Genomic DNA, 221589 nt, shown 5'->3' on the forward strand with positions numbered 1-221589 from the left:
CGAGGCCGCCTTCATCACCTGCGGGCTGGGACCGCTGCTGGCGGCGCTGCTCGCCACGCCGGGGCTGCTCGGACGACCCAATCTGGTGGCGGGCGGGGGAGCGCGCCGGCTGCGCGGCGCCTTCCGGTTCCTGTCCGACCGCCGGTCCTTCCTGCTGACCGCCGGCTACACCGCCCATTGCTGGGAACTGCTGGGCATGTGGGCATGGCTGCCGGCCTTCCTGACCGCCAGTCTGGCCGGCGCCGGCGGCGACGGGGCGGGCATGCGCGGGCTGTGGATCGCCGGTGCCATCCATATCTCGGGCTTCCTGTCGTCGCTGCTGATGGGACGCGCATCCGACCGGCTGGGCCGGCGGGCAGTGCTGGTGGCAATGGGCGCGCTGGGCGCCGCCTGCTCCTTCGCCATCGGCTGGATGGACGGGATGCCGCTGGCCCTGGTCCTGGCGGTGGCGGCGCTCTACGGCTTCTCTGCGCTGGGCGACTCCCCCGTGCTGTCGACGGCGATGACCGAATCGGTCGAGCCGGGCAGCCTGGGGGCGGCGCTCGCCGTCCGCTCCATCCTGGGCTTCGGCGCCGGAGGTGCGGCGCCGCTGGCGGTCGGTCTGGTGCTGGATCGGGCCGGCGGCGCAGCCGGTGCCGGCTGGGGCTGGGGTTTCGCGCTTCTCGGCGTCGGCGGCGGGTTGGCGACCGTCTGCGCCCTTCTTCTTCCCGCCGACCGTCCTGACCGGAGTTGATTCACATGGTCTCCATTGCCGGGCCCGCCATCACCGTGCGGGCGTCCGCCGACGCCGACATTCCCGCCATCACCGCCCTTTACGCCCGCCATGTGCTGCACGGCACCGCCTCGTTCGAGGAGATCCCGCCGGACGAGGCCGAGATCGCCCGCCGCCGCGCCGACATACTGGGGCGCGGGCTGCCCTATCTGGCGGCGGAGTGCGAGGGACGGCTGGTCGGCTATGCCTATGCCGGCCTGTACCGCACCCGCAGCGCCTACCGCTTCACGCTGGAGAATTCCGTCTATGTCGCCGACGGTATGGGCCGGCGCGGCATCGGCCGGGCGTTGATGGACCCGCTGATCGAGATGTGCGAGGCGGCGGGCTACCGCCGGATGATCGCGGCAATCGGCGACAGCGCCAACCACGGCTCCATCGGCCTGCACAGCGCTTGCGGCTTCCGTCCTGTCGGCATCCTGCCCGCCGTGGGCTTCAAGTTCGGCCGCTGGCTGGACGGCGTGCTGATGGAACGGCCGCTCGGCGACGGGAGCGACAGCCCGCCGGCCGGCTGAGCGGAAACCGCGTCAGTCGGCCCCCAGCAGCTCGTCCGGGCGCGGGCTGGGCGCCTTCGCCATCGGCACCGTCCGCGGCAGCTCTACGCCGGGCAACTGCCAGTCCATCGGCGGCGCCGATCCCGGCGTCGGCCGGTACTGGTCCAGAACCGCCAGCAGGGTCAGCAGCGACAGGGCCAGCGCCACCACCAGCAGCCGGCGGTCCACCCCGGCCATCGGGCCTTTGCCATCGGCCTCGGCGTTGTCGCGATCCAGCAGGGCCATGCTCCGTCCTCCCGTCCTCTCGTCCTTCGTATCTGGGACAAGCTTGATCGATGCGGCGGAACGTCACAATGTGGCTTTGCCGCAGTCTGCCTTCGGTTCAGGCGAAGGCAGACTGCGGCCTCAAGGTCTATGCGGATCGGCATTCAACCGGCGCGGCGTTACGAAGGGCCGCTCCCGCTCAGGTGAAGGCGGCGCCCGCCCTGGCGCCCAGCCGCTTGAGGACGACCGCCAGCGGACAGAAGCCGGTGAAGGCTGCCTGCAACAAATTGGCGCCGACGAAGGCGATCAGCCACAGCCACTGCGGGCTGTGCAGGTGCGACAAGGCCAGGCTCAGCAGGACAACGGTCCCGGCGAAGGCCATCACGATGCGGTCGATGCTCATGTCGATGTCTCCCGATGCAAGGATTGGTTCGAAGACGGAGGATTCTCCGGCGAAGGATCGCAATACAGCCCTGCCAGCACCTCGATCACGGCGGCGGCCTCGGCGCTGGCCAGCCTGTAGAAGATCGTCAGCCCGTCGCGGCGGGTCCGCACGAGGCCCTCGGCACGCAGCCTCGCCAGATGCTGGGACAAGGCCGACTGGCTGAGCCCGACCGCGTCCGCAAGGTCGCCGACGCAGAGTTCCCCGCCCCCCAGCAGGCAGAGGATGGACAGGCGCCGTTCGTTGGCCAGCGCCTTCAGCAGGCGCGCCGCCGAACTCACATGGCTGCGATCCAATTCATTCATTGACACTAAATTAGATTATTCTTAATTAATGGTCAAGAGGTGCTTCATCCATTCCAGTCAAGGTGGCCCGTCATGCCCCGCCGACCCGCAGGCCTCGTTCTGGCCGCGACGCTCCTGTTCGCCTCCGTTCCGCTGTCCGGCGCGCTGGCCCAGCCCGACGCCGACGCCGGCCGGCTCACCGTGCGCGCCCGTGCGGTGGAGGATCTGAAGGCCGTCTTCGCCACCGTGGAAAGCGTCCACGAGACGCTGGCGCGCACCCGCATCGGCGGCACCATCGCCGACTTGACGGCGAAGGAAGGGGACAAAGTCACCATGGGTCAGGTCGTTGCCACCGTGCACGACCCGAAGCTGCCGCTGCAACTGGCGGCGCTGGACGCGCGCATCCAGGCGCTCCAGGCGCAGCAGCATCAGGCCGGCCTGGAGCTGGACCGCGCCCGGCAGCTGCGGGCGAGCGGAACGGGGACGCAGCAGCGGCTCGACGACGCGCAGTCCGCCGTGGACGTGGCCCGCGCCCAGATCGCCGCCATGACGGCGGAGCGGGCGGTGGTGGAGCAGCAGCTGCGCGAGGGCGCGGTGTCGGCGCCCGCCAACGGCCGCATTCTCCAGGTCAAGGTCATCGACGGCGCCGTGGTGATGCCCGGCGAGACCGTCGCGAGCATCGCGACGGAAACCTATGTGCTGCGCCTGCGCCTGCCCGAACGCCACGCCCGCTTCATGCATGAGGGCGACCCGGTGCTGGTCGGCGACCGCGGTCTCGCCCCGGTCGCACCACCCGGCGGCGAGGCGGCGCCGGACGCGATGCCGCTCGACCTGAAGCGCGGCACCGTCCGTCAGGTCTATCCGGAGATGTCCGGCGGTCAGGTGGTGGCCGACGCCACGGTGAGCGGGCTCGGCGACTTCTTCGTGGGCGAGCGCGTGCGCGTCTACGTCGCCACCGGCACGCGGCAGGCGTTCGTCATTCCGCCCGACCATGTCCTGCGCCGCTTCGGCACCGACTTCGTCCGGCTGGCCGACGGGACGGAGGTGCCGGTCCAGGTCGGCGGTGCGATCCCCAGGGTCGGCGACCAGCTCGGCGGGATCGAGGTGCTGTCCGGCCTGAGACCCGGCGACGTGATCGTCCACCCGGAGGGTGCGCGATGAGGCTCGGTCTCTCCGGGGTACTGACGCGGACCTTCATCCGCTCGCCCCTGACCCCGCTTCTGCTGCTGGCCTCGCTGGTGGTCGGCACGGTCGCCCTGCTCTCGCTGCCGCGGGAGGAGGAGCCGCAGATCAGCGTGCCGATGGTGGACATCCTGGTTCGCGCCGACGGGCTGAAGGCGGACGACGCGGTCGAGCTGGTGACCAAACCGCTGGAGGAGATCGTCAAAGGCATCGACGGCGTCGAGCACACCTACAGCCAGACCCTGGACGACCGTGTGGTCGTCACCGCCCGTTTCCTCGTCGGCACCTCGGCGGACGACGCGATCCTGCGCGTGCACGAGAAGGTACGGGCCAACCTGAACCGCATCCCGCTCGGCATTCCGGAGCCGCTGATCGTCGGGCGCGGCATCAACGACGTGGCGATCCTGACCCTGACGCTGGCCCCCAGGCCGGACGCGGCGTCGCGCTGGACCGACACCGCGCTGTACGGCGTGGCGGACGAGCTGCTCGCGCAGCTGGTGCAGGTGGAGGATGTCGGCCGCAGCGTCATCGTCGGCGGCCGTCCCGACCAGATCCGGGTGGAACCGGATCCGGAGCGGCTGGCGCTGTTCGGCGTCACGCTCAACCAGCTGGTCGACAAGGTGAGGAGCGCCAACCGGTCCTTCATGGTCGGCTCGGTGCGGGCTGAGGGCGGCAGCCTGCCGGCGTTGGCCGGACAGACGCTCCAGGGGACCGCCGACATCGGCCTGCTGCTGGTGACCGCCCGCGACGGGCGCCCGGTCTATGTCAAGGATGTGGCCGACATCGTGATGGGCGCGCGGCCGGACGAAAGCACGGCCTGGAACCTGTTGCCCGACGGCAAGGGCGGGCTCGCCGGCACGCCGGCGGTCACCATCGCCATCGCCAAGCGCGCCGGGGCCAATGCCGTGACCATCGCCGGGCGCGTTCTGGAGCGCGTGCAGGCCATCCAGGCCGGATCGCTGCCCAGGGACCTGACGCTGACCGTCACCCGCAACTACGGCGAGACGGCGGACGAGAAGGTCAACGAACTGCTGTTCCATCTGGCGCTCGCCACCGTGACCATCGTCGCGCTGATCGTGCTGGCGATCGGCTGGCGCGAGGGCATGGTGACGCTGATCGTCATCCCGACCACCATCCTGCTGACCATGTTCGCGTCCTGGCTGATGGGCTACACCATTAACCGCGTCAGCCTGTTCGCACTGATCTTCTCCATCGGCATCCTGGTGGACGACGCCATCGTCGTGGTGGAGAACATCGACCGCCACTGGTCGATGCGCGACGGCCGCAGCAAGGTCCAGGCCGCCATCGAGGCGGTCGCGGAGGTCGGCAACCCGACCGTCGTCGCCACCCTGACGGTCATCGCGGCACTGCTGCCGATGATGTTCGTGTCCGGCCTGATGGGCCCCTACATGAGCCCGATCCCGGCCAACGCGTCGGCCGCCATGGTTTTCAGCTTCTTCGCCGCCATGGTGCTGACGCCCTGGCTGATGGTGAAGCTGCGGCCGGGCGAGGCCCCGGCTGGGCACGGCAATGAACAGGGCAACGGGCATGGCGATGGGCGGGGCGGCCTGCTGGGCCGCCTGTATCTCTCCGTCGCGCGCCCGGTCATCCGCAGCAGGCGCCGGGCCTGGACCTTCCTGCTCGTGGTCGGCATGGCGACGCTGGCCTCGACGGCGCTGTTCTACACCAAGGACGTGGCGGTCAAGCTGCTGCCCTTCGACAACAAGTCCGAACTTCAGGTCGTCGTGGACCTGCCGCGCGGCGCGGCACAGGAGGATACCGGGCGCGTGCTGCTGGCCGCCGCGCGGAAGATCGCCGACCTGCCCGAACTGGCGAGCGTCCAGGCCTATGGCGGCACCGCCTCGCCCTTCAACTTCAACGGTCTGGTGCGCCATTATTATCTGCGCGACCAGCCCGAGCAGGGCGACCTGCAAGTCAACCTCGCCCCCAAGGGCGAGCGCCGCCGCAGCAGCCACGACATCGCGCTCGACATCCGGGCGCGGCTGAGGGATCTGGCCGTTCCCGACGGCACCTCGCTCAAGGTCGTCGAGGTGCCGCCCGGTCCGCCGGTGCTCTCCACCCTGCTGGTCGAGGTCTACGGCCCCGATGCGGAGACGCGGCGCAAGGCGACGGGCATCGTCCGGGACGCCTTCCGCAGCGTGGACTTCATCGTCGATGTGGACGACACCGTCCGCCCGCCCGGCGAGCGGCTGCGCTTCGCGCTGGACCGCGAGAGCCTGGAGTTCCACGGCGTCGAGGAGCAGGCGGTCTATGACACGTTGCAGGCGCTGGTCGGCGGCGTGCCGGTCGGCTACTCGCATCGCGGGGCCGGCCGCACCCCCATCGAGATCTCGGTGCGGCTGCCGAAGTCCGGGCTGTTCCTGTCGGAGCGCATCCTGGCGACGCCGGTCCCCGGCGCCCGCGGCACGGTCGAGCTGGGCGACCTCGTCACCATGACGCGGGAACCGGCCTCCTATCCGCTGTTCCGCCGCAACGGCCGCTTCGCCGAGATGGTGATGGCCGATCTCGCCGGGCGCTACGAGGCACCAATCTACGGCATGCTGGCGGTGCAGGAGCGGCTGAGCCGGATCGACTGGAAAGCCGCCGGGCTCACAGCGGCGCCGGACATCCTGCTGCATGGGCAACCCGACGACCAGAGCAGGCCCGCACTGTTGTGGGAGGGCGAGTGGGAGATCACCTACGTCACCTTCCGCGACATGGGGGCCGCCTTCGCGGTGGCGATCCTCGGCATCTATCTGCTGGTGGTCGCGCAGTTCGGCAGCTTCAAGCTGCCGCTGGTGATCCTGGTGCCGGTGCCGCTGACCCTGATCGGCATCGTGCTCGGGCACTGGCTGTTCGGAGCCGCCTTCACCGCGACCTCGATGATCGGCTTCATCGCCCTGGCGGGCATCATCGTGCGCAATTCGATCCTGCTGGTGGACTTCATCCGCCATCTTCGCGACCGCGGGCTGTCGGTGCGGGAGGCCGTCCTGGAGGCCGGGGCGATCCGCTTCAAGCCGATCCTGCTGACGGCGGTGGCGGCAATGATCGGCGCCGCCTTCATCCTGACCGACCCCATCTTCCAGGGGCTGGCGATCTCGCTGCTGTTCGGCCTGCTGAGTTCGACGCTGCTGACCGTTCTGGTCATCCCGGCGATCTACGTCGTGCTGCGCGACGACGCCCCTGGCCGGAGGGAATAGCCGGCAACGGCGGCGGAGGCTTCACCCCTGCCGCCGTTCCCTGCCAGCCGCCTCAAGGCATGTACTGGCCGCCGTTGACGTCGAGGATCTGTCCGGTGATGTAGCCGCTGCAGGCGTGCGAGGCGAAGAACAGGAAGGTCGGCGCGCATTCCTCCGGCTTGCCGAAGCGGCCCATCGGGAAGCCGGCGCCGATGCGGGCCTTGGTGTCCGTGTCCTTGTCGGCATGGAAGGCGGTGTCGAAGGTGCCGGGCGACACTGTGTTGAAGCGGATGCCGTCCTTCGTGTGGAAGGCCACCCAGTTCTTCTGGATGTTGTGCAGCCACGCCTTCGCCGCACCGTACAGCCCGGCGCCGGGGCCGCCGCCGGTGTAGCCGGCAACCGAGCCGACCAGGATCACCGACGCGGTGGTGCCGCTCTGCGTGGCGGACGCCTTCAGGTGCGGCAGCGCGTATTTGGTGACCATCAGGGCGGAGCGCGCGTTCAGGTCGGTCACCGCGTCGAAGAATTCATCGTCGATCTCCTCCAGCGGCTTGCGCGCGACCAGACCGCCCGCATTGTTGATCAGCACGTCGATGCCGCCGAAGCGGGCGACGAAATCCTCGACCAGACGCCTGGCCCCCTCGCTGGACGACACGTCGCCGGGCAGGAAGGCGACTTCGCCGTCCAGCGCGTTCAGCCGGTCCAGCGTGGAGTCGAGGTCGGCCGGCGCCTTGCGGCCGTTCATGCCGACCAGCGCGCCGTGGCGGGCGAACGCCTCGACCGCCGCCAGACCGATTCCCTGGGTCGACCCCGTCACCAGAACGCGCCGGCCTTTCAGATCACCGAACATGCGTGAGCCCTTCCTTCCCATCGTTGAAAAGCGCGAAGCGCGGTACGGCCCACACTTCACATATCTAGTGTCTCAAATATTGAGATATATTTCTCAATATCATCAGGATGTTAGGAGTACTCAGCGATTGGGTCAAGATTGACTGGATCGCCGCATCATATCGTCAGCTTCATTAATGTCTCACTATGTGGTAGCATGTATGTTGGATTTGACAACATACAACGCGGCCACTAAGGTCCCGTCATCGAGGCGACACGAATGCCCACCAGAACCGATCCCATGACCCAGCCCGCTGACGCGATCGACCCGGCCACGCCCGAAAGGCGGCAGGCCGCCGGAACGCAGACCCTGCTCCGCGGGCTGGCGGCGATCGAGTGCGTGGCGACCGGCACGACCGAGGTGAAGGGAATCGCGGCCCGACTGAACACGCCGCGCAGCACCGTCCACCGCATGCTGAACAGCCTGGTGGCGGAGGGGTACCTGCACCATGTCCCCTACAAGGGCTATCTGCTGGGACCGAAGCTGATCGAACTCGGCATGAAGGCGCTGGAGCAGCGGCCGCTGGTGGCGCTCGCCCGGCCCCACATCGAGGCGCTGGCCCAGCGCACCGGCGACACCGTCCATCTCGGCGTGGTCGACGGCGACGCGGTCTTCTATCTCGACAAGATTCCGAGCACGCGCGGGCTGGAGATGCGCTCTCGCGTCGGCCTGCGCATGCCGCTGGCCTCGACCGGCATCGGCAAGGCGCTGATGCTGGGGATGCCGCCGTCGCGCTGGCGCGAGCTGCACGACGCGGTGGCGACGGCGCCGGATACGGTGGGCGGACGGCCCGGACCGTTGCCCTGGCCGAAATACGAAAAGCTGATGGCGGGCTTCCTGCGGCGGGACTGGGTGCTCGACCTGGAAGAGAACGAGATCGGCGTCCGCTGCGTCGGCGCGCCGGTGCGCGACATCAGCAATCAGGTGGTCGCCGCCATCAGCGTGGCGAGCGCGGTGCCCTACATGCCGGACGAACGGATGGCTGAACTCGGACCGGTCGTCCGTGCGGCCGCCGACGCGATATCGAAGGAATTGGGATGGAAACAGGACGGAAGCGCGACGGGGCGGCCCTGATCGCGCTGGACTGGGGCACCTCCAGTCTGCGCGGATTCCTCATGGACGGCGCCGGCACGGTGCTGGAGCAGCGCGCCAACGCGCACGGCATCCAGAATCTGCCGCAGCCCGGCCTGCCCGGCTTCGAGCAGGCCTTCGCCGGGCTGTGCGGCGACTGGCTGGCCGGCAATCCGGGCATCCCGGTGGTGGCCGGCGGCATGGTCGGCAGCGCCCAGGGCTGGGTGGAAGCGCCCTATGTCGCCTGCCCGGCCGACACCAGCACGCTCGCCGGCCACGCCATCGCGGTGGACAGCGCTGCCGGTGTCCGCATCCTGATCGCCCCCGGCGTCACCTACGCCCCGCCCGACGCGCCGCCCGACATCCTGCGCGGCGAGGAGATCCAGATCGCCGGCGTGCTGGCCGACCGCCCCGACTGGGCGCGCGAGTCCTGCATGGTGCTGCCCGGCACCCATTCCAAATGGGTGCAGATCCAGGACGGGCGGATGACCCGTTTCGCCACCTACATGACCGGCGAGCTGTTCGCCGTGCTGACCAAGCACTCGATCCTCGGGCGCCTGATGCCGGCGGACGCCGAGATTGAGGCAGGGGCCGATGCGGACGCCCGCGACGCGGCCTTCGCCGACGGCGTGCGGGCGGCGCAGGCCAGCGGGCCGGGCGACCTGTCGCACCAGATCTTCGCCGCGCGCACGCTCGGCATCACCCGCCGCATGGCGCCGGAGCTGCTGAAGGATTTCCTGTCCGGCCTGCTGATCGGGCACGAGATGGTCTCCGGCCTCACCCGGATGGGGGCGGCGCTGGGCAGCGGCCGGCCGCTGCTGCTGATCGGCGACGGCATGCTGTGCCGCCGCTACGTCCAGGGCCTGGCTCTGCTGGGCATCGAGCCCACCGCCCGGCTCGAGAACACCGCGCCCAAGGGGCTGTTCCAGTTCGCCATCGCCGCCGGCCTGATCGCGCCGCCGGCCGGAAAGGACACTCATGTCTGAAGAAAGCCTGAAGGCCCGGCTCGACGCCGCCTTCGCCGCCCTGCCGCTGGTCGCCATCCTGCGCGGCCTGAAGCCCGTCGAATGCGAGGATGCCGCCCGCGCCCTCTACGAGCGCGGCTTCCGGCTGATCGAGGTGCCGCTGAACTCGCCGGACCCGTTCGACAGCATCGCCGCCATCCGCCGCATCCTGCCGCGGGACGCGCTGGTCGGTGCCGGCACCGTGCTGGAGGTGGCGCAGGTCGCCCGCCTCAAGGAGATCGGCGCCGATCTGGTGGTGATGCCGCATGCCGACACCGCGGTGATCCGCGCCGCCAAGGCCGCCGGTCTGGCCTGCGTTCCCGGCGTCGCCACGGCGACGGAGGCCTTCGCCGCACTGGCGGCCGGCGCCGACGCGCTGAAGCTGTTCCCGGCCGAGCAGATCAACCCGACCATCGTCAAGGCGATCCGCACCGTGCTGCCGGCCGGCACCCGGCTGCTGCCGGTGGGCGGCATCGCTCCCGACACCATGGCCCCCTTCCTGGAGGCCGGCGTCGCCGGCTTCGGGCTGGGATCGGCGCTCTACAAGCCGGGCATGACCGCAGCTGAGATCGCCGGGCGGGCCGAGGCCTTCGTCGCGTCCTGGACCGCGCTCAACCCGCGCTGACTTCACGCGGGCGGCGGAGCCGTCCGCTTTTCCTGTCCGCAACCCCACCAAGCAAAATTCGAGGGAGAACGTTTATGAAGGGCTATCGCCTCCTGACCGGCGCCGTCGTCGGCGTCCTGGCCACGGCCAGCCTGATTGCCGGCGCGCAGGCCGCCGACTACCCGACCAAGCCGATCGAGCTGATCGTCCCCTATGCCGCCGGCGGCGGCACCGATCTGGTCGCCCGCGCCTATGCCGACGCCACCAAGAAGCATCTGCCGCAGGCGATGGGCGTCGTCAACAAGACCGGCGGCGGCGGCGCCGTCGGCCTGACCGAGATCATGGCCGCCCGCGCCGACGGCTACAAGGTCGGCATGGGCACCGTCGAGATCACCCTGCTGCCGCACATGGGCGTGGCCCGCTTCTCGGTCGACGACTTCACCCCGGTCGCCCGCCTGAACGCCGAGCCGAGCGCCATCACCGTCAAGGCCGACGCGCCCTGGAAGACCATCGAGGAATTCCTGGCCGACGCCAAGGCCAACCCCGGCAAGGTCCGCATCGGCAACTCCGGCACCGGCGCCATCTGGCACCTCGCCGCCGAGGCCCTGCAGAACAAGACCGGCCTGACCTTCAACCACATCCCGTTCGACGGCGCCAACCCGGCCGTGACCTCCCTGCTGGGCGGCCACATCGAGGCGGTGTCGGTCAGCCCGGCCGAGGTGTCGAGCCAGGTTGCCGGCGGCCAGCTCCGCATGCTGGCGGTGATGGCCGACGAGCGCTCCAAGGCGTTCCCGGACGTGCCCACCCTGAAGGAGAAGGGCATCGACCTGTCGGTCGCCACCTGGCGCGGCATCGTCGTTCCGAAGAAGACCCCGGCGCCGGTCGTCGAGACCCTGCGCAAGGCCAGCAAGGCGGCGGCCGAGGAGCCGGCCTTCCGTGAGCAGCTCGCCAAGATGAACCTGACCTGGGCCTATGCCGACGGTCCGGAGTTCGGCGCCGCCATGCAGAAGGACAACGCCTTCTTCAAGGATCTGATGACCAAGCTCGGCATGGCCAAGTAACACGGAAACGCGCCGGCCCAGCGGCCCCAAGCCGCCGGGCCGGCGTTCCGTTTCCGAGGAGTCCGACTGATGAGCAACGCACCTGTCCAGGGCGGCGGGGCCGGCGCGCCCCTCTCCACCAAGATCGCCAATCTGGTCATCGCGGTCGTGCTGATCGCGGTGGCCGCCGCCGCCATCGCATCGACCGGCGATTTCCCCAAGACCATGCTGGCCGCCGACGTCGGCCCGGCACGGTTCCCGATCATCCACGCCTCCGTGCTGATCGTGCTGTGCCTGATCCTGATCGCCAACACGCTGCGCATGCCGACCATTGCCGACGACACCCCGCCGGTCGGCGTCGCCGGCTATGCCGGGGTGGCGCTGGGCATCCTCGCCACCGCCGCCTGCCTGTACGCCATGGAGTATGTCGGCTACGCCGTCGCCACGGTGGTCTACATGGCAGCCCTGATGTGGCTGATGGGGCAGCGCAGCCCGCTGTGGAACCCGGTGATCGCCGTCGTCGTGACCGCCGTGATCTATTTCACCTTCCAGAGCGCCCTCCAGGTGCCGCTGCCGGTCGGGAGCCTGTTCGAATGACCTTGTCGTCCCGTCTCACGCCTGCGAAGGAGCGCCGCCATGCATGAACTCAACATGCTGATGAACGGCGTCGCGACGCTGGCCGCCAACCCGATGGCGCTGCTGCTGTCCCTGGTGGGCGTGGCGCTCGGCATCGTCATCGGCGCCCTTCCCGGCCTGACCGCGACGATGGGCGTCGCCATCCTGCTGCCCTTCACCTTCGGCATGGACCCGGTGTCCGGCCTGCTGATGATCTCCGGCGTCTTCTTCGGCGGTGTCTATGGCGGGTCGGTAACCGCCATCCTGCTGAAGATCCCCGGCACCCCGGCCGCCGCCGCCACCGCGATGGACGGTTTCGAGCTGACCAAGAAGGGCATGGCCGGCGTTGCGCTCGGCACCGCCACCCTGTCGTCCTTCCTCGGCGGCATGGCCAGCATCCTCGTGCTGATCTTCCTGGCGCCGGTTCTCGCCGGCTTCGCCCTGGAGTTCAGCGCGTCGGAAAGCTTCGCGCTCGCCGTCTTCGGGCTGAGCATCATCGCCAGCATCTCCGGCAAGTCGGTGGTCAAGGGGCTGATCGCCGGCTTCCTCGGCCTGCTGATCGCCACCGTCGGGATGGACCCGATGGGCGGCTTCCCGCGCTTCACCGGCGGCTACACCGAGCTGTTCAACGTTCCCTTCATCCCGGTGATGATCGGGCTGTTCGCCGCCGCCGAAGCCTTCAAGTCGATGGAGGACCCGAAGGTCCGCCTCGGCATGGCGGCGGCGCTCGGCCGCATCGTCCCGCCCTGGGCGACCTACAAGTCGCTGCTCGGCGTCGTGTCGCGCTCCTCGATCCTCGGCATCGTCATCGGCATCATTCCCGGCGCCGGCTCCGACATCGCCGCCTACGTCGCCTACAACGAGGCGCGGCGCTTCAGCAAGACGCCGGAGAATTACGGCAAGGGCGAGCTGGGCGGCGTGGCCGCCTGCGAGGCCGGCGCCAACGGCTGCACCGGCGGCGCGCTGCTGACCATGCTGACGCTGGGCATCCCCGGCGACGCGGTGACCGCCGTGATGCTGGGCGCCCTGACGCTCCAGGGACTGCAACCGGGTCCGCTGCTGTTCAAGGAACACGGCGATCTGGTCTTCACCCTCTTCGCCGGCATGATCTTCTGCTATGTCGGCATGCTGGTGCTGGGGCTGGGCTCGCTGCGCTTCATGGGCCGCATCCTGCAAATGCCGAAGTCGGTGCTGACGCCGGTCATCCTGGCGCTCTGCGTGGTCGGCACCTACGCCATCAACAACAGTCTGTTCGACATCGGCATCATGCTGGCCGCCGGCGTCGCCGGCTACTTCATGCAGAAGTGGGACTTCCCGGCCTCGCCGGTGGTGCTGGCGCTGATCATGGGACCGATGGCCGAGGCCAACTTCCGCCGCGCGCTGTCGCTCTCGGGCGGCAGCTACGACTTCCTCTACAGCCGGCCGATCACCGCGGTTCTGCTGACCGTCGCCATCCTGACGATGCTGCTGCCGCTGGTGAAGCGCTGGCGGGCCGAACGGGCGGGCGTATCGAGCGGACCGGTGGAAGCAACCAAATGACCGCCGTCACCACCATCGGCCTCGACGCCGTCATCGAACCGGACCTGCGCAACGGCAATGGCGAGAATCCCGTCTGGGACGCCGACCGCCGCAGCTGGACCTGGATCGACATCCCCGGCCGCCGCATCCACCGGCTGGATCCGTCCAGCGGCGTGCGGCGCGACTGGACGCTGCCGGAGCCGGTCGGCAGCCTCGTGCTGCGGCCGGACGGCGGTGCGGTCGTCGCCTGCCAGACCGGGATCTTCGATGCGGACCTGCCCGAGGCGGGCGGCGACGCGGTGCTCAGCCGCCTCGCCGACAGCCCCTTCAAGGCGGAGGGCATGCGCTTCAACGACGGGCGCTGCGACCGGCAGGGGCGGCTCTGGGTGTCCGCCATGGTGATGGACATCGCCAAGGGCGACCCGTCCGGCGCGTGGTACCGCTACACCCGCGCCGAGGGGCTGGTGGAGACCGGGCTGACCGGCTTCGTCATCCCCAACGGCTCCGCCTTCAGCCCGGACGGCCGCACGCTCTACGCGTCCGACACCCACCGCGACGTGCGGATGGTCTGGGCCTGGGACTACGATCCGGAGACCGGCACCGCCGGCAACCGGCGCCCCTTCATCGACATGCGGGCGATGGTCGGGCGGCCGGACGGCGCGGCGGTCGACACCGACGGCTGCTATTGGATCTGCTGCCTGGATGAAGGCTGCATCAAGCGCTTCACCCCGCGCGGCGATCTCGACCGCCTGATCGAGGTGCCGATGCGCAAGCCGACCATGTGCGCCTTCGGCGGCGACGGGCTTCGCACGATGCTGGTCACCTCGCTCAGCCGCGGCCCGGCCGATCTGGCCGAGGATCCCCACGGCGGCCGGGTCCTGATGTTCGACCCCGGCGTCCAGGGCCTGCCGGAGCCGCGCCTGACCCGCTGAGGGCACGGCATCGCTCGGAAGCGATCCATTCCTGGCGAACGGCAAAGCCGGCTGTGTCTTACAGCCGGCTTTGTCCGTTGTTGGCGGGGGTGAAGGCGAGACGGGTCAGCCTTACCGCGCCGCCTGCCGGTCCCAGCTGTCGTTCACCGCGGGCGACAGGCGGTGCTTCATGATGCGCTGGCTGGGCGTGCGCTCGAACCCCTCCACCAGGGCGATGTATCGCGGGTTCTGGTAGGGCGCCAGCTGGCGGCCGAGCCAGTCGGACAGGGCCGGGATGTCCACCGTGGCGCCCAGCCGGGGCTTCACGAACAGCTTGATGTCCTGCTCGCCGATGTCCGCCTGCACGCCGATGACGGCGCAGTCCTCGATGGCGGGATGGGTGGCGGCGATGTGCTCGATCTCCCAGGCGGAGACGTTCTCGCCCTTGCAGCGCATGCTGTCGGTCATCCGGCCGTGGAACAGCAGCGTGCCGTCCGGCAGCAGCGAACCGAGGTCGCCAGTGTGCAGCGCGCCGTCGCGGAGCGCCTTCGCCGTCGCCTCCGGATTGCGGAAATAGCCGGCGAAGAGGGCGCCGGGCGTATCGGTGCGCACCACGATCTCGCCGCGCTCGCCGCGGGCGACCGGCTTGCCGGCCTCGTCCAGCAGATCCACGGTGAACCAGGGCATCGGCCGCCCCACCGCGCCGACCGTACCCTCGTCGTTGCAGGTGGTGATGCTCGACGCCTCGGTCATGCCGTAGCATTCGCGGATCTCGACGCCGAACCGCTCCTGGAACGGCGTCCAGGTCTCCTTGGGGCAGCCGCCGCCCCAGGCGATGCGCACGGGATGGTCGCGGTCGCGCGGGTCCGCCGGCTGCTTCAGCAGGATTTGCAGGATGCCGCCGAGATAATGGATGTGGGTGGCGCCATAGTCGCGGACCTGCCCCCAGAAGCGGCTGGCGCTGAAGCGGTCGACCATCGCCAGCGACACCTTGGCGATCAGCGGCAGCACGATCATCTGCGCGCCGCCGATGTGATAGAGCGGTTCCCAGACGAACAGCACGTCGCCGTCGCGGGCCGCCGAGACGCGGGCCACCGCCTCGCCCGCCAGACGCATCATGCGGTGGGTGACCAGCGCGCCCTTCGGCCGGCCGGTGGTCCCCGAAGTGTACATGATGGCGAAGAGGTCGTCCGGTCCGGGGAGCGCTCCCTCGAACACGGCGCCGCCGTCCAGCATCGGCTCCAGCCGCAGAAGCGAAGAGGCGTCCTCGGCGCCGGCCACGATCAGCGGCTTGCCCGACAGGTCGGCGCCGCACTCCGTGATGGTCGTCACGAGGTCGGCGTCGGCCAGCACCGCCGCCGGATCGGAATGTTCCAAAATATAGCGCAGGCCGTCGCCGCGCTGCTGGGCGTTGATCGGGATCCACACCAGCCCGGCCTTGGCGATGCCGAACAGGGTGGACAGCACGGCCGGGCTGTTGCGCAGCATCAGCGCCACGCGGTCGCCGGGGACCAGACCCATCCGCCGCAGCTCCGCCGCCATGCTGTCGGACTGGCGGTCGAGGGTGCCGGCGGTCAGCGGGGCGCCGTTGTAGCGGGCGAACAGACGCTCGCCGTCGGTCCGCGCGGCCTGGGTCAGCAGGCCGGCGAACCCGGTGGAGAAATCGGACATGGTCGGGACTCTCGGCTCGGGAAATCTCGGGATGAACGGACGGTGCGCAATCCGCCGCTCAGCGGCCGGACCGGCGCAGCCGTTCGGCGATCAGCAGAAGCGCCATGACGATGAGGAAGACGACGACCGACACCGCGGCCAGGGTCGGGTTCAGCTGCAGGATCATGTCGTCCCACATCTGCTTGGGCAGCGTGGTCTTGACCCCGCCGCTGACGAAGATCGCCACCGTCAGCTCGTCGAAGGAGGTGATGAAGGCGAACAGGAAGGCGGCGACCAGACCGCCGCGGATCAGCGGAACGGTGACCCGCATCAGCGTCTGCACCCGGTTGGCGCCGAGCGTCGCCGCCGCCTGGTCCAGCCGCCAGTCGTGCCCCTTGACCACCGCGGCGATGGCGACGAAGGCGAAGGGCAGCGCCAGCACCGTATGGCCGATGACGAGGCCGAGGTCGGTGGCGACCAGCCCGATCTGGGCGAACAGATAGAACAGGCCGACCGCGATGACGATGCGCGGGACGATCATCGGCGCCAGGAACAGGGCGAAGATGGCGCCGCGCCAGCGCGAGGTCGAGCGGGCCAGCGCCAGGGCCGCCAGCCCGGCGATCAGGGTCGCCAGGATGGCGGTTGCGAAGGCGACGCCGAAGGAGCGCAGCGTGGCACCCAGCCACAGGTCCGATCCGAAATAGACCTCGAACCATTTCAGGCTGTAGCCCGGCGGCGGGAAATCGAGGAAGGGCGAGCTGGTGAAGGCGATGGGCACCACCACGATGGCCGGCGCCACCAGGAAGACCAGCACCAGGGTCGAATAGACCGCCGGCAGCCGGTCGCGGCCGCGCTCGCCCAGCACGGGCGCGGTGACGCGCGCGGCGGCTGCGGTCAGCGCCGCCAGCGCCGCCAGGATGCCCTGCCCCGCCTTGCGCAGGGAGCCGCCGCCCTTTTTGCGCCGGGATCCCTCGCCGGACAAAGTCGACAGGCCGAAGATGCGGTCATAGACCCAGCAGGTGACCAGCGCCGCCGCCAGCATGAAGGTGGCCAGCGCCCCGGCGAAGGCCCAGTTCAGCATTTCCTGGATCTGGGCGATGATCAGCTGCGCCAGCATGGTCTGCTGCGGCCCGCCCAGCAGTGCCGGAACGATGAAGAAGCCCAGCGAGGAGATGAAGGTCAGCAGCCCCGCCGCAGCGATGCCCGGCAGCGACAGCTGGAAATAGACGAGCCAGAAGGCGTGGCCCGGTGCCGCCCCCAGCGTTTCCGCCGCCTGCACCAGCCGGCGGTCGATGCCGGTCATCACCGGCAGCATGGTCAGCACGGCCAGCGGCAGCATGGCGTGCACCATGCCGATCATCACGCCGAATTCGTTGTGCAGCATCTCCGGCTGCGGCAGGCCGCCGGCCGCCAGGAGGCCGCCGATGACGCCGGTGCGCCCCAGGATCACCATCCAGGCGAAGGTCTTCACCAGATAGCTGGTCCAGAACGGCACCATCACCGCCAGGATCATCACGCCGCGCTTGCGCTCCGGCAGCTGCGCCAGCCAATAGGCCAGCGGATAGCCCAGCAGCAGCGAGAACAGCGCCGTCAGCCCGGCGATGCGGAAGGTGCCCATCAGCACGCGGAAATAGACGCCGGTGTCGACGATGCGGGCGTAATGCTCCCCCGTCCAGGCGCCGGTGTCGGCGTCCTGCACGCTGAGGCCGAGCAGCCGCAGGACCGGATAGAGGAAGAAGACGGCGAGGAAGGCGATGCCGGGCGCCGCCAGCCAGAGCGGTCCGAAGCGCAGGCGCTGCCTCAGACCGCCCTCGTCGGCGCCGTGCAGGAGAACGGCGCTCATGACACCAGCACCCCGGCGTCGCTGCGCCAGCGCACGGCGACGCGGTTGCCCAGCGGCGGCGGCGACATGCCGCGCCGCAGCCGGACGGTGATGATGGACTGGTCGCCCAGCGCCACCAGCACGCGGGTCTCCGAGCCGGCATAGACGGTGTCGACCACCTGGCCCGACACCTCGTTGTCGCCCTCGCCGTCGAGGTCGAGCTGTTCGGGCCGGACGATCAGCGATGCCTCGCCCTGGCCGGCTGCGGCGCCCACCGCGGCGCTGGCGGCGGCGGTGGCGGGCGACAGGCGGAAGCGCCCGCCGCCGGTCACCAGGATCGGCGCCCCGCCCTCGTCGCGCTGGAGCCGGCCGCGGAAGATGTTCGACACGCCGATGAAGTCGGCGGCGAAGGCGGTCTTCGGCCGGGCATAGATGTCGTGCGGGGTGCCGATCTGCTCGATGCGCGCGTGGTTCATCAGGCAGATGCGGTCGGACATGGCCAGGGCTTCCTCCTGGTCATGGGTGACGTAGATGATGGTGGCGCCGGTCTCGCGGTGCAGCCGCTTGATCTCGTACTGCATGTGCTCGCGCAGCTTCTTGTCGAGCGCCCCCAGCGGCTCGTCCATCAGGATGACGGAGGGCTGGTAGACGAAGCAGCGGGCCAGCGCCACCCGCTGCTGCTGGCCGCCCGACAGCTCCTTGGGGAAGCGGTCGCCGAGATGGCCGAGATGGACCATCTCCAGCGCGTCGCGGACCCGGCGGTCGACATCGGCGCCCGCGATCCCGCGCATGCGCAGGGGAAAGCCGATGTTCTCCGCCACCGTCAGGTGGGGGAACAGGGCGTAATGTTGGAAGACCAGCCCGATGTCGCGCTTGTGGACGGGCGTGCGGGTTTCGTCGCGGCCATCGATCAGGATGCGCCCGCCGTTCGGCTCCACCAGCCCGCAGATCATCTGCAACAGCGTGGTCTTGCCCGAACCGGAGGGGCCCAGGAGGGTCAGGAATTCGCCCGCCGGGACCTCCAGCCGGGTGGGCTGGAGGGCGACGACGGACCCGTAGCTCTTGGTGAGGCCATCGACCAGAAGCTTGCAGGCGGGAGGGGCCGTTCCGTGGGAGGGGAGCATGGCGGCGGGTCTCCTGTGATGGTCGTCAGCCGAGGATCCAGGCGTTGAAGCGTTCGCTCATCTTGGAGCGGTTGGCGCCCCACCAATCCTCGCGGGCGATGGTCATGGTCTTGAGATTCTCGGGGAAGGTGGGCAGGGCCTGCGCCCGCTCCTTCGGGATGTCGTCATAGGCCTTGAGGTTGGTCGGGCCGTAGGCCAGCACCTCGGTGAAGATGGCCTGGCGCTGCGGATCGGCGCAGAACTTGATGAACTTGCGCGCGGCGTCGGCGCGCGGGTTGCCGCGCGGGATGCCCCACCCCTCGATGGAATAGAGCCCCTGGTTCCACGAAATCTTGACCGGCGCGCCGCCGTCGATGGCGGCCTGGGCGCGGGCGTTCCACAGGGCGATCATGTCGACCTCGCCGCTCTGGATCAGCTGGGTGGACTGGGCGCCGCCGGTCCACCAGGCGGCGATGTGCGGGCGGATGCGGTCCAGGCTCTTGTAGGCGCGCTCGACGTCGAGCGGGTAGAGCTTGTCCAGCGGCACGCCGTCGGCCAGCAGCGCCTGCTCCAGCGTGTCGATGGGGTTCTTGCGCAGCGACCGGCGGCCGGGGAACTTCTCGACATTCCAGAAATCGGCCCAGCTCTGCGGCGGGTTGGACGCGAACTTGTCGGTGCGGTAGCCGAGGATGGTCGAGTAGACGTCCGTCCCCATCCATTGGCCGGTCAGCGCATCGGGCATCAGGCCCGGCGCGTCGGCGGCGGCGAAATCCAGCGGTTCCAGCAGGTTCTGGCGGGTCAGGATGTCGCGCGCCGACAGCGTCAGCGTGCAGACGTCCCAGCTGTAGGATCTGGTTTCGACGATTGCCTTGAACTGGGCGGTCGGTTCGGCCTCGCGGGCGACATTGACGACCTTGATGCCGGTGGCCTTCTCGAACGGGTCGTAGAACGCCTTGCGGAAGGCCGGGCTGTAGGGGCCGCCCGGATCGGCCACGGTGATCTGCGAGGTCTGCGCCAGCGCCGGGCCGCTCATCCCGGCCGCCAGAACCGGCGGAAGGGCCGCCGCAACGGCGGTGCCCGCGGCTCCCTTCAGCGCGGTGGAGAGCAGGCCGCGGCGGTCGATGGAGAAACCGTCGTTCTTTCCCATTGTCGTAATCCCTGTTCGCTGGCCGGATCTTGGTGGTCGTCCGGTTGATGGAGGAGCTGTCGGGTGGGTGGGACGGCGGCGAACCGTCCCGTTTTTAAAAGACGGGCCGGAAGGACCGGTCAGGCGGCCGTCTTGCGCGCGGCGCGCTTGGCCAGGAATTCCTCCATCATGCGGGCCGGCTCGCCCGACGCGTAGGCTTCCCGCTGGATGCGCACGCCGGCGGCCAGACAGTCGCGGAACCCGGCCTCGGTCATCTCGCGGAAGCGCTGCTTGTCGAGGCGCATGGCGACCGGCGGCTTGGCGGCCAGTTCACCGGCCAACTCCAGCGCCTCGGCCATCACTCGGTCCTGCGGAACGATGCGGTTGATCAGGCCGATGGCGTGGCATTCCTCCGCGTCCATCAGACGGCCGGTCAGCGTCAGATCCATGGTCCGGGCCAGCCCGATCATCTCCTTCATGATCCAGGGGCCGGTGGTGCTGGCGATGCCGGAATTGATCTCCGGCTGGCCCATGCGCACGCCGGGATGGCCGACGCGCAGGTCGCCCAGCAGCGCCACCTGGAAGGCGGAACCGGCGGCGACGCCGTTCAGCGCCACCACCAGCGCCTTCGACAGGCTGCGCATGCGGTTGTAGAGCCGCTCCCACTCCGCCACCCACTCCTCGGCGCGGTCGGCGTCGAAGCTCTTGGTTTCGTTGAGATCCTGGCCCGCACCGAAGGCGCGGTCGCCGGCACCGGTCAGGATGATCGCCCGGATGGACTCGTCTGCCTCCATATGGTCGAAGGCGACGACCAGATCGTCGCGCATCGCCTTGTTCCAGGCATTCAGCACGTTGGGACGGTTCAGCGTGATGATGCCGACCGGGCCGCGGGTCTCGGTGAGGATGAAGTCGGTCACTGATGCGCTCCTGTCGATGCGGGGGGCCGGTCCGGCCCGGCGAGGTGTTGCCGGCCGCTGAAACCCTCCCGCGGGAATGGGGGATCGAAGGGTGATCGCGAAGCGGTGTATTGAAATGCAATACTTTGTATTGATTAGCTTGGCTTGCTTTCGGTACGCTGTCAACGGTATCTCTCACCGCGCACAGTCAGGACCGACCGACATGGCACCGCGCCGATCCGCCTCCCCAGCGCCCAGGACGGGCGTTCCCGCCGGCACGGACATCGATGCCGGCACCGCCGAAAACCCCGGTTCCGAAAGCCGGACCGGCGACCCGCTGATGGTGATGTCGGTGGACAAGGCGTTCCGCGTGCTGCACGCCTTCGATTCCTCGCGGCCGTCCATGAGCCTGACCCAGGTCGCCGCCGCCGTCGGCATGGACAAGAGTGCGGCGCAGCGCTTCACCTACACGCTGGAGAAGCTGGGCTATCTGCGGAAGGATCCGGTCACCAAGCGGTTCGAGCTGACCGTCCGCAGCCTGGACATCGCGCATCACTATCTGCACAGCAATGCGATGCTGCAGCGCGCGATGCCCTATCTGATGCATCTGAGCAAGACGACGGAAGAGACGATCAACCTGACCATGATGGACGGGACGGAGATCGTCTTCGTGTCGCGCTTCATGAGCCGGCATGTGCTGAACACCGACGTCATCGTCGGCACGCGGATGCCGGCCTATTGCACCGCGCCGGGCATCGCCATCCTGTCGCGCCTGCCGGCGGCGGAGGCGGCGGGACTGGTCGACCGGATGGATTTGAAGCCCTATACGCCCACCACCACCTGGAAGCGCGACGAGCTGCTGGCCAAGATCGCGAAGTCGGCGGTCAGCGGCTATGCCACCGCGTTCGAGGAATTCTATCACGGCGACCTGTCGGTCGCGGCGGCCATCACCGGATCGGGCGGCGTGCCGGTGGGTGCGCTGAACATCGCCGTGTCGCGTGCGCGCTTCACGCCGGAGGAGATGGAGGAGCGCTTCGCCCCGCTGGTGGTGGCGGCGGCCGGCTCGGTCTCGCAGCGCTGATCGGTCCCAAAAAGACGAAGCCGGCCCCGGAATGAACCGGGGCCGGCTTGAGCAACGCGCCGAAAGTCTGACGGTACGGGTTACAGGAAGCCGGTCGAGATCCAGGGAATGGCCGCGACCAGCGCCAGTCCGGCCAGCAGCGCCGCCAGATAGCCCATGATCGGGCGCATGCCCTCGTCCGGATTGACGCGTCCGATGGCCGAGGCGACGTAGAAGCCGACACCGAAGGGCGGGGCGAACAGGCCCAGCCCCATGGCGAGGATCACCACCATCGCATACTGCACCTCATGCACGCCCATCTCGCGGGCGATGGGGAACAGCAGCGGGCCGAACAGCACGATGGCCGGGATGCCTTCCAGCACGCTGCCCAGGACGATGAAGGCGACGATGGACACCGCGAGGAAAGTGAAGGAGCCTCCCGGCAGGCTGGCCATGAAATGGGCCAGATCGGTCGAGAAACCGGAGCGCGTCAGGCACCAGGCCATCCCCGTCGCGGTGCCGATGATGAACAGGATCGCTCCCGACAGGGCCGCGGTCTCGACCAGCATGGGGACCACCCGCCGCCAGTCGAAGCGGCGATAGACCAGCAGCCCGACGGCAACGGCATAGACGATGCCGATGGTCGACACCTCGGTCGCGGTGGCGACGCCCTCGATCACCGCGGTGCGGATCACGAAAGGCAGGGCGAGCGCCGGCAGTGCCACCACCAGGCTTTTGCCCAGCTCGCCGCCGGTCGGCCGGCGCACCCCCGACAGGTCTTCGTTGCGGTAGCGGTGCCGCACGACCAGACACAGCATCACCGCCAGCAGCAGGCCGGGCAGCAGGCCGCCGGTGAAGAGCGCGGCGATGGAGACGCCGGTGACCGACCCGATGGTGATCAGGACGATGCTGGGCGGAATGGTCTCGGTCTGTGCGCCGGTCGCGGCCAGCAGCGCCACCAGATCGCCCGGCTTGGCGCCGCGGTTCTTCATCTCCGGGAACAGCACCGGGGCGACCGCCGCCATGTCGGCGGCCTTCGAACCGGAAATGCCGGAGACCAGATACATCGCACCGATCAGCACATAGGACAGGCCGCCCCGCACATGGCCCAGCAGGTTGGCCAGCACCGCCACCATGGCCCGGGCCATGCCGGTCATCTCGATCAGGAGACCGAGGAAGACGAACAGCGGCACCGACAGCAGGATCAGGTGCGACATGCCCTCGTCCATCCGGCCGACGACGACCAGCAGCGGCACCTTCGTGGTCAAGGCGAGATAGCCGAAGCTGGACAGCCCGAAGGCGAAGGCGATGGGCACGCCGGCGAACACGGAGCCGGCCACCACGACCACGAAGAAGACCAGCAGGTTGAGCTTGCCGAGATCGGCCAGCACCGGCTGGAGAACCGTGAACAGTGCGGCGATCGCCGCCACCGCCGCCAGGGCGCCCGCCACCAGCCGGACATCGCCCACCCGTGCCAGCCGGACCAGGGCGGTCGCGATCATCAACCCAAGACCGGTCGGCAGGGCCGCCGCGCGCCACATGTTCGAGATCTGCAAAGCCGGGGTGGTGATCTCCAGCTCCTCCCAGGCGAACTCGCCGGCCGGCAGGATGACCAGCAGCAGGAAGCAGAGTGCCGCCGCCACCGCGAAGACGTCGAGGAACGCCCGCGCGCGGGGCGATGCCCAACTGACGAAGGCGGTCATCCGCATATGTTCGCCGCGGCGGAAGGCGACGACGACCCCCAGCATCGCCAGCCACAGGAACAGGATCGACGCCAGCTCGTCCGACCAGGTGATCGGCGCGTGGAGCACATAGCGGGCGACGATGCCGGTGAAGAGGATCACCACCTCCGCCGCCACCAGAAGCGCCACCGGCAATTCGGACAGCCAGCCCAGGAGCCGGTCGACCTGCGCCAGCCACGGGCTGGCGCTGTCGGATGGGCCGGCGGTGGACTTGTGATCCACCACCGCCGTCATGTCAGGGCCCCCACCGAGCTTTCCAGGGCGTTCCAGGCCTCCTCGCCGTATTTGGCCTTCCATTCGCCGTAGAAGCCGGACTTGCGCAGGACCTCCCGGAAGGGCGCCGGATCGACCTTGTTGAAGGTCAGCCCCTTCTGCGAGAGCGAGTTTTGCAGCGCCTCGTTCAGGCCGGCGATGTCCTGGCGCTGCTGCTGCGCGCCATCATTCAGGTTGCGGCTGACGATCTGGCGCAGATCCTCGGGCAGCCCCCGCCAGGACCGGCCATTGGTGACGATCCAGGAGCCGTCCCAGACATGGTTGGTGATCGAGCAGAATTTCTGCACCTCGTAGAATTTGGCGGTGTCGGCGACCACCAGCGGATTCTCCTGCCCATCGACCACGCCGGTCTGAAGGGCGGCATAGACCTCGCCCAGGTTGATGCTGGTCGGCGATGCGCCCAGCCCCTTGAAAAGCGACACATAGACCGGGCTGACCGGGACGCGGATCTTGAAGGCCGCGAGGTCGGCCGGCCCGGCGATCGGCTTGGTGGCGGTGGTGATCTGGCGGAAGCCGTTGTCCCAGATCCGTTCGAAGGCGTGGAGGCCGGCCTTGTCGAAGCCCTTGCGGATTACGCCGCCGAGCTGGCCGTCCATCGCCTTCCAGACCGCGTCGTAATCCTTGAACGCGAACCCCATGCCGTTGATCGAGGCCACCGGGACCAGGGTGGACAGGATCAGCCCGCCGGTGCTGAAGAACTCGATGCCGCCGGAGCGGACCTGCGCCAGCAGGTCGCTGTCGCCGCCGAGCTGGCTGTTGGGGAAGACGGCGATGTCGACCTTGCCGTTGGTCTCCTTGCGGATGCGCTCGGCGGCCTCGACGGCGCGGACGTGCAGCGGGTGGCTGGCAGGGAAGCCGTGGCCGAACTTCCAGGCGAATTCCGCGGCATGCGCCTTCGAGATGAAGGGGGCGGCCAGGGGGACGGCCAGAGCGCCCGCCGCGGTGGCGGCCAGAAACTGTCTGCGCTTGATCGTCATGATGGGCTTGATCGTCATGGTGGTTCCCTCCCTTTTTGCGTTTTCCCGTCCGGTTCGGCCACTACCGGCCCGGATGCGGACCCGGACGACGCCCCTCCACCGCCGCGGCGAGGATGCCGCGCACGGCCTCCTCGGTCACCGGTCCGGGGTTGTAGCGGTTGTCGGTCTCGACGGTGATGCGGGCGGCCTCCGCGATCCGGTCGGCGGAGAAGCCGACCTCGGTCAGGCGCGTCGGCAGGCCGACCGTTTCCATCACGTCGAAGATGGCGGCGCCGACATCCGCCACCCCCATGGCGGCGGCAAGCCGGTCCATCGCCTGGGGGGCGAAGGACGCATTGTAGGCCGCGACATGGGGCAGCACCAGCGCATGGGACAACCCGTGCGACACGCCGTAGGTGCCGCCCAGCACATGGGCGACGCCATGCTGGAGGGCGAAGCCGCCGGCCAGCGCCGCACCGGCGAGGTGTGCACCGTAGAGCAGGTCGGCGCGCGCATCCCCATCGTCCGGACGGGCGGCCACCCGCGGCAGCGCGTCCATGATCGCCCGCGCGCCCTCCATCGCCGCCGGCACGATCACCGGGCTGATGGTGGGGGTGTAGATGGCGTCGACGCAATGGGCGAGCGCGTTCATGGCGCTGGCCATGCTGACGTCCACCGGCAGACCGAGCGTCAGCGAGGGATCGTAGACGACGGTGCCGGCCAGCATGCGCAGGCTTTGATGCATCCGCTTGACGCCGTCGATGGTGATCCCGCAGAAGCCGGTCATCTCGGAGCCGGAATAGGTGGTCGGCACGGCGATGATCGGCAGCCCGAGTTCCAGCGCGATGGCCTTGCCCAGACCGATGGAGGCGCCGCCGCCGACACTGACCAGACAGTCGGCGCCCATCTCGCGCGCCTTGGCCCGGCCCCGGATCGCCAGTTCGATGGGCACCTGGGAAATCGCTTCCGGCAGGATGCCGATGCAGCGGCTGCCGAGGCGGTCGGCGACACGCCCGCCCATGGCGCTGCGGCCGGGCGTGGACACGACGAGCGCACGTTTGGCACCCAGCCGCTCCACTTCCCCGTCGATGCGGTCGACCGCGCCCGCCCCGAAAACGACCCGCGACGGCAGCGCGTTGAACACGTCGCCCGGGGTGCTGAATTCTCTCATGATGGAAATCCGTCCGATGAAGCAGGGAAGCAGCGCCTTACCGGTTGCGGCTTACCAATCGACGATGGTGCCGTCGTCCAGGACGGCGGAGGTCGTGTGCATCACCTCCGGCTTGAAGGGATGCTTGGCCGCTTCCGCCTCGTTCACCTCGATGCCGAAGCCGGGAACGTCCGGCACCTCCCAGTGGCTGCCGGTGCGGCGGATCGGCGTCTGCACGACGTCGTCGTACCAGGGCACCGCACCGCTCATCTCCTCCTGGATGACGAAGTTCGGGGTGGAGATGTCGAAATGCAGGGCGGCGACGCCGGCCAGCGGGCCGTTGGGATTGTGGGGCGCGATGCCGATCAGCTCCGCCTCCGCCAGCGCCGCGATCCTTTTCCCTTCCAGCAGGCCGCCGGTGTGGTTCAGGTCGGGCTGGGCGATGTGCACCGCCTTCTGGGCGAAGACCGGCATGAACTCCCTCAAGCCCACCAGCCGCTCGCCCGACGCGATGGGACAGTCGGCCTGCTCGGCGATGCGGCGCAGCGCCTCGGTGTCGCCGGGCTGGACCGGCTCCTCGCAGAACATCGGCCGGTAGGGCTCCAGTTCGCGGATATAGCCCATGGCGGCGGCGATGGAGCCGGGGCGGCCGTGGAAGTCGATCATAATGTCGACGCCGTCGCCCACCGTGTCGCGCAGCGCCTGCATCATCTTGCCGACATGGCGCTGGGCCGGGACCGGGGCGCTGTGGGCACCGTAGGGGATGAACACCACCTTCAGCGCGTCGTAGCCCTTCTCCGTCACCGCGGCGGCGCGCTCCTTCAGCGAGCCGATGTCGAAGGTCTCATACACCGACTTCATCTCGCCGAGACCGAGATGGGTGTAGACCCGCACGCGGTCGCGGACCTTGCCGCCCAGCAGGCGCCAGACCGGCAGGCCGACGCTCTTGCCGAAGATGTCCCACAGCGCATGCTCGATGCCGCTGATCGCCGTGACGCCGACCATGCCCAGCTTGTAATAGCTGAACTTGTTCATCGCGCGGACGCACTGCTCGATGTCGCGCGGGTCGCGGCCCAGCACGGTCGGCTCCAGATCCTCGACGGCGCCGGTGACGGCCCGTGTCTTCCAGTTCAGGCTGGCCTCGCCCCAGCCATACAGGCCGGGCTGGTCGGTCAATACCTTGACGAAGATCCAGTTGCGCATCTCGGCGTTGACGACGAAGGTCTTCACGCCGGTGATCTTGATCGGCACGCCGGCACTGCGGCGGGCGAGGTCCTCGGTGTCTCGGATCATGGGAAGCTCGTGTTCTGGTGGACGGGCCGCGCTGCCGGAGCAGGCGCCCGCACAAGGTTCAGCAGCGGTTCGCCGGTAATCAGCCGGTCGATGTTCCGGGCGATGAAGGCATAGCGGCGTTCGGGCAGCCGGGTGGTCCAGGCCGAGGAATGCGGGGTGCAGACCGCGTTCGGCAGATCCTCGAAGCGGAAGCGCGCGGGCGCCACCCGGTCGTCCGCCCCGGCCGGATAGCCGTACCAGACGTCGAGCACCGCACCGCCGATGGTCCGGCGTTGCAGGGCGCCGTACAGCGCCTCCTCGTCGGCGATGGGCGCGCGCGATACGTTGATCAGCACGCCCGTCGGCTTCATGGCGGCGAGTTCGGCCGCTCCGATCAGCCCGCGCGTCCCGTCGGTCAGCGGGCAGGCGATCACCACGAAATCCGATTGCGCCAGCATCTCCGGCAGGCGGTCCGGCGGCAGGATCGCCTCGGCCAGACCGTCGGGGTCGGCAGCGAACTGGTCCACAGCGAGGATGCGCATGCCGAAGGCCGCCGCCCGCCGGGCAATCGTCCGCCCGATGCGGCCGAAGCCGATCAGCCCCAGGGTCAGACCGTGAATCTCTCCATGCGGCACCCGCGCCCGGTAGACGTCGGACCAAGTGTCGGTGGCGAAGGAGCCGCGCAGGGCGTCGGGGCGGATTTCCCAGTTCAGCATCGCCGCCATGACGAATTCGGCGATGGGAATCTCATGTTCGAAGACGTTGCACAGGCTGGCCCCGGACGGCAGGGAGGCCATGTCGATGCCATCCAGTCCGGCCCCCGGCACATGCAGAAGTCGAAAATCCGGCACGACCCCATCGTTTCGGGAGAAGCGCAAAGACACGACCACGTCATCCGCGGTGATCGCCGAATCGAAGTCGGGCGAGTGGGCGGCCTCACGGGGAAGGGGAATGATCTCGCAGGGTGTCGTCAGGAAAGCGCCGAGCTTGTCCTTGTGATTGGCGGCTTCCCCAATCATGAAGACTTTCATTGGCTTGATCCTCCGTTATGCAAACGATAGGGCCAACGAACTGAGTAGGTCCAACTTTTAAAAATGATCGATTGATAAGGAAAAGTTTTTACTGACCCGCGCCACCGATCCCCGTGACGGAGGAAATTTGCTCAGGAGACCAGTTCGCCGACGGTCGCGGCGACGTCGAGGAATGTCTGGATCGCCGGGGATGTGTCGTCGCTCTGGTAGGCGACCCCGAGCGTCAGATAGGGGGCCGGCCCGTCCAGCGGGCGGTAGACGACACCCGGCCGCGCGAACTGCTGGAGATCGGAGGCGATCAGGCCGATGCCGAAATCGGCGGCGGCCAGCGCGATGATCGACTGGGCCGGTGAGGCTTCGAGGATCAGTTCCGGGCTGAACCCCGCCTGCTGGCACAGGCTGATGATCTCGTCGTACAGGCGCGGACCGATCACCCGCGGGAAGATGATGAAGCGCTGCCTGGACAGATCCTCCAGCCGCAGGCGGGGCCGCTCCGCCAGCGGGTTGCGGTCCGACAGCACGACATTGAAACGGATGCGCGCGATGAGGTGCGACGACAGCGACTGGTCGTCGAGCGGGGGATGGAAGATGCCGACATCGATGGCTCCCGCCCTCAGGGCCTCTTCCTGCTCGGACGTCGTCATGACATGCACGTTCACGCCGAAATTGGGCAAGGCCGTGCGGAACCGGTGCATGATCTCGGGAAAGACGATGTAGAGCGCCGGTGCGGTCATGCCGACCGACAATTGCCCGATCTCGCCGCGGTCGGTCTGGCGTGCGAGCTGCGCCGCCCGATCCATCTGGTTCAGGATCTTCCGGGCCTCGCCCAGGAAGGACTCGCCGGCCCTGGTCAGGGAAACCCGCCGCTTGTTGCGGTGGACCAGCTGGACCTGAAGTTCGTCCTCCAGCTGCCGCAACTGCTGGCTGAGGGCAGGCTGCGTGATGTGGCACCGCGCGGCGGCACGGTGGAAATGCAGCTCCTCGCAGAGCGCGACAAAGAACTGGAGCCTGCGACGATCCATGCTGCGGAGATAATTACATTGGGCCGGCGCTGTAAAGCCGCGATGGACGGTGCGGCGAGCCTGTGCCCGCCACCTGCGGCGGCAGGACGGTGCGCGCATTGCGATAGCCCGTTCCGGTATCCCCTTAAAATCCAATCGAGCCAAACATCTGTTGCACCGGCCAAGATTCGATGATTATAGTGCGAACGATTCTCATTATCGATGAGAGTGATACGCATTCTCTTATATAGCATCCACGTCCGACCGGCTTGGGGGGAACCGCGCTGGTCGCCGGAATCGTGCTGCATCCATCGCAAGGCAGGGGAACCGATACTATGAAACTAGTTCGCGGCACGGCGGACGCCCGTCGCACGACCATTGCGTGTGGCGAGCGGTCCGCCGCGCCTGACGCCCGCAGGTCCGGCCTGCGTCCGGCGGCCGTCGCGGCCGGGCTCGCCGCCGCAGTCCTGGCGGGTGGTGCTTTCCCGGCCCCTGCGGCCCGTGCCCAGACGGCGGCGGCCACCGTCAACGCCGACATTCCCGCCGGTCCGCTGGGCGAGGCGCTGAGCCGCTTCGCCGCGCAGGCGGGCGTGACGGTCCAGGCGGATCCGGCGATGGTCCGGGGCAAGACCTCGCCCGGCCTGAAGGGCGCCACCACGGTGGAGAACGGCCTGCGCCGCCTGCTGGCCGGCAGCGGCCATGGGATCGCGCGCACGGCGTCGGGCTACGCCGTCGTCGCGCAGAGCGCCACGGCCCCAGCTTCTCCCCCGGCGTCTCCCCCGGCCTCGCCCTCTTCCCCGGACAGCACGACCCTGCCGGCCCTCCAGGTGACGGCCAACGCCGGACTGATGACCGGCGGGCTGGTGCAGCCCTATGCCGGGGGGCAGGTCGCGCGCGGCGGGTCGGTCGGCCTGCTCGGCAGCGGCGACGTCATGGACACGCCCTTCAGCACGGTCAACTACACCTCCGACCTGATCGAGAACCAGCAGGCGCGCACCGCGGCGGACACGCTGATCAACGACGCCTCCGTCCGGCTGACCACCGGCAGCAACGGCTTCGACGACACCTTCCAGATCCGCGGCTATGCCGTCGGATCCGGCGATGTCGGCTTCAACGGCATGTACGGCCTGGTGTCGTCCAACCGCGTGCCGGCGCAGATCGTCGAGCGGATCGAGCTGCTGAAGGGCCCCGGCGCGCTGGTCAACGGCATTTCTCCCGGCGGCAGCATCGGCGGCGGCATCAACATCCTCGGCAAACGCGCCGGGGACGACCCGCTGACCCGCGTCACCACCACCTACATGAGCGACGCCAATCTCGGCGTGCATCTGGATGTCGGCCGGCGGTTCGGCGAGACCAAGGAATGGGGCGTCCGCTTCAATGGGCTGATGCGCAACGGCGAGGCGTCGGTCGACGGCGGCAACCTCCGGTCCGGCCTGGGCGCCCTGGCGGTCGATTACCGCGGCGAGCGGCTGCGCTGGTCATTGGACGCCATCAGCCAGCGCGACGACACCGACAATTTCCGGCCCCAGATCAGCATCCTGCCCGCCACCGCCGCCATCCCCTCCCCGCCCGACGCGCGCAGCAACTGGTATCCCGGCACGGTTCTGGTGCAGAAGGACGTCACCGTCGCCTCCAACATCGAGGTCGACCTGACGGACGGCCTGACCGCCTATGCCGGCATCGGCTACCGCAAGGGCGAGAACGACCAGACCTTCCCCAGTTCGACCACCGCGGTGAACGCGCTCGGCAACTTCACGGTCCGCAACGCCTATTACGATTCCTATTCCCGCACGGTCAGCGGCACCGCGGGGGCCCGCTGGCGCTTCGCGACCGGCCCGGTCCACCATCTGCTGAATGTCGGCTACACCGGCTTCAAGCGCGACGAGGGGAACGCCTACATCCAGTCGGCCGGCTCCGCCCTGTCGAACATCTACAACCCGGTGCCGCTGCCGGCCGTCACCGCCGCCCGCACCTCGGCGCGCAAGTCGGCGGAAACCACGCTGACCAGCGTCGCGGTCGCCGACACGCTGTCGGTGCTGGACGACCGGGTGATGCTGACGCTGGGCGCCCGCCGCCAGAAGGTCCATGTCGACAGCTTCAGCACCGCCACCGGCGCCCAAACCGGCACCTACGATGCCAGCGCGACCTCGCCGCTGGCCGGCTTCGTCGTCAAGCCGCTGTCCAATGTCTCCCTCTACGCCAACTATGCCGAGGGGCTGACGCGCGGCACGGTGGTCGGCGCCGGCTACGCCAACACCGGCGCGGTTCTGGCACCCTTCAAGTCGAAGCAGTACGAGGCCGGCGTCAAGGTCGACTGGGGGACCATCACCACCACGGCGGCGGTCTTCCAGCTGACCAAGCCGAACTCGATCCGCACCGCGGCCAACGAGCTGGCCTATGACGGCGAGCAGCGCAACCGCGGCCTGGAGCTGTCGGTCTATGGCGAGATCCTGCCCGGCCTGCGCGGCATGGCCAGCGCCGCCTTCATGGATCCGAAGCTGTCGCGCACCGCCGTCGCCGCGGTGCAGGGCAACGACGCCGCGGGTATACCGGACAAGACGCTGTCGGCCGGGCTGGACTGGGAAACCCCGTGGGTCCAGGGCCTCGCCCTCAACGGGCGGGCGATCTACACCTCGGGCTCCTACCTGACCGACGCCAACACCCTGCGCTTCGACGGCTGGACCCGCTTCGACATCGGCGCGCGCTATGCCACCACGGTCGTCGGCACGCCGGTCACCTTCCGCGCCAATGTCGAGAACCTGTTCGACAAGAACTACTGGCTGACCACCGGCACCTACGTGACCGTCGGCGCGCCGCGCACGGTGCTGCTGTCCGCCTCCGCCGATTTCTGATCCCCACCCCCGATCCAGCCGGAGTGATCATGACCAGACTGTCCATCGCCGTCGTCGCCCTGCTGGGCCTCGCGGCACCCGCCAACGCCCACCAGATCTGGATCGAACAGACCGACGGCCAGAATGCGGTGATCCGCTTCGGCGAGTTCGGCGACAATCTGCGCGAGGCGTCGCCCGGCCTGCTCGACAAGTTCGTCAAGCCGGCCGCCACCCTGGTCTCGGCCAAGGGCGAACGGGCAGTGGAGGCGGCCAAGACCGCCACCGGCTTCGCCCTGCCCTTCAAGGCCGGCGACGGCGAGGCCATCGTCGCCGACGACCCGCTCTATCCCCTCTATCCGGGCAAGGACAACGGGAAGGAGACCGCCAACTGGTACCACCCGTCGGCGCGCCTGATCACCGGCTTCAAGGAGCAGCAGCCGAAGCTGCCCCTGGATCTGGTACCCGCCGGCGAGCCGGGCCGCTTCAAGCTGTTCTTCAAGGGGCAGCCCAAGGCGAAGACCAAGGTGTCGCTGGTGACGCAGTCCGGCTGGGCCAAGGAGGCCTACACCGACGAGCAGGGCGCCGTCGGCTTCGACCTGCCTTGGAAGGGGACCTATGTCGCCGAGGCCAGCTTTACCGACCGCAGCCCCGGCGAGCGTCCGAGCGCCAAGGGTCCGGAACGCTATGACGCCGTGAGCTACGCCACCACGGTCACCTACGTCCATGGCGACGGGCTGGCGCCGCTTCCCGCCGGTCCGGCGGCAGCGCCGCACCAATGATGTCGCCGATCGGTCCTGTCCGCCGCGCCGCACCGCTTGCCTCGCGCATCGTCGCGGCGCTGTTCGGCGGCTATGCGCTGGCGGCGCTCGGCAGCGTGGCGGCGCTGGCATTGCCGCTGAGCAAGCCGCAGGCCGTGCTCACTGGCATGCTGGCGAGCTTCGCGATCTATGCGGCGGCGGTGGTCTGGGTCTTCGCGGCCCGCAGCGCGCTGCGGGCCTGGGCCGGCCTGCTGGCGGCGGCGGCCCCGCTGCTGCTGGTTGCGTGGTCGGTCTGGTGAGGGGAGAGGTCCTGTGAAGACGGACAACGTAAAGCGGGAACGGGAACAGCGTCCCGCCGGCCGCGGCATCCGCCAGAGCATGTCGGGCCTGCACATCTGGGCCGGCCTGCTGATGGGCTGGATCCTGTACGCCATGTTCCTGACCGGAACGGTGTCCTACTTCAAGGACGAGCTGTCGCAATGGATGCGACCGGAGCTGGCGCATCAGGCGGTGCTACCCGATCCGGCCCTGGTCGCCCAGCGCGTCGCCGACGAACTGGCCACCATCGCGCCGGGCAGCCCGCAATGGAGCATGCGCCTGCCGGACGCACGCACCAACAGCGTCTACGCCTTCTGGCGCATGGCGCCCGGCGAGGCGGGAGCGGCGCCCGGCCGCCGCGCCTTCGGGGAGGCCGCGTTCGATCCCGCCACCGGCGGCAAGGTCACCGCGCGCGAAACGCTGGGCGGCGATTTCTTCTACCGCTTCCACTTCCAGTTCCACTACATGCCGGTGCTGTGGGGACGGTGGATCGCCGGGGCGGCGGCGATGTTCATGCTGGTCGCCATCGTCAGCGGCGTCATCACGCACAAGAAGATCTTCATCGATTTCTTCACCTTCCGCGGCGGCAAGGGGCAGCGGTCGTGGCTCGACGCGCACAATGCGCTGTCGGTGTTCGGCCTGCCCTTCCATGCCATGATCACCTACACCGGGCTGGTCACGCTGATGGCGCTCTACATGCCCTGGGGCGAGCGGACGGCGATCGCGACGCAGGCCGAGCGCCAGCAGCTGACCGCCGAGCTGAACGCCTTCATCCAGCCGGGCAAGCCCAGCGGACAGGCGGCCCCGCTCGCCTCGGTCGCCGACATGGTGGGCCAAGCGCAGGAGCGCTGGGGCCAGGACGCTGTCGGCCGCGTCACCGCCACCAATTCCGGCGACAGCACCGCCCGTGTGGCGGTCGCGCGCGGCGAGGCCGGCCGCGTCTCGATGAGCCCGCAGTACATGCTGTTCGACGGCCCGACCGGCCGGCTGCTGGAGACCCGCGAGGGGGTGGGTGCGGCGGCGGAGACGCGCGGCGTGCTGTATGCCCTGCATCTGGGGCGGTTCAGCGACGTGGTGACGCGCTGGCTGTATTTCCTCGTCAGCCTGATGGGCACGGCGATGGTCGGCACCGGTTTGGTAATGTGGACGGTGAAGCGCCGCCAGAAGCTGGCCGATTCCGAGCGGCCCCATATCGGCTTCCGCATCGTCGAGCGGCTGAACATCGCCAGCATCGCCGGACTGTCGGTCGCCATGACGGCCTTCCTCTGGGGCAACCGCCTGCTGCCGGCGGGACTGGCGGACCGGGGGGCCTGGGAGATCCACCTGTTCTTCGCGGTCTGGGCGCTGACGCTGGCGCATGCCGTTCTGCGCCCGGCCAGGACGGCCTGGATCGAACAGCTGTGGGCGGCGGCGGCTCTGCTGGCGCTTCTGCCGGTGCTGAACGCCGTCACGACGGACCGGCCGCTGTGGCACAGCGTGGCCGAGGCCGATTGGGTGTTCGCCGGCATGGATTTGATGTGCCTGTCGCTGGCGGCGCTCCACGCCGTGCTGGCGCTGCGCACCGCCCGCCATCGGCCGAAACCGCGGGCGGTGCCCGCCAAGGGGCGGGGCGGCGTTATCGGCGGCGCGCTGGAGGAGGGGCGGTCATGATGCATCTGCTGTCTTTCGCGCTCTGTCTTGCCGCCTTTGCGGCGCTGGCCCTGGCGACGGAGCGCCAGCAGCACGACCTGTTCGGGCATCCGCTGCCACCGGCCGCGACGCGCCTTCTGCGGATCGCGGGAACGGGTGTCATGCTGCTGGCACTGGGCATCCTGCTGGACTGGCAGGGCTGGGGCCTCGGCCTCGTCATGTTCAGCGGCCACACCAGCCTGGCTGCGGGCGTCGTGTTCTGTGCGGCCATCGGCCTCGCAAGCGCCCGCCGCCGCGGGAAACCGGCCGCTATCTCACCAGCGTCGCGGCGGGTCTGACGAAGCTCTTGCGGCCGCGCTTGAACCCCATCAGGGGCGTGGCTATTCCGCCGAAGGCGTCGGCTTCGTCATCGGCGTCGAGCACGATCAGGTCCGCCTGTCCGCCGACCGCGATGCCGTAATCGGCAATCCGCATCAGGCGGGCGGCGGTGGTAGAGACCATGTCGAGGCAATCGCCGAATCGTTCGGGCCCCAGATGCATGAGGTTCGCATAGAGGTTGCCCATCCGGATCAGCGAACCGTCGCCGAAGGGCGTGAACGGGTTCAGGACATTGTTGGTCGCGACCGAGACGGTGACGCCACCGTCCGCCAGCAGATGGACCGGCGCCACCCCGCGCGGCGCCCGATGCCTCTGATCGCGCCCGTTGAGATAGAGATCCGTCGCCGGCAAGGCCGTCACCGCCACGCCGGCTTCGGCCAGGAGTGCGGTCATCCGCTCCAGCGCCGCATCGTCGATGACGGCAAGCTTGGTGGCATGGCCGACGGCGACCCGCCCCTGCCAGCCCGCCGCCATCGTCCGCCGGCAGATTTCCTCCAGATGCGACCAGCTGGGATCGAGATCGAAATCCAGATGGACATCGAGATCGACGTCATGCGCCACCGCCAGGGCGAAGATCCGCTCCATCTGCAAGGACGGGTCGGCATCGGTGTAGGGACAGCCGCCCAACAGATCGGCCCCCTCCGCCAGGGCCTGGACCAGCAGCCGCTCGACCGCCGGGTCGTGGGTCATCCCCTCCTGCGGGAAGACGCAGATCGACAGGTCGATGGCGAAGGCATAATCGCGCTTGAGCCGCGTCATTGCCTCGAAACTGCGCAGACCGACCAGCGGATCGAGTTCCACATGCGCCCGCATATGCATGGTGCCCTGCGTGACCGCCCGTTCCAGGGTGCGGGCGCCGCGCTGGTAGACATCCTCGGCCGTGAAGGCCCGTTTCAGGCCGGACACCGCGGCAATCGCCCCCTTCAGTCCGCCGCCGGCATCGCGGCAGCGGCAAAGCAGGCAGGATTTGTCGAGATGGATGTGGGTATCCACCAGCCCCGGCAGGACGAGACGCCCGCCGATGTCCTCTTCCAAAGCGGCGGTCCCGGTCAGGTCGGGGCCGATGGCGGCGATCCGTCCCTGCCTGACCGCGATGTCCTGCACGCCCTGCCCTCCCCTGAGCCGGGTGTTGCGCAGGAGAAGATCGAACCTGTGGGTCTGCGGCATCTCGAAATCCGGCGTGTCGTTTGCATGCGAAAATCGCATGCACTTTTGATACCAATATGCCGACACTTACGGAGGTCCAGATGAGTGAGACGACTGAACGCGATCTGCAGGCGGTGAAGGATTATCTGGAGGCATCGATGGCCCCCGATCCGGTGCGCGCGGCCAAATACGTGGCGCCGGGTTTCATCTGCCGCTTCACCGGGCACCGTGTTTTCGACACCCCCAGCGGGCCGACCGGCTTCAACGCCGCCCGCTACAAATGGGTGAAGAAGCGGATCGAGCGCTATGACGTGGTGCCGGGCGAGACGGAAACCATCGTCTACAGCCTGGGCTACCTGTATGGCGCCTGGCCGGACGGCACGCCCTTCGACAACAACCGCTATGTCGACCGCTTCGTTGTGCGGGACGGGCTGATCGTCGAAACCGATGTCTGGAACGACAGCGCCGAATGGATCCTCGATCCCTCCTGCGCCCGCTGAGTTACCGCCGGCCCTGGCGCCCTTATTCGGTGTAGGGCGCCAGGATGTCCATGAGGTCGCGGCTCCTGGCGCCCGAGCTTTGCAGCAGCGCGCGGGAGGCCACGGCCTCCAGATGTTCGTCCATCAGGGCGCAGGCCTTGTCGGCAGGGCCGGTCCGGATCGCCTCGATCAGTTCCAGATGCTCATTCACTGCGCATTCGGACGAATGGGGCCGGCTAAAGACCGCCAGCGACAGGCCGGCGCGGTAACAGATTTCCGTCACATAGCGGATCAGCACGGGCTTGCCGGTCATTTCCGCCAGCCGGACATGGAACTCCGTCGCAAGGCGGATCGAAATCCCCTCGGCGCCATGCCGCGCCTGATGTTCGGCCTCGACGATGGCCGTCAGCTGCTTGACCTGGGCCTCGGTCAGCTTGCCGGCCAGATGGCGGACGACCTGACGCTCCAGGTCGACCCGGATGTCGAAGATGTCGCGCGCATCCTCGAAGGACGGCACGGCGACCACGGCGATGCGGTTGCGGCGCAGATCGACAAGCCCCTCCGCCGCCAGCTGCCCGAGCGCGCTGCGGGCGATGGTCCGGCTGACACCGAAGCGTTCGCCCAGCGAATCCTCGGGCAGCCGGTCTCCCGGCGACAGCGCCCGCTCGATGATCGCGCGGCGCAAGGCCGTGCAGATCGCCGCGACACGGTCGCCTCCGGTTTTCCCTGAACGCTTTTGCTCGCGCTTTTCCTCGGCCATCACCGCCCCCGCCTGCTCCGCCTTCCATAAGCGAGGCCGGTTGGGAATGCAACTCGCCAAGTGCCGCATTTGGATGCAGGGCCATTGGTCACTTGCATAAAATAAGTGCATGCAAAAATTGTATGCACTTTTCATCGCCCAATGCCTGACTTCTCTTCCGGAGAGCTTGGCCCTTCAGGGAAACTGGCGCACCCGTTGCATACAGTTTCAGAGATCCGCCACGAGGTACGCCGCATGTCCCGATCCCAAGCCATCCCGCAAGGCCAGCCGTCCATCGCCCCGGCCATCGCCGTCGAGCTGTCGCAGGCCGCCGTTTCGTTCGGCAAGCCGGGCAAGACGGTCGCAGCCTTGCAGGAGACCAACCTTCGGATCGCCGCGGGTGAATTCGTCGCCCTGGTCGGGCCGTCGGGCTGCGGGAAATCGACGATCCTGCGGCTGACGGCCGGCCTGCTAAACCCGACCCGGGGCGCCGTCATCGTCGGCGGACGCGAGGTGGGGGCCAAGGCGCTGCGCATCGGCATGGCCTTCCAGAATCCGACCATGCTGCCCTGGCTCACCATCGAGCGGAACGTCATGCTGCCGCTGAAGATCGTGCGGCCCTTCCGGTCCGACTATCACGCCAAGCGCAGGACGGAGTTCCGCGACCGGGTGCATGCCCTGCTGGCCGATGTCGGGCTCGACAAATTCGCCAATCATTACCCCTGGCAGCTGTCGGGCGGAATGCTGCAACGCGCGAACCTGTGCCGCGCCCTCATCCATGAACCGAGCCTGCTGCTGCTCGACGAGCCGTTCGGCGCGCTCGACCAGTTCACCCGCGAGGAGCTGTGGGGAACGATGCAATCCCTGTGGCTGAAGCGCAAACCCACCGTCCTGCTGATCACCCACGATCTGAAGGAGGCCGGTTTCCTCGCCTCGCGCATCTGCGTGATGAGCGCCCGCCCCGGCCGCATCATCGACGACAGCGCCGTCGATTTCCCCCGGCCGCGCACGGTCGACATGACCTTCGACGCCGATTTCGTCGCCCTCAACCAGCGCCTGCGCGACCTCATCATCGATGCGCGCAGCGATGCCGCAATCCAGGGAGCCTGAGCCGTGAGCTACGACCTGCGCCGCCGCCTCTGGGCCGCCCTCCTCATCCTCGGCTTCTTCGCGGCCTGGGAGATCCTCTGCCTCGTCCTCCAGGTCTCCGACCTTGTCCTGCCGCGCCCGACCCAGGTCTTCGCGACGCTGGCCGCGCGCTTCGGCATCCTGTGGCCGCATGTGATGCAGACCCTCTGGACCACGATGATCGGCTTCGTCCTGGGCGTCACCGTCGGGGTGGTCATCGGGGCGGCCATCGGCGTCTCGCGCACCGCCTACGACACGGTCTATCCCCTGCTGATCGGTTTCTCCTCGATCCCCAAGGTCGCGGTGGTGCCGATCTTCGTGCTGTGGTTCGGATCGGGCGCGACGCCGGCCATCCTCACGGCCCTCGCGATGTGCTTCTTCCCCATCGTCGTCAACATCGCGACCGGCCTCGCCACCACCGAGCCGGAGTTGGAAGACGTGCTGAAGTCGCTGGGGGCCAGCAGGTTCGACATCCTGTGGAACGTCGGGCTGCCCCGCACCATGCCCTTCTTCTTCGCCTCGCTGAAGATCGCCGTCACCTTCGCCTTCGTCGGCAGCGTGCTGTCCGAAACCGTCGCCTCCAACAAGGGCATTGGCAACGTGATGATGACGGCCTCCTCCAACTTCGACGTGCCGCTGGTCTTCGCCGGCCTCTTCCTGCTCGCCGCCCTCGGCATCCTGCTCTACGTCGCCTTCTCGCTGGTCGAGGCGCGCGTCACCGGCTGGGCCACCCGCCGGCAGGGCTTTGCCTCCGCCTGACCCATCCTTCCGAAACGGAGCCTCCCCATGTTGAAAAAGCTTCTCGCGACGCTTGCGCTCGGCCTTTGCCTGGGCGGGACGGCGTCGGCCGACACCAACATCAAATTCACGCTCGGCTGGAAGACCCAGGGTTCCGACGCGCCGTTCCTGCTGGCGTTGCAGAAGGGCTATTTCAAGGCGGAGGGGCTGAACGTCACCATCGACCAGGGCGAAGGGTCGGCGGCCACCGTGACCCGCATCATGTCGGGCGCCTATGACGCCGGCTTCGGCGACATCAACGCGATCATCCAGAATGCGGCGACCCGTCCCGGCGACGTGCCGGTCATGGTCTATCAGCTCTGGAACAAGCCGCCCTTCGCCATCGTCTCGAAGAAGGCGACCAACATCGCGACGCCCGCCGATCTCGTCGGCAAGAAGCTGGGCGGCGCCCAGGGCACCCCGACCACCCGCCTCGTGACCGTGCTCGGCACGCTCAACAAGGTCGACATGACCAAGGTCGCCATCGAGAACATGGGACCGAACCTGCAAGAGCCGATGCTGATCAAGGGCGACATCGACGGCGCCCTGGTCTTCAACATCACCAGCTGGTTCAACCTGATCAACAACCGCCAGGATCCGGCCAAGGACTACAACTGGCTGCTGTTCGGCGATTTTGGCCTCGACCTCTATTCCAACGGCATGATGGTTTCCCAGAAGCTGATCCGGGAGAACCCGGCCGCCGTCAGCGGCCTCGTCCGCGCCGTCAACAAGGCGGCGGTCGAGATCGGCGGCGATCCTGCCGCCGGGCTGAAGGCGGTCCTGGCCTACGACAATCTGGCCAAGGAGGAGCTTGAGCGCGCCCGCATGATCTTCTCCTACGAGCATCTCATCGTTTCGCCGGAGGTCGACAGGCTCGGCCTCGGCGATGTGGACGATGCCCGCCTCGCCCGCTCCATCGGCATTGTCGTCGAAGGCTATCAGCTGACCGCCACGCCCAAGCCGGAACAGGTCTTCACCCGCCGGTTCCTGCCACCGCCGGCCGACCGCAAGCTTGCCTACAAGACCAACTGACAGCAGGGAACAGGCCCGGCCGGACCGACGGCCGGGTTCCAGCAGAGGGGAAACGAGATGAACGCCGCCCGGCCCGGAATGGTCACCAGCCCGCATCCCCTGGCCTCCGAAGCCGGTGCCGCTATTCTGGCCAGCGGCGGCACCGCCATCGAAGCGGCGGTCGCCATCGCCGCCTGCCTGTCAGTCGTCATGCCGCACTTTTGCGGAATCGGCGGCGACGCTGTCTGGCTGGTGGCGGACCGGCAGGGAGGGCAGCGCTGCTTCCTTGGCATCGGACAGGCGGCGGAAACCCTGCCCGCCTACGACTCTGCCATCCCGCTGCGCGGACCGGCCTCGACGGTCACCTCGGCCTGCGCGGTCGACAGTTGGGGCCATGCCCTTGCCTACAGCGCGGATCGCTGGGGCGGCACCCAACCCTTCGCCGACCTCCTCGCCCCCGCCATCGCCCTGGCCCGGGACGGCTATGTCCCGAGCCGCTCGCAACAGTTTTGGTTCGATTTCCGCCGCGACGAGATCCCGCGGTGGGAAGGCTTCGCGGAGCATTTCAGCGCAGCCCCCGGCGCCCTCTTCAAACAGCCCGGCCTCGTCCGCAGCCTCTCCCTGCTGGCGGAGGACGGTTACCGGTCCTTCTATGACGGGCGGCTCGGCAGGCAGTTGGCGGAAGGGCTGGCCGCCGCCGGCTCCCCTCTCCGTGCCGCGGATCTGGCAGCATCACGGACATGGGACGAGGCTCCCGCCAGCCTGGGCTATCGCGGGCTGACCCTGCTGGCGCCGCCCGCGCCGACGCAGGGGCTTTCCACCCTGGCGATCCTGGGCATCCTCTCCCACTTCGATCTGGCAGCCCTGTCGCCCACCAGCCCGCTGCGTTACCATCTGCTGGTCGAGGCAGTAAAACAGGCTTTCCTGGACCGGCCGCTGATTGCCGATCCGGACTGTGCCGAACCGCCTCCCTGGGATTTCCTCGACCCGCAGCGTCTGGCCGCCAAGGCCGCCGCCATCGATCCGGCACGCGCCCTGCCCTGGCCCCATCCCTACCAGCATGGCGATACGGTCTATTTCGCCGCGGCCGACGAACAGGGGCGCTGCGCGAGCGTCCTGCAAAGCACCTATTTCGACTGGGGCAGCGGTGTCCCGATCGGCGATACCGGCATCCTCTGGCAGAACCGTGGCGCGGCATTCTCGACCGTTCCCGGCGACCGCAACAGGATCGAGCCGGGCAAGCGCCCGTTCTACACCCTCAATCCCGGCATCGCCCTCAAGGACGGGAACCCTCACCTTCTCTACGGCACCCAGGGCGCGGACGGCCAGCCACAGACCCTGTCCGTGCTGCTCAGCGGCCTGATCGACCACGGCATGACGCCCGAGGAGGCGCTCGCCCAGCCCCGCTTCCTGCTGGGCAAGACATTCTCCGACAGCCGCGACAGCCTCAAGATCGAGGCGTCCCTGGGCGAGGCCGCGATGGGGACTCTTGCCGCTCTGGGGCATGAGGTGGCGCCCCTTCCGGCCTTGTCGCCGATCTTCGGCCAGGCGGGCGCCATCAGGCTCACCGATGCCGACGGCTTGAGCGGCGCCCACGATCCGCGCGGCGAAGGCGACGCGATCCGATGCCAGAGGCCTCTGCCGGAGTGACGCACCGTCTCGGCCGGCTCGCCGGATAGACCGCCGGTGCGACCGGCTGCACCTCGCGGCAACAAGAGCCGGTGCACGCGCATGTCACGACGGATTGCCAAGCCGGATTCAGGACCTGAACGATGCTGCCCTCGGCGTCGGAAAGCGCTATGTATTTCAAAAGACTTACCGACGCCACGAGGATGAGGGTGAGGACATGGGCCAGCTGGCCAAACCTGAGGTCGGGAAAGGCCCAGCGGCCACGCTGCCCGACGTGAGGTCGATGCTCGCCTCCGCGGTTGCCCGGCATAAGGCAGGGGATGCTGCCGCCGGCACTCTGTACCGGGCCATTCTGTCCGCCGAGCCGTCGCATGGCGATGTCCTCCACCTGCTTGGCGTGACCGCGTTGCAGGCCGGGGCGGCGGAGGCGGCCAGCCGCTGGCTGCGCCGGGCACTCGTGGTCGACAGGGCGCAGGCCTACTACCGCAACAGCCTGGGTGAGGCCTTCCGCGCACTCGGCCGGCCGGACAAGGCGCGGGAACAATACCGCCTGGCGCTCACGCTCAATCCGGCCTACCCGGAATCGCTGGCCAACCTGCACAGGCAGCCCCTGCCGGGCGACAATGCGCCGGCCCTGCTCGAGCGCTTCTGCCGCCTGCGCCCGGCCACGGCGAGCGAACTCCTGGCCGTTGCCGATTCCCGCCTGCTTGCGGGGCGGCTGGCCGACGCGCGCGCCGCCTATCGGGCGGCAGTGGCGCTGGAGCCGGCAACGGTCCAGGCCTACGTCAACCTCGGCGCGACCGCCTCGCGGGAGAAGAACCATGCGCAGGCCGCGGCCGCCTATCGCCGGGCCCTGCGCCTGTCCCCCGATCATCCGGGGGCATGGAACAACCTCGCCAGTGCCGTATGGGAGTTGAACGACGGCCAGGGTGCCGTCCGCTTCTGCCGCCGATCCGTGGCGCTCAAGCCGGACCATCCCGATCCCTACGCCAACCTCGGCTATGTCCAGCGATCCCAGGCCCGGAACGGCGATGATTTCGCCGAGGCGGCGACGCTGTGCCGGCGAGCCCTGCGGGTCAACCCGTCGCATGTCTCGGCGTTGAACAATCTCGGCATCGTCAACCTCGACCTCGGCCAGTTGGACGAGGCCGAGCGCCTGTTCAACCGGACGCTGGCCGCCGAACCGAAGCACCCGGACGCCCGCTTCAACCTGTCGCTGGCCCTGCTCAAAGCCGGCCGGCTCAAGGAGGGCTGGGACCATTACGAGGCCCGCTGGGAAACCGGCCAGCTCCCGACGGTGAACGGGCAGTTGCGGGCCTGGCAGGGCGAGCCGCTGAACGGCGCCACCATCCTGCTGCATGCCGAGCAGGGACACGGCGACACCCTTCATTTCGTCCGCTACGCCCCGCTGGTCGCGGCGCAGGGCGGTCGCGTGGTGCTGGCGGTGCAGCCGTCGCTGAAGCGGCTGGTCGCCGGCATGCCCGGCGTGGCTGCGGTCCATGCGCTGACGGACCCCTTCCCGAAGCCGGAATTCCATTGCCCGCTGATGAGCCTGCCGCGGCTGCTCGGCACCGAGCTGGGCACGATCCCCGGCGCCATCCCCTACCTCTACCCGCCCGCCGAGGCGATCGGCAAATGGTTGGGCCAGCCCCTGCCGGGCGCCGGGCTGCGGGTCGGGTTGGTGTGGTCGGGAGACCCCCGGCCAGGCCTGCTGCGCGCGAACCTGACGGACCGGCGGCGCAGCATGAGCCTGCACGACCTGGCACCATTGGCCGAGGTGCCGGACCTGCGCTTCGTGAACCTGCAGATGGGCGGGCCGGCGGCGCAGCTGACCGAGCCGCCGGCAGGGATGGACATCCACGACCCGATGGGGGCCATCACCGATTTCGCGGACACGGCGGCCCTGGTGATGCGCCTCGATCTCGTGATCACGGTCGACACCTCGGTCGCCCATCTCGTCGGCGCGCTGGGCAAGCCCGTCTGGGTCATGTCGCGCTACGACGGATGCTGGCGCTGGCTTCAGGACCGCGACGACACGCCCTGGTATCCGACGATGCGGCTTTTCCGCCAGACCGCGCCGGGCGACTGGACGACCGTCATCAGGCGCGTCGCGGACGCCCTGCGTCAGTTGGCTGCATGATCACCCCGCCGGCGTGACGCCCCCGCCGGTTTCCAGGCGCTTCGGCACCGCCCGTGGCGCGGATGGCGGGGCGGAACACCGTCCCGCCCCGCCACGTCCTCCTGTCCCGACCGGCCTCAGCTCAGCCAGAGGCCGCTGTCCGTCGCGGTGATCGTCCGCCCCTCGCGGACGCCGAAGTTCAGATAATGGGCCATCGGGTCCACCTTCGCCGCCGCGACATCCGGGTTGGCCGCCAGATAGGCGCCGGTGTCGATCCACGCCGACGGCGTCCGCCCCTCTTTCCAACCGAAGGCCTCGTAATGGTCATAGGCGCTGTCGATGGTGCCGGCCTGAAGGGCGGCGGCGACGTCGGCGTTGTGCTCCACATACCAGGCCGTGTCGAACAGCGCGTTGGGATCGCGCCCCTCCTTTTCGCCCTTGAGCAGGTAATGCTGGAGGCCGCTGGTGAACAGACCGGCGGCGACCGCCTTGGCGACATCCTCGTTCTGTGACAGGTAGAAGGCCTCGTCCAGCGCCACCGGTTGCAGCCGTCCTTCGGCCGCGCCGTACTGCCGGTAGTGGTCCATGCCGCTGGCGAATTCGCCGCGCGCCACCGCCTGCGCCACATCGGCATTGCGGGCGAGGTACAGCGTCTCGCTGATCTGCGAGGCGCCGGTGTCGCTGATGATGCCCGTGGGCGCGTTGACCAGGACCACACGGTCGTTGAACCGCAGGATCTCCACGCTTTCCAGCCGGTCGACGCCGAGCGTGGCGCTGGCCATCGTCAGCGAGCCATAGGCGCCGTGGGCGATCAGCACGTCGGCGAAGTTCGCCTCCACCCGCACGGCGTCGACGCCTTCGTCGCCGCGCAGCAGATCGTCGCCGGCGCCGCCCGACAGGCGGTCGTAGCCGAGCCCGCCGAAAACCGTGTCGTTTCCGTCGTCGCCATAGAGCAGGTCGCGGCCCTCCCGGCTGCCGATCACGTCGTCGCCGCCGCCGCCGCGCAGCGTGTCGTCCTCGGCGCCCAGGATGATGGTCTGGTTGGCGCTGTCGCCGATCGCCACGTTCGAGCCGGCGCCGCCGCCCACCGTGACCGCGCCGGTGATGACGGCGTAGTCCACGTTGTCGAGGTTCACCACCGTCCCGGCCGGAAGCTGGCGCGCGTCCAGCAGCACGGCCGAGGCCTGACCGGCCGGAGCCGAACCGGTGATGGTGATCGGCGTGGCCGGGGCCTGCCCCGTCGCGACGGTGGGCGTGACATGCCGCAGCGTCACCGTGCTGGTGGACGGCAGCGACTGGGTGAGGCCGGCGTTGGGCACGGTCGCGGTCGTCGGCGCGACGATGCCCAAGGTGCCCAGCTGGCTGGAGAAGGAGTTGGCCAGCTCGCCCAGGGTCAGTCCGGCGGTGGTGCCGGTCGAGGTCATGCCCACGCCGGTCGGCAGGCTGGCCGCCAGCACCGGGGCGACCGCGGTTCCGGCCAGCGGCACGTCCGCCAGGCTGGTCTTGCTGTCCGTGTCGGTCCGGTTCTCCGCGACCGGGGCGATCACCACGGACTCCATCGGACGGCCCATGCCGTCGGTACCCGTCGTCGTCGTCGTCGGCACGCCGTCGATCACGACCGTCGTCGTGGGTGGCGGCGGAGGCGGAGGCGAAGGAGTGGCGTTGACGATGGCCTGCCCGACGAGGCTGGCCATCTCATTGCCCGCCAGATCCGACAAGGCGCTGCCCGACAGGGCTGGATCGTAGCTGAAGGTGACGGTCTGCCCGTGAGACACGGCGGACGCGAGCGTCAGGGTCAGGGTGTCGCTACCCGTACCGGAGACGGCGGTGACGGCGCGGGGCGTGCCGTCGACCGTCACGCTCATGCCGGTGGTCTGATGGGGGCCCGCGGCGAGGCTCACCGCCTCGGCAAAGGTCAGGGTCAGCAGGCTTCCGTTGACGGAGAGCGCCGCCAGGAGCGTCGGCGCCACCGTGTCGATGGTCACCGCGAACCCGCCGGATGCGGACGAGCTGTTGCCGGCCAGATCGACGGCCATGGCGCTCAGCGTGTGGACCCCCTCGCTCAGCGAGGCCGCCGACAGGCTCCAAACCCCGGTCGTCGCGTCGGCCGTGGCCGTTCCGAGGGAAGAGGCCCCCTCGTACAGGGTGATGGTGCTGCCCGCCTCGGCGGTGCCGGCAATCGTCGGCGTTGCGGTGTTGGTCACCGTGCCGGCGCCGGTGGCAAGGCCGAGGCCGGTCGGGGCCGCCACGGCGGTGTCGATGGTGACGATCAGCACGCCGGACGCCGCCGAGGTGTTGCCGGCCGCATCGAAGGCCCTGGCGGTGAGCGTGTGCACCGCGTCGGACAGGGAGGAGGCCCCGATTGTCCAAAGCCCGCCGCCCCCGGCGGTGGCCGTCCCGACGGCGCTTCCGCCATCGTACAGCACGACCCTGTTGCCGGCCTCCGCCGTGCCGACGATGGTCGGCGTGGCGATGTTGGTCAGGTTGTCGGTGCTGCTGGCCCCGCTGTCCGTCGTCAGGTCGAGGGCGCCGGGAGCCGCCGCGACGGTGTCGACGGTCACGATCAGCACGCCGGACGCCGCCGAGGTGTTGCCGGCGGCATCGACCGCACGCACGGTCAGGCTGTGGGCGGCATCGGACAGCGCCGAGGACGGGCTGACCGTCCACAGGCCGCTGCCGTCCACCGTCGCCGAGCCGACGAGAAGGGCGCCGTCGTACAGCTGCACCGTGCTGCCCGCCTCCGCGGTGCCGGTGATCGGCGGCGTGGCGTTGTTCGTCAGGGTGTCGTCGTCGTTGGCGAGGTCGAGGTTGCCCGGCGCCGTGGGCGCCGTGGTGTCGATGCTGACGATGAAGGGCGCCGACAGCGGCGATTCGACCCCGTCGGGGTCCGTGGCGGTGGCGGTGAAGGTGTAGCTCGACCCGCTCAGGCTTGCGGCCGCGATCGACCAGCGGCCGCTTCCGTCCGCGGTCCCCGTCCCGACGACGGTGATGAAGTCGTACAGCGTCACCACGCTGTTCGCCACCGCCGACCCCGTGATGGTCGGGGTGCGGACGTTGGTCAGCCGGTCGGCCTGGACGCCGCTGTCGGAGGCCGGGGCCAACCCGAGATCCGTCGGGGCGGTGCTTTCCGGCGTGATGGTCAGCGCCAGGCCGCTGCTTGCCGACGAGGTGTTGCCCGCCGCGTCCACGGCCCTGACGGTCATGGTCTGGGCGCCGAGGCTCAGCGTCGAGATGCCCCCCGACCAGTTCCCGGACCCATCCGCGTCGGTCTCGCCGACCAGCGTGCCGTTGGCGTACAGCAGGATATGCGCGTTCGCCTCGGCGTTGCCGGTCAGCACCGGTTGCCGGACGTTGGTCACGAGGTTGTTGAGACGGCCGCTGTTGCTGTCGTCACTCAGCACCGGGGTGGCGGGTGCCGACGGCGCGGTCGTGTCGATGGTCACCGCCAGCCCCGAGGCGGAGGTGGCCGTATTCCCGGCGCGGTCGACCGTCGTGACCGAAAGCTGACGCAGGCCGGAGTTCAGCGTCGTCGAGGTGATCGTCCAGGCGCCGGTGCCGTCGGCCGTCGTGGTGCCCACCGCGACGTTGCCGTCGTACAGCGTGACCACGCTGTCCGCCTCGACCATGCCGATGAGCGTCGGCGTGGTGTCGTTGGTCAGCAGGTCGTCGCGCCCGCTGCCGGTGTCGGACGCCTGGGCCAGCAGCATCGAGCGGACCGGCGTCACGACATCGATGGTCACCAGCGGAGCGGACGGACCTGCGGTGTTGCTGTTCGCGCCGGGCGCCACCGCCGTCAAGGTATAGTCGGCCACGCCCAGGTCGCTTGCCAGCAGGGTCCACAGGCCGTTGCCGTCGGCCGTCGCCGACCCGAAGAAGGTGATGCCCTCCCCGGCGGGGTTCACGCCCTCGTAGAGCTGAACGACGCTGTTGGCGCCCGCGCTGCCGCTCACCCGCATGATCGAGCGGACGGCCGTCGTCAGGTCGATGGTCACGACCAGCTCGCCGGAGGCGTTGCTGGTGTTCCCGGCCAAATCCGTCGCCCGCACGGTGAGGGTGTGCGCACCCTCCGTCAAGGCGCCGGCCGTCACCGACCAGCGGCCGTCGCCGCCGGCGGTTCCCAGCCCGACGAAGACGCTGCCGTCATACAGGGTGATGACGCTGTTGGCCTCGGCGCTTCCGCTCACCGTCGGCGTGCTGTCGGAGGTCAGCCGGTCGCTGTTCGAGCTGCCGAGGTCGGAGCCCGCCGTCAGAACCGGCGTGGTCGGAACGTCCGCCACCGTGTCGATGGTGACGATGAGCACACCGGCGGCGCTGGTGTTGCCCGCCACATCGACGGCGGTCGCGGTCAGCGAGTGCGTGCCGTTGGAAAGCGTCGAGGCCACGTCGATGGACCAGACGCCGGACCCGTCGGCGGTGGCGGTGCCGATGTTCAGGCCGCTGACGTCGTCGTGCAGCGTGACGACGCTGTTCGCCTCGGCGACGCCCAGGATCGTGGGCGTGGCGACCTTCGTGATGCGGTCGTTCGCCAGCGCACCGCTGTCGGAGCCGGTGCCGAGGCTCAGCCCCGTCGGCGTCGCCGAGGTGAGATCGATGGTGATGACGAGCGGAGCCGAGGCCGCGCCGGTGTTGCCCGCCACATCCCGGGAAATGACGGTCAGGCTATGCGTGCCCTCGCTCAGCGACGCCGAGGCCATCGTCCAGGCGCCGGTGCCGTCGGAAGTCGAGCTGTTCAGAAGGGTGGCGCCGTCATACAGCATGACCACGCTGCCCGGCTCCGCCGTCCCGGTCAGGACCGGCGTCGTGCTGTTGGTCACGAGGTCGGCGGTCGAGCCGCTGTTGGAGCCCGCCGTCAAGGCGATGGACGAGGGCTGGGGTGCCGCGGTGTCGATGGTGACGAGCAGGACGGCCGAGGCGGCGCTGGTGTTGCCGAACTGGTCGACGGTCGTCGCCGTCAGGGTGCGCTCGCCGTCCGCCAGGCCGATCGCCTGCACCGTCCAGTTGCCGTCGAGACCAGCGGTCGACATGCCGACCAGGGCCGAGCCGTCATACAGCATGACGACGTTGGAGGCTTCGGCCGTGCCGCGGATCGTCGGCGACGCGACGTTGGTCACGCGGTCGGTTGCGCTGCTGCCGGAATCGGTCGCCAGGGTGAGACCGCTTGGCGCGGCGGCCTGCGTGTCGACGGTGACGACCAGCGCGGCGGAAAGGCCGCTGGTGTTGTCGGTGACGTCCACGGCTCTGGCCGTGAAGGTGTGGGCGCCGTCGGCCAGCGTCGGCGTGGTGAAGGACCAGGTGCCGAGCCCGCTTGCCGTGACCGTCCCGACGGAGACGGCGTTGTCGTAGAGCGTGACGATGCTGCCGGCTTCGGCGGTGCCGGTGATGACCGGTGCGGTGACGTTCGTCTTGTTGTCCGCCGTGTCGCGGCCGCTGTCCGATCCGGTGGCGAGGGCCAGCCCGCCGGGTATGTCGGCGGTGAGATCGATGGTCACCGTGAGGCCGTTGACGCCCGCGTTCCCCGCATTGTCGAACGAGGAGATTCCGAAGTTGTAGACCCCCGCGGCCAGGGAACTCGACGGGGTGAAGCTCCAGGCGCCGGTCATGGCGTCCGCCACCACCGTCCCGATGGCTTGGGCGGTTCCCCCGTTGAACGCGCTGGTGATCGTGACGATCCGGCCGGCGCCGAGCGTGTCCGTTCCCACGATGCCGCTGAGCGTCGGCATGGTGTCGGAGGTGATCCGGTCGCTGTTGGAAGACCCGGTGTCCGACGACGGGGCAAGCGCAATCGAGACCGCATCCGGCTCGGTGTCGATGGTGAAGTTCAGCGAAGCGGAGGCGGAACTGGTGTTGCCCGCCACATCGACAATCGTGGCGAACAGCGAATGCGCCGTTCCGGTGCCGCCCGCCAGGACGGAACTGGTGATCGACCAGGCGCCCGTGCTGTCGGCGGTGCCGGTGCCGAGCACCGTCGATCCTTCCAGCAGGGTGACGACGCTCCCCGCCTCCGCCCGGCCGGTGATCGTCGGGGTGGTGGCGGAGGTCAGGTTGTCGCCCACGAGTCCGGTATCGGAGGCGGCAGCCAGGGCAAGCCCCGTCGGGGCCGCCGCCGTGGTGTCGATCGTGACCGTCAGCGCCGCGGAGGCGGCGCCGGTGTTGCCGGCCAGGTCGAGCGCGACTGCGGACAGCGTGTGCGTCCCGTCGGTCAGCGACGGGGTGGTGATCGACCAGGCACCGCTGCCGTTGGCCGTCACGGTGCCGAGACTGGTCGTACCGTCATACAGCGTGACGAGGCTGTTCGCCTCGGCGGTGCCGGTGATGGTCGGGGCGGAGACCGAGGTGATGCGGTCCGCCGTGGAACCGCTGTTCGAGCCGGCGCTGAGCGACGGGGTTCCCGGCGCGGCGGGCGCCGTGGTGTCCACGGTGATGGTCAGCGCCGCGGACGGATCGCTGGTGTTGCCGGCGACGTCGACCATCCGGGCCGACAGCGTGTGCGCCCCCGCGCCGAGCCCGCTGGCGGCGATGGTCCAGAGGCCCGACCCGTCGGCCGTGCCGGACCCGACGAGGCTGGCGCCGTCGTAGAGCCGGACGAGGCCGTTCGCCTCGGCAGTGCCGGTGAGGGTCGGCGAACCGGTGTTGATCAGCCGGTCGGTGTTGGAGGCGCCGCTGTCGACGACGAGCGACGGGGTCCCCGGCGCCGCCGCCGAGGTGTCGATGGTGATGACCAGCCCGGCGGAGGCCACCGAACTGTTGCCGGCGCCGTCGACCGCACGGGCGGTGAGGGTGCGGGTGCCCGGAACCAGGGTGCCGGTGGCAATCGACCAGACGCCCAGCCCGTTCACGGTGGCGGAGCCGTAGCTCACGCTGCCGTCGTAAAGGGTGACGACGCTGCCCGCTTCGCCGGTGCCGGTGATCGTCGGGTTGACGATGCTGGTGATGCCGTCCGTGCTGGAGCTTCCGCTGTCGTAGGCGGCGGCCAGCACCGGGGTGCCGGGCGCCGCCTGGACGGTGTCGATGGTGACGTTCAGCGGCGAACTGGCGGCGCTGGTGTTGCCGGCGGCGTCGGTCGCCTTCACCGTCAGCGTGTTCACGCCGCCGGCCAGCGACGCGGCGGTAATGGTCCAGCCCCCGCCGCCGCCGGCGGTCGCCGTGCCGACGGCCGTGGTGCCGCTGTAGAGGACGACTGTGCTGTTGGCCTCGGCCGAGCCGGACAGCGTCGGGGTCGCGACGTTGGTGAGGCGGTCGGTGTTCGACGTCCCGCTGTCGGAGGCGGATGCGAGCGTGATGCCGGTCGGCGCGTTCGGCACGACCGTGTCGATGGTGATCACCACCGCCGAGGACAGGACGCTGGTGTTGCCGGCGGCGTCCATGCCGCGTGCGGTCAGCGTGTGCGGACCGTTGCCCATCTGGCTGCTGGTGATGGTCCACAGGCCGGCGCCGTCGGCGGTCGTCGTTCCGCGCAGCGTGCCGCCTTCGTAAAGCGAGACGAACCCGCCGGCCTCCGTCGTGCCCGTGAAATCGGGCGTGGAGTCGTTCGTCGTCCAATCGCCGGTGACCCCGGTGTCGCTTGCGGCCGACAGGCCCAGCGAGGGCACCGCCGCAACCGTGTCGATGGTGACGACGAGAGCCGCGGAGGTCGAGCGGTTCCCGGCGAGGTCGGTCGCCTCGGCGGTCAGGCTGTGGTTGCCCGCCGCCAGCGAGGGCGACAGCAACGACCAGCCGCCGAGGCTGTCGGCGACGACCGTGCCGAACGCGGTCGCGCCGTCGTACAGGACGACGGTGCTGCCCGCCTCGGCCGTGCCGCTCAGCGGCAGGACGGTGTTGTTGGTGACATGATCGCTGTTCGAAATGCCGCTGTCGGACGCAACGGCCATGAGCAGGCTGGGCTGCGGGGTGGACAGGTCGACCGACAGGACAAGGCTGCTCGACACCGTGGAGGTGTTGCCGGCGCGGTCGACGCTGAGCGCCGTCAGGGAATGGGTGCCCTGCGACAGGGAGTTCGTGGTGAGGGAGAAGGCGCCGGTCGCGTCCGCCGTCGCCGAGCCGACGCTGACGTTGCCTTCATACAGGGTGACGACGCTGAAGCTCTCCGCCGTGCCGACAATCGTCGGCGTGGCAAGCTTGGTCAGCCCGTCGGTGTCGGACACCCCGGTGTCGTCCCCGGCCGCCAGGGCCAGGTTCGACATCGTGAGATTCTCGGTGTCGATGGTGACGATCAGCGGAGCGGACGCCGCGGCGGTGCTGTTGCCGGCCAGATCGGTGACGCGGGCGGTCAGCGTGTGGCTGCCGCTGATGAGCGTCCCCGTGGTCACCGTCCAGTTCCCCGAACCGTCGGCGGTTCCCGTGCCGACGAGCGTGGCGCCGGCGTAGAGGGTGATGACGCTGTACGCCTCGGCGCTTCCGCTCACCGTGGGCGTGGTGTCGTTGGTGAGCCGGTCGTTGGCGATGCCGCTGTCGGACCCGGCGGTCAGGCTGGGCGCCGACGACGGCAGGACGGTGAGGTCGACGTTGACGATCAGGGCCGCCGCCACGACCGCCGTGTTGCCGGCCGGATCCACGGCGTGGGCCGACAGCGTGTGCAGCCCCTCGGCCAGCGTCGGGCTGGCGACCGACCATTTGCCGAGGCTGTCCACCGTCGCGCTGCCCAGCAGGGTGTTTCCGTTGGCGTCGTAGAGCGTGACGATGCTGCCGGCCTGGGCGGTGCCGGTGATGACCGGCACCGTCACCGACGTGACCGCGTCGTTGCCGACCCGGCCGCTGTCGGTGGCCGCCGTCAAAGCAAAAGCACCCGGAGTCGGAGGCGTGGTGTCGATGGTCAGCAGAAGCGAAGCCGAGGCGCTGCTGGTGTTGCCGGCGTCGTCCACGGAGCGGACGGTCAGCGTGTTGACGCCGTCGGCGAGCCTGCCGGCGGTAATCGTCCAGGCGCCCGTTCCGTCGGCGGTGGCCGTTCCGACGCTGATACCGCCGCTGTAGAGGTGGACGGTGCTGAGCGCCTCCGCCGTGCCGGTCACGGTCGGCGTGGCGACCGATGTGAGGAGATCGCCCGCCGTGCTGCTGTCAGAGGCCGGGTCCAGCACCGGCGCGGACGGCGCGTCGGGGGCGACGGCATCGATGGTGATGACCAGCGGGGCCGAAGCGGCGGCCGTGTTGTTGCCGGCGGCGTCGACGACACGCGCCGTGATGGTGTGCGACCCGTTGCTCAGCGGCGTCTCGATGGAATAGACGCCGGCGCCATCGGCCGTGCCCATGCCGACGAAATTGCCGCCGTCGTACAGCGACACCACCGCGCCGCTCTCCACCGTGCCGGTGAAGGTGGGCGCGAGCAGGCGGGTCTTCCCGTCGCCCGACACGCCGGTGTCCGACGCGGCGGCCAGGGCCGGCGCGCCGGGCGCATCCACGGTCAGGTCGACCGTCACTACCAAGGTGCCGGCGCCGCTCGACGTGTTGCCACTGGGGTCCACCGCGGTGGCGGTGAGGGTGTGCGTCCCCTCGGCGAACCCGCTTCCGGTGTAGGACCAGGCGCCGTTGCCGTCGGCGACCAGCGTCGCCAGCGGCGTCAGGCTGCCGGCCAAGCCGTCGTAGAGCGTGACGGTGCTGTTCGCCTCGGCGGAACCGGCCAACGACAGCGTCGTGGCGTTGGTGATGCGGTCCGTGGCGCTGTAGCCGGTGTCCGACGCGGCGGTCAGGGCCATGGCGCCCGGAGCCGGGGTGGACAGGTCGATGGTGACGGTCAGCGCCGCGGAGGCGGCTCCGGTGTTGCCCGCCGCGTCGATGGCCCGCGCCGTCAGCGTATGCCCGCCCTCGGCGAGCGTGCCCGTCCCGATGGTCCAGGCCCCGCCCGTCGCCACCTGCGTGCCCAGCGCGGTGGCGCCGTCGTACAGGACGACGGTGGCGCCGGCCTCCGCCGTTCCGGTGACGGTCTGCGTCTGGATGTTGGTGAGGCGATCGCTGTTCGAAACGCCGCTGTCGTCGGCCGGGTCGGTCGACAGCCCGCCCGGTGCGTCGGGCGCCGTCGTGTCGACGGTGACCACGAAGGCCGAGGAGGCGTTGCTGGTGTTGCCGACGACGTCCACGACGCGCGCGGTCAGGCTGTGCGTGCCGTTGCCGAGCGCGGAGGTGGTCACCGACCAGTTGCCGCTGCCGTCCACGGTGGCGGTGCCGACGAGGTTGGCGCCGTTGTACAGCGAGACGGTGCCGTTGGCCTCCGCCGTCCCGGTGATGGTCGGGGCCAGGACGCTGGTGATCGCGTCGCCCGCCAGGCCCGTGTCGGATCCGGTCGCCAGGGCGAGGCCGGTCGGAGCGTCGGCGGTGCGGTCGATGGTGACGACAAGGCCGCTGGAGGCGGCGCCGGTGTTGCCGGCGATGTCCACCGCGCGGGCGGTGAGCGTGTGGATGCCGGCCGCCAGCGAGCCCGTGCTGAGCGACCATATTCCGCCGTCGGAGGCGGTGGCGGTGCCGAGCGCCGTGGTCCCGTCGCTGCCATACAGGGTGACGACACTGCGCGCCTCGGCGGTGCCGGTGACGGTGACGGCGTCGAGGTTGGTGATGCGGTCGGTGTCGACCGAGCCGCTGTCCGATCCGGCCTGCAGCGCCAGCGCACCCGGCTGATCGGGCGCCGTCGTGTCGATGGTGACCGTCAGGCCCGCGGAGGTGAGGACCGTCCCATAGGCATCGATCCTGGCATAAAGCGTGTGCGCGCTTCCGGTCGCCAGCGTGCCGGTGGAGGCAACGGTCCACACGCCGCTGCCATCGGCCGTGCCGGTGCCGATCAACGTCAGGCCGCTGTAGAGGGACACCGTCGCGCCCGCGAGCGCGGTTCCCGTAAGGATCGGCGAGACCACGTTGGTGATCCCGTCGTTGGGCACGCCGGAATCGGAGGCGAGCTGGAGGCCGCCGGGCACGCCGATGCGCCCGGTCACCGAAAGCGGCGTGGTCGTGACGGTTTCGTTGCCGGCCGCGTCCAGCGCGCGCGCGGTCATCGTGTAGGTGCCGCCACCGAGTTCCGGCGTGGTGATCGACCACAGGCCGCTGTTGCCGACGGTCACGACCCCGAGCACCGCCGCCCCGACGGCGGAGCCGTCATACAGGGTGACGACGCTGTTGGCCTCGGCGGTGCCCGACAGGATCGGGGTGAACTGGCCCGAAGGCCCGGCCGTGTCCGCCGTCGGTACCGACAATCCCGGCCCGGTGCGGTCGATGCTGACGACCAGACCGGCGGACAGCTGGCTGGTGTTGCCGGCCACGTCCACGGCGCTGGCGGTCAGGGTGTGGTCGCCCTCGCCGAGGCCGGTGATCGTGGCGGACCAGTGGCCGGAACCGTCGGCCGTCGCGCTGACGCTCGAACCGCCGCCATAAAGCGTGACGGTGGCGCCGGCCTCCGCCGTGCCGGTGATGGTGGGGGCCAGCGCATTGGTCAGGGCGTCGGCCTGGCTGCCGCTGTTGGTGGCGCCGCTCAGCGCCAGGGCGCCCGGCGTGGCCGAGGTCTGGTCGATCGTGATGGCGAGGGCGGCGGAGGCGGCGCCCGTGTTGCCGGCGGTGTCCACCGCCCGCGCAGTCAGCGTGTGAGCCCCATCCCCCAGGCTGGCGGAGGTGACCGTCCAGGCGCCGGTGGCGAGGTCCGCCGTGCCCGTCCCGAGCAGGACGTTGCCCTCATACAGCCGCACGGTGCTGCCGGCCTCGGCCGTGCCCGTGATCGCCGGCGTGGCGATCCGGGTCCGGTTGTCGTTCGGCGTGCCGCTGTCGGAGTTCAGCAGCAGTCCGCCCGGAGCGTTCGGCGCCGTCAGGTCGATGGTGACGACAAGGCCGCCGCTCGCGGCGGAGGTGTTGCCGGCCGGATCGACGGCGCGGGCGGTCAGGGTGTGGATGTCGCCGGTCAGCGCGGACGAGGCGACCGTCCAGCTGCCGTCGGCCCCCGCCGTGGCCTGGCCGAGCAGGGTGTTGCCTTCGTAGAGAAGGACGATGCTGGACGCCTCGGCCGTCCCGGTGACCGAGGGCGTCGTGAGGTTCGTCCGTGAATCGCCGGTGACGCCGGTGTCCGACGCCGCCGCCAGGGCCAGGCCGGTCGGGGCGGACGCGCTGGTGTCCACCGTGACGGTGAAGGCGGTGGAGGGGAGGCTGGTGTTCCCCGCGGCATCGACGGCCCTGGCCGTCAGCGTGTGGGCGCCGGCAGCGAGGCCGCTGGTGGCGATTTCCCAGTTGCCCTGGCCGTTGGCCGTCGCGGTGCCGAGTGCCACGGCGCCGTCGTAGAGCGTCACGGTGCTGCCGGCCGCCGCCGTGCCGGCGACGGTGGGCGAGACGAGGTTGGTGAGGCCGTCGGTCGTGCTGCTGCCGGTGTCGGTGGCGGCGGTCAGCTTCAGACCGCCCGGCGCGTCCGCCGTGGTGTCGATGGTGACGGTCAGGCTCGCCACGCCGTCCCGCGTGTTGCCGGCGGCATCGCGCGAGCGGGTGGAGAAGGACCAGCTGCCGTCCGCGAGGGCGCTGCCGGCGGTCACGGTCCAGGCGCCGGACCCGTCGGCGGTGCCCGTTCCCACCACGCTGCCGGAGACCAGCAGATCGATGACGCTGTTCGCCTCGGCCGTGCCGGTGAAGGTCGGCGTCCTGACGTTCGTCAGCCGGTCCGAGGAGGAGTTGCCGCTGTCCGAGGCCGCCGTCAGCGATGGGGCGGAGGGAGCGGCCGGAGGCGTGGTGTCGATGGTGACGACGAACGGGCTCGAGGCGGTGCTGCTGTTGCCCGCCAGATCGACCGCACGCGCGGCGAGGGTGTGCGCGCCGTCGCCCAGCGCGCCCAGCGTCATCCGCCAGACGCCGCTTCCGTCGGCGGTCGCATTGCCGAGAAGGGTGGTGGAGTCCTTGTACAGGCTTACGACGGCATTGGCCTCGGCCGTGCCGCCGATGACCGGGGTGTTGATGGCGGTGAGGTTGTCGCCCGCAATCCCGGTATCGCTCGCCGTCGCCAGGGCCAGGCCGGTCGGGGCCGCCACCGTGGTGTCCACCGTGAGCGCGAGGCCGGCCGAGGCGGCGCTCGTGTTGCCGGCCGTGTCCACCGCGCGGGCGGTCAGGGTGTGACCGCCTTGGGAAACCGCGGAGGTGGTGATCGACCAGGCGCCGACGCCGCTGGCGGTCGTCGTTCCGACGCTCACCCCGTCGAGATAGAGGGTGACCGTGCTGCCCGCCTCGGCCGTGCCCGTCACGGTCGGCGTCGTGACGTTGGTGACACCGTCGGCGGAGGAGCGGCCGCTGTCCGATCCCGGCGTGAAGGCCAGGGTCGGCGCGGTCGGCGCCGTCGCGTCGATGGTCAGCAGAAACTCGGCCGACGCCGCGCTCTCCATGCCGGAGGAGACGGTCTTCGCCGTGATCGTCCAGGTGCCGTCGGCGAGCGCCGTGGTCGCCGTGACCGCCCATTGGCCGGTCCCGTCGGCGGTCCCGCTGCCCAGCAGCGTGGTCCCGTTGCCGTAGAGATTGACGACGCTTCCCGCGGCGGCCGTGCCGGTCAGGGTCGGCAGGGTCGCGTTCGTCTTGTCGTCGCCCGGCGTGCCGCTGTCCGACCCAACGCTGAGAGCGGGGGCCGAGGGCGCGGTCACCGCGACCGGAAAGACCAGGAAGCGGTCGGCGTTGCCGATGTCCATGGCCTGACCGCCCACGAAGACGGTGTCGATCCCGGACACATAGACCGTGCCGGCGGTTTCGGTCAGCCACACCACGTCGTTGCCGGCGCCGCCGATCAGCGTCTCGACCGACGACACCATCATGGTCGTGCCATTATTGGCATTGGCGCTGATGCCGGTCACGGACACGACGTCGTTGCCGGCGCCGCCGATCAGCGTTTCCAGGGCGGAGACCTTGACCGTGTTGCCGCCGTTGCCCAGCAGCACCGTTTCGGTGCCTCCCTTTCCGATGATCGCCTCGATTGCCGAGACGCTCATCGTGATGCCGGTGTTGCCGAGCACCATGAGCATGTCTTCGCCGGTGGTGCCGACGATCGTCTCGAGCGCCTCCACCTGCATGGTGTTGCCGACGGTGTTCCAGGCGATGGGGCCGTCGCCGATGATCGGCGTCCCATCCCGGAACGTCATGTTGACGACGTCATTGCCGCTGCCGCCGATCAGCGTGTTGAGGCTGGCGACCGTGACGGTGGTGCCGACGTCCAGAAGGATGGCGGCATTGCGGGAGCCGGTTCCACCGACGATGGTGTCGATCATCGACACGGCGGTGGTGCCGCCGCCCGTCGTCAGGTTGATCGTGCCGGTCTTGTAGCCCATCGTGAAGACGTCGACGGCGCTGCTGCCGATCAGCGTCTCGACGTAGCTGACACCGATCGTGCCCCCCGCGCTGTCGAGCACGACGACGTCCCCGGCTTTGGAGGCGTTGCCGAGGAACATCTCGATGTTCTTCACCTGGACGGTGTTGCTGCCGCCGCCGATGGTCGCGACGAGATCCAGGCCCGAGGTCCCGATCAGCGTCTCGACCGCCGTTACGGCGACGGTGGTTCCCACCTGGCCATCGGCACCGAAACTGATAACGTCCTTGCCGGCGCTGCCGACGATCGATTTGAGATAGGCCACCGACATCGTGTTGCCGGCGTCGTTCGTCAGAACGATCAGGTTGGTGCCGGTGGCGGCACCGATGAAGGTCTCCACCGACTCCACCGCCATGGTGGTGCCGGTCGAGGTGCCGACGACCCGGTCGTAACCGCCGCTGCCGATCAGCGTTTCCAACCCCGAGACGGTGATGGTGTTGCCGCCCGCGCCCGCCAGCAGGATGACGTCCTTCTTGCCGGTGCCCGGAGCATTTTTGCCGCCGGTGATGTGGTCCAGGTTGGTGACCGCGATGGTATGACCCTGGGAATTCAGCACCACGCCGCGCGTGCCGAACCCCTTGATCCCGGACCAGGTCTCCGTTGAGGAGAAGATGTGGTCCGTACCAGTGGTCAGGGTCAGAGTTGCACCGGCAGCCATACCAATCCCCATCTAGAGGCTTCCCGGAAGGAAGCTTGACGATCGCGGTCCAAGGGCTGGTATCGCGCCAACCACTGGCGCAGCCCGAAAACGCCCGCTTTTGACAAAGACGGACGATCACAACCTAAGGGGATATTTTTCAAGAAGTCCAAAGTCAAAATCGGTCGATTTGTGACAAAGCCGGTTGCAGATAAGTTCTTAAAATTGATTAATGAAAAATTAACAACAACACTCTACGGAAAATCCATAATAAAAAATAGAACAACTTTCGCCTCTCCAATCATATTTATTATGAGCCATCCAATAATATTGCCAGACGCTGGCATGGAAACATGCAAATTTGAGAGCGATTTCATAAAAATAACCAGCAGCAGAAGAGGCAAGAGTTAGATAATTTCAAGAAATGGATACAAACGTACAGTCGTAATGTTGAGATGTTGCCCGTCGCCGTCGCGATTGAGTGAGGACGGCGATGTCCGCTCCGCTGGGGAGGTCGCCGATGCATGCCTTCCGCAACAGCCGCCGCCACCCCACGCCGTTGTGGGATGCCCCTGCCGACGGAAAATGACCGGAAACCGGCGCGATGCGAGTCAGCGGAGTCCGGAATGATGCGCTAAGGACGGCCGCCCAGTGCCCAACCGCGCCACATGGCCCGGTAGGCCTGCTCCACGGACCGTGCGAAACCGCGATGATCGAGAAGCGCCGAGCCTTCCAAGCGCTTTCGCATCCCCCGGCGCAGCCCGGACAGCCGCGAAAGGTCGCCGGCCAACGACGACGCCGCGTCGACATAGCCGGCCTCATCCTGCTGGATCAACTCCTCCAGCCCACAGTGGGACAACAGGCTGGCGCCCACCCGCGCCACGTGATGGCTGCCGGCCAGCGTGATGACCGGAACCCCCATCCACAGCGCCTCGCAAGTCGTCGTCGTGCCGTTGTAGGGAAACGGGTCGAGCGCTACGTCCAGCCGGTCGTAGACCCGCAGATGCTCGGCGACGGACGGCACCGGCGCCAGAAGCTCGATCCGCTCGGGCCGCACTCCCCGGCGGGCGAAGTCCTTGAGGACGGCACTCCGCACCGCGATATCCTCGAATCCCGGGCTCTTCAGCAGCAGCCGGGCCGACGGCACCCGCGCCAGCAGGGCGGCCCAGACCCGCACCACTTCCGGGCTCACCTTGGCCAGGTTGTTCAGGGATCCGAAGGTGACGAAACCGTTGGCGAGCGCCGGCGGGTTTCCGGCCGGACCGGCGCTGTCGGGCGGCTGGAAGGCGAGGAAGCCGTGCGGCAGCCGCACCAGCCGCTCGGCGTGCCGGCCATCGGATCCGCCCGGCGGGTCCGCGACGGCATCGGTCAACCGATAGTCCACAGCCGGCATGCCGGTGGTGTCGGGATAGCCGAGCCATGTGACCTGCACCGGCGCGGGCCGCCGCGCGAACAGCAGGGGCCGCCCGCCCGCCGTGTGGCCGGCCAGATCGACGAGGATGTCGATGCGGTCCAGCCCGATCAGCGCCGCCGCGTCCGCATCGTCCAGATCGGCCAGCGAGCGCCAGCCGGCGGCCAGCGCCTCCATCCGCAAGGTCATGTCGTCCCGCCGCCGCGCGGTGGCGTAGCACAGGACCTCCACCGCGCCGCGATCATGCTCGCGCAGCAACGGCTCGATGAAATGGGCGCAGGCATGATGGCAGAAATCCGGAGAGACATAGCCGACCCGCAGCCGCCGATCCGGATCGCGGCCGTTGGCGAAGTCGTTGGCGAAGTCCTTCGCGCCGTCGAAGAGCGGCCGAGCGTGACGCTCGTTCCAGTGCGCATGCGCGCGGGCGATGACCTCCGGCGGAATCCAGGGCGAGTAATGGAGTGTCAGCAGCAGGTTGGAGCGCATCGGCGCCATGTCCGGGTGATGCTCCAGCCCCTTCTGGAGAATGCCGATGGCCTCCGCGATGCGCCCCTGTTCCTTCAGCGCCTCCCCCAGATTGACGAAGGGCTGCGGCAGGTCGGGCCGCGCCCGGATCGCCGCCAGATAGCTGTCCACCGCCTGCATCAGCGCCCCGTCCTCGCGCTGACAGTCGCCGAGATTGCTCAGCGCCTCGCCCATGCCGGGATCGAGGCGGATCGCCCGTCCATAGGCTATCGTGGCGCCCCTGGGATTCTGCACCGACCTGAGCAGATTTCCGGCGTTGAACCAGGAACCGGGTGCCTCCGGACTGAGCGCGAGCGCGACGCGCATGGCGGCCATCGCCTCGGCGACGCGCCCCTGGTCGCCGAGTGTGCAGGCGAGATTGCTGCGCACGCCAGGATCCTCCGGCCAGCCGGCCACGGCCGTGCGGAGGCAGACGGCGGCCTCGCCCCAGCGCCGCGCCCGTCGCAGCAGGACGGCGAGGTTGTTGTTGGCCTGCGGATGGCTGGGCTCCCGCACGAGCACGGCGCGGTAGCCGGCCTCCGCCGCCGCGAACCGGCCGTCCTCATGCTCCGCCAGCGCGGCGGCGAAAGTCTCCTCCGTTTCCATCAGCGCAGCCCCGCCTCGTCGAGGATGGCCAGCAGCCGGTCGGCCGAGCGTTCCCAGGTGAAGCGCGCCAGACGGTCGCGGGCGGACGGCAGGCGATCCCCTCCCCGGATGATGCCCCTCAGGATCGCGGCCGCGGCCTCCTCGTCCGGCACCCACCAGTCCAGCCCATGGAAGGGCGGGTGGAACCCCTCCTGCCCCGGCACGCGGGCGGGAGCGACGGAGGACGGGATCAGGCGCGCGGTTCCCTCGTCCAGATAGGCGAGATAGGCGGAGTGGGCGGGCGCGATCAGCCCCAGCCCCATGGCGCCGGCCGTGGCCATGGGCAGGTCCCAGCCCTCCCCATGCGACAGGCTCCAGTAATGGGTGGCGGCGCGGTGAAGCCCCTTCATCTCCTCGTCGGACAGCAGCCGGTCGATCAGCACCACCGGCGCGGCCTCCGCCAGCCGCCGGCCCACGGCCTGCTCCGCCGCCCGCACCAGCTCGCCGAGCTGTGTCCGCAAGTCCGGACCGAGGCTCCGGCCGACCTTCAGGATCAGCACGGCCTCGTCGGTGGGCGCGGTGGCGCGCAGCCAGACCCGCAGCAGCCCGTCGATGTTCTTGCGCGGGTTGAAGTCCGAGACGTTGAGGAAGCGGTGCCGGTAGCTCGACACCTGCCGCCCGCCGGAAGCGACCAGGACCGGGACGCTCCCCGGCCCCGCCGGATCGACGCCGAGCGGGCAGACGCGCAGGCGGTCCTCGGGAAAGCCCTGCTCCGCCCAGGCCAGGCGCGAGGATTCGGTCGGCACCACGATCAGGTCGCTGCGCTCGCTCATCCGCCGCCATGCCGGCGGAATGCGCGTCCCCTCGAACATGGAGAAGGTCACGGCGGCCCGGCCCGGCACCCGCTCCACCGCCAGCGGAATGAGGCAGTTCACCATCGCCCGCGCCGGCACGGGCCGGTCGAGCCGGCCTCCCGGCCAGGATTCCGGCCCTTTGATCCCGACCGCCTCCAGCGGCACCTGCCGCGCCCGCAGCGCCCGGATGAGGCACTGGCAGAAATAGCCGTAACCCGTGGCGCTCTCGAAAGGGCCGCGGATTGCCACGCCGCCGGCCTGCGTTCCGGGGGTGCCGGTCATGATCCGATAGCGCCCGCAACGGGCCAGCCCGTCCGCCGCATTCGGAGCGGCCGGGTCGAGCCGCAGCCCGCGCCGGAAAGCCTCCGCCGCCGCATCGATCTCTCCCAGCCGCAACAGCATCTCGCCGAGCTGGACATGGGCGAGAGCGCCGGCGGGATCCTCGGCGATGGCGTGGCGAAACCCGGCGACGGCCTCCTCGAACAGGCCGGCCAGCATCCGCACCGAGGCGAGGTTGAACCACGCCAACCCGGACCGGGGGTCGAGACGGACCGCCCGCGTCAGGGCCCGGACCGCCCCATCCAGATCGCCGCGTTCCTGCCGCACGGTGCCGAGACGCTCTTGCCCGAGCCGGAAGGCCGGGTCCAGCAAGGCGAGCACGTCGAAATGCCTTTCCGCCGCTGCCCAGTCGCGCCGCTGCTGCCGCAGAAGCGCCAGATTGCAGCGGGCGGCAAGATGTGCTGGGGCGATCCGCACCGCCTCCTCCAGCGGTCCAACCGCCGTATCGCCGTTGCCGGTCGAGACCAGCGACGCTCCCAGCAGGTTGAGGATGTCGGCGTCGCGCACTCCCGCCTCCAGCAGGACAAGGCAGGCCACGGCGGCCTCCGCATGGCGGCCTGCCTCATAGAGCGCGACGGCAGAGTCAAGATCGGGCACGTCGAACCTCATCCGCCACCGCTTCGGCCACCCGCAGCATGACCCCGTGCCAGTCGTTGGGGCGCGCCATGCGGAACAGCCGGTGCGCCGGATACCAGGGCGTGCAGTCGGGATGCTTCATCCAGCGCCAGTCGCCCAGCCAGGGCAGCACCAGGAACACCGGCCTGCCCAGCACCCCGGCGACATGCCCGACCACGGAATCGCAGACAACCACCAGATCCATGGCCTCCGCGAGCGCCGCGGTGTCGAGGAACCCCTCCGCCCCGGGCCGCCGGCCCGGCAGGTCGACGATCCCGAACCGCGCGCCCAGCCGCTCCAGCTCGTCCAGCCCGACAGCCTGTTGCAGGCTGAAGAGCCGCAAGCCGGGAACCTGCGACAGGGCTTCGAAGCAGTCCAGCGGGATGGACCGGTCGTCGCCGTCGGCACGCCACTGGACGCCGACCCGGAGTTCGCCCGGCCGTGCGTGCCCCAGCACCCTCTCGCGCCAGAAGGCCGCCCGTTCCGGATCGGTCCGCAGATAGGGAATGCCCTGTGGGATGGTATCCGCCCTGGTGCCGCAGCGGTGCGGCAGGCTCATCAGGGACAGGCAGCAATCGAAGTCCGGCAGCGTCTCCCCCCGCGCCACCAGCATGTCGATGCCGGGGGCGGTGGCGAGCAGCTGTTTCAGCAGCGGCTGGCACTCGAAGACGGTCCGTGCGCCCCTGGCCTTGAGCAGCGGGAAATAGCGGACGAACTGCACACTGTCGCCCAGCCCCTGTTCGTAATGGACCAGGATGGTCCGGCCGGCGAGCGGACCGCCGTCCCAGAGCGGCTTGCCCGGAAAGCTCCGGTTCCATTGCCAGACCGCCTGTCCGGTGCGCCATTCATAGTCGCGGAACCCCTCCTCCAGCTCGCCGCGCATGAGTTGGGCGACGCCCAGATTCTTGCGATGCTCGGGCCAGGACGGATCGATCCTGACGGCGCGCCGGAAATGTCCCAGCGCCGCCCCGGGCCGCCGTTGCGCCAGGATCGCCGCGCCGACATTGTTGTTCACCGCCGCCCCATCGGGTTGCAGCAGCGCAGCCAGCCGGAAGGCGCGCTCCGCCGCCTCAGGGTCGTCGAGCGCCATCAGCGCGCTGCCCAGCGCGAAGGCCGCGCCCTCGTGGCCTGGCCGCAGGGCGATCAGGCGGCGCAGGGCCGGCAGGGCGCACTCCGGCCGCCGCCGTTCCAGATGGACGGAGGCGAGATGGAAGAGCGTGTCGGGATGCCCGGGCTGCAGGCGGAGCGCCACGTGCAGCGCCGCCACGGCCTCTTCCGCACGCCCCAGTGTCCGCAGGGTCACCCCCAGCAGGAACCAGACCACCGGATGCTCCGGCCGCAGAACGGCGGCGGCCTGGAAGCTCGTCGCCGCCTCCGGCAACTCGGATCTCTCTACGCGCAGCAATCCCCGGTTGAAAACAAGAAGAAAGCCTTCCTCGCCCACCACTGTCCCTCTCACGGACGCCACCAAAAAAGCGCCATCCGGAAAAACCCTGTCGGCGGGCCGGCGGCCAATGCTACCCATTGTCGGATGGAAGCCGTTCCGCCGCAAGGCGCCATCACGCTCGCCCAGGCCCTGGACCGGGCGGTTGCGTTCCATCAGGCGGGCCGCGCCGGGGAGGCGGCCGATCTCTGCCGCTCGATCCTGCAAGTGCGGCCGGAGCAGGCGGAGACCCGCTGCCTGCTGGGCACCATTGCGTTCGGGCAGGGCCGCCTGGAAGCGGCGCGGGGTCTCTTCACCGTCGTGGCGGCGCTGGCCCCCGGCTTCTTCGAGGCTCACCGCAACCTCGCCATCCTGGAGCAGGCGGCAGGCCGGTTGGCGGCGGCCTGCCATCACCACCGGCGCGCCCTGGCCCTGCGGCCCGAGGACGGAGCGACCCACCTTGCATTGGCCCTGCTGCACGGCCGGATCGGTGACGAGCCGCAAGCGGTCGCCTGGCTGCGGCAGGGCGTGACGCGGGCGCCCGGCTTCCTTCCCTTGCGGGAGGTCTATGCCGGGTTCTGCGAGCGCGCCGCCGTTCGCGCGTTCGGCGGCGGGGACCCGCCGGGTGCCGCGCGGTTCTGCGAACAGGCGCTTGCGCTCATGCGGGAGGCGCCCGGCTTCACCGAAACCTTGCGCGACCTGCTGGAACGGCTGGTGCGGGTGGCGCTGCTCGTCGAGCGCCCCGCCCTGGCCATGGAGTTTCTGGCGATCAAGGACCCGCTCGACTTTCCCGAGGTCCCGCCCCAGGCCATCGACCGCTTCCCCCTGACCTTGTTGCCCTTCCCGGCCTGGTGTGCCGCCGCCGGCTTTCGCCATCGGATCTGGCAGGCCCCGGCCCAGGAACCGGACGAGGTGCTGGCGACGGCGAGTCCAGAGTGGCTGCGCCCGCAGATCGACCAATTGCCGACGCTCGCGCGGGAACCGGTGGGCGTGGCGCTCGACGCGGAGATCGAGGTCGTCCAGGGCTTCTACGTCAAGGACAACTACGAAAGCCATCTGCTGGCCGGCCGGCGCTTCCTCCTGCGGGAGGTGGCCGACACCGTCGTGCAGGGATCCCGCGTGCCGCTGGTCGGCGTGACGCCCGGCGCCACCGCCGGCGCCTTCCGCTTGCCCCGCCCGCTCTACCGGACGGTGACAATCGACCAGCCGGTGCTCTTCCTGCCCTCCACGCCCAATTACTGGCATTTCCTCGTGGAGGTGCTGCCAAGGCTGATGGTGCGGGAGCGCGTGGACGAGACACGCCCCCTGCCGGTGCTTCTCTTCGACGTGCGTCCGTACCATCGGGAAATGCTGCAACTCGCCGGCCTGCCCGCCGAACAGATCATCGACGCCCGTGATCTGGTGGGCCCGGACGGAGCACAGCTTCTCTACCGCCTGAGGCGGGCGGCGGTGCCGTCGGCCATTCCCTATCCCGTCGCCTATCGCTGGCTGCGCGACCGGCTGCTGCCGCGGCGGCGCGGCGACGGGCCGCCGACGCGGCGCCTCTACCTGTCGCGGCGCGGCTCGGCGCCCAAGCACCGCATCGCCAACGACGCCGAGATCGCCGCCCTGCTGGCGGACCGGGGTTTCGAAACGGTGCAGCCGGAACGGCTCGGCGTGCTGGAGACGATCAAGTTGATGGCGGAGGCCGAAATGGTGGTGGCCCCGGTCGGGGCGGCCACCGCCAATCAGGTTTTCCTGCCGCCGGGCGGGCATTGGGTGCATCTCTGCAATCCGGACTTCTTTCATCCGGACTCCCGCTGGAATCCGCAGATGGGCGTGCAGATCCCGCTGCTCGGCCGGTTCCATCATCTGGCCGGCCGGTTCACCGACGATCCCGCCAGCCGGCCCGACGATTTGCTCGCGCGGCTCGACATCCCCGTGTTCATCGACCCCGACGCGCTCGGCAGGCTGCTGGACGCGGTTCTGTGCCGCCCGCCCTCGGGATCGAGGCAAGGGTGAGCCGCCAGCCCGCTCCTTCCCTCAGCCATTTCCCAGCAGCAACGCTTCCACATCGTCCAGGCGGGCCAGGGCCTGTTCGAAGTTCCCCGCGTCCACCACCTCGACCTCGGGCAGCGGAAACAGCAGGCGGGTGCCGCCCATCACCATCGCGCGTTCGCGCTCCAGGAACTCGCGGCGGAAATGCCAGGGCAGCACGAGGTAGAGGTCGGGCCGGAGCGCGCGGGACTCCGCTTCCGAGACAATCGGGATGTTTGTACCCGGCGTGACGGCGCCGACCTTGGCGGGATTGCGGTCGGCAGCGCATTCGACGAGATCCCGGCCGATGCCGCACCATTGCAGAAGCACGTTTCCCTTGGTTGAGGCGCCATAGACATGCACGCGCCCACCCCTGTCGCGGACGGCGCGCAGATGGCCGACCAGCTCGTCGCGCAGCGCCTCCGCCCGCCTCTGAAAGGCACGGTAGGGACGGTCCGTCGCCAGCCCCATCGCCGCCTCCCGACGCCGCAGCGCCTCCAGGAAGGCCCGGTCCTCCGCCGTGCCGAACCTTCCGTTCACGGCGTGGCAGGCGAAGCAGCGGATGCTGCCGCCGTTCATCCCGTTGACCTCCGCCCTGAAGATCCGCAGCCCGGCCCGGCTGGCAACGGTCTCCAGCACGGCGAGGCTGTAATACTCCAGATGCTCGTGGCACACCGTGTCGAAGGCGTTCCGCAGCAGCATGAGCGGCAGATAGGACAGCTCCAGCACCCACAGACCGTCCGGGGCGAGCAGGCCAGAGATCGCCGACGCAGCCCCGCAGGGGTCCTCGATGTCGTAGAACATGGCGATGGAGGTCACGATGTCGAACCGGCTGCCGGTGAGTTCGCCCAGGGCGGCATCGGAGGGAAAGAAGGCGTTGACGACGGTGACGTCGCCGGCAAGTCCGGCGGCGATGTCGGACGGATCGACCCCGACCCGCAGCGACGCGGCGGGATAGGACAGGAGCAGGGTGCCGTCGTTGCAGCCGATGTCGAGCACCGCCGGCGCCGGCCGGCCAGCCAGCGCCGCGGCCTGCCCGGCGATGCCGCGCAGGTGATCGCGCATCGTCGCGTTGAGGCCCGACCGGTACCAGTAGGTGCGGTACAGCAGATCGGGCAGCACGCTGGCGCTGGTCTGCAACAGCCCGCAGGACGCCGGATCGCCATCGCCACCGCAGCGCACGAGCCGCATGGGAAGCGTCACCTCGGCCGGCGCCGGCCGCCCCGGCTTGGCGAAGGCTCCCTGCAGCATCTGCGGGCCGAGGTCGATGACCGGCCGCAGGATCGGCGAACCGCAGACCCGGCAAGTCTGGCGCGGGCGAAGAAGCATACCGAGACCTCGGACAAGCCTAAAACCGGGGGCGTAAAACCGGGGCCGTGAGCCCGGGGAGAAGGGAACATGGGATGGAACGCACCGGCGTGGCAAGCCGCCCGGAGGATTGCCAAGACCTGGCCGATGATGCAGGGTCGCCCCCTGATCGATGGAAGGTAGGGAACGAATGGAACGGACCGCCGGTTCCCGCCTCAGGGATTTCACTCCTGTGCTGCGCCTCCCCCGCCGCGGGAGAGGAACGCCGGCCGGGAGCTGACCGGTGCATCCCTTCGCGATTGCGACGGCCGCCGACGCCGCCTATTTCCCGCTGCTTCAGGGGCTCGTCCGCTCGATCCGCGCCCTTCCGCAAGGGGCCGGAGTTCCCATCACCGTCCTCGATCTCGGGCTTGGGGCGGAGGACCGGCGCTGGCTGACCGGCGAAGGGGCGCGGCTGGCGGTCCCCGGTTGGGACCATCCCTTCGACCGGCCGATGCCGGAGTATTTCAAGGCGATGGTGTCGCGTCCCCATCTCCCGAACCATGTTCCCGACGCCGCCGTCATCCTGTGGCTGGACGCCGACTGCTGGGTGCAGGATTGGTCGGCCATCGAGCTGCTGCTGGCGGGCGCGGCGGCGACCGGCTTCGCCATCGTGCCGGAACTCGACCGTGCCTACACGCCCTTCTACGACGGCGCGCCTTACGCCCATCACCTCCACGACTGGTACAAGGCCTGCTTCGACGAGGACACGGCCCGTCGGCTCTTCGCCTATCCGCTGCTGAATTGCGGGGTGTTCGCCGCACGTCGCGACGCGCCGCACTGGGCGCTCTGGGCGCGCCTGCTGGCGGACTCGCTGCGCCGGACCGTGCTCTTCGTCAGCGAACAGGTCGCGTTGAACCTCGCCCTGCGCACCGGCGGGCTGCCGTTCAGCCAGTTGCCGGCGCGCTGCAATTGGATCTGTTTCCGTGCCACGCCCTTCGGGTCCGCGGACGGCCGGATGCTGCTGGAGCCGGAGCTTCCCCACGCCCCGCTCGGCATCCTGCATCTGGCCGGCTATCCCCTGCCCCGCAAGCAGGACCCCCTCACCCTTTCCACGCCCGACGGCGGCGCGGTCACCCGCCCGCTCAGTCATGCGCCGCCACCCGGAACACCGCATGCAACGGTGGAGGAGGCACTGGGCCGGGCTTTCGCCCTCTACCAACAGGGAAAGCCGGAGGAAAGCGGCAGGCTCTGCCGTGCGATCCTCAGCGCGTCGCCCGACCAGCCGGCGGCGGCCTTCCTGCTGGGCGTGGTGGAGTTCTCCCTGGGGCGGCAGGAGGACTCGCGGCGGCATTTCGCCCTCGCCGTCGCCTTACAGCCGGATCTGGCGGACGCCTTCAGCAACCTCGCCCTGCTGGAACGCCATGCCCGCCCCCGCCTCGCCGCCACCCTGATCCGGCGGGCGCTCCGCCTTCAGCCGGACGCCCTGCTCTTCACCCGGCTCGGCACCCTGCTCCGGGACGAACGGCGGGGCGGCGAGGCGCTGGAGGCCCATCGGCGGGCGCTGGCGCTCCAACCGGACTCGGCGGACGCATGGCGCGAGAGCGCCCACACCATGCGGGCGGCCAAGCGGCTGGCCCACGCCGCCCAGGGCTACGACCACGCCCACCGGCTTGCCCCGGAGCGGACCGAATCGCTGTGCGACCGCCTGTTCGCAAGCCTGTCCATCTGCGACTGGCGAACCCATGAGGAGACTTGCCGCCAACTGCTCGACGTCATCGACCGCGACCGGGGCGTGGTGCTGCCGCTGCTGAGCCTGCTCATCGGGACCAGCCCGGCCCAGCAGGACCGCGCGGCCCGCCGCTTCCACCGTGAGGCCGTCGGGCCGGTCCCGCCGGCTGCGGCCCCGCGGCGCCCCCTGCTGCCGGGGGGACGGCTGAACATCGCCTATCTCTCCGCCGACTTCCACGACCACGCCACCGCCCATCTGACGGCGGAGCTTTTCGAGCTGCATGACCGTGCGCGCTTTTCGATCTTCGGCTATTCCTACGGCGAGGATGACGGAAGCCCGATGCGGCGGCGGCTGGAAGCCGGCTTCGACCGCTTCCGCGACCTGCGGCAGGCCGATCCCGACACGGTCGCGACGCTCTGCGCAGAGGACGGCATCCACATCCTGGTGGACCTCAAGGGCTATACCCAGAACGCCCGGCTGACGCTGCTGGCGCGGCGTCTGGCGCCCATCCAGGTGGCCTATCTGGGCTATCCGGGACCCTTGGGCGCGGAACTGCTGGACTATGCCATCGGCGACCGCATCGTCACGCCGCCCGAGCACCAGCCCTTCTACCGCGAGCGGCTGGTCCGGATGCCCGACAGCTATCAGGTCAACGACCGCCGCCGGCCGACCGACGCCCCGATGCCGACGCGCGCGGCCTGTGGCCTGCCGGTCGAAGGCGTCGTCTTCTGCGCCTTCCACGCCGCCTTCAAGATCGCCCCCGCCCTGTTCGCCCTGTGGATGCGCATCCTGCGCCGCGTGCCAGCCGGCACGCTCTGGCTGCTGGACGCGGGAAGCGACGCCACCGCCAATCTGCGGATGGAGGCGGCGCGCCATGGCGTCGAGCCGGCGCGGCTGATCTTCGCCGCCCCCCGTCCGCAGGCCGAGCATCTCGCCCGCTACCGGCTCGCCGATCTGGCGCTCGACAGCTTTCCCTACACCGGGCACACCACCACCTCCGACGCCCTGTGGATGGGGGCGCCCGTCCTCACCCTGCATGGCGGAACCTTCGCCTCCAGCGTGGCGGCCAGCCTGCTGCACGCCGCCGGCCTGCCGGAAACGGTCACCGGCTCCGTCGCGGAGTACGAGGAACGGGCGGTGCAGCTGGCCGGACAGCCGGCGACGCTCGCCGGCTTTCGCCGCCGGCTGGAGGCCGGCCGCAGCACGTCCCCCCTGTTCGACAGCCCGCGCTTCACGCGGCATCTCGAACGCGCCTTCCAGACCATGTGGGACCGCCACGCCGCCGGCCTGCCGCCGGAAGCCTTCACGGTCGAGCCGTCCTGACTTCGATGGCCAAGAAGGACCCGGCCCTGGCCCCCGCGGCCTCAGCCGCCCAGGCTTTCCAGCACCGCGCACAGCCGTGACACGACCGCGCTCCAATCGCCGCGCCGTTCCTGCCGGAACAGGCGCATGGTCGGATACCAGGGGGTGCAGACGCCATGCTCCAGCCACCGCCAGTCCGGAGCGAAGGGCAGCACGGTCCACACCGGCCGCCCGAGCGCCCCGGCGAGATGGGCCGGCCCGGTGCAGGAACTGACGATCAGATCCAGGTTCTCCATGATCGCCGCCGTGTCGGCGAAGTCGGCGATGTCCGCGCCGAGGTCGACGAAGCCGGCGGGCAGCGGCCCGCACCGATCCAGATCGTGCCTCCCGGCTCCCTTCTGAAGCCCGAAGACCGAAACCCCCGGCAGATCGAGCAGGGGCCGGAAGGCCGCCAGACCGGGGGAGCGCAGCCCGTCGCCCTTGAACTCCGGGTTGCCGGCCCAGACCAACCCGACGCGGAGACCAGTTTTTGAACCGAGGCGCGCTCGCCAGCTCTCCACCAGATCGGGTTCCGCCCGCAGATAGGCGAACGGTGCCGGAATGGTGTAGAGGGTGGCGCGCAGCATATGAGGCAGGCTCGCCAGAGCCACATGGACGTCGTGCGGCGGCGGCGGGCCGTGACGGGGAACGACGCCGGCGATCCCCGGCATCGACGAAAGCAGCCGGACGAGTTGCCCGTTGCAGTCCAGCAATACCCGCGCGCCGTGCGTCTGGAGCAGCGCGGCGTAGCGCGCGAACATGATCGTATCCCCGACCCCCTGCTCGTCGTGAACCAGCAGGGTTCGTCCCGCGAGAGGCGATCCGTCCCAGACCGGCGAGGCGAAGTCGCGGCGGGGCGAGGGGAAGTCCGTCATGCGGGACCGCCATTCATACTCCGCGAATCCTTCGCGGAACTCCCCCTTGATCAGAAGACCGTGGCTCAGCGCGGTGTGCGCCTCGGCCAGCGCCGGTTCCAGGATGGCGGCGCGGCGTGCCAGGACGATGGACTCGTCCACCCGCATCTCGTCACGGGCGACGAGGCCGAGATTGAGATGGGCGTGGGCGCCGTCCGGCTGCACCGCGATGGAGCGGCGGAAGCAGGCGGCGGCTTCTTCGTAGCGACCCAGGTCCTGATAGGTGATGCCAAGGTTGTTGAGGGTTCCCGGCTCGCCGGACGAGAACCCCAGCGCGCTGCGGTAGGCGGCCATCGCCTCCTCCACCCGCCCGAGCCGGCGCAGCGCCACGCCGAGATTGGTGTATCCCGCCACCGACAAGGGCGTCATGCCGAGAAGCGTCATCAGCGTCCCGACCGCCTCCTCGTTCCGGCCGGCGTGGAGGAGCGCATGGGCGTGCTTGAGCCTCGGCTCCGTCGACCACGGGCTGAGAACCAGCACCCGCCCGAGCACATCGGCAGCGGCACCATGCTCGCCCACGTCGGACAGAATGTCGGCAAGAGTGCCGAGGCCGTCGGGCAGGCAGGGGTCGAGCGCGAGTGCCAGGCATGCGCCCACCCGCGCCTTGCCGGGTTGACCCAGCTGACGCAGGGCGCCGGCAAGGCTGGAAAAGCTGGCGGGATTGCCGGGGTCCTGGCGGATGGATTCCCCGATGAGCTGCGCTGCGACCACCGGCCGGCCGTGATGAAGCGCGAGCACCCCCAGCAGATGCAGGGCGCCGGGATGGCCGGGCCGGGCGGCCAGCACCGCCCGGTAGGCGAGTTCCGCCTCTTCCGCGCGGCCGGCGGCATGATGGGCGATTGCGGCTTGCAGAAGCCCGTCCAGGCGGCCGGCATCCATCGTCACAGCAGGACCGGACTGGACCAGGGGGAATAAGGAACCAGCGCCTGCTGGGCCTTGTCGGGACGGACGACGCTTCGGGCGCACCGGTTCAGCATGGTCGCAACGAAGGAGAAGCTGCTGTTGGACACCGCCACCAGATCGGCCTCGCACAGCACATGGAAATCGGTGAGGAACTCCGCGCCGGGGATCGGCTCCGCCACATCGCGGGCGGAAAGCGGCCGGTAGGCGGCGAAGGCGGAGAGGCAGCGCGGGTCGTCGGTCGCGACGTAGAGGACCGGCCGGTCGAGGCCGGGCCAGACCGCGTCCAGCCAACGGAGGTACCAGCTTTCAGGGGCCATCCAGAACGGCCCCCAGCCGAAGTCGCCGCGCCGGATGTGCACGGCTACCACGGTATGGCCGGCCCCGCGCAGGCGGGCGGTCAGCGCATCCGTCCAAGGCCGGATGTGCGGCCCCGGCGTGAAGAAGCCGCGGAAGGTTTCCCGATGCGGTGCCAGGAAGCCGGTGTCGCCGCAGAAATAGGCGGTGACGTCGCGGTCGGCCAGCACCTCGTCCTCCACCCCGCTCTCCACACCACTGAGCGAGGCCATGACGCTGGCCTCGACCTGCCGTTCCGGCAAGCGGAGCAAGGCCGGGCCGGGCATCGGATCGTCCAGCCCATAGAGATGCCTGCCCGGCCAGGGTGGCACTTCCAGGGTAAGACCGTGCCGCGCGGCGTACAGGCGCAGGACGCCATATTGCAGAAGCTGGTTGCCGAACCGTCCATGCCAACCGAGCGAGGTCGAGGCGAGCCGGCGTCCCGTCCCCGCCCTCAACGCCGGAGCGGGCGGCGGTCCATAGCGCCGGGTGAGCCGATTGACGGCACGCCCGGTGAATGCCCCACCCCGGCCCGGGTTACAGCGGATCGCGCGCTCCCAGCCTGGAAGCGCCGCATCCGGCCGGCCGAGCGCCTCCAGGGCGCCGGCAAGGGCGGTGTGGCCGTCGAACAGGCCCGGTGCGAGTGCCAGCGCACGCCGCGCATGCTCCGCTGCGTCCGCCGGACGGCCGAGGCCGAGGGCCGTCTCAGCCCGCTCGGCGCGGATCTCTCCCAGATCCGGTTCAACCCGCGCGGCCCATCCGAGAAGCCTTTGCGCGATCCCCGCCTGCCCCCGCCGCCTTTCGGTGCGCCCCAACAGGAACAGAGTACCGCCATGCTCCGGCCGGAGAGCCAGCGCCTCCCGCAGATGGCGGGCTGCCGGATCGAGAACCCCCTGCTCGAACCTCAGCGAAGCGAGGTTGAAGCGCGCCGCCCCGGCATCCGGGTGAAGGCTCGCCACCGCCTGGAACCCGCGGAGCGCCAGGGCATCGCGCTTGAGCGTGTTGGCCGCCAGCCCCAGCTCGAACCAGACCGCCGCATTGGACGGATCGAGGGCCGCTGCCCGGACCAGTGCTGCAACGGCAGGCTCCGGCCTCTGGTCGCGGATCAGTTCCTTCCCCGTCTCCAGCCAGACGGCGGCGTCCGTCTGCGGTGCCGGAGGCGCCGACGGCCCGGCCATCGCGTTGCCCGCCAGGCTGTAAAGGCGGCGCCGGGTCAACAGTTCGATCGCCACGAAGCGGCTGTCCGGCTTCTCGCGCTCCGCCGACGGGGGGCCGCCGGTCATCTCGGCCCGTTGCCGCTCCAGCGCGTTGCCCGGCCGCATCGTGTAGTGAACGGTCTTGTCGAAGATCTTCAGGCCGCCAAACCGGCTATGCAGGGCACGGCTGTAGGCCACATCGTCGGCGACCGCCGGGTAGAAAGGCGCTTCCTCCGGAAAGCCGCCGATCCGGTCGTGACAGTCGCGCCGGACACAGAGATTGCCGGGATAGCAGTTTTCCGACGCCTGCCGCCAATCCTCGGTGACTTCGGCGTCGATCCCGTCGAACAGCATGCCGGTTCGAACGAAGCCGGCCTCGGGCGCCTCGTCCAGGGCCCGGATCGTCAGAAAGAGGTGCCGTTCCAGGTAATAATCGTCGGCATCGAGAAACCAGAGATAGCGCCCCATCGCGGCGGCGGCACCCGCATTGCGTGCCCGCCCCGCACCCCGGTTCAGGTTGTTGGCGATAATCGCGACGCTCTGTTCCGGGTGCGCCCGCGCCCATCGCAGCGCCCGTGACACGGTGTCGTCCGGTGAGGCGTCGTCGACGACGCAGACATGGACCTTCGCTTCCGCGTCGCCGGACGCCGCCCGGTGGTGGCGGACAGCCGCCAGGACACTGTCGAGCGCCCGCTCTATGGTGTCCTCCATCTGGTAAACGGGAATCACCACCGTGCCGATGAAGTCGTAATCGGCACGGTGACGGGCGATGCCGGACAGTGCGGCGCCAAGGCCATTGTCCGCCATCCGGGACGCCGCATGGAAATGGGCGGCTTCGTCGTCTCGTCCCTGAACGAAGCGCAGAACGCCGAGAACATGCGCGAAGTCCCCGCGCGGGGCGATGATTTCGGCCAAGGGCTCGATGACCGCGGCCGCCTCGTCGACCTGTCCGCTCTGCATCAGCGTCACGGCCCGGTTGAGCGCGGGGGTGATCACCCCGTCGATCTGCTGTTCCAGAACCGCACCGTCTCCGTGCAGCCAGGCGGCCCGGACGAACAGCGACAGGGCCTGCCGCCTGTTCCCGGCCCGGCAGGCGTCCACCGCCAGATGCTGCCAGGGCAGAGCATCCGCCGGATCCCCGGCCAGCGTCCGCCTGTGCATTTTCACCGAACCCGGATCGTCCGTCATCTGCCGGTCACCGCCTGCACGATGACCGTGTCCTCGCCTGCCCGCATCGCCCTTCGCAAAAGCCTACGACCTTCATGCCGGTGGTGGCGGGTGCTATGATGCAGGGTTTACCGCCCCAATGGTTGCATCGCACATGAACTTAACGCCGGCCCCCTCGGCCTTCAAGCCATGATCGAAACGGATGAGGCCGATAAGGCGCCCGATGACGACGACCGCCTCCGCAAGGCCGCGGAGGCGGCGCTCGACGCCGATCCTTCCAATGCGGAGGCGTGGAGCATCCTGGGCATGTCCCTGCGCCGCGCCGGAAGACTGGCGGAGGCCATCGCCTGCCATCGCCGTGGCCTGGAACACGCGCCCGGGAAGGGCGGCATCTGGAGCAACCTCGGCAATGCGCTGACCGAAGCCGGACGCCTTGCCGAAGGGGTCGCGGCGCAGGAGGAGGCCGTCCGGCGCGCCCCCCGCGACCGGACGGTTCTGTTCAACCGCGCGGTCGCGCTGCGCAAGGCGGGGCGGTATGCCGAAGCCCTGGCTGCAATAGACCGCGCGGTCACCGAAAACGGCGGACCAACGGCGCTGCTGCGGTGGGAACGGGCGCTGACGCGGCTGCAGATCGGCGACTATGTGCACGGCTTCGACGATTACGAGGCGCGAAAGCAGATTCCCTCCTATCTCGCGCGCGCCCCTTCGGCGCCATCATGGAACGGGCAGCCCTTGGACGGACGCCGCGTCTTCGTGACGGCCGAGCAGGGCTTCGGCGATTCCCTGCTGGTGGCCCGCTATCTTCCGATGGTCAGGCAGGCCGGCGGACGGCCGATCTACGAATGCCATCCGGAATTGCGGCGGGTGTTGTCCGGCCTCGCCCCTGACGAGTGGAGGCCGTGGGGAGCGCCCGCGCCGGCCTGCGATGTCGAGGTGTCGCAAATGACCCTGCCGATGCTGTTCGGCACGACGCTCGCCTCCGTGCCGCCTCCGGTGGCGCTCACCGTCCCGGCGGACGCCCGCGAGAAAGCGGCGCGGCTGCTGGGGGACCGGGAACCGGGAACGCTGCGCGTCGGCATCGTCTGGGCGGGCCGGTCCAGCTTCGCCGACAATGCGTGGCGCGCCACGACGCTGACGCCGTTCCTGGGCCTCGCCGAACTTCCGGGTGTACGGCTCTACAGCCTTCAGAAAGGACCTCAGGAGGCCGAACTGGACGCGCTCGGCCCGGCCGGCCGGCTGGTGGTGCCGCTCGGCCCCCATCTGGAGGATTTCGCCGACACCGCGGCGATGATCGAGCGGCTTGATCTGGTCATCATGACGGACAGCGCCGTGGCGCATCTGGCCGGCTCGCTCGGCACCCCCATCTGGAACCTCGTGCAGCACGTCCCCTACTGGATCTATGGCTTCACCGGCGAGCGCACGCCCTGGTATCCGTCGATGCGTCTGTTCCGCCAGGGGCCGGAACTGGACTGGGCGCCCGTCTTTGCAAGCGTCCGCGCGGCTCTTCACGACGAGGTCGGGCGGCGCACCGCGCAGGACGCCCTCACCGACGGGGTTCCCTGACCTCCCGCTGCAGAGCGGTGCATAGCGCGGCCACGACATCGCTCCAGTCACCCGCGCGCGCCTGCCGGAACAGCCGCATGGTCGGATACCAGGGACTGTCGGTCCGCTCCAGCATCCATCGCCACTCGGACTCCGCGCGCACGATGGTCCAGACCGGCCGCCCCAGCGCTCCGGCAAGATGGGCGACCGCACTGTCCACGGAGATGACCAGATCGAGTTGCGCCACGACAGCCGCGGTATCGGCGAGGTCGTCCAACCCGTCGCCGACATCGTGGAAGCCCGCGGGAAGCCGACCGCCCAGCTGTTCCAGATCCGCCCGGCCGCCGCCCTTCTGAAGGGAGACGAAGGCGATGCCAGGAAGGTCGAGGAGCGGCAGCAGAGGCTTCAAACCCGGCGAGCGCTTCGCATCGTCGGGAAGGTCCGCGTTACCGGCCCAGACCAGCCCGACGTGCAGCCCCGCCCGCACCGGCCCCAGCCGGTCGCGCCACATCCCGACAAGGGCGGGTTCGGCAGCAAGGTAAGGCACCTCAGCCGGAACCGTGGCGAGGGTCGTGCCGAGGAGATGCGGCAGGCTCATCAGGGCCGCATGACCATCATGCTGCGGTGTCGGTGCGGAATGCCCGACCACCGTCGCCACGCCCGGCAACGTGGCGAGGAGCCGTACCAGCGCGTCCCGGCACTGTACGATCACATGGGCGCCGCGCCGCGCAAGCAGCGGCGCGTAGCGGGCGAACTGAATCGCGTCGCCGAGCCCCTGCTCGTCGTGCAGAAGGATACGTCGACCGTCGAGAGCGCCGCCGCTCCATGGCGGCGTCGGCAGACCGCGCGCCTCCACCTGCCCATCGGCCAGCTGGGTGCGCCACTCATAGGCGCGGAACCCCGGCGCCAGATCGCCCCGCATCAGCAGACAGGTTGCCAGGAGCGTGTGGGCTCCGGGGTCCTCGGGCCGCTGCGCGACGAGGCGGCGGCACGCGGTCTCCGCGTCGTCCAACCGGTGCAGGCTGCGCAGGACCAAGGCGCGGTTCATCAGCGTCTCGGCATGGTCCGGCTCCAGGACCATCGCACGCGACAGGGCGTCGAACGCCGCCTCGTCCCCTCCGACCCGCATCGACAGGGCGAGGCCCAGATTGTTCAGCAGGCCAGCATCGGCCGGCATCAGCGCCAGCGCGCGACGGCCGACCGCCACCGCCCGTTCGTGGAGGCCGAGGTTTTTCAATGCGACCGCGAGGTTGCCATAGGCGCGATGCTCCTCCGGCTCGCGGCGGACAAGGTCGATCAGGACCGCCACTCCCGCCTCGTACCGGCGGAGCAGCAGCAGGCTGCGGGCGAGCTTGAAAAGGTGGAAGCTTCCCTCGGGGTCCAACCGGGTGCAGCAGCGCAGGGGTTGGAGCGCCTCGGCTGTCGCGTTGCGGGCGAGCAGCCGCTCGGCAAGCGCGTGGAAGGCTTCGATGTTGGTTGGATCGAGGGCTGCGGCCCGGCGCCAGAGCGCCTCGGCCGCCGTGCCGTCCCCCTCCCTCTCCCGTGCCCGGCCGTTCTCAATCAGGGTCTCCGGCGCCGGTTCCGCCTGCGGGGCGATCCAGCCGAGATGGCGGAAGCGGGCGAGCGTTTCCCGGATGCGCGCCGGATAGTGCCCGTCGATGGGCATGCGGCGAAGGCCCGTCCAAATGCCGGGCAGGACGCCGTCGTCGAAGCGGCCGGTGGCGTAGAAACGGTCGAGCCGGGCTTGGTTGGCCTGCGGATCGCGGTCGAAGCCGGCCATCATCTCACGATGGGCGAAAGCCTCCAGCTTTGCGCGGAAACGAGCGGCACCCCCCATCCAGGTGAAATGCCACCCGGCATCCGGGATGACCCGCCCGATCCCCTGCTTGGCCAGATAGCGGGCGCGGTTCGCACCGATGCGGCGGATCAGCTCCCAGGGGGCGGCCGCCACCGAAATCCACGGGTCGGGTGCCTTGAGGTCGAGGAAATAGAGGAAGATGTCGAGATGCGGGGCGAAAAGCGTGGCACCCGTGCCTGCTCCACCGCCTGCGCCCTCGTCCATCTCCCAACGCAGCCGCTCGACGACCGGCGCGCGCAGGATCTCGTCGGCGTCGGAAATGAGGATCATGTCGCTGGGCCGGCAGTCCCCCAGGCCACGGAGGATCGCGTCCCTCTGGTATGCCTCGCGGTTCCAGGCGAAGCCGCCCGGATCCTCGGCGACGACGACGTGGACGATCTTGTCCGCATAGGCTGCAAAGCGCGCCCGGTTGTCGGCGTAATACAGCGGCTTGGCCGCGCCGGCATGGGTATGGGTCGCCTCGACCAGGACGAAGCGGTCAACCACCGGGTAGAGTTCCGCCAGCCGGACCTCCAGCAGATCCAGCTCGTTGTAGAACTGGAAGCAGTCGAAGACCCGCCGCCCGCCGGGCGGCAGCGGAGACGGCGGCGGCAATTCGGGCAGCGCCGTCCGGTAGGCCAACCAGGCGTCATAGCCCCGCAGGGCCGACCAGACGCCGGTGCGCGCCTCCTCATCGTTGTGATCGAGGTGCAGCGACCGCTCCACCAGCTCGATCATCCGGCGCGCCTCCGCACGCCAGACCGGGTCGGCCAACCGCTGGTCGCCTCCCGAGTTCAGATGGGCGCCCAAAGCCTCCATGAGCTGCTGTTGGGCAGAGACGATCCTGGCGGTGACCGCCGTGGCGCCCCCTGTCGAAACGGACGGCAGGGAGGCCGGCGCCAGGGAAAACGGCGCCGGGGAGACCGGTGCCAGCAACTCCTTGAACCAGTCCATCCAGCCCCGCGCCCGCACATCCCAGATCGTCCCGGCGTTCGCGTGTTCGACCTGGGCACGGAGCCGCCGGCCGACGCCGATGGGATCGTCCCGCAGGTCCCGCAGGGCGGCCACCGCCGCCTCGGCATAGCGCCGCGCGTGCTCCTGCGGATCGTCCGGCACCGGTATGAGACGCGCGAACCCGGCACCGCTTTCCGGGAGGGCACCCAATTGGCTCGACACCACGAGGCAGCCGGCTGCCAGCGCCTCCAGCACGGCGATGCAGGAGGTCTCGGCGAAGCGGTTGAGATAGGCAAGGCAGGTCGCCTCCCGCATCGCTCCCGCCAATTCCACCTGGCCGAGGCCGCCGAGATACTCCACCCCCTCGGTCTCGCGACAGCGCTGGTACAGGGCGATGAAGGGATCCTGCCCGGCGGAGACCTGATAGGCCTCCAGGCTCGAACACACGCGCAGCCGGGTTCCCGGAATCGCCGCCCGGATCAGCGAAAAGCTGTCGAGCAGCACGTCGAGGCCACGGAACGGCGTGCTGGTGTAGGTCAGAATCGGCGGCCAGGGCTTCGCCGCCAGGATGTCCTCGTCCGGCCCGAACAGGTTGGCGAAGGCCGGCGCGATCCCATTGCGCATCACCCGGCAGACGGTCGGATCGAAAGGGAAGGCGTTCAGATACCCGTCCATCTGCCATCGGCTGACGAAGGCGATGCCGTCCAGGCAGTCGCGCAGGCCGGCGTCGGCCAGATTGGCCACGGCCGGCTGGTCGACGGCGTGCTGCGTCCAAAGGATCAGTTTGCGGTCGCCGCCCAGCTTGGCGCGCAGACGCAGCAGAAACTCCCGGTCGCACCCGTTCAGGAACACCACGACGTGAAAGTCGCACAGATCCTCGAGGCGGATCGAAGCGATGGGCAGGCAGCGCACCCCGCGCACGGTGACGGCCGTGCGCGTGCCGTTGACCATCGTGACCGCATGACCGGCGGCGGCCAGCGCCTCGGTCAGGTAGCAGAGTGCCGATTGCGACCCGCCGAGCGGCCGATGACGCGGCGTCCCGGGAGTGTAATCGCCTCCCGCCGGGTCTATGAATGCGATCTTGACGGTCATGCCTTGAAGGTCGAGATGGGCCGGCGCTAAATAACGGGCCGGCCGGATGCCGGCACTTCCTGCTGCATAGCACCAGTCCCCACCGGGAAGGTCAACCGGCATTTGCACCGTGCGTCGAAAGGCTGTGCGTGGAACAGAACATTGCCTTGACTTGGCAGCTTTCGGAAATTCACGGCTGGGGTCTGGTCGGCGTGCATACGGCGCTTTGCCTGTTGGCCCAGGGCCGCCCGCCGCTGTTGCTGGAACAGCCGCTGCTGACCACCCTGCGGCCGGAGAACCGGGAAAGAGTGACGGCCCTGCTTGCCGGCTATGAGCGCATCGGCGCCATCGCCGGTCGGGTCCGCGACAGGGTGGTGGTCATCGAAGGCTGGACGCTGCTGCATGCGCTGGCCAACGGCTTCACCGAGGGGCCGACATCCGCGCGCTTCCGCGGCAGCCGCAATGTCGGCGTGATCGCCTTCGAGGACAGCCGGTTCGATGCCGCCACGCTGGAGCGGGCGCGCCGCTACGACAAGCTCGTGGTGCATTCGACCTACAACCGGGATTTGCTTCTGGAGCAGGGACTCCCGGAGGTCGGCTGCGCTTTCCAGGGCATCGATCCGGGTGAGTGTCCTGCGCTGCCTCCCACCGGCCGGTTCGGTGACCGCTTCGTCATCTTCTCCGGGGGCAAGCTGGAGTTCCGCAAGGGCCAGGACATCGTGTTGGCCGCCTTCCGCCATTTCCACCGGCGCCACCCCGAAGCGCTGCTGGTCACCGCGTGGCACAATCACTGGCCGCATACCTCCAAAACGATCGCCGAATCCCCGTTGACGCCCGTACCCCCGATGATCGGCGAGAACGGTAAGCTGCGGATCGTGGAATGGGCGATGGCGCATGGCGTGCCTCCGGAAGGCTTCATCGACATGGGTTTCCTCCCAAGGCATCGGATCGCGGCGATCATGGCCGACTGTCACGCCGCCGTTTTCCCCAACCGCTGCGAGGGCGCCACCAACCTTGTCGCCATGGAGGCGATGGCCTGCGGTGTGCCGGTGATCCTGTCGGCCAACACCGGGCATCTCGACCTGATCCATGAGGACAATTGCCTGGCTCTCCGCAACCAGACTCCAGTCGTCGATCCCACCGGCTCGCGCCGCGGCTGGGGCGAATCCGCTGTGGACGAGATGATCGAACAATTGGAGAGCATCTATACCGACAGCACGGCCGCGCGGGTTCGCGCCGAAAAGGCCAGAACCTTCATGCACGGTGAACGGACCTGGCGCAACTTTGCCAACTCTTTCATTCAAGCTGCCGGCTGAGCCGTCGTGGGACGTTACCAGGCTTGCGGAAACGCACCATGCTGCGGCGGCCCGCCACTGCACTCGGGATGCATGAATCCTTCTCATGCATGGAGGCCGGATAAATCGTTTGTCGCAAACTGGCCGGATGCGGAGGTTTGGGCCGAGCTTTTGAGCATCGACAATTGGAGGAATGGCCTTGGCAAACGGAATTGAACGCTACCCGCTGGACGAGTCCTCGCCCTACCGGACCCAGTTCCTGGAATCGGTGCGGGTGCCGGTCGATGGTACCGAATTCCTGATGCTGAGCGGGCTGACGCCGCCGGTCATCGACGGCTCCGTTCCGAGCGACCGCATCGAGGCCTATGGCGACACGGAAATGCAGACCCGCAACATCCTGACGCAGCTGAAAGCCACGCTGGAACGGCGCGGCTATGGCCTGAACGACGTGGTCAAGGTCCAGGCCTTCCTGGTCGGCGATGCGCGGATGGGCGGACGGGCCGATTTCCAGGGCTATTCCCGCGCCTACGCCGAGGTGTTCGGCACCGCCGAAACCCCGAACATTCCGGTGCGCACCCGTGTGCAGGTGGCCGGGCTGGTGGAGCCGGGCTGGCTGGTGGAGATCGAGGCGATGGCCGCCAAGGCGGGGTGACCGCCGTCGCGACGGTCGGGCGGGACGGTCAGGCGGGACGCTCCGACGCCCCGCCCAACCGGTCGGCGATGGCCAGGACCAGATCGTCCGCGCCCGGCCGCCCGACGATCTGGACCCCCACCGGCATCCCGTTGCGGTCGTGCCCGGCCGGCAGCGCCAGCGCCGGCAGGCCAAGCAGGCTGAAGGGGCGGTTGAAGCGCAGGAAGGCCAGGGTGGTGGCGCCGGCAATGGTGACATCGTCGTCGTCGACACCGTCCAGACGCGGAGCCGGCCCACCGATCACCGGACAGAGCAGAACGTCCGCCGCAGCGAAAGCGCCCTCGATAACCGCCGCCCGATGGGCCTCGCGGTCGCGCAATGCCTGATCGTAGGCGTCGCGTCCCACCTCGGCCGCCGCGACCAGACGCCGCCGCACCGCCGCCGGATACCAGTCCGGACGCTCGGCCAGCGCCGTCCGGTGCAGGGCCGACGCCTCGAACGAGGTGATGGTCCCGGCGCAGGCGTTCAACGCGTCGAGCGGCGGCAGGGCGACCTCGGCCGCCAGCGCCCCGTCCCCGGTCATCCGGCACAGAACGGACCGGATGACCGCGGCGACCTCCGGATCGACGCCGGTCCGGAGCCATTCCACCGGCAAACCGACACGCAGAGGGCCGATGCGCAGACGGCTATCGTGTTGCTCCCTGAACGCCGGATCGCGCAGCGCGGCGAACACCGCGCGCAGCAGGGCGGGATCGCGGGCGATGAGGCCGATCTCGTCCTGCGAGGGCGACAGCGGCGCGATGCCGGGATCGCCGATGGCCCCGGCCGTCGGCTTGAAGCCGAGGACGCCGCACAGGGCGGCCGGGATGCGCACCGACCCGCCGGTGTCGGTGCCGAGCGCGAAGGGCACGATACCGGCCGCGACCGCCGCCGCCGACCCGCTCGACGATCCGCCGACGGCGAACCGCGCATCCAGCGGGTTCAGCACCCGCCCGAAATAGGGATTGAGCCCGGTGGCGGCATAGCAGTGCGGGTCGAGGTTCAGCGCCCCGATGGCGATGGCTCCGGCCGCCGCCAGACGGTCGAGCGCCACGCTGGTCCGCGCCCCACCCCAGCGGTAGCCGTGCCCGCCCCCCACCGTCGGCTGCCGCCCGGCGGTGACGAACACGTCCTTGTACGCGAAGGGCAGACCCCAGGGTGCCGGTCGCGGACCGTCCGCCGAAACCGCCGGCAGGGCCCGCGCCCGCTCCTCCGCATCGGGGAACAGCTCGATGAAGGCGTTGAGCCGGCTGGCGCGCGCCGCGGCCAGGGCGGCCGCGACGGCCTGGGCAGGCTCGCGGGGAGACGCGGCGGTCATGCTGGGGCCCTTTCAACAATGGTGCCGCGCATGGCGGCGGCAACGGCAGCTGCGGAAATCCCGGAACGGCCCCGTCTCCGGCAGGCGGAAACGGAGCCGTCCGGCCGGCGTCAGACGTGGCCGTAGCGCTCCAGCGCCTGCGCCAGGGTCAGGCCGTTCGACAGCTCCTCGCGGATGCGGATCTCGGTCGCGGTCAGCGCCTCCGATTCCGCCAGCACCTGCGGAACGATGGCCGCCGGGATGGCGAGCGCGCCGTCCTCGTCGGCCAGGATGAAGTCGCCCGGCTCGATCCGCACCCGCTCCACCGTGGCCCCGCGCAGGAAGACCGGAACCTGCCAGGCGTTGACCTTCCAGCGGCCGATCGACTGCACCGGCGTGCGGTAACGGGCATAGACCGGGAAGCCGTGATGGCCGAGCCAGCGCACGTCGCGGATGCCGCCGTCGACCAGCGCGCCGGTGCTGCCGCGCTCCTTCATGCCGATGGCGATCAGCTCGCCGAAATAGCAGATGCCGTCGCCGTCGCCGCTCCACACCGACACCTCGCCGGGCGACAGCCCCTGGCACGCCGCCATCTTGTCGGCGTCGCCGCCCAGCGGATAGGGCGTCATCTGGCCGCGGATGGTGTAGGCCCAGCCGGCCAGCCGCCCGGCGGTGGCGGGATAGGGCATGAATTCCGCCGCCAGCCCCTGGTCGGGCCAGCCCATCACGTCGAGCACGTCGGCGACGTTGGAGGTGTCGACGGCCAGGAAGCGGGTGCGGATGTCCTCGCGCTCTGCGGCGGTGAGGACCGTGTCGGTGCTGCTGCTCATGCTGGGGATCCTTGGGACTGTCAGATGCTGGGGATGTAGCCGCCGTCCACCCGCAGGGTGGAGCCGGTGACATAGGCGGCGCGCTCGCTGGCCAGGAAGGCGACGGCGTCGGCGTATTCGCGGGGCTCGCCGTAGCGGGCCATCGGGATGGCGGCGGTGCTCTCGGCGACGATTTCGGCGACCGGCCGGTTCTCGCGGGCCGCCTTGCTCTCGTCCAGGAAGCGGATGCGGTCGGTGGCGATGCGGCCGGGCAGGACGACGTTGACGGTCACGCCGTCGGCCGCCACCTCGCGGGCCAGCGACTTGGACCAGCCGACCAGGGACAGGCGCAGCGCGTTGGACAAAGCGAGGTTGGGGATCGGCGCCACGACGCCCGACGAGGCACTGGTCACGATCCGGCCCCAGCGACGCTTCCGCATGCCGGGCAGCACCCGGTCGGTGATGCGGATGACCGACAGCACCATCGCCTCGAACTGCGCCGACCAGATCTTCGGATCGACGCCGCTGGCCGGCGATGGTGGCGGGCCGCCGGTGTTGTTAACCAGGATGTCGATTGCGCCGAACCGCTCCTCGGCCAGGGCGACGTTGCGGTCGGTGGCGGCCGCGTCGCCCAGGTCCCAGACGATGGGGAGGCAGGGCGCGGCGGTTCCGGCGCTGCCAATGTCGGCGAGGATGGCGCTGGTGGCGGCCAGCGACGGCGCGTCGCGGTCGGCGATGACGAGGTTGGCGCCTTCGCGCGCCAGACCCAGGGCGATGGCGCGGCCGAGCCCGCCCCCGGCGCCCAGCACCAGCGCGGTGCGGCCGGAAAGTCCGAGATCCATGACGAATCCCCCTTCTGTTTTTCGTTTCTTGCTGAAAGCGGCGCTCAGGAGCCGACGCGCAGCGGCGCGCGCAGCTTGCGCAGATAGGCCAGCACCGACAGGGCGGTGATGCGGCCGGTCTTCGGGTTGTCGGTCGGGATGTTCTCAATGGCCATGGTGAAGGTCGCCGAGTCCGCCTCGACCTCGATGCGGTGGGTGTTGCGCTCCAGCGCCGGGTCGGCCCAGATCTCCAGCGTCGTACGATCGGGGCCGATGCCGGCCAGCGACAGCGCCACCGCCACGTTCAGGTTGGCCGGGAAGCCGACCGCCGCCTCGCGCGGGGTACCGTGGAAGATGCGCAGCGGCCCGGTGATGTCCTCGATGGCGATGCCGTTCTCGACCAGATAGGGCGCGCCGACCAGACCGCGCACCGGCTTGCGCGTCACCATGCGCACGGCGCGGATTTCTCCCTCCGCCGCCGCCGTCACCGCGTCGAGCCCGAGCAGCGCCCCGGTCGGCACGACGATCTGCCCGCCATGGGCACGGGCGGTGGCGACCAGCCCCTCGTTGGCCAGCAGGGCGCCGGAGCTGAGCACCACCGCCGTCTTGCCGGCGCGGAGGAACGGCTCGACGATGGCCGGAAGCAGTGCTGCGGGGGCGCATTCGACGACGAGGTCGGCGAGCGGCTCCAGCTCGGCGATGTCCACCACCGGCACCGGGTGGGTCAGGGCGGACAGGCGGTCGGCCGCCGCCGCCTTGTCGCGGGCCGAGACGGCGGTCAGGACGCAGCCGTCCAGCCCCTCGTCGAGCGCCTCGACGATCTTCAGCCCGACGGCGCCGAGGCCGGCGACGGCGACCCGCAGCGGGGGCAGAGCGCGGGCGTGCGCCGGGGTTTGGGACAGCCCAAGGGGCGTCTCAGTCATGATGGAACCTTTCGGATGGGAGCCGGCCCGAGGGGGCCGGCGTCAGGAACGGGTTAGGGGACCAGCGTCGGGGACCGGTTCAGGGGGTGGTGGCGGCCGGCGGCGGCATCAGCCCGGCGAAATGGTCGGCGATCTGGCCGGCGGTGGCGAACCAGACCTCGTCGCGGTGGGCGTCGAGATGCTCCAGCACCCGGCGGAACTGCTTGATGCGGAAGGGCTGGCCGACGATGAAGCTGTGGATGGTGATGCCGTAGGCGAGCGGCTGGTCCTTCGACTGGCGCAGCATCTCGTCGAAATTGTCGATGGCCATGTCGGCGAAGGCCGGTGCCGTGCCGTCATGCAGCACCACCATCGGCACGTCGTTCACCTCGTGCGGATAGGGCACGCTCAGCAGCGGCCCGCCGGTGGTCCGCATCCACACCGGCTGGTCGTCCATCGGCCAGTCCAGCGTGTAGCGGTAGCCGGCCTCGGCCAGCAGATCCTCGGTGTTGGCGCTGGGATGGGCGCCGGGGCTCATCCAGCCGGCCGGCGGTTTGCCCTCGTGGCGGCGGATGGCCTCGGTCGCCTCGGCGATCAGGCGGCGCTCCTCCTCCAGGCCCATGCCGTTCTGGTGCTCGCCGTTGGTCCGGCCATGGGCGACGATCTCGTCGCCGCGGCGGCTCAGCGCCGCGACCAGCTCCGGGCAATGCTCGTAGCATTCGGTGTTCAGCAGCACCGTCAGCGGCAGGCGGTGGGCGTCGAACAGGTCGATCAGCCGCCAGCCGCCGACCCGGTTGCCATATTCCCGCCACGCCCAATTGTAGCTGTTGGGATGGCTCAGCCCCGGCGAATAGGGCAGCCCGAGGCCGCTGCCGTAGGGGAAATGCTCGACGCAGAGCGCCACATAGACGGCCAGCCGCTTGCCCCCCGGCCAGGAGAAGTCGGGACGGTCGGTGATGGCGGAATAAGGGAAGCGGTTGTGGGAGGGGAGCATCGCTTGTCCTGCCTTCGGTTCGATGTATTCAGGGCCGGTAGTCGGCCGGGGCGACGACCGAGCTTAGATCAACCTCGCCCAGCGTGTCAGAGGTGACGAGCAGCGCCGGCAGCACGACCTTGGCCTCGACCGGCTTCTTGCCGGCGGCGGCCAGCGCCTGGGTGAAGGCGGCGCGGCCCTGCGCCACCACCTGCTGGATGGAGGTGCAGGCCAGCTCGCGGTCCTTCAGCAGCTGCTGCGCCGTCGGGCTGAAGTTGGAGGCGGAGACCCGCACCGCCGGCATGCGGCCGGCCGCCTTCATCGCGGCGACCACGCCGGCCGCCATGTCGTCGGTGGCGGCATAGACGCCCTTCAGCTCGGGGAAACGCTGGGTCCAGTCCTCCGCCGTGGTCAGGGCGGCGTTGCGGTTGTCGGCCAGCCGGGATTCGGCGACGACCGTCACCCCCGGCGCCTCCTTCGCCAGCGTCTCGCGGAAGCCCTTGGCCCGCAGGTCGGACCAAGCCTGCCCGGTCGGTCCCGCCATCATCGCCACCTCGCCCTTGCCGCCGATGGCCTGGGCCAGACAGCGCGCCTGGAGACGGCCCATGTCGTAATGGTCGGCGCTGACCGTCGCGCTGAGCCGGTCGCTGTTGGGCGGCGAGGAGATGCCGATGACCGGGATGCCGCGGCCGACCGCCTGCTCCACCACAGCCCGCACCGCGTCGCCGTTGGTCGCGCCGACGATGATGGCGGCGACGCCGCGCTGGGCCAGATCCTGGATCTGGGCGATCTGCTGGCTGCTGTTGGCGTCGCCGCCGGCGTTCAGCTTGACCAGCGTGACGCCGGCGGCCTTGGCCTCCTGCTCCGCCCCGTAGACGGCGGAGATCCAGAAGGACGAGGCGAGGTTGGGGATGGCGAAGCCGATTGCCTTGTCCTGCGCCAGGGCCGGCGCGGTGGAGAGCAGCAGAAGGGCGGCGAGGCTTCCGGCAAAGCGGATAGGGGAGCGGGTCATGTCCGTGTCCTTGATTGGGAGTGGAAGGACGGCAGAGAGCGCAGAAGCGTTTCGAGAAGGCCGGAGGCGATGATGACCACCCCGACGGCGATCTGGGCGACGAAGGGCGAGACGCCCTGAAGGTTGAGGCCGGTCAGCAGCACCTGGATGAAGGCGGCCCCGATCACGACGGCGGCCACGCTGGCGATGCCGCCGCTGAGCGCGGTGCCGCCGATGACAGCGGCGGCGATGGCCTGAAGCTCCATCCCGGCGCCTTCGGTGGGCAGGCCGGAGCCGGCGCGGACCGTCATCAGCACCCCGGCGAGGCCGGCGAACAGGCCGCACAGGCCATAGGCCCAGAGCTGGACGCGCCGGGTGTCGACGCCGACCAGCGCCACCGCCTCGGGGTTCGAGCCGGCCATCAGGATGCGCCGGCCGGCGAGGCTGCGGCCGACCAGCAGGGCCGCCCCGACCGCCAGGACCAGCGCCGCCCAGCTGGCGGCGGGCAGGACCGGCATCGGCTCGAAGCCGAGGCGGGTCACCGCGCCGGCCGCGTCGAGCGGTACCACCTGCCCGTCGCCGGTGATCAGCAGCGACAGGCCGCGCACCGCGATCAGGCTGCCCAGCGTGGCGACCACCGGCTGGAGGCCGAGCGTGCCGACCAGCGCGCCGTTGACCAGCCCGCAGAACAGACCCGCCAGCGCCCCGGCGGCCAGTCCGGGCAGGCCCCAGGCGTTGCAGGCCATCGCCGCGCAGACGCTGGACAGAGCGGCGACGGCGCCGACCGAGATGTCGAAGCCCCGGGTCGCCAGCACGAACATCTGGCCGATGGCGAGCAGGGCGAGGACCCAGACCTGCGCCCCGATGTTGGCGGCGTTGCCCAGGCTGAGGAAGCGCGGCGCGGTGGCCGCGAACACCGCCACCGCCAGGATCAGGCAAAGCGGCGCGACCCGGAAGGGGATGGGAAGGACGGAACCGGCGGCACGCAGGCCATCGGCGGAGCGGCGCAGGAGACGGGCGCTCATGACCGGTCCTCCTCCGGCTGACGGGCGGGCCGGACCGGCAGCAAAAGAAGAAGCCGGGGCGCCTGCTGGAGCATCACCGCGCCGAGGATCACCGCGGCGATCATCAGCTGCTGGTAGGCGACGGGCAGGTTCAGCAGCACCACCGCGTTGTTCAGCATGGCGATGACCAGCACACCGCACAGAGTCTGCACCGCCCTGCCCTGCCCGCCGGCCAGCGGGATGCCGCCGACGGCGCAGGCCGCGATGGTCTCGAACGGCAGGTTGGGGGCGAGGCCGGGCTGGCCGGAGGCGACCCGGCTGGTCAGGATGACGGCGGCAAGGGCGCAGAAGGCGCCGGCCAGCAGATAGCCCGCCAGCACCGACCGCCACACCGTGATGCCGGACAGCCGCGCCGCCGTGCCGTTGGCGCCGACGAGGTACCAGAGCCGGCCGGCGCGGGTGTGGGCGAGCAGGAGGTGCAGCAGCGCGAAGCTTGCCGCCGCCGCCAGGATCGGCACCGGGATGCCGGCGACCCGGCCGCGCGCCGGCCAGGAGAAGGCGTCGCTCGGCGGCGCGTCGATCGGCAGGCCGCCGGCCAGAACCGCCGCCCCGCCACCGGCCACCATCAGCATGCCGAGCGTGACGAGGAAGGGCGGCAGGGAAAAGCGCGCGACCAGCGTGCCGTTGACGAGACCGACCAGCAGCACCGCCGTGGCGCCGGCTGCGAAGCCGCCCGCCACCCCGGCGGACGGCAGGGCCAGCACCGTCACCACGCTGGCCAGCGCCGCCGATGCGCCAAAGGAGAACTCGATCCCGCCGAGGATCAGCACGATGGTCTGGCCACAGGCGGCGATGCCGAGGATGGAACCGACCCGCAGCAGATTCTCCAGATTGCCGGTGCTGGCAAAGCGCGGCACCGACAGGGCGAAGACGCAGAACAGCAGCAGGACGACCCAGACGGCGGCGGGCGGGTTGAGACGGCCGGAGAAGCGGCGCGGCCGGGCGCCGGTCAGGGCCATCATGCCGCCCTCCGTCCGGCCAGCCGGTCCATCAGGGCGGCGCGGCCGGTGCCGCGCGGCAGCTCGCCGTCGAGGCTGCCGTGCCGCACGACCAGGATGCGGTGCGACAGGGCCATGACCTCGTCGAGGTCGCTGGAGGCGACGACGACGGCGACGCCCCGGCCGGCGGCCTCGACCAGCGCGTCGTGGATGGTTTCCCGCGCGGCGATGTCGACGCCCCGCGTCGGCTCCAGCACCACCAGGACCCGCAGGTCCGGCACCGCCAGATTGCGCGACAGCAGCAGCTTCTGCTGGTTGCCGCCGCTGAACCCGGCGGCCGGCCGCTCCGGCTGGAAGGGGTGCAGGTTCAGCCGGCGCAGCCAGGGCATCAGCGCCGCCGCCTCGCCGCCCGGCCGCAGCAGCCCGCCGCGCGAGAACAGCGCGACGGTCGAGGAGGACGCGTTCTGGAGCGCCGCCAGCGGGCCGAACAGCCCCTCGGCGTGGCGGTCGGCCGGGACATAGCCGACCCCGGCGGCGACGGCCCGCACGCGGTCGCCCGGCGGCAGCGCCTCCCCCCGCACCGCAAGCGTGCCGGCGGCGACCGGCCGGGCCCCCGCCAGCGCCGCTGCCAGCTCCAGGGCGCCCGACCCGACCAGCCCGGCCAGCCCGACGATCTCGCCCGCCCGCACGGTGATGTCGGCCGCAACGTCCGCCGGCCCCAGCATCAGTCCGGTCGCGGTCAACACCGGGGCCCCCGGCTGCGGCAGCGTGCGGTCGCCGGACTCCACCATGTCGCCCAGCATGGCGCGGACCAGCTCTGCACGGCTGAGCGAGGCCAGCGGCTCGGCGTCGATCACCGCGACGCCGTCGCGCAGGACGGTGACGTCGTCGGCCAGCGCCTCGATCTCGTCGAACTTATGGCTGATGAAGAGGACGGCGGTGCCCTCCGCGCACAGGCGGCGGACCACGCCGAACAGCCGGTCGGTCTCGTCATGGGTCAGGGCGGCGGTCGGCTCGTCCAGCACCAGCAGCGTGCAGCGCTGCCCCAGCCCGCGGGCGATCTCCACCAGCTGGCGTTCGCCGACCGACAGCCGCTCGACCGGAAGGTCGAGGTCGCAGCCGAGGCCGACCGCGTCCAGCCAGGCCCGCGCCGTGGTGCGCGGCACCAGGGCCGGCCGGGCGCGCAGACCCGCCGCGCCTGCGATGGCGAAGGCCGACAGATTCTCCAGCACCGACAGATGGGGGAACAGGCTGAGATGCTGGTAGATCGGGATCACCCCGGCGGCAATCGCCTGCCTCACCCCGGCGAAACGGGTCGGAACGCCGTTCAGCGCGATCTGTCCACGGTCGGGCTGGATGGCGCCGACAACGATCTTCACCAGCGTGCTCTTGCCGGCGCCGTTCTCGCCAAGAAGCGCATGGACCTTTCCCGGCCGCAGCCGCAACGAAGCGTTGCGGAGCGCACAGGTCGCCCCGTAATTCTTGGCAATGCCGCTGACTTCGAGCGTCCAAATCTTACCGGGATCGCCCCTTGTCTGTCGTGTCATGGCTGTTCGTGTCACGGTAACCCTCGCGCTTGCCCTGTTTCTTTTGAACTCTGACGGTTCAGTGACAGGAAGCGTGCCGGAGGACACCGGACCTCACAAACGACTTGTTCGGCCCCTATGCATGACCTAGGCTCATCCATGGGAGGCTATGCCGATGCCGAAACGACCGCTGCCGCCGCTCAACACCCTGCGCGGGTTCGACGCCGCCGCGCGGCATCTCTCCTTCACGCTGGCGGCCGACGAGCTGCACCTGACCCAGGGCGCGATCAGCCGGCAGGTGCGCGACCTCGAACTGGCGCTGGACTGCCAGTTGTTCCGCCGCATGACCCGACGCATCGAACTGACGCCGGAGGGCGAGGATTTCGCCCGCACCGTCCGCGATACCTTGAGTGAGCTGGAGCGCTCGGCGCAGCGGATCGGCCGGTCGCGGACGATGCGCACCCTGACCATCTCGATCCTGCCGACCATCGCGTCGCTGTGGCTGATGCCGCGCCTGCATCTGTTCACGCAGGCCAACCCCGGCGTCGAGGTGCGGATCATCTCGTCGATCGAGCCGTCGAACCTGCTGGCGCACGAGGCCGACATCGCGATCCGCGTCGGCCGCATTCCGGGCCGCCGCTACGAGCGCGGGCAGCCGCGCATCGACCTGGACATGGTGACGAGCTGGGACGGCGTGCAGGCGGACGAGCTGTTCCCCGACATCCTCCGCCCGGCCTGCGCGCCGGAGCTTGCGGGCGAGGCGGTGCTGGAGGACGGGCGGCCGCTGGTTCGCCTGCCGCTGATCCACACCTCCAGCCGCCGGCACGCTTGGCCGGACTGGCTGAAGGCGACCGGCGGACAAGCCGTCGCCGGAAGCGGCGGCGAGCTGGAGTTCGGCCATTTCTTCATGTCGCTGGACGCCGCCCGCCAGGGCCGCGGGATCGCCATCGTGCCCGACATCCTGCTGGCGCAGTACGACCGCCGCGCCGAACTGGCGATGCCGCTGCCATCCGAGCTGCGCAGTGCCGGCGAATATTACCTGCTGATCCACGAAAGCCGGCTGGACGATCCCCGGACGCAGGCTTTCCGCGGCTGGATCCTGGCGGAAGCCCACAAGGCACGCGACGGCTTGACGTCCCCGGCCGGCCGGAGCGTCGGCACAATTCCTTCGCAGCTTTCCGATCTTTAACGCTGCAACCACACGTCCTGACGGATCGATCCACGATGTCGATGCCACCCCTTGGGACGGCCCACCTTTTTTGGCGGCTGGCGCACGAGGGTCGAGGCCCGAAAGAGCCCCGGCAGCATGGTGCATTTACGCAAGCCGAAGAGACGGCCGATGCCGGGGCCGCACCAGCACGCCAACCGCGCCCAGTCCGCGGTGCGATTCGCCGTCGAGCATGTGTTCGCCGACCGGAAGGCAAGCATGGCGCTGTTCATCCGCACCATCGGCTTCGCTCGTGCGACGGTGAAGATTGGGATCGCCAACCTCGCCTACAGCGTCCAGCCATTCCATCGTCTGCCGGCAAACTTTGCAACAGAGCCCCCCTTATCGTCTTCAAGCAACGGATCTCCGGTAAAGCAGCTTGATCGCGATGCCTCCGGCGCAGAGCACAACAATTGCGCTGGCGATGAACACGCTGCTCAGTCCGCGTTCCCCCGCGACCCATCCCAGCGCCGGGCTGCCGACCGCCATCGCGAGGTCGAGGAACGCCGTATAGATGCCCATGGTCAAGCCGCGGTTCTCTGGTGAGGTTCCGCGCACGGCCTCCACACCAAGGCCCGGATAGACGAGCGAGTAGCCGAATCCGGCAAGCGCGGCGCCGGCGGCGGCGATCAAGGCGCTGGAGGCGAGCGACATGAACACAAGGCCCGCCGACTGCACGAGCACGAAGATCAACGCGACTTTGGCGCCGCCGTACTTGTCCGGCAGATGACCGGCGATCATGCGCGAGACGATGAGTGCCGCGCCGAACGCCGTGAACGGCAACCAGATCGGTTGCCAGTGTTGCTCGGCGAATAGCAACGAACTGAAGGCCAGGATCGAGCAATAGCCGATGCTGCTGAGCGCCGCGCCGAGGCCCGGCATCCACACCGAGCCCATGACCGTCTTCAGCGCGGAGTGCGCTCTGTAAGGATGTGGCTCTACGGCAGGCATGCGCCGCAGGACGAGGAGCACGATGATCGGAAGCAGCATCGTCACGAGCGCAATCACGGCGAATCCGGAGGAGGTGAACAGGACAGTGCCGATGGGACCGCCGAACGCCAAGGCGGCGAACATCGCGGTCCCGACCCATGCGATCACCTTGCCCGCATGGTTTTTGTCGACCAGAGCGAGGCCCCAACTGACGCCGCCGGTGATGATGAAGCTCTCGGCACCGCCAAGCAGACCGCGACCGATGAGCAGGATCGCCACGGAGATGACCGGCACGCTGACGAAGGCGAGCGACAGCAGGTAAAGCAGGCCGGAGATGGCGGCCGCGATCAGGCCAACGATGACGCCGCGTTTCGCGCCATGCTTGTCGGAAAAAGAGCCTGCCCAGACGCGAGACACCAGCGAGGCGGCAAACTGCGCGCCCGCCACCAAACCGACGACGACGGTTCCGAAGCCGAGATCGTTTTCGATATGGAGAGGTAGGACCGGCAGGGCGAGGCCGATGATCAGGAAGCCGGCCAGCACCGCCGCCATGATCGGCATCAGGCGAATGGCAACGAAACGTCCCGACTGCGAGGAGGATGCGGCGTTTGCCATGCTACTTTGCGCGCCTCATTTGATCGACGGTGAAGACGAAATCCTGGCTCGCCTGCGAGGTGTGGCAGGACCTGCAGCGGTCGAAGCTCTCGTCAGTCTTCGCGGTGCGGTCGGGATTGAACCACTGGAACTCCCATTCGCCCGTGCGAAGCTCCGGCGAATGCCGCGTGCCCCAGCCGGCGCGCCTCTCCATCACGACATAGCGATAGAGCTCGTCGTTGCGATAGTCCTCCATCGTGATGACTGTTCCGCTGGGCATGGGTTGGCCGTTCTTGACGGCCTCGATCGCCTCCCGGCTGGTGAACAGTTCTTCGCGCGTGCCGCCTCGATTGAAGGTCGCGTAGTGCACGCCCTATGGCATCGCCCGGGTTGATCGCGCGGCGTTCCTTGCCTTCTTCCCGAACCCAGCCCTGGCCGGAACTCATGATCGGCAACTGTCCGGCGGGATGGGTGTGCCAGACGGTGCGCGCGCCGGCGATGTCTCCCACGCGGAACTTGGTGACCGAGCTGCCAACCGCGGCGACGCGTCCGATGATCTCGTGCCCGGGAACGCAAGGATAGTTGGTCGCCGGATAAGGCGGCCCCCATTCCTGCCGGGCAATGTGAATGTCCGAATGGCACATCGCCTGCCTCCTTTTTTGCTGTTTCCGGCAACGCGATTTTCCGTGCTCCGAAAGCTTTCGAGCTCAATCGGATCGCTGTTCGCGCTGGTAGCGGATGTCCGCTCTCTCTTGGACGAAACGCTTGCGAGAACACTATAGCGCGGGACAGAATGTACTATTAGATGATAGATGCTGATTGAACTAATAAGGAAAACTTCTGAATGGCGGGAGAAGGCTTGAATGAACTCGCGGCCTTCATGGTGGTCGCAGAAGAACGGAACTTCACCCGCGCGGCGAAGCGTCTGGGCGTTTCCCAATCGGCCTTGAGCCAGACCGTCCGCGTCCTGGAGGCGCGTCTTGGCCTGCGGTTGCTCACCCGGACGACGCGCAGCGTCGCGCCGACCGAGGCTGGCGAGAGGCTTGTTCACTCCATCGGCCCGCGGATCGCGGAGATACGAAGAGAGTTGGACGCCTTGAGCGATCTCCGGGAAAAGCCCTCAGGCACAATCCGCCTGACGGCCACGGAATATGCTGCCGAAGCGATCCTTTGGCCCGCGGTGGCGAAGCTCGTGAACGACTATCCCGACATCAAGGTGGAGATTGTGACCGATTATGGCCTCACGGACATCGTGGGGGAGCGTTTCGATGCCGGCGTGCGTCCGGGGGAGACGGTGGCGAAGGACATGATCGCGGTTAGGGTAGGGCCGGACCTGCGAATGGCGGTCGTTGGGGCGCCGTCCTATTTCGCATCGCGCCCGTTGCCAAAAACGCCGCAGGACCTTACCGGCCACAACTGCATCAATCTGCGCCTGCCCATCCACGGCGGCCTTTACGCGTGGGAATTCGAGAAGAAAGGCCGTGTGCTCAACGTCCGGGTGGATGGGCAGTTGGTCTTCAACACTTCCAGCCTCATGTTGAAGGCCGCGCTCGACGGATGTGGCCTCATCTATCTCACCGAAGGTCAGGTCGGACCTTATCTCGCCGATGGACGCCTCGTCCGGGTGCTCGCCGACTGGTGCGAGCCGTTCTCCGGCTATCACCTCTATTATCCCAGCCGCCGTCAGCCGACACCAGCCTTCGCGCTGCTCGTTGAAGCCTTGCGCTATCGGGTTTGATGCAAGCACAGCGCGGCCCGATGCAAGGCGAGAGCGCGACCATGGGGCGTTCGACCATATCTCGGGCTGTTACAGCTGCCGTCATCCCGCAACTCCAGCATCCCCTGAATGACCGTTCCCGGCTTTGGCTGACTCTTGTTCGACCCGGTGGCCCACCGCTTCACCAGGATGCCGCTCTCCAGTCGCAAAGCGCACCATGAATTCGTTGCGGATCAGAGCCCGCTCCCGCGCCGTCAAGGTGATGTCGCTCACCAGATCATCTCCCTCAATCCTCTCCCCGCGATACGCGGAACCAATGCTCAGCATATTGCCGACACAGTTCAGCCTCCACGCCATCTCCGGTGCGTTCGGCATCTGCCGCGCGGGCGAGCCACTGAGATTGTTTCTGAAGCGCCGATCCGTTCACGCGGGCAGGTGATGGTCGTATCCCAGACAGCCTCGCAGGAAGCGGGCGACCGCCTGCTGGGCAACGCTGCCGACATCTTCCGGGGAAGCCGATCCGTATACACCCCACAGGCATTCCTCATGCAGACCGGCTTCACAGAGAGCCCGGAAATGAGCAGCAGCGCCGGGCAGTGCCAGAAAGTTCCAGCCGGGTACGTCGCTCCGCTCTGCCAAACGCTGCAGTATGGCTGCAATTTGACGTTCCGCGCGCCGAATTCCGCGCTCGTAGAAGATGCGGCCAATCTCCGGAAAACGAACGGTTTCAGCCATCACGAGGCGGGTCACGGCAAGCGCTGACGGGGACAGTATCAAGTCCAGATAGGCTCGCGCCGTGTCCTCCAGTACAGCCTCGGTTCCCTTTTCCTCCACCTGCACAGCGGCAAGGGTGGACCAGGGCAAAGTCCCGATTTCCTCGACATAGGCTGCGAACAGCGCTGCTTTGGAAGGGAAATAACGATAGAGCGTGCTCTTGGAGCCGCCCACCTCGGCGGCGATACCATCCATCGAGGCATCGGCATAGCCCTGTCGAAGAAAGGTTCGGCCGGCGACCGTCAGGATTGCGATCCGCCGGACGGATGGGCCTGCTGGCATGGTCAAACACCTTCCGATCGGCCGGTTCACGGTGTGGTCATGCCCGATCACGCGGCGGCAATATTTCGGACTTGCGCAGCGGCTGTATCCAGAAAGGCCTGGGCAAGGCCGGGATCGTTGACGACGCGCGAGAGCGTCAGCGCACCGACCATCAGTGAAAGAATCGCCATTGCCTTGCTTTTGAACTCTTCGCCCTGCGTTTCCGAAATCAGTCGTTCGAGGATGTCGAGATGCGTCCTGATCCCGGTTTCGAATGACGCCTTCACCGCGGCGCCGTGCCTGGCGGCATCGGAACCGAGCGCCACGATCGGGCAGCCGTCGGTCTTTTCCTCGCGGTGCCCGGCGCTGAGATAGAAGCCGATCACCTGGCCAAGCGGATCCTCTGGATTTGCAGTGGCCGCCGCCGACCATCGGCAGTATGCGCTCTCCAACGCCCGCGTCGACGACTGAGCCGCCAAATCCTCCTTGGAGGTGAACTGCTTATAGAAGGCACCCTGGGTCAGGCCCGCCGCCTCCATCAAATCCTTGAGGCCGATGCCGTCGAAGCCGTGCTCCCGGAAAAGACGGCTCGCCACGTTGATCACAGTCTGCCGGTTTTCCTCAGCCTGAATGCGACTCACACGCATGGTACGCTCCTGTTTAGATTTTGACTGACATCTATAGGAGATATGGATGACCGGCACAATTCTCCACCTCGACCTACTCCACAGGACGTCTCCGAGGTAGCGGATGGGACGCGCGATGCCGGCCCCAGGCACCACCCATCATCGCGGCGGTCGTCAGAAGCCCGTACGAAACCGCTGCCAGGGCCGTAATCTGGAACAGGGTCGAAAGCCCGGCACCGAACCAGATGACCGCCGCCCAGCCGATGAAGGCGGCGATGATCATGCGGACGGTGCCGGCCAGGACGGGAAACAGGACGCGCTTCGCTCCCTGGCTGGCGAAATAGAGCGCCAATCCCAGCCCGACCGCACCGTAAGCCGGTGCCACGATCCGCAGATAGAGGGTGCCCATCGCCAGCACCTGGGGATCGTCGCTGAACAGGCCGATCCAGGCCTGTGGGAAGATCGCGGCGGCAAGGCCGATGGCCTCGGTCATTCCGAAGGCAAGAGCGGCGCCGATCCAGGCGACACGGCGCGCACGCGCCGGCTGCCCGGCCCCGATGTTGTGGCCGACCATGGTGACCATGGCGGTGCCGAGCCCGAAGATCAGCGGAATCTGGATGTAATCGAGCCGCGAGGCGATGCCGTACCCGGCGATGGCATCGGCGCCGAACCGGCCGACCGCGGCGGTGACGAGGGTGACGGTGAGATTGACCTGGACGGTGCCGATCGCCGATAGGAAACCCACCCCGAGGATATCCTTGAACAGCCTTGCCCGCAGGGGAACGACCCTCAGCTTCACGAGGCTCCTCGAAGACCGCAGATACAGAATCAGCGCAAGTGCGGCGAACAGGTAGTAGACGACCACCGCGACCCCGCCGCCGGCGACGCCGAGACGCGGCACGGGGCCCCAGCCGAAGATCAGGGCCGGCGACAGGAGGATGAGGAGCACGGTGCCGGACGAGATCACCAGGGCCGGCACCCTCACATTCCCGGCGCCGCGCAGGGCCGACGACAGCAGGGCGGTGACCCAGATCGGGATGGAGCCGGCGAACACCGCCCCCGAATAGGTGAGCGCCGCCTCCAGCGCCGGTCCCGTTCCTCCCATCGCCCGATAGAGGATCGGTGCGGCAAGGAGAGCCGCAGCGGTGAAGAGGACGCCGAATGCGCCGGCCAGGACGACCGCGTGCCAGATCAGCGCTTCGGCATCGTCGTGGCGCTTCGCTCCCAAGGCCCGCGCGACGGCCGAGGAGACACCGCCGCCGATGCCGCCATTCGCCATCATCTGCATGAGCATGAGCACGGGAAAGACCAGGGCGACCCCGGCGAGCGCGTCCGTCCCGAGAAAGCCGACGAAATACGTCTCGGCCACCCCGACCAGAGTCTGGACGACCAGCACCAGGGTCGTCGGCACCGCGAGGCGGAGCATCGTCGGTGCGACCGGCCCGTCGAGAACGCCGGACGGCACTTTATAGGCGGGCACCGGGGCCGCCGGCCCCTCCTGGCGGGACAGAGCGCTCATGGGATTTCCTTCATTGCACCGGATGCGACGGGCCTGTTCCCGGCGCGGGCCATGGCATGGCCTGTTCAGACCGGCAGCCGCAGCATCTTGCGCAGGCTCTTGTCGAAGGCGGCGGCCGGGACGAAGCGGCGCAGAAGGCTGACCTGCCGCGCCAGCTTCCCGGCCGGGTAGCGCAGCTTCGGCGCGACCTCCGTTGCGGCCTTCACGATGGTTTCGGCCACGGTTTCGGGCGTGTCGCCCTTTTTGATCGCGTCCTCGACGGCCACGGTCACGCCGGCCCGCGCCGACGCATAGGCGTCGAGCGACCGGTCCGGCTTGATGAGGTTCCCGTCGAACGAGGTCCGGGTATAGGCGGGCTCGACCAGCGTGACCCGGATGCCGAGCGTGCGCAGTTCATGGTCCAGCGACTGGGAATAGCCTTCCACGGCATGCTTCGTCGCCGCGTAGAGCGCGAAATAGGGGGCCGGAATGAAGCCGTGCGCCGAGCTGAGATTGACGATCCTGCCGCTTTTCTGGCGCCGCATGATCGGCAGCACGGCGTTGGTCATGCGGATGACGCCGAACATGTTCACATCGAACAACGCCCGCGCTTGGGCGAGCGAGGATTCCTCGGCACCTCCGAAGAGGCCGACGCCGGCATTGTTGACCAGCAGATCGATGCGGCCGGCGTCGTCCAGCACCTCATCGACCAGGGCCGCCACGGAGGCGTCGTCGGTGACGTCGCAGGTCAGCATGGTGACGCCCTCGGGGCCTTCGGCGTCCGCGTGACGGCTGGTGCCGAACACGTCGAAGCCTGCGGCTTGCAGGGCCTTGGCCGCCGCGTAACCGATGCCGGACGAGGCGCCTGTCACCAGTGCAATGCCGCGGTTGGTCTTTGCCATCGAAGTCTCTCTTTCTTCCTTGTGCTGGGATCGGCCTTGCGAGCGGCGGCGGCGCGCTTGAACGCCCCGTCATTTAGATTGCGTTCGAACTCTATAATCGATATAGATGTCATACGCAATCTAAATTGACTGAGGCGGCGGGCATGAAAAAGAGACCCATGGTCGTGGTGGGTGGCGTTCTGACGGTGGTGCTGGGCGCCGCCGCGGTCGTGACGCTGTCCATGCACACGCAGGAGGCATCGGCGGTGAGCGATCCCCGGCAGGAGGCACCGATCGTCCGGCTTGCCGCAGCGGTTCCGGTGGCCGGATCGGATCGCGGTTTCACCGGCGTCGTCGGGGCGAGGGTGCAGAGCAATCTCGGTTTCCGCGTCCCCGGCAAGATCATCGAACGGCTGGCGACGGTCGGGCAGCCGGTCAAGGCCGGCCAGCCGCTGATGCGCATCGACGAAACCGATCTGCGCCTCGCGCTGACGGCCAAGCGCAATGCCGCTGCCGCGGCGCGTGCCGTGGTCGTTCAGACCCAGGCGGATGAGCGGCGCTACGCCAGCCTGCTCAATGACGGATGGGCCTCCCGCCAGCGTCATGAACAGGCGAAGGCCGCGCTGGACACCGCCAGGGCGCAGTTCGCCAGCACCGAGGCGGACGCCCGGGTCGCCGAGAACGAGGCGACCTATTCGGTCCTGGTGGCAGACAGCGACGGCACGGTGGTCGAAACGCTGGGCGAGCCGGGGCAGGTCGTCGCCGCCGGCCAGACCGTCGTCCGCCTCGCCCAGGCCGGCCCGCGCGAGGCGGTGGTGGCGCTGCCTGAAACCATCCGGCCGCAGATCGGCTCGCCGGCGGAGGCCAGCCTCTATGGCGCCGACGGACAGCGTTACGGCGCGCATCTGCGCCAGCTGTCGGACGCCGCCGATGCCCAGACCCGCACCTACGAGGCGCGCTACGTGCTCGACGGCGACGCCGCGGCGGCACCGCTCGGGGCGACGGTCACCATCAGGCTGACCGGCCGGCCGGGGGGGCAGACCGATCGGGCGGACATGCAGGTGCCGCTGGGCGCCGTGCTGGACGACGGCCGGAGGACCGGTGTCTGGACCCTGGAGCGCACCAGCTCGACGGTGCGCTTCCAGACGGTCCGGCTGGTCCGGGTAAGCGGCGACACCGCTGTGATCTCCGGGCTCGGCCTCGGCGATCCGGTGGTGTCGCTCGGCGCCCATCTTCTCCAGGAGGGGGTCCGCGTCAGGACCGCCGCCGACAGCGGGGTCCGGTGATGAGCCTCAATCTTTCCGCCATCGCCGTCCGTGAACGGGCGGTCACCCTGTTCTTCATCCTTCTGCTGGCGGCGGCAGGCGCCTTCGCCTTCGTCATGCTCGGACGGGCGGAGGATCCCTCCTTCACCATCAAGACCCTGACCGTCACCAGCGTCTGGCCGGGCGCCACCGCGCGCGAGATGCAGGATCTCGTCGCCGAACCGTTGGAAAAGCGCCTTCAGGAGCTGAGCTGGTACGACCGGGTGGAGACGACCACGCGGCCCGGCTACGCCTATATGACGCTCACGCTGAAGGACAGCACGCCGCCGGCCAGGGTGCAGGAGGAGTTCTATCAGGCCCGCAAGAAGATGGGCGACGAGACGCGCAACCTGCCGCCCGGCGTGCTCGGCCCCTTCGTCAACGACGAATATTCCGACGTCAGCTTCGCCCTCTATGCGCTGAAGGCCAAGGGGCTGCCGATGCGCGAACTGGCCCGGCAGGCGGAGGCGATCCGCCAGGACCTGCTGCATGTGCCCGGCGTCAAGAAGGTCAACATCCTGGGCGAGCGTCCGGAACGGATCTTCGTCGAGTTCTCCTATGCCAGGCTGGCGACGCTCGGCGTGTCGGCCCAGGACATCGTCGCCGCCCTGCAACGGCAGAACAGCGTCACGCCGTCGGGTTCCATCGACACCCAGGGACCGCAGGTCTTCATCCGCATCGACGGCGCCTATGACGGGGTGCAGGCGATTGCCGACACGCCGATCGCCGCCGCCGGGCGGACGCTGAAGCTGTCGGACATCGCGGAGGTCCGCCGCGGCTACGAGGATCCGCCGACCTACATCATCCGTCATCAGGGCGAACCCACCGTCATGCTGGCGACGGTCATGCAGGAGGGCTGGGACGGCCTCGCGCTCGGCAGGGCGCTGGAGGACCGGGCGGCGGGCATCGCGCGGTCGCTGCCGCTCGGGATGACGCTCGACAAGGTGACCGATCAGGCCGTCAACATCACCGCGGCGGTCGACGAGTTCATGATCAAATTCGCCATGGCGCTGGGCGTGGTGCTGCTGGTCAGCCTGCTCAGCCTCGGCTGGCGCGTCGGCATCGTCGTGGCGGCGGCCGTGCCGCTGACGCTCGCCGTCGTCTTCCTGATCATGCTGGAGACCGGCCGCTTCTTCGACCGCATCACGCTCGGCGCGCTGATCCTGTCGCTCGGCCTGCTGGTGGACGACGCCATCATCGCCATCGAGGTGATGGTGGTGAAGATGGAGGAGGGCGTCGACCGCATCAGGGCGGCGGCCTATGCCTGGAGCCACACCGCGGCGCCGATGCTGTCGGGAACGCTGGTGACCATCGCCGGCTTCCTGCCGGTTGGGTTCGCGCGCTCGACCGCCGGCGAATATGCCGGCAACATCTTCTGGGTCGTCGGGTTCTCCCTCATCGTCTCCTGGATCGTGGCGGTGATCTTCACCCCCTATCTGGGCGTCAAGATGCTGCCGGCGATCAAACCGGTCCCCGGCGGTCACGAGGCGATCTACGGCACCCCGAACTACCGGCGCCTGCGGGGGATCATCAGCTTCGCCGTGCGCCACAGAATCGTGACCTGCGGGGTCGTCGGCCTCGCCTTCGCCGCCGCCATCGTCGGCATGGGCGGCGTGAAGCAGCAGTTCTTCCCGACCTCCGACCGTCCCGAGGTGCTGGTGGAGGTCCGCCTGCCGGAAGGCACCAGCATCGAGATGACGACGGCCTCGGTCGAGAAGATCGAACGCTGGCTGGCCGACCAGCCGGAGGCGAAGATCGTCACCAGCTATGTCGGCCAGGGCGCTCCCCGCTTCTTCATCGCCCTGTCGCCCGAACTGCCCGATCCCGCCTTCGCCAAGATCGTCGTGCTCACCCCGGACGCCGAGGCGCGCGAGGCCCTGAAGCACCGGCTGCGGCAGAGTGTGGCGCAGGGATTGGTGCCCGAGGCCTATGTCCGCGTCACCCAGCTCGTGTTCGGCCCCTACACGCCGTTCCCGGTCGAATTCCGGGTGATGGGCCCCGATCCGGCAAAGCTCTACGACATTTCCGAAAAGGCCCTCGCCGTCATGCGGAGCGTGCCGGATGTCCGGCAGGCCAACCGCGATTGGGGCAACCGCACGCCGGTGCTCCGCTTCACGCCCGACCAGGACCGCCTGAACCTCATCGGCCTCTCACCGGCGGAAGTCGGGCAGCAGCTCCAGTTCCTTCTGACCGGGATCGCCGTCACCCAGGTGCGCGAGGACATCCGCAACGTCCCCATCGTGGCGCGCAGCGCCGGCGGCGAGCGTCTGGACCCGGCGCGTCTGGCCGACTTCTCGCTGACGAGCCGGACCGGCCAGCAAATCCCGCTCGACCAGATCGGCCATGCCGATATCCGCCAGGAGGAGCCGATGATGAAGCGCCGGGACCGGACCTCCGTCATCACCATCCGCTCGGACTACAACGAGGCGACCCAGCCGCCGGAGGTCTCCAAGCAGATCATGACGGCCCTTCAGCCGCTGATCGCATCGCTTCCGGCCGGCTATCGCATCGACATGGGCGGATCGATCGAAGAATCCGTCAAGGCCAACACCGCACTCGGCAAGGTCTTCCCGGTCATGATCGCCGCCATGCTGGTCTTCATCATGCTTCAGGTGCGGTCCTTCTCGATGATGGCGATGGTCCTGCTGACGGCACCGCTCGGCGTCGTCGGCGTCGTGCCCATGCTGCTCGCCTTCAACCAGCCCTTCGGCTTCAATGCCATCCTCGGGCTGATCGGTCTGGCCGGCATCCTGATGCGCAACACGCTGATCCTGACCGAGCAGATCAAGGAGAACCAGGCGGCCGGCCTCGACGATTATCACGCCGTCATCGAAGCCACGGTGCAGCGGACGCGGCCCGTGATCCTGACCGCCCTTGCCGCGGTGCTGGCCTTCATCCCGCTCACGCACTCCGTCTTCTGGGGATCGATGGCTTACACGCTGATCGGCGGCACGGCGGTCGGCACGGTGCTGATCCTGCTCTTCCTCCCCGCTCTCTATGCGGCATGGTTCCGCATCAAGCCGGCGGCTGCCGAGGAGGCGTCCGGTCCCCATGCCCGTCTCGGCGTGATCTGAAGGGCTTTCGAGGTGGTCGCTCGACAAGAGGGGCCACCTCATGATCTTGCCCCGGTTGTGTGGACACGGGTTCACGGACGTTGGTGCACAAAGCCTGGGCTGGTAGTGGTCGGGAGGGCAAGCGGGTATAGAGGCGGCCCGCTGAAGTCGAGCCGCTGATGCCGTACAAGGCTAATGAGCCCCGCCGCCACAAGATCCCGACGGCCCGGTACCGTGTGGAGAACTGGTCGGCCTACGATGCGGCGCTGCGCCGGCGCAGTGACCTGACGATCTGGGTGACGCCGGAGGCGATCGCCGCCTGGACGCCGCCGGCTTCGGGCCGACGCGGCCGGCCAGCGCGCTACTCGGACGTGGCGATCGAAGCCGGGCTGATGCTGCGTCTGGCGTTCGGCCGGCCATGGCGGCAGACCGAGGGTTTGCTGGGCTCGCTCATGCGCCTGCTCGGCCTGGACCTGCCGGTTCCGGATCACACGACCTTCTCCAGGCGCAGCGCCAATCTGGAAGTTGCGTCAGCGCTTTCCAGGACGGACGGGCCGGTCAGCGTGGTCATCGACGCCACAGGGCTGAAGGTGTTCGGCACGGGCCAGTGGTACCTGGAAAAGCATGGAGGCCAAGCGCGCCGGAGCTGGAGAAAGCTCCACCTGGCGGTCGATCCCGATACCGGCAAGATCCTCGCCTCGGAGCTGACGACCACGCAGGACGGCGATGCCTCGCTGGTCGGCCCGCTGCTCGACCAGATCAAGCGCCCGATCGGCACGGTGCTGGCGGACGGGGCCTATGACGGCGAGCCGGTCTACCGTGCTGTCGCTGCCCACACACCCGACGCCGAGGTGATCATCCCGCCGCGCTCCACCGCGGTGCCGGGCGATACCGCTGCAAGCGCGCCCACGCAGCGCGACCAGCACATCCAGATGATCGCAGAACGCGGACGGCTTGGCTGGCAGCGGGCGGTCGGCTACGGACGCCGATCGCTCGGGGAGGTGGGTGGCAATGTTGCGGTACAAGACCTTGATCGGGCGCAGCCTCCGCGCCCGGACTCTGCCTGCCCAGAAAGTCGAGGCGGCGGTCGGCTGCAAGGTCATGAACAGGATGACCACCCTCGGCATGCCGGCCTCCCGCAAGGTCGCCTGAACGAGAACTTTCCAGGGCGGAGCCCGTCAACGCGCACAGTTCTGCACCAACGTCTTGATGGGCCACTCTAGCATCACCGTGACCTACGACATCTACGGCCACCTGTTCCCCTCCCCGGACGAAGACCGAGAGGCGATGGCACAGCTTCAGGCTCGGCTCTTGGGCGGGCCGTCATGAAGGGCGGAATGACCAGAACAGGCGGAGAACGAAACCACCCCGACCGTGTTGCATCCGTGTTGCGCCGAAACGCCTCGTAGCGTTTGGAAATCGTTGCGGATCAACGGGATAGCGTTGCGAGACGTTGCAATACGCTCAAATGCAAAAGGCCCACCGCGGGGCGGGCTAACGTCTTGATATTGCTCGGAAAAGGTTGGTTGGGGGACTAGGATTCGAACCTAGGCTGGCGGAGTCAGAGTCCGCTGTCCTACCGCTAGACGATCCCCCAGACCGTCACCGGGGCGGCTCGTTCGCCGTGCCCCGTGGTGTGGGCGGGTTTATAGCGACCATGTGCCGGGCTGTGAAGAGCTTTTTTCGCTCCGGATGCATTTTTTTCCAATCGCCGCCGCCGGCCCGGTTTTCCCCAGGCCGGCGGCGGTTGTCGTCATCGCGGAGCGATGCCGGTCATCGGAGCGACGATGTGGCGAAGGTCTTCGTCAGCCTCCAGCTCCTCCAGCCTGCGGGGAAGACGGCGGCGCCAGTTGGGGTGCTGGTCCACCGTGCCGGGAAGGTTGGGCTGCTCGTCGTCGGCCAGCGCATCTTCGATCTGAACCATCACGATGCGGGATGGCGTGCGCGACACATAGGCGTGGACGGCGGCGGACAGCTCGACGCGGAAAGGCTGGTCGCCGTCCTCCGTGGGATAGCTGTCCGGGCGCAGCCCCTCCCGCGACAGGGCCTGCAACAGGCGCCAGCGGTCGACGCCGCGGTCCCAGCGGTCCTTGTCGCGACTGGCGTCGTCGGGATAAAGGCCCAGCCGTTTGCGCCAGTCGAGGTCGCGACCGGTCCAGAAGCCCTTGAAGGGTGCCAGATCATGGGTGCTGACCGTCGCCATCGAACCGGCCGGATATTCACCGGGGGACTTGAAGCCGCCGTCGGCGGTGCGCTCGAAATAGAGCACGCGGTAGCTGAGGATGCCGGCCTGCTCCAGGGCCGGGCGGAAGCTGTCCGGCACGGTGCCCAAATCCTCGCCGATCACGACGCACCGGTTGCGCCGGCTCTCCAGCGCCACGATGCGCAGCAGGTCGTGGAAGGGATATGCCACATAGGCGCCGGGGCTGCCGTCCTCCGGAATCCAGAACAGGTGCTGCAACGCCATCACATGGTCGATGCGCAGCGCGGCGGCATGGCGCATGTTGGCGCGCAGAAGCTCGATGAAGGGGCGATAGGCGGACTCGCGCAGGCCCAGCGGCGACAAGGGCGCCAAGCCCCAGTTCTGGCCGTTCATGTTGAACTGGTCGGGCGGGGCTCCGACATTGGCGCCCTGCACCAGCATCGCCGGATCGGCCCAGGCGGAGCCGCCGCCGGGGTGGGCGGCAACGGCAAGGTCGCGGTAGAAGCCCATGGCGAGGCCGGCGGACCGCCCGCGCGCCGCAGCCTCGCCCAGCTGGCGGTCGGCTTCGAACTGCGCCCAGGCGAAGAAATCGACACGGTCGGCGTGCGTTGCGGCGAAATCCGCCACCTCGGCGCTCTGCGGGTCCTGGAAGGCGGCCGGCCAGCTCCGCCACATCCACTGTGCGGAATCCTGGCGGAAGAAATGCTCATGCAGGGCATCGAACAGGGCATGGCGGTCGAGCGCCGCCCCCATGTCCTGCCGGAAGGCGGCATAGGCGACCTTGCGCGGGTGGTCGTCGGGGAGGCTGCGGAAGCGGGCGTGCAAGGCCTCCAGCAGCGGCAGCTTCAGCGCGGCGACGGCGGGGTAGTCGACCAGCTCCGCCTGCCGGGCCGACGCCAGCGCCGCCTGGAAGGCGGGATCCGCGATCCGGGCCTGCAAGTCGTCGGCACCGGCGAATTCGGGAACGGCGGCCGGGTCGATGTAAAGGATGTTGAGGAACTGGCGGCTGGACGGCGAATAGGGGCCGATGTGGTTGGGGTCCGCCGGGAACAGGGCGTGCAGCGGGCTCAGCCCGACCAGCCCGGCGCCCAGCCGCCCGGCGACTTCGGCGAAGCCGGCGAGGCCGGCGAAATCGCCCATGCCCCAGTCATGCTCCGACCGCAGCGAATAGACCTGCAAGCCGATGCCCCAGCTGCGGCCGGCCGGCACCATCTCCTCCACCGTCACGCAGCGCTCGGGCGCCACGATCAGGGTGGTGGAGCCCGACGGCCCCGCCCCGCCGGCAGCCTCGACATGCAGGTCCAGCCGGTGATAGCCGATGGGCAGGGACACCGGCAGCAGGGCGCCCAGCGCACGGCGCTCGTAGGCCGTGCCGTCCAGGGCGGTGCGGTCGGTGACGGGCAGGTCGCGGACCGCGACACGGCCGCCCTGCGCGCTTCCCCCCTCCGGCGTCAGCTCCCACACCAGCGCGGCCTCGTCCAGGCCGGCCGGCAGGGCGACCTCCAGACCGATCCCCTGCCCTTCCCCGCCGATCAGGACCGGCGGCAGCGGACGGCTCCAGGACCGGCGTTCGACCGTACGCAGGCTGTCGGCGACCTCCTCGTCCGTGGTGGCCTGCAACCCCATGGCGGCGATCAGCGCCCGCTTGGTGGCGGCGGACGTCTCCCGCCGGTTGCCCCAGATGTCGTGATAGTGGGGTTCAAGTCCAAGCAGATCGGCCAGCCGGTCGAGATCACTCATGCAGGGTCCCCGCGGGTTGTACGGAAGGAAGGGTGGGGCTTAGGGATTGGGGCGGCAACGGCCGGCGTCAATGCCGCACGGCGGCCTATGCCATCGGCGCTCCCCAATCAGCCGGCTCCCATCAGCCGGCGGACAGGGCCGTGCCGGCGGCAGCCGGCAACGGGGCGGACAGTGCAATGGGCTCGTTCGCGCCCTCTTCGGCCGCGGCGGCGGTGGAGGCCGTCAGCGCCGCAGCAGCGGCGGCCTTGGCCTGGGCGATCTGCTCCAGCCGGCTGCGGTAGCCGGCAACGGCCGACGACACTTCGTGCGTCATCGCCTCAAGCGCGCGGTCGGGATCGACGGCCTGCATCAGGGCGCGGGACAGCGCCTGCAACTGGGCGCGGTCGTCGGCGGCAACCGGACCGGTTTCGGCGGCGGCGCGCACCTTGTCGGCCAGCGTCTTGATCGCACGGGCGACCGCCTCGACGGGGGCATGGTCGCCATCGTCGCCCAGCCGGCGCAGCAGATCGTCCAGAAAACCGCCGATGCGGCCGACATGGTCGATGGACATGCGGTCCGGAGCCTGCCGCGCCAGGCCGACCAGGGCGAACTCCACCAGGAAGGCGACCTGGATGCTGGCACGCAGCCGCTTCTGCGTGGTGACGGTGGCGACCGCCTCGTTCAGCAGCATGCGGGCGCCGGACTGGGTCCATTGGCCGGTCGCCTTCAGCCTCAAAGTGTTGGGAGCGTCCAGAACCGGAACCTGCGCCCCTTCGCGCGGCGATTTGCGGCGGTCGGGCCCGATGTAGTCGGCGGTGACGACGAAGCCCTTACGCGACTCGATCAGGCTGACGATGCGGTCGCGCACCTGCTTGGGCGACACCGGTTTCATCAGCAGATCGTCGCCACCGACGTTGGTGACGCGGGTCAGCAGCGCCGGGGTCGGCGCCCAGGTGGTGACGATGACGCAGGCGAACGGGTTGGGCACCGTCGGTTCGTTGCGCAGGGCCCGGATGAAATGGAAGGCCTCGGAATCCTCGCCGTCGGCATCGACCAGCACCAGATCGGGCATGACCGACCCCAGCAGGCCGGCGGCGGCCTTCACCGAATCGAACAGCTCCACCCGCCGGAAGCCCAGCCGGATCAGCACGTCGCGGAACACGCGCGCGGTGTTGAGCTGGCTGTCGATGATCGCGGCGTCGACCTGCGAGAAATCGTAATCCGGCATCGTCCTACCCGAAGCTCCGCTGCGGCTGTGACGGAAACGCGCCGCACAGCGTAACACACGTTGTCTCCGCCCGTCGCGGTAGCATCTCCGCCCGGAAGAGGGACAGTGGGCAAAGGATCGCAGGGCACCGCATGGCCTGTCTCCTGCCCATGTCTTCCGCCCATCTCTCCTGCCCGCCCCGTCACATCCCCGCCTGCTCCACCAGGGTGAAGACAAGGACCGTGCGCCCGTCGACCAGCGCCGACCGACCGGCCAGATGGATGCGCTCGTCCCCCGCCCCGTCGTCGATGCGGGTGTCCAACACGCAGCGCCAGCCCCGGCCGCCCGGCACGTCGGGCAGGGTCACGGTCAGGGTGTCGGCATGGGCGTTCAGCACGATCAGCAGGACACCGTCGGACAGCGATTGCCCGTCCGGACCGACATGGGTGCCGGCGCGGCCGTTCAGCAGCAGGACGATGCAGCGCGCCTGGGTGTTGCGCCAATGCTCGGCGGTCTTCTCGACCCCTTGCGCGTTGTACCAGACGATGTCCTTCAGCCCGTTCTCCGCCACCTCCCGCCCATGCAGGAAGAGCGGCCGGCGCAGCACCGGATGGGCGCGCCGGAGCGCGATCAGCCGGCGGACGAAGGACACCAGCGCCCCGTCGCGCTTGCTCCAGTCCAGCCAGGTGATGTCGTTGTCCTGGCAATAGGCGTTGTTGTTGCCGTCCTGGCTGTGGTCCAGCTCGTCGCCGGCCAGCATCATCGGCGTGCCCTGCGACAGCATCAGCGTCGCCAGCATGTTGCGCTTCTGCCGGGCCCGCAGTCCGGTCACCGCGGGGTCGTCGGTCGGTCCCTCCACCCCATGGTTCCAGGAGCAGTTGGAGGAATGGCCGTCGCGGTTCTCCTCGCCGTTCGCCCAGTTGTGCTTGTCGTTGTAGGAAACGAGGTCGTGCAGGGTGAAGCCGTCATGGGCGGTGATGAAGTTCACGCTGGCCCAGGGGCGGCGCCCGCGCTTCTCGAACAGGTCGGAGGAGCCGGCGATGCGCCCGGCCAGTTCCGGCAGCATGCCGTCGTCGCCGCGCCAGTAGCGCCGCACGGTGTCGCGGTAGCGGTCGTTCCATTCGGCCCAGCCCGGCGGGAAATTGCCGACCTGATAGCCGCCGGGACCGACGTCCCACGGCTCGGCGATCAGCTTGACGTCGGCCAGCACCGGGTCCTGGCGCACGGCGTCGAGGAATCCCGAACCGGGATCGTAGCCGTAGGGTTCGCGCGCCAGCACGGTGGCGAGGTCGAAGCGGAAGCCGTCGACATGCATCTCCGTCACCCAGTAGCGGAGGCTGTCCATCACCATCTGGACCACGCGCGGGTGGCTGAAATCCAGCGTGTTGCCGGTGCCGGTGTCGTTGATGTAGTAGCGCGGGCTGTCCGGCATCAACCGGTAATAGCTGAGGTTGTCGATGCCCTTGAAGGACAGGGTCGGCCCCAGATGGTTGCCTTCCGCCGTGTGGTTGTAGACGACGTCGAGGATGACCTCGATCCCCGCCTCGTGCAGGCGGGCGACCATCGTCTTGAACTCCGACAGGACGCCGGTGTTCATGTAGCGTGGCTCCGGCGCGAAGAAGCCGATGGTGTTGTAGCCCCAGTAGTTGGTCAGGCCGCGGGTGACGAGATGCTGCTCGTCGGCGACGGCCTGGACCGGCAGGAACTCCACCGAGGTGATGCCGAGCGCCCGCAGATACTCGACGACGTTCTGGGTCGACATGCCGGCGAAGGTGCCGCGCAGATGGGCGGGCACATCCGGATGGCGCATGGTGAAGCCGCGCAGATGGGTCTCGTAGAGCACCGTGTCGGTCCAGGGCACCCGGCGGTGGCGGTCATGGCCCCAGGTGAAGGCACCGTCCACCACCCGGCATTTCGGCATGCCGCGGGCGTTGTCGCGCCGGTCGAACGATAAGTCCTCCTTGGTCGAGCCGACCCGGTAGCCGTAATGGGCGTCCGACCATTTGAAGCCGCCGAACAGCGCCCGGGCATAGGGGTCGATCAGCAGCTTGTTCGGGTTGAAGCGGTGTCCTTCCTCCGGCTCGTAGGCCCCGTGGACGCGGTAGCCGTAGAGCAGGCCGGGCCGCGCGTCGGGCAGGTAGCCATGCCAGACCTCGTCGGTGTGCTCCGGCAGGGTGACCCGCTCCACCTCGCGCTGGCCGGTCTTGTCGAACAGGCAAAGCTCCACCCGCTCGGCATGGGCGGAGAAGATCGCGAAATTGACGCCGAACCCGTCCCAGGTGGCGCCGAGCGGAGTGGGCTTGCCGGGCCAGACCGGGGTGCGGGCGGGGGTGGAGGGCATCAGCGGTCGGCCTGTGTGGTGGAGGTCGTAGAGGTGACCGGCATGGCCGGCGATGCGGCGGGGCGCCGGATGGCTGGCCGGCGGATGGAACGTTTGGAACAGGATGAAACGGTTTTCGGGGCCTGTTCCAGTGTTCCACACCCTCGTCGGCACCGCACCTTGCGGTTTTCCCGCCGGGTCCGCATCGCGTCATCAAGGGAGGGAACGGGGTTCCTGTCGACCATCAGCCAGCGCACGCCTCACCGGTTCCCCGAAAAGACACAAGGGATCCAATAAGAAAGCCTCCCCCCGGCGGCGTCAAGGGAGGTTGGCAAAGGGACCGGGCGACGAGGTCGGGCAGGGGCGCAAAGCGCGCCACCAAGGGGCATCTTGCCCCTTGGCAATCCCCTGGCGCAGGCGTGCCTTCGGCACCCCCTCATCCTAACCTTCTCCCCAGGGGGGAGAAGGGATTGGGATTGGGGTTGGGTTGGGCGGGTGCGGCTTGGGGTGGGCGGCGCTACTCCGCCTTGCGCTCCAGGATCAGCGTCGACAGCGGTGGGATGGTCAGGTCCAGCGAGTGGGTGCGGCCATGCCAGGGCATTTCCTCGGCATAGACGCCGCCGCCGGGGTTGCCGACGCCGCTGCCGCCGTATATCGCGGCGTCCGTGTTCATCCGCTCGACATAGCGGCCGGGAAGCGGCACGCCGACCCGGTAGCCCTGGCGCGGCACCGGCGTGAAGTTGCACACCGCAATGACGATGTGCCCGGACTCGTCGGCCTTGCGCAGGAAGGTGAAGACCGAGTTCTCGTTGTCGTTCGATTCGATCCACTCGAAACCGGACGGGTCGCAGTCGGTCTTGTGCAGCGGCTCCAGCTCGCGGTAGAGGCCGTTCAGGTCGCGCACGAGGTCGCGCATGCCGCGGTGCATCGGCTGGTCCAACAGGTGCCAGTCCAGGCTGCGCGCCTCGCTCCACTCCTGCCACTGGGCGAACTCGCCGCCCATGAACAGCAGCTTCTTGCCAGGATGGGCGAACATGAAACCGTAATAGGCGCGCAGATTGGCGAATTTCTGCCAGTCGTCGCCCGGCATCTTGTTGATCAGCGAACCCTTGCCATGGACCACCTCGTCATGGCTGAGCGGCAGCACGAAGTTTTCGGAGAACTGGTAGATCAGCCCGAAGGTCATCTCGTGGTGATGGTAGCGGCGATGGATCGGGTCGCTCTGCATGTAGTGCAGCGTGTCGTGCATCCACCCCATGTTCCATTTGTAGCCGAAGCCGAGACCGCCGAGATATGTGGGCTTCGACACCATCGGCCAGGAGGTGGATTCCTCCGCCACCGTCATGGCGCCCGGCTGCTGGCCGTAGACCAGCTCGTTCATCCGCTTCAGGAAGGCGATGGATTCGAGGTTTTCGCGCCCGCCGAACTTATTGGGGACCCACTCCCCTTCCTTGCGGCTGTAGTCGAGGTAGAGCATGGAGGCGACGGCATCGACGCGCAGCCCGTCCAGCTTGTACTGGTCGAGCCAGAACAGCGCGTTGCCCAGCAGGAAGTTCTGCACCTCCGTCCGGCCGAAATTGTAGATCAGGGTGTTCCAGTCCTGATGGAAGCCCTGGCGCGGGTCGGCATGCTCGTAGAGATGCGTGCCGTCGAAATCGCCCAGCCCGTGCGGGTCGGTCGGGAAATGGCCGGGCACCCAGTCGAGCAGCACGCCGAGGCCGGCGCGGTGGCAGGCGTTGACGAAGTCCTTGAAATCCTCCGGCGAGCCGTGGCGGGCGGTCGGCGCATAGAGGCCGATGGGCTGGTAGCCCCAGGAACCGTCGAACGGATGCTCGGTGATCGGCAGAAGCTCGATGTGGGTGAAGCCCATGTCCTTGGCGTAGGGGATCAGCCGCTCCGCCAGCTCCTGATAGGTCAGGAAGCGGTTGTCCTCCTCCGGCACCCGCGCCCAGGATCCGAGATGGACCTCGTAGATCGAGATCGGCGCGGTGCGCTCGGAGGCGGCCAGCTTGCGGCTCTGCCAGTCCTGATCGCGCCAGTCGTAGGACGACAGGCCGTGGACGACCGAGGCGGTCGCCGGGCGCATCTCCGCCTGGAAGGCGTAGGGATCGGCCTTGGCCGGCATCAGGTTGCCGCCTGCGCCCCGGATCTCGAACTTGTAGCGCTGGCCGGCATGGGCACCGGGCACGAAGATCTCCCAGACGCCGACCTCGACGCGCCGGCGCATCGGCATCCGGCGGCCGTCCCAGTTGTTGAAATCGCCGACGACGCTGACGCTGCGGGCGCTCGGCGCCCAGACGGCGAAGGCCACGCCGGCGACGCCGTCGACCTCGCGCGGGTGGGCGCCCAGCTTCTCGTAATTGCGCAGATGGGTGCCTTCGGCCAGCAGATGGACGTCCAGTTCGCCCAGCATGTTGCCGAAGCGATAGACATCCTCGAACTCCTGGGTCGCCAGCGGGTACTGGGCGCGCAGGCGGTAGCGGAAACGCTCCGTCCGGTCGGGCATCACGGCGAGATAGAAGCCGTCCTGGTGGATGCGCTCGGCCTCGCCGGCCGGTTCGCCGGTGGCGCTGTCGATCACCCACAGCTTTTCCGCGCCGGGCACGAAGGCGCGGACCTCCACCGGACGGCCGGGGGCTTCCTGCTGCATGCCCAGAACGGCGAAGGGATCGCCATGGTCGGCCCGGACAATGGCGTCCGCCGCCGCGCGCAGAGCCTCGGCCCGATGGTCGGCAGCGCGCTGTTCAGGGGTGCGGCTTTCGGAGACGCCGGTTTGCGCCTGGTCCTTGCGGGTGTCCGTCGTCATGTCGCTCGCCATTGGCCAAGTGCCCTTCTTCGTGGAGGCTCTGTCGTCTCGTGGACCATACCTGTCCCAACGCCGTCATCCCCGCAAAGGCAGGAATGACGGCCGACGCCGGAACGCCGTCTCCGGACGTGAACATACCCGCGGCGGTTTCGTCACACCATGCCCGCCGCGGATTTGTCCGGTTATTCCTTCGCGCCCGCCTCCTTGGCATCGTCGAGAAGGCCCAGCACGCCCTTCACCGGGATGCCGATCCAGCCCGGCCGGTTCGCCGCCTCGTAGCCGATCTCGTAGAAGGCCTTCTCCAGCAGGAACAGGGTCAGCAGGCCGCGCGCGGTCTCTTCCGCCTCCGGCCAGGCCGGGCAGCCCTCGATGGCCGTGCGGTAGCCGTCGAGGAAGGACCGGGTGCTGCGGCGTTCCCAGTCGTGGGCGGCGGCCAGCGCCGGGCTGTCGCCGCTGTTGGCGCCTTCGCCAGCGCTGTCCAGCCGGAACAGCGCCGCCCAGGCCGCATAGTTGAAGGAGCGCAGCATGCCTGCCACGTCGCGCAGCGGGCTGGATTTGGCGCGGCGTTCCTCCAGCGTCTTGGCCGGCTCCCCTTCGAAGTCGAGGATGTACCAGTCGTTCTGCGCCCGCACCACCTGCCCCAGGTGGTAGTCGCCGTGGATGCGGGTCTTGACGCCGCCCACCGGCATCGACGCCAGCGCCGAAATGCGCTCCATCGCCTCGCCCCGGCGGGCCAGCAGCTGTTCGGCGTCGGTCCGCACCTCGGCCGACAGGCGGTCCAGCGTCCCCGGCAGGGCAGCGAAGGCAGCCTCGGCCTGGGTACGGACGGCATCGGCCCAAAGCGAAAGATCGCCGGTGGTGATCGGCTCCGGCTCGAAGGCCGGCTTGCCGGTGCTCTGCGCCAGCGCCCGGTGCAGTTCGGCGGTGCGCTGCCCCAGCGTGGTCATCATCACCAGATGCATGCCGAAGGGCTCGCCCGATTCGGCGGCATCCTCGGTGGTGCCGGCGACGCCCAGGCGGATGTCCTCCAGCTGGCGCTCCAGCTCCTCCACCGTGCTGGCCCAGCCGTCGCCCTGGTTGCGGACGAAGGCCTGCGCCACCGCCAGCGCGGTCGGCGTGCCGTCGGCGGCGACCTGCTCCACCGTGCCCAGCAGGGCCGGGGTGTTGGCGAAGCCGACCTCGGTCAGGAAGCGGCCCATCTCGACCTCGGGATGCTCGCCTTCCACCAGACGGCGCAGCACCTTCAGCACGATCTGGCTGTCGACCAGGACGGAGGTGTTGCTCTGCTCGACGCCCAGGCGCCGCACCTCGGGCTCCGGCGACAGCTCGATGGCGGTCAGCGCCTCGGTCGCGGTGAAGCGGATGGTGTCCTCCCCGCCGGTGGCCTTCAGCGTGTCGCCGCGCCGCAGCGCCTCGATCAGCGCCAGGGCGAAACCGTCGGCCTGCACGGCATCGTAGATGGCGCCGGTCCGCGGTCCGCGCCGCACCTTGGCCAGCGTGTAGGGCAGCAGCGGCCAGCCGGTGCCGCCGGCCCCGTCCTCCCAGCTCATCGCCATCGGCAGGAAATAACTCTGGTCGGCGGCATCGCCGTCCAGCCCCACCCCACTCAGGCCAACTTGGGTCCGGACCAGCATGAAGCCCTCGCCCGGTCCCGGAAGCTGGGCGGCGAGCGTGACGTGCGAGCGGGTGATGCGGCGGTCCTTGGCCGAGAACCAGCGCTGCTGCGGCAGGAAGCCCTGGAGGACATCGCGGCCCAGCTCGTCTGCCGCCTTGCCGGTGGTCAGGCTGTGCCAGCCGTCGCGGACGACGACCGTCAGCAGGTCGGGCACCGGCTCCGGCGGCGTCTCGTGCCAGGTCGGCAGTTCCGCCTCGGCGGTCAGGGCGAACCAGTAGAAGCCGTAGGCCGGCAGGGTCAGCAGATAGGGAAGGTCGCCGATGGGCGGGAAGACGGTACGGCCCAGCAGTTCGACCGGGATGCGGCCCTTCCAGGTCTTCAGGTCGAGTTCCACCGCCTGGGCCGAGCGCGACAGGTTGGCGACGCACAGCGCGATCTCCGACCCGTTCTCGGTCTCAAGCGAGCGGATATAGGCCAGGACCTTGCGGTTGCCGGGATAGAGCAGCGAGAAGCTGCCGCGACCGAAGCTCTGGCGCTGCTTGCGCACCGCCACCAGCCGCTTCATCCAGTTCAGCAGCGAGGAGGGGTTGCGGGACTGCGCCTCGACATTGACTGCCATGAAGCCGTAGATCGGGTCGAGCACCGCCGGCAGATAGAGCCGCGCCGGATCGGCGCGCGAGAAGCCGCCGTTGCGGTCGATGGACCATTGCATCGGCGTGCGCACGCCGTCGCGGTCGCCGAGATAGATGTTGTCGCCCATGCCGATCTCGTCGCCGTAATAGAGCACCGGCGTGCCCGGCATCGACATCAGCAGGCTGTTCAGCAACTCGATCTTGCGGCGGTCGTTCTCCAGCAGCGGGGCGAGGCGGCGGCGGATGCCCAGGTTGATCCGCATGCGCCGGTCGGCGGCGTAGAAGTTCCAGAGATAGTCGCGCTCGGTGTCGGTGACCATCTCCAGCGTCAACTCGTCATGGTTGCGCAGGAAGATGGCCCATTGGCAGTCGGCCGGGATGTCGGGCGTCTGGCGCATGATGTCGGCGATGGGATGCCGGTCCTCCATCGCCACCGCCATGTAGATGCGCGGCATCAGCGGGAAGTGGAAGGACATGTGGCATTCGTCGCCGCCCTTTTCCGGATCGCCGAAATAGGGCAGCACATCCTCCGGCCACTGGTTGGCCTCGGCCAGCAGCATGCGGTCGGGATATTCGGCGTCGAGCGCGGCGCGGATCGCCTTCAGGACGTCGTGCGTCTCCGGCAGGTTCTCGTTGTTGGTGCCCTCGCGCTCCTTCAGGTAGGGGATGGCGTCGAGCCGCAGCCCGTCCACCCCCATGTCCAGCCAGAAGCGCATCACCTTCAGCACCTCCTCCAGAACTTCGGGATTGTCGAAGTTCAGGTCGGGCTGGTGCGAATAGAAGCGGTGCCAGTAATAGGCGTTGGCGACCGGATCCCAGGTCCAGTTGGACTTCTCCGTGTCGCAGAAGATGATCCGCGTGCCCTGGTACTTCTGGTCGCTGTCGGACCAGACATAATAGTCGCGGTGGTTGGAGCCCGGAGGCGCCTCCCGCGCGCGCTGGAACCAGGGATGCTGGTCGGACGTGTGGTTGATGACCAGCTCGGTGATCACCCGCAGACCGCGCTTGCGGCACTCCTCCATGAAGCGCCGGAAATCATCCAGGTTCCCGTAGGTCGGGTTGACCGAGGTGTAGTCGGCGATGTCATAGCCGTCGTCGCGCAGCGGCGATGGATAGAAGGGCAGAAGCCACACGGCCGTCACACCCAATTCCTGGATGTAGTCCAGCTTCTGGGTCAAGCCGGCGAAATCGCCGATGCCATCATTGTCGGCGTCGAAGAACGCCTTGATGTGCAGTTGATAAATGACGGCGTCCTTGTACCAGAGCCGGTCCTGCCGATCGATCATGAGTCCAGCACTTTCGAGAAGCGATTGACGGAACACGTGTCGCGGGAACACGGGACGGAAACAAGCCAGAGGGTCGAAGGTTTCACCCGGACGACCATCCGGCAACCCCTGACTTCCGGATAGGCGGGACGGCGGTAACCCAGGCGTACACCCTTCAGCGAGGGTGTCGGAGGGTCCGTTCGAATACGCGGCAATCCGGAGTGGACACGGATTGACTCCGAAGGGTCAGGCCGGCAGCCCAGTCGTACGTAGCGCCCTGGACGCAGGTCGTACAAAGTAGGTCAGGTTGGGTTCCTTCGCCGCACCTGCCGGTGGAAGAGCAAATGGCGAGATCGATTCAGCCCTTCGGGATGTCGGCCGCCAGCCGCGCAAGATCGCGCACCGCGCGGTCGAGCGCCGCCGGGTCATGGGCGGCAAAACCGAGCAGGAAGCCGTTGCCGGTGCCCGCGTCGGTGGTCCCGGCGGCGGCCCGGTTATCGGTGCGGTAATAGCTGGACAGCGGCGGCGTGGTCAGGCCGATGCGGGCGGCGCGCTCGGCCAGGACACGGTCGGGACAGTCCGGCGGCAGGCGGAGCAGGACATGCATGCCGGCCTCGCCCGCCTCGGCCGTGGCGAAACCGGCGAAGGCATCCTCGGCCGACGCCAGAATGGCGGCGCGCTTGACGGCATAGAGCGAGCGCATGGCCCGCAGGTGCGAGGCGAAATGGCCGTCGGCCAGGAAGCGGTGCAGGGCCGCCTGCGGCACCACGCTGGTCCCGCCGTCGAAATGGCGGCGCGCGGCGCGCACCGGCTCCACCAGATCGGGCGGCACCACGACATAACCGAGCCGCAGCGCCGGGAACATCACTTTGCTGAAGCTGCCGACATAGATGACACGGCCGGCACCGTCCAGCCCCTGGAGCGCGGCCAGCGGCGGGCCGGCATAGCGGAACTCGCTGTCGTAATCGTCCTCGACGATCCAGGCGTCGCGCGCCGCCGCCCAACCCAGCAGGCGCAGGCGGCGGGCCAGGCTCATCGTCACGCCCAGGGGGAACTGGTGGGACGGGGTGACCAGCGCCAGCCGGGCATCGGCCCCACGGGCCATGCCGGCGGCGACGTCGATGCCCTCCCCGTCCACCGGCACCGGCACCAGCCGCGCCCCGGCGCCCAGCAGGGCGGCGCGGTTGCCGGGCCAGCCCGGCTCCTCCACCCAGGCCTCGTCGCCGGGGTCGAGCAGCAGCTGCGCCATCAGAGCCAATCCCTGCTGTGCGCCGGAGACGATGACGACCTGCTCCGGCTCGCAGCGCACGGCGCGGACCGCCCGCAGATAGGCGGCGATCTCCGCCCGCAAGGGGCCGTAGCCCAGCGGGTCCGGCTCCGTCGCCAGCGCCCGCCCGCCGTGGCGCCAGCAGCGGCCGATCAATTGCGCCCACAGGGCGAAGGGAAAGGCCCCCAGGTCCGGCGTGCCGAGCGCGAAGGGCCGCCCCACCCGGTCGCGGGCGATGGACGGCGCCTCCGCCAGCGCCCGGCCGCGGGCGGACAGCCCGACACCCCGGCGCGCCTCGTCGCGGCCGGCGACGCCGCCGGGCGCCGCATCGGGCAGGGAGGCGGCGACGAAGGTGCCGGCACCGACCCGTCCGGTGACATACCCCTCCGCCAGCAGCGTGTCGTAGGCGGTGACCACCGTGTTGCGCGACAATGCCCATTCGGTGGCGAGCGCCCGGCTGGGCGGCAGGCGCTCGCCCGGGCGCAGACGGCCGTCCAGCACCGCCTGACGCAGGGCGCGGTAAAGCTGGCGGTGGAGCGGCTCCGCCCCGTCCCGGTCGAGCGCCACCGGCCCCAGGCTGGACAGAACCGGACGTGCCAAACGGGCCATGGCGATCCTCGCGAGGGTCAAGCAAAGCGGTCGGTGAAATTGGTCCCTATGGAATCGACATTCCGGACCTTTTGAAGGGGCCATTCTGCCGGCCATTCTGGATCACCGCAACAGTCCGGCCCTGAGCACGACAATGACCAGCCTTTCCGCCGATTCCGCCCTCAACGAGTCCGCCGCCGCCGTTTCCTCCGCTGGCTTGGCACAGACCCCGCGCACCCGTCCGGTGCGGCTGGGCGACCGCGGCAGCCATGACGTCGCCCAGATCCACGCCATCATCGACGAGGCGCCGATCTGCCACGTCGGCTTCGTCGACGATGCGATCAAGGGCCATGGCTCCCCCTCCCCGATGGTGATCCCGACGGTCCCCTGGCGGGTGGGCGATGAGCTGATGATCCATGGCGCCTCGTCCAGCCGGATGATCCGCCGGTTGCAGGAGGGAGGCGAGGCCTGCATCACGCTGTCGCTGATCGATGGCTGGGTGCTGGCACGCTCGGCCTTCCATCACTCCGTCAACTACCGCTCGGTCATGCTGTTCGGCCGGCCGCGGCTGGTGTCGGAGGAGACGGAGAAGCGCGCCGCCCTCGATGCGCTGATGGAGAAGATCGAACCCGGCCGCAGCGCCAAGGTGCGGGCGCCCAACGTGCAGGAACTGAAGGCCACCTCGGTTCTGGCCTTCCCGATTGCCGAGGCGTCGGCCAAGCGGCGCTCCGGCCCGCCCGCCGACGATCCGGAGGATATGGCCCACCCGGTGTGGGCGGGCGTGGTGCCCCTGCGGCTGACCGCCGGCGAGCCGGAACAGGACCCGGCCCAGACCGCGGGGTGAGGCGCCGACGAGGCTGACAGCTGAAAAAGAAAAAGGCCGCGACCGGGAAGCCCGGCGCGGCCTTTTTCCTGCGGTTTCTCCCGCAGGCGGGAAGGCCGTTCCGAAACCCCCGGAACGGCCCCCTGCCAACCGTCCTTAGGACGACGGAGCGTTCAGCAGGCGCGGCAGGATCTGCGCACGACGGTTGGACGGCTCGCGGACGTTCGGACCGGTCTGGACCAGCAGCTGGCTCTCGCCCTTGCCTTCGGTCGTGATGTTGGCAGCCTGGACGCCCTTGGCGACCAGGGCCTTCTTGACCGCGTCGGCGCGACGCAGCGACAGCTTCTGGTTGTAGGCCGGCGTGCCCGAGGTGTCGGTGTGGCCGACGACGTGGATCTTGGCGCCACCGTTCTTCAGGATGGCCGACACCGCGTCACCGATCACGCGATCGGCGGCCGGGGTGATGTTCGACTTATCCCAGTCGAAGAACACCAGATATTCGCTCTGGACCGCGGCAACGGCGGCCGGAGCCGGAGCGGCAGCGGCCGGCGGGCACGGATAGCTGCCCTGATGGATGACGTAGCCGCCATCAGCGGTGCGGGCGGCGACGCCTTCCGACACCTGACCGGTCCAGCCGATGACCGGGTTGCACCACTGGGTGCCCTTGCCGACCAGGCTCGCGTCCTGGGCATTGGCGGCCGCCGACAGACCGAAAGCGACGATGGCGGCCGGGATGGCAGCCAGACCCGCGCGAACAATAGTCTTCATTGTCTTCACTCCCTTCCAGAACCCTTCCCCATCAGAGTGCCTGCGGGGGATGAACGTATCAATCGAAGCAACGGCCCACGTGCAAGCGCGGCAGCGACCTTCCCAACATGTGGTGTGCGGCGTTGTTCCGACACCTCAGCCGTTCGGCCGAACCGTACCTGTACCTTGACCTATGCTCCACTTCCATAGCAGCTTTTCCGGTATGATTCTGCCAAATCCGTATAACGGTGGCTGAGCACAGGAAAAACCGCGAGATCCTTTTCCGTAAGCTCGCGAACCGGTCTAGCAGGGCTGCCGGCCCACAAAAATCCGGACGTAACCCGCTTCCCGGGCGTCACCAGAGCACCGGCCGCGACCATCGCCCGCGACTCGACATAGGCCCCATCCAGGATGCAGGCCTTCATGCCGATGAAGCAGCCGTCTTCCAGCGTGCAGGCGTGCAGCAACGCCATGTGGCCGACGGTGATGTCGTCGCCGATGTAGGTGCCCTGCCCTTCGGAGGCCACGTGGATCACGGTGCCGTCCTGAATGTTGGTGCGAGCGCCGATTCGGATCTCGTTGACGTCTCCACGCACGGTGCAGCCGTACCAGATGCTGCTGTTCGCCCCGATCACGACATCGCCGATCACCGCCGCCGTTTCCGCGATGAACGCGGTCGGGTCGACGGTGGGCAGGATGCCGTTGAAGGCGCGGACAAGGCCAGTCATCAGGTCGTACCGAAGTCGTGCATGACGGGCCGGATTGAAGCACCGTAAGGCTTAAGGCACCACCTGATTTCGCATTGACAGGCCAAAGCAAATCCCGATTGGTGCCTCTGTGCAACAGTGCGGACAGGGAGCCACAACGCTGTCACAGCCCCCACCTATCCTTTCGCGGTAGCCGATTACGGGAAAAGCGGCGCCTGATCGATGCCGGTCGTCTCGCCCAGCCCCATCATGACGTTCATGTTCTGGATGGCCTGACCCGACGCGCCCTTCACCAGATTGTCGATCACCGACACGATGATGGCACTGCGCGGGGCGCGGTCGGCGACCACGCCGATCAGATTGTGGTTGGAGGCACGGACATGGCGCGTCGCCGGCACCACGCCGGCCGGGGTCACACCGACGAAGGGCTCGTCGGCATAGCGGGCGGCCAGCGTCGCCCGCAGGTCGTCGGCGGTGACGCCGTCGGCCAAGCGGACATAGATGGTCGACATCATGCCGCGGTTCATCGGCACCAGATGCGGGGTGAAGGAGACGGTGACCGGACGGCCGGCGGCCAGCCGCAGCTCCTGCTCGATCTCCGGCATGTGGCGGTGATGGCCGACGCCATAGGCGTTGAAGCCTTCCGACACCTCGGTGAACAGGTTGGCCTGCTTGGCGTCGCGGCCGGCGCCCGACACGCCGGACTTGGCGTCGATGACGATGCCGCCCGGCTCGATCTGGTTCTCCAGCAGCAGCGGCAGCAGCGGCAGCAGCGAGCAGGTCGGGTAGCAGCCCGGGTTCGCCACCACCCGCGCCTTGCGCACGCCCTGGCGGTTGAACTCGGTCAGGCCGTAGGCGACCTCCTTCTGCAGGTCGACGGCGCGGTGCTCATGCCCGTACCAGGTGGCGTATTCGGCCGGGTCGGTCAGGCGGAAATCGGCGGACAGATCGACCACCTTCAGCCCGCTCGGCAGGCCGGCGACCACCTCCTGCGTGGTGCCGTGCGGCAGGGCGCAGAAGATGAAGTCGAGGTTGTCCCACTTCAGCTCTTCGATCTTCACCAGACCGGGCAGGCCATAGCCGCCCAGATGCGGGAACACCTCCGCCATCGGCTTTCCGGCCTGTCGTTCGGCGGTCAGCGCGGCGATCTCGACGTTCGGGTGGCGCAGCAGCATGCGCACCAGTTCGGCGCCGGTGTAACCGGAAGCGCCCAGGATGCCGACGCGGATTTTCGAACCGCCGGGAGTGCTGCCCGGAATGCTGATCGAGGCCATGGAGGCAATGTCCTTCGCTGAAGACGATCTGAAGACGGGTGAAACCTGTATCCGGAATAAGCGAAAGCGCGATGACAGCGCAAAAAGAAAGGGGCGCCCCTTTCGGGACGCCCCTCGCTTGTACCGTAAAGCAGCAGGCCCGTGTAGGGATTAGCGCTTCGAGAACTGGAAGCTGCGGCGGGCCTTGGCGCGGCCGTACTTCTTACGCTCGACCGTACGGGCGTCGCGGGTCAGGAAGCCGGCGGCCTTCAACGGCGGGCGCAGGGCCGGCTCGAAGTAGGTCAGCGCCTTGGAGATGCCGTGACGGACGGCACCGGCCTGGCCCGACAGACCGCCGCCGGCGACGGTGGCGACGACGTCGAACTGCTCCGAACGCTCGGTCACGCCGAACGGCTGGGCGATCATCATGCGCAGCACCGGACGGGCGAAGTAGACCGACTGGTCGCGGCCGTTCACGGTGACCTTGCCGGAGCCCGGCTTGATCCACACGCGGGCGACGGCGTCCTTGCGCTTGCCGGTGGCATAGGCGCGGCCCTGGGCGTCCAGCTTCGGAGCGGCGAGCTCCTCGGAAACGGTCGCGGTGGCGGCGGCGCCCGTCAGTTCCTTAAGGCCGGAGAGGGTGGTGGTGACCTGGGCCATGCTTACGCGCTCCGCTTATTCTTCGGGTTCAGGGCGCCGATGTCGATGGCGACCGGCTGCTGCGCATCGTGCGGATGCGTAGCACCCTTGTAGACCTTGAGGTGGGTCATCTGCTGGCGGCCGAGCGGACCGCGCGGAACCATGCGCTCCACGGCCTTCTCGATCACACGCTCCGGATACTTGCCGTCCAGGATCTGACCCTTGGAACGGCCCTTGATCCCACCCGGATAGCCGGTGTGCCAGTAGAAGATGTCGGCGTCGCGCTTGTTGCCGGTCAGCTTCACCTTCTCAGCATTGATCACGACGATGTGGTCGCCGCAATCCATATGGGGGGTGTAGGTCGGCTTGTTCTTGCCACGCAGGATGTTCGCCAGGATGCTGGCAAGCCGGCCGAGAACGAGGCCGTCGGCGTCGACGACGTACCACTTCTTCTCGATCTCGGTCGGCTTCAGATTGAAGGTCTTCATCGCCACACTCGTTTCTTCGAATACGGATCGGCTGGCCGCCGATACCGGGGCGCCGAAGCGGACGGTTTTCTACGGGCCGGAGCACACCTCTGTCAATGGAAAAATTATCATTTAATTTCAATGAGTTACGAGAGCGGTAATTAGATACCGCTTCCCCAAACCTATTGATTCAAAAGGACTTTTTATGGCGCTTCATTCATGCGGTAATTGGATACCGCAACGGAGACGGGGTCGTGCGGCGGGATCGAGTAGGTTCCCGTCACGTGGGCGACCGGTTCCGGATCGCCCTCGGAGAACAGCAGGATCTCGCCATAGGCCAGCCGCTTGCCGAGTTTCAGCACGCGCGCTTCCGCAATGATGGCGACGGGTGGCGGGCGGCGCAGAAAGTTGATGGTCATGCTGGTGGTCACCGCCAGCTCGACCCGGCCGATCAGGCTCAGCACCGCGCCATAGAGCGCCACATCGGCCAGCCCGAACATCGCCGGGCCGGTGACGGTGCCGCCGGGGCGGACGAAGTCGTCCTTGTAGGGCAGGCGCAGGCGGATCGTGCCGGCGCCCAGGCTTTCGATGACGACGCCGAAGTTCCCGACCAGGGGAACCCCCTCGCGGATCAGATCCTCCAGTTCCTCCTTCGTCATGGCGGGAACGGGAGCGGCGGCGAAACGGTCGGGGGCGGACATGGGGCCTCGGTCGGTGAACTTGGCTGGGTCACCGGACTGTGCGCCATCCCGTCCATTCGGACAAGTATGGTGCTACTCGGCCGGCTTGGTCTCCGCCGGGGCCGAGGACGAAGCGGGGGGAGAGGCGGGGGTCGCCGCTGCCGGTTCCGCCACTGCCGCGGGAGCGGCGGGTGCCGGGCCGGCAGGGGGATTGTCGGTGGGGGCGGTCAGGCGGACCGGTCCACCGCCGCTGGCGGGCTGCGCCGGACCGGTGGCGGACTGCTCGGCCGGAGCGGAGGCAGCGACGGGGGCAGCGGCGGGGGCCGTCTCGGCGGGCGGGGCGAGCGGCACCGCCTTGATGTCCGACTTCGGGGGCTCCGGGCGGACCGTCTCCGTTTTGGCTGGTTCGGCTTTCGCCGAATCGGTCTTCGCGGGCTCGGGATCGGCGGGGGTGGAATAGTCGGGGACGATGCGGGCCTGGCTGCCGGTGATGACCAGAACCTTCTGGCCGATGGGCAGCGGCTGCGGTTCCTTCTGGGTGAGCGACAGCAGCTCGCCGTTCGATTTGCGGACGATGTATTCCCAGCCGTTGGTATCGCCGGCGATGTGCTCCATCGCCGTGCCCAGCAGACCGCCGATCGCCGTGCCGCCGACGGTGCCGAGCGCGGCGTTCATGCCGCCCGTCCCGACCTGCGCCCCCAGGATGCCGCCGGCCGCACCGCCGCTGACGGCGCCGACGGTGCCGTTGGCGCTGATCGCCACCTGACGGAAGCCGACGACGATGCCCGGCTCGACCTTGTTGGCCTGCTGAACCGCGCTGGAGGCGTAGGTGTTGGGAGAATAGTCGGAGGTGCAGCCCGCAAGACCGCCGACCGCGGCGATGAACAGGCAGAAAGAGACCGATCGAAGCACGGGCGAACCATCCGTTTTGAAACCCCGCCAAGTTTCTTACGGCAAACTCCCCCGACTCGTCACCGGGCAAAATCCGGACGCAACGGGAATGCTGCATTGCAACAGAGCGATGGCCGGGAAAGAGCCCGTCCTTCCCGGCCACCATGAATGCAGAAAACGGCTCGGCAGCCGGCGGCGCGGTCGCCGGAGCCGAATGCGCCATACTGCGAAGGGGTAAACCTTCGGCTGTGGTGCCCCAATACCGGTTGGGGTAGCGGCTGGAAGTGCCCCGACCGGGACACGGACGCGCGGTTGCCGGACGCGGCGCACTGCGGGGAAATGGCTCCATGATCCGCACCGGCACCTCCGCAAGAGACATCCCCGCCATGACCGTCACCCTGCCCGGCTCCGTCGGTGCGGTCGTCGTCCTCATCCTGATGCTGACGGCCCTGGCCGGCTGGCGCCGGGTGGAGCCGGACGATCTGACCGGCTGGCGGACCGAAAGGCTGGCAACCTTCCATGTCTGGCAGGCGGGCAGCCCGGCGCGCGAGGTCTGGGACCATCCCGACGCCCCCGTCCTGGTCACCATCCCCGCCGGCAGCTATCTCCGGGGCTCCCCGGCGACGGAGACGGAACGGTTTCCCGACGAGCCGACGCAAACCCCGGCGTCGGTCCAACATCCCATCGCCGTCGGCAAATATCCGGTCACCCGCGCCGAATATGCCAGCTTCATCCAGGACAGCGGCTATCGGCCACGGACAGTCTGCCGCGGCTATGCCGGCGAGACGGAGCTGCTGCCGCGCTGGCATTTCTCCTGGCGCCGGCCGGGGTTCGCGCAGACGAACAACGACCCGGCGGTCTGCGTGAGCTGGTACGACGCCAAGGCCTATGTGGACTGGCTCAGCCGCCGGACCGGCAAGCGCTATCGCCTGCTGACGGAGACGGAGTGGGAATATGCGGCCCGCGCCGGCACCCGGACCGCGCGCTGGTGGGGTGACGATCCGGCCCGGGGATGCGATGCGGCGAACGTCGCCGACCTGTCGGCCAAGGACCGCTTCACCGACTGGGAGGTGGCGAACTGCCGCGACGGCGCCCTGTTCACGTCGCCGGTCGGCAGCTACCGCGCCAACGGCTTCGGCCTTTACGACATGCTGGGCAATGTCTGGCAGTGGGTGGAGGACTGCGCCCCGGACGGCCGGTCCGCAGCGACCTGTTCGCAGCGGACGATGCGCGGCGGGTCATGGCACAGCAACCCGCGCTATGTCCGCTCCGCCGTGCGCCGGGTGGACGCGGCGGAGAGCGGCTATGCCGCCTACGGCATCCGCGTCGCCCGCGATCCTTGAGGAAGCTGGGGATCAGCTGCGCAGAACCTCCAGCGCCGACAGGCCCTGCACCGCATGGTCGAGGAAGGCACGCACCCGGCCGGGCATCAGCCTTGCGGTCGGCACCACGACATGGACCGGCAGCGGCTCCGGCTCGGCGTGCGGCATCAGGCGCACCAGCGTGCCGGCGGCGAGGTCGTCCGCCGCCTGATAGGACAGCGGGCGGGCGACGCCGTGCCCGTCACGGGCGGCGAGCAGCGCCGGCTCGATGTGGCTGACCGCCAGCTTCGGCGTCACCCGCAGCACCCGCTCCCGCCCATCGATCAGAAAGCGCCAGTCCGGCGGACCGGGCCGGGCCGTCGTCAGGATGATGTCGTGGCCGGACAGATCCTCCGGCATCGACGGCGTGCCGCGCCGCGCCAGATAGCCGGGGCTGGCGACCAGAAAGCGCCCGACCTGCCCCACCCGCCGGGCGACGAGGCCGGAATCGGGCAGCGGGCCGATGCGGATCGCCACGTCCAGCTCCTCCTCGATCAGGTCGAGGTTGCCGTCGGACAGCGTCAGCTCGACGCGGATGTCCGGAAACTCCCGCATGAAATCGAGGACCAGAGGCGTCACATGCTTGCGCCCGAACATCACCGGCGCGGTGACCCGCAGCCGCCCGCGCATCGGCCGGTCGGTTCCGGTGGCGGCCAGCGCCTCGTCGTAATCGGCCAGCAGCCGGCGCGCCTGCTCGGCCAGCCGCCGGCCGGCATCGGTGGGGGCAAGGTTGCGGGTGGTGCGCTCGATCAGCCGCACACCCAACCGTTCCTCCAGCCCCGACAGCGCGCGGGTGACGGCGGGCGCCGACCGCCGCAGCCGCTTGGCCGCACCGGCAAGGCTGCCGGTCTCCAGGATCGCGACGAAGATCGTCAGTTCATCCAGCCGGTCCATAATTCTTCCAATTCCTGAAAGAGTTCCTTTTCATCAAAGCCTATTCCTGCGAAGCGGCGCAAGTGGTCGGCTGTGGGCATCCGCGATCCACAGAGAAGGGAGCCTTGTCATGGGCACCAGCACCGATCCCGCCATCACGCTGTACGGCACACCGCTGTCGGGGCATGCCCACCGGGTCGAAGCCTTCCTGAACATCCTCGGCCTGCCCTATCGCTATGTCGATGCGAATGCCGAGCTTCGCCGGTCGGATGCCTTCCTCGCCCTGAACCCGTTCGGACAGATCCCGGTGCTGGTCGACGGCGATCTCGTCCTGCCGGACTCGGTCGCCATTCTCGTCTATCTCGCCGACCGCTACGACGCTTCCGGCCTGTGGAACCCGAAGGCGCCGGACGAGACGGCGCAGGTGCAGCGCTGGCTGTCGGTCGCCGCCGGCGACCTGCGCTTCGGGCCGGCGCTGGCGCGCATCCTGACGCTGTGGGGCGGGGCCGGGACGCTGGCCGACGCGCAGAGGGTCGCGGAACGCCTGCTGCGCTTCATGGACAACCATCTGGCGACCCGCGACTGGCTGGCGGCGGAGCGGCCGACCATCGCCGACATCGCTTGCTACGCCTATGTCGCCCGCGCCCCGGAAGGCCATATCCCGCTCGCCCCCTATCCGGCGGTGCGGCGCTGGCTGGAGCGGGTGGAGGCGATCCCGGCGCTGAGCCCGATGCCGGAAAGCGCCATCCCCCAGCCGGCCTGAAGACCCACCGCCGGATACCATGACGCAAGCGTTTCTGGACGTGGTGACGCAAGCGTCACGGGACCGTCGCCAAGCACCCGAATCTGTGCTTCGATGACAGTTCCATGACACTTGATGGATGGATTGAGTCGATGCGCAATTCCGCCTGTTCCGGGCGCTGGTCGCTGCTGTCCGGTGCGGTTGCCCTTTCCCTTCTGGCCGGGTCCGCCCTGGCGGCAGACCCGGCTCCCCAAGGCCCGGTGCCGCAAAGCGATCTGCTGAACGCCGAGCTGTGGATGCAGCGGTCGGTCGAATACAAGGCGAACTCGCTGGCGGTCTATGCGCTGGGCAGGATCCAGTTGGACAAGGCGCTGGCCGAAAAGACCTGGACCGCGGCGACGGAGCAGACCGGCAACTACCAGGATCTGCCGCCGGCCGTGGTGCTGGACCTGGACGAGACGGCGATGGACAACTCCGCCTATCAGGCCGGGCTGGTCACCACCAACGGCGATTTCTCGCCCAAGACCTGGGATGCCTGGGTGAAGGCGGAGAAGGCGACGGCGGTGCCGGGCGCGGTCGAGTTCACCCAATACGCCGAATCGAAGGGCGTGAAGGTGTTCTACGTCACCAACCGCAACGCCGACCAGGAAGAGCCGACCCGCCGCAACGCGCAGGCGCTGGGCTTCCCGATGGGCGGCAACGTCGATACCTTCCTGATGTCGAAGGAAAAGCCGGACTGGGGTTCGGCGAAGGGAACGCGGCGCGCCTACATCGCCAAGGAGTACCGGATCGTCCTGCTGTTCGGCGACAATTTCGGCGACTTCAGCGATGCCTACAACGGCAGCGAGGCCGACCGTCTGAAGGCGTTCGAGGCGGCGAAGGAGCATTTCGGGCGCGACTGGCTGATGCTGGCCAATCCCGGTTACGGCTCGTTCGAGAGCGCGCCCTTCGGGCATAATTTCAAACTGTCGGCAGACGAGAAGCGGGCCAGGAAGATCGGCGCGCTGGAGCCCTGGGTGGCACCGGCCCAATAACGGCCTGCCCAATTACGGCTTGAAAGGACGGTGCGCCGGGCCTGGAGCGTTGACCTTCAGAAGATCAGGCGCACCGCTTCCACGATCAGCAGCCACGGCGTGCCGATCATGACGGTCCAGACCGCCAGACGCGGCAGGCCGCTCATCTTGCGGACCTTCGGTTCGGCGGAGGGGGCGGCTTCGAACGAGGCGGCGTTGTAGATCGACATGACCTGCGGCTCCGTGAGCAAGATGGCGTTGAGGTCATCATGCGGTTCGGATCCTTAACGACCTTTAAAGAGCGCAGCCTGCGAAGTCGGCGTTTGCGCATTACCTCGACCGGATAAGTATACTCCCGGCGAAGGCAGGGCCGTGGCGCCGGACGACAGTAACCACGGCCCCGCGATACCCCGAACGTTATGGCTTCGCCACGTGCCAGACGTTGTTCACGCCGTCGCCGGTGGTGTCGCCCGGCTTCGCATCCTTGGCCCAGCTGTAGAGCGGCTTGCCGTTGTAGGCCCATTGCCGGCTTCCGTCGTCGCGGGTGACGACGCTGTATTTGCCCATCGGCTTGGCGGCGGCGGGAGCCATCAGCGGCGGCCAGTTGGTCGCGCAAGGCCCGTTGCAGGCCGACTTGCCGGCACCGTCCTTGTCGAAGACATAGAGCGTCATGCCCTTCGCGTCGGTCAGGACGGGACCCATCGCGGTCTTGCCCGTCATGGCCGGTTCCTTGTCCTGAGCGAAAGCGGGGGCGCCGGACAGGACGGCCCCCAGACCGATGGCGGCAGCGGCGATACGGAGTGCGGACTTCATTGCGCAGTTCCTCCCGAAACAGGCCCGCCGGACGGCAGGCCCGATGGATCAAGGACGCAATGGGACCGCGGATATTCCGCCCGTCACCGGCCGGAACGCCATGCCATCGGTGTTATACCGTCAGGTATTTGCGGACCTCCCGCTCGTCCAGGCCGCTGCGCGGACCGGACAGCATCACCTCGCCGCGCTCCATCACCACCCAATCGTCGGCAAGGTCGCGGGCGAAGTCGAAATACTGCTCGACCAGCAGGATCGCCATGGTGCCCTTGTCGCGCAGGTAGGAGATGGCGCGGCCGATGTCCTTGATGATCGACGGCTGGATGCCCTCGGTCGGCTCGTCCAGCACCAGCAGGCGCGGACGGGTCACCAGGGCGCGACCGATGGCAAGCTGCTGCTGCTGGCCGCCCGACAGGTCGCCGCCGCGGCGCTCCAGCATGGATTTCAGCACCGGGAACAGCTCGAACACCTCGTCGGGGATCGAGCGCTGGGCGCGCGGCAGCGGGGCGTAGCCGGTCAGCAGGTTTTCCCGCACCGTCAGCAGCGGGAAGATCTCACGGCCCTGCGGCACATAGGCGATGCCGCGCCGCGCCCGGTCGGCCGGCGCCATCTTCGTCACGTCGGCGCCGTCCCAGCCGACGGAGCCGCCCGACACCGGCTTCAGCCCGACGATGGCGCGCAGCAGGCTGGATTTGCCGACGCCGTTGCGGCCGACCAGACAGGTGACCTTACCGATTTCGGCCTTCATGGAAACGCTGCGCAGGGCCTGGGCGGCGCCGTAATGCAGATCGAGGGAACGAACGTCCAACATTACTGGGGGTCTCCCGTCAGCGGCCGAGATAGGTATCGATGACTTGGGCATTGGCGCTGACCGCGTCCAGCGAGCCTTCGGCCAGCACCGAGCCTTCGGCCAGCACGGTGACCTTGACGCCGAGCGCGCGGACGAAGCTCATGTCATGCTCCACCACGATCACCGAATGCTTGCCGGCGATGCTGCACAGCAGTTCGGCGGTCTGTTCGGTCTCGGCGTCGGTCATGCCCGCCACCGGCTCGTCGACCAGCAGAAGCTTGGGGTCCTGGGCCAGCAGCATGCCGATCTCCAGCCACTGCTTCTGGCCGTGCGACAGGCTGCCGGCCTGCCGGCTGCGCAGGGCGGACAGGCGGGTGATGTCGAGGATCTCCTCGATGCGGGCCCGGTCGTCGCGGCTGATGGCGTAGGTCAGCGTCTTCAGCGGCCGGCGCGGCGCCTTCAGCGCCAGTTCCAGATTGTCCCACACCGTGTGCGGCTCGAAGACGGTCGGGCGCTGGAACTTGCGGCCGATGCCGAGGTTGGCGATGGCCGCTTCGCGCAGGCGGGTCAGGTCGGTGTCGCCCTCAAACAGAATGGTGCCGGTGTCGGGACGGGTCTTGCCGGTGATGACGTCCATCATCGTCGTCTTGCCGGCGCCGTTGGGGCCGATGATCGCCCGCATCTCGCCGGGCATCATCACCAGCGACAGGCCGTTCAGCGCCTTGAAGCCGTCGAAGCTGACCGACACGCCGTCGAGATAGAGAAGGGTCGATTCCGCGCTCATGGGTCAGGCTCCCTTCTGGTCGGCAGGCTGGGCGTTGGGAAGGGCGGAAGTCTTGCGGCCGGGCAGCTTCGCCTTCAGCTGCGCGCCCAGCCCGAGCAGGCCCTTGGGCAGGAACAGGGTCACCGCCACGAACAGGCCGCCAAGGGCGAACAGCCACAGCTCCGGCAGGGCGCCGGTGAAATAGCTCTTGCCCATGTTGACCAGCACCGCGCCCAGGATGGCGCCGGCCAGCGTGCCGCGCCCGCCGACGGCGACCCAGATCACCGCCTCGATCGAGCTGGCCGGGGCGAACTCCGACGGGTTGATGATGCCGACCTGCGGGACGTAGAGGGCACCGGCCACGCCGGCCATGCAGGCCGACAGGGTCCAGGCGAACAGCTTGTAGCTTTCGGTGTCGTAGCCCATGAAGCGGACGCGGCTCTCGGCGTCGCGCAGCGCCACCAGCACCTTGCCCAGCTTCGAGCCGATGACGCCGGACGCAATCATGTAGGAGAGCGCCAGGGCTGCCACCGTCGCCACGAACAGGGCAACGCGGGTGGTGTCGGCCTGGATGTCGTAGCCGAGGATGTCCTTGAAGTCGGTCAGGCCGTTGTTGCCGCCGAAGCCCATGTCGTTGCGGAAGAAGGCCAGCAGCAGGGCGAAGGTCAGCGCCTGGGTGATGATCGACAGGTAGACGCCGGTGACGCGGCTGCGGAAGGCGAACCAGCCGAAGGCGAAGGCCAGCGCACCCGGCACCACCAGCACCATGATGGCAGCGAACCAGAAATGGTCGAAGCCCAGCCAGTACCAGGGCAGCTCCTTCCAGTTCAGGAAGACCATGAAGTCGGGCAGTTCGGGGTTGCCGTAGACGCCCCGCGGGCCGATCTGCCGCATCAGGTACATGCCCATGGCGTAGCCGCCGAGCGCGAAGAAGGCGGCGTGGCCGAGTGACAGGATGCCGCAATAGCCCCACACCAGATCGAGCGCCAGCGCCAGCAAGGCGAAGCACAGGTATTTGCCGAGCAGCGAGACGGTGAAGATCGACAGGTGGAAGGGCGAGTCCGCCGGCACCCACAGCGTCATCGCCGGCACGGCCACCGCCAGGATGGCGAGGATCGTCAGGACGATCCCGGCCTTGCGGTCCAGCCCCATCAGGAAAAAGCGCAGCAGCATCGGTCAGGCCTCCACCGCGCGGCCCTTCAGCGCGAACAGGCCGCGCGGACGCCGTTGAATGAACAGGATGATGAAGATCAGCACCAGGATCTTGCCCAGCACCGCACCGGCATAGGGTTCGAGGAACTTGTTCATGGTCCCCAGCGTCAGCGCGCCGACCAGCGTGCCCCACAGGTTGCCCACCCCGCCGAACACCACGACCATGAAGCTGTCGAGGATGTAGCCCTGGCCCAGGTTCGGGCTGACATTGTCGATCTGGCTCAGCGCCACCCCGGCCAGCCCGGCGATGCCGGAGCCGAGCCCGAAGGTCAGCGCATCGACCCGCGCGGTGCGGATGCCCATGGCGTTGGCCATCGGCCGGTTCTGCGTCACCGCGCGGATCGACAGGCCGAACCAGGTGCGCTTCAGCGCCACCAGCAGGGCCGCGAAGACGGTGAAGGCGAAGACGACGATCCACAGCCGGCCGTAGGTGATGGTCAGGCCGCCCAGCTCGAAGGCGCCGGACATCCAGCTCGGCGCGCCGACCTCGCGGTTGGTCGGGCCAAAGATGGAGCGGACCGCCTGCTGGAGCGCCAGCGACAGGCCCCAGGTGGCGAGCAGCGTTTCCAGCGGACGGCCGTAGAGCCAGCGGATCACGCTGCGCTCGATGACGATGCCGACGCCGCCCGACACGAGGAAGGCGGCGGGCAGCGCCACCAGGATCGACAGGTCGAACAGGCCGGGAGCATGGGCGCGGAAGAACTCCTGCACCAGGAAGGTGGTGTAGGCGCCGATCATCACCATCTCGCCATGGGCCATGTTGATGACGCCCATCACGCCGAAGGTGACGGCCAGCCCGATGGCGGCCAGCAGCAGCACCGAACCCAGCGACAGCCCGTACCAGAGATTTTGCAGCGCGGCCCAGAAGGCCAGCTTCTGTTCCAGGGTGGAGACGGCGGCGGCGGCCGACTTCTTGGTGACGTCGGACGCGCCGGAGCCGGCGACCATGTTCAGCAGCACCAGCGCGTCGCGGTCGCCGCGGGCGGTCAGCGTGTCGGTCGCCGACTGGATTTCGGCGTCGGTCATCTTCGACGCGGCCTCGCCGGTCAGCAGGATGGCGGCGCGGGCCTGCTCCATGGCGGCGCGCACACCCTTGTCCTGCTCCTTGGCGATGGCGGCGTTCAGCGTTTCCAGCGCGGAAGCGTCACGGCTCTTGAACACCGCATCGGCGGCGGAGCGGCGGACGCCGGCATCGGGGCTCATCAGGGTGAGGGCGCCGAGCGAGGCGCTGATGGCGCGGCGGAGCGAATTGTTGATGCGGATCTTCTCGACCGCGGCGGACGGCGCATCGCCGAGCGCGGCGCGGGTCAGCGGGTCGGTCAGGGTGAAGGCGTCGCCGGCCTTGCGGGCAACGACGACGGTGCCGTCGGCCTTGCGCACATAGAGGTCGCCGGCCTGGAGCGCCTCGATCACCGGCACGGCGGCCGGGTCGCCGGCCTCCGACAGTTGCGCCAGGGCCTTTTCGGTTCCGGAATAGCCGCCGCTGCCCAGGGCCTGGACGAGCGGGCGCAAATCAATTGCTCGGGGATCGGCGGCATAAGCGGCGGTCGATGTGGCGACCACCACACAGACGGCCATCAGCCAGCGGAGAGCGCGTCGCATCGGGAGTCCTTCGGTGCAGGGGCGATCCAGGGGCGGTGCGGGAGGAGCGGTGCGGGGGGCTGGAAACGCGAAACGCTTGCCCTCTCCCCTCCCCCGCCCGGCGGGAAAGGGGAAAGGGCAAGCGTCGCAACCACTCAAGCTCAGATAAGGACAGGTCAGAGAGGGAACGCGGCCCTCACGACCCCTTGCCGCCGCACTTGCCGGTCTTCACGTTGAAGTTGCCGCAGGACATCGGCTTGCGCCAATCGGCGATCAGGTCCTTGCTGTCCGGCAGGAAGTCCGACCACTCGTCGCCGGGGACCAGGCCCGAGGTCTTGGAGACGACGTCGAACTGGCCGTTCTCCTGCACTTCGCCGATCAGCACCGGCTTGGTGATGTGGTGGTTCGGCAGCATCGCCGAATAGCCGCCGGTCAGGTTGGGCACGGCCACGCCGACCATGGCGTCGATGACCTTGTCCGGCTCGGTGGTGCCGGCCGCCTCGACCGCCTTCACCCACATGTTGAAGCCGATGTAGTGGGCTTCCATCGGGTCGTTGGTGACGCGCTTGTCGTTCTTGGTGTAGGCCTTCCACGACTTGATGAAGTCGGTGTTGGCCGGGGTCTCGACCGACTGGAAGTAGTTCCACGCGGCCAGATGGCCGAGCAGCGGCTTGGTGTCGATGCCGGCCAGCTCTTCCTCGCCGACCGAGAAGGCGACGACCGGGATGTCCTGCGCCTTGACGCCCTGGTTGCCCAGTTCCTTGTAGAAGGGAACGTTGGCATCGCCGTTGATGGTGGAGACCACCGCGGTCTTCTTGCCGGCCGAGCCGAACTTCTTGATGTCCGCCACGATCGACTGCCAGTCGGAATGACCGAACGGCGTGTAGTTGATCATGATGTCCTCGGGCTTGACGCCCTTGCCCTTCAGGTAGGCTTCGAGGATCTTGTTGGTCGTGCGCGGATAGACGTAGTCGGTGCCGGCCAGCACCCAGCGCTGGACCTTTTCCTTCGACATCAGATAGTCGACGGCCGGGATCGCCTGCTGGTTCGGCGCGGCGCCGGTGTAGAAGACGTTGCGCGAGGACTCCTCGCCCTCATACTGGACCGGGTAGAAGAGGATGTTGTTCAACTCCTCGAACACCGGCAGAACCGACTTGCGGCTGACCGAGGTCCAGCAGCCGAACACGGCCGACACCTTGTCCTTGCTGATCAGCTCGCGCGCCTTCTCGGCGAACAGCGGCCAGTTGGAGGCGGGATCGACCACCACCGGCTCCAGCTTCTTGCCCAGCAGGCCGCCCTTCTTGTTCTGCTCGTCGATCAGCATCAGCATGACGTCCTTGAGCGTCGTCTCGCTGATCGCCATCGTGCCGGACAGGGAGTGCAGGATGCCCACCTTGATGGTGTCGTCCGCCGCCTGGGCGGGCATCGCGAAGGATGCCATCGCGCCCATGGCCAGACCGGCCAGCGCGCCGATCCCGAAGCTCGACGTCAGTTGCTTGGTCCGCATGAAGTTGCCCCCTTCCTTTGGCACCCCGGTTGCTCCGGGGCTTCGCCACATCGTCGAAGGAAAAGCTACCGCGCATGCGAAAGGCGGTATCTACGTCAAATGACACATACGGCCACGACCCCGGCTTCATGGCCGGCTTCGCGGCGTTACCTCCGGCGAAGGTTCGGAATAAATCCGCCGCCACGGCGTCCAACCGGTGGATGAGCGCGTGTAACGGCGATGGCGCCCCGCGGGTGGGGCAGCGATGCAAGGGAGCAACAGTGTGAACAGCAGGCCTGTCGTCACCAAATGTCGCTTGCGAATCACGAAGGGCTTGTCGAAGGTTGCAACGTTCGATCCTTTCCGTTCACGTTCCGGTCCAGTCGCCATGCATGATGTCCGCCACCCGATCTCCCGACGCTCCGCCGCCATGCTGATGGTCGGCGGACTGGCCGGCATCGTCCTGAGCGGTCCGGCGCTTGCCGCAGCGGCGAAGGAGGCCGTGCACGCCGCCAAGCCGCCGCTGGTTGCCGGCTGGGCCGCGGCGCTGGAACAGCGCGCGCTGGAGGTGCAGAACGCGCCCAAGGCGACGGCCACCCGCATCGGCTACGGCGCCGTCGTCAAGAAGGGCGACGGCGGCATGGTCGAGAGCGTCGCCCCGGCGATGGACGTGCCCCCTGCCGACGTGCAGCAGGCGCAGGCCCCCACCCTGCCCGGCCTGGAACCGGTGGAGCCGGCACCGCCGGTGGTCATCACCGTGCGCTCGCCGCTGGCCGACCGCGTCGGCAAGGTATCGCGCCGCCTGATCGAGATGGGCTTCCTGTCCGCCGACAAGTGGACCGACAGCTTCAACGACGATGTCGAGACCGCCGTGCGCGCCTTCCAGCTCGCCGAGGGGCTGCAGCCCGACGGCAAGGTCGGCGAGGTGACCCGTCAGGCGATGGACCGCACGCCCGCCCAGACCGTGGCGCTCCTGCGCCGCGCCGCCGCGGCGATGCGGGCGCAGCAGGCCTCCATCCCCGACACCACCATCCTCGTCAACCTGCCCGGCCAGTCCGTCACCCTGATCGAGCATGGCCGCCCGGCCTTCACCATGCGGGCGGTGGTCGGCCGGCCGTCGCGCAAGACGCCGCTGCTCCAGGACAAGGTGACCAGCGTCACCATCAACCCGACCTGGACCGTGCCGCCGACGGTGCTGAGCGAGGACAAGCTGCCGGCCCTGCGCAAGAAGGGCACCACCGGCATCAAGAACGCCGCCGTCTATCTGGACGGGTCGGAGGTCGCCAACACCCAGTCGGTTAACTGGTGGTCGGTCGACCCCGGCCGCGTGCGCATCGTCCAGAGGCCGGGCGACGACAACGCGCTGGGCCGCTTCCGCTTCAACCTGACCAACGGCGACGGCATCTTCCTGCACGGCACCAACGACCCGCGCCTGTTCAGCCGCGACCTGCGCGCCGCCAGCTCCGGCTGCGTGCGGCTGGAGGATGCCCGGATGATGGCGGAGACGCTGCTGGGTGCCGCGAAGGTGACGCCGGCCGGCATCGGCCAGCAGCTCGACACCGGGGAGACCAAGACGATCCGGCTGCCGAACGCCATCCCCGTGCGCTTCGTCTACTGGAACGCTTCGGTCGACACCGCCGGCGTGGTGCGCGTCCATCCCGACATCTACGAGGATCCGCCCACGCTGGCGACGCCGTCGGGCCAGTCGGGCTCTGCGGCACCGGCAATGTCGGGCAACCCGCCGTCGGCCAGCCCGGTGACGCCGGTGTCGACGCCGCGCCCGCTGTCCAAGCCGGCGCCGCTGCCGGTCCCGACCGCCCACGCACCGACGCCGCTGTCCTCGGCGTCGATCCCGGCGCCGGCAAAGCCGCTGCCGTCATCGACCGGGATGTAAGGACCGGTTTTCGGGTCACGCTGGAGGAATGGAGGTCGATATGCCGGTTCATCATTCTTCCAGCGGCTACGAGACCGGTGCCAAGGCCTATGTCAAAGGCCGCCCCAGCTACCCGGCCGAAGCCGTCGTCTGGCTTCGCGACGTTCTGGGCGTCGGTCCCGGCCGGAAAGTCCTGGAGGTCGGCGCCGGCACCGGCAAGTTCATCGCGGTGCTGAAGCAGTGCGGCGGCGAGATCACCGCCGTCGAACCGGTCGCCGGCATGCGCGAGCAGCTCGTTCCGGCTTTCCCCGACATCACAGTCCTGGCGGGGAACGCCGAGTCCATTCCCCTGCCCGACGGTTCCGTCGACGCCGTGGTCTGCGCGCAGGCCTTCCACTGGTTCGCCACCGCTGCCGCCTCGCAGGAGATGCGGAGGGTGCTGAAGCCGGACGGCAGGTTGGGGCTGATCTGGAACGTCCGGGACGAAAGCACGCCCTGGGTGGCGGCACTGACCGCCGTCACCGATCCCTGGGAGGGCGACACCCCGCGCTATCGCACCGGCGACTGGCGCCGGGTCTTTCCCGCGCCGGGCTTCGAGGCCATCGACGAGCGCCATGTCCGCCATGCCCATATCGGCAGTCCGGACGACGTCATCGTCAAGCGGACGATGTCGGTCAGCTTCATCGCGGCGCTGCCGCCCGAACGGCAGGCGGAGGTCGAGCGCGACACTCGCGCGCTGATCGCATGCACGCCCGAACTGGCAGACCGCGCCGAGATCGCCTTTCCCTACGAAACGGTCATGTTCGCCTACCGCAAGGTCTGACGAAGCCCACTTGCAGATCGTCCGGGATGGATCCGCTTTCCGACATCATCGCCCTGCTCAAGCCGACCGCGGCGGTGTCCAAGCCCATCACCGGACGGGGACGCTGGGGCATCGGCTATCCCGCCCTTCGCAAGCCCGGCTTCACGCTGATCCTGAAGGGCGAATGCTGGGTGTCCTTCGAAGGCGGAGCGCCGCTGAGGATCGCGAAGGGCGATTTCCTTCTTCTGCCTTCCACCCCAGCCTTCACGCTGAGCAGCCATCCGGGCATCGCCTGCGCGCCGCGTGAGCCGACGGACAGGCCGGTCCGGCATGGCGACCAGGAGGGCGAGGCGGAGTTCGAATCGCTGGGTGGCGGTTTCCAGATCGAGCAGGTGAACGCGCCGCTCCTGCTGACGCTGCTCCCCCGCATGATCCATGTTCCGGCCTGCGAAGGCAGGACCGACCGGTTCGGCCGCCTGATCGACCTCATCGCCGAGGAATGCGGGCAGCAGGACCCCGGCAGGGAGTTGATCCTCCAGCGGATGCTCGAAGTTCTGCTCGTCGAGGCCCTGCGCTGGCGCGGGCTCGCGGCGGACGCGGTGCAAAGCGGCCTGCTCAGCGGTCTGCGCGACCCGGCCCTTGCCCGCGTCCTGCGCGCCCTGCACGGGGACGTGCGGGCAAACTGGACGGTTACCGGCCTCGCCAAGATCGCCGGACAGTCCCGGTCGGCGTTCGCCGCCCGTTTCGGTGACGTGCTCGGATGCGGCCCGATCGAGTATCTCGCCCGCTGGCGGATGGCGCTGGCGAAGGACGCCCTGGTCCGGGGTGCGAAGTCCCTCGACCGGATCGCCGAGGAGGTCGGCTACGAGTCCGCCAGCGCCTTCAGCACGGCATTCCGAAAGCGGCAGGGCTGCCCCCCCGGCCAGTTCGCCCGCAACAGCGCCACGGGCGGCACCGGTCAGCCCCTCTCCGACGATGCCGGCAATCCATAGAAGAACCGGACCGGGGAGGCGTTGGACGGCAGGGCGCTTTCCCCGGCGGGGCGAATGGAAAGCGATCCGTCCGCCAGCCGGTCCACGGCGAGATCGCGATAGTCCCCGATGGCGGCATGCCCGGGATCCAGCACCGATGCGCCCGCACTCACCGCCGCCGCGATCCCGGCCGGCAGCCCTATCACCGCTTGCAGGATATGGACAGTTGGAAAGGGATTCCGGACGCCCGCTTATGGAGTGTCCAGGCCGCTGCGCCTATTCAAGGGACCGTTCGAAATGACGGGAGGTCCCCATGCAAACGATCCTGATCACCGGCACGTCCTCCGGCTTTGGCCTGGAGATGGCGCGGCATTTCCTGGCGAGGAACTGGCGGGTGGTCGCCACCATGCGCCAGCCGAACCCGGAGCTTTTGCCGGATACCGGCGCCCTGCGCATCCTGCCGCTCGACGTCACCAGCGGGGAGAGCATCGCCGCCGCCGTCGAGGCCGCCGGTCCCATCGACGTGCTGGTCAACAATGCCGGGGTCGGCGTGGTCGGCGCCTTCGAGGCCACGCCGATGGCCCACATCCGCAAGGTGTTCGAGACCAACACCTTCGGCGTAATATCGATGTGCCAAGCGGTGATCCCGCAGATGCGCGAACGCCGCTCCGGCGTCATCGTGAACGTGACCTCGTCGGTCACGCTGGTCGCCCTGCCTCTGGCGGCGGCCTATACCGCCAGCAAGCAGGCAATCGAGGGGTTTACCGGTTCGCTGGCCCACGAACTCGGCCATTTCGGTGTCCGGGCGAAACTGGTGGAGCCGGGATACAGCCCGACGACCCGCTTCAGCCGGAATGCCGGCATCGTCATCCAGGATCTGATCCCGCCGGCCTATAGGGACTTCGCGACGCCGATCTTCGACGCCTATGCCAGCCCGGCGGCGACGACCACGGAAACCGATGTCGCCGAAGCGGTGTCGGCCGCCATCGACGACACCACCGGCCGGCTTCACTTCCCGGCGGGAGCGGATGCGCTCGCCCTGTACCGCTCCCGCTTCGGCTGAGCCGAGCGGTTCCGGCGCCGATCTCAGCGCGTCTGGAGCACGCCCACCGCACCACGGGCGACCTCGTGCAGGTCGGCTTCGCCGCCGGCCTGGACATGGGCGAACAGGCCGGCGCGCATGCGCGGATCCCAGAACTTGCGGATGTGGGTCGCGGTTTCCGTCACCGCCTCCTCATGGGGGTAGGTGGCGAAATGGACGGCGATCTGGTTCGCCATCCGGACCAGATCCTTGGCGTGGTTCGTGTGGCTCATCGGTGTCTCCGGACTGGGTTTGAATCAACGGAACAGGATGACGGTGTCGCGGCGCGACAGGGCACCCAGGGTCAGGTTGGCGTTGCGCGCCAGTTCCAGCGCCAGCGCCGTCGGCGCCGAGATGGTCGCCAGCAGCGGGATGCCCACCGCGGCGGTCTTCTGCACCAGTTCGAAGCTGCAACGGCTGGTCATCACCACGAAGCCGGTGGCCGGGTCGGCACCCGAGCGCACGACGGCGCCGATCAGCTTGTCCAGCGCGTTATGGCGGCCGACATCCTCGCGGGCCATGCGGACGGCGCCGTCGGGCGCGCACCAGGCGGCGGCATGGACCGAGCGGTTGGCCCGGTTCATCGGCTGATGGTCCGGCAGGGCGCGGAAGGCGGCGGCTACGGCGGCCGGGTCCACCTCCAGCGAGGTCTCGATCTTGCGGGGCTCCCGAACGGCGTGGACAAGACTGTCCACGCCGCACAGGCCACAGCCGCTCCGCCCCTCCATGGAGCGGCTGCGCAGACTTCCGCGCAGGAGCCGCAGGGGATCGACCGTCAGGTTGACGACGAAGCCCAGCGGGGTTTCCCGCACGGCGATGTTCTCGATATCGGCGGCGGTCCCGACGATCTCCTCGGCCAGGCTGAAGCCCAGCGCGAAGTCTTCCAGATCGGCGGGAGTCGCCATCATCACGGCATGGGAGCGGCCGTTGTATTCGAAAGCGACCGCGGTTTCCTCCGGCACCTGCCATTCGACGTCCGCGCCCTCCTCCATCCCGACACCGGCGGAGAAGCCGGTGCCGGTGACGGCGATGGAGCACATCGCCGTGGAAAGCGGGGAGCTGTCGTCAGGAGGGATGGACCCAGAAGGCATCGCGGTCATGCTTCCCACTCCTCAGGCCGTCACTCGGCGGCGATCACGTTGGCGGCGGCGATGCGCTTGCGCTCGACGTCGTTCTTCGCATAGTCAACCTGCCAGTCCGACGGTTGGTTGCTGCGGGCAACCTGCACCGCCGTCACTTTGTATTCGGGGCAGTTGGTCGCCCAGTCCGAATTCTCGGTGGTGATGACGTTGGCCCCGGTCACCGGATGGTGGAAGGTGGTGTAGACGACGCCGGCCGGCATGCGGTCGGAGATGACGGCGCGCAGCGTCGTCGCCCCCATGCGGCTGGCGAGCGACACCATGTCGCCGTCCTTGACGCCCCGGATCTCGGCGTCCACCGGGTTGATCTCCAGCACGTCCTCCGGATGCCAGGCCACGTTGGCGGTGCGGCGGGTCTGGGCACCGACATTGTAGTGGGCGAGGATACGGCCGGTGGTCAGAACCAGCGGATACATCCGCGTGGTCCGCTCGTCGGTCGGCACATATTCGGTAATCACGAAGCGGCCGAGACCGCGGGCGAAGCTCTCCTCGTGCATGATCGCCATGCCGGTGTCGTCGTCCTCGAAGCCGGTGCAGGGCCACTGGACGCTGCCGACGCGGTCGAGCTTCTCGAAGCTGACGCCGCGGAAGGTCGGGGTCAGACGGGCGATCTCGTCCATGATCTCGGACGTGGTCTCGTAGTGCATCGGGTAACCCATCGCCGTCGCCAGCGCACAGGCGACCCAATGCTCGTCCCGGCCCACCTTCGACGGCATCGCCTTGCGGACGCGGTTGATGCGGCGCTCGGCGTTGGTGAAGGTGCCGTCCTTCTCCAGGAAGGAGGTGCCGGGGAAGAAGACGTGGGCGAAGGCCGCCGTCTCGTTCAGGAACAGGTCCTGGACGATGACGATGTCCAGCGCTTCCAGGGCCGAGGTGACGTGGTTGGTGTTGGGATCGGACTGGACGATGTCCTCGCCCTGCACGAAGAGGCCGCGGAAGCTGCCGTCATGCGCGCTGTCGAACATGTTGGGGATGCGCAGGCCGGGTTCCGGATCCAGCGTGACGCCCCAGGCGGTCTCGAACTCCTGGCGGACGACGTCGTCCGACACATGGCGGTAGCCCGGCAGCTCGTGCGGGAAGGAGCCCATGTCGCAGGAGCCCTGCACGTTGTTCTGGCCGCGCAGCGGGTTCACGCCGACGCCCTCGCGGCCGATGTTGCCGGTCGCCATCGCGAGGTTGGCGATCGCCATCACCGTGCTGGAGCCCTGGCTGTGCTCGGTCACGCCCAGGCCGTAGTAGATCGCGGCGTTGCCGCCGGTGGCATAGAGGCGGGCGGCGGCACGGACCTGATCGGCCGGGACGCCGGTGCGCGATTCCAGATATTCCGGCGAGTTGCGGTGCTCGGCGATGAACGCCTCCCACTTCGCGAACTCCTTGGGATCGCAACGCCCCTCGACGAAGCTGCGGTTGACCAGCCCCTCGGTGACGATGACGTGGGCGATGGCGTTGACCACGGCGACGTTGGTGCCGGGCTGGAGCTGGAGATGGTGCTCGGCCTGGACGTGCGGGCTACGCACCAGATCGATGCGGCGCGGATCGACGACGATCAGCTTGGCCCCGGCGCGCAGGCGCTTCTTCATGCGCGAGCCGAACACCGGGTGGCCGTCGGTCGGGTTGGCGCCGATGACCAGGATGACGTCGGACTTGTCGACGCTGCGGAAATCCTGGGTGCCGGCCGAGGTGCCGAAGGTCTGCGACAGGCCGTAGCCGGTCGGCGAATGGCAGACGCGGGCGCAGGTGTCGATGTTGTTGGTGCCGAAGGCGGCCCGGATCATCTTCTGGACGACGTAGACCTCCTCGTTGGTGCAGCGCGACGAGGTGATGCCGCCGATGGAGCCGCGACCGTACTTGGCCTGCACCGCCTTCAGCCGCTCGGCGGCGTAGGCGACCGCCTCTTCCCACGACACTTCACGCCACGGGTCGGTGATCTTCTCGCGCACCATGGGCTTCATGATGCGGTCCTTGTGGGTGGCATAGCCCCAGGCGAAGCGGCCCTTGACGCAGGAATGGCCCTCGTTGGCGCCGCCGTCCTTCCACGGCGTCATGCGGACCACCGTGGTGCCCTGCAGCTCGGCCTTGAAGGAGCAGCCGACGCCGCAATAGGCGCAGGTGGTGATGACGCTGTGCTCGGGCTGGCCGTGCTCGATGATCGACTTCTCGGTCAGGGTCGCGGTCGGGCAGGCCTGGACGCAGGCGCCGCAGGACACGCACTCGCTGTCCATGAAGCTCTCGTTGGCGCCCGGCGACACCGAGGAGGCGAAGCCGCGTCCGTCGATGGTCAGCGCGAAGGTGCCCTGGGTCTCCTGGCAGGCGCGGACGCAGCGCGAGCAGACGATGCACTTGGAGGCGTCGAAGGTGAAGTACGGGTTGCTCTCGTCCTTCGCGGCGGCGCGGTGGTTTTCGCCTTCGAAACCGTACCGCACGTTGCGCAGGCCGACGGCGCCCGCCATGTCCTGCAACTCGCAATCACCGTTGGCCGCGCAGGTCAGGCAGTCGAGCGGATGGTCGGAGATGTACAGTTCCATCACGCCGCGGCGCAGCTTGGCCAGCTTGTCGGTCTGGGTGTGGACCTTCATGCCGGGGGCGACGGGGGTGGTGCAGGACGCCGGGGTGCCGCGGCGCCCCTCGATCTCCACCGCGCAGAGGCGGCAGGAGCCGAAGGGCTCCAGGCTGTCGGTCGCGCACAGCTTCGGCACGGTGATGCCGGCGTCCATCGCGGCGCGCATCACCGAGGTGCCTTCGGGAACGCTGATGCTGCGGCCGTCGATCTCCAGCGTCACCAGGGTCTCGGAGACGCGGGCCGGGGTGCCGTAGTCGGTCTCGTGGATGAGGGTCATCTCGGGTGCTCCTGGGGTCGCTCGTTATTCGGCGGCGATGTGGGTGACGCGGACGGCGTGCTGCTTCTTGCGGAAGTCTTCCGGGAAGTGCTTCACCGCGCTGCGCACCGGATAGGGCGTCATGCCGCCCATGGCGCAGAGCGAGCCATCCACCATCACGTCGCAGAGGTCGGCGAGCAGGTCCAAGTTCGCATCGACGTTCTTGCCGGCGATGATCTTGTCCAGCGTCTCCATCCCGCGGGTCGAGCCGATGCGGCAGGGGGTGCACTTGCCGCAGGACTCGGCGACGCAGAACTCCATGGCGAAGCGGGCCTGCTGGGCCATGTCGACGCTGTCGTCGAAGACGACGATGCCGCCGTGGCCGACCATCGCCTCCTGCGCCGCGAAGGCCTCGTAGTCCTTGGGCAGGTCGAACTGCGAGGGCGGCAGGTAGGCGCCGAGCGGACCGCCGACCTGCACCGCGCGGATCGGCCGGCCGGTGATGGTGCCGCCGCCATACTCGTAGAGCAGCTCGTGCAGGGTGATGCCGAAGGCCTTCTCGACGATGCCGCCATTCTTGATGTTGCCGGCGAGCTGGAAGGGCAGCGTGCCGCGCGACCGGCCGACGCCGAAGTCGCGGTAATAGTCGCCGCCCTTGTCGAGGATGATCGGCACCGAGCAGAGCGACAGCACGTTGTTGACCACGGTCGGCTTGCCGAACAGGCCTTCCAGCGCCGGCAGCGGCGGCTTGGCGCGCACCATGCCGCGCTTGCCCTCCAGGCTTTCCAGCATCGCGGTCTCTTCGCCGCAGATGTAGGCGCCGGCGCCGACACGGACGTCGAGGTGGAAGGTGCGGTCGGTGCCGTGGATGTTGTCGCCGAGCCAGCCCTCGTCATAGGCCAGCTTGATGGCATGGCGCAGGGTGGCCGTGGCGTGCGGGTATTCCGAGCGCATGTAGACGTAGCCGGAGGTCGCCCCCACCGCGATGGCGGCGATGGTCATACCCTCGATCAGGCAGAAGGGGTCGCCTTCGATGATCATGCGGTCGGCGAAGGTGCCGCTGTCGCCCTCGTCGGCGTTGCAGCAGACGAACTTCTCGTCCGCCGGGGCCTGCATCACCGTGTTCCACTTGATGCCGGTGGGGAAGCCGGCGCCGCCGCGGCCGCGCAGGCCGCTGTCGGTCACCGCCTTGACGATCTCCGCCTGGGACATCGCCAGCGCGTTCTCCAGCCCGCGGAAGCCGCCATGGGCGCGGTAGTCCTCGACCGACAGCGGATCGATGATGCCGCAGCGGGCGAAGGTCAGCCGCTCCTGCTTCTTGAAGTAGGGGATTTCCTCGGTCAGGCCATGGCCCAGCGGATGCTCCCCACCGGTCAGGAAGCCGGCGTCGAACAGGCCGGGGACGTCGGCCGGGGTGACCGGGCCATAGGCGACGCGGCCTTCGGCGGTTTCGACCTCGACCAGCGGCTCCAGATAGAGCATGCCGCGCGAGCCGTTGCGGACGATGCGCAGCGGCAGGTCGCGCCTGGTGGCTTCCGCCCGGATGGCGGCGGCGACCGCATCGGCGCCGACCGACAGGGCCGCGGAGTCGCGCGGGACGAAGACGGTGATCAGATGGCCGCTCATTGCGCGTGACCCTTGTGGCTGTCCTTGTGGGAGTGGCTGAGGGCGCGGGGGATTTGCTGATGGGCGTGCGGGTTGGCCCGCGTTTCGGCCGCCAGCTCGTCGAAGCGGTCGGGCGAGACCCGGCCGTGCAGGTTCTCGTCGATCATGACGGCGGGCGACAGGGCGCAGTTGCCCAAGCAGAAGACCGGTTCCAGCGTGAAGGCGCCGTCGGCGGTGGTGCCGTGGAAATCGACCTGCAACCGCGTCTTGATGTGGTCGACCAGGGCGTTGGCGCCCATCGACTGGCAGGCCTCGGCCCGGCAGACCTTGATGGTGTGGCGGCCGGGCTTTTCGCGGCGGAATTCGTGATAGAAGGAGACCACGCCATGCACGTCGGCGCGCGAGAGGTTCAGCTCCGTCGCCAGCAGGGGGATGGCTTCCTCGTCGATGTAGCCGAACTCTTCCTGCAGGGCGTGGAGGATCGGCAGCAGGGCGCCGCGCAGATGCCGATTGTCTTCGACAATCGTCATGGCGCGCTCAGCGCTCCACGGATGGCAAGCGTTCACGGGTGTCCCTCCTTGCGATCGTCCGCGCCGCTCTTGGGGTCGGCGTCGTTCTGGCTTGGCTCTGTTGGCTTTTTCCGGACGTCTCTCGTCGCCCGGCACCGTCAGAGTGGCGGAGGATACGGTATACCAGCAAATTGTATTTTCTGATGGCGTGATAGCTTTTGGCTATCAAGCACCGTGGCGACCGCTCAGCGGATCGCCAGCCGCCAGGGAATCATGGCGTCGGCGACACCGATGGCGACGCGCTGGGCGATGTCGGCATCGGCGGCTGCCACCGCCAGCGCCTTGGCGAGCGGCGGCGGCGGGTCGCGGTCGGCATAGGCGAGGCCGACGACGTGGCTCAGCTCCGGATCGACCAGCGGCAGGGCGACGATGTCGGGATGCGGCGGCACGAAGGTCAGCAGCTGGCCCGGCACGATGCTGGCGCAGGTGCCGGCGCGGACGATGGTGTAGAGGGTGACGATGGAGTTGGTCTCCATCGCCGCCTCCACCGTCCGCCCGGTCATGCGAAAGGCGGTGTCGGCGATGCGGCGGTTCTGCATGTCCGGAGTGAGCAGGCAGAGCCGCAAGCCCGCCGCCTTCTCCCACGGCACCGCCCCTTGCGCGATCAGCTCGTCCGACAGGTCGTCGCGGCGGGCCAGCAGGTGGTAGCGCTCGGTGTAGAGCGGCAGGGTGCGGACGTTGTTGAGCGGCTCGTTGTCGAGATAGGTGATGGCGGCGTCCAGCTCGAACTCGTCGAGCCCGCGCTGGATCTCGCGCGAACTGAGCGACACGACGCTGGAGCGGATGTGCGGAAAGCGGGTGGTGAAGGGCGTCAGCACATGCGGCACCACCGGCAGGGCGGTGGGGATGGCGCCGAGCCGCAGATGGCCGGTGACGCCCTGGGCGAGCGCCAGCAGCTCGTGGCGCAGGCTGTCGCGCTCGCCGACGATGCGGCGGGCATATTCCAGCACCTTCAGCCCCTCCGGCGTGAAGCCTTCGAACTTCTGGCCGCGCTCGACGATGGGGACCTGAAGCTCCTCCTCCAGCTGGCGGATGGCGTTGGAGAGGGTCGGCTGCGAGACGTGGCAGCTTTCCGCCGCGCGGCCGAAATGCTTCTCGCGCGCCAGGGCCAGCAGATAGACGAACTTGCGGAACATCGGCCCCCTCCCCTCCCGTCAGGCTTCCGGGTCGAAGGGCGGGACCGGCAGGCCCGGCACATCGACCGTCATGGCGAACAGCCCGCCCGACTGCGGCAGCCGCTCCAGCTCGTCGGCCGGGCGGCCGGCGCTGGCGGTGGTGACGTAGAGCGTGCGCAGGTCGGGACCGCCGAAGGCCACCATGGTCGGGCAGCGCGCCGGCAGCGGATGTTCCGACAGCAGCGCGCCGTCCGGCGAGAAGCGCGCGACCCGCCCGCCCTCGTACAGCGCCGACCAATAGCAGCCCTCGGCATCCACCGCCGCCCCGTCCGGCCGGCCGCGGTCGCCGTCCTTCGGCTCCAGCCGGAAAAAGACCTCGCCGTCGGAAATCGCGCCGGTCGCCGGATCGTAGCGGTAGCGGCGGACGGTGAAGGTCGGCGTGTCGGCATGGTAGAGCGTCCGCCCGTCCGGGCTGAAGGCCAGCCCGTTGGAGGTCAGCAACCCGCCGGCCAGCACCGCCAGCCCGCGGCGGTCGTAGCGGTAGAGATGCGCCTTGCCGCCGGCCTTCGGCTCGTCCAGCGTGCCGGCCAGATAGCGGCCGGCGGGATCGGTCTTGCCGTCGTTGAAGCGGCTGGCGCCCTGGTCCTCCGGATTGGCGGCGAGGCAGGCGACCGGCCGCCCCTCCCCGTCCAGCTGCCACAGGCCGGAGCGCAGGCCGGCGATGAAGCCGCCGCCCTTGCGCGGGGCGACGCAGCCGATCTCCTCCGGCAGGGCCATCGCACGGGCGGCCCCGGTCGCCGGATCGAAGCGGTTCAGCGCCTTGCCCTTGATGTCCACCCAATAGAGCGCCTGCTCCTCCACCGACCAGACCGGCCCCTCCCCCAGCCTGGCACGGGCATCGAGCACGCAGGTGAAGGCGGGGGTGGCGGTCATCGCATGATCCTCGGGAGTCGAACGGACCCGCAGGGTCGGACAGTTCGGCCGCCGGATCAAGCGCTCCGGCAAGCCCCCTGGCAGTCCCCCCGGCGGAAGCGGTCCCGCGTCCGGCGGAGGATGGAACGGCGTGGAACGCTTTCCGGCGGATGTTCCATCGTCCGGCCGCCCCCTACCGGCGCCAGGAGAAGGCGCCGACCGCGCGGCGGTCGACCGGGCCGGGGTTGAGGTTGGGATACTCCTCATACTGGTTGAGCGTGTAGGGGAAGACGCCCTTCGGCCCCGCCGCCTCCGGCTGGGCGACGACGGCGGCGATCATCGCCGGGCTGGGCGGATGGCGCTCGCGGATGGCGCCGGGGATGTCGTCGTCGTCCAGTTCGGGGACGGTGACGGCGGGCGGGTCCTCGGGCTTCGGGGCCGGCCTGGGGGCGGGGTGCGCGGCGGGCTCGGCAGCCGCTTCGGCGGCGGGCGGAGGGGCGGAGTGCCCGGCGGAGCGCCGGTCGGGCTGCGCGGCCTGCCGCTTGGCCGCGGGCAGGTCGAGGCCGGCGAACAGGCCGAGCCGCTCGGCCAGCCAGCGCACGGTGGCGGGATCGCCCGAGGTGACCAGCCGCTCGATCTGCTCGGCCACCAGCACCCGCAGCGAGGACAGGCGAAGCTCGGCCTCGCGGTTCAGCGCCTGCCGTTCCCACCACACCCTGTGACGGAAATCCTTGGAGCCGTAATAGGCCCGCCACAGCGTGGTGCGGCTGCACCCCATGGCGCGCGAGACCTGGAGGAAGCTGTTGCCGCGCGCCAGCATGCCGGCAGCCATGATCCACTGCTCCTCATGGATGTAGCGCGGCGCGTGATTTGACACGAAACGGCGGATGTTCTGGCACGGAATACCTTCCGCCTTAGCGATTATCCCGGCCAGCCTTCGGCGATGTCCACCGCCAGCACAGCCGTCACATCCTGCGCCGCGTCGATTGCCTTATGAAGCTGCCGTTCGGCGCGGAAGCACGCCTGCACATGCAGGCCAACTGCCCGGCCGATGTCCACCATGACGGACGGCGAGATTTCCGCCCACCCACCGGCACCCTTGAAGTCGATGGGAGCGGTCGGGACGCTGCCGGTCAGCATGTCGCGAGCGAGGCCATAGGCGCCAGTGATCATCCCTTGGCTTTCCCGGTCCGTGCGAATGGTCGTACCAGCCACCAGGATGCCGCCCGTCTCCACCTCGTACCGCTTGGCCGTCGCAGCATCCTTGCGGGCGGTCTTCAGCTCGTCCAGCGGGATCGGCTCCACGCCCCAGGCGCGCCGGATGCGCTGATGCTCCAGTTCCAGCGTGTCGGTGTAGGTGGCGGCCTGCCGGTGGGTGCGGGCATCAAAGGGCGGACAGGTTTCGAAGATTTCCATGGGTCACCTCGTTAAGGCAGGACACTGAACCCGGAGGGGAGAGAGCCGACAATGTCAGGAGCACGGAAGCAGGCGGTGAACACCGCGGCGTCGAAGGTGCCGCAAGCCGGGTAGAGCGTGCCGCCAATGCCGGTATAGGCCGGGTTCGCGCCGGTCGCCGGATCGCCGCTGGCCTGCCAGACCCCGTTCTTGCGGAACCAGATGCTGCCGGGCGCCGTGTCGAATGCGATGCCTTGTCTATCGCCAGCCGTCCAAGAAGAGCCGTAGGCAGTCAGGCCGTTGCCGTCCTTCTGCTTGTCGCCGGTGCTGCGGTAGGCTGCCGGAGAGTTGGGATTTTGCTCGAAATTCGTGAAGGTGCTGTCGACGATGCCGACACTCATATTGCCGCCGGACCCACTGCCACAGAGCATTTCCCAGTAATATTTCCCGGACGGAATCGAGGCCCCCGCGCGAATTGCCCGCCACTGGCCCGACGTGGCAAATGTCACGGTCAGGTTGCTATTGCTCAAGGTCGCCACCGTGCTCTTGGCCGTCGGAGACCATGACCCGGTTGAGGAAAAGCCGCCCTGCGCTCCGACCGAATGCCAGCGTGACACGCCATCGCTGATGAGGATGACGCTCTGCGTGGCCGCAAGCGATGCGCCGGCCAAACCGTCCACCGTGTCGGACCCGCCTGCGCCGATTGCAACAGCCCCGGTGCCGACGTTCTTCAACATGACGGGAGCACCGTTGCCAGCCGCAGCAGCTGAAGGCAGGGTCAGCGTGATCGAACCGGAACACGGGATCAGCTTCCCGACTTCGGACAGCGCAATGGTGGCACTTGCCGTCTTCGTCGTCACGGCGGGGAAAGACGCCAACCCTACTGCCGCCGCCGGCAGCGTCACGAAGACATCCTTGGTGCCCACGCCCCAGCCAACGGCGGCTCCATTGCTGCTGGATGCCAGGATGGTGTCGCGCGACAACGAGTCAGGGGAGCCCGCCGTATAGGTGCCGATGCCAACTTCCCAGTTGGTTCCGTCAGCAATGCAGTAATAGACGGACGAGCCGGAGGCAAAGGCTTGTCCAAAGCTCTGAAAGCCGGACACCGTGCCGGACAGGGCAACAGAACCGGTGCCTGTGGTGGTCGTGGTTTGTTTGACCCGATCCTTGATCGCGGGCATGTTAAAGCCTCTCTGTGATGCTGAAAATGCTGGACCAGTAGTTCCCGTAAGTGCGCTTCGGGGGCTGGAGGTTCTTGAGCAATCCCCAAATGCTGACGTCGCCGGGATTGGGGTCGCTGCTATCGGAAATCACCAGAACGTCGTTTTCCGAGCCGCAGATACGCTGCAACTCGCGCAGATGCGTGCGCTCGTCGGTCAGTGAAATGAAGTCGAGACCGAAGGTGGTCGCTCTGGGGTTTGCGCCAGGGGTGATGAAGGTCTGTCCGGCTCGACCGACCGTCTGCGTGCCGGTGGGTGCGCGCCCCCACTCCTCCCCGAGCGGAGGCCCGTACCGCGGCGTCCACAACGGGCCGACATACAGCCTGCCACCCCGCGTCTCCGCCACTGCCGGATCCGACAGGTACAGGCGCAGCGACCGGGTGGTGACGGGTTGAGGCAAGACGTGGAGCATGTAGCCGAAGCGCGGGTCCACCCGCGCCGGAATATCACCGCTATCGTAGAGGTCGGCGTTGCCCGGCATGTCGGAGGCGGTGATCTGGCAGCGACCCGTCTCCCACGTGTGGCTGGAGCCCATCAGGGCCACGCAGTCGATAGTCTGCGGCTCCGGCCAAACCAGATTGACCCAGGCGTTGCCGGTCAGCCCGGCCGACCAACGCCGCTTGGGGTGCGGGTCCACCAACAGCGTGACGGGCTTGGTCCCGACCTGTGCGCTGGCAGAGAGGATGGCGGTGTCGGCACAGTTCAGGTAGCCGATTTTCCACGTCGTATTCGGCATCAGGCCACCAGCACAGTGAGTTCGGAGCGGGCGTCTTCGGCGTCCTCGCTCAGAGCGGCGATGACGGCCAGGGCACCGCCCCGAAGCCGCCAGCGGGGATAGTCGATGCGCACCACCTCGCCCAGATCGCGCGCAAAGGCTTGGGTGCCGAGCTGGATGCGGTACAGCCCGCGCGGGGCCTGCCACATGGCCTCCAGTTCCTGCCCCAGTCGTAGAGCATCGGCCCGATCCCGGAAGTAGCCTTCCACCGGGGCCGGGTCGCTGGGCTGCTTGTAAAAAGCCCTGGTGGTGTCGTTGACCACCTCCGCCAACCGCCGGGCCTCCGCAAGCCAGCGTCGCCGTTCGTCCGTCACCGCGCCGGCAAGGTCCGAGGGCTGCGGCGTCCAGTTGCGGTCGTAACCCACCTTCCATCTCCATGGCGGCGGCGTGACTTCGGCGGGCGGCTCCAACGCGGTGGCGCTGACGATGTCGGTCTCGTCGTAGGTCGCCACCACCGGACCAGCGACTGGGAGCCGCAACGAACCGAGAGAGAACAGCCCACGCCGGCTGAAGCCGCCCCAACCGACACAGCCGCGCAGCAACTCCTCCAGCACGTCGGTGCAGGTCGATCCATCGTCGGGGCCGGTGAAGTAACCGACCGGCACATGGAACTGCCAGGGTGCCCGCGTCAGATCAGCGACGCGTGCGGACGGCACCGACGCACGATCCATGAGGATGTGCGCGATAATCTGGGCAGTTGTCCCCAGCACGACGCCACCCACCACCGCCCCGACCACGTCGCAGGTGACGGCGCTCTTCTCTGCCTCGTTAAGGTAGTCCGTGCGGAAGAACCCTGCCGCCGCGCAGGTGATGAAGCTGTTGGCCGGCACGGTCGCGGCCCGCAATGCGTCGGCCGTAGGATAGTCCGGCCCCTTGGCGAGCGCAGCGCCACGCGCATAGACGGCAGGAATGTCGCTGACCCGGCCGCCGTGGACCATGAACAGCAATTCGGCCGCAATGAGAAAGACCGGCGTGGCATTGAACACCCACCCGAGCGCCACCGGCAGACGCTTGCCCTCCAGGTCCGCGCCACCGTCCAGGCCGCCGGAGCCACCGAAGGTCCGCGCCTCGAAGGGCACCTCAAGAAGGTACTCCCAACCGCGCAACTGGACGATCAGGCGCTCGTCGGTCGCGTACCAGCCGGAAGCCGTGCCGTCAAAGAGGGGAATGAACTCGGAGACACGCCCGCCCGCCGCCCCGACCCGGATTACCACCGAACGGCCGGCAACGTCGAAATCATGGACCAGATCATCATAGCTGCGGTCCACGTTGATAAGCTCGGCCTCGCCGTACGACACCGACACGGCCCCTCCCAGCAGATCGGACAGCAGCGACCGCTCCACCCGCAGAGGAGACAGCAGCGCACCGGGATAGAGGGTGTTCTCGGGTTCCTCGCCGAACCCCGTCTCCACGTCCTCGGTCGCCGCATAGAGCGAGATGACATCGGCGGATGCCGTAGTCGTCGGCACAGCAGAAAGCGGGCTATCGGAGAGCGCTTGTCCAAGCATGGAGCTACTCCGGAATTTGACGGGCGGTGATGGTGATGGTGTAGACCAGCCGATTGCGTCCGCTGGTCAGTTCCTCTAAACGCAGCTGGCCGAACGCATAAACGGTGCCGGTAGCGACGAACGATGCCGTGGCGGCAACCACCCGGCCGGCGATGACCGATAGAATGCTGACCCCGGTCGCTGTGGCACTGACACCCCGCAGAGCACCGGCCGCCCCCGAGACAGCGGCAGCTGCCGTTGCCGCCCCGGTGACGGCAGTTCGCCGCCCGGCGGTGCCGGACGATAGGCTGGTCGCCGACAGCCCGCCAACCACCCCGGCGACACGGCCGGCCAACCCGGCGGATGACGTCACCCCGATCAGCGAGCCGGAGGCGGCGCCAACACGGGATGCAGTGGCGGTAGCACCGCTGCTCCCCAGCAGTGCGCCATTGAAGCTCCGCCCGGCCCCAGCCACGCCGCTGACCGCGAGAGTGCCGCTGGCTGCCCCGGTGGCGGCAGCCGAAAGGCCGGCGGCAACGGTGGTCAAGCCGGTCCCCGCTGTGGAAGCGCTGACGCCCGCGGTCCGACCGGCGGTGGCGGTTACCATCGAGTCGCAAGCCAGCACGCCCATACCGCCCCCCACCCGCGACGCAGCCGCCGTGCCGCCCGAACTGGCGGTCGTCGTGGCAGTGCTTGGCTGCGTACGGCCGGCGGTCGCGGCGACCGCCGATACACTGCTGGTCGAAGCATCGCCCGCGGCTGCCCTGCCCGCCGTTCCGGCCACAGTCGAAGCACCACCGGCTATCGCCAGGACACCCGCGCGAAGACCGGCAACCCCGACACCGACGAGAGCGGCTATCGCGGTGGCGCTGGCACCTGCCGTACGGATCACGGTCCCCGACAGCACCCCGCCACTGACGGCGACACCCGTCACACCCGCCGATTTGGTGCCTGCGGCAAGAGAGACCCCAGAGGCGGTGACCGCCGCCACCCGGTACGAGACGACGCCGGCCGTCGCGCTGGCGGTCGCCACCGACTGTACCGCCCCGCTGATCTCGTAGGATGCGCCGCCGCCAACCGTCGCAAGCGGAGCCGATCCGACCGGCGAAAACCCGAGCATCAGGTCAACGTCTGACTCAGACTGCCGGCTGCGAACTTCAACTCGTCCGCAGAGCCGATGGTTTTAGAAGCCGAAAGGGAGCCAAACCACAGCATGTTTCCCCCGGTCAGAGCATCGAAGATCGCCCAATCCGTGACCGTCCCCCACGAGGCGGTTGCCGGGCCAAGCACGATGGCAGCGGTATTGGCGGAGGTGCCGTTCGACGATGCCGACATAGCACTGGTAATCGCCTGCCGGGCGTAGCCGGTGCTTGTCGTGCTGACTTCCGTGCCCGGCGTCGTGACCGTCGAAGCCGAGGTCAACGCCGCCACATAGACGGCGGCAGGCATGGTATATGCCGCCTTGCCGTTGACGTGATCGATCAGTTTGTTTCTGAGGTAGTTGGACATCGGCATAATTAAGCTGCTCTCTTCTTGTTGTATTGAAGGGAAGACAGGGAAATCCTGAAATCCGCGCCTTGCTTGTCGACACGGCGCCGCAGTTCGACACCCTCTTCGCGCGCGACGGCGGCTTGCCTGTCGGCGGCATCGGCGACGGCGGCACCGATCTCGCGGGCATTCCGTCGCGCCGCCTCCCGAGATGCACGGATCTCGGCTGCAAGAGCGCTCAGGCCGGCATCGGAGGTGGTGACGCGGGGTCGGAAGCCGGTTGCGTTGACTGGCAGGTGATCGTTGGCAGTTGCCCAGGACTGCGCGATAGCCTTGCTCTCGGTGTGCGGGTAGACCCGTTCCCCGCCGGCCAGCTGGATCAGCTCCCGACCGTTTTCACCCACCCATGCCCACCCGGCCGGGGCACTGTCGGTGCCGGTTGCAAAGCCGGGGATCTTGCGAGTGCCGTTCAGCACCTCGGACAGACCGTAGGTCTGGAACCACAGCGCCAAATTGAAGGCCGGGTTGGCCTGCCGTGCCGCCTGGATGTCGGCGAATTGGCCGAAAGCCGCCTCAATATCCGCGTTGCTGAAGGCCTCCAGACGGCGGCGCTTGTCCTCCACGGTGGCGTCTACCAGGGTGGTGGGCGACGTGCTGGAGGTGGTGCCCGCCATGCGCTGAAGCGCGGTCAGCGAGGACTGCCAGACCAGATAGGATTGGTTCATGATGCTGTTGAGGCTAGACAGCTCTCCGTACTGCATCTGCCCGATGGCTGCCGCGCTGGCACGGTTGGCCTGCATCTCCGCCAACGTCTTGTTGGCGGTGGCCAACTGTCGCTCCGCCGCATCCACACCCATGGCTGTAGTATCGCCGAACTCCGCGAACACCTCACGGACCCAGTCATAATCCGTGCTGTTGGTGGGGCCGAAATAGCTCCGCGCCAACTGGATCAGGGACGGTCCCAGAGACAGCAAGCTCTGCTTTGCCGCCTCGCGCTCGTCGTCGGTTGCGGTCTGGCTGCGGAAGGTCCCTGCGGCGGTGCCGAACTGTCGCCGAGCCTCCTCCAGCCGCTCCTTGTCGGACAGAGGCGAGGTATCGGCAAGGGCGAGGCTGTCGAATGCCGACCGGAATGCGCGGGCCGACTGTGCGATCTTTACGGCACCGTTGCTCAGGGTGGTGATGTAGTCCTGCTGCGCCGTGATTTGGGCTTCATAAGCCCCATCCACGTCAGCCTTTGCTAGCTGGAAGGCCTTGGCCGCCCGCTCAGCCGCCTGCACCTGTTGAAGCACGGTTGTGTCGTAGCCGGCGGTCTTCGCATCGGCCAGGGCCTTGGCCTGCTGGACATCGAGCGCAATCAGCTCCGATCCGCGGGTGTTGCCCAGCGCACCATAAAGCCGGCTCTGCACATCGGCCTGGAAAGAGGCGAGGCTCGCCGCGGTGGTGCCGGCGTCGGCACTCATCGCCTTGATGGTCTGCGCCAGCTTGCCGATGTCGCTGGTCGCCCCATAGGTGGAGGTAATGACGTCCAGCTGGGTGGCGTTCAGTTGCGTCATGATGCTGTTGAGCTGCGCCGCCCGCAGGGTCTGCGCCTTGGTGATCGGCTCCCCCACCGCGGCCAGATCGCGGGCGTTGGTCTGTTCGTCCTCCAGCGATTTGGTGATCTGGTTCAGGAAGTCGCGCCCCAGCGCCGAATTGATCTGCTGGTCGAGGCTGGTGTTCAGTGTCTTGGCAAGCTTCTTCAGGCTGTTGTTCAGCCCCTCGTCCATCTTCTTTGCCGCATCGGCGGCGGAGTAACCGACGGCCTGAAGCACATCACCCATGTTGGACCACTGCGCCCGGTACTGTGCGGCCTGCGCCTCATAGACGGTGTAGGTCTTGGGGTCAGCGCCGGACACCAGCGTGTCGACCCAATTGCGGGTCGCGTTGGCGGCCTTGGTCGCGTCCAGCCCGGCATCGGATGCAGTCTGGCGGAAGTCCTTGATGGCGATGGTCAGGTCGGCCGCCGCGGTCTTGCCCTGCTTGCGGGCGGTATCCTCCAGACCGATCGCATTGTTCATCGCGTCGACCGAGTCTTGGAAGGTGGCGGCCAGCTGAAGGTGCTTGGTCAGCGATTCCGACGTGGTGGCGTTGCTCTTGGCGAGCACCGTCTTCACGTCATCGTTCACCCCGGTCAGCGAGCCGTTGCCGATCAGCCCCTTCAGGCTCTCCCGCATGTAGAACTGGACGGCTTGGCTCTGGTCGGTGAACTCGGTCTTCTGCCCCGCCTTGTCGCCCACCTGCGGGGTTACGAACCACTTGTTGTCCTTCTGGAAATACTGGATCAGGCCGGTGTTGGCGCCGTCGCCGCCGGTCAGCTTGCCGCCGATCCCGGTGATAACCGCATTCATTGCCTTGGCGATGGAGTCGGTCACCTGCTGCATTTGGCCGGCATCGGCCCCATTGTCAGCGAGCGCCTGATCGGTCCGAAACCCACCCGAGCCGTCCAGCGTGACGTTACCCGAGCTGTTCGGCCCGACGGTCTTCTTCTGCGTGCCCAGCATCGCCATAACGGCGCTGATGACGGCAGCGGCAGCGATGCCCCACGGTCCACCCACCGCAGACATGCCCCAGATGCCGGCACCGATGCCGGCGGCACCGGCACCGGCAGCAGCGCCCACCAGCGCGCCACCGGCTTTGCTGTTCATCGCCGTGCCAGCCAAGCCACCCAGAACCCCGCCCACCACGCCATAGGGCATCGCCGCACCGATGGTGCCCGCGGCACCGACAACGGCGTTGCCGGTGCTGGTCAGCATCATGTCGGTGGCAGCGGCTTCCGGGATCACCCCAGCCGCAGACGTGGACAGGCCGAGCGCTTCGCCCAAGCTGCTGGTGGCGAAGGAGCCGGCCGCCTGCGTCGCGGCCAAGCCCGATCCACCGCTCAGCATCTGCCAGCCAGCCCGGCCGAGACTGAACAGATTGGTGGCGTTGCTCATCAGCCCGCCCGATCCCTGCGACGCACCGGCAACCCCGCCGGCACCGGCAGGCGCCTGGATCCCGAACAGCGACGGCATCGCCCCCACCACCTGGGTGACGATGGGCAGGACGATGTTGGCTTCCAGCGCCGCCAAGGCGATGCGCTTGAAGATGGACTTGAAGACGTCCACCATGCTGGTGGCCTTGCTCGGGTCCATCAGCCGGTCATAGAGGTTTTCCGAAATGCTGCCGGCGATTTCCTTAGATGTCGCCTGCACCTCCTTCTGGAAATTGACCAGCGCTTGCGCGTCGGCGATCTGTTCCTGAAGGCGCACCCACTCCGCGATCTGTTCGGTGGTGGCGGATTTCGCCATCTGCGCGGCTTGCTGCTGGATCTGGAGGGAACGGAGCGCCCGCTCCCGGTACGGCTCCGCCCGCCCCATCAGCCCCAGTTCGGCCTGCGCCATCTCCAGCTCGGCACGAGCGGTACGCAGAGACTCCTCACCCTGCCGGCGTTTCCGGGCTTCGTCCGACCGCTTCGACAGGGTCTCATAATCGGCTGCCAGCTCGCGCAGCAGTTGCCCCAGCTCCGCCGCCCCTTCGGCTTCGGCGGCTTGCGCAGCGCCCAACAGCGCGGAGGTCTGAGCGGCAGCCTCCGCCTGTCGCTCCGCCTCCGCCTGTGCCGCCGCCCCGCCGCGGGCGGCATCGGCGACCTTCTCTTCCCACTCCACGCGAGTCTGAAGATCCGAAACGGTCTTGGCGCCATCGGCGGCGGCCTGCGCGGCGGCCGACAGCACCAGCTGGCTCGTCATCGCCTGGACGCTGACGGCGGCGTTGCTGGCGGCGGCGGCCTGCGCCTCCATGGCCGCCTTGTGACGAATGGTATGCTCCACCGCATCGGCAGATGACGAGGTGAAGCGCAGGAGTTCCTGCGTGTACTGGGTATTGAGGGTGGTTGCCCGGTCGACGGCGGAACTGCGGTCATTTTCCGCCGCAGTCATCTCCACCAAGGCTTCCTTGCGGCGCAGTTCAATCAGCCCCAGCCGGGCCGTGTCGCCCATGTTCCGCCGGTCTGCCTCGCGGTTTGCCTCCAGCTCCGCGCGATTGAGAACGCGTTGAGCGGCGGTCCCCTTCATCGCGACGGACAGATCCTCATAGGCCTGACGCTCGTCGTTCAGCCATTTCTGGTTCGCCGCGCTCTGGCTGATCTCCGGCGTGATGTCGTTCGCCGACCGGGTCAGCGGCGGGGCGGTAGCCCTTCCGCCGGCCGGCCCATTCTGCCGTTGAAGATCGTAATATCGCTGCTGGAGCGCCTGGAGTTGCTGACGCAGATTGTTTGCCGGCGGCATGTCCCCATGCCCGCGCTCCACCATGCCGGCCAACTCATTGCGCGTCCGATCCAGCAACGCGCTGGTCTCCGCCAGATCGCGCGCTTTCTGGATTTCCTCCGGCATGCCGGCAACCCACCAGCTCATGCCCTTGAGCGCCTGCCCCAGACCGCGCATCAACGCTTGCGCCAGATCGCTGGAACCCAGCTTCTCGATGAGGTTATCCCACTCCCGTTCCAATTCGTGGAATGCCTCAGCCGCGTCTGACCGCATCTGCTTGGTGGCGCCACCGAAGCGGCGCTGGAGCGCCTCCATGGCCGTCGCCAACGCACCAGTCTGATCGCTATGGCGGCCCATCAGGGCAATGTTCTTTGCCTCTTCGACCGAAAGGAAACCCAGCTCCTCATCCAGCTTCCGTACACCCGCGGCACCGCCGGCAAACGCATCGGCCAGCTTCGCGGCCACCTCTTCCACCGATCCACCCAGGACGGCCTGGACGTCCTGCGCCAGGGCAGCCAACGACCGCACCAGCGCGGCATCGCCGATGCGGGGATTGAGGGCAATGGTGCGGACGGCCGACGTGGCGTCCTGCCGGGTGACGCCGCGCTCGTCTGCAATGCCCTGTGCCATCGTCCGCAGGGCGGCGCCGGTGGCGTTGAGGTTGGGATTGAGCGCGCGGAGACGGATGTCCATCTCCCGCACTTCTGCGGTGATGGCGGAGGCACGGGCCAGCACGGTGGCGCCCGCCAGGGCCACGGCGCCAAAGCCGGCCGCGACGAGACTGGTTGGCGTCAACAACAGTGCCATGGCTCGCGACAGGCCACCCACGGCCATGACGGCCTGCGGCCCTTGCTGCAACAGCGGCCGGAAAATGCCCTGACCGCTGCCGACCTGAACGATGAAGTCCTGCGCCTGGAAGGACAGGTTTGTCATCTCATGGGCGGCCAGCCCCGTGGTGCGGGCCATGGCGGCGGCACCGCTGTTGGTGGCGGCCATCCCGGCACGCACGCGGGCCAGGGCGCGTTCCAATGCTATCGCCTCTTCGCCGGTGCGGGCGAAGGGGCGGAGTGCTTCCAGCCGCAGCAGTTCGGCTTCCAGCTTTTCGCCTTCGGTCCTCGTCCGGGCGATGACCTGGGCAAGCTGCCCCTGCGCCGCCACCGCAGCGCGGGCCGCGTCGGTGGACTGTGCGATCTCGGTTTCGGTCGCCTCGATGGCGCGGGCGAGCGCCTGCGCTTCCGGGATCGACTGGGCAAAAGGACGCAGAGCGCGCAGCTCATCCAGGCGGGCACGCAGCCGCTCCACCGGCGTCGCTGTTTCCACCATGATGGCGGCAAGCCGGGACTGTGCCGCCGCCGCGTCACGGGCCGACGTGCTCTGCCCCTCAAGAGCCGCTTCGGTGGAGGTGATCGCGCGGGTGAGCGCGTCCGCGTCCGCCTCGGTGGTGGCGAAGGGGCGCAGAGCGGCCAGTTCGGCCAGCCGGCCCTGAAGGCGCTCCACCGGAGTGCGGGTTTCGTCGATCAGCGCCGCCAGCCGGGACTGCGCGGATGCAGCTTGCCGGGCGGCTTCGCTGTGCCCTTCCAGGGCGGCTTCGGCCGCCGTGATGGCATGGGATAGCGCCTGCGCTTCTTCGACCGATGTGGCGAAGGGGCGCAGGCGCTCCAGTTCCGCCAGCGTCGCCTGAAGGCGATCCACCGGGGTCCGGGTCTTCTCAACCAGATCGGCCAACCGCTCCTGCGCTGCCGCCGCTATGCGCACCTCGTCCGAATGGGAAGCGATGGCGCGATCCAACTCGTCCGTGGCACGGGCAAGCGCGCGCGCCTGTTCGGCCGTGCCGGCGAAGGGCGCCAGCGTCTCCAGCTCCGCCAGCCGCGCCTTCAGCCGCTCCACCGGCGTCGCCGTCTCCTGGACGAGGCGGGCCAGCTTGGCCTGCGCCAGGGCGGCTTCGTCGGTGGCGGCCTTGGCGATCCGGCCGGCTTCCGCACCGGCGGCACCGATGCCGGCAACGGCGGCCTCCACCTGTTTGGCGGCCCCCACCACCTCCGCCGTGCCGTCCGCCTTGATGCGGAGAACCAGGGTCATGTCGCTCATTGCGGCCGGTCCCTCTCCAGGCGTTCCTGCCAGACTTCAAGCGCGACCTGTTCCATGTCGCGGATGTCGCCGAACAGCTCGGGGGTGGTGGTGATGCCCATCAGGGCGGCGGTCGGGGCGATGGCCCCGTAGTCCAGGCCGGTGGCCTGTCCGTCCAGTCCGGCCCGGCGCCACTGAGTGCCCAGCGCCAGGAAGAGTTCCAGCGCCGGGCGGTTCTCCGGCCAGACGACATAGGGGGCATCGTCCGCCGGGTTTTCGTCACCAGCGACACCGAAGAAGCCTTCGGCATCGTCCCGGTTGTCCTCACCCCGCCCGGCGCCGCCCGATGCCCACAGCCGGACGGCGCCTGTTAGTTTCCCTTGCGGGCCTTGCCGTTGACGCCTTCCCAGTAGGCATCCATGAAGGCGGAGCGGACGTAAGGGATGGCGATCAGTTTCAGCAGAGCCTCGTCACTGAACTCGAAATCCGGGCCATCCTTCGCCCCGACCTTGATGCCCTTCCAGCCGACCACGACCTGTTCGAGTACAAGACGGGTGTCGTCACAGATTTCGCCGGCACTGCGAGCGCGCAGGCCGCGGTCTGCCACCTCCGTGATGAATTCCGGCGGCATGACCCGGAACTCCACATCCACCTCCTTGGCGACCTTGCGGAAACCTTCGGTCGGGTCGTAGATGCGGGCCTTGTTCCAGAAGGTGTTGACCTCGTTGAAGACGAACATGGGCGGCGTTCCTTACGGCTTGGGGGAAGTCAGCGGGCAGTGAGGGTGAAATCGTCGTTGCCGGCATCGGACGGCAGGAAGGTCAGGGTGGCGGAGCACGCCACCTCTTCCCCGTCCTGTTCCTGCTTCGGCTCGGTGATCTGGACGCGCAGGGCCGACAGGTCGACGACGTTCCCGGCGGCGGTGCCATGGACGATGTGCAGGGCGCCGGTCAGGTCGTCGTGGGCGGCCATCTCCACGTCGAAGTCGGCCAGCTTCGGGTAGCGGAACTTGATGCTGGCCGTCGTGCCCGGCCGCGCCAGGATCACTTCGGCCTGATTTGGCCGGTCCTTGTACTCGAAGCTGTTCCCCAGATTGACTTCCAGGGACGTCAGAACGATGTCGACGCCGAACAGCGAGGCGACAGGGGTGTTGTCCCTCGACAGCACCAGACCCTTCGTGAAGCCGACCGGGGCCGGGGTCGGCGGCGACTGGTCGAGCGGGCGTTCCCACATCCCCTTGGTGTCGAAGCTGATCTTCGGCACGTCCTTCTCCGTGAAGGACAGGGTGGCGTTGCCGCGGGTGCCCCGCTGGCGGTAGAGGATGCCGGACTTGAAGAAGTAGATGCTGCCCGACTCGAAATCGTCCGACACGGGATGGTAACGGGTCAGCGCCGCCCCCAGCGCAATCGTCCAGCTGTCGCCCACCGCCAGAGCCGTGCCGACCGTGGGCATGATGGTGGCACCGCCCGGAAGTGCCAGGGGCGTGCCGGTCGTAACCGTGACGTTGGCGACGTTGTAGGCGGTGGCGCCGTCGACCGCCGGGGCGGCAACCGTCACCTTGGCGGCCCCGCTGGCACCGGCGGTGGTGCAGGTGATGGTGGCGACGCGGTCGACCGTCCCGGCATAGGCGGCGCCCATGGCGTAGGTTAGCGTCCCGGTGTTGCCAGCGGCCGGTGTGCCCGGCGACGCCTGCACCGTCGATGCGGCCGAACGGATCGTCTCGCCCAGGCCGACGCAGCGCAGCAGCGGGCCATAGCCGGGAATGATTCCGGCGGTTCCCGATCCGGACAGTTCGCAGGCGAACTTGGACGAGCGGTGGACGGCGACGTGGGTCTTCTCGCTGGCGCCCATGAAACCGCGGACATAGCCGCGGTCGATCACCTGTCCGTCCAGCGGCACGCAGCTGGCGTCCTTGATCCGGATGGCGTGGGCGCCAGTCGGAGCGGCATCGGTGCCGTACGTGGTCTCCACCTCCGCCAGAACGGTGGTCTTGCGCCAGAACAACGGGCCGGACATGGGGGTCACTCCTGAGTGTCGGTGGTGGAGACGGAGGTAGAGGGGCGGCGCCGGCCGGCCGGGCGCTTGCTGTCGGGATCCGGCGGGAGCGGCGTTTCGGTGGCAGGCACGGCGTCGGCACGGATGACGGCGCCGGTGGCGTCCAGGTGGTATCGGCCGCCCCGGCCGGTGTCGGTGGGGTCCATGGATCAGCTCCAGATGCGGAAGGTGTTCCGGTAGCGCAGCAGCCACCACACGCTGTCGTCGACGATGTCGACCAGCGAACCGCCGGCATATTCGACAGGGGTCTCCGCCCCCGGCGGTTGCCAGCCGGCCAGCAGACCGTTGACGGCGTCGCGCCAGCCGCCGATGACGTCGGCCGCCTTCGCGCCCTTCAGGTCGCCGGCAGACCGCAGGATCAGAAGCACGCCGAAGGTCTGCGACACGGTCTGGTCGGTGGCGAGAAAGGTGGCGGACGGCGCCGCACTCTCCGCCTGGGGGAAGACGAAGGCGCAGGGCGTGGCGGGCGGGACACCCTTGACGGCCGACAGGCCGATGATGCCCTCCACCGCGCGCAGCTCGCGGCAGTCCTTCAGACGGGTGACGACGTCCGCCAGCATCACGCCACCCCATCGCCAAGGGCGCGGCCGATGTGGGCACGCAGGATGCCGAGCATCATCGCCTCGTCGTCGCGGTCGATGCCGAGGAAGGGGCGCGGCGGGATGGTGACTTTCTTGCCCCGGCCAGCCTTGCCGCCGAACTGGTGGATGCGGGCATAGATGCGGTCGGACCCGACCTCCACCCCGTCCTGCGTGGCGCGGTGGTGGATGCCGCCCTTCAGATGGCCGCGATGCTGAAGGATCTTCAGCGCCGCGACATAGCGGGCCGCCGGCTTGCGCAGGTCGCCCTTCAACGTGAAGGTCTTGGCCCGGCTGCCGATACGACCGATGATCGTCTCAATCGACAGGGGCCGCCAGGGCCGGCCGGTCGGGTCGGTCTCGGTCTCGAAGCGCCGCAGGGTGGAGGTGACCAGAGCGGCGCCTATGTCGTCGAAGGCCGCCGTCAGGTCGCCGGTCGCCGCCGTCAGCCTGCCCAGCGCCGCCTGGATGCGGTCGTCGGACAGCGAGACGGAAACGCTGAAGCCGTTGGTCATCGGAACCCCTCCAATCCGCGGGCGTCAAAAATACGGGGCGGGACCACGCCTTTGACGCCGCCGCCGCTGGCAGAAGCTGGCGCCTCGACACCGGCGACGGCCAGCCGCACCCGTCCATCGGCCGCGTCGCGCATCTGGCGCAGGGTGTCGTCGTAAGCCTTCTGGATCGGTTCGGTCGGGCCGCCCCGGTTCAGGTACAGACGATGCCGGGCGATGTCGCAGGCCCAGCGCCGGACGACGTCCGGCACCGTCGCCAGCGGCGTGGCGTAGCGGGATGCCAGATAGCCGTCGATCAGCGATTGCGCCCCGGCGAGCGCGTCGGCCACCGTCCCCTCGTCGATGGCGTCGGCCGGCGGGTCCGCCCGGTCGGTCAGCGCGATCAGGTCGTCGGTGCCGAACGCGGCGATCAGGTCGGACAGGCTGGCGTAGGTCATGACGCGCCTCGTCCGCGACCGGCCCGGCCGGCCGGCTTGGCCGCCGGCTGAACGTCGACGGGCGGAGTGGGGGTGGGAGCGGCGGCGGCCGCAACGCCGCCGCTCCCGTCCGTGCCGGCCGGATGCCCAGTCGGGCCGGCGACGGTCTCGTTGAGGGGATCGGCAGGCGCGTCGTCGACCGGGAACAGCAGAAGCGGATCGCCTTCGTCGAAGTCCCGTTCCTCCGCCGGCCCGATCACGGAGCGCTTCACCAGCTCGTCCACGTCATCGTCGGGCAGGACGTGGCCGGCGGCGATCAGGTCGCCCGGCATGAGCTTCCGGCCGGCGACCTTGACGGGCGACAGGACGGGATGGATGAGCACGCGCACCATGGCCGCCCCCTTACTTGCAGTTCTGGATCAGGAAGCCGGCCGCCTCACCAGTCAGGACCGGGGCGCGCTCGAAGGTGGTCGGGTAGAACCAGGATGCCGGGTTGTTCTCGTAATAGGGCTGTTCGACGAGCGGGTTGCCGTCCATCGTGTAGGTGTAGCCGTAGCTCGGCTCTTCCATGCCGCTGGACACCTGCGGTGCGTAGGCCAGCACGCAGTCGTTGCCCCATACGTCCTGGAACTGCTGACCGTCGTGATAGACAGCCTCTCCGACCACGACGCGCTCCACTTCGATCATCCGGGCGAACTCGTCCAGCGTGACCGGACCCTTCTCGACATACTTGCGCCGTTCCAGCACCTGCGGGTTTTCCGACGCTGCGCTCCAGGCGGAGGGCGACAGAAGGCAGACATTCGGCCTCACGCCGGTAGAGGCGCGCACCGCCTCCTTGCCATCCTTGATGTCGGTGACGGGCTTGCCGGTGGCGGCCGACCACTTGTCTCCGGCCGACAGCGCCAGTTTGTGATTGGCGTCATAGAGGGCCGCATTGCGGGCGAGCCGCGACTGCTGGTATTCCAGCGCCAGCGTCAGGATCTTCATCACCCCGTTGATGGCCCGCTGCCCAAGGTCGATGCCCGGAACCGCCGACGCATCGCGCATCCATTCGCGCGGCACCTTGCCTTCCAGGCGCTCCTGATCCAGCGCGTAGGGCAGGCCCTCATAGCCGAACTGGACGCGCTTGGTGGCACCGCCCGGCGCGCGGGCGGCGTTGTAGAGCATGAACGCCTCCTTGCCGAACTGGAGGATCTTGCCGCCGCTGACGGCCACCGGCACGCGGGGGAACAGCAATTCGCCCACCAACTGCTGCTGGCGGTAGCCCTGCGCGTGGGTGGTGAGGATCGGGTCGACGACGCGGGCCGACCGGGTGTTGATGTCGGGCATGGAGGCTCCTTACCGGCGGAAGAGGACTTCGACGCGCTGACCGGGGCCGGTGGCGGCCTCCAGCGCATCGGCGAACACGAACTCGGGCAGATCGGCCCCCTGCAACACGGCGGCGCCGTTGGCGGCCGTGGAGGTGACGGCGGTGGCGCCGGCCTTGACGGCCAGCGGGCCGGTGGCGGGGATGGCCCGGCCCTGCGCATCGGCGATCAGGCTGTCGCCGGGATTGAAGGCGGCGCCCGCCTCCACCATGGCGGTGCCGACACAGGTGGCGGCGAACATCTCACCTTCAGCCGCGCTGTAGTCGGAGACGCCGGCCACCTTGGCGCCCTTGACGCCGATCTGCGCGCCGTCGAAGCCAACGCAACGGCAGGCGGCGACCGATGCCGTTGCCCGCCAGGACAGGGACATGAGGGATAGTGCCTGGGACATGCCGTGCTCCTTCTCAGACACCGCCGACCGCGCGAACCGCGGTGGCGTAATCGGTGCCGGGGTTCTTGCTCTGGTGGTCCAGCGCCTTCAGGTGGATGGCGAGACGATCCGGATCGACGCTGTAGCCGGACGGCGCCGCGAAGGCGGCGGCGGGGGCGTCCTTCCGGTCGGCCGGTGCGCGTTCGCTGAAATCGACCGTCTGGGGCAACTTGCCCAGCAGATCGCGGAACGCCTGCGACGGCGTCTTCTTGACGGACGTGCCATCGGCGGCGGCGAAAGCGACCGTGTCACCGGCGGCGGGCAGCGCGGCCATGAAGGCCAGCGTCTCGTTCTTCAAGCCGGCCGGCAGGCGGGCGTCCTTCACCAGCTCGTCGATGAAAGCGGCATTGTCGGCGGCCTGTCGCCGGGCCAGATCGGCGGCGAAGGCGGCCTCGCGCTGGACGAGGTCGGCCTCGCGCCGCGCCAGTTCGGCCGCGTCGGGGGTCTTGGTCATAAGGTCCTCTTCGGGGGCGGGAACGGGGGTGGCGAAGGCCGGGCTGTCCTCTTCCAACCGGGCAGCATCGCCGATCAGATCGTCGACGCGCCAAGCCGGAATGACGGCGTCGGCCTTCTCCGCGCCGTCACGTTCGATCAGGTACTCGCGGAAGCCGCGGAAGACGGAGGCGATGCCGCGGAGCGACCATGCCAGCCGGCCGGGTTCCACGGCGCCGAAGGCCACCACGCCGTCATCGTCGGCGCTGAAGGCGATGGGCTTCAGCCCGGCCACCGCCGGCACCGCTGCTCCCAGGAAGGCGACATGGCGCAGATACCACGTGCCGGGCACCGGGTTGTTCGGTGCGTCCGGATGGAAGAAGGCGGCGGAGCGGGCCTTGAAGCGGCCGGCCTCGATGGCGGCGGCGAAGGCAGGGTCGACCTGTTCGGTCTCGGCAACCAGCCGGCCATCCTCGACCGACAGCGACTTGACCCAGCCATAGGCCGGCAGGTCGTGCTTGGGATGGCCGACGCACAGCGGGGCCTGCACCAGCGCGGGATCGTAGATGGTCGCGGTCTGCGCCAGATCCCCGGCGGCGAACGACAGCGTGTCGCCGTTCATGGCCGTGTGGCGGCCAGGGGCGAAAATCTCGAAACGGGGAAGAGCGGTGGGCGTCGTCGTCACGGGTTGGGCCTCCGGGATGCGGAGGGAACCATGACGGGATTACCGCCTTCAGCCGACGCGGAACGACTTCCGTATAGGCGTCGGCTCGATGGGGGTGGGTGGCATCATGGCCCGGTTTCCCTTCCGCATGCAAACCCCCTCTTCCGAATAGCCCCATACGGCATTTTTGACGGGGGTTTAACGGGGGGTGCCGGGATCGGTAGCCACCTCGGTACCAAAGAAGCCTCCGAACGCCCTGCCGGCGATCCTACGGGGTTTTCAAAGAGACCACAGGGATAGAGGACTTTTTTTTGGAAAGGAGCTTCCGCTACTATATCGCATTAGGCATCCCCCAATGTCACGAAGCTCAACACCGTCCATCCGCAAGAAAGGTCTTTATAAGAATGAGTAATAAAAATTATGTTGATCGTCATTCAATGACATTTGCGCAAGCAGAGGGAGAAGAACCTTTGCCTTCACCACTAAAACTAAAAGAGTTGTCAAGCAGCCTCAGAAATGAACTCTGGTCAATGATTTTCGTAAGCATCCAAAGAGATAAACAAACAAGTGGTTATAACGGTAATGAATATGCGGGACAGAAGTGGTCTCCGATACTGGAGCGGCTCCATTTATATCATTTTAACAGACCTATTGATGAATATACCAATAATCTAGAAAATTGGATACCAGAATTAAAGAAAATATGCTTGAAGGGAGACTACATAAAAGTATTCGGCCTTTTCCAGTTCATCATAAGGACCCTTAAGCAGAACGATCAATTCATAAATGTAATTGACTCCGTACTAAAAAAACATAAATCGGCTTATTTCTTAGTAGACGGAAAGACTTTTTTTCCAATTTCAAGCGATGCTGAAAAATCAGTTGTAGTTAGTGCGCTCGATGCACTTTCAAAATCTGAATATGGCGGCGCTCGCTCGCATATAATAAAAGCTATAGAGGAATTTGAGAGCGGAGACAATGCCGGGGCTGTTCGTGAAGCGATACACGCGGTGGAAGCGGTGGCACGATCTATGGAACCAAGCGCAAATACTCTTGCACCAGCATTAGCAAAGTTAGAAAAGACCAGTAGAATTCATCCCGCCCTAAAAGCAGCATTTAGTTGCCTCTATGGCTATACAAGCGACGAAGAGGGCGTTCGCCATGCTCTTGTTGAAAATTCATCAGCACAAGTTGAGACTGAAGAAGCATTGTTTATGATCGGAGCCTGCGCGTCATTTGTCACCTATTTAATCGCCAAGGGAAAGATCGTTTCAAATTCTAAATAGGATATTTCGATCCAAGATTGGACAAAGCAAGGAAGCAAGAATATATTTTGACCGTGACGGTACCGGCCTGCCCGCCGGGATCAGAAGGGCCGTCACTGGCACGGGCCGGCGGCGGCCCGCGCCCTTTATCCCTCCCCGCGTCGGAACAGCAGCGCACCGATGCGCTGGCGATCCAGATAGCCAGCGCGTTCCGGCGCGAAGCTGGTGACGCCGATCCAGCCTTTCCGCGACCATTCGAACACGGTGTAGAGACCCGCGCCATCCGGCAGTTCCACCCGCTTGATGTAGCGGCGGCGCAGCACCGGTTCCCCTTCGACTTTCGCCCACGTCGCCCACACCTCGTCGGGGTCGCGCAACGCATCGGCCGCAAGCAGCAGATAGCGCTCACGCCCCCACTTGGTGACCTTCAGCTTGCCGGCCCCCGTTTCGAAGAGCGTGCGGCCGACCGCTAGCAACGTACCGGTGACGTCGCGGAAGGGGGCCGGCCAGTCTGGGGTCGCCCCGAACTCGTCCAGGAAGCGGTTGACGTACTCTTCCGGCTCCAAGTCGTCGGGCAACAGCCGGTCGGCCGCCACCGGCGCCGGGTCGGGCAACGGTAGCAGATCGGCCGGACGGGTCTGGACGTCCGGATCATAGTCCGGCAGAGGCTCCTGCAATTCGGGCGGCACCGCCCCCCGTAACCACGCCCGGCCGACGTTGTAGCCGAACCCGGTGTCGATGCCTTCCGGGGTGGGCCACACTTCCTTGGAGCCGTCCGCCAGCGTCACCAGCCGGTTCTCCAGGGCGGTGGCGGGCGCCTGTTCCGACACCGTCCAGCCGTAGCGCTCCAGATCGGCGGCGGACACGGACTGGACGGTGCAGCGGCAGTTCCAGCCGTTGGGCGGGTTATGGGTGTCCCACCACGGGTCGTCGGCCGGCAGGACGGTGCCGTGCCATTCCCGGTGGAGCGGCCGGGTGCGGCTGTCCAGGATGGCGGAATAGCGGACATAGGGCCGGTCGGCCTTCACCCGGTCGATCTGCGCCCATTTCCCGGCGGCGCGGGCGGTGCGCAGGTTGGTGTTGTAGATCACGGCCGACCGCCAGCCGCGGGTGCCGTTGTAGCTCCATCCATGGGTGGCGACGATGCGGTCGAAGTCCTTGCGGAAGTCGGTCAGCGTCGTCCCGTCGGCAATGGCACGGTCGACCGCCTTGCGGAAATCCTCCAACAAGGCGGCCGACGTGGCACCGGCGACGGCGAAGGCGCGGGCGTGCGCGCCTTCCTTCAGGTCGGTCCAGGCCCGGCTGGGCAGCTTGACCTTGCGGCGGAAGAAGGTGATGGCTTCGTCAAAGGGCAGCGGTTCGACCACCGGCATCCTCCAATCCGGGTTTGGGATAAGGCAGAACCTTCTTCAGCAACCGCTTGCGCGCTGCCTGCCGCAGGAACAGGACATATCGGAACTGCCGGAAACGGTGCTTTTCCGCCCGATGCAGGTTGGCGCGCAGGAACGCCCCCCGGCCGCCGCCCTTCTTGTGAGCCGTCACCAGCAGATCGTGATACCACTCGCCGTCCAGGTGGTAGAACGTCGTCAAGTGGAAGCCGCAATAGACGAAGTTGCAGGCTTGATAGACCACGCCCCAGCATCCGCACCGCTCGTCCGCGAACGACTGGATCCATTGGACGTCCGGATAGGCCGCCTTGATGTATTTCGTTGCATAGCTGATCGCCATGCTTTCGCCGTTGCGTGGCACGTCATCGCTCAACCACATGCGATTGAGTTCGAGGTACTCGCGGTTCCCGGTTCCAGCCACCACGCTCTTGCCGCTCGCCGGGTTCATGGCGTAGCCGAACTGAAGGGCGCCCAGCAGCTTTCCGCGCAGGTACACGCCGAGGTGGATGTAGCTGTTCTGGACGATGCGCCCGGAATAATGGTGGCGAACGATGATGTCGGCCGCCATGGCGCGGGGGATCGTGGCGACGCGGAATTCCGCGTCGCCGAAGCCGATAACCTTCCGATTGTCCTGATGGTCGTACAGATAGCCGCGCGTACCGACCGCGCTAAGACGGGGATGCTCCCCAACCATGTTTCCCATGAACGTCCTGTGTCGAGTCGGACGCTCTTGGGCGTTCTGGTGGGGGGTTCGCGACCCTCACATGGTTCAGCGTGCCGCAACGCGGACACTTGATCTCCAGCATTTCCGCGGTTCCGCGCGCCAACAGCTTGGCGCAGGATCCGCAACGGATTTCCTCCATTCGAATTACTGCCTATGGTGCCCGTCCCCAGCGCTGGGGGCGGGATGACTTCGGTCATGCGAGCTTTACCCTCGCGGTTCGGGCTGTTAGCGCAGCCCGTCCCCCGCCAGCCTCCCGGCGGGGGAACCTGTGGGATGGACACCGTCATGCGGATGCCCCATCCAGAATTTCAGCACGCCCGCCCAGCTCCGCCACCAGCATGGCTTGCGCCAGCAGCTCGGCAAGCGGCGCGGCCGGAAGGATCGGATGCAGCGCGGCCAGCCGGCGCGCCACCTCGTCCAGGCCGCCGCCGGTCGCCTCCACCTCGTCGATCAGCGCGCGGATGCCATCCACCATCGCGTCCATGGCCGGAGCGGCGGCGACGTCCAACTGGTCCGCCAGATCGTCCACCACGTCGCGCGGCGCGGCCGGCGCGGCGAAGGAGGGAGACGGCGCCGCCTCCTTGGGGGCCAACACCCACCGGCCGTCGATCTGATCGGCCAGCGGCGCGGCCGGGTCCTCCGGCCGATAGCCCGCCTTCCGCGCCGCGGTCGCCGCGCCGATCTGGACCGTCAGGCGTTCCGCCCGCTTCCGGGCCAGATCTTCGACATCGGCCTCCTGCGTCGGGCGCGGACGCCAGACGGTCGGATAGGGCGCGCCCGGCATGTTGACATCGACGAGCCAGCGGACCAGCGAGGCGTTCAGCGTCCCGGACAGCAGATCGCAATCGGCGTCGGTCAGCTCCGCCCGGACCTCGTTGTGGACACCGGCGGCGGCCTTGCTGCCGACGCTGCCGATGTTGGTGGTCAGCGTCTCGCCCAGCACGGCCTCGCTGATCTGCTCGTCCATGTACCGCACCAGGTCGTCGTAGGTGACGGCGCCGGAGCGGGCGGCCTCCAGCAACGAGACCTCCGTGCCGCTGGGGGCGATGAAGGCGGTCTGGCCGGACAGGCCGGAGAGGATGCCCAGCAGCTTGTCCTGATCGGCGTCCGACGTTCCCGGCGGGAACAGGCCCTTCACGGTGGGAGTGCCGAACTTCTCCGCGAACACCAGCCACAGGCCGATGCCCTGACGTTTGAACCACACCGGCCAGAACAGCTTGTGCCCAAGTCCCAGGCCGTAGGGGTCGCCGACCGGCGAGCCGAACTGGTGGACGACGAACTTCCGGTCCGGGAGTTCCTCCCCGTTGACCATGGCCTCCCAGGTCAGCAGCCGCAGCTGCCCGTCCTCGTCGAAGACGAAGCGGCGCTGATCGCGCGGGCGCAACTCCGCGGGCAGGACGAAGCCGGCTTCCTGGCGCCACATCACCTCTCCGACCGCGAACCCCTTCAGGATGGCGCCGGCCAAGTCCAGGCACGCCTTGTCGAAGGGGAAGGCGTCCAGCGCCGTCTGCACCAGTTCCGCCGCCTTGGCGCCGGCCCGGCCGGGCGCCCCCGGCCGCACCTCCCAGTCGCGGGCGACGATTGCCAGCTTGCGCTTCTGCAACACCGCATAGGCGTGGGCGTCGCGCTCGATCTCGTCATAGAGCCGCAGACCCTTGCCGCCGCCCCGCGCCAACAGCACGTCGTCCTGCGGACGCAGAACACCGGCGAACAGCGGCACGGTGATGTCGTTGCGGGCGGAGGCGACCTCCACCCTCAGATCGGCCGGCACCGGCGACCGGCTGGCGGACGGCGCGGGCAAGGTCTGGCGGCGCTTGCGGGCCATGGACTCAACCTCCATAGAAATCGGACAGGCCGCCGGCCCGGCCGGCAATCATCCGGGGGCCGGCCGTGCGCGGGATGCCGCTGGCGGCATGCAGGAAGGCGACGCGCCACAGCATCTCCAGCGCGTCGGGGCCGTCGTCATGGTCGGCGTTCGGGTAGTGGCGCAGCTGTTCCAGCAGCACCGTCTGGTTGGAGGCGAAGCGGATCAGGCCGTTGCGGACATGCGGTTCCAGGCTCTCGATCCGCAGCTCCTTGGAATACTGGTGGGTGAGGGCAATCGCCGGCACCGGGATCATCTCTTTGGCCGATTTCTTCACCAGCTCTTCCATCAGGAACGCCTGGAACTGGACGGTCTCAATGCCCCAGCGCAGGCAGCCGAATTCCTTCTGCGCCGCGATCACGTCGTCGATGATCAGGCTGGGAACGCGGCGGCGGACGGCGGCATGGGCGATGTCCAGGATCCCGGTTTCGCGGTCCAGCGCGCCGACCAGGATGGCGCTCGGATCGTTGCGCTTGCTTTCCTTTCCCAGGCTGGGGTCCAGCGCGCCGAAATGAACCCAGAACCGCGACGGCTGAACCCAGAAGATGACCTGTCCGAACAGGGAATTGGTGTCGCTGACGGTGTTCTGATACTCGCTGTTGAAGGCGCTTTCCCCGATGCGGACCTTGATCTTCATCAGCCGGACAAAGGGCTGGACGGAGGGCCACAGCACTTCGGTTCCGGCCTCCATCTCGGCGACATGCGCAGCGTGGAAGGCGTCGGCCGCTGCCTCCCCCTCGTTCCTCAGCGTCTCTTCCCAGCGCTCCCACAGGTCCATCCGGTCCGGCTGGCGCAGGATCGCCCGGAAGATCTTGTGCCGCCACATCGGGTTCTTCAGCTTGCGGGCCAGCACGGCGTCGTGATGCAGGATGGTGCCGACATAGATCAGGTCCATGGAGCCATCCGGCGGCCCCAGCGGTTCCACCGTGCGGTCGATCCAGCCCTCCAGCTTGTCGCGCAGCTCCGGATTGCGGACATTCTCGTCATTCTCCAGGTCGTCGCAGACGACCAAGTCGGGGCGCTGGGCACCGTGCCGGAAACCGCGCAGGCGCTTCCCGGACCCCCGCGCCTGCAACTTCGCACCGTTCCGGGTGACGATCTCGCCCACCTGCCATGTCGGCCCCTGCCCGGCCAGCTCCGGGAAGTCGGCGGCCAGACGGGGGTTGACCTCGATCTCCGCCTTGATGCCTTCCAGGACGACGGCGGCCAGATCGGTGGCGTCGGACAGGATGACGGGGTAGGTCTTCCGCCCGGTCGCCACGCACCACAGGACGAAGATCTGGGAGACGTGGGTGGTCTTCGCGTTGCCGCGCGGTGCGGCGATGGCATAGCGGATGCCCTCCGGCCGCGTCACGATCCAGGGCAGCGTCTCGAAGAGCCATTCGTGGAAGCTGGACGCCACCCCCCGGCAGTGGTGGGGGAAATAGGTCTCGGCGAAGAAGCGGTAATCGCCCTCCGCCCGCTTGCGCCGGGCGGCCGACGCCGCCGGGTCCTGATCGAAGCCGTCCACCTGCGCTTCGATGGTGCGGCGCAGTTCCGCGCCGACCTCCGCCATCCGCTTGAGGAAGTCGGCCGCCTTGACGTCCTGCTTCGCCATCAGCCGTACCGTTGCGCCGTTTCAAGCGCGAAGGGTTCCAGCACCTCCGCCAGGGCGGGGGCATGCTGGGGGTAGCGCTGGGAGACGAAGGCCGCCAGCTCTTGCAGCAACTCCGAGGCGACGGCGAAACGGTGCAGGTCCGGGGCGGCCTTGGCGGTGGCGTTCATCGTCTTGGTGAAGGCGTCGGCCAAGCGGCTCATGGCTTCCGCCTTCGCCAGGGCGCTTTCCTTCGGCAGGTCCATGACTTCGCTGGTGACGCTCTGGTGCAGGGTCAGAAAGTCCTGCAGGACGATCTGGGCCACCGCCCCGGCGCCGGCCGACGACAGGCTGGCGGCGGAGCGGGCACGCTCCCAATCGTCGCCTTCGCCTTCGGCCTGGGTCTTCCAGCGCCGGGCGGTGCCGAGCGGCACGCCGACCCGGTCGGCCGCCGCCTCCAGCGACAGACGGTCATAGACGTAGGCTTGGCGCAGCCGTTGGCGGGTTTCGGGCGGATGGGCCATGGCTCACCCCAGCGTGGCGCGGGCGGAGCGGGCGGCGGCGCCCATCATCTCGGACGGCGATGGAACCTTGATGCCATCGACCACGTCCCGACCGGCGGCGACATCGGCGGCACGCGGCAGAAGGCGCACCAGACCGTCAGCGGTCGGGGAGACCAGCTTCTCTGCGAACAGCCACGTGATCGCATCGACGACGGCCGAACGCGGAACCTCCAGGCAGAGCGCCAACGCACGGGCATGCAGCCAGTCCGCGGTCGGAGGCGGGGCGACGCCGAAGGTCTCGACGGTACCGACCGACACCTCCAGCCCGCGCTGGGTCAGCCGCAGGCCGGGCACGGCGTCGGTGCCGGCCGGGGTGCAGAGGTTCTGTTCGGTCAGCCACCCGGCCAGCGTGCGCATCTGATCGCGGGTGACGGGGCAGCCGGCCGCCGTCAGCTCGTCCTGGATCAGAGACAGGTTGGCCGTGCGGCCGGGCGCCTGCCACAGGGCGTGGAGTGCCCAGAAGCGGCGCGCCTCGTCCACCGGCGTCTCGGTCAGGCAGCGCAGGATGACGAGACGCAGATGTTCCGTCAGCCGGTCGGCAAAGGTCTTCATGACACCTTCTCCAGTTGATGCTTGACCAGCATGGCGAGTTGTTCGCGCATGCCCTGCATGCCGGTGCCGACAGTGGCGTTCAGCGCCTTGACGTCGCCGGCCACTTCGCCCAAACCTTCGCGCAGCCGGGCGATGTCCTCATGCGTCGGACCCTGATCGACACGCGCCGTCAGGGCGGCATGTTCCAGTTCCATGCGGTCGACCCGTTCGGCCAGGGCCTTGACGTCGCCGCGCGCGGCGAACTCGCCCTTGAGCCGCCACATGATGGCCGCGCAGACGAGCGCGCCCACGCCCAGCACGATGGTGGAAACGCTCTGCACCTGTGCCAACGTGATGTCCATGGACGCGCCCCTCCGGTCAGCCGATCACGCGGGTGGCGCGCAGGCGGCCCCAGAACGACAGGGCGCCGCCGATCAGCGCGCCGCCCCCCGTGATCAGCTCCACCGCCTGACTTTGCAGGTCCGGCGGCAGGGCATGGCCGGCAAGGCCGGCAAGGGCCGACAGGGTGGTGACACCCGCACCGATGATGGTGCGGGACTGGTACCAGGGCTTGCTGTCGGCCCCGGTCCCGCTGGACTGGTCGCTCATGCTGTTGGTCTCCGGTTGGAACATGGATGCCGGCCCCCGTCCGGGCGCCGCCGGCAGGGCGTTACAGGCTTCCGGCCACCAGCCGGTCCCAGTTCCGGACGAAGTCTTCGGTGGTCCCCTTGCCGCGCGGCGTGTTGTACGCCTGCTTCCAGATCCAGGCGTGGCCGGCCACGTCGCCGGGCGCCGCCAGCCGGTAGGGGCTACGGTAAATGACCAACCGGGCGATGGCGGTGGCGTAAGCGAGATTGGTCGCCAGCTGGTGATCGGGCGACGGATCGGCGGCCAGCAGACGGCAGACGCGCTCGTTCAGCGCCGGGCGGTGGCGCAGGAAATTGGCGTGGATGTCGGCGCGGGTGGCGGGCTCGATCTGATACAGCCCATAGGCGGGACCGAGACGGGTGTCGTTCGGCCCGGTGATCTGGTCGAGGGCACGGAAGCCGCTTTCCTGCGCGGCAATGCCGACCAGAAGCTCCACGGCGCTGGGGCTGTCGATGCCGGGAACGTCCGGGCCGGCCAGACGGGCCAGCGTGTCGCGGACGACGTAAAGCGCGAAATGACGGGGCGAGATGCCCGACAGACTGGAGACCATGGTCCACCCGTCGCGGTTGTTGCAACGGTTGGACCGTGCCCGTATGCGGGCGTTATTTCGACGCGGAAGGGGTTCCGCTCAGCCAGTCGACCAAGTCGGTCTGGCGTTCGTCCTTGGGCTTGGCCCGGCGCGGACGGGTCCAGGTCGCCGGCATGCCGGCGTTGCGGGTCATGCGAACGTAGCGTTCCGTCGCCCCGGTCGCCACCGCGATTTCGCGGGTAGTCCCTTCGGCGAGCAGAACCTTCGCCTTCAGGGTATCTTCCAGGCAGGCGCGCGACGGGATGTCCAGGCGGCAGGGACCGCAGATGTCGATCAGCGCGGCGGCAGCCTCCGCGCCGATCAGCTCCACCAGCGGCGACGGCTCACGCAGCCGGCCGGGCACGCTGCGCTTGGTCCCACCCCATTCGCGGACGAGGCGCAAAGCCGCACCGCCATGGCCGCGCCGGGCGAGGTCGCCAAGCGGGCCGGGCAGACGGGCGGAGAGTGTGCGGTCGTCTGCCATGGTCAAGACTCCAAGATCACGCCCTTGCGCCGCGCCATCGCCTTCAGCGCCTCGATGGCGCGGCCGGCTGCGGCGGCGTCCAGCCGGCCGACATCCTGTCCGGTGCGGTTGCGCACGAAGGCTTCCAGCGCCGTGTCGGAACGGTCGCGGATGACACCGGCATCGGCCAGCGTGATCCACAGCGCGCGGATTTTGCCGAGCTGGGGCGAAGCGGCATAGCGGGACTTGGCAGGAACGGCCCCGGCCCGGCCGCTCCGGGCGGCGGTGCGCGGGGCGCCGGCCTTGTGCAACCCGTCCACCACGGCCTTCAGCTGCCGCTCCGTCATGGCGCGGGTGCTGGTGAGGCCATCGGCGGCAAGACCCAGGAAGGCACGCCACGTGTCCTCGTCGGCCATGGCCGGGACCAAACGGCGCAGGGTCTGGACTTTGACGCGCAGGGGTTGGAGCCGGTCGTTTTTGACGGTGACGGTGGTCATGATCTGGTCTTCCATTCCTTGCGCCACTGGCGGCGTTCGGCCGCCTGGATGGTGCGCTGTTCCTTCATGCCGGAAGCGTAGGACAGGGCGCGGGACAGAACGTCGAAGCCGATGGGGCCGACGCGGCTCCCCACCGCGCCGAAGGCGATGGCAAGATCATCCGTGCTGATGCCCTTCACCAGTTCGGCCAAGCGCCGGCCCTTTCCGGCCATGGCCGCGTCGATGGCCGCGCAGATGGCGTCAGTGCTGGGGGCGGGTTGACGCTTCGCCATCAGTCCCTCCGCTCCACGGCGTCGTTGAAGCGCGACACCATCTCCGGCCCGGACATGCCCGCTGCACGGCACAGGCTGACCAGCAGACGGATCAGTTCTCCGGGATCGGTGGCACCGGCCGCCGGTCGCCCGGCCCCCACCGTGACGATGCCCAGCAGCAGCCCGACCAGTTCGCCCCGGAAGGTGCCCACCACGGCTTCTCCCCGCCGGAGCCGGCGGACAGCAGCAGCGGCGGCAATCGCCAACTTGACGGTGTCCGTCATGGTGCACCTGCCGACAGGAGCGCGTCGCGCAGGACGGCGGCAAGACACGGCAGGCCGCGTCCCATCGCGCGCTCGGGCAGGCACGCGGGAATGCCCCGCACCGGCCGGAGCGCCCGGACGTGCGGTCCATCCACCAGAAATGCGACCTCTTCGGGATGGCCGGGGATGCCAGCCACCAGAAGGACGGGGACCACGCCGTCATCGTACAGGTCGATGGACAGGGCGATGGCGGCGCTCATGGCATCAGCCCTTTCGCAGCTTCGGCCAGACGGTCGAGAGGGTCGGTGCCGATCCGCGCCGGTGCCGCCCCACCCACCCCCACACCGGTGTTCAGTTCGGCGGACTGCCCGTCATGCCGGCCGGATTGCCAGTCCCGATGCTCGTAATCCCGCAGGTTACGGGAGGCGTTGCGGTCACGCGGGGACAGTTCGGTCAATGAGGGATATGTCAGCGCGACATACGCCTTGATGGCGTCGCCGTCTTCCGGCCGCCGCGCCATGCGGTTGACCGTCTTCGCGACGCCGGCAACCCAGCCGTCACAGAACAGGTCGGCGCGCCTCACCTTGTTGGCCCGCACGGTGACGCGCTTCAGCTTTTCGGCGATGTAGGTTCGACGGGCACGGCTCAACTGGCGGTGCAGGACGTCGAAGGCGTAGGCCGCGACTTCCGGCAGCGGGTCGATGCCGATGAAAGACCAACGGCCGGACATGTGGAAGATCAGATCACAAGCGAAGGCTCGTCCGATCAGCCCGGCAAGCCCATTCTCCCATTTTGGGGGGTCGTTCGCCCGTGTTCCCCGCTCCGTTTGGTTTTCGCAAGCATCGTGCGCCCGGCATTCCTGATCGGAGATGCCGCCTTCCTCCATCAGCCGTTGCGCCATCGCCAGGGCGGTGGCCGCCTCATGCTCGGTGGCACCGGGGTCGCGCGCCACAGCCAACAGCTTGCGCACCCGCTCGATGCGTCTGGCACGCTCGGATGTATCATGGCTGCTCATGCCCGCCCCTCCGTCAAGGGCACGCCCCAGGCGAGCGCGTCGTCCACCCCGATTGCCGCCTGGATGGTGCCGGTATCGGGCAAGGGCTGCCCTGCCGCCATGGCATCACGGACGGCGGTCAGGTGCTTCTGGGCGTCACTCAACTCCTGGATCGCGTCGTCCAGGGAGTGGGCATGGTTGGCGGCAAGCGTCGAGACGAGCGAGGTGTAAGCCGTCACCAGCGCGTAGAGGGTGTCGGACAGGCCGAAATCCCGCTCCACCACGGAAACCTGCGCCAGAACGGCCAGCATGACGGGAGAGGTGGGCGGCGACGTCGCCGCGCCATGCTGCGCAAGGAGATAGCAGAGGCTCATTTCCCGGCCCCTCCCTTCTCCCGGTTCGCGATCATCCTCGCGGTGCGGATCCCGACGCGGTCGCCGCCATCGTTGACGTCCTTCGCCATTGCAGCGCAGCAGTGCTGGCAAAAGAAGAACTCGGTGCGCTGGATGTCCGCCACCTCGTCCCCGTCCTCTTCGCAACCGCGTTGCTCAACCAAGTGACGGCATCGCGTGCCGGGAGTAAGCCTGCCGCCGCAGGTATGGCACCGGGGCGGTTCGGGAGCGGTGATGAACGTGTCGGATGTTGTGCGCGTGCCCAGATCGCCGAAGTCTCCTTCGAAGGGGTCGTAGCTAAGAGCATCCGGTTCGTTGAAGGTGAGGATGTTTGCCATGGCTTCACCTCACACGCTGGCTAAGTCGAGAGGGATCTGGACATACTTGCCGGCCGGATCGCGGCGGTAGACGCGCAGGTATTGAGCCTTCCCGGCCGTATCCAGGGCGTCGTCAATCGCGGCCATGGCCGCCTTCCACATCGGATGGTCGATCTTCAGGCGCTTCAGGCGCACCAACTCGGCGACACGGACACCGTCCTGATCGCCAAGGCCAAAGGCAGCGTTGACCAGCGCCCGCACCTCGTCGCCGGCATCCGCCTCCTTCAGCCACTCGTTCAGGGCCGACTTCGCCGTCTCGATGTTGGCATTGACCGCCAGTCGTTCCTGGACCGAGATCTGGACCTTCCAGGCGCGGTCGTAGCTGTGGAAACTGACGTTGCCGGCCTTGCCGCCGGCCTTCACGCCGTGGACGCCGGCCAGCGTGTCGATCAGGGCCTGCGCCTCGCTGAAGGACAGCGCCTTCAGCCGCTCCAGGGTGCCGTTGGTTGCGAGTGCCGCCGTCGCCACCGTGCGGACATAGGCGTCTTCCAGGAAGCGATAGGGCTTGATGACGCCTTCCGGCATCAGGCCGCCGTCCTCGTCGCGCCAGTAGGTCTTACCCTCCAGGAAGATGCAGGACGGAACGGCAGACGGCAGGGCGGACAGCACGGAGCGGGCAGCTTCGACCGCCGCCAGCTCGTCGGTGGACAGGGGCGCGACCAGCGGCGCATGGCGCTGGACGATGGACAGCACGGCGTGCAGATGCCGGGCGAGCGTCGGCGACCCGTCCGGCAGCGCGGGCAAGGTCGGGACGGTGGGAATGGTGGCGATCTCCATGGAAGCGTCCTCAGATTGGAAGATGGTCGGAAAGCGCTCCGGCCCGGCCGGGATCGGCGGGACGGCGGGTGGGGAAAGGTCGAAGGCGCGGAAGAGCGCGGCGGCGATGGCGGCGGTCATCAGCGCACCCGCGGCGGCGGAGTGCCGATGGCGGCCGGGACGCCAAGGCAGGACCAGCGCCCGGCCCCGGCTGGCGCGATGCTGGCGAGCGCCAGACCCCCGTCCTGATCCGACAGGACGCAGTCGACGCGGTCGCCCTTCTGGCGCCAGACCAGGACGCGGCGGGACACGGTGTGGGTGTCCGATGCGCCTTGGCCCGGCACGGTCAGGGCAATCGTGTCGCCAGCATGGAAGGGCACGGGCATCACAGCCTCAGAGCGAACGTGGTGGGCGCGGAGCGGAACTCTTCGGTGCCCTTGCACCGGTTGCAGATGCGGTGCTGCGGCCCGTCCGATGCGAAATGCTCGCCGCAGGACAGGCAGCGCCGGTAGGCCGCCTTGGAGGATGCAGATGCAGGCGCCGGCTGGGGCTGCCTGCGCTGCTGCTGCCGCGATGAAGCAGCACGGTCGACATGCAGCCTGCCCACCGGCCCGGACGGAGGCTCAGCCAGCTTCGCAACGATCCGGCCGGCGGCGGTCAATGCGAGTTCGCCCGGCCAGGATCCGTGAGGCTGATGGACCACCACGATCCAGCCGAGCTGGATGCAGGCCCGGCGCAGGATGACGGACTTGCCCGAACTGATGCCCAGACGGCGCCCCAACTCCATTGATGACGGAGTCCCCCCTATCGCCAGGGCGTCGCTGTAGCCGCGCAGCATCCGCCACGCTTCAGCGATGGTGAAGGCATAGTCGGCCATCATGCCCCCCCTTCCGGGTTCGTGACCTGACGGGCCGGCAGACGCAGGACGACGGCGTTCAGCACCAGGACGTGCTCGGGCACGTCCGGCCGCTGCCCCAGCAGCGCCTCCATCGACTGGGCACGCCCGATCACACCATCCAGCAGTTCCAGAAAGGCATCCGTCTGGTCCGGCGCGAAATGGATGTGTCCGTCCAGCGGCTCTGCCTGCCGCGCGATGACCCCGCGTAGGGATCGCAGATCGTCGCTCAACTTCTTCATGAGGCATCTCCCCGGTGCGGGCAGGACTGGCACGCCTCCCAATGGCGGAAGGCGGCGGGGGAACCGGTCGGCATCGCACGGCCGGCATGGGTGCGGCAGTCCGGCCGCGCCAGCGGGCGACCGAGATGGGGGCAGTCGACGGTGTCGGCATCGAACACCTCCAGCACGCGGGCCAGCGGGGCGTCGGGCCGGCCGGCATAGGTGCCGGCCGCCACCATCGACACGGTGACGCGGCCATAGGTGCCGAGCCGGCGCGCCACCGCGGCAACCGAGGTGGCGGCGATCTCCCGCACCAGCAGCGCCATCGCCCGGTCGCGGTCGGCCGGGTCCAAGGTGACGCGGGGGCGCCTGTTGCCGCTCATGCGCCATCCTCCCCGTCGATGCGGAAGGTCTCCCCGGTGTTGCGGTCGCGAACCGCCTTCGTACCGGCCTTGAAGGCCGGCGGCAGGGGGCCGGTGTCGCGCAGCAGCGAGTAACGGGCCTCTTTTTCACCAAGCCGCCGGAGGTCGATCAGGTATCCCGCCCGAGCCAGCACACGCAGATAGTCCGTGGTGGTCGCATGCACGCTCTTCGCCTGTTCGCCGTCGCGCAGGACGAGACGGACGATTTCAGACACGGATCCTTTTTTGACGATCCGCATGGCCCGCCACAGACGATCACGCAGGCCGTTGGCCGTCCGTCCGGTCGGTGCGCGAGGCGGACGAGGCGGAGCGGGTTCACGGGGAAGACGCTGGTCCGGCGGCACGAACCGGTACCTGCCCTTGCCGACCCACGTCAGCAACCCGGCGGAGATGGCGAGGCAGACCGAGCCATGTACCTTGCCACGCGCAAAGCCAGTAGCGGCCACCAGATCATCCAGCGTCATCACCTTGGTCGGTTGGCCCTCCGGCGGCGTCATCGCCGCCAGCACGGCCCTACGGATAGGATCGCGCATGGTCAGCGCACATGCAGGGGTTTGCCGGTCGCCCGGTCGTTCAGCAGCAGCTGACCGGTCATCGCGGCCCGCGTCACCGGCTTGTCGGAGCTGGCGCCGTTGCGCGTGCCGAAGCGCTCGATGCGGGCGATGCCCTCCTTGATCTCGCGCAGCAGTCCGCCGGACAGCTCCAACAGGCAGCCGATCAGGCAGTCGGCCACCGGCACGTCGCAGAGATCCCGCACCATGGCGGCAGCGTCGGTCTGATCGGCCGGCAGGAACTCGACATAGGCGCCGACCCGGCTGGTGATCTGAGGATGCTTGGACAGCGCCGGACGGACGCGGTCCATGCCGACCAGGATCGTCGGGATCTCCAGGATGTCGGACAGGTCGCGCAGGGTCTCCAGGATCTCTTCGGCCCGGCGGCGCTCCGACAGCACATGGTCGATTTCATCCACCGCGACGCCGAACATGCGGCCGGCCTTGACGGCCTGTTGCTTGCGAACCGCCAAAGCCTGGACGACGCGGCGGTACATATCCTCCGTCTTGCGCGCCTCGTCCTTGATGCCCAGCGCCTCCATCAGGTCGCGCAGCAGCCACGCGGCGGTGTACTTGGTCTTGGCGCGGATCAGGATCGCGTCCTCCTGTACCGCCCACCACTGGACGACGGTGGACTTGGAGACGCCGGGCACGCCGTCCACCACCATCAGGCACGCTTCCCCGGCGCCGCGCTGCTGGATGGCCGTCAGGCCGGCCATGAAACGGGTGACGTTGCTGGTCTTGACGAAACGGTCACGCATAGGCTTGGGCTTTCATGTCGGCGGCAATCGACGTCAGTGCGGCGACGTCGATACCGGCAAGGTTCAGGAGGGCGCGGAACTCGTTCCGGCGCAGTTCGGTGGTCAGAAGGGCGCGGTCCTGATCGGTCGCGGCGTCGGGGTGTTCGATCAGCCAGCGTGCCCAGCTCTCGTCGTCGGCGAAGATCGGCCGGACGTCGTCGGGTGCCGGCAGGGCGGCCGGGGTGGTCTCGCCGGAGAGGCGGGCGAACATGGCGTCGGCATCGGCCACCAGTTCCGCCGGGATGGGATCGGGAACGTGGTCGATGACGCGCGGACCGAGTTCCGCCAGGGCGGTGTCGGCGTGGGCAGCCAGCCGCTTGACCGCGGCCTTGCTGCGCCGTTCCGCTGCCTGATCCAGTACCGACTTTGGAAAATAGTCGCGCTTGTGGGCGTCCCACTGCGCCTTGCAGATCAGCCGGCCGTCCAGATCGCGGACCCACACCCATTCGGCGTCGTGGATGTCGTAGGCAACCAGGACGTCGCCGTCGACATGCTCCAGAGCGCGGTTGTGGTACTGGTTGCCGAACAGCTCCACCAGACCGCGGCGCGGGGTCCGCTTCACCATCGGGCGGAACAGGTCTTCGGCTTCAGCCGCGCTGGGAATGTCGATCTCGACGCCGGGGGCGGCGGCGCCGGCCTCCCAGGCTTCCGCTGGTGTCTGGTGACGGGCGCGGCCGGTCTGCGGATCGCGTAGCTTCGGCAGACTGGAATGGATCCGTGCGTTGTAGGCTTCAACCACGCCTTGCGCCCACTCCAGGAACGCCGTCCAGGACATGAGCAGCGGCGACTGCACGCCGTTTTTGACGGCGGCTCGGGTCGCTTTGAAGGCTTTTTGACGAGCCTCCATGTCCATCGGCGCGCCCATGTAGGTCGGCAGCGCCTTGGCCGCCCGCACCCACACCGTGCCCTGCACCCGCTCCATGGCGCCGCGCGCCTGGGAGTTGCGGGCGATGGAGTTCACCTTCGTGATGCCGAGACGGCCAAGGAACCCCAAAGTCGCCGGATCGTCGGCCTCGTCGTCGGTCGCCGCGCCCATGGCGTCGTTGTTGAAGCCCTTGCCGCGGTCGACGTACCAGATACAGGGCACGCCGTGACTGGTGCAGGCATTGCGCAGTGCATCCAGCACGCCCCAGGTGTTTTCCGACAGCGCGGCCGACCATCCGACGATCTTGCGGGTCTTCAGGTCGATGACGGCGGTCAGCTCCGGGCGGAAGGGCCGGCCATGGATGGGGTGTTGCACCTCCGCGTCGAAGGTGTGGCCGTCCGCCGAATAGGCGGCGGTGGGCCACAGGGTGCCGGTGTCGCGGGCGATGTAGGATTTCAGCGCCTTCAGCGCCAGCGGTCCCATCCGGCCGCGGTTGCGCTCGATGGGCGACAGTCCCTTCACGAAACGCCGCGCCTGATCGTAGGAGGGGGCCGGGATGGTCGGATAGCGCTTGGACATTTCCTCCAGGCACCACGCCAGCGAAGGCTTTTGCGGTTGGCGGTAGAGGGTCAGCAGGGCGGCGGCCCATGGTTGCACCAGGATCGGGCGGGCAGCCTCCCTGGGTGCCAGGGCGGCGGCGCCGGCCGTGCCGGCGACCTCGCGGGCTTCTGCCCAGCGGTAGAGGGTGCGGAGAGATAGGGTGCGGGCGCCAGCCTTGCCGCCGGATTTGGCGTTGGCGACCGGCACCAGCGCCGCCAGTTCGGGGCGGAGTGTGCGGGCTTGAGCGGAGGCGGCGACGGCTTCGGCCGCCTTGCGCCAGCTGCCGCTGACCACGGTCATCCGGTCGATTTCAGCCAGAATTGCGGCGCGGGCTTCCAGGGTGCGGCGTTGCCAATCGGCCAGTTGGGCAGCAACCGGGATCTGGCGGGGCGGTGCCGGCAGGACAGCGGGAACGGTGTTGGCCGGCACCGGCGCGGACAGGACGGCGCAGACGGCCGGAACACCTTCCGTCACTGCCTGCGTGATCGCGTCACGGATGGGTGAAGGCAGCGTCGCAAGAGGGAATTCCCGCCCGCCACCACGACCATTGCGCGGGCGGGCCTTCCAGTTGTCACGCTTCGCAACACGGGTGATGCCCGAGCCACTTTCTGCGGGCAGCGGAATGCACCGATGGAGGGATGCAAGCTCCCCTGCGGTCAAGGCGTCACGCATCGCGGCCTGCCATCCGGGCTAGCCGGCGCTTTTCTGCCTGCGCTTGTGCGGCGATCCGATCCTGTTCGGCCATCTTGGCGCGGATCACGTCGTCGCCGATGAGCACCATTGCGCCGATCAACTCGGCGATCTGCGTCATCAGCTCGTAGCAGCCGGTGGCTTCCACGAAGGCAGGAAGCCATTGCAAAGGGAAGCGGTGCCCCTGATGGCTGTCCGCGGTCATGGCGTTCAGCATCGGGACCGTGATGCGCTCCCCCGTCAGTTCGGACATACGGGTGGCGACAGCCTCCCGGCCACGGCCACGCTCGATGCGAGCTTGGTCCAGGCCATAGGCGACGAGCCCGGCAACCCGAGTCGCGCATCCCAGACTTCCCGGCAGGGCGGCCGGGGATTTGGGAAGTGCGTGGAATGCATCCGGCAGCAGAGAGAACTGCGAAGGATGCGGGTTCGTTGGGGCAAAACGACGACGGCGGGTCATGAAGGTCTCCCGAGGCGGCCTTGCCGTGAGCGCCATCGCGTGCAGCGACGAGCGGTCGGCAGAGCCTCTCCCTTCACCGCCGCTGCGGCGCGACGGATGTGGGAAAGAATTCGTGATGGGTGGGGGGTGGATGCTCTAGACGGGGTTTCCAGGCAGGCTGTTCATGCCTAAGCAGCCTCCTGAGCTTTGACATTGCGAGGGGTGGAGGGCGTGGTACGTTTGCGCTTGGCACGCAGGCGGCAGCCGGTGGCGTCGTAGCGCTCGGCGAAGAGTTTCTGGACAGGCAGGTGGAGCTTCTCGGCAACCGCCCTTTCCAGGCGCTCGGACGATCCGTTCACGATGGCGTCACTGACCGCTGCCTTCGTAACCCCCAGCTCGGCGGCGAGAGCCGCCACGCTGGAGCCGACGACACGCAGTCGGAACACGATCCATGGCCCGCGGAAGCGGGCTTTCTTTGGGATGTCTGAGCTTGACGGGTAAAGTTCCATGAACCGATTTAAGCCTATTTCCGCATTGTCATCAAGCCAGATTTTTCCGTCAGAGTTCGATGGCGCCTGCGCTTTGCCAGGATTTTCCGATTTATATGTCCGATCAATGTCTTACCAGCACTTGGTCCGGTCAAAGTTCGCTGCCCCCCACGGTCAGAGTTACAGCTATGAACTCTGACCACGCTCACATTGCCGATAGATTGAAAATTTTGGCTGATGCGACGGGCGGCGCAGCAGCGTTAGCCAGAGTCTGCGAGATGCCTCAGCGGACGATGGCTAACTACGTGGAGGGCAAGACAGAGCCTCGTGCATCCGATGCTGTCAAAATCGCTAAGGCGGCCGGAGTCAGATTGGAATGGTTGCTTGCAGGCGATGGCCCGATGCGAATTGACGAGATAAGCAGCACGGTGGTGCGATTTCCGGCCGCACGCCCCAAGGAGACGAGCGCGTCTCTAGACCGTCATTTATTGGAGCAGATCATTTCACAGGTAGAGGCGTGGCTCGAAGACAACGGACGCGTGCTTCCGCCTAGTCAGAAATCTAGCGTGTTTACAGAACTTTATGAAATGGCATTGGAAGATTGTGTCGAAGGGGAGGCAACATCTGATCCGAAGAAAGTCGGACGCATCCTCCGCCTTGTGACGGGATAATGGGGTCCAGAATGTCGGCGAGTAACGACAAGGATTATCGCTTAGAACGGGTATTCAATATGCTAAAGAATGCGCCCAGCGCGCATCAGGCTGGGGGATCGGCTCCGGTGGACCGGTCCGTCAACGTACGGACGGGCAATTACAGTAGTGTAACCGTTATCCAAGGCGAGAAAGTTGCCGAGAGAATAGAAGTAGTAGTTCGGCCAGGAAATGATCACATAACCGACGCCCAAGCCGGACGTATCCAAGAACTGGTTGGCATTATCGCTGGTCGCGGAAGACGGTCTTTCGGTAGTGTCTATGGTGATCTATTTCGCCATCTTGGTGGTGGCCATAAGCTCGTCCCCAGGTATCGACTAATTCCTCTCGAATTATATCCGAAGGCGGAGCGTTTTCTTGAAGAATTGCTCAAGTCGATTAAACGATAATGATATTGAAGAGATCGGCCAATGAAAAACAACCAACCTATTCGCGAAATTTCGATAATAGGAATTCTTGCTCTTCTAGTTGCGTCTTGTTCACCTAACAGTAGTTCTCAAGATAGCCGCTGGAAACGCGTCAGTGGATTGATTGGAGGAGCCGCATATCACTTTGCTGTGGTGGAGCCTTCAAGCTTCAAGGATGGGAATGTATATAAAATTGCTTCGAATTCTCTGTGCTCATCATCGAATTGGTGCGAGGTTGCCTTTTTCAGAAGCGAGGCAGAGGCGCCTAAGACACAGTCGAATGCTGATTTTTTTAAAGCGGGTGGCTACAGGAACTATGGTGTTGTCGCAATCTATCAGAAGAACGCCAATACTGGCCTGAACCGGACACTGTTCAACTGCTATGTCTTCTCCGGCGTCGGTCAGAATGAGTGCATAGCAGCAGCTCGACCGCTTCCCTCCTGAATTTGATCAGCCTTATCCGGCTGGAGCACGGTTTGTGCCAAATCGCATGCGCAAATAGCTTGTTTCTACCCATTTTGTGCCAAATCGACGTTCTCTGGCCGAAGTCCGAAACGTCGATTTAAATCAACAGCTTGAGCCCAATTTTTTCTTCCCCCAGCCATGCCAAAACGATCACCTCCCCACAATGGAACTGCGAACCGGGGACCAGCGAGCCGTCCGACGGGGTCGGCGGCTCTTCGGCCCAGCGGGGGAAGTTGTCGGTGGTGAAGCTGCGGCTGTCGAGGGGCATGGCGTGGCTCCGCGAATGAGTGGGCATTGCGGAGAGGGTATAGGATTGCAGTCCTTAGGTGGGGGGATTTTGGAAAGGGGGATGGAGACGGATAGGAAAGTGTCAAATTTTAACGCCTCACCGACATCTCGATGTGTTCAGCGTAGAGCCTCTCCAGCTAGCCCGACACTGGCAGAGTGAGCGTTTCCTTCACGCAAAGGGCGGGAGAGCCATGCCCATTTCAGCGTAAGCAGCCGAGATGGTGGCGGTTGCAAAACCACGCTGTGGATGGCATCAAAAGACTAATAAATTGAATCAGAAATCATTTGGAACTATAATTGGATCCCACGCACTCACCGTTCGGTTGCCGCGATGCCTAAGCCTGTTCCCCGCTACCACAGCCCGGAATTTCCAGAGGGCATCACTCGCAGTGCATTCCGTCGGCTTCGGCGAGAGCAAAAAATCGAGGTCATGCGGTCGTGGTTCGGGCAGCACTACGAGGATCCGGCTCAGCGGACTCCATACGAATCCGCTGAAGGCGGATATCAATGGATTTGGGGTGGCCCCTACGATGCCCGCGAAGAACTTGAGTCGGAATTCGGCGGCCTTGCCCCGCAAAAGCTCATTGAAGAACTGGTTGAAGAGCTAGAGCAAGAGGGCACGAAATGGGCGCCGACACCGAGCGACGGAGACTATGATGATGAGCGCGACGACAGGGACGAGTACGTCCCGGACGCCGACGAAGAATGGCCACCAGTTGTTGTCGATCAGCGGCCAGAGGTTGACCCTCTGGATGCGATAGCAAATAAAATCGAGTTTGGTTTGATCCCGAAATACGGGAGCCGTGAGGAACTCGCCGCAAGGGATGTAATCCTTAAGGACATCAAGAAGGTCGAAGAGGAGCTTGATCGGCTCAACAAGCCCTCAAGCATGATGGGTCACAATAATCCTCCAGAACCAATCGAAGCCGAAGCGACCGAGGCTACCGTCGTCACCGAGGATGACGAAAAGAGAAAGATCAAGGCCGTTGTCGCGGATATCAGGACAGAGATCAAGTCCGACGCCCCTGATGTCACTAATGTTGTCACATCCACTCGACATTTGCGCGATTCACTCATCGCTGTCCTGAAGTGGAGTGGGAAGAAGATTGACACGGGAATCGATGAGTTCATCAAATCCGTCATGAAGACACTTGGTATCTCAGCAACACCATTCATCCTTGCTAAAGCGATCGGACATTATGACGCTCTGATCGGCGCTATTGGCTCTCTCTATCTAAACCTATTACATTGGCTACAACTTATGATGTCAATTCAGCTTTGAAAGCTAACTTGTAAATTGGAGTTAATTATGAACCGGTGCTGGCCGACTGATTGTTTCTGAAGCGAGGGCTCTCTACCCTTCCCACGATAGCCTTCAATGTCCGCTTCTGACTCAAGATGGACATACGAGTTCAATTTACAATCTATTTGCGATATCTTTGCCAATTAGTTATAATCACGCTAACTCTCATGTCGAGCAGGATTGAGCATTTAGCTAAAAATCCAGAATCGGCTAGATATTTGTTTATCTAAAAATAGTCTGACCATCTCCAAGAGGAAAATTCCATGAATAACGCAAAGAACGCAAGTGCTCATGTTGGAAAGTGTGCATTATGTGATACTGAGAACATCGAATTGAAGGAGTCTCACTCTATACCAAAGTTCGTTTATAAATGGGTAAAAGAAAGTTCGAAGACAGGATTCATCAGAGGCGGCGATAACGTTAATGATAGACTCCAGGACGGCCCTAAGGAACACCTCCTCTGCAACGATTGCGAAGGAAAGCTTTCGGCAATAGAAAAAGTTTTTGCAAAAGGTGTATTCAAAATTATAGCAAATTATCGTTCCCAAGCAAATTCAATTACTGTAACAGAGGAAATGCGCGTTGCAGTTATTTCTATTTTTTGGAGAGCTCTTTTAACGACAAGGCACAGAGATAACGACAGGACCATCGAGGATAATATTCTTTTTGATTCGTTTATGTCTTCTCTGAAACATCAGATAAATGCGAAACAGTGTTTATCGAAAATTTATTTTGCGCCATTCATCGCGGATTCGTCCTATTACGACTTGCCACCCGAGATGATATACAATCTAGAGCGCTCTGTTGGTGGGCAGGACATCCGATTCTATGACAACCCTCACAGATTTTTTTCCCTGTTTAAAGTACCGTTCATATATTTTTACATATTCAGTGAAGGGTGGGACAACGAGGAAATGAAGAACTCTACGCCATTTGACGTTGGAAGCATAAACTTGACCTCTATAAAGCAAATTCCTGATACTCTTAGAGAGCTTATTTTGCGTGAACACGATCATTTTGAGGAAATGAAGAAATCGCTTTCTCAAGAAAACTTGGATAAGATTATTAAAAGCGCAGAAAAAAACAAGAATATTACCGGATCTGATAATTCCAGAACACGGATGATAGATGCAATCAAAAATAATCTAAAACGTGATGGCAGCTAAATTTGGGAGACGCTTGCTTTTCCCGCCACATGTAGTCTCCACCCCCTACCCCATCGTCTCCACCGTGCGGCGCGACGCCACGCACCGCGTGACTTCGCTCAGCAGTTGGGCCCGGTCAATGGGCTTCGGCACATGGCAGTCCATGCCGGTCTCGTAGCAGCGGGCGATGTCGTCGGGGAAGGTGTTGGCGGTCAGGGCCACGATGGCGACGCGGGACTCCGGACCCGGCATGGCGCGGATCAGGCGCGTCGCCTCCAGGCCGTCCATCACCGGCATGTTGATGTCCATCAGGATGGCGTCGAAGGGCTCGCTCCCATCCACCCCCTTGGCCGCCTGCGCCACCGCCTCCACCGCCTCGGCGCCGTTCTCCACCGCCACCACCCGGTGGCCGGCCTGCGTCAGCAGCGTGACGACCAGCAGGCGGTTCATCTCCACATCCTCCACCACCAGGATGCGCAAGGCCCCGCCCGCGGGCGGGGCGGGAACGGGACGCAGCGCCGGCGGCTCGGCCACGGCCGGCGGCGGCACGGGAGACGGCAGTCGGGACGGCTCGGCGGCGGGGGCCGGGGCGGGATCCGGCTCGGGCCGGGGCTCCGGGTGCGAAAGCGGCGCGGGCGGCGGAGGGACGGCCGCAGAGGGGATGGCCGGAGGGGGGACGGGCCGCGGGCGCAGGCGGTCGAGATGCTGGCGCAGCTCCGCCGGGTCATAGGGCTTGGCGATCAGGTCGTAGCCACCCATCGCCACATCGTCGGCCACCACCGCATGGGCGGCGAAGCCCGACGCCAGCAGAACCGGCAGGTCGGGGCGCAGGCGCCGCGCCTCGCGCGCCAACTCCGCCCCGTTCATCCCCGGTGGCATCACGATGTCGCTGAACAGCAGGTCCAGCGGTTCGGACCCGCGCAGCACCACCAGGGCCTCGCCGGCACCGGACGCGGCGGTCACCCGGTGGCCCCAGCTGCGCAGCAGGGCGCTGCCGTTCTCGCGGATGTTGTGGTCGTCGTCCACCATCAGGATCGACAGGCCGGGACGGCCCCCCACGGACTGGGCCGCCGGTGCAGCGGTCGCTTCGCCGCCCGCCTCGCCGGCCATTTCACCGGCCATCCCACCGGCGACGCGCTCGGGCGGGAAATGGATGGTGACGGTGGTGCCCTGCCCCACCCGGCTCGCCAGGGTCAGCGTGCCGCCATGCAGCTCCACCAGCCGGCGGGTCAGCGGCAGGCCAAGGCCGGCGCCCTCGGTCTGGCGGTTCTCCGGGGTGGCGACGCGGGCATAGGCCAGCAGGACGCGGTCCAGATCCTGTTCGGGGATGCCGACGCCGTTGTCCCGCACCTCCAGCAGCAGGCCGCCGTCGGGGGCCGGGTCGGCGGTCAGCGACACCGAACCGCCGGACGGCGTGTATTTCACCGCGTTGGACAGCAGGTTCAGCAGGATCTGGCGGATGCGCCGCTCGTCGCCGCGCAGATGGCGGGCGGCGGGGGCGACCTGGGCCGACAGGGCGATGCCGGCGCGGGCGGCGCGCGGGATCAGCAGGCGGACGGCGAAAACGGCGGCGGCGTCGAGATCGACCGGCTCGTCGTCGAGGATCAGCTGGCCGGATTCGGCGCGGACATGGTCGAGGATCTCGTTGATCAGCTCCAAGAGATGCTGGCCGCTGTCGCGGATGTTGACGGCGAAGTCGCGGTAATGGGCGGTGCCGACCGGCCCCTCCGACTCGCGCGCGATCAGGTCGGCGAAGCCGATGACGGCGTTCATCGGCGTGCGCAGCTCGTGGCTCAGGCTCGCCAGGAATTCGGACTTGCTGCGGCTGGCCGCCTCCGCCGCGTGGCGGGCGTCCTGAAGCTCCGCCTCCATGATCTTGCGCGAGGTGACGTCGCGCTCGACGCTGACGTAATCCTGCGGCGCGCCCCAGTCGTCGGCGACCAGCCGCACCGCCGCCTCGATCCACACCCAGCGGCCGTCGGCATGGCGCAGCCGGTAGGTGGTCTTCAGGGTCGGGCGGTCGGGCGTCAGGCGGGCCAGGCCGGCGGACAGCGCGTCGCGGTCGTCGGGGTGCACCCGCTCCACCAGCGGGCGGCCGACCAGATCGGCGGGCGGGCAGCCCAGGCTGTCGCGCGTCGCCTCCGAACAGAAGCGGCGCACGCCGTCCAGCCCGATGCGGCCGATGATGTCGGTGACGCTGCGCGCCAGCAGGCGGTAGCGCGCCTCGCTGGCGCGGATCGCCCGCTCCGCCTCGTGCCGGCGGGTGATGTCGCGGGCACCGACCGACAGCAGGACGATGGCGCCGCTCTCGTCGCGGATCGGCACCTGCGACACCTCCCACCAGCGGGTGACGCCGTCATGGGTGTGCTGCTCCTCGAAGCGGGTGGGGGCGGCGGCGTCGATGCAGGATTGCAGGTCGGCCATCACCTTGGCGGCGAGATCGGGCGGCAGCAGCGCGTCGAGCGGCTTGCCCCGCGCCTGCGCCACCCGGTCGCCCATGGTGCCGGCGGCGGCCTCGTTGGCGCAATGCAGGGTGAAGCCGCCGTCGGGGTTGACGCGCAGCACGACGAGGATGTCGGCGGAGCTGTCGAAGACGGCGCGGAACAGGGCGGCGTTCTCGGCCAGCGCTCCCTCGTCGGCGAAGCGCCGGTGCTCGCGCGCCAGCATGGTGCCGAGCAGGCCGATGCCCAGCGTGGTGAAGGCGATCAGCGGCAGCGCCGCCTCCTCCATCACCCGCATGGCGAGGTCGAAATCGGGCAGCAGCAGGAAGGCCAGCAGGGTCAGCGGCGCAATCGCCAGACCGAACAGCGACAGGAGGCCGAAGCCGAAGGCGCCCTTGCCATCGCCTTTTCCGGCTTTGCCGGCGGCGCGACGCTCCATCGGGCGGGCCAGCAGCGGGGCGACCAGGGCGGTCAGCAGCATACCGGCAAGCCCGGTCGTCGCCCCCACCCCGCCCAGCCACAGCCGCACCGCCCCGGCGATGGCGGCCGACAGCAGCGCCGCCGGCAGACCGCCGAACAGGCCGGCCAGCCCGATCATCGCGTTGCGCAAATCGACCAGCACCCCGTCGGCGACCGGGTAGGCGTCCAGCATGGAGAGGACGGCAGCCACGCCGAACAGCAGGCCGGAAAGCGCCGCGAAGGCGCCGCGCCGGGCGCCGAACCGCCGCAGGACATGGCGATAGGCAAGCAGAACCAGCGCCAGCAGGCCGACGCCGTGCGCAAGGGCGATGATGATGCCCGTTCCCATTGCTCCGCTCCCCGGCGGCTACGCCAACGGCTACCCCGCTCCCAAACGAATGCGTCGAAACCCGGCGGGAATTTTTACACGCGCAACTTAACAAGAAGAAGAAACGATTCGAAACAGTCATACCGCCTTTTTTCCTACTACTACGGATGGCAGCCGCATGAACCGCTGGCATTTACGTCGCTGTCGTGTTTGGCGTCCGATTCGGCTAGAATGCCGCGGCGCATCGTTCGTGGTGATCGTGTTTTCGTAGGCTTCGGCATGTTCTTGAAGATCTTCTCACGGAGCCTGGTTGCCCGGTCCACCGCATCGGCGGTGGTGCTGGTGTCGGTGCTGGTCGCCGTGCCGATGGTCGTGCTGATCCAGTCCGACGTGCGCAACACCAGGGCCGAGCTGGCGATCCGGGCGGAGATGGCGACCCGCATCGTCCTCGACGACGTGACGAATGCGCTGTGGGACCTCGACCCGGAAGAGGCGCTGACGGCGCTGAGCCCGCTGCGCTCGATCGACAGCTTCGCCGAGGCGGTGATCCTCGGCACCCATGGCGAGCGCTTCGCCATCTTCCGCAAGCCGGGCTCCACCGCCGTTGCCGATGCGGCCGTCAACACAGGGGGCAATCCGGCGACCACGGCAGCCGCCGTGCCGCTGACCCGGCAGGACCGCACCGGCGGCTCGCGCACCATCGGCACGCTGCTGGTCAGGCTCGACACCGGGCCGACCGACGCCGCCATCCGCCACCATGTGCTGGTGCTGGGCGGCATCGGCGCCGTCACGCTGCTGCTGGTGGTGCTGGGCGTGATCTGGGCGACGCGCGGGGTGACGCTGCCGATTGCCGGCATGACCCGCGCCATGGCCGATCTGGCCGCCGGCGACGTGACGGTGACGGTGCCGGTGCGCCACCGCGACGACGAGATCGGCCGCATGGCCAAGGCGCTCGACACCTTCCGCCAGAACGCCATCGACCTGCACATCGCCAAGGAGCGGGCGGAGCAGGCGGTGGCGTCGAAGGCGAAGTTCATGGCCGCCGCCAGCCACGACCTGCGCCAGCCGGCGCAGTCTCTGCTGATGCTGACCGCCATGCTGCGCGCCACCGCCCCCAGCCCCAAGGTGGCGGAATCGGCGCGCAAGATCGAACAGGTGGTGATGACGCTGAAGCAGCTGCTGGACGAGCTGCTGGAGGTGTCGCGGCTCGATGCCGGCGGCGTCACCGCCAACATTGCGGTGCACGAGGTCGCCGACCTGTTCGACGCGCTGGACTCGCAGTATGGGCCGGTCGCCCGCAACAAGGGGCTGGCCTTCTCGGTGCCGCAGTACCGCGCCCCGGTGCTGACCGACCGGGTGCTGCTGCTGCGCCTGCTGGGCAACCTGATCGACAACGCGATCCGCTACACACCCAGCGGACAGGTGCAGGTCGCCTGCCTGGAGTCCGGCGGCAGCCTGATCGTCGAGGTGCGCGACACCGGCATCGGCATTCCCGAGGACCGGCTGGACGCCATCTGGGAGGAGTTCCACCAGATCGGCAACCCGGAGCGCAACCGCGACAACGGCATCGGTCTCGGCCTGTCGATCGTCCGGCGGCTGGCCGGCGTGCTGGATCACCCGGTCAAGGTGCGCTCCACGCCGGGCAAGGGCTCGGTCTTCTCGGTCACCCTGCCGCTGGCGCCGGTGGAGACTGCCCTGGAGCCGGCCATGGAGCCGATGCGGCGGGCCGAAATTTCGTCTGTCCCCGCCCCCGCCCCTGCCGCCATTCCTGCCATGGTTGCCACCCCTGCCCCGGTTTCCGCCCCGGCGGCGGTCGCCGGGCTGGCGACGCTGGCGGATGCACCGGCGAAGAGCGGCGAGATCGCCATCCTGGTGATCGACGACGACCAGTTCGTGCTGTCCGCCATCTCGATGTTCCTCAACACCGCCGGCCATCGCGTCGTCGGCGCCTCCAGCGTGGCCCAGGGGCTGCGCGCGGTGGAGGGCGGCGATATCCGGCCCGATGCGGTCATCGCCGACTATCACCTGTCCGCCACCGAGAACGGCCTGGATTTCATCGACACCGTCTGGCGCCGGCTCGGCCTCAGGATCCCGGCGGTGCTGATCTCCGGCCGGCTCGACGGCGCCGTGACCGCCCGCGCGGCGGAGATGGGCGTCATCGTCGCCGCCAAGCCGATCATGCCGGACCGCCTGTCGGCGCTGGTGGAACAGATGACGGCGGCCCGACCGGCAGCGGCGGGGACTGCGTCGGTTGTGGCGCTCGACATCGCCGCTCCGCATAAGACTCCGACGATTTGAGGTCCCCACCCCCGTCCTGGGGCTTAGGACCAAAAATGATCTCACATATCGGGCTATGCTATGTCACAACATCCGAGCGGTGCCCTCGGATATCCCGCCCCCATCCGAGAGCGAACCGAAAAAGCAGCTCCGGAGGATCCCATGCGCGGCGCCACCAAGACCGACACCACCCGTGCCCATGACATCATCGCCGGCTTCGACTTCGGCTATGTCGTCGACCGCGCGGTCGCCGCGGGGATGTCCCGCCCCACGTCCGAGATCGCGCTGACCCAGCTGAAGGCATTCCTGCTGGCCTGCGCCGAGCATCCGGACCGCGACATCGTTCCGCAATCGGCCGCCTGCGACGAGCTGTGGCACGTGTTCATCGTTGCCGACACCCGCGCCTATTTCCGGTTCTGCGACGCGGTGTACGGCGAGTATCTCCATCACAACGGCGTGACCGTCCCGGCCGAACGCCTGGACGCCGCCCGCAGCGACAGCGCCCGCCTGCTCGCCGGCGCCGACTGCCTGCGCGAAGCCGCCAAGGCCGATTGCCTGCGCGAGGCGAAGGCCGCGGATTGCCTGCGGGAGGCCGCACAGGCCGACTGTCTCCGGGAAGCCAAGAGCGCCGATTGCCTCCGCGAAGCCGCACAGGCCGACTGTCTGCGGGAAGCGAAGGCCGCGGATTGCCTGCGGGAGGCCGCACAGGCCGATTGCCTGCGTGAAGCCAAGCCGGCCGACTGCCTGCGCGAGGCGAAGGCCGCGGATTGCCTGCGCGAAGCACGGCCGCAGGGCGCCGCCTGACGTTCCTGTCCCTGTAACGACGGAAAGGCCCCTGTCCGGCTGCGGACAGGGGCTTTTTTCATGCGGGCGCCCTGCCCTCCGCCCTGGCTTTGCCGTCCCCTGCCCTCGGCAGCGTCAGCCGAAGTTCAGGCCGCCGAACGGCGTGATGAAATTGTCGCTCAGCACATTGCCACGCAGCGCCACATAGTCCGGCACCACCAGCGGTATCACCGGCAAATCCTGCATCACCAGGCATTCGGCGTCCTTATAGACCTCCGCCCGAAGGGTGGGATCGGGAATCGCCATCGCGCGTTCGATCAGGCCGTCGAACTGGGCGCTGGTCCAGCCGACGGGATTGAAACGGCTGCTGCTGCTGAACAGCTCGTCGAGGAAGTTCATCGGGTCGGGATAGGTGGCGGTCCAGCCGAACAGGAAGGCGTCGTAATCGCGCCGGCGCGAGCGGGCGATGAACTCCTGCCGCGGCGCCATCACCAGCTTTGCCGGAATGCCGGCATTGTTCCACTGCGAGACGTAATAGACGAACTCCCGCCGGTATTCCGGCACGACGGTGACCAGGAAGGGCTCGATGCCGCGCCCCTCCGGATAGCCGGCCTCCTCCAGCAGGCGCTTGGCCAGCAGCGGGTCGTAGGCCAGCGGCTCCAGCCTCTCGTTGGACAGCAGGGCCGGCGGAACGATGCCGTTGTGGACGCTCGCCACCCCACGGAAGAAGCGCTCCACCATGGCGCTGCGGTCGATCAGCAGCGACATCGCCCGGCGCACCCGCAGATCGCCGAACGCCTTGACCCGCCTGGGGTCGAGCGCCACCACCCGCATCTGCATGCGCGGCACATTCGACAGCGAGCGCTTGAAGCCGGGATCGTCCATCACCCCGCGCAGCGCATCGGTGTCGACGAAGGTGAAGTCGATCTGGCTGTCGTTGAACAGCGTGATGCCGTCGTTGCCGATGCCGGTGGCGAGGAAGGACACCCGCTCGAACGGCACCGAGCCGCCACGCCAGCCGGGATTGGCCTCCACATCCATGCGGATGCCGTCGCTCGACCGCACCAGCCGGTAGGGTCCGGTTCCCGCCGACAGGGTGCGGAACCAGTCGGGACCGGCCTGCCCGGCCGCCTCGACATCGACGATGTTCAGCCGGGCGAAGGGGAAGACGGCGCAGGGCTCGTCGCAGACCACCTCCAGCGTCCGGTCATCAATCACGGTGATGCCGGACAGTCCGCCGGCGGTCTTCGCCCGCAGCTCGCGGAAGCCCCGCACCTTCGACAGCGCCAGCACGGCGAAATTGGTGCCGTCGCCGCCCAGCGCCGCCTCGAAGCTGCGCTTGACGTCGAGCGCGGTCAGCGGCCGGCCGGTGTGGAAGGTGACGCCGTCGCGGATGGTCAGCCGCCAGCGCCGCGCATCCTCGGACGCCTCCCAGGCGGTGGCGAGGCCGGGCAGGATGCGGCCTTTCGTATCGACCGTGGTCAGGCTCTCATACATCGAGCCGAGGACCTGACGCGCGACCAGATCGCTGACGGTCAGCGGGTTGAGTCCGCCGGGCAGGGACTTGAAGCCGATCCGCAGGGTACCGGCGGCCATCGCCGGCCGGGGCAGGGCCGCGGCCAGACCGGCGCCCCCGATCAGGCCGCCGAGCAGGTTCAAGAAATGTCGTCTCCGCACCGCCTGCATCGCTGACCCGTACCCCCCGTACCCTCGATCACCTGACAGATGATCCTTAACACGGGGCAGGGCAGGCGGTCACCCTGGCCGAGCGCCAGATGCTTTCGCAATCGAAAGCAACTTTACCGCGCCTTTCGAGAGATGAACAACCAGGGCGAGCTTTCGCAGTCGAAAGCCGCGGTCTTCATAATGGCGATGGCGTTGCGATGCCCTCTCCCGCCCCGGGAGAGGGAGGGGACCCACGAAGTGGGGAGGGTGAGGGGTGGCCCAAAACTCAAGAACCGCATGGTTCCTTGCGCTACCCCTCACCCTTCCCACCGCTTCGCGGCGGGCCCCTTCCCTCTCCCGGGACGGGAGAGGGAGATACAAACCTTCACGCATTCAGCAGGGCGTCGATGCGGTCGCGCAGCGCCTGCAGCCGCTCGCGATGCTCGCGCTGCAAGGCCTGGGCGACGGTGTCGATGGCGGCCAGATCCTTGTCCATCCGGTTGATCGCCTTGCCCAGCACCCGCATCGGCTCCGCCGTGCTGGAGGCCGCCGGGCGGGCGGCCCGCACCGCCCCCACCGTCAGCCCGCCGGTGCGCGCCGTCTGCCACAGCCGGCGCATCTCCGCCTCGTCCTCGACGAAGGCCAGCTCGACCAGGGCGGAGCGCGACACCGCGTCGGGGTTGGCGCGGTAATCGGCCAGAATGTCGTCGGGCAGGCGCAGCACCTTCAGCCGCTTCGACACCTCGGCCTCCGAACAGCCGACCGCCGCCGCCACCTCCGACTGGGTGTAGCCGTGCGCCTCGATCAGCTGGGACAGGCCGCGGGCGAGGTCGATGGCGTCGAGATCGACGCGCTGGACATTCTCGATCAGCGCGATCTCTTCGGGCCGGCCCTTGGTGATGATGGCGGCGATGGTGCCGCGGCCGAGCAGCCGGTGGGCACGCAGCCGCCGTTCGCCGGCCACCAGCCGGTAGCGGCCCTTCTGCTCCCCTTCCTGGACGAGGACAGGTTGCTGCAACCCGTGGCGGGCGATGGAGTCGGCCAGCGAGCGCAGGGCCTCGTCGTCGAACACCGTGCGGGGCTGGCCGGGATTGGTCTCGACGGCGTCCAGATCGACCTCGACCAGCCGGGGCAGCACACCGCTCAGCCCGAACATGCGGTCGGTCTCGGCGGCGAAGCCGGCCTCCTTGGCCTGGAGCACCGTGGCGGCGGTCTGTCGGGTCAGCTTCTTAGGCGGCATCGACGGTCTCCTGCAGGCGGCCCATGGCGGTCAGCAGCGCCGAGGCGATGGCGGCATAGCTCTCCACCCCCGGCGCGCCGATGTCGGCATCCAGCGTGATGACGTTGGCGCCCGCGGCCTGGGCGTAGATGGTGGCGCGCGGCACCGGCGGGAACACCCGGCGGCTTTCGCCCCACAGGCGCTGGATGTCGTCGAGCGACGAGCGGTCCTGGGTCTGGCGCGGGTTGACCATGGTCGGCAGGATGCCCAGCACCTCCAGCCGCGGGTTCAGCCGGCGCTGGATCTTGGCGACGGTGTCGAGGAAGGCGCTGACGCCGAGGATGGCGTGCGGCTCCGCCTGGCAGGGCACCAGCACATAGTCGGCGGCGGTCAGCGCGTTGATCGTCACGGCCCCCAGGTTGGGGGCACAGTCGATGACGATCACGTCATAGCGCTCCCGCACGCCGTCCAGCATCTCGGCCAGCGCGGTCTGGGCGTTGGTCAGGTTGCCCGGCAGCTCGGTGTCGGCGCTGGCCAGCGCGATGCTGGAGGGGACGACGTCCAGCCCCTCGACGCTCGTCGGGCGGATCACCGCGTCGAGCGGCGTCTTGCCCATCAGCGCATGGTAGAGGACCCTGCCCGCCTCCGTCAGCGCGACGATGTCGGTCTGCGGCACGCCGACATGGACGGTGGCGTTGCCCTGCGGATCGGCATCGACCAGCAGCACGCGGTTGCCGGCACGGGCCAGGATGAAGGCCAGATTGATCGAGGTCGCCGTCTTGGCGGTGCCGCCCTTCTGCAAACCGACGGCGACGGTGGTGCCGCGGCGGGGCAGGGTGCTTTCCGGCCGTTCGAGATCGAGCAGAAGCAGCCGGCCCAGCACGTCGCGGGGCAGGGCCTCCTTGCCGGTTTCCCATTTGCTGAGCCGCTGCTTGTCGTATTTGCGGCCCGTCAGTTCATTGACGAACGCCGCCATCTGCGTCTGGGTCAGGCCGCGCCGTTCCCGCAACGCCTTCAACTGTTCCCCTGTCACGCCCCGTCCTCCTGGCCCCGGCACCGGTCGGCAGCGACCCTATCAAGTCGTCGCGACTCCGGCAACGGGTGTCTACCGAAGGGGGAGGGGGTTTGCGATTGGGCGCTCTCCCGGAGCTCTCAGCGGCTCTTCGATCCGCCTGACGCCATCAGCACAGACTTCGTTTGTGCGAGAGGCGGGAGCGGGCAATTTCACACCGTCTCGTCGTATTCCACCTTGGGAGCGTCGATCCAGTTTTCCGGCTGGCCCTGGCTCTTCTTCCAGAACAGCACCGGCAGCTCGGCGTTCAGCACGCGGCCCAGCACGGCGCCGCGCGCCTTCATCGTCTCCTTGTATTCCGCCGTCTCGACGATGCGGACGCCATAACCGGGGATGCGGTCGGCGGCCAGGACAGGATTCAGCGCGTTCTTGAACTTGCGCAGGTCGTTGTCGGAACCGACGCGCTTGCGCAGCGGCTCCAGCGCCATCCAGAAGGCGTGGCCGCGGGCGAGGTGGGCGCGCGCGATCTCGTACAGGCGCTTCTCCACCGGCTTCAGCGCGAAATACTGGTCGTCGTAGCTCAGCAGATTGTGGCCCAGCGCCGCGCGGGTGACCCAGCCCGACAGCGTCAGCTTCAGCCCGCGCACCGCCCGCTCGCCGTCCTTCTTGCGCTGGTAGAGCAGCTTGTAGTCGGAAATCCACGAGAAGGCGCCGCTCTCGCCCTCGCCGCCGGTTTCCAGGTTGGTCTTGATCTGCGTGCCCTGGAGCCGTTCCAGCGCGCCTTCGATCTTGTCGTAGGCGCTGCCGCCGGCGGTCTTGCCGACGATGCGCTGGAGGTCGCTGGTGGTGAAGTGCAGCTCGCCCAGCTTGGAGCCCTTGCCGGAGTCCATCTTCTCGCGCAGCAGCGAGATGGCGTAGAGCAGCACCGCCTTGTCCCAGATCGTCGCAACGCCGACGTTCTTCGGCGCCCGCACCTCGATCCGCACCTTGCCATCATCGTAGGTCGGCAGCGATTCCGCCTTGTCCTTCGACAGGCCGAACAGGCTGTAGACCATCATGTGGCGGTCGTTCTGCACATCGCCGGTCAGCGGTGAATCGAGCCGCAGAGCCAATTGCAGCGGCCGGTCGAGCAGCTCGGCGTTGATGGTCTGGGTCATGCGATCTCTCCGCTGGTCCTCGGCGGCCTCAAGTGGGTTGAACCCATAATCCACAAGCCTGCCGCCCGGTTCCACACTGCCGGGCCAAACGTCGCCGTTCTGCCGAAAGATTCCCGCGGCCGGCGCCGAATGCCCGGTCGAATGTCGCCGTTATGCCAGTTTTTGCGGCCGACGGCGGTCGGACCGGCACCGGACGCGGATTCGACGGGGGAGGGAGTCGCTCCGGCCGGCCAGCGGTGGCGGCAACGTCTGCGTTCTGCCGTGCCGGTGGGGAACGGGGCAGGGGGATCTCACGCCAACATGTTGATTTTCCTCGGTTATTGTATGGATTGCGACCCCAGGATCGGGCGGGAAGGCCCCTGGGGAGGGCATCGACTGGCAGAACGGCGACGTTCGGACGATCCGCCGCAGGGCCGATTCCCGCCCGATTCTCCGCCGATTCCATACCGGGGAGGGGAGGGGTGGGGTGGAATCCGCTCCATCATTCGGCAGAACGGCGACGTTCGACGGGACCATCCCATCCGCCCAAGCCGCCGACGGCCAAGAATCTTTCGGCACAACGGCGACGTTTGGAGCCGAATCTTTCGGCACAACGGCGACACTTCGACCCGGACGGCCGAAGGAGCGGCGCAGCAAGTGCTTGATTCCTCCGCAAGAATCCAGCCCGGTGTCCGCGAAATGCCGTCCACGGGCGATTCTTCCAAGACCGTGGACAGACGCGCAACGCCACGTACACATTTCAAAAAACGGGCGAAAACCGCCCTCATGCCGTCGTCGTGCGCCCATGCCAGCTCCTGGCCGGCGCCACGCGCCGGTGTGACGGGCGGTATGACACCGGGCAACGTGAATCCAGGCACCGCGAAGCGGGCCTCTAGACGGAGAGCACAATGACGTAACGGAGCACCGACCTCCGAAAACACAAAAGGCCCGGATTGCTCCGGGCCCTTCGTGTCGGACGGAGGAGACCGAGGGAAACCCGGGCACCCCACATCTGGCGGTTTGGCGACTCCATGATGGCAGGGCAGGCCCGCAAAGCCAAGCGGATTCAGTGCGAATCCGTTGACGCTCTTCCTTTGTCTTCACCCGTCCTAAGGATCGACCGACAGACGGGTAACGCAATGAAGCCATACATCGACATGTACAGGCGCTGGATTGCCGTGCCCGGCATCCAGGCCGCCGACATCGCGGTGTTGTCCGCGCTCTACGCCCATGCCGACCGCGACGGTGTCTGCACCGCCACGCAAGGGGAGCTGGCCGAGGAGCTTGGGCAAAGCCGCGCCTGGTTCAACGCCGTGCTGAAGGGCCTGCAGGAGAAAGCCGCCCAGGAATCGGCAGCGGCGCTGGTCTGTGCCAAGCCGCGGCGGGGCCTGCGTGGATTCGCCTATCAGCTGGCGGGACTGGAGGGTGTTACCGCCGGCATGTCCTGTCAGCCGGCTGACAGCAGCGGTTCGCCGGCCGGCATCTCCTTTGAATCCCAGAATCCTGAATCCTCCTCCTCCCTCCAGGGCGGGGGGATGGGTCGGCAGGACGAGGCGCTGCCGGCCGACTGGCAGCCCGATGCCGCCGATCTGGCCTGGGCGGCGCTGGAGCGTCCGGAGGTCGATGCCGGCCGGGTGACGGCGAAGTTCGTGTCCTGGTGCCGTAAGGCCCACCGCCGCAACGGCTACCGCCCGCCGGATCCGGGGGCCGCATGGCGCCGCTGGATCGCCCGGGAACTGGTGGCGCCGGCAGAACAGTTGGCCAGCCCGGTTCCGCCATCCGCCCAGCCTTTCGTCCAGTCCTCCGCCCCTCAACTCCGCCGGGAGCCCCGCAATGACCGCCGCACCGAACTTCGAGGCAGTGCCCTGCGTGCCGGCCCTGCGTCCGATGCCGCCGGCCGCAACCGTGAAACCCTCGCAGCCTTGCGGCTTCGTCTCGCTGGCCAGGCTTGATGCCGCGGATCTGCGGTTCGAAACCCGGGATCTGGCGCCCGACGAGATCGGGGCGCTCGCCGACCGGGTCGAGCAGGCCATCGGCACGCTGACCCCGCCGATCGGCATCGAGAATGTGCTGATCGGGCTGGAGAAGCTGGCCGACCGCTTCGCGCTGGAACTGCCCGACGCCGATCTGCTGGAGGCCGACGTGCGGGCGATGGCGGACTGGCCGGCCGACCGCTGGATGGCGGCCTTCGATGCGGTGTGGGCGGCTTTCCGCAGCGGCTGGAGCCGCTTTCCGACGCTGGGCGACTTCCGCGAGGCGCTGGGCGCCCTGCCGCCGGCGGTGGAAAGCCGCGCCGCCGACGATCTGCGGCGGCTGGCGGCCCGGCTGCGCCAGGAACAGCAGCTGCGCGCCCGCACCGAGGAGCAGCGCCGCCGCACCCGTGCCCGTGAAGCCGCCCTGGCGGCCCGGCAGCGCGAACTGGCGCTTCGGCGCGCAACCGAACTCCTGCTTGTCCGGGGGCCGGTCGAGCAGCATTATCCGCCGGACCACCAGAAAGTGCAGCCAGCGGATGAAACCGAACCAACGCCCGCCGCATCGCCCAGCCGGGACCGCCGACGCACAGGCGCTGCTGACCCGTGCCGTCACCCATCATCAGACCGGGCAACTGGCCGAGGCGGCGACACTCTACGAACAGGTGCTGAAGCGGCTGCCGAAGCAGGCGGATGCGCTGCACCTGTCGGGGCTGATCAAGGCGCAGACCGGCGCGGTGCCGGAGGGGATCGAGCGGATCCGGCAGGCGGTGAAGGCCGACCCGCGCCAGCCGCTCTTCCATGCCAATCTGGGCCGGCTGCTGGAGGCGGCGGAGCAGTGGGAGGATGCGGCGACGGCCTTCCGCTCGGCGGGCCGTCTGGCGCCGCTCGACCCGTCGCTGCCGCGGATGGAGGCGGCAGCCTGGACAAAGCTGGGCCGGCAGGACGCGGCGGCGCCGCCGCTGCTGCGGGCGATGGCGCTGGAGCCGGCGGATGCCGGAAGCGCGGCGGATCTGGGCGACGCTCTCTACGACTGCGGGCGCTTCCTGCCGGCCGCGGACTGGTACGGGCGGGCGGCGGCGCTGGAGCCGCACCGGGTCCTGGCGGCCTTCAACCGGGGAGCCGCCCTGCGCGACGGCGGCCGGATCGCCGAGGCGGCGGCGGCCTTCCGGGCGCTGGCGGGACGGGCGCCGGAGATGGTGGAGCCGCTGGAGCACTCTATGCAGCTCTCCCAGCAGCTGGGCCAGCATCTGGGCGCCGGGACGGCTGCCCGCCGGCTGCTGGCGCTGGTGCCGGCACAGGCGGCGGCGGTCCGCAGCCTGGGCAGTGCCGAGACCGGGCCGGCGCAGGAGCCGGTCTGGCTGGCACGGCTGGCACGGCTGGAGCCGCTGGCCGACGATGTGGTGCTGGCGCTGGCCGGCCGGCTCTATGGCCGGCGGCGGATTGCGGCGGCGGAGCGGGCATACCGCCACGCGCTGGCGCTGAGGCCGGAGTCCGGCCTTGCGCTGTCGGGGCTGGGACTGGCGCGGGCGACGCTGGGGATGGCGGGGGCCGTGCCGGCGGTGCTGCGTGCGGTGCGGGTGGCGCCCGACGATGCGGCGCTCGCCGCCAATGCCGGATCCGCCTTCCAGCTGGCCTTGCAGCCGGAGGCGGCGCTGTCCTGGCACCGGCGGGCGCTGGTGCTGACGCCCGACGCTGTGGCGGCCTGGGTCAACATCGGCACCCTGCTGCTGGAGGCCAACGCGGCGGAGGAGGCGATCCCGCCGCTCGACCGCGCCGGACGGCTCGGCGACATCACGCGGGACATGGATCAGCTGGCGCTCGCCAACTCCAATCTCGGGGTCGCCCGGATGGCGCTGGGGCTGCATGGGGAGGCGGTGGCGGCCTTCCGCGCGGCGCTCGACCGGACGCCCGACGACGCGTCGATCCGCTCCAACATGCTGTTCTGCCTGTGCTTCGACGACCGGGCCGATCCGGTCGAGGTCTTCCGCGAGCATCGCGCCTTCGAACGCCATCTGCCGGCGGTCCCGGCCGCCCCCCATGCGGTGGAGAGCCGCGATCCGGAGCGGCGTTTGCGCGTCGGCTACCTGTCGCCGGATTTCCAGCGCTATCCGGGGCCGGGCTACCACTTCCTGCTGCCGCTGATCGAGGGGCACAACCGCGGGAGGGTCGAGGTCACCTGCTACCACAGCGACCGCAGCCGCGATGCCACCACCGACCGCTTCCAGGCGGCGGCCGACCGCTGGCGCGACGTGGCGGTGCTGACCGACGAGGAACTCGACCGGCGGATCCGGGAGGACCGCATCGACATCCTGGTCGATGCCGGCGGCCACATGTCGCGCAACCGCATGCCGCTGATGGCGCGCCGTCCGGCGCCGGTGCAGGTCAGCCTGCCGCTCTATCCCAACACCACCGGGCTTGGCGCCGTCGATTACCAGATTGCCGACCCCCGCGTCGCTCCGCCGGGGGCGGACGCGCTGCATGCGGAGAAGCTGATCCGGCTGCCGGGCTGCGTGCTGTGCTACCGCCCGGCGGACTCCGCCTTCGCGCCGCCGATCCTGCCGCCGGTGGAGGGGCGCGGCCACATCACCTTCGGGTCCTTCAACAACATCACCAAGGTGAACGCCGCGACCATCGCGCTGTGGGCGCGGCTGCTGGCGCTGGTGCCGACGGCGAAGCTGGTGCTGAAATGGCGGGGCTTGGGCAGCGGCGGCGGTGCCGACCGGCGCCTGCTGGCCGCCTTTGCCGGGCATGGCATCGGATTGGGGCGGCTTGAGCTGCGCGGCATCACCCCGGATCCCTATCAGGACTATGTCACCATCGACGTTGCGCTGGACCCCGTCTTCGCCAATGGCGGAACGACGATCTGCGATGCGCTGTGGATGGGCGTGCCGGTGCTGAACCGGACCGGCCCGACCAAGATCGGCCATTGGGGGGCGACCCTGCTCGACGCTGTCGGGATGGCGGAGCTGGTGACGCGCGACGACGAGGCCTATCTGGCGCAGGGTGTCCGGCTGGCGACCGACCGCGCCTTCCTTGACGCGCAGCGCGAGGATTTGCGCGAGCGGATGCGGCGGTCGGCCCTGATGGACGAGCCCGGCTATGCCCGCGCGGTGGAGGCCGGCTACCGCACCGCGTGGCGCCGCTGGTGCGCCGGGCTGCCGGCGGTCGCCTTCGATGTGGCGGCCTTCGACGTTTCGGAAGGGGAGGGGCGGCGATGAGCGTCTGCGATCTGGCGGCCGTCCGCAGCATCCTGGTCGTCAAGTTGGACGAGGCCGGCGACTTCGTGATGGCGACCCCCTTCCTGCGGGCCCTGCGCGCCGCCGCCCCGCAGGCGCGCATCGTGCTGGCGGTGCGCGAGGCGGTGGCGGATCTGGCCCTGACCTGCCACTGGGTCGACGGGGTGGTGGCGCCGCGGCCGAAGGAGGGCGGCGGCATCGACTTCCGCGGCATCACCCCCGGCGGGCTGACGCTGTTCGCCGAGTGCTACCGCGCCGGCTTCGATCTGGCGCTGGTGCCGCGCTACGACTTCGACCGCCATGGCGCGACGACGCTGGCCGCCAACAGCCGGGCGAAGCTGGTCGCCGGCTTTTCCGAGCGGGTCACGCCGTGGAAGGCCGACGGCAACCAGGGCTTCGACCGCGCCTATGGGCTGGCGCTGGCCCCGCCGCCGGGGCGGCACGAGGTGGAGCAGAACGCCGCCCTGCTGGAAGCGCTCGGCGCGGGGGCGGATCCGGGGCCGCTGGAACTGGCGCTGACGGCGGAGGACAGGGCGGAGGCGCGGAGGCTTCTGGGGGTTGGAAATGGCCCTGGGGATGGCCTTGGCGATGGTCGCCCGCTGATCGCGGTGGCACCGGGGGCGGCCAGCCCGCGCCGTGCCTATCCGGCCGACCGGCTGGCCGCGGTGGTCTCCGCCGTCGCCGGTGCGCTTGGTGCGCGGGTCGCCGTGCTGGGCACGGCGGCGGAGCGTCCGGCAGCGGCGGTGCTCGCGGCGGCTATGCCCGGACGGACCATCGACCTGACCGGGGCCACGCCGCTGCGGGTTGCCGCCGCGGTGATGGCGGAGGCGGCGCTGGCGATCACCATGGATTCCGCGCCGGCCCATCTGGCCGCGGCGGCCGGGGTGCCGGTGGCGGTGTTCTCCTGCCATCCCATCGGCGGCGATCCCAACCACTACCATGCGCCGGAGCGTTTCCGGCCCTGGACCGGCGGGCGGGAGGAGCGGGCGCTGGTGCTGCGGCCTGAGGCAGCGGTGCCGCCCTGCTCCTCGTCCTGCCTGGCGGCCGAGGCGCATTGCATCGCCGCCATCGATCCGGCCGACGCCGCCCGGCGCATTTTGGCCCTGGCGGCCGCCACCATCGGAGAGCAGGGATGAGCGATCCCATCATCCATGTCAGTTTCCCGCAGCCGCCGGACGCCTATCCGAAGACGCTGCACTGGCATGCCCAGCTCAGCCGCCATGTGTTCGAGGCGTTGCAGCAGCGGTTCGGCACCCGCGTGCGCTTCTCGCCCTGGAGCGCGCCGCTGGAGCCGGCCGGGCGCGACGTGCTGGTGTCCTTCCTGCCCCATCCGGCGCTGAAGGACTGGAAACGCTCGGTCCTGATCGAGAATTCCAACTTCGACACCGACAAATGGCGCTTTGCCGCCTTCCGCCGTTTCGGCCTGAACGCGCCGGTGGATTCCGTGCGCGAGACGGAGGCGTGGATGCGGCACCAGTTCGCCGCACTGGTGCTGAGCAACGATGTCGCCATCCGCCGCGTGGCAGCCCGCGACCCGCAGGTGGCCGACTGCCATGACCATATGGCCGCGCTGGTGCGGCACCTGTCGGTCCATCCGCACCCCATCGACAAGGTGGAGTTCTCCCGCCTCGCCGACGGCTTCCCGCTGCCGCCGAAGGTGCGGATGCTGGTCTATCATGCCGGCCCGCGCAAGAATTCGGCGGAGCTGATCCAGACCCTGCGCGACATCGGTTTGCAGGAGAACGGCGACTTCAGCGTCGTCGCCCATGTGCCGAAGGACCGTGCCGACCTGATGGCCTTCCTGCGCCAGAATTTCCTGATCGTCGGCAACACCTCCTACTCGGAGACCGGGCCGATCAACATGATCGAGTATCTGCTGTCGGGCTTCGCCATCTACGGCCATGACGACTGGTGGGACGGGGCGGGAAACCCGCGCTTCGGCTGGTCCTACGACCCGGCGGCGCAGCAGGCGAACCGGGAGAACCTGCGGCACATTTTCCACGAGCTGGGACCGGCCGGTCTGGCCGCCGAACGCGACCGCGTGCGCACCGCGTTTCTGGAGCGCACCGACAACGACTGGCCGGCGCTGCTCGGCCCGCTCTGCCGGCATGTCGAGGCGCTGCTGGACAGCGACCATCCGGGGCGGATCGACGGTTGAGTCATTCGTGACCCGACAGATCGCGAAAGTTGCTTTCTAATTCGAAAGCCGGCGACGGTTCAGAGAGCCATCGCATATGCCTCCCTCTTCCGCCTCTCGCACAAACGAAGTTTGTGCTGACGGCGTCAGGCGGATCGAAGACCCGCTGAGAGCCCCGGGAGAGAGAAGGGGCCCGCCGCGAAGCGGTGGGAAGGGTGAGGGGTTGGGCATGAAGCCATGCGGTTCGGGAGTCTTGCTCTACCCCTCACCCTCCCCACTTCGTGGGTCCCCTCCCTCTCCCGGGGCGGGAGAGGGCATTTTCTTGCCGCAAGTGGGAGATACGGCCCCCGGAAAAGAAAATGGGCGGATCCACGGGTAAGGTGGATCCGCCCGAGGCGAGGAGACTGAAAGCCGGTGCCCGAACGTGCCTGTAAAGGCACCGGCACTCCGGAAGGCCCGGCTGCGCAGGACAGTGCAGCCAAGCCATCCGAACCGAGCGTCTCCTATCTCTGTGACACGGTTACCCGGCGATCAGGCCGCGCAGCTGCCGATTTGCGACAGCCAGCATGGCGAGATCGACCGCCGGCTGGGCGCGCAGTTCGGCCAGAAGCTGTTCGACCCGCTCGACCACCAGATTGCGGTTGGCGATCCAGCCATCGACCGCCGCGGCCTCGTCGCCCTCGCTTTCCAGCACGCGCACGGTCAGCGCGCTCTGGTGGGCGAACAGGTCGTCGACGATGGCGGCGACCGCCTGACGCTGCCAGTGGTTGTCGACCTTGGCGCCGGCGGCGCGGTCGCGCAGCCATTCCAGGCCGAAGCGGCGGCCGAGGCCGAAATAGACCGAGGCGACGCCCTCCACCGCGCGGCCGGTGCGCTCGGCGATCCGCACCAGATCGGGGGCGGCGGCGAGCACCGGCAAGGCGGCGATGCGGCGGGCCAGATCCTCCGGCACGCCCTGGGCCATCGCATCGGCGATGCGGGTGGCGAGGCGCGAAGACTCCTCGGCGTCGAGGAAGCGGTCCAGCCCGGCGGCCAGAGCCTCCACCCCCGGACGGAAGGCGGCGGACTCGCGGCCCAGATCCAGCGGGTGCGGGCTGTGGGCCAGGAACCAGGCCACCGCGCGGTCCAGCAACTGGATGGTCTCCAGCATCAGCGCCGTCTGCAAGGCTGCCGGCACGACGGTGTCGAGCGCGTCGATGGCGTCCCACAGCGGGCGAAGCTGGAACACGTCCCGCGCGATGGCATAGGCGCGGGCGACGTCCGCCGGGCCGAGGCCGGTCTTCTCCACCATGTCGCGGACGAAGGTGGGGCCGACGCGGTTGACCAGGCTGTTGGTGACGGCGGTGGCGATGATCTCGCGGCGCAGGCGGTGGCGCGAGATCGCCTCGCCCTGGCCGTCCCGCAGCGGCTGCGGGAAGTAGCGCAGCAGATCCTCGACCGTCGCCGGATCGTCCGGCAGTTCCGAGGCCAGCAGATCGTCGTACAGCGTGATCTTGGCATAGGCCAGCAGCACCGCCAGCTCCGGCCGGGTCAGGCCGCGGCGTTCGGCCATCCGCTGGGCCAGCTCCTCGTCGGTCGGCAGATACTCGATGGCGCGGTTCAGCCGGCCGTTGCGCTCCAGATTGCGGATGAAGCGCAGCTGGGCCTCAAGCAGGCCGGCCCCTTGAGCCTCGGCGATGGTCAGGGCCTGGCTCTGGCGGTAATTGTCGGCCAGCACCAGCCCCGCCACCTCGTCGGTCATGGCGGCCAGCAGGGTGTCGCGCTGCTTCAGCGTCATGTCGCCGCGCGCCATGACGTCGCCCAGCAGGATCTTGATGTTCACCTCATGGTCGGAGGTGTCGACGCCGGCCGAATTGTCGATGGCGTCGGTGTTCAGGCGCACGCCCTTGCCGTCGCGGCCCTTCTGCGCCGCCTCGATGCGGCCGCGCTGGGTGACGCCCAGGTTGGCGCCCTCGCCGATCACCTTGGCGCGGATCTGGCCGCCGTCGATGCGCAGCGCGTCGTTGGCCTTGTCGCCGGCCTCGGCGTTGGTCTCGCTCGACGCCTTGATGTAGGTGCCGATGCCGCCGAACCACAGCAGGTCGACCTCGACCGTCAGCAGGCGGCGCATCAGCTCGACCGGCGACAGGTGGGGCTGCTCGATGCCGAAGCAGGCGCGGACCTCCGCCGTCAGCTCCACCGTCTTGGCGCTGCGCTCGACGATCATCGCGCCCTTGGACAGCCTGGAGCGGTCGTAATCGGCCCAGGAGGAACGGGGCAGGGCGAATAGCCGGTTGCGCTCCTCCCAGCTGGCCGCGGCGTCGGGGTCGGGGTCGAGGAAGATGTGGCGGTGGTCGAAGGCGGCCAGCAGGCGGATGTGGCGGGACAGCAGCATGCCGTTGCCGAACACGTCGCCCGACATGTCGCCGACGCCGACCACGGTGAAGTCGGTGGTCTGGATGTCGGTGCCCATCTCGCGGAAATGGCGCTTCACCGATTCCCAGGCGCCGCGGGCGGTGATGCCCATCACCTTGTGGTCGTAGCCAGCCGAGCCGCCCGACGCGAAGGCGTCGCCCAGCCAGAAGCCGTGGTCGATGGAAACGCCGTTGGCGATGTCGGAGAAGGTGGCCGTGCCCTTGTCGGCGGCGACCACCAGATAGGGATCGTCGGCGTCATGGCGCACGACATCCGTCGCCGGCACCACCGACCCATCGGCCGACAGATTGTCGGTGATGTCGAGCAGGCCGCGCATCAGCGTCTTGTAGCACTCGATGCCTTCGGCCAGTGCCGCCTCGCGGCCGGCGCTGACGGGCGGGGGACGCTTGACGACGAAGCCGCCCTTGGAGCCGACCGGCACGATGACGGTGTTCTTCACCATCTGCGCCTTCATCAGCCCCAGGATCTCGGTGCGGAAATCCTCGCGGCGGTCGGACCAGCGGATGCCGCCGCGGGCGACCTTGCCGCCGCGCAGATGGACGCCTTCCATCCGCGGGCTGTAGACGAAGACCTCCACCCACGGGCGCGGCAGCGGCAGTTCCTCGATGGAGCCGCTGTCCAGCTTGAAGGACAGATGCGGCTTCGGCGCGCCGTCCGGCCCGGTCTGGTAGGCGTTGGTGCGGAGCGTGGCGCGGATCAGGTTGACGAAGCGGCGCAGGATGCGGTCGTCGTCGAGGTTGGTGACGGCATCCAGCGCGGTCTCGATCTGCTCCAGGATCGGCGCTTCATCCAAAAGGTTCTTCGGATCGAAGCGGGCGGCGAACAGCCGGGCCAGCAGGCGGGCGGTCTGCGGATGGGCGGCCAGCGTCGTCTCGATGGTGTCCTGGGCATAGGCGAAGCGGGCCTGCTTCAGGTACTTGGCATAGGCGCGCAGGATCGTGACCTCGCGCCCGGCCAGACCGGCGCGCAGGACCAGACGGTTGAAGCCGTCATCCTCCATCCGGCCGTCCCAGATGTCGGCGAAGGCCTCCTGGAAGGTCTGCTTGACCTTGACGCAGTCCACCGGCATCCCATTCTGGGTGCGGGCGGCGAAGTCGTGGATCCAGACCGATTGAGCCGGAGTGGAGCCGCCGGCGGGGCGGACCTCGTAGGGCTGCTCGGTGATCACCTTCAGGTCCATGTGCTCCAGCATCGGCAGCACGTCGGACAGCGGTACCGGCCGGCCCTGGTGGTAGATCTTGACGTGCAGCTCGTCGCCGTCGGCCTCCAGCGGGTGGAACAGCACGATGCCGAGCCGCTGTTCGGTCAGCGCCCGTTCGATGCGGTCGATGTCGTGGACCGCGGTTTCCGCCGAGAAGGTCTCGCGGTAGCCCGCCGGGAAGGCGTCGGCGTAGCGGCGCAGCCGGGCGTTGCCGGTCTCCTCGCCATGGGCCTCGACCAGCGCGTCGCGCAGGCGGTCGGCCCAGCTGCGGGAGACCTGCACCAGCCGGGCTTCGATCTCGCCGATGTCGACGGGGGGAAGCTTGCCCGGCTCCGTCTTCACCATCAGGTGCAGGCGGGCGAGGGCGCTGTCCGACAGCTGGGTGAAATAGGAGGTGCAGGTGCCGTGGAAGGCGGATTCCAGAACCGACTGGATCTTGCGGCGCAGCGCCGTGTCGTAGCGGTCGCGCGGCACGAAGACCAGGGCGGAGACGAAGCGCTCGAACGGGTCGCGGCGGACGAACAGGGCGAGGCGCTGGCGTTCCTGCAGATAGAGGATGCCGACCGCCGTCTCGAACAGCTCGTCCGACGGGGTCTGGAACAGCTCGTCGCGCGGGTAGGTCTCGAGGATGTTCAGCAGCGCCTTGCCGTCATGGCCCGACGGGTCGAAGCCGGCGCGGCCCATGACGCGGGCGACCTTGCGGCGCAGGAACGGGATCTCGCGCGGGCTGCGGTTGTAGGCGACCGAGGTGAACAGCCCGACCGCCAGCGTGACGCCGACCACCTTGCCCTCGCCGTCGAAGCGCTTGACCAGAATGGCGTCGAGCGGGACCGAGCGGTGGACGGTGGCCTGCCGGGTGCCCTTGGTCACCAGCAGCGCGCGCGGCTGGTGCAGGAAGGCGCGGATTTCCTCCGGCAGCACGGCGGCGTGGCCGTGCTCGTCGAACACGGTGATCTCCGGCGCGCGCAGGACGCCGAGCCCGCTGCCCTCGACCAGCTCCAGCCAGGGCTCCTGGCCGGCGCCGCCGATGGTGGCGGTGTAGAGGCGGCTGCCCAGCAGGGTCATGTTGCCGTCGTCGATCCAGCTCAGGAAGTCGGCGGCCTCCTGCGATTCCTCGGCGTCGGGGGCGTGGGCGATGTCGTCGCGGGCGGCGCGCACGCGCTCGCGCATCGGCGCCCAGTCCTCCACCGCGGCGCGGACGTCGGCCAGCACCCGCTCGATGCCCTCGCGCAGGCGGGCCTGGGCGTCCGGGTCCGACAGCGGGTCGATGGAGCAGTGCATGAAGGATTCGTCATGCGCGCCGTCGGCTTCTTCGCCCCCCGGATTCTGTTCGGGCTCCAGCAGCTCGACGATGCGGCCGTCGGCATCGCGCACCACGCGGGTGACGGGATGGATGATGAGGTGGACGGTGACGCCCTGCCGGTTCAGCTCCGCCGTGACGGAATCGACCAGGAAGGGCATGTCGTCGTTGACGATCTCCACCACCGAGCGTTCGGCCTGCCAGCCATGCTCGTCCAGACGCGGCGCGTAGACGCGCACCTTGGCGGTGCCTGCGTTGCGCTGCTGCCCCCACTGCCACATGGCAAGGGCGGCGCCGTAAAGCTGTTCCGGGGTGCCGCGCAGCAGGTCGTCGGGGGGCACGTTGGCGTAGAAGCGCTTCACGAAGCGCTCCGCCCGCGCGTTCGGAACCCGGCTGCGCACCAGTTCGGCCAGTTGCTGCCGCAAGTCGCCTGCCAGATCCTTCGTCGCCGTACGCATGATGGTGGTTGTCTCCTCTCGGGTTTTTCGGGCGTGTTTGCTTTGGGCACGTTTTTCTTTTGATTGGTAGTACCACCCCCCCAAGGACTTTTCGACGGCAAATAAACGGCAGGATTTCTGACCAAGCGGCGATTCGCACTCCTTTTGGGGTATTTGTCCAAAGATTCGGACAACCCAGTCACATGTTTGCCGAATTTATCCATAGCGCATTCACATCCCCGCCATGGCCCCGCCCCCGCCGATGCCGCGGCAAAGGCGCACAGCGCCCATCCGCCGCATCCGGCGGTGGCCGGATCGGTGCGCCGGCAAGGGGAAGGCCGACTCGATTCGGCGGCAGGGGGGCGGAACCGACAAACCGGCGGAAATTCAGGAAAACCACCGGGGAAACAGGTAAGCTATACTGTCCTAACGGCGTTTCAGATCGGCGCCGGGGCGTTTTCGGACAAGCTATCGACAAGCCGGCGGGCGTGGGCGGAAAGATCGGCAAAATTCCGGGCGCACAGCACCAGCAGGCGGGGCGCCCACGGGTCGGTCAGCGGCATGACCCGCAGGCCGCCGCTGTCGAGCGCCCGCAGCGCCGCGGTTTCCGGCACGATGCCGACCCCGACCCCGCGTTCGACCAGCCGGCACAGCGCCACCGGCCCGCGCACCCGCACGCGGTAGGACAGGCTGCGGCCGGCGCGGGTGGCGTGGCCGTTCAGATAGTCCTGCAGGGCGCTGCCGGCGCTGAGGCCGACGAAGGGTTCGTCCAGCAGGTCGGCGAAGGAAATCCGATCGTGCCCGGCCAGCCGGTGCGACAGCGGCAGCACGGCGACCAGCCGGTCGCTGCGGAAGGGGCGGGTTTCCAGCCCGCCGAGATCGACCATGTCGGCGACCACGCCGAGGTCGGCCAGCCCGGCGGCCACCGCCTCGACGATGGCGTGGCTCGGCCGCTCCTCCAGATCGATGTCGATGCTGGGATTGTCGGCGAGGAAGCCGGCGAGCGCGTCGGGCAGGAATTCGTTGATCGCCGCGGTGTTGGACAGCAGCCGGACATGGCCCTTCAGCCCCTTGGCGTATTCCGCCAGCTCGCCGCGCATCCGTTCCAGCTGGTGCAGGACGAGGCGGGCATGGTGGACCACCGCGCGCCCGGCCGGGGTGGGGCGGACGCCGCGGCGAAAGCGCTCCAGCAACGGGATGCCGAGCGCCTCCTCCATCCCGCGCACCCGCGCGCTGGCCGACGCCAACGCCATGGCGCTGCGCTCCGCCCCGGCGGTGATGCTGCCGGTCTCCACGATGTGCAGGAACAGCCGCAGGTCGGTCAGGTCGAAGCGCATGGTCTGTTCTGGATGGAACCATAAAGTGTTACGAGAGCACCCATATACTGCACTCGCCGGAACCATAAAATGGTTTCGCCACAACCGTGTTCGGAATGGGCTGGTGAAGTGTTTTTGGTTCTGTGGAAACTCAAAAACACACAATTCAGTTTTGTGAAATTGCTGCGGCGATCAACATTCTGTTCCTGAATTTCAGTCGTCCAATTTTGGCTCACCTATGTTTCAAGAGCCGCAGAAGAAAATTGAACTGCATTTGAATATCACCATAATAAATTTGAATCAATAAAAGGTTCACTGGCACCGTCAAGTCGACGGTGGCATGGCGGAAAAGGTATGGGTATAGGGTCGTCATGACGACGCCCCGTGATCGCCGCTACGCCGGCTACCGCTTTCCCGCCGAGGTCATCGCGACGGCGGTGTGGCTGTACTTCCGCTTCCCCTTGAGCCTGCGCATGGTCGAAGAGATGCTGGCGGCCCGCGGCATCACCGTGAGCCACGAGACGGTGCGGAAGTGGGCCCTGAAGTTCGGCCGCGACATCGCGGATCGGTTGCGCCGGCGGGCGCCACGCCGGGGCGATAGGTGGCACCTCGACGAGGTCGTCCTGACCATCGCCGGCAAGAAGCATTACCTGTGGCGGGCGGTCGACTGCGACGGCTTCGTGCTTGATGTCCTGGTCCAGAGCCGGCGCGACGCCAAGGCAGCCAAGCGCGTGCTGCGCAAGCTGTTGAAGAAGCAGGGCTGGGCGCCCCGCGTGATGGTGACGGACAAGCTCAAGTCCTACGCTGCGGCCAAGCGGGATGTCATGCCCGGAGTGGAGCATCGCCAGCACAAGGGGATCAACAACCGAGCCGAGAACTCCCACCAGCCAACCCGACGGCGGGAGCGGCAGATGAAACGCTTCAAGTCAGCCCGGCAGGTTCAGCGCTTCCTCTCCGTCCACGACCCAATCGCCAATCTTTTCCACCTTCGCCGAGACCACCGCCCCGCTTCCCACTACCGCGCCGCCCGCGCCCAGGCATTCGCCATCTGGGCCGAGGTCGCCGGCGCGCCGTTGGCCGCGTGATCGCCCGGCGTCGGGCGTCGGGCGTCCGTGGGTAGTTCACGCCCTCCCGAACCACCAGGATCAACGAGTTGACGGTACCGAGTAGAATGCCGGAGCGATGAGCATAGGCAATGAGCGAGCCCGCATGCTGTCGGTAGCGGAAGACAGGAGTTTGATGGCTCTGTTGCAAAGTTTGCCGGCAGGCGATCGAATGGCTGGACGTTGGAGGGAGCCAAGCCGTGTCGGAGTTCAAGGGACGCCACTTCGAGGGTGAGATCGTGCTCTGGCGCTTGCGCCCCACGCTCAGCCTGCGCGATTCGGCGGAGATCCTGCTGCCGCGTAGTGCGTGCCATCCAACTCACGGTGCCTTTTTGCAATCATCTACCCTGCGGCACGGATGCTGACACACCCCTCCTGACCACCGACGCTCCGGCTTCTTTGCGCCAACGTCGCTCACCACCCGTTCATTTTGCTCGAATTTTGAGCCAGTGCATCAATTCGCCGACGATGCCACGGCGGAAGACCAGCACGCAGACGACGAAGATGCAGCCGATCACCACCGGCACCGGCAGGCTGGTGGAGGCAAGATAGCTTTCCAGCGTCACCACCAGCCCGGCGCCGACCACCGGGCCGAACAGAGTGCCCATGCCGCCCAGGAGCGTCATCAGCACCACCTCGCCCGACATCTGCCACGTCACGTCGGTCAGGCTGGCAAGCTGGAACACCAGAGCCTTGGTGCCGCCGGCAAGCCCTGCCAGCGAGGCCGACAGCACGAAGGCGACCAGCTTGTAGCGGTCGGTGCGGTAGCCGAGCGAGATGGCGCGCGGCTCGTTCTCCCGGATCGCCTTCAGCACCTGGCCGAAGGGCGAATGCACGGTGCGCCAGATCAGGGCGAAGCCGGCGACGAAGATCGCCAGCACGGTGTAGTACATGGTCAGCGGCTGGCCGAGGTCGAACAGCCCGAACAGGGTGCCGCGCGGCACGCCCTGGATGCCGTCCTCGCCATGGGTGAAGGGCAGCTGGAGCGCCAGGAAGAACACCATCTGGCTCAGCGCCAGCGTGATCATGGCGAAATAGATGCCCTGGCGGCGGATGGCGATCAGCCCGAAGACCAGACCCATCAGGCCGGCGACCGCGGTGGCGGCGATCAGCCCGAACTCCGGCGCCCAGCCCCAGACCTTCACCGTGTGGGCGGCGATGTAGGCGGCCCCGCCGAAGAAGGCGGCATGGCCGAAACTGAGCAGCCCGGCGAAGCCGATCAGCAGGTTGAAGGCGCAGGCGAACAGCGCGAAGCACAGCACCTTCATCAGGAAGACGGGATAGAGCACGAAGGGTGCGGCGACGGCGAGCAGCAGCAGGACGGCGGCGATCAGAGCCGTGCCGATCGCAGGTCCGCGGGCCGGAGTCCGCACGGCGACGGGGGTGGAGTTGCTGGTGACGCTCATGGATCAGCGCTCCCGTCCGAAGAGGCCCGCAGGCTTGATGAGAAGGACGATCGCCATGATGACGAACACGACGATGTTGGAGGCTTCCGGATAGAAGATCTTGGTCAGCCCCTCCAGCAGCCCCAGACCCAGCCCGGTGACGATGGCGCCGAGGATCGAGCCCATGCCGCCGATCACCACCACCGCGAACACCACGATGATCAGGCTCGACCCCATCAGCGGCGACACCTGATAGATCGGCGCCGCCAGAACCCCGGCCAGACCGGCCAGCGCCACGCCGAAACCGTAGGTCAGCGACACCATCACCGGCACGTTGATGCCGAAGGCCTGCACCAGCGTCGGGTTCTCCGTCGCCGCCCGCAGATAGGCGCCCAGCTTTGTCCGCTCGATGGCGAACCAGGTGCCGAAGCAGACGGTGAGAGAGGCGACGACGACCCAGGCGCGGTAGTTGGGCAGAA

General features: G+C 68.4%; 180 protein-coding genes, 1 tRNA gene and 2 pseudogenes (1 of these 183 cut by a window edge). 54 read left to right on the forward strand and 129 right to left on the reverse strand.

Annotation, left to right across the window (positions count from 1 at the left end):
- Positions 1-733, forward strand: partial view of an MFS transporter gene (locus VH569_RS12540; protein ID WP_423315626.1) — the 3' portion only. 521 nt of this gene lie to the left of the window's left edge; 733 of the gene's 1254 nt are visible here — the last part of the coding sequence; its start codon lies beyond the left edge, outside the window; the stop codon is at positions 731-733.
- Between the two features lie 5 nt (positions 734-738).
- Positions 739-1284, forward strand: coding sequence for a GNAT family N-acetyltransferase (locus VH569_RS12545; RefSeq protein WP_423315627.1), 546 nt, complete (start codon positions 739-741; stop codon positions 1282-1284).
- Positions 1285-1296: 12 nt separating this feature from the next.
- Here VH569_RS12545 and VH569_RS12550 read toward each other — a convergent pair whose 3' ends face one another.
- From VH569_RS12550 to VH569_RS12560, 3 genes are all read right to left on the reverse strand, one after another.
- Positions 1297-1548 (reverse strand): hypothetical protein, encoded by a 252-nt coding sequence (locus tag VH569_RS12550; RefSeq protein WP_423315628.1) that lies wholly within the window; start codon positions 1546-1548, stop codon positions 1297-1299.
- Between the two features lie 178 nt (positions 1549-1726).
- Positions 1727-1930: a YgaP family membrane protein gene (locus VH569_RS12555; RefSeq protein ID WP_423315629.1), complete on the reverse strand. Its 204-nt coding sequence runs from the start codon at positions 1928-1930 to the stop codon at positions 1727-1729.
- A complete protein-coding gene (locus VH569_RS12560; protein WP_423315630.1) occupies positions 1927-2274 on the reverse strand; it encodes an ArsR/SmtB family transcription factor in 348 nt (115 codons plus the stop codon). The genes VH569_RS12555 and VH569_RS12560 overlap by 4 nt, the downstream gene beginning before the upstream one ends.
- Positions 2275-2346: 72 nt before the next feature.
- Here VH569_RS12560 and VH569_RS12565 point away from each other — a divergent pair, with 72 nt between their 5' ends.
- Positions 2347-3414 carry an efflux RND transporter periplasmic adaptor subunit gene (locus VH569_RS12565; protein ID WP_423315631.1) on the forward strand — a complete coding sequence of 356 codons (1068 nt, stop codon included), beginning with the start codon at positions 2347-2349 and terminating at the stop codon, positions 3412-3414.
- Positions 3411-6635, forward strand: coding sequence for an efflux RND transporter permease subunit (locus tag VH569_RS12570; RefSeq protein WP_423315632.1), 3225 nt, complete (start codon positions 3411-3413; stop codon positions 6633-6635). Before VH569_RS12565 ends, VH569_RS12570 begins: the two co-directional genes overlap by 4 nt.
- Positions 6636-6687: 52 nt before the next feature.
- Here VH569_RS12570 and VH569_RS12575 read toward each other — a convergent pair whose 3' ends face one another.
- Entirely contained in the window at positions 6688-7464 is a 777-nt protein-coding gene (locus VH569_RS12575; RefSeq protein ID WP_423315633.1) for an SDR family NAD(P)-dependent oxidoreductase, read from the reverse strand.
- 300 nt (positions 7465-7764) lie between these two features.
- On the opposite strand from VH569_RS12575, the gene VH569_RS12580 reads away from it, so the two are divergent.
- The 7 genes from VH569_RS12580 to VH569_RS12610 all read left to right on the forward strand — a co-directional run bounded on the left by VH569_RS12580 (position 7765) and on the right by VH569_RS12610 (position 14287).
- Positions 7765-8577, forward strand: a complete 813-nt coding sequence (locus VH569_RS12580) for an IclR family transcriptional regulator (RefSeq protein ID WP_423315789.1) — start codon at positions 7765-7767, stop codon at positions 8575-8577.
- Entirely contained in the window at positions 8541-9560 is a 1020-nt protein-coding gene (locus VH569_RS12585; protein WP_423315634.1) for a 2-dehydro-3-deoxygalactonokinase, read from the forward strand. Before VH569_RS12580 ends, VH569_RS12585 begins: the two co-directional genes overlap by 37 nt.
- The gene (locus tag VH569_RS12590; RefSeq protein WP_423315635.1) at positions 9553-10203 is read left to right on the forward strand and encodes a 2-dehydro-3-deoxy-6-phosphogalactonate aldolase; all 651 of its coding nucleotides are present in this window, start codon (positions 9553-9555) and stop codon (positions 10201-10203) included. Before VH569_RS12585 ends, VH569_RS12590 begins: the two co-directional genes overlap by 8 nt.
- A 74-nt stretch (positions 10204-10277) precedes the next feature.
- Complete coding sequence (locus VH569_RS12595) at positions 10278-11243, forward strand: Bug family tripartite tricarboxylate transporter substrate binding protein (RefSeq protein WP_376960398.1); 966 nt, start codon at positions 10278-10280, stop codon at positions 11241-11243.
- Between the two features lie 69 nt (positions 11244-11312).
- Entirely contained in the window at positions 11313-11819 is a 507-nt protein-coding gene (locus VH569_RS12600; RefSeq protein WP_109447488.1) for a tripartite tricarboxylate transporter TctB family protein, read from the forward strand.
- A 39-nt stretch (positions 11820-11858) separates the two neighbouring features.
- Entirely contained in the window at positions 11859-13376 is a 1518-nt protein-coding gene (locus VH569_RS12605) for a tripartite tricarboxylate transporter permease (RefSeq protein ID WP_423315636.1), read from the forward strand.
- On the forward strand, positions 13373-14287 hold the full coding sequence (locus VH569_RS12610; RefSeq protein WP_423315637.1) for an SMP-30/gluconolactonase/LRE family protein: 915 nt from the start codon (positions 13373-13375) through the stop codon (positions 14285-14287). Before VH569_RS12605 ends, VH569_RS12610 begins: the two co-directional genes overlap by 4 nt.
- Positions 14288-14398: 111 nt before the next feature.
- Here the strand turns inward: VH569_RS12610 and VH569_RS12615 are convergent, their stop codons facing one another.
- From VH569_RS12615 to VH569_RS12635, 5 genes are all read right to left on the reverse strand, one after another.
- Positions 14399-15937 carry an AMP-binding protein gene (locus VH569_RS12615; protein ID WP_423315638.1) on the reverse strand — a complete coding sequence of 513 codons (1539 nt, stop codon included), beginning with the start codon at positions 15935-15937 and terminating at the stop codon, positions 14399-14401.
- A 58-nt stretch (positions 15938-15995) separates the two neighbouring features.
- Positions 15996-17759, reverse strand: coding sequence for an ABC transporter permease subunit (locus tag VH569_RS12620; protein WP_423315639.1), 1764 nt, complete (start codon positions 17757-17759; stop codon positions 15996-15998).
- Positions 17756-18862, reverse strand: coding sequence for an ABC transporter ATP-binding protein (locus tag VH569_RS12625; protein WP_423315640.1), 1107 nt, complete (start codon positions 18860-18862; stop codon positions 17756-17758). The genes VH569_RS12620 and VH569_RS12625 overlap by 4 nt, the downstream gene beginning before the upstream one ends.
- Before the next feature lie 25 nt (positions 18863-18887).
- On the reverse strand, positions 18888-19988 hold the full coding sequence (locus VH569_RS12630) for an ABC transporter substrate-binding protein (protein WP_423315641.1): 1101 nt from the start codon (positions 19986-19988) through the stop codon (positions 18888-18890).
- Between the two features lie 119 nt (positions 19989-20107).
- Positions 20108-20884: an enoyl-CoA hydratase/isomerase family protein gene (locus VH569_RS12635; protein ID WP_423315642.1), complete on the reverse strand. Its 777-nt coding sequence runs from the start codon at positions 20882-20884 to the stop codon at positions 20108-20110.
- A 202-nt stretch (positions 20885-21086) separates the two neighbouring features.
- Between VH569_RS12635 and VH569_RS12640 the strand changes: the two genes are divergently transcribed.
- On the forward strand, positions 21087-21944 hold the full coding sequence (locus VH569_RS12640; protein WP_423315643.1) for an IclR family transcriptional regulator: 858 nt from the start codon (positions 21087-21089) through the stop codon (positions 21942-21944).
- Positions 21945-22024: 80 nt separating this feature from the next.
- On the opposite strand, the gene VH569_RS12645 is transcribed toward VH569_RS12640, so the two are convergent.
- The 6 genes from VH569_RS12645 to VH569_RS12670 all read right to left on the reverse strand — a co-directional run bounded on the left by VH569_RS12645 (position 22025) and on the right by VH569_RS12670 (position 29369).
- Positions 22025-23899, reverse strand: a complete 1875-nt coding sequence (locus VH569_RS12645; RefSeq protein WP_423315644.1) for a TRAP transporter large permease subunit — start codon at positions 23897-23899, stop codon at positions 22025-22027.
- Positions 23896-24933: a TRAP transporter substrate-binding protein gene (locus tag VH569_RS12650; protein WP_423315645.1), complete on the reverse strand. Its 1038-nt coding sequence runs from the start codon at positions 24931-24933 to the stop codon at positions 23896-23898. The genes VH569_RS12645 and VH569_RS12650 overlap by 4 nt, the downstream gene beginning before the upstream one ends.
- A gap of 43 nt (positions 24934-24976) precedes the next feature.
- Positions 24977-26065 carry a maleylacetate reductase gene (locus tag VH569_RS12655; protein WP_423315646.1) on the reverse strand — a complete coding sequence of 363 codons (1089 nt, stop codon included), beginning with the start codon at positions 26063-26065 and terminating at the stop codon, positions 24977-24979.
- 51 nt (positions 26066-26116) lie between these two features.
- The gene (locus tag VH569_RS12660; protein ID WP_199235409.1) at positions 26117-27337 is read right to left on the reverse strand and encodes an enolase C-terminal domain-like protein; all 1221 of its coding nucleotides are present in this window, start codon (positions 27335-27337) and stop codon (positions 26117-26119) included.
- The gene (locus VH569_RS12665) at positions 27334-28347 is read right to left on the reverse strand and encodes a 2-hydroxyacid dehydrogenase (RefSeq protein ID WP_423315647.1); all 1014 of its coding nucleotides are present in this window, start codon (positions 28345-28347) and stop codon (positions 27334-27336) included. Before VH569_RS12665 ends, VH569_RS12660 begins: the two co-directional genes overlap by 4 nt.
- Before the next feature lie 131 nt (positions 28348-28478).
- Positions 28479-29369, reverse strand: coding sequence for a LysR family transcriptional regulator (locus tag VH569_RS12670; RefSeq protein ID WP_098737104.1), 891 nt, complete (start codon positions 29367-29369; stop codon positions 28479-28481).
- Positions 29370-29683: 314 nt separating this feature from the next.
- Between VH569_RS12670 and VH569_RS12675 the strand changes: the two genes are divergently transcribed.
- From VH569_RS12675 to VH569_RS12695, 5 genes are read left to right on the forward strand one after another with little or no spacing between them, the layout of a single operon-like run.
- Positions 29684-32200, forward strand: coding sequence for a TonB-dependent siderophore receptor (locus tag VH569_RS12675; RefSeq protein ID WP_423315648.1), 2517 nt, complete (start codon positions 29684-29686; stop codon positions 32198-32200).
- A 29-nt stretch (positions 32201-32229) separates the two neighbouring features.
- Positions 32230-32958 carry a cobalt ABC transporter substrate-binding protein gene (locus VH569_RS12680; protein WP_423315649.1) on the forward strand — a complete coding sequence of 243 codons (729 nt, stop codon included), beginning with the start codon at positions 32230-32232 and terminating at the stop codon, positions 32956-32958.
- The gene (locus VH569_RS12685) at positions 32955-33236 is read left to right on the forward strand and encodes a DUF3649 domain-containing protein (protein ID WP_423315650.1); all 282 of its coding nucleotides are present in this window, start codon (positions 32955-32957) and stop codon (positions 33234-33236) included. The genes VH569_RS12680 and VH569_RS12685 overlap by 4 nt, the downstream gene beginning before the upstream one ends.
- A gap of 13 nt (positions 33237-33249) precedes the next feature.
- Positions 33250-34905: a PepSY-associated TM helix domain-containing protein gene (locus tag VH569_RS12690; protein ID WP_423315651.1), complete on the forward strand. Its 1656-nt coding sequence runs from the start codon at positions 33250-33252 to the stop codon at positions 34903-34905.
- Positions 34902-35222 carry a DUF3325 domain-containing protein gene (locus VH569_RS12695; RefSeq protein ID WP_423315652.1) on the forward strand — a complete coding sequence of 107 codons (321 nt, stop codon included), beginning with the start codon at positions 34902-34904 and terminating at the stop codon, positions 35220-35222. Before VH569_RS12690 ends, VH569_RS12695 begins: the two co-directional genes overlap by 4 nt.
- Here VH569_RS12695 and VH569_RS12700 read toward each other — a convergent pair.
- Positions 35194-36429, reverse strand: coding sequence for an amidohydrolase family protein (locus tag VH569_RS12700; RefSeq protein ID WP_423315653.1), 1236 nt, complete (start codon positions 36427-36429; stop codon positions 35194-35196). The two genes, VH569_RS12695 and VH569_RS12700, sit on opposite strands and share 29 nt — an antisense overlap.
- An 80-nt stretch (positions 36430-36509) precedes the next feature.
- Here VH569_RS12700 and VH569_RS12705 point away from each other — a divergent pair, with 80 nt between their 5' ends.
- Positions 36510-36908: a hypothetical protein gene (locus VH569_RS12705; protein ID WP_109051395.1), complete on the forward strand. Its 399-nt coding sequence runs from the start codon at positions 36510-36512 to the stop codon at positions 36906-36908.
- A gap of 22 nt (positions 36909-36930) precedes the next feature.
- Here VH569_RS12705 and VH569_RS12710 read toward each other — a convergent pair whose 3' ends face one another.
- Positions 36931-37647 (reverse strand): GntR family transcriptional regulator, encoded by a 717-nt coding sequence (locus VH569_RS12710; protein WP_109447464.1) that lies wholly within the window; start codon positions 37645-37647, stop codon positions 36931-36933.
- A 234-nt stretch (positions 37648-37881) separates the two neighbouring features.
- On the opposite strand from VH569_RS12710, the gene VH569_RS12715 reads away from it, so the two are divergent.
- The 5 genes from VH569_RS12715 (at position 37882) to VH569_RS12735 (ending at position 44311) form a co-directional block, all read left to right on the forward strand.
- A complete protein-coding gene (locus tag VH569_RS12715) occupies positions 37882-38736 on the forward strand; it encodes an ABC transporter ATP-binding protein (protein WP_423315654.1) in 855 nt (284 codons plus the stop codon).
- A 3-nt stretch (positions 38737-38739) separates the two neighbouring features.
- Positions 38740-39513 carry an ABC transporter permease gene (locus VH569_RS12720; RefSeq protein ID WP_098737107.1) on the forward strand — a complete coding sequence of 258 codons (774 nt, stop codon included), beginning with the start codon at positions 38740-38742 and terminating at the stop codon, positions 39511-39513.
- Positions 39514-39540: 27 nt separating this feature from the next.
- Positions 39541-40563, forward strand: a complete 1023-nt coding sequence (locus VH569_RS12725) for an ABC transporter substrate-binding protein (RefSeq protein WP_423315655.1) — start codon at positions 39541-39543, stop codon at positions 40561-40563.
- 57 nt (positions 40564-40620) lie between these two features.
- A complete protein-coding gene (locus VH569_RS12730) occupies positions 40621-42192 on the forward strand; it encodes a gamma-glutamyltransferase family protein (protein ID WP_423315656.1) in 1572 nt (523 codons plus the stop codon).
- 262 nt (positions 42193-42454) lie between these two features.
- On the forward strand, positions 42455-44311 hold the full coding sequence (locus VH569_RS12735; RefSeq protein ID WP_423315657.1) for a tetratricopeptide repeat protein: 1857 nt from the start codon (positions 42455-42457) through the stop codon (positions 44309-44311).
- A 116-nt stretch (positions 44312-44427) separates the two neighbouring features.
- On the opposite strand, the gene VH569_RS12740 is transcribed toward VH569_RS12735, so the two are convergent.
- The 4 genes from VH569_RS12740 to VH569_RS12755 form a co-directional block, all read right to left on the reverse strand.
- Positions 44428-59238, reverse strand: a complete 14811-nt coding sequence (locus VH569_RS12740) for an Ig-like domain-containing protein (protein ID WP_423315658.1) — start codon at positions 59236-59238, stop codon at positions 44428-44430.
- Positions 59239-59851: 613 nt separating this feature from the next.
- Positions 59852-61738 carry a tetratricopeptide repeat protein gene (locus VH569_RS12745; protein ID WP_423315659.1) on the reverse strand — a complete coding sequence of 629 codons (1887 nt, stop codon included), beginning with the start codon at positions 61736-61738 and terminating at the stop codon, positions 59852-59854.
- Positions 61738-63507, reverse strand: a complete 1770-nt coding sequence (locus VH569_RS12750) for a tetratricopeptide repeat protein (RefSeq protein ID WP_423315660.1) — start codon at positions 63505-63507, stop codon at positions 61738-61740. Before VH569_RS12750 ends, VH569_RS12745 begins: the two co-directional genes overlap by 1 nt.
- Positions 63494-65125: a tetratricopeptide repeat protein gene (locus VH569_RS12755; RefSeq protein WP_423315661.1), complete on the reverse strand. Its 1632-nt coding sequence runs from the start codon at positions 65123-65125 to the stop codon at positions 63494-63496. Before VH569_RS12755 ends, VH569_RS12750 begins: the two co-directional genes overlap by 14 nt.
- On the opposite strand from VH569_RS12755, the gene VH569_RS12760 reads away from it, so the two are divergent.
- Positions 65057-66949: a glycosyltransferase 61 family protein gene (locus VH569_RS12760; protein ID WP_423315662.1), complete on the forward strand. Its 1893-nt coding sequence runs from the start codon at positions 65057-65059 to the stop codon at positions 66947-66949. The genes VH569_RS12755 and VH569_RS12760 overlap by 69 nt on opposite strands.
- Before the next feature lie 21 nt (positions 66950-66970).
- Here VH569_RS12760 and VH569_RS12765 read toward each other — a convergent pair whose 3' ends face one another.
- Positions 66971-68293 (reverse strand): class I SAM-dependent methyltransferase, encoded by a 1323-nt coding sequence (locus VH569_RS12765; RefSeq protein WP_423315663.1) that lies wholly within the window; start codon positions 68291-68293, stop codon positions 66971-66973.
- 262 nt (positions 68294-68555) lie between these two features.
- Here VH569_RS12765 and VH569_RS12770 point away from each other — a divergent pair, with 262 nt between their 5' ends.
- Entirely contained in the window at positions 68556-71306 is a 2751-nt protein-coding gene (locus tag VH569_RS12770; RefSeq protein ID WP_423315664.1) for a hypothetical protein, read from the forward strand.
- A 41-nt stretch (positions 71307-71347) separates the two neighbouring features.
- Here VH569_RS12770 and VH569_RS12775 read toward each other — a convergent pair whose 3' ends face one another.
- Together VH569_RS12775 and VH569_RS12780 are read right to left on the reverse strand one after the other, a co-directional pair.
- Positions 71348-73117, reverse strand: coding sequence for a tetratricopeptide repeat protein (locus VH569_RS12775; RefSeq protein WP_423315665.1), 1770 nt, complete (start codon positions 73115-73117; stop codon positions 71348-71350).
- 2 nt (positions 73118-73119) lie between these two features.
- Positions 73120-75858, reverse strand: a complete 2739-nt coding sequence (locus VH569_RS12780) for a glycosyltransferase (protein ID WP_423315666.1) — start codon at positions 75856-75858, stop codon at positions 73120-73122.
- A gap of 168 nt (positions 75859-76026) precedes the next feature.
- Here VH569_RS12780 and VH569_RS12785 point away from each other — a divergent pair, with 168 nt between their 5' ends.
- Complete coding sequence (locus VH569_RS12785) at positions 76027-77400, forward strand: tetratricopeptide repeat protein (protein WP_423315667.1); 1374 nt, start codon at positions 76027-76029, stop codon at positions 77398-77400.
- On the opposite strand, the gene VH569_RS12790 is transcribed toward VH569_RS12785, so the two are convergent.
- The gene (locus tag VH569_RS12790; protein ID WP_423315668.1) at positions 77381-81262 is read right to left on the reverse strand and encodes a tetratricopeptide repeat protein; all 3882 of its coding nucleotides are present in this window, start codon (positions 81260-81262) and stop codon (positions 77381-77383) included. The two genes, VH569_RS12785 and VH569_RS12790, sit on opposite strands and share 20 nt — an antisense overlap.
- Positions 81263-81390: 128 nt before the next feature.
- Here VH569_RS12790 and VH569_RS12795 point away from each other — a divergent pair, with 128 nt between their 5' ends.
- Both VH569_RS12795 and VH569_RS12800 read left to right on the forward strand, forming a co-directional pair.
- Positions 81391-82557 (forward strand): glycosyltransferase family 4 protein, encoded by a 1167-nt coding sequence (locus VH569_RS12795; protein ID WP_423315669.1) that lies wholly within the window; start codon positions 81391-81393, stop codon positions 82555-82557.
- A gap of 178 nt (positions 82558-82735) precedes the next feature.
- Complete coding sequence (locus tag VH569_RS12800; RefSeq protein WP_423315670.1) at positions 82736-83188, forward strand: RidA family protein; 453 nt, start codon at positions 82736-82738, stop codon at positions 83186-83188.
- Positions 83189-83216: 28 nt separating this feature from the next.
- On the opposite strand, the gene VH569_RS12805 is transcribed toward VH569_RS12800, so the two are convergent.
- The 9 genes from VH569_RS12805 to VH569_RS12845 all read right to left on the reverse strand — a co-directional run bounded on the left by VH569_RS12805 (position 83217) and on the right by VH569_RS12845 (position 92548).
- Complete coding sequence (locus VH569_RS12805; RefSeq protein WP_423315671.1) at positions 83217-84524, reverse strand: amidase; 1308 nt, start codon at positions 84522-84524, stop codon at positions 83217-83219.
- Between the two features lie 110 nt (positions 84525-84634).
- On the reverse strand, positions 84635-85333 hold the full coding sequence (locus VH569_RS12810) for an RraA family protein (protein WP_423315672.1): 699 nt from the start codon (positions 85331-85333) through the stop codon (positions 84635-84637).
- Between the two features lie 20 nt (positions 85334-85353).
- Positions 85354-86154 carry an SDR family oxidoreductase gene (locus VH569_RS12815; protein WP_423315673.1) on the reverse strand — a complete coding sequence of 267 codons (801 nt, stop codon included), beginning with the start codon at positions 86152-86154 and terminating at the stop codon, positions 85354-85356.
- A gap of 44 nt (positions 86155-86198) precedes the next feature.
- Positions 86199-87056 (reverse strand): aspartate dehydrogenase, encoded by an 858-nt coding sequence (locus VH569_RS12820; protein ID WP_423315674.1) that lies wholly within the window; start codon positions 87054-87056, stop codon positions 86199-86201.
- Between the two features lie 79 nt (positions 87057-87135).
- Complete coding sequence (locus VH569_RS12825) at positions 87136-88029, reverse strand: polysaccharide deacetylase family protein (RefSeq protein WP_423315675.1); 894 nt, start codon at positions 88027-88029, stop codon at positions 87136-87138.
- 28 nt (positions 88030-88057) lie between these two features.
- Positions 88058-89020 carry a substrate-binding domain-containing protein gene (locus VH569_RS12830; RefSeq protein WP_423315676.1) on the reverse strand — a complete coding sequence of 321 codons (963 nt, stop codon included), beginning with the start codon at positions 89018-89020 and terminating at the stop codon, positions 88058-88060.
- The gene (locus VH569_RS12835) at positions 89017-90024 is read right to left on the reverse strand and encodes an ABC transporter permease (protein ID WP_423315677.1); all 1008 of its coding nucleotides are present in this window, start codon (positions 90022-90024) and stop codon (positions 89017-89019) included. The genes VH569_RS12830 and VH569_RS12835 overlap by 4 nt, the downstream gene beginning before the upstream one ends.
- A complete protein-coding gene (locus tag VH569_RS12840; protein WP_423315678.1) occupies positions 90021-91025 on the reverse strand; it encodes an ABC transporter permease in 1005 nt (334 codons plus the stop codon). The genes VH569_RS12835 and VH569_RS12840 overlap by 4 nt, the downstream gene beginning before the upstream one ends.
- Positions 91022-92548 (reverse strand): sugar ABC transporter ATP-binding protein, encoded by a 1527-nt coding sequence (locus VH569_RS12845; protein WP_423315679.1) that lies wholly within the window; start codon positions 92546-92548, stop codon positions 91022-91024. The genes VH569_RS12840 and VH569_RS12845 overlap by 4 nt, the downstream gene beginning before the upstream one ends.
- Before the next feature lie 154 nt (positions 92549-92702).
- Between VH569_RS12845 and VH569_RS12850 the strand changes: the two genes are divergently transcribed.
- Positions 92703-93716 (forward strand): LysR substrate-binding domain-containing protein, encoded by a 1014-nt coding sequence (locus tag VH569_RS12850; protein ID WP_423315680.1) that lies wholly within the window; start codon positions 92703-92705, stop codon positions 93714-93716.
- Between the two features lie 369 nt (positions 93717-94085).
- Here VH569_RS12850 and VH569_RS12855 read toward each other — a convergent pair whose 3' ends face one another.
- The 3 genes and pseudogenes from VH569_RS12855 to VH569_RS12865 form a co-directional block, all read right to left on the reverse strand.
- Complete coding sequence (locus VH569_RS12855) at positions 94086-95279, reverse strand: arabinose transporter (protein WP_423315681.1); 1194 nt, start codon at positions 95277-95279, stop codon at positions 94086-94088.
- Between the two features lies 1 nt (position 95280).
- Positions 95281-95628 (reverse strand): cytochrome P460 family protein, encoded by a 348-nt coding sequence (locus VH569_RS12860; protein WP_423315682.1) that lies wholly within the window; start codon positions 95626-95628, stop codon positions 95281-95283.
- A gap of 139 nt (positions 95629-95767) precedes the next feature.
- A pseudogene (locus tag VH569_RS12865) lies at positions 95768-95902 on the reverse strand (alcohol dehydrogenase catalytic domain-containing protein); the annotation flags it as partial.
- Between the two features lie 200 nt (positions 95903-96102).
- Here VH569_RS12865 and VH569_RS12870 point away from each other — a divergent pair.
- Positions 96103-96996, forward strand: coding sequence for a LysR family transcriptional regulator (locus VH569_RS12870; protein ID WP_423315683.1), 894 nt, complete (start codon positions 96103-96105; stop codon positions 96994-96996).
- A gap of 81 nt (positions 96997-97077) precedes the next feature.
- Here VH569_RS12870 and VH569_RS12875 read toward each other — a convergent pair whose 3' ends face one another.
- From VH569_RS12875 to VH569_RS12900, 6 genes are all read right to left on the reverse strand, one after another.
- Entirely contained in the window at positions 97078-97248 is a 171-nt protein-coding gene (locus tag VH569_RS12875) for a hypothetical protein (protein WP_423315684.1), read from the reverse strand.
- A gap of 13 nt (positions 97249-97261) precedes the next feature.
- A complete protein-coding gene (locus VH569_RS12880; RefSeq protein ID WP_423315685.1) occupies positions 97262-97516 on the reverse strand; it encodes a DUF4167 domain-containing protein in 255 nt (84 codons plus the stop codon).
- On the reverse strand, positions 97399-98031 hold the full coding sequence (locus VH569_RS12885; protein WP_423315790.1) for a TetR/AcrR family transcriptional regulator: 633 nt from the start codon (positions 98029-98031) through the stop codon (positions 97399-97401). The genes VH569_RS12880 and VH569_RS12885 overlap by 118 nt, the downstream gene beginning before the upstream one ends.
- 47 nt (positions 98032-98078) lie before the next feature.
- Positions 98079-98657, reverse strand: a complete 579-nt coding sequence (locus tag VH569_RS12890; RefSeq protein ID WP_423315686.1) for a TetR/AcrR family transcriptional regulator — start codon at positions 98655-98657, stop codon at positions 98079-98081.
- A 73-nt stretch (positions 98658-98730) separates the two neighbouring features.
- On the reverse strand, positions 98731-100155 hold the full coding sequence (locus tag VH569_RS12895) for an MATE family efflux transporter (protein WP_423315687.1): 1425 nt from the start codon (positions 100153-100155) through the stop codon (positions 98731-98733).
- Between the two features lie 65 nt (positions 100156-100220).
- Entirely contained in the window at positions 100221-101036 is an 816-nt protein-coding gene (locus VH569_RS12900; RefSeq protein WP_423315688.1) for an oxidoreductase, read from the reverse strand.
- Between the two features lie 143 nt (positions 101037-101179).
- Here VH569_RS12900 and VH569_RS12905 point away from each other — a divergent pair, with 143 nt between their 5' ends.
- The 3 genes and pseudogenes from VH569_RS12905 to VH569_RS12915 all read left to right on the forward strand — a co-directional run bounded on the left by VH569_RS12905 (position 101180) and on the right by VH569_RS12915 (position 106524).
- Entirely contained in the window at positions 101180-102301 is a 1122-nt protein-coding gene (locus tag VH569_RS12905; protein WP_423315689.1) for an efflux RND transporter periplasmic adaptor subunit, read from the forward strand.
- Positions 102301-105393, forward strand: a complete 3093-nt coding sequence (locus VH569_RS12910) for an efflux RND transporter permease subunit (RefSeq protein ID WP_423315690.1) — start codon at positions 102301-102303, stop codon at positions 105391-105393. Before VH569_RS12905 ends, VH569_RS12910 begins: the two co-directional genes overlap by 1 nt.
- Before the next feature lie 158 nt (positions 105394-105551).
- Positions 105552-106524, forward strand: a pseudogene (locus tag VH569_RS12915) (IS5 family transposase).
- 371 nt (positions 106525-106895) lie between these two features.
- Here the strand turns inward: VH569_RS12915 and VH569_RS12920 are convergent.
- The 7 genes from VH569_RS12920 to VH569_RS12950 all read right to left on the reverse strand — a co-directional run bounded on the left by VH569_RS12920 (position 106896) and on the right by VH569_RS12950 (position 121015).
- Positions 106896-106969: transfer RNA gene (locus tag VH569_RS12920), tRNA-Gln, on the reverse strand.
- Between the two features lie 156 nt (positions 106970-107125).
- Positions 107126-109315 carry a 4-alpha-glucanotransferase gene (malQ, locus tag VH569_RS12925; RefSeq protein WP_423315691.1) on the reverse strand — a complete coding sequence of 730 codons (2190 nt, stop codon included), beginning with the start codon at positions 109313-109315 and terminating at the stop codon, positions 107126-107128.
- Between the two features lie 121 nt (positions 109316-109436).
- Positions 109437-110522 (reverse strand): response regulator, encoded by a 1086-nt coding sequence (locus tag VH569_RS12930; protein WP_423315692.1) that lies wholly within the window; start codon positions 110520-110522, stop codon positions 109437-109439.
- A gap of 181 nt (positions 110523-110703) precedes the next feature.
- Positions 110704-112842, reverse strand: coding sequence for a glycogen debranching protein GlgX (gene glgX, locus VH569_RS12935; protein WP_423315693.1), 2139 nt, complete (start codon positions 112840-112842; stop codon positions 110704-110706).
- Between the two features lie 496 nt (positions 112843-113338).
- Complete coding sequence (gene glgB / locus VH569_RS12940; protein ID WP_423315694.1) at positions 113339-115627, reverse strand: 1,4-alpha-glucan branching protein GlgB; 2289 nt, start codon at positions 115625-115627, stop codon at positions 113339-113341.
- 182 nt (positions 115628-115809) lie between these two features.
- The gene (gene treS / locus VH569_RS12945; RefSeq protein ID WP_423315695.1) at positions 115810-119160 is read right to left on the reverse strand and encodes a maltose alpha-D-glucosyltransferase; all 3351 of its coding nucleotides are present in this window, start codon (positions 119158-119160) and stop codon (positions 115810-115812) included.
- Between the two features lie 337 nt (positions 119161-119497).
- Positions 119498-121015 carry a PLP-dependent aminotransferase family protein gene (locus VH569_RS12950; RefSeq protein ID WP_423315696.1) on the reverse strand — a complete coding sequence of 506 codons (1518 nt, stop codon included), beginning with the start codon at positions 121013-121015 and terminating at the stop codon, positions 119498-119500.
- Between the two features lie 133 nt (positions 121016-121148).
- Between VH569_RS12950 and VH569_RS12955 the strand changes: the two genes are divergently transcribed.
- Positions 121149-121838 (forward strand): pyridoxamine 5'-phosphate oxidase family protein, encoded by a 690-nt coding sequence (locus VH569_RS12955; protein WP_423315697.1) that lies wholly within the window; start codon positions 121149-121151, stop codon positions 121836-121838.
- A 135-nt stretch (positions 121839-121973) separates the two neighbouring features.
- On the opposite strand, the gene VH569_RS12960 is transcribed toward VH569_RS12955, so the two are convergent.
- From VH569_RS12960 to VH569_RS12990, 7 genes are all read right to left on the reverse strand, one after another.
- Positions 121974-122585: an OmpA family protein gene (locus VH569_RS12960; protein WP_098737136.1), complete on the reverse strand. Its 612-nt coding sequence runs from the start codon at positions 122583-122585 to the stop codon at positions 121974-121976.
- Positions 122586-122755: 170 nt separating this feature from the next.
- Complete coding sequence (locus VH569_RS12965; RefSeq protein ID WP_098737137.1) at positions 122756-123292, reverse strand: gamma carbonic anhydrase family protein; 537 nt, start codon at positions 123290-123292, stop codon at positions 122756-122758.
- 176 nt (positions 123293-123468) lie between these two features.
- Positions 123469-124545 carry an N-acetyl-gamma-glutamyl-phosphate reductase gene (gene argC, locus VH569_RS12970; protein ID WP_423315698.1) on the reverse strand — a complete coding sequence of 359 codons (1077 nt, stop codon included), beginning with the start codon at positions 124543-124545 and terminating at the stop codon, positions 123469-123471.
- Positions 124546-124695: 150 nt separating this feature from the next.
- Complete coding sequence (gene rpsI / locus VH569_RS12975) at positions 124696-125184, reverse strand: 30S ribosomal protein S9 (protein ID WP_098737139.1); 489 nt, start codon at positions 125182-125184, stop codon at positions 124696-124698.
- Between the two features lie 2 nt (positions 125185-125186).
- Entirely contained in the window at positions 125187-125651 is a 465-nt protein-coding gene (gene rplM / locus VH569_RS12980; RefSeq protein ID WP_098737140.1) for a 50S ribosomal protein L13, read from the reverse strand.
- A 182-nt stretch (positions 125652-125833) separates the two neighbouring features.
- Positions 125834-126331, reverse strand: coding sequence for a PaaI family thioesterase (locus VH569_RS12985; protein ID WP_423315699.1), 498 nt, complete (start codon positions 126329-126331; stop codon positions 125834-125836).
- Positions 126332-126403: 72 nt separating this feature from the next.
- Complete coding sequence (locus VH569_RS12990) at positions 126404-127222, reverse strand: hypothetical protein (RefSeq protein ID WP_423315700.1); 819 nt, start codon at positions 127220-127222, stop codon at positions 126404-126406.
- A 326-nt stretch (positions 127223-127548) separates the two neighbouring features.
- Here VH569_RS12990 and VH569_RS12995 point away from each other — a divergent pair, with 326 nt between their 5' ends.
- Complete coding sequence (locus VH569_RS12995; protein WP_423315701.1) at positions 127549-128544, forward strand: formylglycine-generating enzyme family protein; 996 nt, start codon at positions 127549-127551, stop codon at positions 128542-128544.
- 12 nt (positions 128545-128556) lie between these two features.
- Here the strand turns inward: VH569_RS12995 and VH569_RS13000 are convergent, their stop codons facing one another.
- A complete protein-coding gene (locus tag VH569_RS13000; RefSeq protein ID WP_423315702.1) occupies positions 128557-129456 on the reverse strand; it encodes a LysR family transcriptional regulator in 900 nt (299 codons plus the stop codon).
- Between the two features lie 109 nt (positions 129457-129565).
- Between VH569_RS13000 and VH569_RS13005 the strand changes: the two genes are divergently transcribed.
- Both VH569_RS13005 and VH569_RS13010 read left to right on the forward strand, forming a co-directional pair.
- Entirely contained in the window at positions 129566-130198 is a 633-nt protein-coding gene (locus VH569_RS13005) for a glutathione S-transferase family protein (protein ID WP_423315703.1), read from the forward strand.
- A 131-nt stretch (positions 130199-130329) separates the two neighbouring features.
- Entirely contained in the window at positions 130330-131211 is an 882-nt protein-coding gene (locus VH569_RS13010; protein WP_423315704.1) for a 5'-nucleotidase, lipoprotein e(P4) family, read from the forward strand.
- Between the two features lie 56 nt (positions 131212-131267).
- Here VH569_RS13010 and VH569_RS13015 read toward each other — a convergent pair whose 3' ends face one another.
- The 7 genes from VH569_RS13015 to urtA form a co-directional block, all read right to left on the reverse strand.
- The gene (locus VH569_RS13015; RefSeq protein ID WP_167421718.1) at positions 131268-131420 is read right to left on the reverse strand and encodes a hypothetical protein; all 153 of its coding nucleotides are present in this window, start codon (positions 131418-131420) and stop codon (positions 131268-131270) included.
- 187 nt (positions 131421-131607) lie between these two features.
- Positions 131608-132003, reverse strand: coding sequence for a hypothetical protein (locus VH569_RS13020; RefSeq protein ID WP_423315705.1), 396 nt, complete (start codon positions 132001-132003; stop codon positions 131608-131610).
- 112 nt (positions 132004-132115) lie between these two features.
- The gene (gene urtE / locus VH569_RS13025; protein WP_423315706.1) at positions 132116-132811 is read right to left on the reverse strand and encodes an urea ABC transporter ATP-binding subunit UrtE; all 696 of its coding nucleotides are present in this window, start codon (positions 132809-132811) and stop codon (positions 132116-132118) included.
- A gap of 16 nt (positions 132812-132827) precedes the next feature.
- Complete coding sequence (gene urtD, locus VH569_RS13030; protein ID WP_423315707.1) at positions 132828-133574, reverse strand: urea ABC transporter ATP-binding protein UrtD; 747 nt, start codon at positions 133572-133574, stop codon at positions 132828-132830.
- A 3-nt stretch (positions 133575-133577) separates the two neighbouring features.
- Positions 133578-134723, reverse strand: coding sequence for an urea ABC transporter permease subunit UrtC (gene urtC / locus VH569_RS13035; protein WP_423315791.1), 1146 nt, complete (start codon positions 134721-134723; stop codon positions 133578-133580).
- Between the two features lie 6 nt (positions 134724-134729).
- Complete coding sequence (gene urtB, locus VH569_RS13040; protein ID WP_423315708.1) at positions 134730-136367, reverse strand: urea ABC transporter permease subunit UrtB; 1638 nt, start codon at positions 136365-136367, stop codon at positions 134730-134732.
- Between the two features lie 175 nt (positions 136368-136542).
- Complete coding sequence (urtA, locus tag VH569_RS13045; protein WP_377810401.1) at positions 136543-137853, reverse strand: urea ABC transporter substrate-binding protein; 1311 nt, start codon at positions 137851-137853, stop codon at positions 136543-136545.
- A 367-nt stretch (positions 137854-138220) separates the two neighbouring features.
- Here urtA and VH569_RS13050 point away from each other — a divergent pair, with 367 nt between their 5' ends.
- From VH569_RS13050 to VH569_RS13065, 4 genes are all read left to right on the forward strand, one after another.
- On the forward strand, positions 138221-139726 hold the full coding sequence (locus tag VH569_RS13050) for a L,D-transpeptidase family protein (protein WP_423315709.1): 1506 nt from the start codon (positions 138221-138223) through the stop codon (positions 139724-139726).
- 40 nt (positions 139727-139766) lie between these two features.
- Complete coding sequence (locus VH569_RS13055; protein ID WP_423315710.1) at positions 139767-140528, forward strand: class I SAM-dependent methyltransferase; 762 nt, start codon at positions 139767-139769, stop codon at positions 140526-140528.
- A gap of 26 nt (positions 140529-140554) precedes the next feature.
- Positions 140555-141499 (forward strand): AraC family transcriptional regulator, encoded by a 945-nt coding sequence (locus VH569_RS13060; protein ID WP_423315711.1) that lies wholly within the window; start codon positions 140555-140557, stop codon positions 141497-141499.
- A gap of 292 nt (positions 141500-141791) precedes the next feature.
- Complete coding sequence (locus VH569_RS13065; RefSeq protein ID WP_423315712.1) at positions 141792-142541, forward strand: SDR family oxidoreductase; 750 nt, start codon at positions 141792-141794, stop codon at positions 142539-142541.
- A gap of 23 nt (positions 142542-142564) precedes the next feature.
- Here VH569_RS13065 and VH569_RS13070 read toward each other — a convergent pair whose 3' ends face one another.
- The 13 genes from VH569_RS13070 to VH569_RS13130 all read right to left on the reverse strand — a co-directional run bounded on the left by VH569_RS13070 (position 142565) and on the right by VH569_RS13130 (position 156139).
- The gene (locus tag VH569_RS13070) at positions 142565-142792 is read right to left on the reverse strand and encodes a formate dehydrogenase subunit delta (RefSeq protein WP_423315713.1); all 228 of its coding nucleotides are present in this window, start codon (positions 142790-142792) and stop codon (positions 142565-142567) included.
- Positions 142793-142816: 24 nt separating this feature from the next.
- Complete coding sequence (gene fdhD / locus VH569_RS13075) at positions 142817-143659, reverse strand: formate dehydrogenase accessory sulfurtransferase FdhD (protein ID WP_423315714.1); 843 nt, start codon at positions 143657-143659, stop codon at positions 142817-142819.
- A gap of 20 nt (positions 143660-143679) precedes the next feature.
- On the reverse strand, positions 143680-146535 hold the full coding sequence (gene fdhF / locus VH569_RS13080) for a formate dehydrogenase subunit alpha (protein ID WP_423315715.1): 2856 nt from the start codon (positions 146533-146535) through the stop codon (positions 143680-143682).
- A 24-nt stretch (positions 146536-146559) separates the two neighbouring features.
- Positions 146560-148140 carry a formate dehydrogenase beta subunit gene (locus VH569_RS13085; RefSeq protein ID WP_423315716.1) on the reverse strand — a complete coding sequence of 527 codons (1581 nt, stop codon included), beginning with the start codon at positions 148138-148140 and terminating at the stop codon, positions 146560-146562.
- A complete protein-coding gene (locus VH569_RS13090; RefSeq protein ID WP_423315717.1) occupies positions 148137-148685 on the reverse strand; it encodes a formate dehydrogenase subunit gamma in 549 nt (182 codons plus the stop codon). Before VH569_RS13090 ends, VH569_RS13085 begins: the two co-directional genes overlap by 4 nt.
- Positions 148686-148873: 188 nt before the next feature.
- Positions 148874-149824: a LysR family transcriptional regulator gene (locus tag VH569_RS13095; RefSeq protein ID WP_423315718.1), complete on the reverse strand. Its 951-nt coding sequence runs from the start codon at positions 149822-149824 to the stop codon at positions 148874-148876.
- A gap of 18 nt (positions 149825-149842) precedes the next feature.
- Positions 149843-150736: an SMP-30/gluconolactonase/LRE family protein gene (locus VH569_RS13100; protein WP_423315719.1), complete on the reverse strand. Its 894-nt coding sequence runs from the start codon at positions 150734-150736 to the stop codon at positions 149843-149845.
- Positions 150737-150908: 172 nt separating this feature from the next.
- Positions 150909-151547, reverse strand: a complete 639-nt coding sequence (locus VH569_RS13105) for a hypothetical protein (protein ID WP_423315720.1) — start codon at positions 151545-151547, stop codon at positions 150909-150911.
- A gap of 89 nt (positions 151548-151636) precedes the next feature.
- On the reverse strand, positions 151637-152131 hold the full coding sequence (locus VH569_RS13110; protein ID WP_423315721.1) for a DUF4376 domain-containing protein: 495 nt from the start codon (positions 152129-152131) through the stop codon (positions 151637-151639).
- An 11-nt stretch (positions 152132-152142) separates the two neighbouring features.
- Positions 152143-153291 carry an SPRY domain-containing protein gene (locus VH569_RS13115; protein ID WP_423315722.1) on the reverse strand — a complete coding sequence of 383 codons (1149 nt, stop codon included), beginning with the start codon at positions 153289-153291 and terminating at the stop codon, positions 152143-152145.
- Position 153292: 1 nt separating this feature from the next.
- A complete protein-coding gene (locus VH569_RS13120) occupies positions 153293-154066 on the reverse strand; it encodes a hypothetical protein (RefSeq protein ID WP_423315723.1) in 774 nt (257 codons plus the stop codon).
- Positions 154066-155613 (reverse strand): hypothetical protein, encoded by a 1548-nt coding sequence (locus tag VH569_RS13125; RefSeq protein ID WP_423315724.1) that lies wholly within the window; start codon positions 155611-155613, stop codon positions 154066-154068. The genes VH569_RS13120 and VH569_RS13125 overlap by 1 nt, the downstream gene beginning before the upstream one ends.
- Before the next feature lie 4 nt (positions 155614-155617).
- The gene (locus VH569_RS13130) at positions 155618-156139 is read right to left on the reverse strand and encodes a hypothetical protein (protein ID WP_423315725.1); all 522 of its coding nucleotides are present in this window, start codon (positions 156137-156139) and stop codon (positions 155618-155620) included.
- A 316-nt stretch (positions 156140-156455) separates the two neighbouring features.
- Between VH569_RS13130 and VH569_RS13135 the strand changes: the two genes are divergently transcribed.
- Complete coding sequence (locus VH569_RS13135; protein ID WP_423315726.1) at positions 156456-156653, forward strand: hypothetical protein; 198 nt, start codon at positions 156456-156458, stop codon at positions 156651-156653.
- A 58-nt stretch (positions 156654-156711) separates the two neighbouring features.
- Here the strand turns inward: VH569_RS13135 and VH569_RS13140 are convergent, their stop codons facing one another.
- Genes VH569_RS13140 through VH569_RS13200 form a run of 13 tightly spaced genes read right to left on the reverse strand, consistent with a single transcriptional unit; the run spans position 156712 to position 169902 of the window.
- Positions 156712-157107: a phage tail fiber protein gene (locus VH569_RS13140; RefSeq protein WP_423315727.1), complete on the reverse strand. Its 396-nt coding sequence runs from the start codon at positions 157105-157107 to the stop codon at positions 156712-156714.
- Positions 157108-157109: 2 nt separating this feature from the next.
- Positions 157110-163448, reverse strand: coding sequence for a phage tail length tape measure family protein (locus tag VH569_RS13145; RefSeq protein WP_423315728.1), 6339 nt, complete (start codon positions 163446-163448; stop codon positions 157110-157112).
- Positions 163445-163837: a DUF1799 domain-containing protein gene (locus tag VH569_RS13150; protein WP_423315792.1), complete on the reverse strand. Its 393-nt coding sequence runs from the start codon at positions 163835-163837 to the stop codon at positions 163445-163447. The genes VH569_RS13145 and VH569_RS13150 overlap by 4 nt, the downstream gene beginning before the upstream one ends.
- On the reverse strand, positions 163798-164166 hold the full coding sequence (locus tag VH569_RS13155) for a hypothetical protein (protein WP_423315729.1): 369 nt from the start codon (positions 164164-164166) through the stop codon (positions 163798-163800). Before VH569_RS13155 ends, VH569_RS13150 begins: the two co-directional genes overlap by 40 nt.
- A 29-nt stretch (positions 164167-164195) precedes the next feature.
- Positions 164196-165443: a hypothetical protein gene (locus tag VH569_RS13160; RefSeq protein WP_423315730.1), complete on the reverse strand. Its 1248-nt coding sequence runs from the start codon at positions 165441-165443 to the stop codon at positions 164196-164198.
- Between the two features lie 5 nt (positions 165444-165448).
- A complete protein-coding gene (locus VH569_RS13165; RefSeq protein ID WP_423315731.1) occupies positions 165449-165628 on the reverse strand; it encodes a hypothetical protein in 180 nt (59 codons plus the stop codon).
- A 3-nt stretch (positions 165629-165631) separates the two neighbouring features.
- Entirely contained in the window at positions 165632-166042 is a 411-nt protein-coding gene (locus tag VH569_RS13170) for a phage tail terminator protein (protein WP_423315732.1), read from the reverse strand.
- Positions 166042-166575 carry a phage virion morphogenesis protein gene (locus VH569_RS13175; protein WP_423315733.1) on the reverse strand — a complete coding sequence of 178 codons (534 nt, stop codon included), beginning with the start codon at positions 166573-166575 and terminating at the stop codon, positions 166042-166044. The genes VH569_RS13170 and VH569_RS13175 overlap by 1 nt, the downstream gene beginning before the upstream one ends.
- Positions 166572-167009, reverse strand: a complete 438-nt coding sequence (locus tag VH569_RS13180; protein ID WP_423315734.1) for a gp436 family protein — start codon at positions 167007-167009, stop codon at positions 166572-166574. Before VH569_RS13180 ends, VH569_RS13175 begins: the two co-directional genes overlap by 4 nt.
- The gene (locus VH569_RS13185; RefSeq protein ID WP_423315735.1) at positions 167006-167380 is read right to left on the reverse strand and encodes a hypothetical protein; all 375 of its coding nucleotides are present in this window, start codon (positions 167378-167380) and stop codon (positions 167006-167008) included. Before VH569_RS13185 ends, VH569_RS13180 begins: the two co-directional genes overlap by 4 nt.
- A 10-nt stretch (positions 167381-167390) precedes the next feature.
- Positions 167391-168317, reverse strand: a complete 927-nt coding sequence (locus tag VH569_RS13190) for a hypothetical protein (RefSeq protein ID WP_423315736.1) — start codon at positions 168315-168317, stop codon at positions 167391-167393.
- A gap of 9 nt (positions 168318-168326) precedes the next feature.
- Positions 168327-168746, reverse strand: a complete 420-nt coding sequence (locus tag VH569_RS13195) for a capsid cement protein (RefSeq protein ID WP_423315737.1) — start codon at positions 168744-168746, stop codon at positions 168327-168329.
- Positions 168747-168759: 13 nt separating this feature from the next.
- Complete coding sequence (locus VH569_RS13200) at positions 168760-169902, reverse strand: hypothetical protein (protein WP_423315738.1); 1143 nt, start codon at positions 169900-169902, stop codon at positions 168760-168762.
- Between the two features lie 383 nt (positions 169903-170285).
- Here VH569_RS13200 and VH569_RS13205 point away from each other — a divergent pair, with 383 nt between their 5' ends.
- Positions 170286-171167, forward strand: coding sequence for an AbiJ-NTD4 domain-containing protein (locus VH569_RS13205; RefSeq protein WP_423315739.1), 882 nt, complete (start codon positions 170286-170288; stop codon positions 171165-171167).
- Between the two features lie 125 nt (positions 171168-171292).
- On the opposite strand, the gene VH569_RS13210 is transcribed toward VH569_RS13205, so the two are convergent.
- The 28 genes from VH569_RS13210 to VH569_RS13345 all read right to left on the reverse strand — a co-directional run bounded on the left by VH569_RS13210 (position 171293) and on the right by VH569_RS13345 (position 188990).
- Positions 171293-172519, reverse strand: a complete 1227-nt coding sequence (locus tag VH569_RS13210) for a PBECR2 nuclease fold domain-containing protein (RefSeq protein ID WP_423315740.1) — start codon at positions 172517-172519, stop codon at positions 171293-171295.
- Positions 172491-173237, reverse strand: coding sequence for a hypothetical protein (locus VH569_RS13215; protein ID WP_423315741.1), 747 nt, complete (start codon positions 173235-173237; stop codon positions 172491-172493). Before VH569_RS13215 ends, VH569_RS13210 begins: the two co-directional genes overlap by 29 nt.
- On the reverse strand, positions 173203-173397 hold the full coding sequence (locus VH569_RS13220; protein ID WP_423315742.1) for a Com family DNA-binding transcriptional regulator: 195 nt from the start codon (positions 173395-173397) through the stop codon (positions 173203-173205). The genes VH569_RS13215 and VH569_RS13220 overlap by 35 nt, the downstream gene beginning before the upstream one ends.
- Before the next feature lie 144 nt (positions 173398-173541).
- Positions 173542-175083, reverse strand: coding sequence for a DUF935 domain-containing protein (locus tag VH569_RS13225; protein ID WP_423315743.1), 1542 nt, complete (start codon positions 175081-175083; stop codon positions 173542-173544).
- A 4-nt stretch (positions 175084-175087) separates the two neighbouring features.
- On the reverse strand, positions 175088-176719 hold the full coding sequence (terL, locus tag VH569_RS13230; RefSeq protein ID WP_423315744.1) for a phage terminase large subunit: 1632 nt from the start codon (positions 176717-176719) through the stop codon (positions 175088-175090).
- The gene (locus VH569_RS13235; protein WP_423315745.1) at positions 176719-177219 is read right to left on the reverse strand and encodes a DUF1804 family protein; all 501 of its coding nucleotides are present in this window, start codon (positions 177217-177219) and stop codon (positions 176719-176721) included. The genes terL and VH569_RS13235 overlap by 1 nt, the downstream gene beginning before the upstream one ends.
- A gap of 3 nt (positions 177220-177222) precedes the next feature.
- Positions 177223-177810 (reverse strand): hypothetical protein, encoded by a 588-nt coding sequence (locus tag VH569_RS13240; RefSeq protein WP_423315746.1) that lies wholly within the window; start codon positions 177808-177810, stop codon positions 177223-177225.
- A complete protein-coding gene (locus VH569_RS13245; RefSeq protein ID WP_423315747.1) occupies positions 177807-178151 on the reverse strand; it encodes a DUF2730 family protein in 345 nt (114 codons plus the stop codon). Before VH569_RS13245 ends, VH569_RS13240 begins: the two co-directional genes overlap by 4 nt.
- A gap of 16 nt (positions 178152-178167) precedes the next feature.
- Positions 178168-178398 carry a hypothetical protein gene (locus tag VH569_RS13250; protein ID WP_423315748.1) on the reverse strand — a complete coding sequence of 77 codons (231 nt, stop codon included), beginning with the start codon at positions 178396-178398 and terminating at the stop codon, positions 178168-178170.
- 61 nt (positions 178399-178459) lie between these two features.
- Positions 178460-178987, reverse strand: coding sequence for a hypothetical protein (locus tag VH569_RS13255; protein ID WP_423315749.1), 528 nt, complete (start codon positions 178985-178987; stop codon positions 178460-178462).
- A 52-nt stretch (positions 178988-179039) separates the two neighbouring features.
- Positions 179040-179489, reverse strand: coding sequence for a hypothetical protein (locus tag VH569_RS13260; protein WP_423315750.1), 450 nt, complete (start codon positions 179487-179489; stop codon positions 179040-179042).
- A 2-nt stretch (positions 179490-179491) separates the two neighbouring features.
- Entirely contained in the window at positions 179492-179965 is a 474-nt protein-coding gene (locus VH569_RS13265; RefSeq protein WP_423315751.1) for a phage protein GemA/Gp16 family protein, read from the reverse strand.
- On the reverse strand, positions 179962-180237 hold the full coding sequence (locus VH569_RS13270) for a hypothetical protein (protein WP_423315752.1): 276 nt from the start codon (positions 180235-180237) through the stop codon (positions 179962-179964). Before VH569_RS13270 ends, VH569_RS13265 begins: the two co-directional genes overlap by 4 nt.
- On the reverse strand, positions 180237-180500 hold the full coding sequence (locus VH569_RS13275; RefSeq protein WP_423315753.1) for a hypothetical protein: 264 nt from the start codon (positions 180498-180500) through the stop codon (positions 180237-180239). The genes VH569_RS13270 and VH569_RS13275 overlap by 1 nt, the downstream gene beginning before the upstream one ends.
- Positions 180497-180739, reverse strand: a complete 243-nt coding sequence (locus VH569_RS13280; RefSeq protein ID WP_423315754.1) for a hypothetical protein — start codon at positions 180737-180739, stop codon at positions 180497-180499. The genes VH569_RS13275 and VH569_RS13280 overlap by 4 nt, the downstream gene beginning before the upstream one ends.
- Positions 180736-181494, reverse strand: a complete 759-nt coding sequence (locus tag VH569_RS13285) for a DUF2786 domain-containing protein (RefSeq protein WP_423315755.1) — start codon at positions 181492-181494, stop codon at positions 180736-180738. The genes VH569_RS13280 and VH569_RS13285 overlap by 4 nt, the downstream gene beginning before the upstream one ends.
- Positions 181491-181847 carry a hypothetical protein gene (locus VH569_RS13290; protein WP_423315756.1) on the reverse strand — a complete coding sequence of 119 codons (357 nt, stop codon included), beginning with the start codon at positions 181845-181847 and terminating at the stop codon, positions 181491-181493. Before VH569_RS13290 ends, VH569_RS13285 begins: the two co-directional genes overlap by 4 nt.
- Positions 181844-182203: a hypothetical protein gene (locus tag VH569_RS13295; RefSeq protein ID WP_423315757.1), complete on the reverse strand. Its 360-nt coding sequence runs from the start codon at positions 182201-182203 to the stop codon at positions 181844-181846. Before VH569_RS13295 ends, VH569_RS13290 begins: the two co-directional genes overlap by 4 nt.
- 9 nt (positions 182204-182212) lie before the next feature.
- Positions 182213-183139 carry a DUF3164 family protein gene (locus VH569_RS13300; protein WP_423315758.1) on the reverse strand — a complete coding sequence of 309 codons (927 nt, stop codon included), beginning with the start codon at positions 183137-183139 and terminating at the stop codon, positions 182213-182215.
- Positions 183139-183384 (reverse strand): hypothetical protein, encoded by a 246-nt coding sequence (locus tag VH569_RS13305; RefSeq protein ID WP_423315759.1) that lies wholly within the window; start codon positions 183382-183384, stop codon positions 183139-183141. Before VH569_RS13305 ends, VH569_RS13300 begins: the two co-directional genes overlap by 1 nt.
- Positions 183384-183878 (reverse strand): hypothetical protein, encoded by a 495-nt coding sequence (locus VH569_RS13310; protein ID WP_423315760.1) that lies wholly within the window; start codon positions 183876-183878, stop codon positions 183384-183386. The genes VH569_RS13305 and VH569_RS13310 overlap by 1 nt, the downstream gene beginning before the upstream one ends.
- Positions 183875-184135, reverse strand: coding sequence for a hypothetical protein (locus tag VH569_RS13315; protein WP_423315761.1), 261 nt, complete (start codon positions 184133-184135; stop codon positions 183875-183877). Before VH569_RS13315 ends, VH569_RS13310 begins: the two co-directional genes overlap by 4 nt.
- Positions 184132-184497 carry a hypothetical protein gene (locus VH569_RS13320; protein WP_423315762.1) on the reverse strand — a complete coding sequence of 122 codons (366 nt, stop codon included), beginning with the start codon at positions 184495-184497 and terminating at the stop codon, positions 184132-184134. Before VH569_RS13320 ends, VH569_RS13315 begins: the two co-directional genes overlap by 4 nt.
- Positions 184494-185069: a hypothetical protein gene (locus VH569_RS13325; protein WP_423315763.1), complete on the reverse strand. Its 576-nt coding sequence runs from the start codon at positions 185067-185069 to the stop codon at positions 184494-184496. The genes VH569_RS13320 and VH569_RS13325 overlap by 4 nt, the downstream gene beginning before the upstream one ends.
- Positions 185070-185071: 2 nt before the next feature.
- Positions 185072-185848: an AAA family ATPase gene (locus VH569_RS13330; RefSeq protein WP_423315764.1), complete on the reverse strand. Its 777-nt coding sequence runs from the start codon at positions 185846-185848 to the stop codon at positions 185072-185074.
- Entirely contained in the window at positions 185841-188024 is a 2184-nt protein-coding gene (locus tag VH569_RS13335) for a Mu transposase C-terminal domain-containing protein (protein WP_423315765.1), read from the reverse strand. The genes VH569_RS13330 and VH569_RS13335 overlap by 8 nt, the downstream gene beginning before the upstream one ends.
- Positions 188017-188502, reverse strand: a complete 486-nt coding sequence (locus VH569_RS13340) for a hypothetical protein (RefSeq protein ID WP_423315766.1) — start codon at positions 188500-188502, stop codon at positions 188017-188019. The genes VH569_RS13335 and VH569_RS13340 overlap by 8 nt, the downstream gene beginning before the upstream one ends.
- A gap of 167 nt (positions 188503-188669) precedes the next feature.
- The gene (locus VH569_RS13345; RefSeq protein WP_423315767.1) at positions 188670-188990 is read right to left on the reverse strand and encodes a helix-turn-helix domain-containing protein; all 321 of its coding nucleotides are present in this window, start codon (positions 188988-188990) and stop codon (positions 188670-188672) included.
- A gap of 167 nt (positions 188991-189157) precedes the next feature.
- Here VH569_RS13345 and VH569_RS13350 point away from each other — a divergent pair, with 167 nt between their 5' ends.
- Entirely contained in the window at positions 189158-189640 is a 483-nt protein-coding gene (locus tag VH569_RS13350; protein WP_423315768.1) for a helix-turn-helix domain-containing protein, read from the forward strand.
- Between the two features lie 449 nt (positions 189641-190089).
- Positions 190090-190530 carry a hypothetical protein gene (locus VH569_RS13355; RefSeq protein WP_423315769.1) on the forward strand — a complete coding sequence of 147 codons (441 nt, stop codon included), beginning with the start codon at positions 190090-190092 and terminating at the stop codon, positions 190528-190530.
- 118 nt (positions 190531-190648) lie between these two features.
- On the opposite strand, the gene VH569_RS13360 is transcribed toward VH569_RS13355, so the two are convergent.
- A complete protein-coding gene (locus VH569_RS13360; RefSeq protein WP_423315770.1) occupies positions 190649-190819 on the reverse strand; it encodes a hypothetical protein in 171 nt (56 codons plus the stop codon).
- A 351-nt stretch (positions 190820-191170) separates the two neighbouring features.
- Between VH569_RS13360 and VH569_RS13365 the strand changes: the two genes are divergently transcribed.
- Together VH569_RS13365 and VH569_RS13370 are read left to right on the forward strand one after the other, a co-directional pair.
- Positions 191171-192121, forward strand: a complete 951-nt coding sequence (locus tag VH569_RS13365; RefSeq protein ID WP_423315771.1) for a hypothetical protein — start codon at positions 191171-191173, stop codon at positions 192119-192121.
- A 284-nt stretch (positions 192122-192405) separates the two neighbouring features.
- Complete coding sequence (locus VH569_RS13370) at positions 192406-193308, forward strand: hypothetical protein (protein ID WP_423315772.1); 903 nt, start codon at positions 192406-192408, stop codon at positions 193306-193308.
- Between the two features lie 45 nt (positions 193309-193353).
- Here the strand turns inward: VH569_RS13370 and VH569_RS13375 are convergent, their stop codons facing one another.
- On the reverse strand, positions 193354-196536 hold the full coding sequence (locus tag VH569_RS13375; RefSeq protein WP_423315773.1) for a response regulator: 3183 nt from the start codon (positions 196534-196536) through the stop codon (positions 193354-193356).
- 258 nt (positions 196537-196794) lie between these two features.
- On the opposite strand from VH569_RS13375, the gene VH569_RS13380 reads away from it, so the two are divergent.
- The gene (locus VH569_RS13380) at positions 196795-198813 is read left to right on the forward strand and encodes an ATP-binding protein (protein WP_423315774.1); all 2019 of its coding nucleotides are present in this window, start codon (positions 196795-196797) and stop codon (positions 198811-198813) included.
- Between the two features lie 141 nt (positions 198814-198954).
- On the forward strand, positions 198955-199596 hold the full coding sequence (locus VH569_RS13385; protein WP_423315775.1) for a hypothetical protein: 642 nt from the start codon (positions 198955-198957) through the stop codon (positions 199594-199596).
- 114 nt (positions 199597-199710) lie between these two features.
- Here the strand turns inward: VH569_RS13385 and VH569_RS13390 are convergent, their stop codons facing one another.
- The 4 genes from VH569_RS13390 to VH569_RS13405 form a co-directional block, all read right to left on the reverse strand.
- A complete protein-coding gene (locus VH569_RS13390) occupies positions 199711-201234 on the reverse strand; it encodes an ABC transporter substrate-binding protein (protein WP_423315776.1) in 1524 nt (507 codons plus the stop codon).
- A gap of 391 nt (positions 201235-201625) precedes the next feature.
- Positions 201626-202480 (reverse strand): ParB/RepB/Spo0J family partition protein, encoded by an 855-nt coding sequence (locus VH569_RS13395; protein WP_423315777.1) that lies wholly within the window; start codon positions 202478-202480, stop codon positions 201626-201628.
- Complete coding sequence (locus VH569_RS13400; protein WP_423315778.1) at positions 202470-203492, reverse strand: AAA family ATPase; 1023 nt, start codon at positions 203490-203492, stop codon at positions 202470-202472. Before VH569_RS13400 ends, VH569_RS13395 begins: the two co-directional genes overlap by 11 nt.
- A gap of 191 nt (positions 203493-203683) precedes the next feature.
- Entirely contained in the window at positions 203684-204628 is a 945-nt protein-coding gene (locus VH569_RS13405) for a replication initiator protein A (protein ID WP_423315779.1), read from the reverse strand.
- Positions 204629-205746: 1118 nt separating this feature from the next.
- Between VH569_RS13405 and VH569_RS13410 the strand changes: the two genes are divergently transcribed.
- From VH569_RS13410 to VH569_RS13425, 4 genes are all read left to right on the forward strand, one after another.
- Positions 205747-206559, forward strand: a complete 813-nt coding sequence (locus VH569_RS13410; RefSeq protein WP_423315780.1) for a MarR family transcriptional regulator — start codon at positions 205747-205749, stop codon at positions 206557-206559.
- Between the two features lie 557 nt (positions 206560-207116).
- Complete coding sequence (locus VH569_RS13415; RefSeq protein WP_423315781.1) at positions 207117-209798, forward strand: tetratricopeptide repeat protein; 2682 nt, start codon at positions 207117-207119, stop codon at positions 209796-209798.
- On the forward strand, positions 209795-210952 hold the full coding sequence (locus VH569_RS13420) for a glycosyltransferase family 9 protein (protein ID WP_423315782.1): 1158 nt from the start codon (positions 209795-209797) through the stop codon (positions 210950-210952). Before VH569_RS13415 ends, VH569_RS13420 begins: the two co-directional genes overlap by 4 nt.
- The gene (locus tag VH569_RS13425; RefSeq protein ID WP_423315783.1) at positions 210949-211974 is read left to right on the forward strand and encodes a hypothetical protein; all 1026 of its coding nucleotides are present in this window, start codon (positions 210949-210951) and stop codon (positions 211972-211974) included. Before VH569_RS13420 ends, VH569_RS13425 begins: the two co-directional genes overlap by 4 nt.
- A gap of 499 nt (positions 211975-212473) precedes the next feature.
- Here VH569_RS13425 and VH569_RS13430 read toward each other — a convergent pair whose 3' ends face one another.
- Together VH569_RS13430 and VH569_RS13435 are read right to left on the reverse strand one after the other, a co-directional pair.
- The gene (locus VH569_RS13430; protein WP_423315784.1) at positions 212474-217327 is read right to left on the reverse strand and encodes an NAD-glutamate dehydrogenase; all 4854 of its coding nucleotides are present in this window, start codon (positions 217325-217327) and stop codon (positions 212474-212476) included.
- A 416-nt stretch (positions 217328-217743) separates the two neighbouring features.
- The gene (locus VH569_RS13435; protein WP_423315785.1) at positions 217744-218643 is read right to left on the reverse strand and encodes a LysR family transcriptional regulator; all 900 of its coding nucleotides are present in this window, start codon (positions 218641-218643) and stop codon (positions 217744-217746) included.
- A 350-nt stretch (positions 218644-218993) separates the two neighbouring features.
- Between VH569_RS13435 and VH569_RS13440 the strand changes: the two genes are divergently transcribed.
- The gene (locus tag VH569_RS13440; RefSeq protein ID WP_423315786.1) at positions 218994-219707 is read left to right on the forward strand and encodes an IS6 family transposase; all 714 of its coding nucleotides are present in this window, start codon (positions 218994-218996) and stop codon (positions 219705-219707) included.
- Between the two features lie 443 nt (positions 219708-220150).
- On the opposite strand, the gene VH569_RS13445 is transcribed toward VH569_RS13440, so the two are convergent.
- A complete protein-coding gene (locus tag VH569_RS13445; protein ID WP_423315787.1) occupies positions 220151-221131 on the reverse strand; it encodes a branched-chain amino acid ABC transporter permease in 981 nt (326 codons plus the stop codon).
- A 3-nt stretch (positions 221132-221134) separates the two neighbouring features.
- On the reverse strand, positions 221135-221589 hold a 455-nt coding region (locus tag VH569_RS13450), incomplete at its 5' end, for a branched-chain amino acid ABC transporter permease (protein ID WP_423315788.1).

It is taken from the genome of Azospirillum sp. 11R-A, assembly GCF_049472615.1.
In the GTDB taxonomy this organism is placed as follows: Bacteria; Pseudomonadota; Alphaproteobacteria; order Azospirillales; family Azospirillaceae; genus Azospirillum; species Azospirillum palustre.

What these genes read in the sequence shown, in the direction of transcription:
- VH569_RS12545 (WP_423315627.1), top strand. Translation starts at nt 739, where the DNA reads ATGGTCTCCATTGCCGGGCCCGCCATCACCGTGCGGGCGTCCGCCGAC.
- VH569_RS12550 (WP_423315628.1), bottom strand. Translation starts at nt 1,548, where the DNA reads ATGGCCCTGCTGGATCGCGACAACGCCGAGGCCGATGGCAAAGGCCCG.
- VH569_RS12555 (WP_423315629.1), bottom strand. Translation starts at nt 1,930, where the DNA reads ATGAGCATCGACCGCATCGTGATGGCCTTCGCCGGGACCGTTGTCCTG.
- VH569_RS12560 (WP_423315630.1), bottom strand. Translation starts at nt 2,274, where the DNA reads ATGAATGAATTGGATCGCAGCCATGTGAGTTCGGCGGCGCGCCTGCTG.
- VH569_RS12565 (WP_423315631.1), top strand. Translation starts at nt 2,347, where the DNA reads ATGCCCCGCCGACCCGCAGGCCTCGTTCTGGCCGCGACGCTCCTGTTC.
- VH569_RS12570 (WP_423315632.1), top strand. Translation starts at nt 3,411, where the DNA reads ATGAGGCTCGGTCTCTCCGGGGTACTGACGCGGACCTTCATCCGCTCG.
- VH569_RS12575 (WP_423315633.1), bottom strand. Translation starts at nt 7,464, where the DNA reads ATGTTCGGTGATCTGAAAGGCCGGCGCGTTCTGGTGACGGGGTCGACC.
- VH569_RS12585 (WP_423315634.1), top strand. Translation starts at nt 8,541, where the DNA reads ATGGAAACAGGACGGAAGCGCGACGGGGCGGCCCTGATCGCGCTGGAC.
- VH569_RS12590 (WP_423315635.1), top strand. Translation starts at nt 9,553, where the DNA reads ATGTCTGAAGAAAGCCTGAAGGCCCGGCTCGACGCCGCCTTCGCCGCC.
- VH569_RS12595 (WP_376960398.1), top strand. Translation starts at nt 10,278, where the DNA reads ATGAAGGGCTATCGCCTCCTGACCGGCGCCGTCGTCGGCGTCCTGGCC.
- VH569_RS12600 (WP_109447488.1), top strand. Translation starts at nt 11,313, where the DNA reads ATGAGCAACGCACCTGTCCAGGGCGGCGGGGCCGGCGCGCCCCTCTCC.
- VH569_RS12605 (WP_423315636.1), top strand. Translation starts at nt 11,859, where the DNA reads ATGCATGAACTCAACATGCTGATGAACGGCGTCGCGACGCTGGCCGCC.
- VH569_RS12610 (WP_423315637.1), top strand. Translation starts at nt 13,373, where the DNA reads ATGACCGCCGTCACCACCATCGGCCTCGACGCCGTCATCGAACCGGAC.
- VH569_RS12615 (WP_423315638.1), bottom strand. Translation starts at nt 15,937, where the DNA reads ATGTCCGATTTCTCCACCGGGTTCGCCGGCCTGCTGACCCAGGCCGCG.
- VH569_RS12620 (WP_423315639.1), bottom strand. Translation starts at nt 17,759, where the DNA reads ATGAGCGCCGTTCTCCTGCACGGCGCCGACGAGGGCGGTCTGAGGCAG.
- VH569_RS12625 (WP_423315640.1), bottom strand. Translation starts at nt 18,862, where the DNA reads ATGCTCCCCTCCCACGGAACGGCCCCTCCCGCCTGCAAGCTTCTGGTC.
- VH569_RS12630 (WP_423315641.1), bottom strand. Translation starts at nt 19,988, where the DNA reads ATGGGAAAGAACGACGGTTTCTCCATCGACCGCCGCGGCCTGCTCTCC.
- VH569_RS12640 (WP_423315643.1), top strand. Translation starts at nt 21,087, where the DNA reads ATGGCACCGCGCCGATCCGCCTCCCCAGCGCCCAGGACGGGCGTTCCC.
- VH569_RS12645 (WP_423315644.1), bottom strand. Translation starts at nt 23,899, where the DNA reads ATGACGGCGGTGGTGGATCACAAGTCCACCGCCGGCCCATCCGACAGC.
- VH569_RS12650 (WP_423315645.1), bottom strand. Translation starts at nt 24,933, where the DNA reads ATGACGATCAAGCCCATCATGACGATCAAGCGCAGACAGTTTCTGGCC.
- VH569_RS12655 (WP_423315646.1), bottom strand. Translation starts at nt 26,065, where the DNA reads ATGAGAGAATTCAGCACCCCGGGCGACGTGTTCAACGCGCTGCCGTCG.
- VH569_RS12660 (WP_199235409.1), bottom strand. Translation starts at nt 27,337, where the DNA reads ATGATCCGAGACACCGAGGACCTCGCCCGCCGCAGTGCCGGCGTGCCG.
- VH569_RS12665 (WP_423315647.1), bottom strand. Translation starts at nt 28,347, where the DNA reads ATGAAAGTCTTCATGATTGGGGAAGCCGCCAATCACAAGGACAAGCTC.
- VH569_RS12670 (WP_098737104.1), bottom strand. Translation starts at nt 29,369, where the DNA reads ATGGATCGTCGCAGGCTCCAGTTCTTTGTCGCGCTCTGCGAGGAGCTG.
- VH569_RS12675 (WP_423315648.1), top strand. Translation starts at nt 29,684, where the DNA reads ATGAAACTAGTTCGCGGCACGGCGGACGCCCGTCGCACGACCATTGCG.
- VH569_RS12680 (WP_423315649.1), top strand. Translation starts at nt 32,230, where the DNA reads ATGACCAGACTGTCCATCGCCGTCGTCGCCCTGCTGGGCCTCGCGGCA.
- VH569_RS12685 (WP_423315650.1), top strand. Translation starts at nt 32,955, where the DNA reads ATGATGTCGCCGATCGGTCCTGTCCGCCGCGCCGCACCGCTTGCCTCG.
- VH569_RS12695 (WP_423315652.1), top strand. Translation starts at nt 34,902, where the DNA reads ATGATGCATCTGCTGTCTTTCGCGCTCTGTCTTGCCGCCTTTGCGGCG.
- VH569_RS12700 (WP_423315653.1), bottom strand. Translation starts at nt 36,429, where the DNA reads ATGCCGCAGACCCACAGGTTCGATCTTCTCCTGCGCAACACCCGGCTC.
- VH569_RS12705 (WP_109051395.1), top strand. Translation starts at nt 36,510, where the DNA reads ATGAGTGAGACGACTGAACGCGATCTGCAGGCGGTGAAGGATTATCTG.
- VH569_RS12710 (WP_109447464.1), bottom strand. Translation starts at nt 37,647, where the DNA reads ATGGCCGAGGAAAAGCGCGAGCAAAAGCGTTCAGGGAAAACCGGAGGC.
- VH569_RS12715 (WP_423315654.1), top strand. Translation starts at nt 37,882, where the DNA reads ATGTCCCGATCCCAAGCCATCCCGCAAGGCCAGCCGTCCATCGCCCCG.
- VH569_RS12725 (WP_423315655.1), top strand. Translation starts at nt 39,541, where the DNA reads ATGTTGAAAAAGCTTCTCGCGACGCTTGCGCTCGGCCTTTGCCTGGGC.
- VH569_RS12730 (WP_423315656.1), top strand. Translation starts at nt 40,621, where the DNA reads ATGAACGCCGCCCGGCCCGGAATGGTCACCAGCCCGCATCCCCTGGCC.
- VH569_RS12735 (WP_423315657.1), top strand. Translation starts at nt 42,455, where the DNA reads ATGCTCGCCTCCGCGGTTGCCCGGCATAAGGCAGGGGATGCTGCCGCC.
- VH569_RS12740 (WP_423315658.1), bottom strand. Translation starts at nt 59,238, where the DNA reads ATGGCTGCCGGTGCAACTCTGACCCTGACCACTGGTACGGACCACATC.
- VH569_RS12745 (WP_423315659.1), bottom strand. Translation starts at nt 61,738, where the DNA reads ATGGAAACGGAGGAGACTTTCGCCGCCGCGCTGGCGGAGCATGAGGAC.
- VH569_RS12760 (WP_423315662.1), top strand. Translation starts at nt 65,057, where the DNA reads ATGGAAGCCGTTCCGCCGCAAGGCGCCATCACGCTCGCCCAGGCCCTG.
- VH569_RS12755 (WP_423315661.1), bottom strand. Translation starts at nt 65,125, where the DNA reads ATGGAACGCAACCGCCCGGTCCAGGGCCTGGGCGAGCGTGATGGCGCC.
- VH569_RS12765 (WP_423315663.1), bottom strand. Translation starts at nt 68,293, where the DNA reads ATGCTTCTTCGCCCGCGCCAGACTTGCCGGGTCTGCGGTTCGCCGATC.
- VH569_RS12775 (WP_423315665.1), bottom strand. Translation starts at nt 73,117, where the DNA reads ATGGATGCCGGCCGCCTGGACGGGCTTCTGCAAGCCGCAATCGCCCAT.
- VH569_RS12780 (WP_423315666.1), bottom strand. Translation starts at nt 75,858, where the DNA reads ATGACGGACGATCCGGGTTCGGTGAAAATGCACAGGCGGACGCTGGCC.
- VH569_RS12785 (WP_423315667.1), top strand. Translation starts at nt 76,027, where the DNA reads ATGATCGAAACGGATGAGGCCGATAAGGCGCCCGATGACGACGACCGC.
- VH569_RS12790 (WP_423315668.1), bottom strand. Translation starts at nt 81,262, where the DNA reads ATGACCGTCAAGATCGCATTCATAGACCCGGCGGGAGGCGATTACACT.
- VH569_RS12805 (WP_423315671.1), bottom strand. Translation starts at nt 84,524, where the DNA reads ATGACCGCCGCGTCTCCCCGCGAGCCTGCCCAGGCCGTCGCGGCCGCC.
- VH569_RS12810 (WP_423315672.1), bottom strand. Translation starts at nt 85,333, where the DNA reads ATGAGCAGCAGCACCGACACGGTCCTCACCGCCGCAGAGCGCGAGGAC.
- VH569_RS12815 (WP_423315673.1), bottom strand. Translation starts at nt 86,154, where the DNA reads ATGGATCTCGGACTTTCCGGCCGCACCGCGCTGGTGCTGGGCGCCGGG.
- VH569_RS12820 (WP_423315674.1), bottom strand. Translation starts at nt 87,056, where the DNA reads ATGACTGAGACGCCCCTTGGGCTGTCCCAAACCCCGGCGCACGCCCGC.
- VH569_RS12825 (WP_423315675.1), bottom strand. Translation starts at nt 88,029, where the DNA reads ATGCTCCCCTCCCACAACCGCTTCCCTTATTCCGCCATCACCGACCGT.
- VH569_RS12830 (WP_423315676.1), bottom strand. Translation starts at nt 89,020, where the DNA reads ATGACCCGCTCCCCTATCCGCTTTGCCGGAAGCCTCGCCGCCCTTCTG.
- VH569_RS12835 (WP_423315677.1), bottom strand. Translation starts at nt 90,024, where the DNA reads ATGAGCGCCCGTCTCCTGCGCCGCTCCGCCGATGGCCTGCGTGCCGCC.
- VH569_RS12840 (WP_423315678.1), bottom strand. Translation starts at nt 91,025, where the DNA reads ATGATGGCCCTGACCGGCGCCCGGCCGCGCCGCTTCTCCGGCCGTCTC.
- VH569_RS12845 (WP_423315679.1), bottom strand. Translation starts at nt 92,548, where the DNA reads ATGACACGACAGACAAGGGGCGATCCCGGTAAGATTTGGACGCTCGAA.
- VH569_RS12850 (WP_423315680.1), top strand. Translation starts at nt 92,703, where the DNA reads ATGCCGAAACGACCGCTGCCGCCGCTCAACACCCTGCGCGGGTTCGAC.
- VH569_RS12855 (WP_423315681.1), bottom strand. Translation starts at nt 95,279, where the DNA reads ATGGCAAACGCCGCATCCTCCTCGCAGTCGGGACGTTTCGTTGCCATT.
- VH569_RS12870 (WP_423315683.1), top strand. Translation starts at nt 96,103, where the DNA reads ATGGCGGGAGAAGGCTTGAATGAACTCGCGGCCTTCATGGTGGTCGCA.
- VH569_RS12880 (WP_423315685.1), bottom strand. Translation starts at nt 97,516, where the DNA reads ATGCCTGTGGGGTGTATACGGATCGGCTTCCCCGGAAGATGTCGGCAG.
- VH569_RS12885 (WP_423315790.1), bottom strand. Translation starts at nt 98,031, where the DNA reads ATGCCAGCAGGCCCATCCGTCCGGCGGATCGCAATCCTGACGGTCGCC.
- VH569_RS12890 (WP_423315686.1), bottom strand. Translation starts at nt 98,657, where the DNA reads ATGCGTGTGAGTCGCATTCAGGCTGAGGAAAACCGGCAGACTGTGATC.
- VH569_RS12895 (WP_423315687.1), bottom strand. Translation starts at nt 100,155, where the DNA reads ATGAGCGCTCTGTCCCGCCAGGAGGGGCCGGCGGCCCCGGTGCCCGCC.
- VH569_RS12900 (WP_423315688.1), bottom strand. Translation starts at nt 101,036, where the DNA reads ATGGCAAAGACCAACCGCGGCATTGCACTGGTGACAGGCGCCTCGTCC.
- VH569_RS12905 (WP_423315689.1), top strand. Translation starts at nt 101,180, where the DNA reads ATGAAAAAGAGACCCATGGTCGTGGTGGGTGGCGTTCTGACGGTGGTG.
- VH569_RS12910 (WP_423315690.1), top strand. Translation starts at nt 102,301, where the DNA reads ATGAGCCTCAATCTTTCCGCCATCGCCGTCCGTGAACGGGCGGTCACC.
- malQ (WP_423315691.1), bottom strand. Translation starts at nt 109,315, where the DNA reads ATGAGTGATCTCGACCGGCTGGCCGATCTGCTTGGACTTGAACCCCAC.
- VH569_RS12930 (WP_423315692.1), bottom strand. Translation starts at nt 110,522, where the DNA reads ATGCCGGATTACGATTTCTCGCAGGTCGACGCCGCGATCATCGACAGC.
- glgX (WP_423315693.1), bottom strand. Translation starts at nt 112,842, where the DNA reads ATGCCCTCCACCCCCGCCCGCACCCCGGTCTGGCCCGGCAAGCCCACT.
- glgB (WP_423315694.1), bottom strand. Translation starts at nt 115,627, where the DNA reads ATGACGACGGACACCCGCAAGGACCAGGCGCAAACCGGCGTCTCCGAA.
- treS (WP_423315695.1), bottom strand. Translation starts at nt 119,160, where the DNA reads ATGATCGATCGGCAGGACCGGCTCTGGTACAAGGACGCCGTCATTTAT.
- VH569_RS12950 (WP_423315696.1), bottom strand. Translation starts at nt 121,015, where the DNA reads ATGGCCCGTTTGGCACGTCCGGTTCTGTCCAGCCTGGGGCCGGTGGCG.
- VH569_RS12955 (WP_423315697.1), top strand. Translation starts at nt 121,149, where the DNA reads ATGACCAGCCTTTCCGCCGATTCCGCCCTCAACGAGTCCGCCGCCGCC.
- VH569_RS12960 (WP_098737136.1), bottom strand. Translation starts at nt 122,585, where the DNA reads ATGAAGACTATTGTTCGCGCGGGTCTGGCTGCCATCCCGGCCGCCATC.
- VH569_RS12965 (WP_098737137.1), bottom strand. Translation starts at nt 123,292, where the DNA reads ATGACTGGCCTTGTCCGCGCCTTCAACGGCATCCTGCCCACCGTCGAC.
- argC (WP_423315698.1), bottom strand. Translation starts at nt 124,545, where the DNA reads ATGGCCTCGATCAGCATTCCGGGCAGCACTCCCGGCGGTTCGAAAATC.
- rpsI (WP_098737139.1), bottom strand. Translation starts at nt 125,184, where the DNA reads ATGGCCCAGGTCACCACCACCCTCTCCGGCCTTAAGGAACTGACGGGC.
- rplM (WP_098737140.1), bottom strand. Translation starts at nt 125,651, where the DNA reads ATGAAGACCTTCAATCTGAAGCCGACCGAGATCGAGAAGAAGTGGTAC.
- VH569_RS12985 (WP_423315699.1), bottom strand. Translation starts at nt 126,331, where the DNA reads ATGTCCGCCCCCGACCGTTTCGCCGCCGCTCCCGTTCCCGCCATGACG.
- VH569_RS12995 (WP_423315701.1), top strand. Translation starts at nt 127,549, where the DNA reads ATGATCCGCACCGGCACCTCCGCAAGAGACATCCCCGCCATGACCGTC.
- VH569_RS13000 (WP_423315702.1), bottom strand. Translation starts at nt 129,456, where the DNA reads ATGGACCGGCTGGATGAACTGACGATCTTCGTCGCGATCCTGGAGACC.
- VH569_RS13005 (WP_423315703.1), top strand. Translation starts at nt 129,566, where the DNA reads ATGGGCACCAGCACCGATCCCGCCATCACGCTGTACGGCACACCGCTG.
- VH569_RS13010 (WP_423315704.1), top strand. Translation starts at nt 130,330, where the DNA reads ATGCGCAATTCCGCCTGTTCCGGGCGCTGGTCGCTGCTGTCCGGTGCG.
- VH569_RS13015 (WP_167421718.1), bottom strand. Translation starts at nt 131,420, where the DNA reads ATGTCGATCTACAACGCCGCCTCGTTCGAAGCCGCCCCCTCCGCCGAA.
- VH569_RS13020 (WP_423315705.1), bottom strand. Translation starts at nt 132,003, where the DNA reads ATGAAGTCCGCACTCCGTATCGCCGCTGCCGCCATCGGTCTGGGGGCC.
- urtE (WP_423315706.1), bottom strand. Translation starts at nt 132,811, where the DNA reads ATGTTGGACGTTCGTTCCCTCGATCTGCATTACGGCGCCGCCCAGGCC.
- urtD (WP_423315707.1), bottom strand. Translation starts at nt 133,574, where the DNA reads ATGAGCGCGGAATCGACCCTTCTCTATCTCGACGGCGTGTCGGTCAGC.
- urtB (WP_423315708.1), bottom strand. Translation starts at nt 136,367, where the DNA reads ATGCGACGCGCTCTCCGCTGGCTGATGGCCGTCTGTGTGGTGGTCGCC.
- urtA (WP_377810401.1), bottom strand. Translation starts at nt 137,853, where the DNA reads ATGCGGACCAAGCAACTGACGTCGAGCTTCGGGATCGGCGCGCTGGCC.
- VH569_RS13050 (WP_423315709.1), top strand. Translation starts at nt 138,221, where the DNA reads ATGCATGATGTCCGCCACCCGATCTCCCGACGCTCCGCCGCCATGCTG.
- VH569_RS13055 (WP_423315710.1), top strand. Translation starts at nt 139,767, where the DNA reads ATGCCGGTTCATCATTCTTCCAGCGGCTACGAGACCGGTGCCAAGGCC.
- VH569_RS13060 (WP_423315711.1), top strand. Translation starts at nt 140,555, where the DNA reads ATGGATCCGCTTTCCGACATCATCGCCCTGCTCAAGCCGACCGCGGCG.
- VH569_RS13065 (WP_423315712.1), top strand. Translation starts at nt 141,792, where the DNA reads ATGCAAACGATCCTGATCACCGGCACGTCCTCCGGCTTTGGCCTGGAG.
- VH569_RS13070 (WP_423315713.1), bottom strand. Translation starts at nt 142,792, where the DNA reads ATGAGCCACACGAACCACGCCAAGGATCTGGTCCGGATGGCGAACCAG.
- fdhD (WP_423315714.1), bottom strand. Translation starts at nt 143,659, where the DNA reads ATGACCGCGATGCCTTCTGGGTCCATCCCTCCTGACGACAGCTCCCCG.
- fdhF (WP_423315715.1), bottom strand. Translation starts at nt 146,535, where the DNA reads ATGACCCTCATCCACGAGACCGACTACGGCACCCCGGCCCGCGTCTCC.
- VH569_RS13085 (WP_423315716.1), bottom strand. Translation starts at nt 148,140, where the DNA reads ATGAGCGGCCATCTGATCACCGTCTTCGTCCCGCGCGACTCCGCGGCC.
- VH569_RS13095 (WP_423315718.1), bottom strand. Translation starts at nt 149,824, where the DNA reads ATGTTCCGCAAGTTCGTCTATCTGCTGGCCCTGGCGCGCGAGAAGCAT.
- VH569_RS13100 (WP_423315719.1), bottom strand. Translation starts at nt 150,736, where the DNA reads ATGACCGCCACCCCCGCCTTCACCTGCGTGCTCGATGCCCGTGCCAGG.
- VH569_RS13105 (WP_423315720.1), bottom strand. Translation starts at nt 151,547, where the DNA reads ATGGCTGCCGGCATGCTGGCGCGCGGCAACAGCTTCCTCCAGGTCTCG.
- VH569_RS13110 (WP_423315721.1), bottom strand. Translation starts at nt 152,131, where the DNA reads ATGGAAATCTTCGAAACCTGTCCGCCCTTTGATGCCCGCACCCACCGG.
- VH569_RS13115 (WP_423315722.1), bottom strand. Translation starts at nt 153,291, where the DNA reads ATGCCCGCGATCAAGGATCGGGTCAAACAAACCACGACCACCACAGGC.
- VH569_RS13120 (WP_423315723.1), bottom strand. Translation starts at nt 154,066, where the DNA reads ATGCCGAATACGACGTGGAAAATCGGCTACCTGAACTGTGCCGACACC.
- VH569_RS13125 (WP_423315724.1), bottom strand. Translation starts at nt 155,613, where the DNA reads ATGCTTGGACAAGCGCTCTCCGATAGCCCGCTTTCTGCTGTGCCGACG.
- VH569_RS13140 (WP_423315727.1), bottom strand. Translation starts at nt 157,107, where the DNA reads ATGCCGATGTCCAACTACCTCAGAAACAAACTGATCGATCACGTCAAC.
- VH569_RS13145 (WP_423315728.1), bottom strand. Translation starts at nt 163,448, where the DNA reads ATGAGCGACATGACCCTGGTTCTCCGCATCAAGGCGGACGGCACGGCG.
- VH569_RS13155 (WP_423315729.1), bottom strand. Translation starts at nt 164,166, where the DNA reads ATGTTCGTCTTCAACGAGGTCAACACCTTCTGGAACAAGGCCCGCATC.
- VH569_RS13160 (WP_423315730.1), bottom strand. Translation starts at nt 165,443, where the DNA reads ATGTCCGGCCCGTTGTTCTGGCGCAAGACCACCGTTCTGGCGGAGGTG.
- VH569_RS13165 (WP_423315731.1), bottom strand. Translation starts at nt 165,628, where the DNA reads ATGGACCCCACCGACACCGGCCGGGGCGGCCGATACCACCTGGACGCC.
- VH569_RS13170 (WP_423315732.1), bottom strand. Translation starts at nt 166,042, where the DNA reads ATGCTGGCGGACGTCGTCACCCGTCTGAAGGACTGCCGCGAGCTGCGC.
- VH569_RS13175 (WP_423315733.1), bottom strand. Translation starts at nt 166,575, where the DNA reads ATGACCAACGGCTTCAGCGTTTCCGTCTCGCTGTCCGACGACCGCATC.
- VH569_RS13180 (WP_423315734.1), bottom strand. Translation starts at nt 167,009, where the DNA reads ATGACCTACGCCAGCCTGTCCGACCTGATCGCCGCGTTCGGCACCGAC.
- VH569_RS13185 (WP_423315735.1), bottom strand. Translation starts at nt 167,380, where the DNA reads ATGGTGCGCGTGCTCATCCATCCCGTCCTGTCGCCCGTCAAGGTCGCC.
- VH569_RS13190 (WP_423315736.1), bottom strand. Translation starts at nt 168,317, where the DNA reads ATGCCCGACATCAACACCCGGTCGGCCCGCGTCGTCGACCCGATCCTC.
- VH569_RS13195 (WP_423315737.1), bottom strand. Translation starts at nt 168,746, where the DNA reads ATGTCCCAGGCACTATCCCTCATGTCCCTGTCCTGGCGGGCAACGGCA.
- VH569_RS13205 (WP_423315739.1), top strand. Translation starts at nt 170,286, where the DNA reads ATGAGTAATAAAAATTATGTTGATCGTCATTCAATGACATTTGCGCAA.
- VH569_RS13210 (WP_423315740.1), bottom strand. Translation starts at nt 172,519, where the DNA reads ATGCCGGTGGTCGAACCGCTGCCCTTTGACGAAGCCATCACCTTCTTC.
- VH569_RS13215 (WP_423315741.1), bottom strand. Translation starts at nt 173,237, where the DNA reads ATGGGAAACATGGTTGGGGAGCATCCCCGTCTTAGCGCGGTCGGTACG.
- VH569_RS13220 (WP_423315742.1), bottom strand. Translation starts at nt 173,397, where the DNA reads ATGGAGGAAATCCGTTGCGGATCCTGCGCCAAGCTGTTGGCGCGCGGA.
- VH569_RS13225 (WP_423315743.1), bottom strand. Translation starts at nt 175,083, where the DNA reads ATGGCCCGCAAGCGCCGCCAGACCTTGCCCGCGCCGTCCGCCAGCCGG.
- terL (WP_423315744.1), bottom strand. Translation starts at nt 176,719, where the DNA reads ATGGCGAAGCAGGACGTCAAGGCGGCCGACTTCCTCAAGCGGATGGCG.
- VH569_RS13235 (WP_423315745.1), bottom strand. Translation starts at nt 177,219, where the DNA reads ATGGCCCATCCGCCCGAAACCCGCCAACGGCTGCGCCAAGCCTACGTC.
- VH569_RS13240 (WP_423315746.1), bottom strand. Translation starts at nt 177,810, where the DNA reads ATGAAGACCTTTGCCGACCGGCTGACGGAACATCTGCGTCTCGTCATC.
- VH569_RS13245 (WP_423315747.1), bottom strand. Translation starts at nt 178,151, where the DNA reads ATGGACATCACGTTGGCACAGGTGCAGAGCGTTTCCACCATCGTGCTG.
- VH569_RS13250 (WP_423315748.1), bottom strand. Translation starts at nt 178,398, where the DNA reads ATGAGCGACCAGTCCAGCGGGACCGGGGCCGACAGCAAGCCCTGGTAC.
- VH569_RS13255 (WP_423315749.1), bottom strand. Translation starts at nt 178,987, where the DNA reads ATGGTCTCCAGTCTGTCGGGCATCTCGCCCCGTCATTTCGCGCTTTAC.
- VH569_RS13260 (WP_423315750.1), bottom strand. Translation starts at nt 179,489, where the DNA reads ATGGCAGACGACCGCACACTCTCCGCCCGTCTGCCCGGCCCGCTTGGC.
- VH569_RS13265 (WP_423315751.1), bottom strand. Translation starts at nt 179,965, where the DNA reads ATGACCACCGTCACCGTCAAAAACGACCGGCTCCAACCCCTGCGCGTC.
- VH569_RS13270 (WP_423315752.1), bottom strand. Translation starts at nt 180,237, where the DNA reads ATGGCGAAGCGTCAACCCGCCCCCAGCACTGACGCCATCTGCGCGGCC.
- VH569_RS13275 (WP_423315753.1), bottom strand. Translation starts at nt 180,500, where the DNA reads ATGACGGACACCGTCAAGTTGGCGATTGCCGCCGCTGCTGCTGTCCGC.
- VH569_RS13280 (WP_423315754.1), bottom strand. Translation starts at nt 180,739, where the DNA reads ATGAGCGCCGCCATCGCCCTGTCCATCGACCTGTACGATGACGGCGTG.
- VH569_RS13285 (WP_423315755.1), bottom strand. Translation starts at nt 181,494, where the DNA reads ATGAGCAGCCATGATACATCCGAGCGTGCCAGACGCATCGAGCGGGTG.
- VH569_RS13290 (WP_423315756.1), bottom strand. Translation starts at nt 181,847, where the DNA reads ATGAGCCTCTGCTATCTCCTTGCGCAGCATGGCGCGGCGACGTCGCCG.
- VH569_RS13295 (WP_423315757.1), bottom strand. Translation starts at nt 182,203, where the DNA reads ATGGCAAACATCCTCACCTTCAACGAACCGGATGCTCTTAGCTACGAC.
- VH569_RS13300 (WP_423315758.1), bottom strand. Translation starts at nt 183,139, where the DNA reads ATGACCGCCGCCATCGCCGCCGCGCTCTTCCGCGCCTTCGACCTTTCC.
- VH569_RS13305 (WP_423315759.1), bottom strand. Translation starts at nt 183,384, where the DNA reads ATGCCCGTGCCCTTCCATGCTGGCGACACGATTGCCCTGACCGTGCCG.
- VH569_RS13310 (WP_423315760.1), bottom strand. Translation starts at nt 183,878, where the DNA reads ATGATGGCCGACTATGCCTTCACCATCGCTGAAGCGTGGCGGATGCTG.
- VH569_RS13315 (WP_423315761.1), bottom strand. Translation starts at nt 184,135, where the DNA reads ATGAAGAAGTTGAGCGACGATCTGCGATCCCTACGCGGGGTCATCGCG.
- VH569_RS13320 (WP_423315762.1), bottom strand. Translation starts at nt 184,497, where the DNA reads ATGAGCGGCAACAGGCGCCCCCGCGTCACCTTGGACCCGGCCGACCGC.
- VH569_RS13325 (WP_423315763.1), bottom strand. Translation starts at nt 185,069, where the DNA reads ATGCGCGATCCTATCCGTAGGGCCGTGCTGGCGGCGATGACGCCGCCG.
- VH569_RS13330 (WP_423315764.1), bottom strand. Translation starts at nt 185,848, where the DNA reads ATGCGTGACCGTTTCGTCAAGACCAGCAACGTCACCCGTTTCATGGCC.
- VH569_RS13335 (WP_423315765.1), bottom strand. Translation starts at nt 188,024, where the DNA reads ATGCGTGACGCCTTGACCGCAGGGGAGCTTGCATCCCTCCATCGGTGC.
- VH569_RS13340 (WP_423315766.1), bottom strand. Translation starts at nt 188,502, where the DNA reads ATGACCCGCCGTCGTCGTTTTGCCCCAACGAACCCGCATCCTTCGCAG.
- VH569_RS13345 (WP_423315767.1), bottom strand. Translation starts at nt 188,990, where the DNA reads ATGGAACTTTACCCGTCAAGCTCAGACATCCCAAAGAAAGCCCGCTTC.
- VH569_RS13350 (WP_423315768.1), top strand. Translation starts at nt 189,158, where the DNA reads ATGAACTCTGACCACGCTCACATTGCCGATAGATTGAAAATTTTGGCT.
- VH569_RS13355 (WP_423315769.1), top strand. Translation starts at nt 190,090, where the DNA reads ATGAAAAACAACCAACCTATTCGCGAAATTTCGATAATAGGAATTCTT.
- VH569_RS13360 (WP_423315770.1), bottom strand. Translation starts at nt 190,819, where the DNA reads ATGCCCCTCGACAGCCGCAGCTTCACCACCGACAACTTCCCCCGCTGG.
- VH569_RS13365 (WP_423315771.1), top strand. Translation starts at nt 191,171, where the DNA reads ATGCCTAAGCCTGTTCCCCGCTACCACAGCCCGGAATTTCCAGAGGGC.
- VH569_RS13370 (WP_423315772.1), top strand. Translation starts at nt 192,406, where the DNA reads ATGAATAACGCAAAGAACGCAAGTGCTCATGTTGGAAAGTGTGCATTA.
- VH569_RS13375 (WP_423315773.1), bottom strand. Translation starts at nt 196,536, where the DNA reads ATGGGAACGGGCATCATCATCGCCCTTGCGCACGGCGTCGGCCTGCTG.
- VH569_RS13380 (WP_423315774.1), top strand. Translation starts at nt 196,795, where the DNA reads ATGTTCTTGAAGATCTTCTCACGGAGCCTGGTTGCCCGGTCCACCGCA.
- VH569_RS13385 (WP_423315775.1), top strand. Translation starts at nt 198,955, where the DNA reads ATGCGCGGCGCCACCAAGACCGACACCACCCGTGCCCATGACATCATC.
- VH569_RS13395 (WP_423315777.1), bottom strand. Translation starts at nt 202,480, where the DNA reads ATGCCGCCTAAGAAGCTGACCCGACAGACCGCCGCCACGGTGCTCCAG.
- VH569_RS13405 (WP_423315779.1), bottom strand. Translation starts at nt 204,628, where the DNA reads ATGACCCAGACCATCAACGCCGAGCTGCTCGACCGGCCGCTGCAATTG.
- VH569_RS13410 (WP_423315780.1), top strand. Translation starts at nt 205,747, where the DNA reads ATGAAGCCATACATCGACATGTACAGGCGCTGGATTGCCGTGCCCGGC.
- VH569_RS13415 (WP_423315781.1), top strand. Translation starts at nt 207,117, where the DNA reads ATGAAACCGAACCAACGCCCGCCGCATCGCCCAGCCGGGACCGCCGAC.
- VH569_RS13420 (WP_423315782.1), top strand. Translation starts at nt 209,795, where the DNA reads ATGAGCGTCTGCGATCTGGCGGCCGTCCGCAGCATCCTGGTCGTCAAG.
- VH569_RS13425 (WP_423315783.1), top strand. Translation starts at nt 210,949, where the DNA reads ATGAGCGATCCCATCATCCATGTCAGTTTCCCGCAGCCGCCGGACGCC.
- VH569_RS13430 (WP_423315784.1), bottom strand. Translation starts at nt 217,327, where the DNA reads ATGCGTACGGCGACGAAGGATCTGGCAGGCGACTTGCGGCAGCAACTG.
- VH569_RS13435 (WP_423315785.1), bottom strand. Translation starts at nt 218,643, where the DNA reads ATGCGCTTCGACCTGACCGACCTGCGGCTGTTCCTGCACATCGTGGAG.
- VH569_RS13440 (WP_423315786.1), top strand. Translation starts at nt 218,994, where the DNA reads ATGACGACGCCCCGTGATCGCCGCTACGCCGGCTACCGCTTTCCCGCC.
- VH569_RS13445 (WP_423315787.1), bottom strand. Translation starts at nt 221,131, where the DNA reads ATGAGCGTCACCAGCAACTCCACCCCCGTCGCCGTGCGGACTCCGGCC.